Below are 230,686 nucleotides of genomic sequence, written 5' to 3' on the forward strand. Positions count from 1 at the left end.
CACGCCGTCTACCGTAACGGCGCAGTCCTTGCTCGGAGATGTACGGGTTTTGAAGCTGGTAGGCGATAACGTCTCCAGACTGATCCGCTTGTATCCCGAGATCGGGATCGGTCTGCTGCGGGCTTCGTTCGCACGCATCCGGCTGTTGGAAGAGATGATGATGCGGATTGATTCGTAATAAAAGCAGGTTTTGCTGTTGCATCGCATCTGTTGATTGCATATAATATAGATTAATGTTTCATATCCGAAGTAAAGCGATGATGGAGACAAGTAAGCAGTGCTTTCGCACAGGGAGAAGACGCCGTAGATTGAGAGCGTCTTTGTGAAATTAGGCTGCCGAACATTCACTCCGGAGCAGACACCTGAAACGCCGCCGCGGCATGCCGCATGGCGCGAGTAGGGGAAGTCCGGTTCCCGCCGTTATGGGGCTAAGGGATTGCAATCCGCTACGGCTGGAGCGTAATCCGAATTAGGGTGGTACCACGGTTCTTTCGTCCCTTTAGGGAGAGAGGGCCTTTTTTTGTGTCATGATTTAGGGATGATGATATGGAGGCGAAGAAGAATGAAGGAAAGATTGGAAGGACTGCGCGGCGAAGCGCTGCAAGAGCTGCAGCATGTAGAAACCCCACAGCAGTTAAATGATTTGCGCGTCAAATATCTTGGCAAAAAAGGTGCTTTGACTGAAATTTTGCGTGGAATGGGCGGTTTGAGCGCTGAAGAGCGTCCGGTAATCGGCCAGGTCGCGAATGACGTGCGAGCAGCGATTGAAACGGTAATTGACGAGAAGCAGGAGGCATTCCAGCAAGCGGAAACGAATAACCGTCTTTTGGCGGAGACGCTTGACGTTACGCTTCCAGGCAAGCAGCTTCCGACGGGCTCCGTGCATCCTTTGAACAAGGTTGCTCAAGAGATTGAGGACGTGTTTATCGGTCTAGGCTACACGATCGCCGAAGGTCCAGAGGTGGAAACGGATTATTATAACTTCGAAGCGCTTAATCTGCCCAAAAACCATCCAGCGCGCGACATGCAGGATTCATTCTACGTAACGGATGATATTCTCATGCGCACGCATACATCGCCGGTGCAAGTTCGGACGATGAAGGCGATGAACGGTCAAACGCCGGTTAAAGTAATTTGTCCAGGCAAGGTATACCGCCGCGATGATGACGATGCAACGCATTCGTTCCAGTTCAATCAGATCGAAGGCCTTGTCATCGGCAAAAACATTCGAATGAGCGATTTGAAAGGCACGCTGCTGCAATTCGTGCAGCAAATGTTCGGCGCGCAAGCGCAAATCAGGCTTCGCCCAAGCTTCTTTCCTTTCACGGAGCCAAGCGCAGAGGTTGACGTAACCTGCGTGCAATGCGGCGGCAATGGCTGCCGGATGTGCAAGCACACGGGCTGGCTTGAAATTCTTGGCTGCGGCATGATTCATCCGCGCGTTCTCGAAATGGGCGGCTATGATCCGGAAGAGGTAAGCGGCTTCGCCTTCGGTATGGGCGTTGAGCGTATCGCGTTGTTGAAATACGGCATTGACGATATTCGTCATTTCTATACGAACGATCTGCGTTTCTTAAGCCAATTCGCAAGAATGTAGCAATGAGAGAAGGGAAGAAGAGAGATGAATGTATCCTATAAATGGTTAAATGAATATATCGACCTGTCCGGATTCAGCGGTGAAGAGCTTGCTGAGAAAATGACGCGCGGCGGCATTGAAATCGACGTTGTCGAATCTCGCAACAAGGGCGTAACCGGCGTCGTAGTCGGTTATGTGAAGTCGAAGGAAAAACATCCGGATGCGGATAAGCTGAACGTTTGCAAGGTGGACGTTGGTACGGGCGAAGAGCTTCAAATCGTATGCGGCGCGAAAAATGTCGATGCAGGCCAGCTTGTTCCGGTTGCTGTTATTGGCGCTGTGCTGCCCGGCGATTTCAAAATTAAACGCGCGAAACTGCGCGGCGTTGAATCCCAAGGGATGATCTGCTCGGCGAAGGAGCTTGGCCTTAACGATAAGCTTCTTCCGAAGGAGCAGCAGGAGGGCATTCTGGTCCTTCCGGCAGCAACGAAGATTGGAGCGTCAATCGGCGATGTGCTGGCTATTGACGACGAAGTGCTTGAGCTCGATCTGACGCCGAACCGCTCGGATTGCCTGAGCATGCTGGGCGTAGCCTATGAAATCGGGGCTTTGACTGGCCGCGAGGTGCGTTTGCCAAGCGCAGTCATTAATCACACAACTGAGCGCGCTGACAGCCTTGTGTCGGTCAGCATCAGTGCGCCGGAGCAATGCTCGCATTACTCGGCACGCTATATTAAAGGCGTAAAAATCGGCGTCTCCCCATTGTGGCTGCAAAACCGGCTGATCGCTGCCGGCGTTCGTCCGATCAACAATGTCGTTGACGTTACAAACTTTGTTATGCTCGAATATGGACAGCCGCTGCATGCCTTTGACGCAGACCGCCTTCCGGGCGGACGCATTGATGTGCGCCTAGCGAAAGCAGGCGAAACGCTTGTAACCTTGGATGACCAAGAGCGCAAGCTTGAGCCGCATATGCTTGTCATTACGGATGGCAAGGAGCCGATCGCGCTTGCGGGTGTAATGGGCGGAGCAAGCACGGAGGTATCGGGCGAGACGGTTAACATTTTGCTCGAATCGGCTAAATTTGATGGCGGCACGGTAAGAAAAACGTCTCGTCAGCTTGGACTTCGTTCGGAATCAAGCATCCGCTTTGAGAAAGAAGTTGATCCGGCGAGAGTCATTCCTGCGCTTGACCGCGCTGCATCCCTTATCGCTGAGCTTGCAGAAGGCTTAGTTGCGGAAGGTATCGTAGAAGTAACGGCGGGAGAAGCGAAGCCAGCCAAAGTGGCGGTTTCCTTGGACAAAATTAACGGATACCTCGGTACGGAGCTTTCGAGACTAGAGGTTCAAACGATTTTTGGCCGGCTTCATTTCGAATATGAGCTGTCCGACAGCAACGTATTTACAGTAAACGTACCGACCCGTCGCGGTGACATTACGCGCGCGGTTGATTTGATAGAGGAAGTCGCTCGCCTTCACGGCTACGATGAAATTCCGACAACGCTCATTCATGGCGATGTTGTGCCGGGCTCCTTGACGAAGCCGCAAGCGATTCGCCGCGAGCTGCGCAAGCGCCTTTCGGATGCGGGCCTTCACGAGGTGGTTAGCTACTCCTTCACAGGGCCTGAGCGCACGAAGCTATTCCCGGCGCTAGCTGAGCAAACGGTTCCGGTTCGCCTTGCGATGCCGATGAGCGAAGACCGCAGCGTGCTGCGCACGACGCTTGTCGCTCAGCTTCTGGAAACAGCGGCCTATAACCGCAACCGTAAAAATGAATCTGCATCACTATTTGAAATCGGCAGCGTATTCCATACCGATGAAGAGCAGCTGACGCGCTTGCCGCATGAGAAGCATCGTTTTGCAGCACTCCTTACGGGCAACCGCTCGGAGGCGCAGTGGAACACGAAGGCAGCTCAAGTGGATTTCTACGATGCGAAGGGGATTTTGGAGACGATATTTGCGGTGCTTGGCTTAACGGCAAGCGTTACGTATGAAGCGGCTCAGCCTGAGCATTTCCATCCGGGCAGAACGGCTGCCGTTCGCCTTCACACGCCGAAGGGCGATGAAGTGATCGGCTATGTCGGACAACTGCATCCTGCGCTTCAAATTGAATCGGATCTAGCTGACACTTATGTGCTTGAGATCGGTCTTGATTTGATCTATGAGCTGGCTGATTCGGAGATCGAATACAAGGTGCTTCCTCGTTATCCGGCTATGCAGCGTGACATCGCGGTAGTCGTTGACCAAGAGGTTGCGGCTGCTAAGCTAACGGGCGTAGCGTGGGAGATTGCAGGAGAATTGCTCGAATCTGTCCGCGTCTTCGACGTATATACCGGAGAGAAGCTTGGAGCAGGCAAAAAGAGCGTTGCGCTGTCGCTAGTTTACCGTCACGGCGAGCGTACATTGACTGATGAAGAGGTAACGGAGCTGCATGGGAAGGTTGTATTGCAATTAGAACAATCTTTTGCAGCGGAATTGCGTAAGTAGGCAGGAAACCTTCAAAGCCGCATCGAAATAGTTCCTAGTGAGCTATTGATGCGGCTTTTTTCCTTGTAATACAAGGCATAATTGTTATTTCTTCGATGATTATGCTTGTATTTCAACGTGAAACGAACTTTTGAAGCCAAAGGCTGCGGTCAGCCGTTTACGCTTGCTCTACTTGGACAATAGGAGGATTCGCCTTAATGGATGCTGAACAAACAGTAGTTACGGTTGATATATATGGAGTTCAATATAAATTAAAAGGTCATTCCAATGTGGAATATATGAAAAGGGTTGCAGCAGCAATCGACGAAAGCATGAAAAAGCTGGCAAAAGGTTATCCGAGACTCGACATGCCGAAGCTCGCGGTGCTCTCAGCCGTGCAAATTACGGAGGAAGTTTTCCGTCTGCGGCGTGATAATACGAGGCTTCTGGAGGAGGAAGCAAAGCTTAACCTCATGATTCAGGAGCTTGAGAAAATAAGCGAGCAGGCAGTTTCGCTGAAGGCTGAGCTTGCCGAAACGAAACGAATGGCGAGCGAGCAGCTGCAGAAGGCGAAGGAGGCTGCGGAGGCGGAGCTAGCCGAAATGCTTGCGCTCGCGGAAGAGCAGTCATCGGCCCAGAAAGCGGCAGCGGCGGAGGCAATCAGGCTGCAGGAGGAAACGATCCTTCGGCTTACGCAAGAGAACGTGGAGCGGATCGCGGCGCTTCGAACGAAGAAAGACGAACAGCTAGCGAAGGTTCAATCGGAGAAGCAGGCTGAACTGGATGAGCTTGCGCGGCTTAAGGAAACCGAGCTTGCCGAGCTTGCGCGCGTGAAGGAAGAAGAGCTGACTGAGCTTCGAAACAGAACGGATGCAGAGCTGTCGGATCTGCATAGTCTGATGGAATCGGTACAGCTCGAATTAAGCCGTGCAAAAGAAGCGGAGCTCATGGAGCTGGCACGGGTTAAGGAAGCCGAATTGACTGAGCTGAAAGCCCGGTTGGAAGCGGAGCTATCAGAGCTGCAGCAGGCCAAAGAAAATCAGCTGATGGAGCTTGAGCTGGATAAGGAGTTACAGCTAGCCGAGCTTGAAAGAGTGAGAGCGGAAGAGCTGGATTCGCTAAGAAGCGAGAAGGATAATCAGCTATCCACGTTGCAATCCGAGCACGAAGCGCTTTTGGCAGCCGAGGCGGCAGAGAAAGAGACGCAAATGACTAAGCTTGAAGAAAGCTGGCAGAGCAAATGGGATGAGCGCGAGCTGAGCTGGCTGGCACATGCAGAGTCTTCACAGATTGCGCTTTCCCGGCAGAGCGAGGAGCGCGAGCAGGCATGGAAGGCGGAAGCCGCTCAGGCGGAGCAAGCGTTCCGCGCTGACCTTGAGCGACGCAGAAACGGCTGGCTGGAGGAGCGGAGCAGGCTGCAAGCTCAGATAGCCGAGCTTCAGCAAGGCTGGAACGCAGATAAGGAAGCGCTGGAGCAGCGCCTAACGGCAGCGGATGATCAGCTCGTTCAGGCGATGGAACAGGAAGAGACGTTCCGGACGTCTTTTGCGCAGCTGGAGAGGGATGTTCAAGAGCGGGAGAGCGAGCTGCTGCTTGCCCAAAGCGAGTTGAATGAGACTCGAACCCAAATTGAGGAGCTGCAAAAGCACAATAGCCAAGCAAACGCGCAGGTGCAAGAGCTGGAGCAGAAGCTAGCCCATGAACGGAGCCACGTCTCTGCAGCGGATAAGCGTGCTACGGAGCTGCAGCAGCGCTTGAAAGATGCGCAAGAGCGGGAGCAGAAGCAGGAGGAAGCGCAACTCCAGCTTGAGGAGCAGCTGCTTAAGCTGCAGCTCGAGCAGGAAGAGAAAGAGCTGACTCATCTAGCTCATATCGAAGAACAACAGCATATGCTGCGCGCCGAGCTAGAGAAGCAGCGAGATTTGTTGAAAGAAGAGCACGAGCAGCAGTTGCAGTCGCTGGAGGAAGAGAAGCGTGAGCTCGTGAGCTCGCTTCAACTGGAGCAGGAAGCGCGGCTGCGAGTGGTAGAAGCGGAAAACGATGAGCTGTTCAAACAACTGTCCGCAGAAAGCAATGAGCGCTATGAGCGCCTAACAGCCGAACGTGATGCAAGGGAAAAGGAGCTTGCCGCGAAGCACGAGGAGCAGCTTCAGAAGCTGGTTCATCAAAATGAAGAGCAACTGCTTGAGCAGGCTGTTCAATACGAAGAGCAAAACAAGCTGCTTAAGCATGAATTTGATCAAAAATCCAAGCAGCTTGCTCATGAATACGAGGAGCGAGTTAACCAGCAAATTGCTGAACGTGAATCAAATGATAGAAAGATCATTGATCAATACGAAGAGCAGCTGCTGGCGCAAGCCGTTTCGCATGAGGAGCAAAACAACAAGCTTACTCGTGAATTAGAGGAACGGGCAAGGCAGCAGGCAGAGGAGCATGACGAGCGTTATAAACAACTGGCTCGTGAGTATGATGAGCTAGTAAGAAAACAGGCAGCCGAGCTGGAAGCGCAGTCCAAGAAGCTTGCCGGTCAGTATGAGGAACAGCTGCTTGAGCAGGCGATTCAATATGAGAATCAAAATAAACAGCTGGCTAGCGAATTTGAAGAGCAAGCGAAAGTGATTGCCGCTAAGGAAGCTGCTCGCTCCGAACAACTGGTTGACGAGTATGAGGAGCGTTACAATGAGCTTGCCGCGAAGCAGGAGGAAGAGCTTAAGCAGCTGGCGGACGAGCGCGAGGAGCGCTTGCAGCAATTGACTGCACAATACGATGAACAGCAAAAGCAGCTCACGGCCAATCAAGAGGAGCTGCTGCTTCAACAGCAGCATGATTATGAGACGACGATTCAGAAGCTGCAGGCGCAGCTTGATCGAATCGAGCAGATAGCAGCTTCTGCTGCCGACGGCGAGCAAGCCTACAAGGCCGAGCTTGAGAAGCTGGAAGCGCGGGAGCAGGAGCTGACCGAACAGCTTGAGTTTACGGCAGCACGCGAGCGTATCGCTTCGCAGCAGCTCGAGGCAGCGGCAGCGCGCGAACGCGAGCTAAGCGAGCGCCTGCAAGCGCAGCAGCAATATGCGGAGCAGATAGCCGCTGAGGCGAAGCAGCTAGAGCTAGAGAAGCAATCGCGCGAAGCGGACGAAGAGGCGCTCCTTGAACAGCTAGAGAGAGCAAGGCGGGAAGCCGCTTCAGCTTCTGAGCTGAAGGAAGAGCTTAGCGGGCACACTTCGAAGCTTGCGAAAGAGCGCGACGAGGCTGCGCGTAAAGCAGAGAAGCTGGCCTATGAGCGCGATGAGGCAGCGAGCGCTTTGGAGTCGTTGTCGTATGAGCGCGATGAAGCAACGCGTTCCGCGGAGAAGCTTGCCGAGGATCACGCGGATTTGCTTGAGCAGCATCATAAGCTGAAAAACGAATACTCGAAGCTGCAAACCGAATATAACGAGTGGATTGAGCTTATCGAGCACAGCTAACTTCTGATTTACAGCAAAGGTGATGTACAAAAAGCGGTACCGCTTCTCGTATAAAAAGGTTGGACGGCCGCTCTCATTTGCTCAAAACACAATCGGACTAAACAAGCAGCCATATACCACGCTAAAAAAAGCGTTACAGGAACAAACCCCTGTAACGCTTTTTTTCATATATCAGATTAACCATAAGAGACAATCGTACCGGTAGGACCGAGGGCGGATAAGCTGGCTAGCCGTATCAGATCAGGGGTCACGATGGCGGGATCTTTGCCTGTTGCATGCATTTCGGTTCGAAGCGTACCTGGATTGTATAGGTTAACGAGAATGCCGTGCTCATGCTCTTCATCTGCGAGCGTGCGCGTTAATGATTCAAGTCCGGCTTTAGCTGCGCTGTATGCTGCGTAACCGCCTGCTCCGTTCCAAGAAAGACCGGAGGTTATATTGATAATTCGTCCGTACTTTGCTTTGCGCATAGCCGGCAGTGCAGCCTTTGTCAGCAGAAACGGTCCCGTTAAGTTGATAGCGATTTGATTTTGCCACTCGTCAGACGATAATTCATGTACAGTTCCTTGCTCAAGTACGGCTGCATTGTTCAAAATAATATCGATATGGCCAAAATGCGCGGTTGCAGCAGAGACCGCTTCCTGTACCTGCTGATCGTCAGATACGTCCGTTTGCAGCACGAGGGCGGTTTTGCCCGTCTTCTCTTGCACGACTAATGCCGTTTCTTCAAGCTTCGCCAGACGTCTTCCCAGCAGGACGACTTCCGCGCCTTCGGCAGCAAAAGAAATGGCTGCTGCGCGGCCCAATCCTGTTCCAGCACCACTAATAATGGCGACCCGATTTTGCAGTGCTCCCATCACCATTCCTCCATTCGCAGTTTGTATTGTGAATATCTTATCAGAGGCTGGGCGGCAGTGGAAGAGGCTGAGCGATTAGAGTTTTTTTGTTAATCCCAAAGTAATGATTATATAAGCGAATGGAAAAAAAGACAGAGCTGCTTATAAAAATAGACCGGAAAAACAAAAAAAAGCTGCTCCGAAGGTTTGTGTAAACCAACGGAGCAGCCTTTATTTTGCAACTATTATTTACTCAACGACTAACGTCGTTTTCATTTCTCTGTGGCCTGCGCCGCAAGGAATATTGCACACCATTTCATAAGTACCCGGCTCGCTGATGTTTACTGCAACGCTTTTGCCTGTTTTAATCTCATAGTCGGTTTTTTTGATAAGCGCGCTGTGCATGCCGTCTACGGAATCCAGCTTAAGATTAACGGTTTCGCCAGCTTTGATTTTATATTCCTTCTGGTCGAACTTCCAGTTAGATGCTGTTATTACAAGGTCGGACGATGCTGCGCCGCTGTCTGCGACAGTGGTGTTTGCTTCCTTATTCTCTTCTTTGGTGTTGCTCGCGCCGCATGCGGCGATAACGAATACAAGACACATTGCGCTTGCAAATAGCAGCCATTTTTTCATTTGTATAGCTTCCCCTTTCGATTGTCCAGCTTTTTCATTTCGGTTTGCTTTATCCATTGTACTCCAACTTGGCACTGAATGCAGTGACAGTGATATGACAAACTCATGAAGAACATGTGAAAAGTCTATATAGATCCGCTATCAAAATGGAATGCCGTATAAGCGCACAAGCCCTTGACCGCCGTTGCATGGCAATCAAAGGCTTGTGCGTTTGTACGGCCGGATTTAGAGGTTTTCAGCTAGTCGTGGCTTCGTCTGCCAGCTTCATATGGCGTGCTGACTGGGATGAACAGGTCGATAATCCCAATTACGAGCGCGGCCAGTATGGCGCCGAGCAGCGTTACGGATACGCCTCCGACGATAAATTGAGCGATCCAGATGACGGCTGCGCTGGCGATAAAGCCGACGATACCGCGTCCGAAAGGTGTAACTCTTTTGCCAAAGATGCCTTCAATGATCCAGCCGAGCGCAGCGATGACAAGAGCGAGGAAGAATGCGCTCCAAAACCCGCCAACGCTAAACTGAGGAACGATGAACCCGACAAGCATAAGCACTAGCGCGGCTACAATAAACCGAACAACATGGCCCAAAAATGTCATTGAGATACCCTCCTAAAGTTTTGCGAATTGAAACTGCAGTGCATGCAATTTCTTTTCTTTTTTGCGGCTAGAGGCCGCATTAAACCAAATCAGAAGCACTTACCTCGGTGGTACAATGCAAAAGTTACGTCGAAAAACAGCTCTTTCGTTTATATTGTGACCAATTGAGCATCATTTATGTATGAAACCACGGTTCAGCCCGTGCATGAAAGTCCCGGTTCGGCTATAATAGGAAGGCGAGAGGAGTGTTATTTGTTGGACACTAAAATACTGAAGACACTTGAATATCCCAAAATCATACATAGATTATCACAGCATGCGGCAACATCGCTTGGCAAAGCAGCAGCGGAGTCGCTTCAGCCCGTATCCGACTTGGAAGCGGTTAAGCGGATTTTGCAGGCGACCGATGAAGCTTATACGGCTGACCGTCTTAAGGGAAGCGCGCCGTTTGGCGGCGTTGTCGATATTTCGGCACCGCTTCACCGTGCCCGTATCGGCGGTACGCTTAATCCGGCGGAGCTGCTTGATATAGCGGCAACTGCACGAGGCGGCCGCCGTGTGAAAAAGCATATCAGCCTATTGCATGAAGATAATCCGATTCCGATGCTGCATGAGGTCGCGGATCAAATTAGCGAGCATAAGCAGCTTGAGGATGCGATTTTTGAATGCATCGACGATCAGGCAGAGGTGATGGACAGCGCCAGCGCAGCTTTAGGCTCCATTAGGCGGGAACTTCGGAACGGGGAATCGCGTATACGTGAGAAGATGGATCAAATGATCCGTTCTTCAACGGTACAAAAAATGCTGCAGGATTCCATCGTTACGCTGCGCAACGACCGGTACGTTATCCCCGTTAAGCAGGAATACCGCTCTCACTTTGGCGGGATTGTGCATGACCAATCGGGATCTGGCGCAACGCTGTTCATTGAGCCGGAAGCTATCGTCGCCATGAATAACAAGCTTCGTGAGCTGAAGGCGGGCGAGCTGCGGGAAATCGAGAAAATATTGCAGAAGCTCACCGCGCTCACTTCGGACTATGTGGAAGATCTTATTTTCAACTTGGATTTGCTTGGCCAAATCGACTTTGCTTATGCCAAGGCGCGCCTTGCTCATAGCATGAAGGCGACGCTGCCGCGCATGAACGACCGCGGCTTCCTAAAGCTGAAGCGCGGCCGTCATCCGCTCATTGCGCCGGAGCAAGTTGTGCCTATTGATGTGGAACTCGGCAATCAATATACCGCCATTATCGTAACAGGACCGAACACAGGCGGCAAGACGGTCTCTTTAAAAACGATCGGATTGCTCAGCCTAATGGCGATGTCGGGCTTATTTGTACCGGCTGAGGATGGAAGCCAGCTTTGCGTGTTTGACGCGATCTATGCCGACATCGGCGATGAGCAAAGTATAGAACAAAGCCTTAGTACATTTTCCAGCCATCTCAAAAACATTATTCGCATATTGAGCTCGATGACGTCGAAAAGCTTAGTGCTGCTCGATGAGCTTGGCGCGGGAACGGACCCGGCAGAAGGCTCGGCGCTGGCTATTGCGATATTGGAGCATGTGCATGCAATGGACAGCCGAATTGTAGCTACTACGCATTACAGCGAGCTAAAGGCATATGCTTATAATCGCAAGGGTGTTATTAATGCGAGCATGGAGTTCGATGTCGCTACATTAAGCCCGACTTACCGGCTGCTAGTGGGTGTTCCAGGACGAAGCAACGCCTTTGCCATCGCTGAGCGCCTTGGTCTTGCCCGTTCGATTATCGAGCATGCAAGAGGCGAAGTTAGCGAAGAGGACCAACGGGTAGAAAATATGATTGCCTCGCTCGAGGAAAATCGTCTCGGCGCTGAAACCGAACGCCAGACTGCGGAGTCGCTCCGCCGCGAGATGGAGACGCTAAGAGCCCGCCATGAAGCGGAACGTTTGCGGTTTGAGGAACAGAAGGAAAAGCTGATGCTTAAAGCGCAGGAAGAAGCGCGTGAAGCCGTTGCGAAGGCAAAGCGGGAGGCGGAGCAAATTATCGCCGACCTGCGGAAACTTGCGATGGAAGAAGGAGCCTCAGTCAAGGAGCATAAGCTCATCGAAGCACGCCGCAAGCTTGATGAAGCGGCTCCTGAGCAGCAAAAAACGAAGCGCGGTGGTTCAAAAACTTCTGCGAAGCCAGCGAAGATCGAAGCTGGCGATGAAGTAACGGTATACAGCTTGAATCAGAAGGGCACTGTCGTAGAGGTTCATGGTTCTGATGCTACCGTGCAGCTTGGCATAATGAAAATGAAGGTCGCGCTGGATGATTTGGAGCTGCTTAAATCAAATGGAGCGACAAAAGTGCAGCAACCGAAGCTTGCGGCCAGCTTAAAGCGCTCGAAAGATGACAACTTCAAAATGGAGCTTGACCTGCGCGGGGAGAATCTGGAAGAGGCGATTCTTGAGGTTGACCGCTTCCTTGACGAGGCTTTCTTGTCTGGTCTTGCTCAAGTGGCGATCATACACGGTAAAGGCACAGGCGTTCTTCGAACAGGCATACAGCAATATTTGCGCAGGCATAGCCATGTCAAGAGCTATCGTCTTGGCAACTACGGCGAGGGCGGCGTAGGCGTTACCGTTGCTGAGTTGAAATAAAGCACATAAGGAAGACCTGATGGGGGAGGGGAGCTTTGATTGAGTAATGAAGTTGATAACCTGCTAAGCAATCCATACGCAGCTTCGCTTGTTTATGTATCGGTTACGGTGCTGTCTCTCATCGTGTTTTTGTCTTGCTTTGAGCTTGTTACCAGATATAAATGCTGGAGTGAGATCAAGAAGGGGAACCTAGCCGTTGCAATGGCGACTAGCGGTAAAATTTTTGGCATATGCAATATTTTCCGCTTCTCGATTGAGTCTAATGATTCGGTGTATCAAAGCCTTATTTGGGGCGCATTCGGATTTGTCATATTGATGGCCGCTTACTTTTTATTCGAGTTTTTAACGCCTGTATTCCGGATTGACGATGAGATCGCCCGCGATAACCGCGCGGTAGGCCTTATCGCGATGATTATTTCCGTATCTCTTTCCTACGTCATCGGAGCAACGGTCATTATATAACGGAGGAATATATTTTGAAATATTTATGGAGAGTTTTAGTCGTTGTCGCTATTTTGTTTTTTGCATTTGGCGTCGTTTATGTAATGAACCATTAGAGAGGAAGTCAAACGATGGAAGAGCATTTGATCTGTCCGTGGTGTTTAACGGAAATTGTATGGGATGAAGAGATTGGACCGGAGTCGCATTGCCCGCATTGCGATAATGAGCTAAGCGCTTATCGGACGATTGAGCTTGGTTATGATGAGGATGAGGTCGAGGAAGATGAGCATGAACGGTCAGTTCAAGCGCTGAAAATTAATGATGCACGCAGAGCCGCTAAGCAAAATGGCGCATTCGAGCAGGATGAATGGTCAGAGGATGAGGCGGCTGAGGAAGAGGAAGAAGACGATTCGGATGATCCGAATCACAAGCGCTGGCTGGAGCAGGGTGATGGCTACCGCAGTGCTGACAGCGCGCGGTTTGCGGTAGAAGAAACCATCCAGCGTGTGCTTGATGATCAAGACGAGGTGCCGGAATGCCCGGTTTGCCGTTCGTATATGGTGGAGGCTGGCGTGCAGATGGTTGGGGATCAAAATTTCGAATCACGAATTGCGCCATCGCTTGGCGGTCCTGTATTAACGACACCATTCAAGCTTAGTTTGTACGTCTGTCCCGCTTGCTACCACACTTCCTCGATGCTAAGCCTTAGCGATCGAGAGCAAATGATCAAGCGGTTAACGCCGGAAGAGTAATATTCTGCATGGAATAGAAAACGCATGGGCAGCTGTCAAAGAGGGAACCTTACAAAACGAAATTCTGATTTGTGAAGGGTTGGACATGGGAAGCCATGATCTGCCCTGAGGCAGGAGGAATCGTTTTGGCTAAAACATCGGCAAACCCTTTGAATGGACAAGCTGCTCTTTTACTTATTGTTCAGGCGCTTTATGGTGTGGCGAATGCGCTATCTGGGACATTTGTTCCGGTATACCTATGGAAAGCAAGCCAATCGTATATGCTAATTGGCTGGTTCACGCTGGGCCAATATGTCATGAGCGGACTGACGTTTTGGGTCGCAGGCAAGTGGGTGAAAGAGCATAACAAAATGAATAGCCTGCGGGCAGGCATTATTTTGTCCGGCGTCTTTTACTGCACCGTACTGCTGCTTGGCCAACAAGCGAAAGCTTATTACATACCGCTCGGCATTTTGAACGGGATGGCGATGGGCTTTTTTTGGATCGCATTTAACGTTGTCTATTTCGAAGTGACAGACCCGGATAACCGGGACCGTTTTAACGGCTGGGCAGGTTTGCTCGGCTCGGCAGCGGGCATCGTTGCGCCATGGGTATCGGGGCTGCTTATTACGTCGATGCAGGGAGAGAAGGGCTACCGGCTTATTTTCACCATCTCGCTCGTTATATTTTCGGCAAGCGTCGTGCTCAGCTTCTGGTTAAAAAAACGAAAAGTCCAAGGCATCTACAATTGGAAGCATGGCGTGCAGCAGCTGATGCAAAAAGGGAATCCTTGGCGCAGGATGCTGCCCGCAATAGCGGCTCAAGGGGTGCGCGAGGGCGTATTTATGTTTTTGGTTGGCTTAACGGTATACGTGGCCACCCAAAACGAAAGCAAGCTGGGCACCTATTCGCTAATCACGTCCCTTGTAGCTTTAATTAGCTTTTGGATCGTTGGCAAAATGCTTAAAAAAAGCAATCGCAAGCTGGCGATGCTCATTGGCGCCATTATGATTGCGGTCGTTATTTTGCCGCTATTTTGGAAAGTATCTTACGCTACGCTGCTGATGTTTGGCATTGGGACGTCCCTATTTATGCCGCTTTATATTATACCGATGACCTCCAGAGTATTTGATCTCATCGGACAATCCGAGGAAAGCGCGCGGGAGCGGGAGGAATTTATCGTGCTCCGCGAGGCGGGACTCGTCACCGGCAGGGTTATCGGCTTAACGTCGTACTTAATTGTACTGCCGCTGAACCATTCGGCTATTGCGATTACGTGGCTGCTGTTTGCCGTTGGCGTCGTTCCCATAGCGGGCTGGTGGTTTATGAAGCCGTTCTTGGAGGAGCAGCGGCTTTCAGAAACAAAAGGATAAGGAGAACAAGGAATGCCTAGAATCGTATCGGATATTACAGAATTAATCGGAAATACGCCGGTTGTTCGGCTAAATCGCATTCCGGAGGAGGGCAGCGCCGAAGTATGCGTCAAGCTGGAGCGATTTAATCCAAGCGGCAGCGTCAAGGATCGAGCCGCTTTCTCGCTGATTAATGACGCGGAGCAGCGCGGACTGATCAAGCCCGGAGATACCATTATTGAGCCAACAAGCGGTAATACGGGCATTGGGCTTGCCATGAATGCAGCAGCAAGAGGTTATAAAATGATTTTGGTTATGCCGGACAATATGACGGCAGAGCGAATAAAGCTGCTGCAAGCTTACGGAGCAGAGGTCGTGCTGACCCCTGCTGCGGAGCGAATGCCGGGAGCAATCCGCAAAGCAGAAGAGCTTCAATTGCAGCGCCCAGGCAGCTATATTCCGAATCAGTTTGAAAATCAGGCTAATCCGCATATTCATAGAATGACGACTGCATTAGAAATTATGGAGCAAACGGGCGGCAAGCTGGACGCCTTCGTTGCAACGGCAGGCACCGGCGGAACGATAACCGGAACTGGCGAGCGGTTAAAGGAATGGCTTCCGGATTTGTACGTAGCCGTAGTAGAACCACAAGGCTCGCCTGTCTTGTCCGGCGGCCAGCCTGGCCCGCATAAGTTGGTCGGTACTAGCCCTGGTTTTGTTCCGGCTATTCTTAATACCTCCATATATGATGAAATTATTCAAGTATCCGACGAGCATGCGTTAACCACGATGAGAGAGCTGGCGACGAAGGAAGGTCTGCTGCTTGGTCCGTCATCCGGCGCATCGGTATGGGCAGCCATTCAAATCGCAAAACGGCTCGGCGCTGGCAAACGCGTTCTTTGCATCGCGCCGGATACCGGTGAGCGTTACATGAGCATGGATATTTTTTGAGATGCGCACGGGGGGATTTTAATGCCACTCCCGCAGCGATTGATGCAATATTTCTCTTCTCTCTTGAATGTAGTTATGGATGAAGGCTGGCTCCGACAGAAACGTGTCGTAGCTGGCCTTTCTCGTATAATCGCTGCGGATGGCAGGGGATAATTCGACATGCATCTGCGAAATTACGGGCTCAAGCTGCTCGACTGTGAAATCGTTTTGCAGCAGTTTTTTTACGATGGATCGGTATTTACGGCGACAAGCCGGGAACGTAAAGAGCTTTTCGGTCAGCTTGTTATACCCCTGCAATCGTACGAGATCGCTGCCGCAAGGCTTCCCATAACAATTTCTGCCCCAAGTACCCTCATAGTCCCATGGAATTACGCGATACTTCCTGCTAGAGAGATGCTCATACAGCGCATAGTTTTGATCAAAGCCATCATAATTTCCAGTAAGGACGGCACCTGCCAGCCACTTTAAATATTGGTTTACGTCTAGCCGCTTAGCCGTGTGGACACCGAGATTTTTCCCCGACATTCGATTCAAATTGCGCACGAAGGATACGAGTCTGCTCTTCGTCCCTTTCTTCCCTTTCATTAATTCATAACCATCGAACAGTGAAGGCTTCTTATCTTTAGAGATCGGATCGGTTAAGCTGAAATCAGCGCTATCGTTGACTGCGTATAGGAGCGAGCGGTAGCCGATGCCTCTTTTCTCGAAAAAAAGCCGATCGACCGCTTCGATTTCCAAATAAACGCCCTCCGGAACGCCATTAATGATGAGCCAGAAGTGGTTTGTTTCAGGTGATGGAACGCCGATTTTATTAAAAAAGTAAAACGAAAGCGCGTTGCGCATCATGGAGGGATCGTCATATTCGGCGTTCCAATGCAGCGTTTTGCCGCCTTCCAACCGCACTTCGTATGATTTTTTCGAGTAATTGCGCGTATGTCCGCCCCGCAGCCCAAATTCCGCTTTATAGGTTTGTCCGTCCATCTCCAGCTCCGCAGGCTTGAAGTCTCGCCCCCAAGCGTTGCTCTTTATCTCTTGAAGATCAGAAACATTTATGCGTATGGTGCGAGCAGGCAAGGTTTCAGTAGCCATCTAACCATCTCCCGAGGCAAAAGATAAAGCCTACCGATAAACGATAGGCTTTTGATCTTATTTAACTTATTCGGTTGCTACCCAGATGGTCACTGTTATTTGTTAAATGTTGATTTCCCAAACAAAGCTCGCCGGGACGACGTCTCCATCAAACTGAAAGAACGGGACGTCGCGATTGCTGCGGTTTCCATCGGTAACGCTATTACTGCCGGGCCTGCTGCCTTCCGTGCGAATGCCGCTTGTTCGGTTACCGCCTGTTAGACTGCCTTCGGTACGATTACCTACGGTACGATTGCCATCAGAGAGAAGCCCTTCCGAACGATTGCCGCTCGTGCGTTCATTTATCATTCGGTTGCCGTCTGATAAATTCGCATCGCTTTGAATTGCTCTCACTTTTTGCTTTTGCTTGCTCTTCTTATTTTTGGCCAAATCTAATTCCTCCTAAGATGAAGATAATATAATCTATGACAGGAAACTAGTATAGGTAACGGTTACGTGCTCAATCTTTAATAAATAGATAGTAATCTAGTACCACTGGTACACGGTATACATATAAATATATTACATAACGTATCTCATGATAGATGCTATGAATGAAGGTTTGGAGGGGATGAGAAGCCGCACAAACATGATGCTGGTGACAAGGTCAATACGTCGGTTTTGAAAAGATTCAAATCTTGAAACTACTAATTATGAATTATCGGAGGGATTTTTTTATGAATCATTGCTGTAACCATCATTTCGTTGCCGGCCAATTCGCTGGTGAAAACAATTGTCACAAAAGCAACAAGAGCAACAGAAGCGGTAATAACAATCAGAATTTTGTACAAAGCTTAGTCGGTAAAAATGTGAAAATCAATCGCGGCGGCCCGGATTCGCTTGAAGGCAAGCTTATTGCAGTAAGAAGTGATTATCTTGTATTAGGTACTAACCAAGGTGTCGTTTATGTCGCTTCCAGTCACGTTAAAAGTATTACGGAAATGGGTGGCAAAAGCGGTGGCAAAAGCGGCGGCAATGCTAGCGGCGGAATTAACAGAAGCGGACGTCGCAACCAACAAGTGATCAATGCGAACAACTTCAACGGAGTTATTCGTGCATTCAATCAACAATTCGTGCAAATCAACTGGGGCGGCCCTGAGAAAGTAGAAGGCTTTATCGCACAAGCTGGCAATGAATCAATCCTGTTGGTATCCGGTAATCAAGCCATTCAAATCCAGAACGATCATATTAAAACAATTAAATCAGCTGGCACAGGCAATAAATCCGGCGGCAACAAAAACAACAACAAAAACGACAACAAAAACGACAACAAAAACGACAACAAAAACGACAACAAAAACGACAACAAAAACGACAACAAAAATAAAAGCGGCAATAGAAGCGGTAACAGAAGCGGCAACAGAAGCGGCAACAGAAACGGCAACAACAACAACAGAACGCAAGGCAACCGCAGCGGCGGCAGAAATCGTGCCAATGCAGCATCCGTAAAAACAGCTCGCCGTTCCGTGAAGTAAGTCTGCCGATTTGCCAGGCAAAGGTCTTGACCTTTGCCTGGTTCCACTATCTACCCGGATGAAAGGAGGTTGATCGCATGAAAAACCGTCATCCGCTGCTGGACCGGCAGGTTGAATTGGAGATTTCAGGGAAGGTGGCACCGATTCGAGGGAAGTTGATCGAGTTCGGCCAAGATATTTTAGTGCTGCACAACGGAACTCAATTTTTGTATATACCGCTTATCCACCTACAGCAGCTTCGTGTTTCGACGAGAGAAGAAGAAGAAAAGGTTGATATACCTGAATTGCCCTTTGAGCCCTACAATGAGCCAATCTCCTATCGCAAAATACTAATGAACGCCAAGGGCATGTTCTCCGAGATTTATATAACAGGGAATCAGTCCATCCACGGCTATCTGACTACGATTATGAATGATTTTTTTGTTTTCTATTCGCCTGTCTATCATACGGTTATTGTATCTCTCCACCATATGAAATATTTGATCCCCTATAATCCAAACGTAACGCCTTATACGTTAACGCCGGAGCAGTTCCCGCTCAGACCCTCCCCGATTACACTAGCAAGAACCCTCGATCAACAGCTGCGCAAACTAGTCGGTGAATTCGTCGTGCTTGATTTAGGCGAAAATTCGAACAAGATCGGTGTGTTAAAAAGCGTTGATCAAAGCATGATCGAGCTTGCAAATGCAAGCGGAAACGCTGTTTTTTTACACTTTGACCATGTGAAAACCGTGCATATCCCCTAATTTAATCAAGCTGTGCTCTCTGCCTATATATGGCAAGAGCATAGTTTTTTTTTGTAAATAGTGTCGAAAAAAAGAGTAGCAGATGCATGAGATAGATGAATTCGGAAACATTAAGGGGGAAGGAAGTGATTGGTAAATGAAAGTAAAACCATTTGGTATATTGCCTTCGATTATGATGGTCGTTTTGTCAGTGGGGCTTGTAAATCACGTCCTTGTCATCCCGTTATTGTTTGATTCAGCTAAGCGTGATGCTTGGATAAGCGTGCTTATGGGACTTGTTGTCGTGCTGCCCTGGGCACTAATCCCCCAGCTAGGCATATTGAAACGATTGAAGGGCAAGCCTGTCGATCAGTGGTTAAAGGAAATTATGCCGAATTTTTTGGCATGGATCATGATGGGCATTTTTTTGCTTGTGCAATTATTAATTGCCTTTGAAACGCTTATTATGACGGTCTCGTGGACTGCAACAACGTATTTGCCGAATACCCCGTCGATTGTGGTATGCGTCGTTTTTTTGGCGCTTTGCTTGTACGCCTCCATCTCGGGCCTGCGCACCATTGCCTATGTAAGCTGCATACTGCTGCCGATTGTTGTGTTGCTAGGAGATTTCGTCATGTCTGCGAATATGCCGCACAAGGATTACCATTATCTGCTGCCGATGTTTGAGAATTCGCCGTGGTCCATTATAAAAGGCCTATTATATACGCTAACCTCGTCCACTGAGCTGTTTGTGTTTATGTTCATCCAGCACCATGTAAGCGGGAAGTTCAAACGCTGGCCCTTCTTATTTCTTGTTGTGTTCTTATCCATGTTAACGCTAGGCCCTGTAATGGGTTCGATCTCAGAGTTTGGGCCCGTTGAAGCCGATAAAATGCGTTACCCAGCATTTTCGCAATGGCGGCTTGTTTCGATCGGAAAATATTTTGAGCATGTTGATTTTTTTGCGATCTTCCAATGGATGTCGGGGGCGCTTATTCGCCTATCCCTGTGCATTCATATTTTGTCTGAGTTCGGGCCTTTTCGCCATGCGAAAAAAAGATGGATCTCACCGGCAATACTAGGCGTGATCATTTTAGTCGTTTCCTATTTTGGCATCAATCATATGCTTGAGTTTAAAGTTATTTTGGAAAAATTCTTTTTGTATACAGGCGTAGCCATAATGGTGCTTACCAGTATCATTTGGATCGTGTCGCTGTTCCAGAAAAAGCAAGGCAAAAACAATCGATCAGCAATTATCGGCTCCGAGGAGGCAGAGCAGCCATGAATCATAACGATTGGGTTGAGAACGGGCAGCATGATGAAAATGACTGGGGGGACATGCCATTAGAGCAGTTTAGAAACCATGTGAAGGATTGTCATGATGTCATTGAATACAAGATTACGCTTGATATTCATGGCCCGGTGGAAGTCATTATGTTTTATTGCGAAGGGCTGATTGACAATCAACAAATGCAGCTAGGTTTACTGCCGTTATTAGAGAAATGGGCGGAACAGCTGCGCACCTTTCCGGTCATAGAAGGCGAAGAGCATAAGCCAAGCATGTTATTCAGCAGATTGAGATGCGGACATAATGGCAGCAATCTATATGCCAGATTGTTTGCGGGCAGCGTTATTTTATCCTTTGAGAAAATTAAAGGTCTGTTCGAATTTAATATAAGCAGCGAGCCCGGAAGGGCGCCGGATGAGTCGACGATGGAAGTCTCGATCCGCGGACCGCGCGATGGGTTTGTCGAGCAGCTTTCAATGAATGTGGCTTTGGTCCGCAAGCGGTTAAGAACGCCGGATATGCATATCCAATACCAAAGAATCGGCAAAGAATCGATGACGGAGGTTGCCCTTATTTACATGGAAGGGATAGCGAAGCCTGAGCTCGTAGCGGAAGCAAAAAGGCGCCTCGATAATATTGATGTTCCTGCATTGATTGGCGGAAGTCAGTTGGAAGAGCTATTATCGGACCGCCGCTTATCTTTATTACCGCTTGTTGAATATGTCGGTCGGCCTGATTATGTCGTTCAGTCGCTGCTGCAAGGAAAGGTGGCGATTCTAATGGATGATTCCCCTGCAGCCATTATTGCTCCAGGCAATCTATTGCTGCTGATCAAATCGCCTGAGGATGCGCATTTGCCTTATTACTATGTATCGCTGGAAAGGATTCTGAGGCTGATCGGGCTTGTGATGTCTATTTGCTTGCCGGGGCTTTGGATTTCGCTGTCCGCTTTTAATACGGATCAAATTCCGTTTACGCTGCTCGCCACCGTAACGATATCGCGAATTGGGCTGCCCCTTTCGGCTACGATGGAGATGTTTATCATGCTAACGATGTTCGAGCTCTTCCGAGAAGCGGGCGTAAGGCTCCCAAGGGCAGTCGGGCAAACGGTTTCGGTTGTGGGAGGATTAATTGTAGGGGACGCCGCTATCCGTGCGGGCTTGACTTCACCTACGATGCTCGTCATTGCTGCGGTTACAGCGGTGTCTACGTTTACATTGGTTAATCAGTCATTAAGCGGCTCGGTAAGCGTCATTCGCTACCTGGTTCTTATTTTATCCTCTATACTAGGCATCTTTGGATTTTTTGTCGGGACGCTTGCCGTTCTCATTTACATGTGTCAATTAGAATCATTCGGGCGCCCTTACTTAGAGCCGCTTGCACCGCTTCGCTTCAAGCAGCTGATACCGGCGCTTATGCAGATGCCGTGGAAGCTTAGAAGCGATAGGAGGAACAAATGAAGCATGCTGCTGCGCAATCCCGGCGGGTTAAGCTTTGGAAAAAAAGTGCTGCCTTGATTAGTTTGCTAATCAGCACCTTGCTGCTTCAAGGGTGCTGGGATGAAATCAATCTACAGGATGTTAGCTATATTTCGGCTCTTGGCATCGACTTTAAGGATGGGAAATATGAAATCTACGGGCAAACGATAAAGTTTGGTCTCATCGCGAAGACGGAATCGCTGCAGCCGGATCCAAATCCAGTATGGATCGGCAGAGGAACAGGTGATTCTATTTTGCTAGCGTTGAATAATCTCACGAGATCCGGCCAATCGATATTAAGCGTGGATCATTTAAAAACGGTGGTTATACAGGCCAGAGCGCTCGAAAAGATAGATGACATTATGGACGGCTTGAATCGTCAGCGGGCATCGCGGTATACGTCGCTCATTTATGGGACGAAGGATACGATCGAAAAGATTTTTACGACGGATACCTTTTATGACCAATCTCCTCTAAACAGTATCATGTATATGCCGCAGCCTCTTGAAGGCCAAAGGAGCTTTATTCGTCCTTCCTCCTTGCAGGTTGCCGTACAAACGTTGAAGGAGCCAGCGATGGTAACGACGTTCGCTGCTCTGACAGCCAATGATTATCATTGGACAAGGAAAAAGCTGCCGCTGCAAATTCAGATGATTGAGGGAGTATTTGTATTCAAGGAGCTTAAGTATTTAGGTTATCTCTCGGAAGAAGAGGCTTCCGGCCTGCGCTGGATCAATCCAGAATTCAATCATTTTATACTGAAGGCCGAAGGCGAGCATGGAAGCGCGGCTGTTGCGATAAGCAGCTCAAAAAGCAGTATTCAGACGAGCTTCAAAGGGAATTCGCCGAATTTTGTTCTAAAGGTTAAGATGTCTGGCGCTGTTGCTGAATTATTAAAGAACATGAATGAGGACGAGATTGTCGCCTCTATTGAAGCGAAGGTAAAGCAGCAGTTAGAGAGTACGTACCGCAAGGGACTGACGAAGGGCATGGATTTGTTCCGGCTCGAGCATAACTTATATCGATACCACCATGCCTTTTGGAAAAAAGAATGCAAGAGCAAAGAATGGCTGCCGAAGCCGGAGCAGATAAACATAGTGGTAAAATTTAATGTCACTCATTCCGGAAATTTTGGTTTAGATGAAGACGGCACATAAATAAAGGAAAATTAGCTCATAATACGTTTGGCACGAAAAAAATGGAATGGCATGTGCTTACGAACCTAGTTTAAGAGGAGGAAGACCTATGTTGCAGCCAATCACGGCGAAAGAGCTTGAGTACATCGCAGATTCAATGTCCAACGAAGATTTATTAATTAAACAGTGTGCAGCGGTAATCGCTACGGGAACTACACCGGGGATTACGAACCTATGCTCACAAATGCTGCATACCCACCAGCAGCATTATGATTCTTTACTGCACGCTATCTCGCACCATCAGCAATTGGCTCCAACCCAGCCGCAGCAATAAAAGCAATTAGGAGCTTGAAAAAAAGTATAGGAGGGAAATCGTTATGTACCAGCAACAACAAAAGCAATCGATTTTGACTGAGGAAGATTTGGCAGGCACGATTTTAAGCGATTTAAAAAGAGTTGTGCGTGAGTATGCGACTGCGGCAACGGAGTCGACTTGTCCGGATATTCGTCAATTGTTCACGAAATTAACGGACAGCACCTTGGCGCTTCAAGGCCAGCTGTTCCAAGCGATGCAGCAAGCGAATATGTACAATACTTCATCGCCTGCGCTTCGTCAGGAGCTTGATAAGCAAATGAAGGAATACCAGCAAACGAAACAAAAGACGAGCCAGTTTTTGCAGCAAACGCTAGGTCAGCAGCAAACACAATCGATGTATTCGCCGAATGCGCATCAGCAATCCGGCCAGCATCAGCAAAGCAATCAACAATATTACATGTAAACATGCGTAAAAGACCCTTCGGGGTCTTTTTTTATAAGGGATTTGGAGGATTTGCCTTTCACGCTTTGATTGCACGGGATTCAAAAAAGTTGTAAAATATTCTTTATAATCGCAGTCGTACTGGAAGGAGTTATACAATGACCGAATTACAATTGAAAGTGCTCGAACTGCTGCAGGAAGACGCGCGACGGGATGCAGAGCTGATCGCAACGATGCTTGCTGTACCGACAGATGAAGTAAAGCAGGCGATAGCGGATCTTGAGAAAGACCACATTATCGTAAAGTATGCAACAGTCGTGAACTGGAGCAAGATAGATGACGAGAAGGTAACAGCACTTATCGAGGTACAAATTACACCCGAGCGCGGTCGCGGATTCGAAGGAATCGCCGAGCGCATTTATTTATATCCAGAGGTAAAATCCGTTTACTTAATGTCAGGGGCTTACGATCTTTTGGTTGAGGTTGAAGGCAAAAACCTGAAAGAGGTTGCCTCTTTCGTATCCAACACCTTATCGCCGATCGATGCGGTATTATCGACTAAAACATTTTTTATTTTGAAAAAATACAAACAAGACGGCATTATCTTCGAGGAGCATGAAGGTGATCATCGGTTGATGGTTTCGCCGTGAGAAGAGGGTGATGGCAATGATTAAAGAGGACGAAAAACAACCCTCCGCACCTTTGCAGCATCAATCGATGGCTGATTATTTGTCCCCGCTCGTTCGGGGCATTAAACCGTCGGGAATCCGTCGGTTTTTTGATTTGGTCAGCACGCGCAAGGATGTTATTACTCTTGGAGTAGGCGAGCCCGACTTCGTTACGCCATGGCATGTTCGGGAAGCTGCGGTCTACGCGCTTGAAATGGGCAAAACGCAGTATACCTCTAACGCGGGTATGCCTGAGCTGCGCGAAGCGATCGGGCAATATTTGAACGATTCATTTGCCGTGGAGTATAATCCCGCGAATGAAATTTTGGTGACGGTCGGCGGAAGCGAAGCGATCGATCTTGCGCTTCGGGCTTTGATTGCGCCAGGGGATGAGATATTGATTCCTGAGCCTTGTTATATATCCTATTCGCCGATTACGGCGCTTACAGGCGGCAAGCCGGTGGGCATCGAAACCTATGCGAAGGATGCTTTTAAGCTGAAGGCGGAGTCTCTACAAGCGGTTATTACGCCACGGTCTAAAGTACTTATATTATGTTATCCAAGCAATCCGACCGGCGGTACGATGAGCTATGAGGATTGGCTGCCTATTACGAAGCTAGTGGAAGAAAATGATCTCATTGTCATCTCTGATGAAATTTACGCAGAGCTGTCTTATGGCGAGAAGCATGTGAGCTTCGCGGCGATGCCGGGCATGAAGGATCGGACCATTCTCGTCAGCGGCTTCTCGAAAGCATTCGCGATGACCGGCTGGCGGATGGGGTATGCTTGCGGGCATCCTGATCTGATTGCAGCTATGCTGAAAATTCATCAATACACCGTCATGTGCGCGCCGATTATGGCACAATATGCTGCGCTCGAAGCGCTTCAGCACGGACTAGAAGAGAAGAACCGGATGGTCGAAGCCTATAATCAGCGGCGCCGCCTCGTCGTGAAGGGATTCCGGGATATCGGTCTCGATTGCCATGAGCCGCAGGGAGCGTTTTATGCTTTCCCGTCGATCGTGTCGACGGGGCTCACGAGTGAGCAATTCGCGCAGCGGCTGCTTGATGAAGCGAATGTTGCGGCAGTGCCGGGCGATGTATTTGGCCTTGGAGGCGAAGGGCATCTCCGATGCTCATACGCCACTTCCGTTACGAATCTGACTGAAGCGCTAGATCGAATCGGCAACTTTGTCCATCGCTTGAAGCAGCAAGGCTAATCTGGCGCCAATTACTTCACTTTAATGAACAGCAGGTCAGGAGCGCATCCGGCCTGCTGTTTGCATGATTAAGAGCATCTGACAAATAGAGGGGGCCAAAAGGAAGATGAAATTATATACGAGAACCGGAGACAGCGGCCAGACATCCTTGATCGGCGGGCGTGTTCGGAAGGATGACATACGCGTTGAGGCGTATGGGACAATTGACGAATTAAATTGCTTCGTCGGGCAAGCTGCCGCGGATGCCGCAAAGCATGAAGAGCTGGCGGAAATGGCTGATTGGCTCATCGAAATCCAGCAAGAGCTGTTTGACTGCGGATCTGACCTTGCGTACGCCGTAGAGGGAGCTCCTTTGAAAATAACCGCGGAGCCAGCCGAGCGCTTGGAAGGCTGGATCGATCAATATATTGCGGAGGCGCCGGAAATTACGAGATTTATTTTGCCGGGGGGAAGCTCGGTATCCGCGCTGCTCCATGTATGCAGAACGGTTTGCCGCCGCGCGGAACGCCGCGTCGTTACGCTCGCTGCCGAGCATGCGATTAATGCTGACGTGCAAACCTATCTAAACCGTCTGTCCGACTTTTTCTTCGCTGCCGCTAGAGTTGCGAATGCGAAGCTAGGCGTGCCGGATACCGAATATGCAAGAAGCGCGGAAGTGTTTCGGAAGCCAAAAAAATGACGGAAACATTGGAGACGCTCTATTATTCGCCACTCGTGGCGATCGTTTCGGAGGCGGAGCATGGCAAGACGGTCCGGACGGTACTCGAGCGGCAGCTTGGCGTATCGCGCAAGCTGCTGTCGCAGGTAAAGCTGACAGAGCATGGGCTTACCGTTAACGAGGTCCGCGCCTATACGACTGCTCCCGTTGCCGCCGGTGATATTATACGCGTTCGGATGGAGCGGGAAATATCGGAGGATATTTTGCCGCAGCCCATCCCGCTTCAAATTGTGTTTGAGGATGATGATCTTCTTATCCTTAACAAGCCGGCAGGCATGATCGTCCATCCGACGCATGGACATTACACCGGTACATTAGCTAACGGCGTCGTCTATCACTGGCTGCAGAAAGGGGAGCGGGTACGGTTTCGGCCCGTTCACCGGCTGGATGAAGAAACATCAGGCCTAGTCGCGGTCGCCAAAACATCCTATGTGCATCAGCAGCTGTCGGAGCAGATGCAGGCGAACGGTTTTCTAAAGCTGTATCGCGCTTATGTATATGGGAGCCCGGTTCCGGCAGAGGGAACGGTGGATGAACCGATTGACCGGGACCCAGCCCAGCCTCATATCCGAATTGTAACGCCGGAAGGTTATCCGTCGGTTACCCATTATGAGACCATTTCGAGCTTTGAGTCCGCAGGGGGAAACACGCAAGCAGCTGCGGTGCGTTTAAAGCTGGAAACGGGGCGGACGCATCAAATCCGCGTGCATATGAAGCATATCGGATGTCCGTTAATCGGGGATAAAATGTATGGACCGGAGCAAGGTGCTGTAGCGGCATGGGAGACGGTGGCCGGCCGCCAAGCGCTGCATGCCGAGATACTTGGATTTACTCATCCGCTTACGAAGCAATGGATGGAATGGCAGGCGGCTTTGCCGCCGGAGCTTGAGCAATTGGAGCAGGCGCTGTCCGAATAAACAAGAAATGGCATAAGCATAATGGAGGATTTCATGGTATGGTGGAACAAAATCAATTAACGATTATTCAATATCCAAAATGCAGCACCTGCAAGGCAGCGGTTAAATCGCTCAAGAGCAAAGGCAATGACGTTGTATCCCGTGATATTGTGGAAGACACGCCTACTGCAGAAGAACTGAAGGTGCTCGTTGCGAGAAGCGGCTTAGAGCTGAAGAAGTTTTTCAATACGTCAGGCGATGTATATAGAGAGCTTGGCTTGAAGGACAAGCTGGCCGGCATGTCCGAGGATGAGAAATATGCGCTACTGGCATCGAATGGCATGCTGATCAAGCGTCCTATAGTAACCGATGGCAAGAAGGTAACGGTCGGCTATAAGGAAGAGCAATATAATGAAGCTTGGAACAACTAAAAAAGGGTGATTGGACTTATGTCGCAAACCAAATGGAGATCAGACAGGCTCTCGCAGCTTGGCTCTTCCATCTTCGCTGAAGTAGCAGCCTGGAAGCTGGCAGCGGTGGAAAGCGGTCTCGATATTATTGATCTTGGCATCGGCAGCCCGGATCAGCCGCCGTCGCCTGCTGTGCGACAAGCGCTTAGCGATGCGGCGCTGCGCTCCGATATGTACGCCTATCCCGCGACGAGAAGCGGACTGCCCTTTCGGCAGCACGCCGCAGCTTGGATGAAGCATCGCTTTCAGGTAGAACTGGATGCAGCGAGCGAGATCGTAACGCTGCTCGGTTCGCAGGATGGGCTGGCGCATCTTGCCATGGCGCTTTGCGATCCGGGCGACATGGCGCTGCTGCCTGATCCCGGCTATCCCATATACGCTGCATCTTTGGCGCTGGCGGGCGTGGAAGCAAAGCTCATGCCGCTTAGGGAAGAGAACGGGTTTATGCCTGACTTAGACGCTATTCCAGACGCGGATTGGGATCGAGCAACTTTTATTTTACTGAATTATCCTAATAATCCGATATCGACTGTAGCGGACTTAGCGTTTTTTGAGCGGCTTCTGGGGAAGGCACGCCGACATGGCGTATTGGTCGTACATGACTTGGCGTATTCCGAAATGGGATTTGACGGCTGCGAGCCGCCAAGTATTCTCGAGGTGCCGGGCGCAATCGATCAAGCCGTCGAGTTTCATTCCTTATCCAAAAGCTTTAATATGGCAGGCTGCAGGATCGGTTTTTTGGCTGGCAATAAGACGGCGGTTGGCGCTCTTCGCGAGCTGAAGGCGAATATTGACTATGGCGTATTTGATCCTATTCAGGAGGCAGGCATCGTTGCGCTGCAAGAGGCGATTTCAAACGCGGAGCTGCCTAAGGCCGGCAAGCTTTACGAGCAGCGGAGGAATACATTTCTTGAAGCGCTTCGAGTCGAAGGCTGGGATGTAATTGCTCCGAAGGCTACGATGTTTGTATGGGCGAAGCTTCCTCCGATGGAGTGGACATTGGACGAGCCATGGAATTCAAGGCGAATTTCCCAGGAAATGCTTAAGGCGAGTGGAGTAGTCGTCGTTCCGGGCGAGGCTTTCGGCTCTGAAGGCGAGGGTTATGTGCGGATTGCGCTTGTAGAAAGCGAAGAAAGATTGCAGGAAGCAGCCAAACGTATTGGAAAGTTCATACGCGGGGAATACAAGTAACAATGAAAGTCGAAATGCTAGAAAGGGGTTTTAGTTAATGAGTGAACAACGTTTGCTGTTGGTAGACGGTATGGCGATTTTGTTTCGGGCTTATTTCGCTACTTCGTTCGGAGGCAGCGTGCGCAAGACGAGCACAGGCGTACCCGTAAATGCTGTACATGGCTTTGTTCGATACTTTATGGATGCCATCAATACGTTCAATCCAACGCATGTCGCTTGCTGCTGGGATATGGGCAGCACCACTTTCCGTACGGAGCAATATGACGGCTACAAATCGAATCGTCCGGCAGCGCCAGAGGATTTGGTGCCGCAGTTCGACCTTGTGAAAGAGGTTGTCGCCAGCTTCGATGTGCCGAATATCGGCATTGCGGGTTACGAGGCAGATGACTGTATCGGTACGCTCGCTGCCGCGCTTAAGGATCAAGCGCAAATTTTTGTCGTAACGGGTGACCATGATATGCTTCAGCTGGTGGACGACCGGGTTTCGGTTGCCATTATGAAGAAGGGGATCGGCAACTATATGGTGTATACGCCGGAGACGCTGATGGAGGAACGCCAGCTCACGCCGGTTCAAATTATCGACATCAAAGGCCTAATGGGCGACACGGCGGACAATTACCCGGGGGTTAAAGGCATTGGCGAGAAAACGGCTCATAAGCTTATTTTGGAGCATGGTTCCATCGATGGTTTGCTTGCTAATTTAGAGGCGGTGTCCAAAACGATACGGGTAAAAATCGAAGCGGATCTGGATATGCTGCATCTATCACGCGATTTGGCAACCATTCGCTGCGATGTCCCGGTATCGGCTGAGCTTGACGGCTGCTGCTGGGCGTATAAACGCGAAAGCGTGCTGCTGAAGTTTGAAGAGCTGGAATTTAAAAGCTTGATATCGCTTATTAGTTAATTAAAAAAGATCTCCTACTACGGTTAATGCCGTAATCAGGAGATCTTTTTTTTGATTACAATTTGATCGGATTAGGGATGTTTACATACAGAGGCGTTTCTCCCCGCTTAAGAAACCGGCTGAGCAGATTCGCTTTTGCGGGAAGCGTGTCGCTGCTTAACAAATCATCGATAACATTCGACAAATAAAGATTGCCCGAGTCCAGCTTCATTTGCTCCAGCGTTTCATTTACAACGAGCCAGAAGGGCCGCTCCTCCTGACCCGAATATACCGCTAGCCGCTGAATCAGGTGGCAAAGATGGTTGACGAAAAAATAATATTTTAACCGATGGCGTGATTCTGATTCGGAATAAAGGACGGGGCTATTTGCCGTTACTAGTTTGCCGATCCAGCCCTCACGCCTCGCAAAATCGCTGTTCACGCTGATGCCTTCGAGATCTCTCACATAAAAAACAGCCGGCATTCCATTACACAGACTTACCATCGAATTTTGGACATGGGCTTCCAGACTGATTCCCTTCTCCGCGAATAGATGCAAAATGGGTTTCATGGAAATTCGGAGATATTGTCTCAGCCATTCGATCCAGATTAGTTGTCCCGCAGCCATCCCATCACGTGATGCCCGGAACAAAATAGGCTCGTTATGTCCGGGAGGCACCTCCAGCAAAGAAGCGATCACGTAAGGCGCCCGATCTGAATCATTGCAGGCCTCTGGCGCTTCCCGCAAAATCATAGAAAAGCCTGACCGGATTTCCTCGTCCCCCGATTTTTCCTCTCCCGGCATACCAATCGTACGATATCCTTCCTCCAGCAAAATCTTGAACTGCTCATTCGTGTAAGCCGATCTGACCTCATTGACTACTTTCGCGGCATCAAGCGTGCGCAGCAGCTGCTCATAGGTATTTTCCCGAACGAAGTTGGTAATCCGGATATGAAGCGAAAGCTTGTAAAAGCAGCTTTGACCCGGATCCCATACGGTTCGAACCGATGAGGTCGGATAAACGAGCGGGCCAGTAAGCCCCAGATCTACAAGGGTGTTGTTTTGGATCATTTCTTTCACCCGCTCAAGCGATAGCAAATATTTCGCCTGCCAGGGATGACAAGGTATAAGAGCATAGCGCTCGTAATCGTCCGAAAGCTTGTTTTTTGCAGCCGCTATCATCTCCTTCGGAATCCAGTCAACCTGAGTACCGCTTGTTTGCAGCCAGTCCTCCACCACATATTCCAGCGCTACAGCAAAGCCATGAAGGGAGAAAGCGGCGCCGTACTCCGGTGAATACGTTTGTGCATCCACCGCGGTGAATCCCTCTATGCTCTTTGGCGTAGGGTGAAAAGGGTGCCCGCTTAGCAAAGACTGCTCGCAAGTACGGAAATCAAGCGGCGCAGCGGGTTGATCAGCAGCATAGCGAAAGTAACTCTCCATACGCCGCGTGCTGTTTAGGAGCTGCTCCTCCAGCTCTTGCTTCTTCAATTGCCGAGAGACTGGTTCTGGCTCTGCATAAGAAACTTCATCGAGCAGCAGCGTGATGAGTTTTTTTGCGGTTAGCTCCTGCCATTGCCCGTTTTCTTCGGTATAAAAAACGTCGCCGTAAACGTGATGCCCGCCGTCTGATAAATGCAGCAAGTTACCGTATATTGTCTGCTGCAATTGCGGGAGCGAGACGACCAAGGTGAGGTCGGGCCGTTCAGGATTGCTGTACGTTGGTATATGCTGATCAGTCTCGCGAAGATAGGTATTCAATAGGCGGCTTATGCTTTCTGTTTGCGATAATGCCGCGGAGCTTTCTAGCGCTGACAGCTCTTTGGTTGGCGTGAGCGGAATCATACTCAGGCTCCCTTCGATTGGTTATTTAGATGGCAGTTGAACTTTTGGCTGCTTCGCTTGCATTGGCAGCTGCCAGAGCAGCAGCGATGCCGCAGTCATGACGCCTCCCATGACGAGAAAAACGGATGGCAGCCCGATTTGGGCAGCAATAAATACACCGATAGACGGGCCTGATATTTGGCCGATCATCAGCAGGCTGTTCGTAGCGCCGACCCGCACTCCGCGATCATGGGCGGAGGAGGATCGTAAGACGCTAAGCATGACGGTTTGCAGCAGGGCGCTATAAAAGAACCCTTGGAAAAAACGGACAAACAACAGCCAAGCTATCCCAAATGGCATCGTTTGAGCAGCTAAGCAGATGGCGCATAATACACCGGCCATGATGAGATTGCGCTCGAGACGGCTGCGATCATTTCTTTTGCCCCACCATGGAGCGCCGATCAATTCCCCTAGCGAGGACACGGCAAGCAGGATGCCGACAGTCGCTGCGGCACTGGCGGGAGAGTGGAACATCTCGCGAATAAATGGGGTGAAAATCGCGAATATGGAAAAATCAGCTAGCTTAAACAAGATCCCTGCTGCGACAAAGCGTCTGACAACGGGCTGTCGGAACAAGGAAAGAAAAGCGTTAATAACGCCGCTGCTCTTGGCATCCGCATCCGCTTTCACAGTCTTCTCTTCGCCCTTGTCGGATAATACGAATGCGGAAAGCAGGCCAAGCAGTCCGGTCAAGGCGGCGGTAATAAACAGCAAGGGGCGGCTTCCCCAGGTGCTGACGCATAAGCTTCCAAGCAATGGCCCTAGGAGCAGCCCCAATGCGGATGCGCGTTCCAAGCGGCCAAGTGCAAGTCCCTGTTCCGTGCGAGGGGCGTGGCTGCCGATAAAGGCGCTGCTTGCATCCGATATGCCGCCGAAAGCGCCTTGGCATAAGCGAAACAGAAAAAATTGCAAAGGGGTTTGCGCCACCGCCATTAAACACATGCTCATTGCGAGACCGAGCAACGCTCGGACGACCATCCATTTCCGGCTCCAGCGATCGCCAAGCTTTCCCCAGAAGGGGGTGAGCAAAGCGTAGGATACAGCTGGCGCGGAAAGGGCAAGACCTGTCCAAAGAAGGACATTCTCTGGGCTATTCTCGCCTAGATTTTCCAAGTAGTAAGGGATGAATGGACTGATCCCCGTCAATCCCATACTCGTTAAAAAACGGCCTCCCCATAAAATTCTGGCATTCTTTCTCCATGACGGTTGTTGCATGAACGTAAACACACCTGCCTTATTCCGATGGGGGATATGGTTTGCGAATCCAGACTATCAAGAATAATAATCATTGTCAATTAGAAAACATTAAAAATTATCCATGGAAAATTTTATGTTGACATGCACAAAAAGGGATATCATAATGGGCATGTGTTTGTGATGAAAATAATAATCATTATCACTTACGCGAAAATAAGCGATAAAAACCGAAGGAAAGCTGGTGTACTTATGGAAAAAAGTTCTTTGCAGTTAACGGAAAAGTTGCCCGAGGCAGCTGGTTGCATTATCGATTGTATCGGACGAACGCCATTGGTTCGCTTGGGTTCTCTCTTTGCTCCAAATGGAGCATCGGTCTATGCCAAGCTGGAGATGATGAATCCCGGCGGAAGCATGAAAGATCGTCCAGCCCGTTATATTATCGAGCAAGGGCTAAAGAATGGAACCATAAAGCAGAACACTCATATCATCGAGAGTACATCAGGCAATTTAGGGATTGGGCTAGCGATGACTGCTAAGCGATACGGTTTGAAGTTCACTTGCGTTGTCGATCCCAAAATAACGTCGACCAACCTGCGGTTGATTACGTATTTGGGAGCTAACGTGGACATGGTGAAAACACCTGACGAACAAGGAAGCTACCTGCAAACCCGCATCCGCAGAGTCAAGGAATTGGTGGAGCAGGATCAACATGCCTATTGGATTAACCAGTATGCCAACCCGCTTAACTGGCAGGCACACTATCATGGAGCGGGCGAGGAGATTGTACAGCAAATGGGCGATAAAGTCGATTATCTGGTCTGTGCGGTCAGTACGACAGGCAGCATACTTGGCGTTTCGCGAAGGGTGAAGGAAGCGCATCCGAATGTCAAAATCGTTGCGGTAGACGCGGTAGGCTCCGTTATTTTCGGAACGCCATCCCGCCAGCGTGAGCTGCCAGGAATCGGTGCGAATCGCGTTCCCGAATTGTATACGCCGGGAGAAATCGACCATGTCATTCACGTAGATGACCGTGAGTCGGTAATAGGCTGCCGCTTGCTAATGGAGCGTGAAGGGATTTTTGCAGGCGGCTCAACAGGCTCCATCGTTGCGGCGCTGCAAAAGCTGCTGCCTACCATACCGCCGAATTCCAAGGTGGTTACTATTTTTCCAGATCGCGGAGAGCGTTATCTTGACAGCGTATACGACGAAAAATGGGTAAATGCGCTGCCGGAGCATGTTGAAGTTGTCTAATTATCAAACTTAAATCAGGGAGTGAATGGAGAATGGTTGTTACTGAGGAGCAAGAGATTTTGTATTTAAGCAAGCAGGATATTATCGATTTGGGCGGCGCGCATTCGGCGCCATATGTAGCTGCTGTCAGCAGGGCTCTTATGCTGCATTGCAAAGGCGAGTACGTGCAGCCGCTTAAGCCATATTTGCGAATGGCGGGCAATGAAGGCCATATCGCCGATCGGATTATCGCAATGCCGGCTTATGTAGGCGGAGATGTTAACGTAAGCGGCCTAAAGTGGATAGGCAGCAAGCATGATAATCCCGCGAAACGAGGCAGAGAGCGGGCAAGCGCGTTAATTATTTTGAATGATCCCGAGTCCAATTATCCCATTGCCGTTATGGAAGGCAGCTTGATCAGCAGCATGCGCACAGCTGCCGTTACGGTAATCGGGGCACGTCTTCTGGCTAAAGAAGGATTTGGCGTAGTATCTGTCATTGGGTGCGGCGTTATCGCCAAGATGCAAATCAATTCCTTGCTTGAACAATTTGAGGGGATTCACACCGTTCACTTGTTCGATCTAAACCTGGCTGCGGCACTTCAGCTAGCCCAGGAGATTGGCGATAAATTCAATCATGTCGAGGTTAAAATCGAAGAAACGTCAGAGCAAGCCGTACGTCAGGCGGAGGTTCTCGTAACCGCAACGGTAGCATCCGCGCCGCATATTCCGTTTGAATGGCTCGCAAAAGGCACGTTTGTCAGCAACATTTCGATCATGGATCTTCACAAGGATGTGTTCACGCAAGCGGATAAAGTCGTTGTAGATGACTGGGATCAGTCGAACAGGGAGAAGAAGGTGATTAACCAACTGGTGCTTGAAGGCAAGTTCTCTCGCGAGCAGCTGCACGCTGAGCTAGGCGAGATTCTTATTGGCAGCAAGGCTGGTCGCGAGACGGATGACGAAATTATTGTACTGAATCCGATGGGTATGGCCGTTGAGGATATCGCGAGTGCGGCCGAGCTGTATACAAAGGCGCTAGCTGCAGGGAAGGGGACCCGGTTATGTCTATAACGTTTACGGGACAAAAGCAAGAGATAGCGCGGATTGCTGATGTCATACGTGAGCGGAAGCAGCAGCAGAACGGACCATTCTGTGCGTATTTGCACAATATGACCGCTCTGCGGAAGCAAACCGCGGACCGGGTACGTTCGTTGCCCGAATTCTGCAAATTATTTTATGCCATTAAAGCCAATTCGGAGGAAACGATCTTACGGGCGCTTGCCTCTATTGTGAATGGCTTCGAGGTTGCTTCTCTCGGGGAAGTGGTGAAGGTGCGCCAAGTGTCTCCCGATATTCCGATTCTGTTCGGCGGGCCCGGCAAAACAGAGGCTGAGCTGGAAGGCGCCTTGCTGCATAATGTGCAATTGATCCATGCCGAGAGCGTCCATGAATTGAACAAGCTAAATGCGATCGCAGGCCGCTATGGCAGAACTGCCTCGGTTTTGCTGCGCATTAACCTAAAAGGGCCGCTTCCTAAAGCTACCTTGGCGATGGGCGGACGACCTACGCAGTTTGGCATTGACGAATCGCAATTGCCGCAAGTGATGGAGCATATCAAGGAGCTTCCGCATATTCGGGTGGAAGGATTTCATTTTCATTCCTTATCCAACAATCTGGATGCGGCGCAGCATGTGCAATTAGTCCAATATTATTGCGTAATAGCGCGGCAGTGGGCAGAAGAGTATGGCCTCGAGCTTCGTTATTTGAATGCAGGCGGCGGCCTTGGCGTTAACTATTCCGAGCTGGAGCAGCAGTTTGATTGGAGCCTTTTTGTAAATGGATTGGAGCAAGAGGTAGTGAAAGAGAAAAGCGATGGTTTGACGATTCTCTTTGAGTGCGGCCGCTATATTACGGCTTCCACCGGTTATTATGCCGCTGAGGTGCTGGATATCAAGCGAAACCATGGCAAGTCTTACGTCATTGTCAGGGGAGGCACGCATCATTTTCGCCTGCCTGTATCTTGGCAGCACAGCCATCCATTCGAACTGGTTCCGATTGATGACTGGCCTCACTCCTATGAGCGTCCCTCTCTTACCCAAGCCGCCATTACCGTTGTAGGCCAATTATGTACGCCAAAGGATATTTTGGCCCAGGACGTTGAAGTGGCGCAGGTGCGTGTAGGTGATGTGCTGCTATTCGAGTTTGCGGGGGCATACGGCTGGGCGATATCCCACCATGATTTTTTGAGTCATCCGCATCCGGAGCATATTTATTTGGAATAGCAGAAGCATTGATTCGGCGGCATGCAGCGGTTTTGGCATTTACTTTGGAGGTGGAGCATGAGCGAACTAGCTTGGTCATTAGTGCAGTCGGATGAGATCATTTTGGTCAGACGGCGCATTTTTCGGCAATTGATAGAGTCATTTTTGTACGAACGGATTTTAGTAGACACGGTCGTTAGCGGGGAAGCGGAAGCCGAGTATGTGCTGCACGGGGTAAGCGAGCGGGGGGAGTCTGTAGAATACCGGTTCAAGGCCTCGCGAAAATGGAGCTTTGGACGCATCCGCCTGTCAGAGGAGCCTGTTATAAGGGTTGCAGCAGGAGAATCGCGAGAGGCGGAATCACTTTCCCGTTTTTTACTAGAGATGTCCACTTCCATTCCGGCAAAGGAGGATAAGCTTTCTTCCTTCATCGATGAAATTCAGCAGACGCTTTTGAAGGATACGATGTCTCTTCAGCTGAGCAAGAATCCGCAAAATTCAAAGCTGACGGACTACGACGAATGGGAAGGCGACCTGATGGACGGCCATCCGTACCATCCCTGCTACAAATCGCGAATTGGGTTTACGCTAAGCGATAATGCGGCTTATGGGCCTGAATTCAAAAAGGATGTCAGGCTTGTTTGGGCGGCGGTTCGCCGCAGCGCCGCAAAGCTCTCGGTATCGGAAGCACTGGATTATGAGGTTTACATGGCATGCGAGCTGGAATCGGATTACGGCTTGTTCAACGAAATGATCAAAACACGCGGTCAAGACCCCGAGGACTATATCATGATTCCCGTTCATCCTTGGCAGTGGGACCATGTTATTGCGACAGAATTCGTTGAACAGATGCGTACCGGTGAATTGATCTTCCTCGGCAGGGGCAATGAGCTGTATCGTCCGCAGCAGTCGATACGGACTATGGCCAATAGGAGCGACCGGCGGAAGGCTTACGTTAAGCTGCCGCTCAACATAACGAACACCTCATCGGGCAGGATCTTAGCCCAGCATACGATTATGAATGCGGCGCGCATCTCGGACTGGCTCGGTAAAGTAGTAGCGGGCGATGATTATTTACGGGATGCGCAGAGAGTGATCGTGCTCAAAGAAGTGGTTGGCGCGTCCTATCACCATCAGAAGCTTCCGAATATTTTGGAGCAAAAGGTTTACGGCTCGCTTGGAGCCATATGGCGGGAAAGCCTGCATCCTTATTTGGAGCCGGGTGAAGAAGCGATTCCCTTTAACGCTCTCGTTCATACGGATCTTCATGGGCGCCCCTTTATTGACTCTTGGGTTCAGGAGCATGGCCTTGAAAAGTGGCTGGAGACGCTGATCCAAGTATCAGTCTTGCCTTTAGTCCATCTGCTGTATGCGCACGGAGCGGCTTTGGAGTCGCATGGGCAAAATATGATTGTCGTGATGAAGCAGGGGATTGCCCAGCGTATTGCGCTGAAAGACTTTCATGACGGCATACGTTATTCACCGAGTGTGCCTCATCCGCTAGGGTATCCGGCGATTGAATATCCGCCTGCGAATCACCAGCGCTTGAACAGAAACTCGTTTATCGAGAAGGATCGGCCGGAGGAGCTGACTGATTTCTTGCTTGACGCTCTGTTTCTCATCAATCTCTCTGAGATTGCGTTTTTCTTGGAGAAGCATTACGGCTTTGCGGAACGCCGTTTTTGGGCAGTGACGGCGGAAGCCGTTATCGCGTATCAAAAAGATTTTCCTGAGCTGCAGAGCCGGTTTGATTGTTTTGATGTTTTTACACCTGAAATCGAAGTAGAGCAATTAGCCAGACGCCGAATTGATGATGGAACGATCGATTGTGTTCACCGTGTAAGCAATCCGCTTCATGCTTACTGGTTAGAGCGCTATTCATACAGCGAGGAGTGAGAGAGGTGCGGATCGTCAGCGAGCAAGATACGTCCAGCGACAAGCGGGCAACACATAAGAGGTTTACTTTCTATAAGGCAGCGATGCTGTCGCCTTACTACGTAACCGTTAGAAGGCGAATTTTTCGCCAGTTGGTAGAGTCGATGCTGTTTGAGGGCATTGTTGCCCACACCGTGATGGAAGGAGTGGCTGGTACAACCTGGACCATTGCAGGAATGAGCTTATCGGGGCAGCCGGTTGTATACGCCTTCGATGGTACGCGGCGTCATACATTCGGCCGCATTAGGATGAATAAAGGACCTGTCATAAGGCAGGCAGAAGAATCGGCTTCGGAGGCAGAATCCATCGGGCTCTTCTTGCTGGAGATTGCGGGCGCAATCGGCGCCGATGAGCAGAAGGTATTGCATTTTATACAAGAGCTGGAGCAGACCTTGATTAACGATACGATGGCTCAGTACAAGCGCCATCAAGAAAAGCTAAACCTGCATGAGCTGCCTTATGATGATTGGGAAAGCGGCATAATGGACGGACATCCCTACCATCCGAGCTATAAGTCGCGCATCGGCTTTGACATGTCGGATCAGCAGACTTTTGGACCTGAATTCGCCGAGCCTATTGCTCCGCTATGGGTAGCTATCCGCCGTGAGCGCGCTCAAATAAGCCATTCCTTCGGCACTCCGAATCCTGGTTCATCAAAGTGGCTTCAAGATCAATTGGGCGAGCAGGTGTTGGATAAGTTTACCGCTCGAATCCGGCAGGCTGGCGTTGATCCCGATCAATATATTTTGCTGCCTGTCCATCCATGGCAATGGAGAGTTATTTTAACTTCGGTGCTTGCAGCCGACATTCACAATCATCATATTTTGCCGCTTGGCAGTGCGGAGGAGTTTTATACCGCCCAGCAGTCTATTCGTACGCTGGCTAATCGCACCGCGCCGAGCAAAGCATATCTCAAGCTGCCGCTCAGCATTTTGAATACGTCGACAGGAAGAGTCCTTGCCCCTCATACGGTAGCGAATGCGCCTATTATTACGGACTGGCTAAAGCGGATAACGAGTCATGACCCTTATTTGCGAGATGAATTACGTGTCATTTTGTTAGGCGAGGTCGCTGGCATCTCCTATGACAACAGCCATATTCCCTCACCTTTGCAGCCTAAATCCTATGGGGCGCTCGCTTGTATTTGGCGGGAGAGCATACATACGCAGCTGGAAAAGGAAGAATCGGCGATTCCGTTTAACGCTTTGTGCGCCTTGGATACGGATGAGAGGCCGTTTATCGCCCCTTGGATTGAACGTTATGGAATCGAGCGCTGGCTTGATGAGCTGCTGAAGGCAAGCATCAGCCCGATCATTCATTTTTTATATGCGCACGGGATCGCTTTGGAATCACATGCCCAGAACATGGCGCTTGTCCACCGGGAAGGGCTGCCGGTCCGCGTAGCGCTAAAAGATTTCCATGATGGCATCCGGTTTACGAGGGACGGGCTGAGCGATGCTGCGGATTGCCCGGATTTGGTTCAAACTCCTGAATATCATCAGCGGATTAATCGCAATTCGTTTATCGAGACACCGGATTTTTCCGCTGTACGCGACTTTGTGCATGATGCATTCTTTTTTATTAATCTCGGAGAGCTGGCTATTTTCCTGCAGGAGCAGTTCGGATTGGATGAAATCACGTTTTGGAACAAGGCTCGTCTTCTGATTGAACAATATCAGATGCGATTCCCTGAGCATAACGAGCGGTACAGCCAATTTTATTTATTTGAGCCTTTGATCGGGGTAGAACAATTGACTGCACGCCGATTGTTTCCGGATACAGAGCTCCGCATCCACCAGGTGGCCAATCCCTTATCACGGCATAGCAGCTAGAAAAATGGGTATTTATGGGTAGATAGCTACTGAATGAAAAAATAGTACATGAAATGAAAAAGTTTATGCATGGACAGCGTTATAGCATGTAGGCTATTTTATTAATAATGGTTATCATTCTTAATTAGACACAGGGGGATAAAGGAATGTTGTTAAGCAATCGAATTCGAAATTTTAAATTAGGGGTATCGCTTTCCCTTATCGCGCTGATGATTTTGGTGTTGGCTGCATGCGGCAATGCCGAATCGGGCACAGAAAAAAATGCAGTAAACAACGCTGCAAATGCGGGAGAGGAAACCTCCGAAGCATCAACTGAGCCAGCAACGGAGCGGACGGTCAAAGATGCATACGGAGACGTGAAAGTTCCAGCTAATCCGGTGAAAATCGTCGTGCTTGATATCGGCGCGCTTGATAATTTGCTGGAGCTAGGGATTACGCCTGTCGGAGCGCCATCCATTCTAGCTGCCGGAGATCCTTATCCGGCTTACTTGAAGGGGACAGACGGAATTACGAACATCGGCTCGGTCAATGAGCCTAATCTGGAAGCGATCGATGCACTACAGCCTGATCTGATTATCGGCAACAAAGATACGCATGATGCGATACACGATCAGCTGGCAAAAATTGCGCCTACCGTATTCGTAGAAACGTTAGGCGTAACGTGGAAAGCCAACCTGCAGCTGCATGCTGAGGCAGTGAACAAGCTGGAAGAAGGCAAAAAGCTGCAGGAAGCCTACGATGCTAAAATAATGGAGTTAAAATCTAAATTAGCTGATAAAGGCAAGACGGTATCGCTATTCCGTCCACGCGCCGACAAAATTCAAATTTATTTGAAGGATACGTTCGCTGGAACCATCATGAGTGACGCTGGCATTGCTCGTCCCGAATCACAGAACATCGAAGGTTTCTCCAAGGACGTGACTGAAGAGCAAATGAGCAATCTGGATGGAGATGTGATCCTTTGGTTCAACAGAGAGCCGGATGCGTTTGCCAAGGTTGAAAAAAGCGCGCTATGGGCTTCCTTGAACGGGGTCAAAAACAATAGCGTCCATGCGGTTGATTGGGAATATTGGATGAGCGGTCTTGGCATTCAAGCAGTGAATAAGGTCGTCGATGATCTGCAAACATTTCTTGTAAAATAATTAAAGATTGGGCCGTCCGAGTGGCGACCCAATCTTTCTTCGTTTATTTGACAATCATGTGCTGGAGGTATGGGAAGTGAAGCCCAGATTGATGGGAGTGGCTGTTCTTATTATTCTTGTTGGTGCTGCCTTAGTTGGAAGTATTATGTTTGGAATTGTACAAATTCCGTTACGCGCCGTGTCCAATGCTTTCTGGTCTTACGATGCTTCCCAAGAAGCGCAGCTGATCATCCGATCCGTTAGACTGCCAAGGGCACTGATCGCCGCGGCGGTAGGCGGATCGCTTGCGGTTGCCGGCTGCTTGATGCAGGCGCTTAGCCGAAACGCGCTGGCAGGCCCCGAACTATTCGGGGTGAACTACGGAGCTGCTTTAGCAGTAGTTATCGCTTCTATTGTATTAAATTCCACCTCGCTTGCCGTTTTCTCTTGGTCGGCGTTACTCGGCGCTGCGGTTGCAGGCGCATCGGTATTTTTGCTTGGTTCGCTTGGCAGAGATTCATTGACTTCGGTCAAGCTAGTCCTTGCCGGTGCTACGATTAACCTTTTGCTCACGTCCCTAACGCAAGGGATACTTATATTAAATGAACAATCTTTGGATACGATGCGGTTTTGGCTAGCTGGTTCGCTTACAGGACGGGATCTGCAATTGTTTATGCAGGTGCTTCCTTATATGCTGGTTGGTTTGGTTTGTGCGTTTGGCCTAAGCAATCATATGAATGTGATCGGTCTTGGAGAGGAAATGGCGCAAGGACTTGGTCAACGCGTGTTTTTTATTAAAGCAATCTGTATCGTCGCTATTGTGCTGCTTGCAGGAAGCGCGGTTGCCATCGCTGGTCCTATCGGATTCATCGGTCTAGCTATTCCGCATATTGCACGTTCCCTTGTAGGACTGAATTACCGTTGGATTATCCCTTATTCCGCATTGCTCGGCGCTCTGCTTTTGCTGCTTGCGGATATTGGCGCGCGGTTTGTACTGCCTGAACAAGAAATTCCTGTAGGTGTCGTCACTGCTTTCTTCGGAGCGCCATTTTTAATTTATTTGGCTCAGAGAAAGGATGGGACGACATAACTTCTTCTATTATAAAGGGACGCTGGCTGTGGATCGTTATTTCGTTGTTTGTCATGAATGTAGTTGTGCTGCTTCTAAACATTACTATCGGTGAAAGAAATGTGCCTGTTATGGATGCCATCCAGACAGCTATAGGCATGGGGAATGATGAATTTGCATTTACGATTCGCGAGGTGCGGCTGCCAAGGGTGCTAACCGGATTTCTGGCAGGCTGCGGCTTAGCCTTGTCAGGGACGATCCTGCAGGTCGTTACCCGTAATCCGCTGGCATCGCCTGGTGTCATTGGACTGAATGCAGGCGCCGCTGCCACTGTGGTAGCCGTGCTGGTGCTTGTCCCTTCCTTTCCAATGAGCCGTCTTCCTTTGGTTGCCTTTGGGGGTGCGCTTCTGGTCGCGTTAGCCATCTACAGGCTCTCTTGGAAAAAAGGAAGCTCAACCGAGCGCATGCTGTTGGTTGGCGTTGGCATATCTGCAATGGCAGGCGCGCTTATTACGTACTTGCTGACAGTGGGCAAAATTTTCCGCGTGTCCCAAGCCTTTGTATGGATGGCCGGCAGCTTATATGGCCGGACGTGGGAGCATTTTTGGCCGCTGCTTCCATGGATCGTTATTTTATTTGTGCTGCTTATGTTATATACACGTTCATTGGATTTACTGCTGCTCAGTGACAGCTCGGCAATTGGCATGGGGATACGGCTCGAACGAGTCCGATTTTTACTCATCTTATTTAGTGTAGGCTTGGCAGGCTCAGCCGTCTCGATGGCCGGAACGATTGCTTTTGTCGGGCTGATGGCTCCGCATATGGCTTCACATCTGGTAGGCACGCGGAGTATGAAAAGGCTGCCGGTTGCCGCACTACTCGGAGGGCTCATCGTGATGCTGGCAGATTTGCTGGGGAGAGTGCTCTTTTCGCCATTTGAGATCCCTGTGGGGTTAATTACTGCATTGATAGGCGCGCCATATATGATTACTTTGCTGATTCGCCGTAGAGCATTATAATAAATGGAAAAGGTTAAGGCTCTACGAAAGGCAGGTTATTTTTGCTAAATGATGCCTCATTCCACGCATACCCATTCACTCTACCTATTCTCATCGGTGCGCAAGAGAAGTTTCGCGGGAAAGCCGGGCATTCGCGCCTATCGGATTCCTGTCTATCTATTATGCTTTATTACAGAAGGGGAAGGCGTTGTTCTCATAGATGGCGCACTGTGCAGAATTCGTCCATTCGAGCTGTTTTTGCTGGTGCCAGGCATGGTTGTGGAGATATCGGAGCAAAGCGGCGGTTTTGCATACTACGGTGTGTTTTTCCAGCCGTTAACGCTAGTAAAAGGTAAAGGAAACATGATTTTGTCCAGCTCAATATCATTGTCGGGTTATCTTCTTCCCGGTAAAATACCTGTTCCTCAGCCTCAGCAGATTCTGCAGCGAATTCTTCAAATGTACGAAAGCAGCAGGGAAGAGGGGAATAAGGACCGTTTATCGCTCCGGCTGCAGCTGGAACAATTTATCCAAGCGATAATCAAGAGTGCGCCGGAGCCAGCTGAGCAAAGCGATGAGCGCATTAACCGAAGCATTGCTTATATGGAGCAGCATTATACGGACAAAATAAATATCGGAAAGCTTGCAGAAACTGCGGGGATGCCGGCAGTCGCATATTCCCGTCTGTTTCTTAAAGTTACCGGTTGCCCTCCTGTGGAATATTTGGGCACGATTCGAATGAACAAAGCGAAGCAGCTTCTGAGCAAAAATCATAACCGTGTCAAGGAGGTTGCTGCCGCTGTCGGATTTCGCAGCGAGTTTTATTTCAGCCGAATGTTCCAGCGTATGGTGGGCGTGTCTCCTACTATCTATATGAAGCGGGAGACGCTAAGAGTAGCAGTAGCCTCTTCACTGGATTTCCAGCAATATTTGCAAGCTTTAGGGATTGAGCCAGTATGCGTGCTTGATCTCTTCCATTATCCCGGATTGGGGGAGAAGGAGTATGCGGAACGGTTCCGCAGCCAACGGGAACAGTTGAAGCGCTCTGCCCCCGACCTTATTATCGCCGACCATTATCAAATGGATTTCCGTGAGACTTTAAAAGAAATCGCATTTCCGGTTATGCTCGACTTATCGGTATGGGACTGGAAACGCAATTTTTTGAAAATTGCAGAGCTTCTTGGCCGCGAGAGTGAAGCGGCTCAAACGTTAACCCGTTTGGAGATGCGGACTGCGGAGGTCAAGCAGGCGCTGCAGCAAGCTTTGGGAGATCGCCGGGTGACGGTTATGCAGGTCAATCATCGGATGATTGGCATTCAAGGCACGGCAGGCCATCCGTTAAATGAATTGCTTTATAGTGATCTGGCATTGAAGCCAGGCGCTCCGGGAATCGGCGATATTTGGAGACAGGAAATGCTGCCAGAGTCTATGCCTATTTTAGAAACCGAGCATTTGTTTATACATAAGCATCATGTGCTCGCAGGCAGCGAGAGGATGTACCAGCGAATGATACAGACAAGCACATGGAATCGTATACCGGCCGTACCGAATGATAATGCCAAACTCATTCAAAATTGGTTCGTAATGAGCTGGACGCCTATTGGGCGGCAAACCATTATGGATGAGCTGATGGAGCTCTGTATCGATCAAGACAGCCGTCAAAAAAGGTTGAACATGGCTTAGCCTAGTTCAGCCTTTTTTTCGCATGTTCATCTAATTGTCAAATGCATTCCTTGACAGGAATATTCCGGCTAGTGTATGTTCGAAGCAGGAAATGAACAAAATACGTATAGAGTCATGTAAGGTCATCGTTACTATAATCGCTTTTTTGGAGTAGGTTTTGAGTATGAATGAAACGTTATTTAGCGCGCTTGCCGAACCAAACCGTCTGCATATTGTCGAGCTCTTGCGCAGCGGCCCGCTGACCGTGGGAGAAGTAGCTGAACAACTTGGCTTTAATCAGCCGCAAACGTCCAAGCATCTTAAGGTCCTTCATGAATCCGGACTAGTTGAAGTACAGCCTAGCGCAAACAGGCGTATATACAAGCTGCGGCATCAGCCGCTCATTGAGCTGGATGATTGGTTGGATTCTTTCCGCCGGCTATGGGAAGAGAGATACGATCGTCTTGAAGATTATTTGCTCGAGCTGCAGGAGAAGGATAAGGAACAGGGCAACAAGGAATAAGAAAGCCGCATTCCCGCATTTTGCCTATAAAAAGGTTCGAGAAAAACACCGGTAATCGGTGTTTTTTCTTTTTTCAAAGCGCATTTTTTTGACAAAGAAAGCGGAATTGTATTGACCTGTTCTTTTTAAAGAACTACAATAGTTATATTGTCTGTTATAACGTCTTTTATTTTGGTTGCAGGTTGTTAGCTTATCGTTAGGATCTAAACTGGCCGAAGGAGAATCTTATGATTGGGGAACGGATTAAAAGTCTACGGGAAAAAAAGGGCTATTCGATAACGAAGCTTGCCGACCTAGCAGGCGTATCCAAGTCCTATTTGAGCTACATTGAACGCAATATGCAGAACAACCCATCTCTTCAGGTAATGGCAAAAATTGCAGCTCCTTTGGATTCTAACATTGAGTATTTGCTTGGAGAAGAGCATTTACCAAAAATTCATGACGATGAAGTATTGGACGAGGAATGGCGATCCATTATTAAAAACGCTGTTGATGAGGGAATGAGCAAAGGCGATTTTCAAGCTTTAAAGGACCTGATCCGCTCGAACATGTGGAAGGAAAACAGGACGGAGGACAGCGTCTATTTGAGCGAGAAAAAGAAAACATCAAATATCATTATTCTTCATATCGATAACTGAAGCTGAGCGAAAAAAAAGAAAAACGTGTATTGACATGTTCTATATAAAGAACTAATATTGTGTTATCGTTCTTTATAACAAACATATTAAGCAGGTGTGCGAATGGATGGGAAAAGGTTAGAGGATCTATCTGCGTCACGCAACGAGATAGACAGAGTAAAGGTCAAAGAAATTAATCTCAAAGCTTTATACTCCACGGTTAGAAAGCGGCTATGGATCGTTGTGCTCATTACGATGGCCGTTACAGTGCTAGCAGGCGTTTACAACTCTAGACCCGAAACGCCCATGTATGCCTCATCCGCAAGAATGATTATTGCTGCGTCCTCAGAAATGATGGGCACGGTGAAGGTGCTGTTTCGCGAGCCTATCGTCCTTAACAAGGTCATAGAGGAGCTGGAGCTTAATCGTTCTGTCTCGCAGCTAAGAAGCCAAATCAGAGTCGATAGCGTAGAAGGTTCGCTTGTTACGGTCGTATCGGTTGTGGACAGTGATCCGAAGCTTGCTGCTGAGATTGCCAACGTCGGCGTTGAAGCTTTCCGGCAAGTAGCGGCAGCTACGCTCGGTGTAACGAACATTCAGCTATTAACGAAAGCGGAAGAAAATCCTTTCTCGATTAACGTGAAGAGCAACACGATGGTGTTCGTTGGATTTATGGCAGGTCTTATTTTAAGTATAGGCTTAATCTTCTTGCTCGATTCGCTTGATGATTCTATGAAGTCGGAACGAGAGATTGAGGAGCTGCTCGGCTTAACGATGCTGGGTCAAGTAACCAAAATGAAACGAAAAGATTATGCCAGAAAATCAAAGAAACAAAAAAGCATTGTTGCGCGGGGTGAGACGATTGGTTCGTGAACGGCAAAAAGCGTCAAAGTCTTATGTAAATAGAAGCTTGCTTGCTTACATTAATCCTCACGGCTCTATTTCAGAGCAGTACCGAACCATTCGGAACAATATTCAGTATGCTTCAAACGGCAGCAAGGTTCATTCGCTGCTTGTCACCTCCCCCTCTGAGGGTGAAGGCAAATCGACAACGACTGTCAATCTGGCGGTATGCATGGCGCAGCGAGGCGATCGTGTTCTCATCATCGACGCAAACTTCAGAAACCCGATTATTAACAAGATCTTTAGTGTGCAAACCTCGCCAGGGCTGTCGAACATCTTAGGCCAACAGCTCGAAATTCGCGAGGCTATCTACAATACGGAAGTCGAAGGCTTGGATATTTTGCCGAGCGGGCAGCGCCTTTATAATTCGACAGAGCTGCTGGATTCACAGCTTATGGTCGATGTGATGCAGTATGCATCCGAGCATTACGACATGGTGCTGCTGGATTGCCCGCCCGTACTCGGCGTACCGGATACGAATGCGCTTGTTAGCAAATGCGACGGCGTGCTCCTGCTACTGCAAACCGGCAAAACGCAGCAAGAGCATGCCATTGAAGCAAAACGTGCCTTGCTGTTCGCCAAAGCGAATATTCTCGGCGTCATACTTAACAAAAAGAGCGTTTGATGATCTCAATCGGATAGCGCTTTTTTTACGGGGCGACTGTTCTTTATAAAGCACAAAAGATGCTTTTAATAAGGGCAGTCACGTTCGGTAATGTCTCCTCACCGTTATCAATGGAGGCACTCGGCCATGCTGTGGGTTACGAAAAACCTTAGACGCGAGTCGTCAAGAGTGTGGTGTGAGGCGGGGTTGAATGCCCTGGATTTTGCATTAGAGTTTTTAACTAAATGGTTTTGTTCAAAGCCTTTTAGTTAAACACTCTAAAGGGGTGTTACATCAAAACTCCTCGATTATTGGCGAAAGCTTAACGCTTCATTAGCATCCACTTTATTTGATGTATGACAGGAAAGGGTGAAATGGCTTTGACGTACCGGCAAAGATTGTCTTTATTGATTTTAATCGACTCAATTATCGTTCTTACCGCCATCTTTTTTAGCCGTTTTTTACTTAGCGCTTCGCTTGATGTGGTAACGGCGCCGATCGTGATCAGCTCGATCACGCTCTTATTGAGTCATCATTTTTTCTCCTTCTATTACAAGCTGTATAAGAAGGCATGGGAGTATGCAAGCGTCGGGGAGCTGCTGATCATATCAAAATCAGTCTCTTTCTCCATTCTTGCAGCAGCGGTCATTCAGCAGGTCGTGCTGGGCGATGTGTTTATGCGCTTGCTCGCAGTGACTTGGATGATTCATATGCTGCTGATCGGAGGCTCAAGGCTTTGCTGGCGAATCTTCCGAGGCAGCTACAATAAGCATGCCGGTCTGCGCAAGCGCACATTAATCGTTGGAGCCGGTTCAGCGGGTACGATGCTTGCTCGGCAGCTGCTTAGCAACAGCGATACGGAGTTAATTCCGATGGCTTTCATAGACGACGATGTCAACAAGCATAATCTCGACATTATGGGATTGCCGGTGCTCGGCGGGGTTGCAAGCATCGCCCAGGCTGCGCTTGAGCATGACATCAACAATATCGTGATCGCGATTCCATCGCTCAGCAAGAAACAGCTGAATACGATTTTTAGCGAATGCGCGAAAACGAAAGCAAAGACGCAAATTATACCGATGCTGGAGGATTTGGCTACAGGGAGAATCTCTGTCAGCCAATTTCGTGATGTGCAGGTAGAGGATTTGTTAGGCCGCGAGCCTGTAGAGCTGGATATCGAGAGCATTTCGGGTTATGTCACCCAAAAGGTCGTGATGGTAACGGGAGCGGGCGGTTCGATTGGCTCGGAGGTATGCCGGCAGGTTTCCCGTTTTTTACCGGAGAAGCTTATTTTGCTCGGACATGGGGAGAACAGCATCTACTCCATAGAGATGGAGCTCAAGGAGCTTTACGGTCATACCCAAATCGAATTTATTACCGAAATCGCCGACCTGCAGGATGCGAACAAAATGATGGCAGTCATGCAAGCTCATCGGCCACAGGTCGTCTATCACGCGGCAGCGCATAAGCATGTGCCGTTGATGGAGCGAAATCCGGAGGAAGCGTTCAAAAACAACGTAATGGGAACCTTAAATGCGGCGAAAGCGGCAAGCCAGGCGCGCGTTGATACCTTTGTCATGATCTCTACCGATAAAGCGGTCAACCCGACCAGCGTGATGGGCTCGACGAAACGAATTGCGGAGATGGTCATTCAGCATATGGACCGGTTCAGCACGACGAAGTTTGTGGCGGTTCGCTTCGGCAATGTCCTTGGCAGCAGGGGAAGCGTTATACCGCTGTTTAAGAAACAAATCGAGAAGGGCGGCCCTGTCACCGTAACGCATCCCGACATGGTTCGTTATTTTATGACGATACCGGAAGCTTCGCGTTTGGTTATTCAGGCGGGCGCACTCGCTAGAGGCGGCGAAATATTCGTTCTAGACATGGGTGATCCGGTCAAAATAACCGATCTTGCCCAAAACGTCATTCGTATGTCAGGCTACACGGTCGAGGAGATTGGCATCCAGTACACGGGCATCAGACCGGGCGAGAAGCTCTTTGAGGAAATGCTCAAGGACAATGAAATGAATGAAAAGCAGGTTTACCCGAAAATTTACATAGGGAAATCATTCGAGATTTATTTTGAACAGATCGAAGAAATAATCGCCCTCCATGACAGTATGAGCAAAGCGGAATTGCGGATCAGGTTGCTTGATCTTGCGAACAACATCGTGGAGCTTCCCGAATTTGCATCCGTTACAGGTTAAAAAGACGAAGGAGTTGCTAAACGTTATGAAAGTTAGAAAAGCCATTATTCCAGCAGCGGGACTCGGAACCAGATTTCTGCCCGCAACAAAAGCGATGCCGAAGGAAATGCTGCCGATTGTCGATAAGCCGACAATTCAATATATTGTCGAGGAAGCGATCGAGTCGGGTATTGAAGATATTATTATCGTGACAGGCAAAGGCAAACGGGCGATTGAGGATCATTTTGACAATTCGCTGGAGCTTGAACAAATTTTAGAGGCTAAGCATAAGTACGAATTGTTAAGCGAGGTTCGCAAATCGGCTGATATGGTGGATATTCACTATATTCGCCAAAAGGAGCCGAAAGGCTTAGGGCATGCCATCTGGTGCGCCCGCAAGTTCATTGGAGACGAACCGTTCGCTGTACTGCTTGGCGATGATATTATCTCCGCGGAGAAGCCTTGCATCAAGCAGATGATTGAAAAATATGAGCAATATCACACCTCGATAATCGGCGTTCAGCGCGTAGCGGACGAGGCAGTTTCCCGTTACGGCATCGTTGACGGCACGCTGATGGAGGATTCCTTCCACCGGGTCAGGCATTTGGTAGAGAAGCCTGCAAGAGAAGCGGCGCCGTCCAATATGGCGATTATGGGACGCTACATTTTAAACCCTGCGATATTTGACATTTTGGGCAATCAAACGCCTGGCGCGGGAGGCGAAATCCAGCTTACCGATGCGATTGCCGCTTTGAATTTATCCGAAGCCGTTTATGCTTACGAGTTCGAGGGCAAGCGTTATGACGTGGGCGAGAAGATGGGCTTCATCCAGACGACGATCGAATTTGCGCTTCAGCGCGAGGATCTGCGATATGAGCTATTAAACTATTTGTCTCAAATGGTTGAAAGAGAAGCCGCTAGAAAATAATTCTAGTATAGGATGGTAAACTTATGCCTAATAAAATATTATTCTGCGCAACGGTTGATTATCATTTCAAGGCCTTTCATCTGCCTATTATGGAATGGTTCAAGCAGCAAGGCTGGGAGGTTCATGTCGCCGCAAAGGGCGAGCTGGACCTCCCTTTCGTTGATCGGAAGTTTAATTTGTCCATTGAGCGGTCGCCTTTGCGTTTGAACAATATAAAGGCTCATCAAGAGCTGAAGGCCATCGTCAAGCAGCAGAATTATAATATCATTCACTGCCACACGCCGATGGGCGGCGTGCTTGCGAGGCTTGCGGCGGCGTCGGTTAGAAAAAACGGCACGAAGGTCATTTATACGGCGCATGGCTTCCATTTTTGCAAAGGGGCGTCGCTCCTTAATTGGATGCTGTATTATCCGATTGAAAAAAGGCTGTCGCGCTTAACCGACTGCCTAATCACGATAAATGACGAGGATTATGCGCTTGCCGTCACCAAAAAATTTAGAGCGAAGCAAATTGCACAGGTACATGGCGTTGGGGTAAACACGATGCAATATAAGCCGATGCAAAAAATCGATAAATGGCGGCTCAGGCAGGAGCTGGATTATCGGACCGATGATTTCCTGCTCTTCTATGCCGCTGAGTTTAATCGCAACAAAAACCATCAGCTGCTGATCCATGCGCTTGCTTCGATCAAAGAGCAGGTGCCGCATGCAAGGCTGCTCCTTGCGGGTACGGGACCGCTGCTCGATGCGTGCAAAGAGCTGGCGTATCAGCTTGGAATCAGCTCCATGGTTCATTTTCTAGGCTATCGCAGCGATATTGACCGCCTGCTGCCGATGTGCGACGTCGCGGTTGCCTCCAGCCTGCGCGAAGGGCTGCCCGTCAATATTATGGAGGCGATGGCTTGCGGGCTGCCGATTGTGGCTGCCGCGAATAGAGGCCATACGGAGCTTGTTCGCGATGGCGTGAACGGGTATGTGGTCGATCAGAATGACGTGGCTGTATTTGCAAAAAGGTTGAAGCAGCTAAGCGAGTCGATTGAGCTAAGACAGCTAATGGGCATGCAAAGCATGCATATCGTTCAGAAGTATAGCTTGATACAAGTTAAGAAAGAGCTAAATGACATTTATAAACCAATGATGGGCCATCCGCAAGGTGAAATGGAGAGATTGCATTGGGTAGTCCTTTAAGAATTTTACATGCTGTAGTAAATATGAATCGCGGCGGTGCCGAGACACTGCTTATGAATATATACCGCCATATTGATCGCTCCAAAGTACAGTTTGATTTTCTCACCTGCAAGGAAGGCGTGTTTGACGAAGAAATTAGATCCCTTGGGGGCAACATTCATCGTATCCCCCATATTACAGAAGTTGGCCATAATGGCTATCTGAAAGCGCTGGATCAATTTTTTCGGAGCAACGCTTCTTATAAGGTGGTTCACTCGCACATGGACAAAATGAGCGGTCTTGTGCTGCGGGCAGCTAGAAGGGCTAACATCGACGTTCGAATCGCGCATAGCCATAACACAAGAAGCGAAGGCGGCTTCGCCACTCGTATATATAAATGGTACGCAGGTACCTATGTACGCGCTGCTGCAACACATTACGTGGCATGCTCAAATGCGGCAGCCCGCTGGTTATTCGGCGACAAGGAGAAGTCTGCTCTTATTTTGCAAAACGGGATATCCTGCGAGCAATTTGCGTTTTCGGAAGAGGTACGCACAGAAATGCGCAGGGAGCTTGGCATTTCAGAGGAATGTCTTGTTGTAGGGCATGTTGGACGGTTTGCTCAGCAAAAAAATCATGACCAGCTTATCGACATATTCAACCAGCTTCAGCAGCGGGAACAAGGCAGCGTCCTGCTGCTCGTTGGTGATGGCCCGCTTAGGGTTACAATCGAACAGAAGGTAAAAGATCTTCGGCTGGAACATAAAGTAAAGTTTCTTGGCATAAGAAGCGATATCGATCGACTGCTTCAAGCATTCGATGTATTTGTTTTTCCATCACATCACGAAGGGCTTCCGGTTACGTTAATTGAGGCGCAAGGCGCGGGATTGCCCTGTGTCATTTCCAATCATATCTCGGATGAAGTGGACATGGGCATCGGCTTAATCGACTTCTTCTCTCTTAAACAAGAAGAGGTAGGTGTGAATCAAATCATTGAGGCAGCTAAGAAGAAATCGCGAGTCATTCCTTCCGGCGCATTGGCGCTCAAAGGTTACGATATCAAGCAAACAGCGCTGCAAGCGACAGCATTATATTTATCCCAATTCGAGGTGACCAATGAGAACGCTAACCGTGTTTACGCCCACGTATAATCGGGCCTATTGCTTGCATCAAGTCTATGAGAGCTTGCAGCGCCAGACCTGTAAGGACTTCGAGTGGCTCATTATCGATGATGGCTCAAGCGATGGAACGGAGGAGCTGGTTGCAGGCTGGATAGCCGAGCAGCTTATGCCGATTAGGTATGTTCTTCAGCAAAATCAAGGCATGCATGGCGCACATAATACCGCGTATGAGCACATAGAGACTGAACTGAACGTATGCATTGATTCTGATGATTATATGCCTGACGATGCGATTGAGCATATCGTTACCTTTTGGAATCAGAACCGGAGCGATAAGGTATGCGGTTTTGTTGGCTTAGACGCTTATACGGATGGAAGTATCGTAGGCTCGGAGCTGCCAGAGGAGCTGGTTAGCTCAACCTTATTCGATTTATACCATAAGCATGGGGTTACGGGCGATAAGAAGCTCGTTTATCTCACATCTCTGACCAAGCTTTATCCTTATCCGCTTTTTGAAGGAGAAAAATATGTTGGTTTGGATTACAAGTATCATCTGCTGAATCAACAGTATGAGCTGTTGCTTCTGAATGAGGTGCTTTGTCATGTTGAATATTTACCGGACGGCTCCTCGCGCAACATGCTGATGCAATATCGCAAAAATCCGAAAGGTTTCGCCTTCTACCGGCAAGCTCTTATAAACCTTCCTATCGGAAATGGTATTTTCAAATATCGGCAGGCGGTCCATTACGTGTCGAGCTGCCTGCTATCTAGAAATAAACGATGGCTGCAAGATTTTCCTGCCAAGGCATTGGCTGTATCGGCATTCATTCCAGGGCTGCTTCTGTATGGTTACATAAAGATGAAGACTAGAAGTACATACGTCCCGAAAGGAACGGCAAATGACTATCCTATGGCTTAATTTATCTGTCGTTTTTTTGTTTGGCCTATGTGCTAGATATTTTTCGGTCCCTGCTTCAGTAGGTCATTCAACCTTTCAGCCGAACAAAATATTAGCCGCTGTGGCCGCGATATCACTTATTCTTGTATCGGGATTGCGGAACAATATTGGAGATACCTTCTTTTACATGCATGGTTACGAGGTAAGCAATTTCGAGTGGAATACGATAACCGAGCAGAAGGATATGGGATTTAGTATTTTGCAAATGCTGTTAAAGCAAATAACAGAGGATCCGCAAATTCTACTTATTACTACGGCGCTTGTAACAAATATGCTTATCGCCATTGTAATGTATAAATATTCTCGAATGTTTGAATTGAGCATGTATGTATATATCACGTCAGGCGCTTTTGTCGTTTCGATGAATGGGCTTAGACAGTTTTTAGCGGCAGCCATTGTGTTTGCAGCAACAAAAGCCTTGTTTGAAGGGAAATGGAAAGTATACATGGCGGTAGTATTATTCGCGGCAGTTTTTCACCAAAGCGCGCTTGTGATGCTTCCACTTTATTTCCTGGTTAGGCGAAAGGCTTGGACGGGCACTACATTTGCTTTATTATTTGTCGCTATTTTAATTGTTATGGGTTTCAATCAGTTCTCTAATTTGTTATTCACGGCTATTCAAGGCACGCAGTACGCCCACTACCAGAATTTCGAAGAGGGCGGAGCGAGTGTTATTCGGGTATTCGTTTTTGCAATCCCGCTCATCATCGCGTTTCTTGGCAGGGAAAAACTAAGGGTGTTATTTCCAAAAAGTGATATTTTAGCTAACTTATCTGTAATTGGTATCGTGCTTATGATTATCTCAACCCAAAATTGGATTTTCGCTAGAATGACAATCTACTTTAACCTTTATCAACTAATATTGATTGGCTGGATCGTTAAGCTGTTTCGCGAGAAGGATCAAAAATTCATTTACTTTGCTATCTTGATTTTTTATTTGCTTTTCTTCTATTTTGAGAGTGTCATTACTTTGGATATTAGGTACTCGAGTAAGTATTTAGTTTGGCCATCGTAAAGGAGGCAATGACGTGAGCTCAGCGGAACGAATTCCTCGCATCCTGCATTATTGCTGGTTCGGGCGGGGAGAGAAGCCAAGGAAGATTGAAAAATGCATGCGCAGCTGGCAAAAGCATTTAGGTGATTACGAAGTGATGGAGTGGAATGAGGACAGCTTCGATATTTCCTCCAATCGCTATGTGAAGGAAGCCTATGAGGCAAAAAAATATGCTTTCGTAAGCGATTATGTTCGTTTATATGCGCTTTATAAGCATGGCGGCATTTATTTGGATACGGATGTCGAGGTGATTAAGCCGCTGAACCCATTCCTTCAGCACGAAGCCTTCTCTGGCTTCGAGGATCAGACGTTTCTGCAATCCGGCACGATGGGAGCGGCGAAGGGGCATCCGTGGATTAAAGAACTGCTCGATGATTACGGCAGCCGCAGCTTCCGCCTTCCAGACGGCTCGCTTGACATGACGACCAATACGGCAGTCATTACCGAAATTTGCAGCCGGCATGATCTTAAGCTGAATGGCGAATATCAAGTGCTGCGCAACGGCGTAACCTTTTATCCGCGCACCTATTTCAGCCCTTATGATTATATTAACGGAGGAAATTACATCACGAATGACAGCTACACGATACATCACTTTGCGCAATCCTGGCTTCCCGCTCACGTAAGGCTCAGAGGAGAAGTGAAAAGAGTTGTAAGCCGAGTTGTCGGTCCCAAAATGATCTCAAAAATGAGACGGATGCTGACATCGAGCGAATAAGCTTTTAGTTTGAATTAGGAGTCCATACTGATGATAAAACGGCTGTTTGATCTTATTGTCTCAACTATTCTGCTTGTAGTACTCTCGCCAATTATTGCGGCTACTGCGATATTGGTGCGCTTTAAGCTTGGCTCGCCCATCGTATTTAAGCAGCAGCGGCCAGGGCAGCACGGCGTTCCCTTCTACGTATATAAATTCCGGACGATGACCTCGGAGAAGGATAGCTTAGGCAATCTGCTGCCGGATCACTTAAGGCTTACGGCCTTTGGGAGCCTAATGCGCAAATTTAGTCTGGATGAGCTTCTTCAGCTGGTTAACGTAGTCAAAGGAGATCTCAGCCTCATTGGGCCACGTCCGCTGCTTATGGAGTATTTGCCGCTGTACAATGAAGAGCAGGCGAAGCGGCATCTCGTCAAGCCCGGCATAACGGGCTGGGCACAGATTCACGGCAGAAATGCAGTCTCGTGGGAAGAGCGGTTTGAGCGCGACGTATGGTATGTGGAGAATCAAAGCTTGGCGCTTGATTTTAAAATACTGCTGCTGACGGTGAAGAAGGTCATACGCTCAGAAGGCGTATCGAATGCCAATCATGTGACGATGCCGACGTTTCAAGGTACGACAAGCCATAGTGAAGGATAAAGCCATTTCTTAAGCAGCGGTTTAGCTTGAGTGAATGGTTTTTTTTATTCAAAAAAAGAATAAAGGATGTGTGGCAAAGTGTCTGCAAATGAAATGAAAAAAATATATTTATCCCCTCCTCATATGAGCGGGAAGGAGAGAAGTTATATCGATGAGGCGTTTGAATCCAACTGGATAGCTCCGCTTGGTCCGAATATAGACGCTTTTGAGAAGCAGCTGGCAGCGTATGCTGGCACTGCGGACGCGGTGGCAGTCAGCTCTGGCACGGCAGCTATACATCTATCGCTGCAGCTGCTTGGCGTTCACGCGGGTGACACGGTATTTTGCTCAAGCTTTACGTTTGTGGCAAGCGCCAATCCGATCCGTTACTGCGGGGCAGAGCCGGTCTTCATTGATTCCGAGCCGGAAACGTGGAATATGTCGCCAGAGGCGTTGAAGTCAGCATTTGAGGATGCCAAACGCCAGGGTAAGCTGCCGAAAGCGGTTATCGTCGTTCATTTGTACGGGCAGGTTTCCAAGATGGACGAAATTATGGAGCTTTGCGAGCAATATGAGGTGCCTGTCATCGAGGATGCTGCGGAATCGCTAGGCTCCACATATAAAGGGAAACAAAGCGGCTCCTTTGGCAAATTCGGCATTTATTCCTTTAACGGAAACAAAATCATTACAACCTCGGGCGGCGGGATGCTCGTTTCAAATGATGTAGAGCTGCTGCGAAAGGCACGTTTTCTGGCTACGCAAGCGAGGGATGCTGCCGCACATTATCAGCACAGCAGCATGGGCTTCAATTATCGGATGAGCAATTTGCTGGCAGGCGTTGGCAGAGCGCAGTTAGAGGTTCTGGATGAGCGGGTGGCAGCAAGAAGAGCGGTATATGAAAACTATGTGGGGGCGTTCTCGGATCGCAGAGGCATCAGCTTTATGCCCGAGCTAACCGGTACAAACTCCAATCGATGGTTAACGGCGATCATCATTGATGAGCAGGAGATAGGATCTACGACAGGGGAGCTGCTGGATGCTTTGACAGCTGCCAATATTGAGGCAAGGCCGCTATGGAAACCGCTTCATTTGCAGCCGCTCTTTGAAGGCTGCCGATTCTACGCCCATGAAGGCGGCGAGTCCGTATGCGAGCGTTTATTCCAGAGCGGCATTTGTTTGCCGTCCGGTTCGAATATGTCGATTATCGATCAAGTAAGAGTCGTTGATTGCATGAATAGCGTATTCGATAGAACGGCTGAGAAGAGCATCCAATCAGCTTAAGCAAAGGGCTAAAGATAACGGTCGCCCTTCTCGCGTGACCGAATGACTCTCGCAGGCGTACCATAAGCGATCTGATAAGATGGGATATCAGATAGGACGGTAGAGCCGGCACCTATGACCGTGTGCTCTCCGATCGTTCTGCCATGAATAATGTTCGCACCCAAGGAAATAACGGAATAGTCGCCAATGCTGACGCTGCCTCCTGTTCCCGCTTTTGGAGCGAGCGTAACGAAGCTGCCGAGCGAGGAATCATGATCGGCGAGAGCTTGGGAATAGAAGACGCAATGCTCGCCAATCGTTGAATCGCTATTTATGACTGAGCCAGCCATAATGACTGTTCCATCTCCAATCCGAACGCCTTTTGCAATGGAGGCAGCGGGATGGATGGTAGTAATAAAGGTAAAGCGCGGATGAATAGCAGAGATCTTTGCTGCGACCTTCGAGCGGAACCAGTTGTCCCCGATGGCAACGATACCGCTGCTGATCGTATCGAGGTTCGCTCCAATCCAGCTGCTATCGCCTAAAACAGCATAGCCATATATGTTAGTGCCAGCCGGTTTATTGTCATCCAGCAAGCCCGCGATTCGATACTTGCCTTCCTTCTCTATCGTATCAATAACGGCCTTCGCGTGACCGCCAGCTCCATATACGATTATATTTTCCATCACATTTCGCCTCCTTGTTTGTTAAATCGTACCGAAGAACTCTTTCATTCTAGCAGATTTATCTCTTTTTTTGTAAAAGAATAGTGAACTTCTGCAATGACGATTGACAGAAATTAGGGAAGGTGATAATCTGTACTTGTGTTCGTTTTATAGAACAAAATTTCTATTTTGTTCGTTATTGGCTAATTAGCATGAAGGAGATATTCATGAATAACAACGTCACTCTCCATAAGGAAGACCTTTCTGACGAAATGCGCTTAATGCTTGCCTTTCTCTCGTCAGATGATGAGGCCGATCAGTCCTTTGATTATCAGGAGCTGCTGCAAAACGCGGATTGGGATCGATTTATTGAGCTAGCCAGACATCACCGGGTGTTCCCTACTGTCAATCGCAAGCTTCAGGAACTGAAATCAGCGGAGGTCCCGATATTTGTCACCCAAATGTTTCAGCGTGACTATTATCGCAATACGCTCCAGATGCTCACGCTAAGCGGTGAGATGGAGCAGCTCGCTAAGGAATTTTCTGAGCGTGGACTTCGATCGCTGTTTTTGAAAGGGCCGGTCATTGCTGCTGATTTATATGGAGATGTATCGCTGCGTACCTCTTGTGACCTCGATCTCCTTATTCCAATCAAGGAGCTGGACCTTGCAGAAGCGCTTCTAGTTTCCCTTGGCTACGAAAAGGATGAATATATCGTTTCGGTGCTCAAGGATTGGAAGTGGAGACATCATCATACGACTTTCGTGCATCCGAAGAAGGGAATCAAGGTCGAGCTGCACTGGCGGCTAAATCCGGCGCCGTCCAAGGAGCCGAGCTTCAATGATCTTTGGAGCCGAAAGCGCAAGAGCGCCTTGATCAGCCGTCCGATTTATTATCTGGGAAGAGAAGATTTGTTTATGTTTCTCGTATCTCACGGTGCCCGGCACGGCTGGTCGCGACTTCGCTGGCTGCTCGACATCAAGCAGCTGGTTAATCAGAAGCTGGATTGGCCGAAGCTTACCAAGCTGCTGAAAAAGCATAGCTATTCCCATATTGGCGGGCAAGCGCTGCTGCTTGCGGCACGATTGTTGTCTTTGCCTCTTCGCGTTGAGATGAAGCCGCTCCTTGCGGGAAGGAAAGCGCACTGGCTCGCGGAGGATGCTATGTTTTATGTAAATCGGCTGGTCAATTTGCATTCTCCCCCGATACCGGAAGAGATAAGACGCTTCCACAAACGGTATTTGTTCACCTTGCTGACGGTTCCGCAAAAAATACAGTTTGTCGCAAGCTTTATGTTCCCTTATCCGGAGGATGCCGAAACACTTCCGCTACCTAAGGCGCTGCACTTCTTGTATTTTCCGCTCCGTCCGTTTTTGTGGTTGTGGAGAAAGAACAGAAAAAGCTCGTTAAAGGCTGAGGCCAGAGAGCTTGAGTAATAGCAATTATGTTTGAAGAAGGAGAATAACGATGAATGTTTTGAGGAAAATAGCGGGTACGCTGCTCACGCAATTCCGTAGCAGAGGTTTGATCAGTACGATAGCGATGAATAAGTCCCATTTGGTAGGCGTGCTGCGGGGACTATTTTACAAGCTGCTATATTTCAGAAACATCCATTCATCCTTATTCTCCATACAAGCAAACAGTACGATTGAAATATTCAATAAACGGGCAAAAATTACGTTCGGCCGATTTGTGTATATACGGAAAAACGCCAGCATACGAATCGATTTCGAAGGCCAGCTGATTTTGGGCGACAACGTATTTATCAATGACAACTGCAACATCAATTGCGTCAACAAAATATCGATTGGGAGCGGGACAAAAATTGCCCCTAATGTGTGCATTAACGACCATGACCATAACTATAAGGATAAGTCCGGGGACCATCTGCTGAGGGGCGAAGTCATTATCGGCAGCAACGTGTGGGTGGGATCAAACGTTGTCATCCTCAGAGATACTTTCATAGGCGATAATGCGGTAATAGCCGCAGGAAGCGTCGTGAAGGGCACCGTTCCGGCAGACACCTTATTTTTAAATAAAAGAGAAAACAAGCATATAAGCTATAAGGAACCGAAGGCAGCTAAAAATACTCTGTTTCAAGTAAAGGAATCGATATGAAAAAGCAAATTTTAATTTCTGTTTATGATATGGAAATCGGCGGTATTGAACGAAGCCTGATCAATATGCTGGAATGCTTTGATTACGAGACCTATGATGTGGATCTATTGATTTGCAGCCATCAGGGAGAATTCATGGAGCTCATTCCAAGCAAAGTCAACGTGCTGCCGGAAATAAGCAAATATACCGTATTTCGAAAATCGGTTAAGCAGTGCCTTCGCGAAGGGCATTATATCGCGGTCATGATTAGAATGTTTTCCAAAAATCTAGCTTCCGTCAAAGCGAGAAGAAAAAGGCTGAACGAGGGCGCAGGTTATATACAAATGCAGCTTGCGAGCAAGTATTCGTCTTATTTTATTCCACCGCTGGAGAAAGCCTATGACCTTACGGTTAGTTATGCATGGCCCCATGATATTTTGGCTAACAAGGTGAAGACAAAGCGGAAGATCGCATGGATTCATACCGATTACAGCAAGCTGGAAATTGACCATAAGCTGGACTTGGCGGTCTGGAATAAGTTTGATTATATCGCCTCCATTTCTGAAGCGTGCACCGAATCCTTCCTGAAGACCTATCCGTCGCTTAAACATAAAATTACCCAAATCGAAAATATCACCTCTCCCGAATTTATTAAAAAAATGGCGGAAGATACGCTGGACATCAATCAATCGGCGAACGGGACCTTTCAAATCGTATCGGTAGGCAGATTGTCATACGTCAAAGGTTTTGATATGGCAGTGAAGGCGCTGAGGAAGCTTCATGATAAAGGCTTAACCCATTTGCAATGGCATGTCGTCGGTTACGGCGGGTTCGAAGCGGAGCTAAAGTCACTCATTGCCGAATACGGCTTGGAGCATAAGTTCGTGCTGCTGGGAAAAAAAACGAATCCATATCCATACATAAAATCATGCGATCTATACGTCCAACCTTCCAGGTACGAGGGGAAAGCGGTAACGGTAACGGAAGCGCAAATATTAGGCAAGCCGGTCATTATAACAAACTATCCTACAGCCGTAAGCCAAGTTGAGAACGGTGTGGATGGCATCATTTGCGAGGGCAGTCCGGACGGAATAGCGAATGCGATCGAGAAGCTTTACCGCAGCAAGGAGCTTAGAAGCGCGCTCGTAAGCAATGTTAAGGACAAGGATTACAGCAATAGCTATGAGCTCGATAAACTCTATCAAATTATCGTCTAGCACTCGTAGCGGAAGGGAAGGTGAGGAATGCCTTGCGAAATAAAGTAAGTGTCATTATTCCCGTTTATAATGCTGAGAAATATTTGGAAGAATGCATATTGTCGCTGCTCAATCAGACGCTGCACGCTTGCGAGTTTATTTTTGTCAACGACGGCTCTTCCGACAATAGCAGATTTCTCATCGAGAGATACAAGAAAAAGGACGGCCGAATAAAGCTGATTAATCAAGAGAATCAAGGCGTCAGTGCAGCCAGAAACGCGGGTCTGCGAGTCGCTTCCGGTGAATATGTCGGTTTTGTCGATGCGGATGATTACGTCAAGAGGGATATGTACCAAACGCTTTATGCTGCAGCAGTTCGGCATGGCTGCGATGTTGTCATCTCCAACTTCGAAAGCGAATTAGAGGGCAGCAAGGTTATTACAAGCTATTCTTTTCCGAGCGATGAGCTGCTGGATCGAGCTTATATCATCGAGCAAATTATGCCTTACTTTTTGAAAGAAGATGATCTGAATTCGTCTGTTAACAAAATCTATCTTAAGCGTTTGCTAGATGAGAATCATGTCTTATTCCCAGAAAAAGTAGCTTTGGGCGAGGATGGATTGTTCAATATGTTGTTTTTCGGATACGCCAAAACAATGACCTACTTGAATTATTCCGGCTACTATTATCGGGAGGTAGCAGGCAGCGCTACCCGCAGCATCAAGGAGAAGGATTATTTCGGCAAAGCTATCGAGGTATACCAGATGAGCCCTCCCCCTATTTACAATGACATGATTCCTAGCAAAAGCGTCCATCAGCTAAAGTCGATAAGGCTTATCAAAAGCTTGATTTCTTATATTTACATCTATTTTAAGCCGAGCAAGGATATGAGCTTTACGAGACGATACAGCTATGTCAAGCAAATGATTGGCAGCAGCCATGTGAAAGAAGCGCTTCCCCTGTACTGGGATGAGATGAAGGATTCGTTAGGACGCTATGAGCGCTTTATTGTGAGTATGGTTAGATCGAGATCAACTCTTGGCCTATATTGTGCAGTAGCCTATAGCAGATTAAGAAATTCATAAAAAAGAATGAAGGTTGGGGATTAAACATGAAAATTATGATGTTTGCACATGGAGGCAGCTTAAATAGAGGCTGCGAGGCGATCGTTCGCTCGTCCACGAAGCTGATTAAGGAGAGAATGGTTGGGTCGAAAGTGTATTTGGCCTCAGAGAAACCGCAAACGGATAAAGTCATCTCTACATTAGATGGCATTTATGACGGCTCAAAGTCCAGCATCAAGAAGTATTCGCTGGATTGGCTCGTTGCTTCTCTGCAATTCAAGCTGCGCCAAGATGAAACGTACGCGCTTGGCGTCATTGAACAAAACATTATTAACCGAATCAAGGACGTTGATGTCTGCTTGTCCATTGGTGGCGATAACTACTGCTACGGTGAGCAGCCGAACTGGTATGAAATCGACCGACGGGTGAAGGCGCAAGGGAAGAAGCTGGTGTTATGGGGCTGTTCGATTGGTGAAGAGGACATGTCCGAGAGAAAGCTGGAGGACTTAAAGCTGTTCGATCTGATTATCGCACGTGAATCGTTAACCTATGACATGCTCCAAAGTAAAGGGCTGCAAAATGTCAGGCTGTGTGCCGACCCTGCATTTACGATGGAGCAGGAGCAGCTTCCGCTGCCTAAAGGCTGGCAAGAAGGAAATACAGTCGGAATTAATTATAGCCCGCTTGTGTGGAAACGAAATAAAAACTCACGGGAAGCGGTTAAAGAGCTGATCAAGCATATTTTGGCAACCTCCGACATGACCATCGCATTAACGCCTCATGTGATCGAAGGCGGCAACAACGATTATGAGGTGCTGGAGCAGTTCTATGAGGAGTTTAAATCAACGAACCGTGTTATTTTGCTGCCCGACCATTTAACAGCTATTCAGTATAAGGGTTACATTGCAAGGATGCGATTTTTTATTGGTGCAAGAACGCATGCAACGATAGCTGCCTATTCGAATTGTATTCCAACGATGGTGCTTGGCTACAGCGTGAAATCGAAGGGAATTGCCCAGGACATTTTCGACGAAGAGAAGCTTGTGCTCGGCATTGACGAGATATCCAGCAGCAGCAAGCTTATCCACCATTATGATGTAATGGTTAAGGAAGAAGATGAAATTAAAAGCAGGCTGAATTTAGCCATTCCTAAAATCAAACAAATGTCGTACAAGGCAGTTGAATATTTAAAAGAGCTTGCATGAGGTGCGTATGAAAAAAAATTTACTGTTTGTAATGCCCAGCCTGTCGGCTGGAGGAGGAGAGCGCAGCTTAGTCAATCTTCTCTCGCAGATCAATTACGGCGAATTTAATGTAGATCTATTTCTTCTTAGCCATGAAGGAATCTTTATGGATTTGCTGCCTGAGGAGGTAAACGTGCTGCCGCTCAACGACAGCTATAGCCAGTTTACGCAGCCGCTTCTTAGCTCAGTGCGGCAGTTGATAGGCAGCGGCAGCGCTGGCCTAGCCTATAGTCGGTTAATGTTCAGCGTCACAAATCATACGACGAAGGAAGTTGGCCCAAGGGAGCAGGGAGGATGGAAGTACCTAGCGAGCTCCTTGAACAAAATCAACAAGAAATATGATGCGGCTATCGGATTTTTGGAGAAGACCTCCATCTACTTTTGCGTGGAAAAGGTTGATGCGGTCAAGAAAATAGGCTGGGTTCATAACGATTATGACAAGCTTGGCCTAGATCCGGCTTTTGACATCAACTATTTCGACAAGCTGGACCATATCGTGACGGTTTCGCAAGAATGCGCAAGCATATTGAAAAAAAGATTCCCGGAACAGCACCACAAAGTGCATGTCATACATAATATCGTATCTCCTAAGGTAATCAAGCATTTGGCGAATAAGGATACCGCTGATGTCTATAACCGCAAGGAAGGCGAGTTTGTCATCCTATCTATTGGCAGGCTCCATGAGCAGAAGGGCTTTGAGCTGGCGATACAAACGGGCAGAAGGCTCGTCGATAACGGCTGGAGCTTCCAGTGGAATATTATCGGCGAAGGCGATGAGCGAGAGAAGCTGACGGAATTGATAGCTGCGAACGGTCTGGAAAATCATTTTAAGCTGCTCGGCTTAAAGCCCAATCCATATCCGTATATCAAGCAGGCGGATATTTATGCGCAGACGTCCAAATTCGAAGGAAAAGCCATTGCGATTGATGAAGCGAAAATTTTGAGCAAGCCGATTTTGGTTACGAATTTCAGCACCGCTAAGGATCAGATCGAAGACGGCATCGAGGGGCTGATTGTAGATATGAATTCAGAAGCCGTCGCAGCAGGGATTGGAAGACTGATGCATGAGAAGGGGATAAGAAACAGGTTGTCTGAGCATTTGTCTCTTCTGCAGTTAGGAACCGAAGAAGAAATAGAGAAGCTGTATCAGCTTCTTGGATAGGTGGATTGACGATGAAGAAGAAGCTTTTGTTCGTCATGAATAATCTCAACTGCGGTGGTGCGGAGAAATCGTTAATCTCACTGCTGCAAACGATAGACTATTCTAAGCATGAGGTGGATCTTTTTTTGTTTAAGCACGAAGGGATGTTCTTGAAGAAGCTGCCTCATGAGGTGAACGTGTTAGCTGCGCCTGCACTTTATCCCTATTTTGATATGTCAATAAAGGACGCTGTTATCGATTGCTTCAAGCATAGACGCTTTCGCCTTGCTGCTGCAAGGATAGGTGCAGGTTATGTTTACAGGACGGAGAAAAACATTGCGAAATCCGAGCAGAAGGCATGGCGTTATCTTTCTCAGTCTTTAGCTGGCCTGAATAAAGAATATGATGCAGCCATTGGCTATTTGGAGAAAACGCCTATTTATTACGTCATCGAAAAGGTTAAAGCCCGTAATAAAATTGGTTTTATCCACAATGATTATGACAAGCTCGGCATGGACCCCAAAATCGATGCTGTTTATTTTAAAAAACTCAATTATATCGTAACCGTATCCGAGGAATGCGTCAGCTTGCTGAAGGAACGGTTTCCTGAATTTGAGCATAAAATCGAGCTGATGCACAATATTGTTTCTCCTGCCGCGATTATCGACATGTCGATTGATGAGCCCTACTTACAAAAAAATGAATTCACGATTGCATCGGTAGGCCGCTTGAATTATCAAAAAGGCTTCGATATGGCAGTGGATGCTTGTGAACGGTTAGTCCAGGACGGCTATAAATTTAAATGGTATATCGTTGGCGAGGGTCAGGAGCGGGAGAAGCTTGAGAAGCTCATAAGCGCCAAAAAACTGGAAAACTCGCTTATACTGACGGGCCTTCAAGAAAATCCATATCCTTATATCAAGCAATGTGATCTGTACGTTCAAACTTCTATATTCGAGGGACGCTGCTTGACCATTACGGAAGCCAAAATTTTGAATAAACCAATTGTTTCAACGAATTTCTCGGTCATTTATGATCAACTCAATCACGAGGAAAACGGACTGATCGTAAATCAGGATGCTGCCTCTATTTATGAAGGAATTAAAAGGCTTATTGACGACGAATCTCTGAGGAATCACTTCGTACATAATCTTCAGAAGGAAGCTTTAGGGACAGAGGATGAAATACATAAATTGTATCAATGGATTAGTTAGTTAAAGGGGTTGTTATTATTTTATTCCAACTAATAAGCATTGTACTGCTGGCTTTGGCGTTTATCATTGCAGCAATTGATATGGTACCGCTATTCATGGATTGGTTTGGCAGAATTCATATTGGCCGTTATACGGATACGAATCGCTGGAATGCGTCGATTACTAAGGCGGGCACGAGATGGCTCAACCATACGCCGAAAATTAAAGTAACGGATAATACGAGATTTGTCGTCATTGACATGCTGAGAGGCAATTATACCAAAAGTGCGATACAGCACTGGCAGGAAGCAGCCTTGCTGCTCGGGCTCGTGGAATATGCGCGCGGAGATGCGAGCAAGCTGACGACGGAAGAAATCAAAACCTATCTTAACTCTAAGTTTGATAGCAACGGCGACTGGAAACAGAAGCCTGAACATGTAGATGCAGCGATACTCAGCTATGCAATCTTGAAGCTGGAAATGGTTGATATTGAGCGTTATCGAGCTGCGCTTGACTACACCTGGGAGCTCATTAAAGCGCATATCGGCGAGGATGGAACGGTTGCGTATCGGAAGTCGATGAAGCATTACCGCTATGTGGATACGATCGGCTTTATTTGTCCGTTCTTAATCGCCTACGGCACGAGATATAACAAAGCGGAATGCGTTCGATTAGCTGTCAAACAACTGACGGAATATGAAAGTTACGGCATGCTGGAAGACCATTACCTTCCTAGCCATGCCTATCACCTTGGTAACAGGCTGCCGCTTGGGCTTTATGGCTGGGGACGTGGACTCGGATGGTTCGCAATTGGCTTGATTGATGCTTGGCGCGAATTGCCAGCTTCTCATGAGTCTAAGGCTGTGCTTACGGAAATGGTCAAGAAATTTGCCCGGACAGTGCTTGCTTTTCAAGCGCCTGGCGGCAATTGGACGTGGACAGTGAGCCGTGGAGAGTCAAGGGCTGATTCGTCTACAACGGCGACGCTTGGCTGGTTTCTGCTTCAAGCCTCGCAAGTGGAGGAGCTGGCAGAGCCATGTGCTGAAGGGGCGAGGCGAGCGGTGCATTACCTCATGAAGGTGACAAGAAGGAGCGGGGCAGTTGATTTCTCGCAAGGGGACACAAAGGATATCGGCGTATATTCCATGTTATTTAATATTTTGCCCTTTACGCAAGGGTTCTGTATTCGCATCATTAACGCCAGCCAGCGTTCAAAGGTCGGATAAACGAAGATAGGGGATCAACATGCGGGTAAAGAGCTCATTATTAAATATCACCGCCGGTATAGGCAACCAAATCATCATTACGATTTTAAGCTTCGTATCGCGCACAGTTTTCATTAATAGCCTGGGCATTGAGTATCTGGGTATCAATGGGCTGTTTACGAGCATACTTGCCATGCTCTCCTTGGCGGAAGCCGGTATCGGCTCCAGTATCGTATACAACCTGTATAAGCCGGTAGCCGATAATGATAGGCCAAAAATTATGGCGCTCATGAATCTCTACAAAAAAGCGTATTTGGTCATAGCGGGCGTTGTGCTGCTGCTGGGACTATCCATAATGCCGTTCCTTGATGTGTTTATTAAAAATACAAGCGTCGAAAATATTAGCCTCATTTATTTGCTGTTTTTAATCAATACGGTCACGCCATACCTTTTCATTTATAAATACTCATTCTTGAATGTAAATCAAAAAAACTATATCGTATCCGGTGTTTTTTCCATCTCGTCGATCCTTTCGGTCTGCGCGAAAATCGCGATTCTTTACTTTACGCAGCAATTTATTTTTTACTTAATTATCGAATGCGTCGTCTCGCTTATGAGCTCCATCATTTTGGCCAAGATCGTGGACCGGATGTATCCGTTCCTGAGACAGAAAATAGAGACGAAGCTTGATCCGGATACGAAAGCGAACTTCATTAAAAATATGAAGGCTATCTTGCTGCAAAATATAGGCACCTATTTTATTTTCGGCGTAGACAGCATTCTTATTTCTTCCTTTATAAGTGTAGCGGCAGTCGGTCTTTATTCGAACTATAAAATGCTTATCGACCTTTGCCGCACGTTTATCAATCAGGTGTTCGCGAATATGTACCACAGCTTGGGCAATCTGGTGGCGAAGGAAAGCGAGGAGAAGGTATTTCATGTATTTAAAGTGACGATGCTGCTGAACTTTTGGCTGTACTCCTTGCTTGCGATTATGCTCTATTTATTTATTGAGCCGCTGATTTTAGTATGGATTGGTTCGGAGTTCGTGATGGGACCGCTCGTCGTTCTTCTTTTAATCATCACCTTTTATGAGCGGGGGATGCGCAACTCCATTACGATGCTCAAAACGACCGCCGGCATCTTTCATGAGGACCGATTTGTGCCTTTGTGCCAAGCTGCATTAAACCTGAGCATCTCCTTCATCCTTGTGCAGCGGATGGGAATTGCCGGGATATTCATCGGTACGCTTGTTAGCGCGCTGCTCGTCCCGTTTTGGACCACCCCTTATTTTGTTTACAAAAGAGTGTTTAAGCAGCCTTTAAAGCTATATTTTACTCGGTATGGCTATTACTCTATCATTGCCGTTATTGCCGCAGCTGCAGCTGCATATATTTGCTCCTTCCTTCCTACCGGAGGATTGTTCTGGCTGCTTACTAGGGGAACACTTTGCTTCCTATTAATAAATGCAATCTATGCGGCTGTTTTTCATCGAACGGAAGAATTTAAATACTTGCTTGGCGTTGCAGAGGCTATTTTGAGTAAAATTCCTAAACTTCGTGCCTTGCTGCTGAAGCGCAGCCGTCATTTGGAGGTTAGCGGAAATAAGTAACCCTTCCCTGACAAGCACATATGCTGGTTGTAAATGGAGGTGAAGGTTATGAGTGACCAGGCAGCCTATTTAATAGAACTAGATCGATTTCATATTAATAATGCAGGTTTAAATGCGTCTGAGACAACGAAGGGGATCAATGACGCAATCGCATGGGCCAAATCTGAAGGTTTTATACATGTCATTCTTTCTAGAGGTATCTACAGTGTTAGACTCGATCCTAATACTCTCATAGCAATCCAAATGCAAAGCGGGATACATCTTGAGCTTGCAAAAGGCTGTGTAATCAAGCTAGAGGGCAATTCATCCCCAAATTATTCCATCATTGAAATGAGAGGGATTAAGAAGGCAAAGGTTTCAGGCGGCCAGTTGATAGGGGATAAGAAGGAGCATGTATACGAAATTGCGGTGAAGTTTGTCAGAGGCGGCGTAAATGCGGACGGTACGCTAAATAATGACCCGAACTCAATACGCAGTGAAGTAATTGACCGTTATGCCAACCCAGGATTACTTGCCAATTTTAGACTCTGGAGCATACCAGGCGTGAGCGCGACTAGCTATCGATTCTATCAATACAGAGACACCATTTCAGCATCGACGCTTGTTGGATCACGTACGAACGGTGTTTTTGCTCCTGCAAGCGCAGGAGGCAGAGGGTGGTTTCTTGCCGAAGAGAATGACATAAGCAACAACAATAAAATGATATTTGCTATACCGCTTACATCGCCTCTCACGGACAGTCAAATTAATGATATCCGGGCTAAGGTGGACAATTCCTTTTTTACGCATGAAAGCGGTTATGGAATTGGATTATTTGGCTCCAATCAGATTGAAATAAACAAAATGGAAATTTCAGATTGCACGGGAGATGGAATTTTTACCGGGTATGAAAAGTATCTGCTTGATCCCTCGTTATATACGCAGGAGCAAATGGGTCAGGATCTTCTGATTCATGATTGCCATATTCACCATTGCAGAAGGCAAGGAATTTCAATCTGCGCTTCAAACGACACTCATATCTATAGAAACAAGATCCATCATATCGGCTATGATGACGATGGCGTAACGACGAATTTTCGAAATGGAACGCCGCCTATGTTCGGTATTGATATCGAGTCGATGTATAGCGAAACCAATATCCCATATAAATCAGCAGAGCGTCCGAACGGACTGGAGCTGAATTACCGCATTCATGTTGAAGACAATTATATCTACAGCAACGTGCGCGGACACTTCGTTAATGCCGACGGTACCAATATTGTAGTAGACGGAAATACTTTTGAAGGCAATAATGTTGGCGGTGTGAGCTCGAATCCAAATTTCCCAAACGTCAAATATGTGAACAACTCCTTTAATGGCTGCGAGCTGTGGGTACAAGGCGATAACTTTGTGAACGGGGCTGTTTTCCAAAAAGGGAATTTAAAGCTGCTGGATGTAAGAGGAGCAGTCGTGCAAAATTGCCAGATTAAAGACGGTATGGTTTATGGTTCAAGCGTCTATGGCTATTTAGGCTCGCCAACGGTAAATACAGCTGCTGGAACCTTCACGTTCAAAACGGCACATGGACTAGGCAACGGAGCGCAAGTATCGTTTGAGCAATGGATCGGCAAAATTCCGACCGGAATCAGCGTCGATAAATTGTATTATACCGTTAATGTTACTTCACTAGGCTTTCAGGTTTCCGAGACGCTGGGAGGTGCTCCGGTTACCATTAAGGATGCAGGTACTCCGGGTTTTAATCTTAGCAGGTACAATTACGGTAGATGCTTCTTATCCAATATAACGGTGGAGCGGGACTGGCGTTCTGATAACGCGCTCACGCCAAACTTCAATATGCTGGCTGCTGGTGCGGTGATTGATAATATAACGATAAAAAATTACGATTTATCTCTATTGGTTCCTGCAGATTATGCTGGACGCCCGACCGTCGTAAGTGGGCTTACGCTCATTGAAGGCTCCGCAAGGTTTGAAGGGTGCCATATTAGCAACAGTGAATTTATGCGAGCAAAAACCCCGCTGCTTGGCAGCACGGATATCCAGCTTGGATCAAGCGATACGAAGTATATGAGGCAAATTACCCTACGCAACGGTTTGTTCCAAAGCTTAGGGCTTGTCATGGACGGCAATGCTGTTGTAACCGGAACCACCTTTATTAATGCTTCTGTCGGGAAAGCGGATAATGCCAAAAAGGCCATTATCGCCCACTCCTACTTTGACAATAGCAAGCTCAACTTCAACTGGCTCCGTCAAAATCAGTCGGTAACCGTTGCGAAGTCTGTATTTAAAGGCATAACGATAACCGGCACTACACCTTATATCCGGCTAGAGGATAATACGGATCTTGGAACCGCCTAATCTCTTCCACTAATCAAGAAAATACTTCCCTGCAGTTTGTTTGCGATGCAGGGAATTTATTTAATAAGATGTTCTTTATTAAGAATTATATGTACTTTATAATGAATAATTGAGAGGGGTTAATGAAATGGCGATATTAATTACTGGCGGTGCAGGTTATATCGGGAGTCATACATGTGTGGAGCTTCTGGAAGCGGGATTTGAGGTCGTTATCGTCGATAATTTGTCCAACAGCAGCCATATTTCATTAAATCGAGTCGCAGAAATTACGAACAAAACGTTCACCTTCTACAAAATGGACCTTATGGACCGCAGCGGGTTGGAGAGCGTATTCGCTAGGCACTCCATTGAAGCCGTTATTCACTTTGCCGGCCTTAAGGCTGTCGGCGAATCGGTTCAATTGCCGCTCTCTTATTACCATACCAACATTACAAGCACTTTAATTTTATGTGAAGTCATGAAAAAATTCGGCGTGCATAAACTTGTATTTAGCTCCTCTGCAACGGTGTACGGCCGCCCGGAGCAGGTTCCGATTGCGGAAGGCTCTCCGCTTGGAGCGACGAATCCATACGGCAGGACGAAGCTTATGCTGGAGCAAATCTTGCAGGATTTAGCAGAGTCGAATGAGCAGTGGGGGATTTCGATCCTGCGATATTTTAATCCGATTGGCGCCCACGTTAGCGGAAGAATCGGCGAGAACCCGAATGGCATTCCAAACAATTTGATGCCTTACATTACACAGGTAGCTGTTGGGAAGCTTGCGCAAGTGAACGTTTTTGGCAATGATTACGCAACCGTAGACGGAACAGGCGTAAGGGATTATATTCATGTCGTCGATCTGGCACTCGGGCATGTGCAGGCTCTAAAAAAAGTCATGACAAAATCAGGAGTAGATATTTACAATCTAGGCACCGGCCGCGGCTACAGCGTGCTGGAGATGATCGCTGCATTCGAGAAGGCATCGGGGCGGAGCATTCCCTATGCAATCGTTGAACGCAGGCCGGGCGATATTGCGATTTGTTATGCGGACACGCATAAGGCAAATGAAGAGCTGGGCTGGGCTGCTGCGCGTGGAATTGAAGAGATGTGCAAAGACTCCTGGCGGTGGCAGTATGCGAATCCGGGCGGCTTCGAAGAAGAAACGTATCACGTATCCGAGCTTGAAGCATCCACGTACATTAAAGCGGCGCAATAGGGGGAAGCCTTTTCTAAGTTAGTTGATCAGACCTAACGGAGTCTAGTACATAAACTCTATAACCTTTAACATTGCTTAATTACATTCGACAAAAAATGTATTTATCTATCATTTTTGTAAGACATGAAGCGACAGCATGCGCAATATTGGTGATTTATAATACATCTATAAGTGAATGACAAGCATAGGGAGACGTTGAAATGCGTTTAGTATCTGGGCACCTTAAACGCATGGAGTCAGTGGTGCAACCGTCCCAAAATGAATGGGGGACATGGGAAAATGGTACTTATAAACTCAGATGACAATCAGGACTTGGATATGGAGTGGGTAGCATTAATCATGAATGCACGTTCTTTGGGGTTCAGCAAGGAAGATGTGCGGAAGGTTCTGCTATGCCTTGAGGAAAGCAAGAAGGATGATATGCAGGAAACTGCTGTATAAAAGCGGAAAAAGCGCTATTCGCGCTTAATTTTCCATTTATTGAATTCAAGAAACTCTTTAAACTGATCCTTGCTTACGCCAGAGGCCATTGCCTCTCTAACTAAGTCAGCCCATTCATTGTCAAGATGATCGGGCTTGCGATCAGTTTTTTCGTCGTTATTTAGAAATTCTTCAACGGTCACGTTTAATACCGCGCCTACCTTTTCGAGAAATTGAATCGAAGGATTTTGCTGGAGCCCTCGTTCAATGGAGCTTAAGTAAGATTTTGCGACGCCTGCCCGTTGGGATAACTCCGTTAGGGAAAGGCCTTTTCTCTTGCGCAGCATCTGAATACGTTCTCCGATCATAAGAAACTCCTCCGTTATCACATCGTTGTAGACCACTACTATTATAACGAAAAAATGTTAATTGCGAAAGCTAGTAAGCTTTAACATCATTTATTTTTTAATACCTTCAATAGTATCCGCTTATTATCGCTAATAAGTGGATATTTTTGGTTGAAAAACCGGCTCATTTTGTTCTATGAACAGCCATTTGCGGATCGGAAAAATGATTACGGTATAAATCGACAAGTTGTTTTTAATAAAGAACAAAAATGTAATATTTTTTGCAAGATACCGTAGAAAAATTGATTGACAAAGCCATTTATCAGGTGTAATATGCAAATATGTTCTTTATAAAGAACTGTTATTACATCAAATGATTTTCGAAAATTGTTCTTCATATCGAACGATTTCGATGTCTGGCCGGAGGAAACGATGAGCGCCATCGCAGGAGTTTTTCTAACTGATCAAGGAAGTCATGCATGGAAGCAAGGCGGCTCCTTAATGGAAGCTTTATCCCGTTACCCTTGTGATGCGGCTCAGGCCTGGCATGAGGAATCTATCTTTCTTGGCTGCCATAACCAGTGGATCACACCAGAGTCGGTCGGCGAGCGAAATCCGTATGCTGATTCCGAAAGAGGGCTGGTTATAACCGCGGACGCCATCATCGATAACCGGACAGAGCTGTTTAACCTGCTGCAGGTGGATCTGCACCGACGAAGCCAGATGACCGATAGCGAGCTGATATTGCTAGCTTACGATAAGTATGGCGATGATGTGCCTAAATATTTGGCTGGCGATTTTGCTTTTATGATTTGGGATATTCGTAACCGCAAGCTGTTTGGCGCTAGAGATTTCTCTGGAAGCCGTATGCTTTATTATCAGCGGAATGCTGAACGATTTGCCTTTTGCTCAACGATAGAGCCGCTGCTTGCGCTTCCTGGAATGGAACGCACGCTGAATGAACATTGGCTTGCCGAGTTTCTAGCGATCGCTGGCATGGTAGACGCAGCAGACGCATCCGCAACGGTTTATCGCAATATCGAGCAGTTGCCTCCGTCTCACAGCATTACGATTCAAGACGGGCGGATAACGATAACGAGATATTATCAGTTTCCTGCGGATGAGCGGGTGCGATTTAAAACGGATGCTGAGTATGTTGAAGCGTTCCAAGAGGTGTTTGGGCAAGCGGTTGCCTCAAGGCTGCGGACGCATCGCCACGTTGGAGCACAGCTAAGCGGCGGATTGGATTCTGGTTCGATCGTAAGTTTTGCATCAAGGGCATTGCGACCGCAAAATAAAAAGCTGCATACGTTCAGCTACGTGCCAACATCTGATTTTATCGACTACACAGCAAAATATATGATGACAAATGAGAGGCCGCTTATCGAATCAACTGTCGAGCATGTCGGGGGGATCGAGGAGCACTACCTCGACTTTCAGGGAAGAGACTCCTACTCCGAGATCGACGGTTTTCTAGATATTATGGAAATGCCTTATAAGTTTTTTGAGAACTCCTTCTGGATGAGAGGCATGTTCGAGAAGGCACAGGAGCAGGGGGTAGGGGTGCTGCTTAATGGGGGCAGAGGCAATTTGTCGATCTCATGGGGATCTGCCATTCCTTATTACGCAACGCTGCTCAAAAAAATGAAATGGGTTAGGCTGCTTCGGGAAATGCGCCAGTACAGCCTCAATATCGGCTCTGGCCGGGCGCATGTGTTCTCAAATGTTAGCCGGGCGGCATTCCCGCTAATTGAACAATTGCGGCCATTGCAAAATACATACCATTATCCGATGATGATCCATCCCGATTTTGCAAGGAAGACGGATGTATTCAATCGGCTGGGCGAGCATGGCATCGATGAATCAGGCTGGTTCGCTGCAAGGGATGTGTATGAGGAAAGAAAAAGCCATTTCAATGAAGTATTTCATTGGAATGCAGGCAATACGCTCTCGGCAAAGCTGTCGCTCAGGCACGGCCTTTGGAAGCGCGACCCGACCAATGATATCAGGGTCATTCGCTTTTGCTTGTCGCTGCCGGAGGATCAATACGTTCAGGACGGGATGGACCGTGCTCTGATCAGACGTGCTACGGATAAGCTGCTGCCCGATGAGGTGAGGCTTAATCAGCGTATTCGCGGGGTGCAAGGAGCGGATTGGGTTCATCGCATGCTGCCTAAATGGCAATCGTTTAAGGATGAGCTGCGGCAAATGAGCGAAGATCGCTTATTTATGGAGTTCGTTGATGGCAAGGTAATCCGTTCGGCGCTGTCGGGACTGGAGGAAGGCACTCAGTCTAGGCATGCGGCTGATCCGAATTATAGATTGTTAATGCGCAGCCTTATCGTTTTTCGTTTTCTAAAAAAATTCAATTGAAGGGAGGTGACAATATATGCAAACGAAAAAACAATGGAATAAACCTGAGCTAGAGGTCCTTCATGTACATATGACTGCGGCTTCCACGAAAAACGGTCCGTTCACAGATGAGGCTTACGTACCTGGCCAACATTCTGAAAAGCCACGTTTTACTAGCTAAGGCATTATGGATTCGATTGGTGAAGAAAGCCCTTGTACATAAGGTGTATAAGGGCTTTCTAGCTTTTTAACCAGAGATTGATGGAGTGAGGACATTGATGGCAACGAAGACAAAAATGGCATATCGCGCATTTGGGCTTACGATTGAAAGCGAGCTGGCCTTGCCGGAGCTGACCAAAGTGAGCGAGATCGGCGAGCGAACCGATGTGGAGATCATCGTCGATAGCTTTATTAAGGATACGGTACCTTTCGAGCCCTACGACTTTGTTGTGGAGGAACGCAACGTATCGGTATATATGCCGGATGCTGGATTATTTCGAATAGAAGGCGGCAATAAGATCACGATTTCTCCTATCGTCGGAGCCGATGAGGATTTGATCCGGCTATACGTGCTTGGAACCTGTATCGGTGCGGTGCTTCTGCAGCGTGGCCTCTATCCTTTGCATGGGAGCGCCATTGCAATCAATGGTAAAGCTTATGCCTTTGTAGGCCATTCGGGAGCGGGGAAATCGACGTTAGCGTCGGCATTGATAAGCTGTGGTTATTCACTGCTCAGCGACGATGTCATCGCGGTTTCTTCACTTGCTTCGGATCAACCGCCGCTCGTTATACCGGCTTATCCGCAGCAGAAGCTCTGGCAGCAAAGCTTAGACGCTTTCGGCGTAAATAATGATGAGCTTCGAGCCATTTATGGGCGGGAAAATAAATATTGCATCCCGGTAGATTCCGACTTTTGCAGCAGCCCCATGCCGCTTGGCGGCGTGTTTGAGCTTGTGAAATCGGAGTCGGACGTTTCCGAGGTTGGCATTCATTTTATTCCGAAGCTGGAGCGGCTCGATATTTTATTCCGGCATACCTATAGGCAGTTTTTGGTGCAAAAGATGGATCTTACGCGGTGGCATTTTACAAATTCCGCTTCGCTTGCTGCTAAACTCCCTATTTATCGATTGGAGAGGCCGCAGACAGGCTTTACGGCACCGCAGCTCACCCAGCTCATATTAAAAACCATATCCGCGGAGGAATAATACATGACAAAAAACCACGCCATTACCATTCAAGCTTTATTTCTGGAGCAGCTCGTCGTTCAAGACGAGAACAATATCGTAAGCGATATGGGCGGTGAGAAGGTCATCTTGAGCATTGAGAATGGCAAATATTATAATCTTGGCGTAATGGGGAGCCAAATTTGGGATTTGCTTAAGGTGCCGGTAACGATATCGCAAGTAATTGAAGCATTGCTTGAGCAATTCGAAGTAGCAAGGGAAGTATGCGAGGAGCAAGTGGTGTCCTTTCTGTCTCACCTGCTGGAAGAGCGACTTATTCATATAAAAGAATAGATATGCGGTGAGCCTATGGGAAAGATGATGAGATTGAGAGCGCTGCTTACTTTGGATGTTAAGACTCTTCTTCTATTAATTGAAGCAACCCTTCTCCTCGGCTGGGCTAGAATACGAATTATGCACCAGCCCTTCTCGAAGATTGCGCCAACCTTGGGGCAATATATGAAAGAAACGGGGAGCGAGACATCGGCCGAGCACAGGCGATCCCTTGTTCATATCCGCCACGCCATTCATATTGCGAGCAGCCATACGCCTTGGGAGAGCAAATGCTTGGCTCGGGCGCTGGCCGGCATGAAAATGCTGGAGAGGCGCGGCATCAGCAGTACGTTATATCTTGGAACGGCGAAGGACGAGGCAGGAAAAATGATTGCCCACGCCTGGCTGCGAAGCGGCTCCTTGTACGTGACAGGGGCGGAAGAGATGGACCGGTTTGCGGTTACGGGCATATTTGCCAAAGTCGTCCATTATTAAATACGGAAAGTGATGAAGCGATGAATCATCTATTATATTTTACTAGAAAGCTGCATGCCTACGGCGGAAAAGTGCTCTACATCAATCTTGTCGGGATGATGCTAGTTGGTATTCTCGATGGCGCAGGCATTTTATTGTTAGCTCCATTGCTTAGTGTAATTGGCATTGTAGATATTCCGCTGGCTTCAATCCCCGGTCTTCAATTGTTATCAACGCTGCAGGACCTTCCTAAAGAAAGAGCGCTGCTCATTATTTTAGCCTTATTCATTTTGCTTGTTGCGGCACAAGGCATTATTGGGCGTAATTTAAGTTTAAGGGAAATCAGAATCCATACAGGTTTCGTCAATCAAATACGATTAGAAATTTACAAGGCGCTGCTGCAAGCGAATTGGGGCTTCTTTATGAAAAAACGGAAGACGGATCTCATTAATTCGTTAACCGGCGAGCTTGCTCGCGTCACGAACGGAGCGTTTCTTTTTTTACAGTTGATCGCTTCGGTCGCCTTTACGATTATTCAAATTGGATTAGCTTTACTCTTATCGGTCAAAATGACCTTGTTCGTTTTATGCTGCGGACTCGCTGTGGCATTCCTCTCCAGAAGATTTATCAAGCAATCCAGAGTAATAGGCTCGGTCACGACCGAACTGGCACAAAACTATTTATCGGGCATTACGGATCACTTTAACGGCATGAAGGATATTAAAAGCAATCTGCTTGAATCGTCCCGCTACCGCTGGCTGCTGGATTGGTCCGATAAGATCGCGCATGAACGGTATGAAAATTCGAAGGTGCGAAGTAATTCGCAGCTCCTTTACAAGCTGTTTTCAGCTATAATGATCGCTGCTTTTGTATTTGGATCCGTCTTATTATTTGAGAATCAAGGCGGCTATTTGCTGCTGATTATGGTTATTTTCTCGCGGCTATGGCCTCGTTTCACGGGCATTCAAGCAAACATGGAGCAAATCGCCTCCTCCTTGCCAGCCTTTAAAGCATTAATGGAGCTTCAGGAGGATTGCAACGCTGCCAAGGAATTGATGGATGTGGATGAGCTGGGCGGCGAGCATATTATGCCGCTAAAGCTGGAGCAGCAATTGGAATGCCGGCAGGTATACTTCCGTTATGATCAGAGGCAGCACACCTTCACGCTCGAAGCGATTAATTTGCGAATTGAAGCAAATAGCATGACCGCGATCGTAGGGCAATCCGGTGCCGGTAAAAGCACGTTGGTCGACTTGATGATGGGCTTGATAAAGCCCGAGCTCGGCCAAGTGCTCGTAGACGGCAAGGGGCTTACGGATGCAGCCTTATTGTCGATTAGAAGATCGATCAGTTACGTTCCGCAGGAGCCGTTTCTCTTCCACGGAACCATCAGAGATAATTTGCTGATGATTGATCCGCAAGCGAGTGAGGCCCAAATGTGGGAAGCGATGGAGTTCTCCTCAGCCGCTGAGTTTGTTCATAAGCTTCCGCAAGGTCTAAACACGCTCATCGGCGATCGCGGCATTCGTCTATCTGGAGGCGAGCGTCAGAGGCTTGTTTTGGCTAGAGCGATTTTAAGAAAGCCGTCCATCCTCATCCTCGATGAAGCGACCAGCGCGCTTGACAGCTTAAATGAAGCCAGGATTCAAGAGGCAATTGAGCGGTTAAAGGGGAGAATGACGGTCATCGTCATTGCGCACCGGCTGACGACGATTCGCAATGCGGATCAGGTTATCGTGCTCGATAATGGAAAAATCGTGCAGGCCGGCCATTTCATGATGCTCGCGGAGGACAAGAAGGGACTGTTCAGCAGCTTGCTAGGCAATCAGCTCCAAGTAGCTTTATAGCCTCATCTTTACTATACTAATAAAATAGCTCGAAAAAATAGGAGCAAAAGCAGAATCACCGATTAGGAGGGCGCAATTGGCTATTATACTAACATTGGCAGCATTCGTGCTTCTCTTATACCTGCTCTTCATCTTCCCAACCCAGTGGCTCAAAATCGAAAAGGTCAGCCACCCCATCGGCATCAACAAGCGCATAGTGCAAATTAGCGATTTGCACGTAGACAGGCTGCGTATAAGCGCGAAGCGTATTCGGCAAGAAATCGAGGCGGCTAAGCCGGATTATATTTTTCTGACAGGTGATTACACGTACAAGGAACGTTTTCTTCCGCGTGCGGGTTATTATCTTAAAGTGATTGCGGACTGCGGCATTCCCGTCTATGCGGTGCTGGGCAATCACGATTATGAGCTCCCGCGCCTAAAAAGGCTGCTTGATCTGTTTCAGGCGCATGGCATTCCCGTGCTTCGCAATGAGAACATCACGCTTGATGATTTTCAGCTCGTCGGCATCGATGACGATTGTACGCATCATAGCCGCGTTCGCCCCTCTTTCAAAGGGATCGAAGACAGCAAGCCAATAATAGTAATCACACATGACCCGAATGTGCTTCTTTCCATTAAGCGCCCCTATGATTATTTGATGGCCGGTCATCTGCATGGCAAGCAGCTGAACGTGCCGTTCTTTTTTGCGTTCAAGCCAAAAGGCCCGCTTTCCGTCCAAGGAATATACAAAGGGCTGCATAAGAATGAAAACGGCGCCTTTTATATTTCCAAAGGGATCGGTCAAGCGGGCGTAAATGCACGTTTTATGGTTCGAAGCGAAATAACGATTCATGATCTGTAAGCAGCCAATAGCGACTAATCGAGGCCGGTATTTTTTCGGCTTGCCACGCGGAAGGCAGCCGGAGGAATACCTTTGGCCTCGGAGAAGCTTCTTGAGAAATAATGAACGGATGAGAACCCGCATTGCTCGGCAATCGTTTTGATAGGCACTGCGGATTGCGAGAGCAGCTGCTCAGCGGCGCGTATCCGCTCATGCCGCACGAGCATGGAGAATGATTCATGCACGCTCTGCGAGAACAGCCTGGACAAGTGTCGTTCCGATACATTTATATAACGGGCAACCTCCGAGAGCGTTAAGCTTCCCCCAAGGTTATCGCGAATATACAGCTTTGCTCTGTTTATGAGGATAGCTGCGTTTGAAGCCGGCAATATCGTTTCCGCGCTTCGATTTTTCCCTCCGACGATTGTAGGAAAAGTAAGAATAAGGGCATGCGAAAGCTGCTGCAGCAAAGCGATCGGCACCGCGAAGCATTCTTCGCTCGGAACGAGCAGGGAACGCCAAATCTCGGCAGTCGGCGAATGCTGCTGGTTCTCCATCCAAATAGGTCCGGTATTTAGAGCATGATTATAAAAGTCGAATTCATCAGGCTTCGAGAGCTTCTCATCCAGCTCAAAGGCGGCATACAATAAATCCAGTTGATCCACATTGCGAATTTGATGACGGATATTCGGACGCGAGCAAAAAAGAACGCCTTCATGCAAAGGGTAAGTGACATTGCCCTCCTCATAAAACCCAGTTCCCCCAGCAACGTAACAGACCTCAAAAAAAGAATGCTTATGTACAGCATTAGTAGCTAGATTTTGAACCGCCCCCCAGTAATAAACATGGATGGTCAAGCTCTCACCTTGCAGCAAGCGAGCGTAACGATTAAGGCGCTCTTCGCTTTTTGGCCAATTGTACATATGAACCATCAGCTCCTGTGGCGTAATAGTGCAAAAACTTGTCTTCGGCAGGCAAATACGAAATCACTATGTCCTATCTATAATTAAAACATATTCAAATTAATTATATGATAAGGAGAATGAACATGATCGTCAATGAGGATGTGCAATTTTACAAAGAAAATGGCTATTTGCTGGTGAGAGGCGTATTTAACGAGCAAGAGGTGCTGGAAATGAGAGCTGCGGTTGAGCGGATCATCCAGCGGGCGGCAATTGCCCAGGGCGAGCAAAACCATGCATGGCAAGGTGACTTCCTGCCGCCCGACCAGCTTAAGAAGCTTGTCCTAAAAGGATTCCATGACGTGCATTATCATGATGCGGCTTTCACTCGGGCAGTCGTACATCCGAATATGGTAGCGGCACTGAATGGAATCATCGGTCCTAACGTACAGCTCCACCATTCTAAAATGCTTGTAAAGCCGCCAGCTAACGGCGCAGCATTTCCGATGCACCAGGATTACCCCTACTTCCCGCATCGCGATCACTCCATGCTGGCTGCCAGCGTTCATCTGGATGATGCGGACGAGGAGAACGGCTGCTTAGCTGTCATTCCAGGCTCTCACTTGCAAGGACCGCTGCCGCATGTGGGCAAGCATTACCTGAATCATAAGGAGCATCCGATATCCTCTGGCACACCTTGCCCGGCAAAAGCAGGGGATGTACTCTTTTTCAACTATTTGACCATCCATGGCTCAGACGTCAACCGAAGCGAAAGAACGCGCAGAAACGTACTGTTCCAATACCGGGATGCAGCGGATGTTCCGACGGATAACGTTCATTTCGATTGGGGCATGGGCTTGATGGTGAGCGGAGAGAACAAAGATTTCAATAACGTTAAGCCGAATTATAAAATTGTGGAAGCTTAATAAGGAAGCGCGAATCATTGTTTAATAGTACTGCCGAAACGGAGGTATCCTAATTTTTAGGATTACCTCTTTTTTTTATTTCATGAGCTGAAGAATCGATTGCAGCGTACAGAAAGAGAAATGGTCAGGGCAGGAGAAGTAAAGAATAGATTAGATTTGGCGGAGTATAATTATAGAATCTCGAAGTATTTGAAATAAATAGGAATATTCCAATGATTGTTAAGGAAAAAATCATATTGACACCTAATAATTAACGGTGATATATTGTTTCAAGTAAAGCGCAGTAAATTCATCGGAATTATATTTTTACTAATTTCAACGTTCATTTGTGCTATACAATTATATGATACAGACAGAGAGGATGGTTGTTGTTTTATGGAAAATAACTTATTAACAGCGATTGAAAACAACTGGATTACGTTGGTTGTTTCCGCAGTGCTGCTTGGCGGCCTTTACTTCTTGGCGAAGAAGCGGGTGGGCTTTGGAACACGGGTGCTGGTCGCGCTGGGCCTTGGCCTTGTTGCAGGCATCATTTTTAACAACTTTAAGCTGGACACTGAGGGCGTAGGCACAATCGGCTCCATCTATATCAATCTTATTCGGATGATCGTTATTCCACTCGTTTTTGTTCTTGTAATCAACAGTATCATCTCGATTACGAATATAGAGTTTTTACGCAAGCTTAGCGTGAAGACGATCGGTTGGTTTTTAGCGACAACTGGGGTAGCGGCTATTATCGGACTTCTAGTAGCATCGGCAATTAACCCAGGGGCTGGCTTTGAATTAACGAAGCCAGAAAATTTTGAAGCTCGCGAGGTACCTAGCTTCTTCAAAGTTATATTGGATCAAGTGCCTTCCAACCCGATCAGCGATGCTGCGGACGGCAAAGTAGTGCCTATCCTTATTTTTGCCTTATTCATTGCGATTGCCATTGTTAAAGTAGGAGCAAAAAATCCGGATTCGGTTCAGCCGTTTAAAGCGTTCATCCAATCCGCGACTGTCATTATGCACCAAGTGGTTAAATTCGTTCTTCGCTTCACGCCATATGGCGTATACGCATTGATCGCGGTTATGGCAGCAAGATATGGCTGGGAGACGCTGCAGCCGCTTGCGATGTTAATAGCGGTAAGCTATATCGCGCTTATTCTTCATTTTGTGTTCGTATTCGGCGGCCTAGTGTCGTTCGTCGCGAAAGTTAATCCTTTGAAATTTTTCAAAAAAGCTTATCCGACTGTAGCGGTAGCTTTTACGACGCGCAGCAGCTTTGCTACGCTTCCGATCAATCTTGAAGTTATTACGAAACGTCTTCGCGTATCGCCAAAAATCGCCAGCTTCGTTGCTCCGCTGGGTGCGACAATGAACTTTAACGGCTGCGGCGGCGTATGGCCGGCTGTCGTATCGGTATTCGTCTCTCAAGTATACGGCATTTCGCTTTCTGCAACGGATTATGTGCTTATCGTTCTCGTGAGCATTATCTCTTCGATCGGTGTAGCAGGCGTTCCAGGACCAGCTTCAATCTCTACAACAGTTGTACTTACTGCGGTTGGGCTTCCGCTTGAAGGTATCGCGCTTGTAGTAGCGGTAGAATCGCTGATCGATATGGGCCGTACAGCAGTTAATGCAACGGGTACTACGGTAACGGCGCTGCTTGTTGCGAACTCCGAAGGTGAATTCGATCGCGAAGCGTTTAATCGCGGCGATGAGGATGACCTAGAGCTTAACCCTGCATAATAAGTATAAAAAAATAAACAGGTCGGAGCAGAATATGCTTCGACCTGTTTTTGTATGCTGCGTGCTAAACTAAACGCTTGCTTGATTACGGTTCGTCATGCACCTCTGGAAAAGTATGACCGTACTCGTCTTCTCCTGGATAGTCGCGCGGCAAATCCTCGTGAAGCGCTCGATTCTCATAGTCGAAGCGGTTTGATGGCCGCTGGTCAATTCGCCATGGTGTGCTTTTGCCTAGTGATTCCATCCGCAGGTCAGAGCCATAAGGACCATCCGGGAACTCCTCCGGTATTAGATCGTTACGCTGCGATTCTACTGTCGATACATCTGTATACGGCTGGCGATTCTCATGAATAAACCGATCCATCAGTAAACTCCTCCTGAAATGGTATTGTATTACCATTTCAGTGTACCCTGATTAATCGGTAAAATGCACCGTTCCTACAACAAAGTACAAGAACTGAGCAAGCTCGGCGGCTTCTTCCTCCGTCAGCTTAAACGTGAATTCCAAATAACCTTCCTCTTCCAGGTCATCCGGGCCGATAATCGCGGTTTTGCCGAACTGCAAATCGGTTACCAGCTTCTTGCCGTAGAAGCGGCTCGTGGACGTGATGGCAAGATCAAAACGCTTTAAGCTTGGACCGATAAACGTTACATAACGTGTAGATGTATCCTCGGTCGAATCGGACATAAAATCAAAATCTGGCAACAGCATGTTGTATAGCCTCCACTCCATTATTACAATCATTATACAACAACAAAATGCTTGTAATAAAGAAATCATTATGATAGCATGAAAGCAATCGAATCATTGAACGTGAGAGGAAGCACCTCCTTTGCCTTAGGCAGAGGAGGTGCTTTTTTTTGTTTTCTGGCAGTCTCTCTGCCGTTCAATTCATTCGCAATTATCTATTTATTGGAGGATTGAGGTAACCATGCAAATCGTTTTTATGAATACGTTCGAGAAGCCAAGCGATGATCATCAGGTCGTAAGCGCGCAGCTGTCAATCTGCGAGCGTCAGGGCGAATGGGCTGTGCTGTGGGTTGAGGGAGAAGCAAGTAGCGGAAACCCGCAAACCTGGTTTGAAGGGATATCATGGGAGGAAATGATGGTTTCCTTTCGGCATGGCATTGCAAAGGTGATGGGAGAGGGCTTTGTACCAATCATAGACGGTATGCTGGATGATCGCCGTACAACGCCGGGAAGCCTCGGGATGATGCTGCAATGCTATGGCGAGCTGCATGCGAGCGAGGAGCTCTTCGGCGCGCTGAGAGAGTGGCGCCGAACCAAAGCGGCGGCGGAGAAACGCTCGGCCTATCTTATCGCAACCAATAGAATTTTGTGGATGATTAGCGCCTTTGTACCGAAGACGGCGGAAGAGCTTGCCCAAATTCCCGGGTGGGGAAGCACGAAGCACGCCTCCTATGGTCTAGAAGTGTTGGAGATAACGGCACAAGCAAACCGTGAAACGGAATTTCCGCTTCAATGGGTAGTGGAGAAGCTGGATTCGGCAACGTACACCCAGTGGCTCTATAAACAAAAGGAAACTAAATATAAAGCTCAGATGGATCGACATGCAGCCAAAAAACATATTTTAACGACGGTGCAGGAGGGCGGCTCGCTCGAGCAGCTAGGCGCCGAGCTTGCGCTTTCAAGGCGCGAGCTGATGGACCGGATCGAGCAGCTTGAGCTGGAAGGCTATAATGTTGATCCACTCATTGCAAGGGAGTTGATTGATGTGCCTGAAGATGAGCAGCAGCTTGTATGGGCTGCGCTAACCGATGTGGGGGATAAGTATTTAAAGCCGGTGCTTCAGCAGGTATACGGTTCATCGGATGCTTCCCAGCTAAACAAGCCTGTAGATGTTTTGTATGAACGACTGCGCTTGATCAGGCTTCGTTATCGCAGAAGCCTGACAAGCAAAGCCGTATAGTTCTGCTTTATTAAGTAAGCTGAAGATGGGCAGCCGAAGGCTCCACTTGTTAAGGAGCCCTCGTAATGCCTGGCTGGTCAGCCCATACCGTATTTGCAAAGCCGATGGCAGCTCCTGAATCGCAGTTTAAGCCGGTTTCGTAGGAGCGGTTGCCAATTAAAGCTATGGCCGCCTCACGCAGCTGCCGGACATGGATGCGATCCTCTTTCGTATGTTGAGGCCCCTCGTGGGCCCTTAGCCATATGAGGATAGCGCCTAAGACCTCAAGCGCGTCTGACAAAGCATTGTCCCATAACGTCCAGACGCTTTGATCGTGATAGGTGCTGCCGTCAACTGGATCTAGCCATGGCTGCTCTGCTTCATTTAACACATCAAAGGGCAGCGGGCCTCTTTTATACACAAAGGGCTCCATTTGTCCGAAGGTCAGCCTGCGGCGAATGCCGGTCGGATCATGGAATAATCGCTGCGCTTTCGTAAAATCACGGTTTGCTTGGTTCCAATCCTCACGGCGAATATGCGGAGCAAGCTCTGCGTAATACGCCGCAACAATGGATTCGAAAGCGTCTACAATTGGCGGGGGAAAGGCACCTTTCGTATCGATATGCTTCCAAACGGCATTTTTCCACGTTTCAACGCCCCACAGCTTCTTGGCAATTACAGTGTCCATCATAATTTCAAACCGCTGATGATCCCACTTGCGAAACCCAGATTTGCTGAATACATACGGATGCAGGTTCCGATCTAGAATATGATGCAAAACAAAACCAAGCGTATATAAGATGGAGGAATCAGGACGTTTAGGGCAGGCCGGTCGGCCGTTGACACAGTCGAGCATTTCTACGAGGACAGGTCCGCAATTCCGGTTATGCATCTCAGTTCCCAGACGGTTAAGGGCTAAACTGCGCTGCCACGGGAAAAAACGGTGATAAAATAAAAAATCAGGACCTTGGCAGCCCATATTAAATATATTTTTTTGCTCATCGGTTTGCAGAAGCGCGCTTTCTCCAAGCTTTTCAAACACTAGCTGTCCAAAAATAAAATGAGCCCATACGTTAGGCATAGAAGAGCCACCTCCATTCCTACCATCATTCTACAATTTTCAATAAAAAAATATAGTTCTTTAGTTGTATATTATTCATTTATAGTATACTTGTCCTAGTGAATTAAGTATAATATAAATTAAACAAGACAAAGCGCGAATTTTGTCGAAAAGGAGCGTATCTTCATTATGAAGGCAGAGTACATTAACCCGTTTCTTGAATCCGCAAAAATCGTGATTGAGCAAGTCGTTCAAATACGTCCTGCGACCGGAGAGCTAGGTCTTAAGGATATCAAGTTTGTAGAGAACTATATTTGGATTCAAATTGGACTCAACGGACAGATGAACGGTGACATTGTATTCGGGCTTAGCGAAGAAGTAGCTATGAAAATGGTTTCTGCGATGATGGGCGGATACGTTATCTCTGAAATCGACGAAATTGTGAAGAGTGCTATTTCTGAGCTTGGCAATATGATTAGCGGAAATGCCAGCACGATGCTGTTTAACCAAGGCGTTAGAGTTGATATTACGCCGCCGAAGGTTATCCAGTCTGCTCAATCAGCGGGCTTTAGCGCACAAAAGGCGCTGACGATTCCGCTCATTATGGAAGGTATCGGAGAACTTGACATCCAAGTTTTAATCGCATCTTAGCACAGGAATGGCTCCTTAGGGAGCTTTTTTTGCGTCTGTAATGCCAATCAAGTAAACTTGTAAATGGGTGATGTTGGATGTTAAAAGACAAAGTCATTTTTATCTCCGGAGCTTCAAGCGGAATCGGGGCGCTTACGGCAATAAGACTTGCTGAGCGCGGCGCAATCCCTGTGCTGACAGGACGCAACGTCGATAAGCTTAAAGAAATCTCCGGCGCCATTAAAGGCAAGCATTCATACTTTCAAATGGATGTTACCGATAATGAGCAGGTGAAGCAAACGGTAGAAGCCGTCATTGCGAAATACGGTAAAATAGATGTGTTGCTGAACAATGCAGGGTACGGGCAATTCGAGTATTTTATGAGCATGAATGTGGAAAGCTTTGAGCAAATGATGGATACGAACTATATGGGAATTGTTCGCTGCACGAAGGCTGTCATCCCCCATATGGTGAAGCAGGGCGGCGGACAAATTGTGAATATTGCTTCCCTCGCTGGAAAGATAGGCACCGCAAAGTCAACCAGCTATACCGCTACGAAACATGCTGTGCTTGGCTTTACGAATTCGCTCCGAATGGAGCTTCGCGAGCATGGGATACAGGTGTCAGCAGTTAATCCGGGGCCGATCGATACTCCTTTTTTCTCGCTGGCTGATCCTTCCGGCTCTTACGTAAAAAATGTGAATTGGTTTATGATGAAGCCAGAGTACGTTGTCAAACGAATCATTCGTTTGATTGAGCGGAGGAAAGCTGAGCTGGACCTGCCCAAAACAGCTTCTATTGGTATAAAGCTATATCAATTGCTGCCGCGGACGATCGACCTGTTGTTCGGCGGATTGATCAATCGAAAATAAAGGCTTGAATGAGAGAGGATTAAAGAATGAGTAAGTATACTTGGAATGAAATAGGCATTAATGAGCTGCTCGCGGATAAGCTGGCGGCAAACGGAATCGTCGAGCCAACCGACGTACAAGCGGAGACGATACCGATTCTACTAGGCGGAAGCAATGTGTCAGCAAGATCGCAGACGGGTACCGGCAAGACGCTGGCTTATTTGCTGCCGCTGCTTCAAAAGCTGAATTCGCATTCGAACGCGATACAGGCAATTATTTTGGCGCCGACACAAGAGCTGGCTATGCAAATCGTACGCGTTGCGGAGGCTTATGCCGAGCCGATCAACATACGTGTTCAGCAGTTGATCGGAGGGGCGGCCCTAAAGCGCCAAGTGGAGAAGCTTAAGCTTCGCCCGCAGCTCGTTATCGGAACGCCGGGACGCATTCATGAGCTGCTTAAGCTGCGCAAGCTTCGATTGAATGATGTCAATAACGTCGTTATTGATGAAGCGGATCAGGTGTTCCAGCTCGGCTCGACGAAAGAGGTCGAAATAATTTTGCATAGCGTGGGCAAAGATCGGCAGATCGCGTTTTTCTCCGCGACGTATCCCGATCAGATGGCACGCTTTGAAGGACGCTGGATGAAGAATCCGGAGCGCATTCAAATTACGCCGGAGCACCGCGTCTCGCAGACGATTGACAATTATTTTATCGTCAGCGACAAACGGGACAAGACCGATACAGCACGGCGGCTCGTGCGCTTGCTGAATCCGGCTTCTGCGCTGCTATTCCTAAATGATACGGATAACATCTCGAACTGGGAGTCGAAGCTTAGCTACGAGGGCTTCACCGTGGAAGCTCTGTATGGCGATGCAGATAAGCAGCGCCGCGCTGCGACGCTAGCGCGTTTTCGCGATGGGCGCTGCCAGCTGCTGCTCGCGACCGATGTTGCCGCGCGCGGACTGGATATTGAAGGACTGACGCTAGTCGTTCAACTTGATCCGGCGGCGGATGCCGACCATTATGTGCACCGTGCGGGACGTACCGGACGGATGGGACGAGCGGGAACGGTCGTATCCATCGTGACGCCGCAGGAGCTGTTTATTATGGAGAAATTCCGTAAGCAGCTCGGCATCGATTTGTCGGAGCGGACGATGTTCAGAGGAAAGCTGCTGACAGCGGAAGAGCTGAGAGAGGCTACACGGCCATTCGCGGCTCGTCATGAAGCGAAGCTGGCGGAACGTTCGGACGTGCAGCAGGCGAAACGGTCGATTGAGCGCAAGGAAGCTCCGGGTACAGCGAAGGAAGCAAGGCCCGAGGCTGCAATCAAGGGCGCCGCTGCTCCAAAACCGAAGCCGGCAGCCAAGCCGGCTCCCAAAAAAGTAGAGCGCAAGCGCGAAGGCAAGAACAAGGGCGCGCCTAAATGGTTGAAAGCGAAACGCGAAGCCGAGAAGGAACAATAAAATAAAATAAAATTATTTTGACAGCCACCCTCTTAAATCGATCAGCCTCACCCGAAACGTATGGGCGAAGGTAAAAAATGCGGCAAAACCCGCTAATCGAAAAAGGAGTGTGGCTTTCTTAATGAAACAAACAATGTGGAAAAAGACAGCAATTTCCTCGCTTGCGCTGCTAATGCTTGCAGGCGGAGCAACGTCAGCTTTTGCAGATGGCGGTAAAGGTAAAGGACATGACGGAGATCGTGATGATGATAAAGGCCGTCATGAGGACAAGCAGGATAAGAACGATAAGAAAGATAAAGATGGCGACTATAAAGTTACATGGAATTTCAAAGATGAGAATGATTTGAAATGGGCTATGGAATACATCATGCGCCTTGCATCGAAGGGTGTATTCACAGGCTACGAGGACGGCACGTTTAAGCCGAATCAAAAGATTAGCCGCATCGAAACGTTGACTGCAGCCGTCAGATTGATGGGTCTTCGCGCTCAAGCGGAGTCGGCCGAAGAGATGAAAACGGATTTGCAATTCAAGGATGCTAACAAAATCAAAAGCAAATATCCTTGGGCTGTCGGTTACGTAGCTGTCGCGCTTGAAAATGACTTGTTCTCGGAAACGGAAACGGAAGTAAATCCGGAGGCGAATGCAACAAGACTATGGTCGACCATCCTACTAGTTAAAGCGCTTAAACTGGAAGACGAGGCCAAAGCTCTCAATAATACGAAGCTTGACTTCAAGGATGCTAAGGAGATTCCTGCCGGATCTGTCGGTTATGTTGCCCTTGCCCTTAAGAAAGGGATTATTACCGGCTATGATGACAAGCATGGCAAAACATTCCGTCCAAATCAACCGGTTAGCCGCGCAGAGCTCGCCGCGCTGCTTGATCGTACGGATACCGAAATGCCGGATCACGACGCGCAAGCGATCACAGGCAAGCTGAAGGCAGCGCCTGCAAATGGCAGCCTGACGGTAGTAAAAGCGGATAACTCGGAAACAGCATTGGCGATTGATTCGAATGTATTCATTTTCCGCGATGATAAGAAAGCGCCACTAAGCGCACTGCGCGCAGGCGATGAGGTGCTTGTCCGTACGTATCTGAATAAAGTGGTATTCATTGAGGTTACGAAATCGGCCCCTGTCGTTTCTTCATTCTCGGAGCTTGGGTATATTGGTTCGGTTACGTTCAACTCGCAAGCCAAACTGTCGACGATCTCGATTTCCCGAGTTGAAAATTCACAAACCGTTGTCTTCATTTATAACGTTGATTCAAACGTTGCGATTTCCGGTGACGCTTCGCTGCTTAAGGCTGGACAGCTTGTTCAGGTGAAGGGCGATAATAATACGGCAAAATCGATTGAAATCAAATAGTTATAAAATTAAGGAGGCATCACCCGTTGGGGTGATGCCTTTTTTTTGATATTAGGCGAATTATTCGGTATGCTGTTTACTAGTTAAAACAAATTGTGATGCTGAAGGTGATAGGATGGAACCTATTTTACAGGTAAATGGCTTAACAGGCGGCTATAGCCCCAAAAGACCTGTGCTGCATGATATCTCCTTTGAGGTGAAGGCTGGAGAAATGGTAGGCCTTATCGGCCTGAACGGCGCAGGCAAGAGTACGACGATCAAGCATATACTAGGCTTAATGAAGCCGCAGATCGGCGAGGTAAAGGTTGATGGCGTTACGCTGGAGCAAGAAACGGAGCGCTACCGCAGCGCATTTGCTTATGTGCCGGAGACGCCGGTGCTGTTCGATGAGCTGACGGTAGAGGAGCATTTACGTCTGACCGGCATGGCATATAGCGTGCAGGACAAGCACTATGAGGCAAGGGAAGACGAGCTGCTGAACCAGTTTCAGATGATGCCTAAGCGCAAAGCGTTTGCCTCCCACTTATCCAAAGGAATGAAGCAGAAGGTTATGATCATGAACGCGCTGCTGGCTGAGCCGCCTCTGTACATCATCGACGAGCCGTTTCTTGGTCTTGATCCGCTTGGCATTCGCTCCCTTCTTGAGCGGCTGGTCGAGGTGAAGCGCAAAGGGGCCGCTATTTTAATGAGCTCGCATATTTTGGCTACAGTCGAAACGTATTGCGATCGGTTTATCGTCATGCATCACGGCAAAATTGTCGCCTTAGGCACGCTCGAGGACGTCAGGCAAGCTGCCGGGATGGATCTGCGCGGCGGTTCTTTGGAGGATGCCTTCTATAAGCTTGTTACTGGGGGCCAAGCCTAATGACTGCTGAACCTAAGCTTGAGACGATGTGGCTTCAAAGGGCAAAGGCGTTCCGCGAGGAAACGCTGCCTTATTTTCGCTATATGGGGCAAAGCGGCTTTCCGGCATTTATGTCCTTGATCGTGATCTCATCGATTCTTGGCTATATCAACTTGATTCACCATATGCCAGCTAGCTTTCCCATCGCAACAGTCGGCGTTATCGCTTTGACACTTGTCCTGTGCTGGAGTCCGCTTCGAACTTGGCTTGCACTTGGGGACACCGTATTTTTAATGCCGCGCGAAGCGAATATGGGAGGTTACTTAAGACGGTCGTTCCGCTATACAACAAGGGCATGTTTCGTACTCGCTGCACTCGTGTTTCTTCTTTACATGCCGATTTATAATCAAGGTGCTGCCGTTAGCGGGGGATGGCTGCTTGCAGTAGCAGCAGCGGCGCTTAAAGCTGGAAATGTGTGGGGCGCATGGAAAGAGCGCCAGATGACTTGGCCGAGCATGAGACGTCTTATGCGTCTGCTGCGCTGGCTGGCGACAGCTGCCATTCTTACGGCGTGGCTCACTTGCCTGGTATGGCAAGCCGTGTTGTTTTCCTTGCTCGTAGTTGTTCTTTTTGGCTTGCTTTACCGTCTTCCAAGCAAGCATCGTTTTCCTTGGGAGAGGCTGATTGATGAGGAAGCACGGACGCGCAGGCGCTATTATGTTTTTTTTGGACTATTCATAGACGTACCGACCCTTCCATCGAGCATTGCCAAAAGATCCTATTTAACTTGGGTGCTTCGGCTAATTCCCTATTCGAGCCGGAATACGTTTGTTTATCTCTATACGGCATCCATGCTAAGGACGGAAATGGGCGGCATTATTTTGCGGCTGCTCTTTCTCGGCTGCTTGATCATTTATTGGTTTGCCGAGGCGGTGTCGCTGTCCGGGTACGGCGCTGTCATCACCTTTGTTATTTTTATGGGACTAATCGCCGTTCAACTAGGCGGGCTGCGCCATATCCATCGACACTCGGTTTGGAAGCATGTATATCCTCTGCCGGAAAAGCAGCGAATCGAGCAATATTTGAAGGTTGACCGAATGGTCATGCTGATTTGTGCGGCGCTGCTCTGGCTATTTGTCGCTCTGCCGTTAGCCTTATCGGGGGTTTATGCTCCTTCGCTGGTTGCGGCGGCAGCAGCGCTCCTGTATTTGGTTATTCGGCCAGGTCGGCTGCGCAGGAAGCTCAGCTTGGATGAGGATGAGGATTAACAAAAAAAAGAACCCCCTAAGGAGCGTCGTCAGTTAGACATGCTGCTTAGGGGGTTTTTCGATGTTCGGATTCTGCAATGGCCGCTAGTGTGCGGCGTTTGCTTATTATACGTTTTGAGCGATCAATTCATTAACAGCTTTGAAGATCGTATCGAACAGCTCTTCGAGGTTTTCTTCCTCGATGCAGGAGAAGGCAACGCGCAGGTCGGTCTCGCCTAGAGCGATCGTACCGATGCCATATTCGTTCAACAAACGGACACGTACCGCTTCAGCCGTTACTTGGCTCAGCTTGAGGCACATAAAGTAACCGGAGTTGAATGGATAATAGCCCCATACATCGCCGTATCGGCCGCTGTCGAGCAACGATTTGACCCGGTTGGCACGGCGCTTCATGATCTCGTATTTTTCTGCTTTTTGAGCTTCGAACTCAGGCGATTTCAAAGCGTGCAATACGAACGTTTGCGACGGATGAGGGCCGCTGGAGATCGTAGCGCGAATGATGCCGGTCGTTTTTTGCTCTAGCGCAGCTAAAACGGATGCCGAAGCTGAAGCGTAAGTGATGAAGCCCACGCGGAAGCCCCATACGTATTCTTCTTTTGTTGCGCCGTCAACTTTAACTGCAAGGACGCGCGGGTGAAGGTCGGCAAGCTTGGAGAACAGAGACTCCTGCAAGGAATCCTCGAAGAACAAACCAAAATAAGCATCGTCGGTTACAGCTACAACATTGATTCCTGCTTCCGCGGCATCACGGATCGCAGCGATAATCTCGTCGCCTTCCGTAGGTCCTGGCGTGTAGCCCGTAGGGTTGTTCGGGAAATTCAGCACGACGATCGCTTTCCCTTTATCCTTCTGAGCAAGCAATGCCTCGCGCAAGCCAGCGCTGTTGAAGCGGGTTTGATCATTATAGAGCGGGTATTCTACGATTTCGGCACCGCGGCGGATACCAAATGTCAGCTCGTAGTTTTCCCAGTTTTTATTTGGAATGACAACAGCATCGCCAGCATCTGCGAACAAATCGGCTACAATGCTAAGGCCATGCGTCAGTGCGTTCGTAACTACAGGATTGCCGAAACCTTTTGATTCAAGGGAAGGATTATCCTTAATCATCTTCGTACGCCAAGCAGCGCGAAGCTCGGGCTTCCCGCCTGGCGGCGCATATTCATATATATCTTTCGGATTGTAGGCAGAGAGCGTATCCTGGATGACCTTAAGGTGCATCGGCTGTCCGCCTTCTGTTGCAATACCGATCGTAGCGTTAAATTTAGTTGCTTTCGTCTTCGCTTCGGCGGACTGACTGAGTATGCCCTCTTTTGGAAAATAAATCGCTTTGCCTAAGGTTGACAACATCGCATAGACGTTCGGACTCTCCGATTGCAACGTCTCGTTTAACTGCTGAGCAAGTGGGTTCATGGACTTTATTCCATCCTTCCGAAATCATTCATTTGAAATGAGTATAATCAGGCGTTAGCCGTTTACGCTTGTCGGGTGCTATTATAACATTTTTTTAAAGCTGCAAACCATTCTCAAACCAAAATTTTTCGTAATTTTTGGGCAGCTTGTACAAAAGTTTGGTGCTGTTGTATGATAACGGCATAGATTAGCACAGGAGGTTGCTCTATGCTGCACATTTCGCCTGAATCGTTCATCCTGTTACCTGCGTTTGCAAAAATCGTATGCGAGCCGGGTTGGAGATGGGCGAGACGCGAGAAGCCGATGGCCAATTTTGATTTATTTTACGTATGGAGCGGCGAAGGGGAAGTAGAAGTCAATGGCACCCTCTATCAGGTAGGACCGGGGAGCTGTTTCCTGTTCAGGCCAAACGATTACACAAGTGCTACCCATAATCCGCAGAAGCCGCTCGTATTATCCTACATTCATTTTGCCATTAACGAAACGATCGATGCCGTACCGAATCGGTACAGGCAATTAAGCGATACTGTCGATTTCGAATATATGCTTTCCCGTTATGTAAGGCTGTTCCTTGTACAGACTTATGCGGCGGAGGAAGAGGCGCAGCTTGTTCTCAAGCAGCTGATGATTCATCTGCTCAGAGAGGACAAGCAGCTGCCGGTAGAGAAGAAGGCAAGCAATCAGCTCACGGAAGCCATTCACGAGGTGGCTAACTTTGTTCGGCAAAACCCGAGCATCGCCCACCGGGTAGAGGATCTTGCGATGCGCGCGCAGCTTTCGCCAAGGTATTTTTCGATGAAGTTCAAGGAGCTGATCGGGATGTCGGTGCAAACGTATATGATTCGTACAAGAATCGAGCGGGCGCAGCATTTGCTCATGCATGCAGGGATGAATGTGACAGAGGTAGCGGATGCGCTTGGCTATCGCGATATTTTTTTCTTCAGCCGTCAATTCAAGCAGTATACGGGACGCAGCCCGTCAGAAATTCGGTAAGTAATAAGGATGCGCTGCTGCTCATCTGATCGCGCGCAAAAGAGGCTGTCTTTCAAGGTCAATGACCTCGGAAGACAGCCTCTTTATTTGCGTCAACGCGCTTCGTATGCTAATTGTCTTGAAGGGCCCCCAAACGCTCGCCCATTCGAACCTTCATCCCTAGCAGGCCGTTATCGCGCGGGGTAAACGTTCCATCCTCAAGCAGCAGCACGACGGTAGAGCCAAATTCGAAATAGGCCAGCTCCTCGCCCTTGACCATTTCAGGTTTCAACGGCTGTACGTATTGAATGCTGCTCACATTCATGGCTCCTACTTTGACGACAGCCGTCTCTCCAGCAGAATGCTGCATGTACGTAATCAGCCGCTCGTTGCGGCTTAGCACTCTGCGCATATGGCGCAGCCCAAAGTCATTTACGGGATACACTCTGCCGAGAACATGCTCGCGCTCCACAATCCGCCCGCTGACAGGGGTGTGAATGCGGTGATAATCCGTCGGACTTAAATAGAGGACGATATAATAGCCATTCATATAATTAGCCGTTCGCGGGGAACGGTTAAGAAGCTCTTCGATCGTGTAGTCCTGACCTTTGACGTTGACGATTGTACCGCTGCTTATCGGCCCTGCTCCCGTGATAAGAGCATCAACGGGACTTACGAGCGAGTCAATGCCCTCGTGAATCTCGCGAAGCCCAGGCTTCAACCGCCGAGTGAAAAATTCATTTAATGTCATATATTGGGATAGAGGTTTTTCTGCTTCCTCGATCTTAATGCCGTATGTCTTAGCAAACCGGGAAATAAAAGGGCGGCTGGCAGCCGATTGCGCGAATCTTCCGGTTAAGCTGGATATCCATTTGCGCGAACTTAATTCTGTCATCGAACGAAGCAGCCATTTTGTCATACGTGAACCGTCACGTCCTTTCCTGCAAGGGGCAATTAGTCCTAACACCCACCACACAGTGTGACATATTCGGTTCTAATTTTCAATACGCTGCGGAATTCCTTTTGCTCGCTTTCATTAATAGGACGGCGGCTGCCGCTGCCAGGACTGCTGCGCCGATCCATGCTGCGAGGCTAACCTCGGGCTGCTGCCCCTGCTTAACCGCAATTGCGATAAACGACCAAATGAATACAAGGATGATAGCGGCATCTTGATATTTGAAGCCGATGACAAGAGCAAGCAGGCTGGCTGCGGCTATCAGGATAACGGTCCAAGCAATGTCTGTCATGAGGGGGCCATTCCTTCCGGCAGCATACAAGACGACCGCGATGTTCACAATCGTTGCGGTGCAAATCCAGCCAAGGTATATGCTGAATGGAAGCCAAACCAAAAAACGTTCGCCGCGAGCCGGTGAAGGCTTATCCCTTCGAACGGCGGTATAAATGGCAATAAGCGATAGGAGAAGCGCTAGCATGATGAAAACGCTGGCCGTCAGCTTCTCATAATGCCAGGCGAGGATCCAAGCGCAATTGAAGAGACAGCTGATTAAAAACCACGGCCCGATGCTCTGAACGATTTTGCTGCTTGCGGCCTGCTGCCTAAGCTGATAAGCGACGAATCCGATTAAGAGCAGGTAGATGACGGACCAAATGGAGAAAGCGTAAGGCGCAGGCGTGATCAGCACGGGATACTTAGCGGATAACTCTCCGGTCGTTTGGCCGTTAATCGGCAGCCATTCTGCCAGTCCATTCACAATAAGCACGGCAGCGAGGCCGATGACGTTCAACCATCGAAAATGATTTTTCATAGCAAACCCTCCATCCAGATGGATTTCAATCTTTTATCATATGTAAACAACCTGTATGCTATTTATTCATCTTGTCTGTTTTTCATGCAGTGAGCTTAGGTTTAAGCCGCGCTAAAATAACCGAACCTGATTCTAGAGGTGAAGGACATGATGATCATGATCGGTGCAGGACTTGCGGTTGGTTCTGCATTAATAGCATGGATTAGCAAAATGAGCGGCACAATCAGCCGTATTTTTGACGGGATAGCCGTAGCAGCGGCTTTTTTGTTTTTTGTTGTGTCGGCAGACGCCGTTTTGGGGACGATTGCGGACGGCACGTTATTTATGACAGAGGTGCACCGCGTGCTTGAGAATCCCGTTTTTCTCGCAAGCGGCGCCTATCTCGGACCTTATGCGATCGGGAGAATCGCGATGCTTCCCGCTTCGCTTTTCAGCTATAAGTAACCTTTCCATCCCGGTACGTGAATTCATTTACGCTGTTCCTGATTAAGGTGAAGAACCGTAGAAACCTGCGTTCAAGCTTGCGATGCTTTCCCCTATTCCAGTATGATAAGAGCAGACTTTGAAGGGGGATTTGGATCATGAGCGAACATAAGCTTCAAGTGCCTGAGGCTGTCATATTTGATATGGATGGAACGTTGTTTGAAACGGATACGCTGCTTGTGCCCGTGCATCACCGCGTGTTCGAGACGCTTCGGGAGGAGGGGCTCTACGAGCATGAGACGCCGCCAGTGGAACGTTTGCTCAGCTGCCTAGGCATGCTGCTGGAAGATATTTGGCGTCAGGTTATGCCGGACAGCTCGGAGGCTGCGCGTCAGCGTGCGGATGTTCTGCTGCTCCAATACGAGATGGAAGGTTTGATCCGAGGAGAAGGCCGGCTGTATCCTTATGTCGAAGAGACGCTGCGCGAGCTGAAGGATCGCGGGGTGAAGCTGTTTGTGGCAAGCAATGGGCTAGAGGATTATGTGAAGGGTGTCGCACGTCACAGAGGCATTGCCGAGCTATTTGACGGTTTGTACAGCGCGGGAGAGTACGCAACGGCAAGCAAGGTCGATCTGGTAGCACGTCTGCTCAAGGATCATGGTGTTAAATCCGCTTGGATGGTCGGCGACCGTTCATCGGATGTTGAAGCTGGAAAAGGAAATGGCCTCCAAACGATCGGCTGCGCATACGCGACCTATGGCCGGGCGGCAGAGCTTGACGGTGCGGATGTGCTGATTGCCGATTTCAGAGAGCTTGCTCGCTTATTGGATCAACAATAGTACTTGAACGGCTATAACCTGTAATCATGTTCGATGTCTTCAATAACGTTTTCTCAGAAAGCCAAAGAAAAAAACCTGCCAAGGAGCGGCGCTTATGCGCTGCTCCTTGGCAGGTACATGCTTGATTATTGTTGCGTTTCCTTCGATCCATCTAGCTCGGCAGCCAGCTTCATTAATGGTTGTGGAGCGTCAGCAGCATGCGCGTCGTTTCTCTCGAATCGAAGCGTCGGTTTGCCTGTCGGGCCTCTGTGCATCGATACGGCTGTCATGCCAAGGCGAAAGCAAAGCGCCATGCTGGCCGTATTGTCAGTCGCCACGTTGCAGGCAAGCTTCCCAAGGCGCGCTATCATCGCTTGAACGAGGGCGCTGCCGACTCCAAGGCTCCTTGCTTCGGGATGAACAACGACCATGCAGGCTCCCTCGCCGCCGTCCTCGGCAAAGCCAAAGCCGGCGATGCGGCTGCTATGCTTTGCGATCACAGCAACTGCGCCAAATGTTCCGTTGCGAGCTTCTTTAAGTAAGGAACCGTCCAGCTTGCGAAGCGCATGTATGGTAGAGACAGCGAGCCGCTTATCCCCAAAACGGATGGCAAAGCCGATAAGTCTTTTTTGCTCCAGCAACCAACCCTCTGGTGTAAGCAGCTCCAGCTCCATGTTACGCGCCTCCCGCTTTTTCCGATTTCATTCTAGCCAAATAAGCTCCGTAATGAAAAATGCGTTCCAACGATTTTTGACGAATATGAGGTTCATCAAATTTCATGGGTTTAGAATTCGCTTCGAAAAACCACATGTTTCCGACGCTGTCTATACCCAGATCCATCGACATCTCGCCGAGTAGCTGCCCGGATGCCCGCTCGATTTGTTTGGCGATGAGCACCGCTGTGTTTTTGGCCTTTATTAACAATTTACGCGCTTGCTCCTCATTAAATGAGTTGACAAGCAGCTTCTCAGGATCTTCGATCATGCCGCCCCGCGGCACATGGGTAGTTATGCTAGAGGCTCCGGCTATCCGGGCGCCAATGCCTGTAATGTCCCACTGGCCGCGCTGGTTTTTTTGCACCAGCGCGCGCAGGTCGAATCTTCGTTCGTTGAAGGAGGCCAAATCGATGCCCTGCTGGGCGATGTAGGCTTCCCCTCCGCTCTGCTTTTGAATCCGGCTCCACAGCTTATTGATCGAAGAGCATTGATAGGTGGCGCTCTTTTTGTTTTCTTGAATTTTTAACCGATAGGGCTGCTGCGTCTCGGCTTCGACCTTAATGGTCATGATGCCTTTGCCGGCTTTCCCGCTCTCAGGTTTTAAATACAAGTAAGAATGTTTGCGCATCATTCGGCCAAGACCCGTTACCGTTATTAGCTTGCGCGTTGTTGGAATGTAGGGTTTGGTCGACTTTGAGAGCCGCAGCCATTCGAAGAGATCCCATTTGTTGAAGAAGGATGGATTAAAGAGCTTCACATGCGGATGCTTATGGCAAGCCTCAATCTTTTGCCTGACGGCAGGCAGCTCTTCATCCTCCCTAAGCGGTATGCGGTTGTAAATAATGTCGGGAAACGGGAGAAGACGCTGCTGCCAGCTGTCATTCTCCGCGCTGTATACGAAACCCTTTAGGCTGTTCCTCGTTAGAAGAAGGTTTTTGACCGTCACTACATAGACAATAAACCCCATAGATTGACCGGTACGAATCAAATCGGCGAAGTTGCTGCGATTGCCTCGGAAGAGCTGAGCGTCATCATCTATCGTCAAAATAGCCAGTACGGTCCTGCCAGCTCGCATTCCTTTTATGTCATGATCCTCTGAATGCTTGCTGTCCATCAGTCATTACCTCCCTGGCCATGAAAACGGCTAAGGTACATGCAGTGTTCAAAAATATAAGATATCGAAGCGCGACCCTCCGAGCGAAGCGCAGGATGCTTGAATATCGAACGGCCTGGCTTAGCGTTAGCCTCAAACATCCATATTTCTCCGTCTTTATCGATGCCAATATCCAGACCCAGCTCGCCTAGCCGATGCGGATAATTGCGTTCGATCGCTTCGGATAGCTTGATGGCTGTTTTTTTCGCTTTTTCAAGCACGGTGCTTGACTGTGCACCGAATGTTTTCTCAAGCGCCTGCTCCGGTGTCATAAGCGAGCCGCCGTTTTTCACATGTGTCGTTACGCTGCCGCGGCCGGCCTTCTTCGCGCCAATGCCTGCTGGCACCCATTCGTTTTTGCCGTTCTTATGCATATGAAAGCGGAAATCGAGCGGGCAGCCGTCGATCTCAACGAGCCTGATCCCTTGCTGAACGACATAGTGATTGAGATTATGGCCATGCTTCGTTTGCAGCATCCGCATCAAGCTGCTGAAGTTCGAGAAACGAAGCAGCACGTTTTGGCTGCCCTTGCGGTACCGTGCGAAATAACCGCGTTTTGGATGATAGGTCAGTCTGTATATGCCTATTCCAAGGCTGCCTGCGGTCGGTTTGAAATAAAGGAACTGATGTTTTTCGAGCATTTCCTTAATTTGGTCCAAGGTTGGTCCGGATGCGGATTCCGGCAAATGAACCAATGCTTCGGGATCTTTATCCAGAAGCTTGTAAACGTCGGCTTTATTAAAGAAGCTCCAGTTGAAAAAAGGGATTTTACGGCGCACGAAGCGCTCGCGCAGCGCGTTGATCGAGGCGGAAGTTTCCGCCTTGCGGTTCGGAAGGCGGTTGTAAACGACGTCCGGAAGCGGTACGATCTTGCGGTACCAGCCGCCCTGCGAGTCAAGAAAATAGCCGTTGACCGTTTCCTGCTGCCAATTGATATCATGCGGAGTAAAGCCAAAAAGGTAGGCTTTGGACTCTCCGGTGCGGATGATCTGTTTAATGAAATTCGTTCTTCCGCCAAAAGGATTGCTTTCTGAGCGTATGCCATTATCGCTTAGGATGCCGACAAGCGGACCGAGTTGCACCTCGTTGTCGCCGGTGTTCAGCACGTATACATTGCCGGATTTCGGCACTCTAATGGACTGCCGTATCCCTGATGACAAGTACAAATGATTGCCTGGCCGGTTCAACTGCTTGATTTCAGCTGTAATGACTTCTTTGCCCAGCTTGAGGTGAACCGACTTTTTGCCTGAAAGCTTCAGATGCTTTAACAGAGGGCTGGACAAATATACGATATTATTAGACTGCTGTGAGAAATGTACGTTACAAGTTGTCAAACTCATCGATGAACCTCCTGAACGTTGAAAGGCCGTAATTGGTTGTCGGATCTTGTTAAACGGTGACGGCCGTTTGTGGATTCATTGGCTGCAAAGTACGGGGACAAGCGCCTGGACAATAAGCGTGCATATAAGAGTGGTCTTTCGATTGACAGCCGCGCGGCCTCTAGGTCACTAATGATTCGAAAGGAAGAACGGCCTGGCTTCGAATTGGCTTCAATCAGCCAAATTTGACCGCTTGGCTCAATGCCATAATCTAATCCGAGCTCGGCAAATCTGCCAAATTTGCTTTCAAGACGTTCCGCTGTTTGCTTGCTTATTGTATGGATCTGCTCTAGCAAACGTTCGGCTTTTTGCTTGCCAAATTTGGCAGTGATCAGCTGAGCAGCCGGGCGGGCGTCGCCGCCGCCGTGCAGATTGGATGTTAGAGAGCCCGCTTGCCCGGTACGAGAGACTACCCCGGTCAGCGACCATTTTCCTGTGTGATCCTTCTGCATAAGTGTTCTTACGTCAAAAGGCTTGCCGTCCTCATCGTTAAGCGAAAGGTAAGGCTGAAGCAGGTAGGATGAGCGGTTGATAAAGCGGTTTATCCAGTGCTCCAATTCGCTATCCTCCGTAAATGTCATCGAGAAAGAACGGTTCTGGCGGGTTCGCCCATTCACCTTCGTTGCTCGGCTGAGCGGACAACGCTTGATATGCAATATCCCTCTGCCCTGCATGCCGGCTGATGGCTTAAGCACGATGCCGTCGATATGCCGATCAGCCATCTGTTTGACCTGATTTGCAGATTGATAGGGGATCGTTGCAGGCATATGCTTCGCAAGCAAGGAATCTGTTTTAAGTGCGTCAAAGACGTCAAGCTTAGCCGGAAGAGTGCCGTTAAGCATCAAAAAAGGTTTCTTCTGCGATAACCTGTTCAGCATGCTTTGGCAGCGGGTTCGCTGATTAGCTTCGGTGAAGAAGCATCGATCATAGATAATATCCGGCAATGGAACTTGCTGCCATGCCCAGCGGCCTTGCTCATAGCAATAACCATACAGCTGCCCAGATTTCGGCTGCAGGCTTTCTTCTGAGAATACATAGACATGAATGCCAAGCGGTTTGCCGGCCATGCTGAGCGCTTGGCAGAAGCGGGGTTCCGGCAAGGCGGGCTCCGATTCACGTTCCAAGGGTTTCCGGTTGATCGATGCGACGACGATTCCGAGTATAACCATTCGAGCCTGCATAGGCGCCTCCGTTAAAAGCCCGATAAAAACCGGGAATATTGGATCATCATACGGACGGATGGACGAATCTTGTTGTCGTTCAGCGGCGTGTTGTCGTTCTTCGACGGCTTTGAATTGACTTCAAGAAGCCATACGCGGCCTCCGGTATCAAGCGCCAAATCGATCCCAAGCTCGCCAAAATGCGCTGGAATTTGTGTGTCTACACCGCGCGCGATATTCAGCGCCGCTTGCTGCAGCCGCTGCACCGCTTCATTCCTGCTCAGCCCGGCTTGCAAATTTGATTTTGTGACGGCCTCCAAGGCCGTGCTGAGCGTTCCGCCCCGGGCCAGATTGGAGACGAAATGATCGTTGCCGGCTGTGCGTGCGACGATGGACGTAAGGGTCCATTTGCCGCTTGCGTTTTTTTGGACAAGCGCGCGGAAATCAACGGGCCGCTTCTGGATTTCGATCAGCTGCAGACCCTGTTGGACTTGGTAGCGGACGGTTTTCATTTTGGCGGAAATGGACGAGAAAAGCTTTACCAGACTCGTATGCTGCTGCCTGCGCGTTCCTGCGGAAGTTGCGTACAATGCCTGATAATTGTTCGTATCGAGCCGCGTAATGCGAATGATCCCTTTGCCTAAGCTGCCGCGGACCGGTTTGAGAAAAACGTTGTTGTAGCGGGAGCACATGGACTTCAGCATCGTATAGTTGCGCAGCAAATGGGATTCAGGCAAGTACCGCGCGAGCGTCTCATCCTTTTTCAGCGCGTCAAAAACCTCGACCTTATCCAGAAACTTTTCGTTGAAAATGGCCGTCTCGTGCTGCAGTTTTACTTCTTTCATAAAATGTTGTACGCTGGGTCTGTTCTCCATTTTTCTTGACGTCAGGCGGTTATTGACGACGTCGGGAATAGGCATTTTAACACGCTGCCAGCCCTCCGAATAGATCCAGCCGTCAACGGTATCCAGGCTTGTGCCGATTTGGCTAGGGGTGAAGAAATAAACGAATACGCCTTGCGCCGTACTGGCTTCTACCAGCTCCTTGCAAAACATGGAAATGGAACCGAATGGTTTATCCGGCGTATGCGGATAATCACGGCTGACGAGTACGCCGATCAATGGTCCAAGCACCAGCGTGGCGGTCCCGGCTTTATATTGCAGCCTGATCGATGCTCCATTTGTGAAGCCCATTTGTCTTGCCAAGCTTTGGCTCATCCTCATGCCATCGTATTTTGCAACAGGAATAACCTTCACATGATGCCGGAAGGCACCGAATTTTAATTGAATGTGCTGGCCTTGTGGAATCTTCCATTGCTTTACATAGGCTTCGCCAAGCATGAGCGTATCTTCCGGAAGCATGCCGGAGCTGATCACCTGTACGGCTACTTTAGATTTGAGCATCATAAATCTCCTTCCAAGCAGGAGGATGACGATAAGAGGTCAGCAACTAGGTTTTTTAAACGAATTACTTCATCATATGAGGACATCTACCCCTTGGTGAATCACAAAAAGATATGATGCTTGTGTAGTTTTCATGTGCTTTTCCATCAGGGACTTGGCTCATGATTTGATTAAGCGTTATGATTAAACGTAGACATATACCATCACAATGAATGAATGGAGAGAGACTAATGAATATTTATGACAAAGCTTATGAATTAGCGAAGGCGCTGAAAGAGAGCGAGGAAGCGAAGCTGCTGAAAGCTGCGAAGGAAGCTGCTGAGGCTGATCCTGCCGCGAAGGAGATGCTTGATGATTTTCGCGAGCGCCAAAACTTTTTGCAGCAAAAAATGATGGCTGGCGAAGAGCCGTCCGCTGAGGACATGGAGAAAATGAACAAGCTCTACGAGGTGATCACGCTTAATCCGTTGATCGGCAAGCTGCTGGACGCGGAGCGCCGGTTTGCCGTCGTATTCGAGGATGTCAATCGGATCATGTCCGATGTGCTGAAGTCTATCGTAGATTAATTTGAGACATAACCCCTGTCCACTTCTCATAGAATGGTAATGCGGACAAGAGAGTGAGCCGCTTACGACCCTATGGAGGAGCTGAGAGTGATGTTTTCCGGAAAAGGCCGTCATGTATTGTATTTGCTTATTGCGCTTGCGATGCTCGTATATGCGCTTCCGCGTCTTGAGCTGAGCGCGCCGTGGAGCTTGATGAGTGTATTTGGTCTCGTATGGATATTGTTTGCGCTCGTGATCGTGACGGCGCATGTCAATGCGCTGGTGATGAATGACGAGAAGCGCAGAGAACTGGCGCGCATTAAGAAGGCGAAGGCGCTGCTTTGGGAGCAGAAGCTGCTGCAGAAGGCAACAAGAAGGGCTCGCGGTTAACTTTAGGCAGCCATTTGCCCGCTTTGAACAGGGATGCTTGGATAACATGAAAAAAAATAGCGGTACAGGAGAGTTATTCCTGTACCGCTATTTTTCTCTTTTTATAATCTGCGTGCCTTTCCAGACAGTCCCTTTGCGGACATGGATCATTTATTGCATGTCCTTGAATTGTACAAGCTGCTTGACAAATTTATATACGGCTTCCTGCTCTTTCAAGCTGAGACCGTTTATTTGATGAACAATTTTGGTCGCATAACCCTCGTCTTCAGGCTCTTCTACAGCATCCGGGCTAGATATGACATTCACAATTTTCTCTAGCGGCGTTTGCAGTGCAAGCGCGATTTTGCTGAGTACGTCAATGGTCGGATTTTTCTCTCCGCGTTCAACTTGTCCCATATAGGAAGCGTTAATATCAGCGCGGAAAGCGAGCTGCTCTTGGCTTAGCCCTCTTTTTTTGCGCAGCAGACGAATGTTTTCTCCTACAAGCCCTGCAATCTCACTCATACCGTCACCTCAGCCTAACGATAAAACTTTACCTGCCTATCAACAACGCTCTATAGAGCATATTAAAAATAGTGACTATAATCATTGACTAATAGATGGGCTCTTTACTATAATTGTGTAAAAAGTATCATTCTATCGACAAGTTTACCTATAAAGGGTCAATTTACCAATTCCGTGAAAAATGATAGGATATAGAAGGGAAGAAACGTGACGCTAGGAGGACTGCAAGTGGTTGATGAATTCGAGTTTTTCAGAAAAGTTCGCGCTTACTATAACAACGTTCCCTTCCTTGTCCGATTCTCTTATCGCTTGTCTCAACGTGTAAATAAGGCTATAACGGCCCGCGGCTCTTTCAGTTGTCGTGTAAACCCTCATACCCAGATCGTTGAATATGTGCTTGAGCTCAAATCCGATTCTATTTCTAGACCGTACAGCGAGCATAGCTCGTTTTTGTTTTCTAGCATTTATGAAGAGATTCCAGCGCAAACCATTGAAATGAATCAATTCCTCATTTTGGCGCTCCGTTATCCGATTCCGATTGATTATGATTGGCAGGCCTTCATTATGTCCGGCGCTGAGGGTGCCATCAACTCGCAAACGATACAGCAGTTATTCAAAAAATGGAAGCTAAAGGGCAACATGGGACAATTCATTGACGCCAAGCTGAAGGTAGAGCAGGTGCTGCTGCAATGGCAGCTATAAGAGTGATATGAATCGGGACGAGCATGACTTGTTGTTCGCTTTCTCCTATAATAGGGGGAGAGGATAGCAAGTTGGACGGAGGTTAGTGAAGTGGCTCCAATCGTACCGGGTAATGAAACAAGCACGAAGCATGAACAGATTTTGAATTATATTCAAAGCCTTAAGATTGGAACGAAAATTTCAGTACGCGCCATTGCGAAGGAGCTTGGCGTTAGCGAGGGTACGGCATACAAGGCATTTAAGGAAGCGGAAAGCTCAGGCCTAGTCAGCACGAAGGAGCGAATCGGAACGGTTCGGATCGACCGCAAGCGCCGGGAAGCGCTCGACCAGCTTACCTTTGGCGAGGTTGCCGAAATCGTGGAAGGAAAGCTGTTTGGAGGGGCTGCTGGCCTTGATAAAACGCTGCATAAATTCGTCATAGGCGCGATGGAGCTTGACGCGATGCTTCGTTATATCGACGAGGGCAGCCTGTTGATTGTGGGTAACCGAATTGACGCGCATCGGTGTGCGCTGGAGGAGGGTGCCGGCGTTCTCATTACCGGCGGCTTCGAGCCAAGCGCGGAAGTGATCCAATTGGCTGATGAGCGTGTTCTCCCGATTATTAGCTCCAGACATGATACGTTTACGGTAGCCTCCATGATCAACCGCGCTATGTACGATCGGCTCATAAAACGAAAAATTATGCTGATTGAAGATATCGTTACGTTCAGCAGGCCGGCTGACGTGCTTCGAATCGGGCATACCATAGCCGATTTCCATAAGCTATCTCGCGCAACCGGCTATTCACGCTTTCCCGTTGTGGATGATAGAAGCAAGGTCGTTGGCATGATGACGGCGAAGGATGCGATTGGCACGCCAGAGGACAGCGCTGTCGATAAGGTAATGACCAAGCAGCCGATTACGGCGGCTCCGAATATTACAGTCACGTCCGCTGCTCATACGATGGCCGCAGAAGGCATTGATTTGCTGCCTATCGTGGATAGGCACCGCAAGCTGCTTGGTGTCGTAACGAGGCAGGAAGTGCTTGATGCGATGCGCTTTGCAGGCAAACAGCCGGAATCAGGCGAGACATTTGAAGACTTGATGTGGACAGGCTTTATGGCTACCGCTAACGTTAATGCGGTTGGCGTTGATGAGCTGGGCATCGCGTATAAAGGGACGATTACGCCGCAAATGTCGGGTGCGCTGGGAATGGTATCCGAGGGACTTCTTGCTACGCTTATGACACAAGCGGCGCGTAGAATGATTCGAGAGACAGCTAAGCGCGATTACTTGCTTGAGAGCATGACCACTTATTTTGTCCGTCCCGTCCAAATAGATAGTGAAATTACGATCATACCGAAGGCGCTTGAGATGAGCAGGAAGTTTACGAAGCTGGAGATCGAGGTGAAGGACGCGAAAGGTCTGGCCGCCAAAGCGATGCTGACGGCCCAGATGATTGATCCGTATTAACGGCTGTATTAGCTTCTTGGCGAGCTGTAGATGCTGAGATTGCGAAGGCCCGCGAACAGGTTGAATACGCCAAGCACTAGAAATATCGCGCCAATGACGATGCGAAGCGTGGATTCGCCGGACAAGAACAGCTGAACCAATGCGATAAATAGCAGCATGATCCCCATGCTAATATTCATTCTAGCAGAGAAGATGGCCCTTGTTCTCGCATCGGAGGAACGGCGTGATTTGAAGCTGAACAAAGCCGAGAACACGAGTGAAATAAGGATGCCCGGCATGAGCAGCCATTGCAGAAGTTGATCCATAAGAGAGTAGCTCCTTTAAGTTATGTAGTTGCAGCATCAATTTCGTAAATAGACAGGCTCTATTGTACCACGAAATGAGGCAGCGTGCTTAGGAAGGAGGCTTCGTGTAGTCCCGAACCTTGATCCATACATGAAGGACATTTTCGACGACGAGGATCGTCTTCACCTCAATGGTGTAATCTTTGTTGAACACATCCATATAGACTTTCTTGTCAAGGAGCTTTCGGGCGAATTTGGCATCGGAATCGATGACGTAAATACTTTGGCCGAGGAATCCCTGAAGATCTTTTTTTATACGTTTAAGAAGCTCGGCTTCCGTCACTTGGTCAAGGTCGGGCCTGCCGGAATTTTGTCCGGCCTCTTTCTCTATGCGCGGCAGAATGCTTTTAATAACCGTGTGCTGATTTTTGAATTCTTTTAAATGCCGGATATCCTGCTCGTATTGCTCAAGCTTCACCTCAAGCTCGCTCTTCAAAATAATCAAAGCTTGGAACTCCGCCAAATAAAGCGAATTATAGACGATCGCTCCGATTATCATCCCGAGTATCAACATCCCACCCATTTGCATGCCTCTCACAAAACGTCCAAACGGCGGTACTCGCATCGCTTAAACGGCTCCCTTGCATATAAGCCTGACCAGCTCCGTACCTAAATGTGCGCCTAGAAAAGCGATGATGATAAAGCTGATTTGCTGCGCCGCCGGATTCAAGTATCCCTCCATGATGTTGCTTTCAATGACGCGGACGGGATCGATTGATCCGCCGACAGCTGCGACGATTGCCCATATTTTCAGCCTTGCGGCCGTATCAAGCATGGTGGTCGCGGGCGGCAGCAGCATGAATACCGAGCCGATCCCCGCTAGCGTCGAGCCCCCAAGGACGACGCCAAGCGCAATGAAGAAATCAAGCCCCGCTTTGGACAAATAGTAGCTCATAGGTTTACCTCCTAAAGGATAGTGAAATGAAACGGAATCGAGAAGCCGATGCCAACAGCTGGTTTATGAACATCGGGTTTAACACGCTTGTATGCCCTGCTACCATTCTATGGGCGTGTCCTACGCTATTATGATAAAATAGACTTAACTTATTTGGTCTACGCGGAAAGGAACGGTTGCGATGAGCGGACATAACGAACAATCTTTCGTGCATTTGCACGTCCACAGCGAATATAGCCTGCTTGACGGCGCCGCTAGAATCCGTGACCTTACGGCTAGAGCTTCTGAGCTTGGCATGAAGGCGCTTGCGCTGACTGATCATGGCGTCATGTACGGAGCCATCCCTTTTTACAGGGCGTGCAAGGCGCATGGCATTAAACCGATTATCGGCTGCGAGCTTTATATGACGACCGGATCTCGTTTCGAGAAGGGCACGCGCAAAGAAAATCCGATCTTTCATTTGATCGTGCTGGCCAAGAATGAAACAGGCTATCGGAACCTGATGAAGCTTAGCTCGATCGCCCATTTGGAAGGCTTTCACTATAAGCCGCGCGTCGATCTGGAGGTGCTAAGCGAGCATTCAGAGGGACTTATCTGTTTAAGCGCGTGCCTCGGCGGCGAAGTGTCCCAGCATTTGCTGCATGACCGGTTCGATGATGCGGAAGCTAGCGCTTTGCGTTACAAAGCTATTTTTGGCGATGATTTTTATTTGGAGCTGCAGGATCATGGTCTGCTTGACCAGAAGAAGGTAGCTGCTGAAATGATAAAGCTCGCGAGCAAGACGGGCATTAAGCTCGCGGCAACAAATGACGTCCACTACCTCCGCGCGGAGGATGCTGCCGTTCAGGATGTACTGCTGTGCATCGGAACAGGCAAAACGACTCAAGATACCGATCGGCTGCGCATGCTGACGGATCAGATGTATTTGAAAAGCGCGGACGAGATGGCGCTTTTGTATAGGCATGCGCCGGAAGCGCTGGCGAATACGAGCGAAATTGCGGACAAATGTAATTTAGAGCTAACGTTGGGCCGCGCTGCGCTGCCTGTATTCAGGCCGGTACCGGCAGATATGAGCTCGTCCGATTATTTAATGACATTATGCCGCGACGGCCTGAATGCAAGGTATGCCGGACAACCTGAATGGGCGACGGATGCTGAATACAAGCTGAAGGCGGAGCAGCGACTGGAGTATGAGCTATCTGTTATTGACAAAATGGGATTCAGCGACTATTTCCTGATCGTTTGGGATTTTGTTCGCTTTGCGCATGAGCGAGGCATTCGCACAGGCCCCGGAAGGGGATCGTCCGCAGGAAGCTTGGTTGCTTACACGCTGCGCATTACCGATGTTGACCCGCTCAAATATAAGCTGTTGTTCGAGCGGTTTCTTAACCCGGAGCGTATCTCCATGCCCGATATCGATATTGACTTTAATGACGAGCGCCGCGATGAGGTTATCGCTTACGTTGCCGCCAAATACGGCGATGAGCATGTCGCGCAGATCATTACTTTCGGAACGATGGCAGCTAAAGCTGCGGTGCGGGATGTAGGGCGGGCGATGAATGTTCCGTTTCAAGAGGTGGACCGCGCGGCGAAGCTTATTCCGAACCAGCTTGGCATTACGCTCGAGGAAGCGCTTCGCATCAGCAGCGAGCTGCAGGATGCAAGCGATCGCCAGCCGAAGACGGCGGAGATGCTCAAGATGGCTTTGAAGGTAGAGGGCATGCCGCGGCATGCTTCCACGCATGCGGCGGGAGTCGTCATCTCGCAAGAGCCGCTGACCCATTATACGCCTATACAGGCGGGAAGCGAGCGGATACCGCTTACGCAGTATTCCATGGAGCATTTAGAAGCAATTGGGCTTCTTAAGATGGATTTTCTCGGCTTGCGGACGCTTTCCATATTAGAGCGTGCGCTGAAGGCCGTGAAGGAGCAGCACGGCAAAACGATTGATTTTCATACGATCAGCGATAATGATCCGGCAACATATGCGATGCTCAGCCGGGGCGATACGACAGGCATTTTCCAACTGGAATCCGCTGGCGTGCGGCGCGTGCTGAAGGATATGAAACCAACGGAGTTTGAGGATATCGTCTCGGTGCTGGCGTTATATCGTCCAGGCCCGATGGAGTTTATTCCCAAATATATTCAAGGCAAGCATGGGGTCGTTACCGTCGAATATCCGCATCCCTCGCTAGAGCCTATATTGTCGGATACGTACGGCATTATCGTCTACCAGGAGCAAATTATGCAAATTGCTTCCCTCATGGCAGGGTTCTCGCTAGGCGAAGCGGATCTGCTGCGGCGAGCCGTTTCGAAGAAGAAACGCGAGGTGCTTGACGAGGAGCGTGCGCACTTCGTGAAGGGCAGCCTTGCGCAGGGTTACTCCGAATCGGAGGCGAATCATGTGTATGACATGATCGTTCGCTTTGCCGATTATGGCTTCCCGCGGGCGCATGCTGCCGCATATGGCGTGCTTGCTTTTCAGACAGCTTGGCTGAAGGCAAATTTTCCGGTAGAGTTTATGGCTTCGATGCTCGCCTCCGTGACCGGCAACCAGCGGAAGACGGCTGAGTATGTGGATGAATGCCGCCGCATGGGCATCGCCGTGCTGCCGCCGGATGTGAATGAAAGCAGCGTTTCCTTCACGCCTGTGGGGAATGCGGTCCGCTTCGGACTTGCGGCGATCAAAAACGTCGGTACACAAGCGATTGAAGCGCTCCAGAAGGAGCGGGGGGAGCAGCCTTTTGAGAGTCTGCTGGATTTATGCAGGCGCGTCGATTTACGCGTCGTAAACAAGCGGGTATTGGAGTCGCTTATCCAAGCGGGGGCTTTGGATTCTATGCCCGGCCACCGCGCCCAGCTGCTGGCTGCCCTTGAGGAAACGGTAGAGGCTGCAGTCAAATGGCGCAAGGAGCGCGAGGAGCTGCAAATCGAAATGTTCGGTCTCGACGAGGTGCAAAACTGGGATGTGGAGCTTCCGGAAATTCGTCCCTTCACGACGAGTCAGCAGCTTGACTTTGAACGTGATTTGCTCGGACTATATTTATCGGGCCATCCGCTTGATGCGGTCGATCGGCAGCTTGAATCACTTGGGCTTGACCGCTTGGTCGAGCTAAGCGATGCAAAGGATGGGGCGATTGCCATTGCAGGCGTAATGATCGTATCGCTTAAGCCCTTCACGAACAAGAAGGGGCTAGCGATGGGCTTCTTGGAGCTGGAGGATCGCATTATGCGAGTGGAAGCCGTTGTGTTTCCGACGGTTTGGAAGCGAATTGGGAGCAAGCTTGAGAAAGGCGGCTTAGCGATCATTCAGGCAACCGTTCAACAGCAGGATGACGATTATAAGCTGCTTGTCGAGGATTGTGTGCCGATAGGCGAAGCGGATATGGATCTTGCGGAGCAGGTTAGACGGCTGCAAAAGCAGGCGCAGGCTCGGGCTGCCCGTACGAGCGGCGGCACATCCGCAAGCGGAGCGGCTTCCAAAAGCCGTCCGCAGAGAACGCAAAGCGGGGCAGCTTCGGCTGATCCGGCACGTAGGCCAAATGCGGCCGTAAGCGGACAAGCGCTTCAGAAAAATGCTCCTTCGGAGAAAGCGGCGCCAACTGATCGCAAGCCGCAGCGCGTATATATCAAAATCGCATCAGCGAATGAAGAGCCGGCCGTGCTTGAGAAGCTTAAGGGTTTGCTGGCAGGCCATTCCGGACAGCTTGCGACCGTATTATTTTACGTGCAAGGCCAGAAGTCCATCGCGCTGAGCGACAGCTATCGCGTGAAGCCTTCGCCGCAGCTCATCGCTGCTGTCGAGCAGCTTCTGGGGGAAGGCGCAATTATCGTGAGATAACAAGAGAATCGACAATCACAAAAAAACTAGCTGCTCTATGCTTGCAAACATGCAAGAAATAGAAGCTGTTTCAGCATCTTTAATAGGATTCACGAAGTTCAGCGCTGTGAGAATCTGCAAAAGGAACCCGCCTCCCGTAAAATCTCGCAAACAAATGGATTTCGTATGCACGTCAACGCTTGTACGCGCATATGTTTAGAGATACATGTGACGATGGCAATGAAGCTCGCTCATAAGGAGTTTGCCTTAGGACAATGCCATCTGCTCACGCTAATGTTTCCAAGATTAACGTACAAGCAGTTACGGGAGGATGGGTCCTATGACAGGAATTGAGAAGTGGCTCTTAAAACGCGGGGTATCGGTCGACGATGTAACTGAAATCGTGTACACGCTGCAGCGTCCCTATAACGGTGATTTGACGATGGAAGAATGCGAGGAGAGCGTAAGAGCGGTGCTTGCTAAGCGCGAGGTGCAATATGTCATGTATACGGGCATTGCCCTTGATGAGTTAGCAGAGCGCAGATTGCTGCCGGAACCGCTGCAATCGATCATGGAAACCGATGAGTCGCTCTACGGCGTCGATGAGACGCTGGCGCTCGGCATTACGAATGTTTACGGCATGATTGGATTGACGAGCTTCGGATATTTAGATAAAGTAAAACCCGGCATTATTCGTCAACTGAATTTAAAAGGCGAACGCATTCATGTGTTTCTCGATGACTTGGTCGCTGGTTTGGCCGCCGCTGCATCGGCAAGGATTGCGCATCAGGACCCGAAAGCGATCCGATATGATTTGCCGGATTCCCCATGACTATGGTATCATTATGACATCATATGGCCTGTTACCGGGATAGCTATGCTTAGTAAGTGAACTTTGCGGTAGCAAAGTTTTCAGGAGGTACCATGATGTGGACGGTCATTTATATCGCACCAACAGCTAAAATCGCAGATAACATCAAGAAGCGGCTAACGGAGGAAGGATTTTTGGTGAAAATCCGCTCTGTCAATCTGTCCAAACAGCAATACGAGATACTAGTTCCGTCTGGCGAGTTGGAGGAAGTTCAAGAAGTATTCAACTCCATTATGCGGCCATTATGATGGACTGCTCTATACTATTGCGCCTTGAGAGGTGTCACACGTGCAAATAAAGGACTTATTTACGAAGAAGAAATATGCGACTATACCATCGGAACCCCGCAAGCGGGAAGTTCCAGAGGGCTTGATGAATAAGTGCTCCAAATGCGGCACCATTCAGTACAGCAAAGAGCTCGAAAAAAATTTAAAAGTATGCTCTTCCTGCGGCCATCATTACCGGCTAAGCGCATGGGAGCGTATAGCATTGACGCTTGATGAAGGACATTTGTTAGAATACGATGCGAATATGGAATCCGTCGATCCTCTAAACTTCCCTGGTTATGCCGGCAAGCTTGAGCAGCAGAAGAGCAAGTCAAATCTTCGCGATGCTGTCGTAACAGGGGAAGGAACGATCGGCGGTTTTCCGGTTGTCGTTGCAGTAATGAGCTTTGATTTCTTCACCGGCAGTATGGGATCCGTAGTTGGGGAGAAGATTACTAGAGCAATCGAAGCGGCTCATGCCAAGCAGCTGCCGCTTCTTATTTTCTCTACTTCCGGCGGAGCCCGCATGCAGGAAAGTATTTTGAGCTTAATGCAAATGGCTAAGACGAGCGCGGCGCTTTCGAAATTTCAAGGCGCAGGTGGTTTGTTTATTTCAATTTTTACCGATCCTACTACAGGCGGGGTTTCGGCAAGCTTTGCGAGCTTGGGCGACTACAATTTGGCCGAGCCTGGCGCGTTGATCGGTTTTGCCGGTCGGATTGTCATCGAACAAACGATTCGCCAGAAGCTGCCGGATGACTTCCAGACAGCCGAGTTTAACTTGCAGCACGGCCAATTGGACAAAGTCGTACACCGCAAAGATATGAAGCCTACGTTAGCAAAGCTGCTCGATATGCATTGCGTAAGGGAGGAAACATCCTATGGCGGGTGAGCTGCCTTTTGAAAAACCGCTGAATGATTTGCGGCAGAAGGTTACCGAGCTGAAGACTTTGAGCGTGGAGAAGGGTATTGACTTCACCGAAGAGATTTTAGGTCTGGAGCAAAAGTGCAAGCAGCTTGAAGAAGAGCTGTATAGCGAGCTGTCTCCGGCTCAAAAAATGCATATGGCGCGTCATCACCAGCGTCCGACTTCGCTTGACTACATTCAAACGGTATTTACAGATTATATGGAGCTGCACGGGGATCGTCTGTTTGCGGACGATCTTGCCATCGTTGGCGGGCTTGCCAAGCTTAACGGTGTTCCGGTTACCGTAATCGGACATCAACGGGGCAAGGATACGCGCGAGAACATCGCTCGCTTCTTTGGAAGCCCTCACCCAGAGGGCTTTCGCAAAGCTTTGCGGCTAATGGAGCAAGCAAACAAGTTCAAGCGGCCAATCATTACCTTTATTGATACGAAGGGTGCTTATCCGGGCAAAACTGCAGAGGAACGCGGCCAATCGGAAGCGATTGCGCGCAACCTGCGGGAAATGGCCGGCTTCGGCGTGCCTATCATTTGTATCGTTATCGGTGAAGGCGGCAGCGGCGGCGCTTTGGCGCTAGGCGTGGGCAACCGTGTACTTATGTTGGAAAATGCGATTTACAGCGCCATTTCACCAAACGGAGCAGCTTCTATTTTGTGGAAGGATGCCTCCAGAGCGGATCAAGCTGCTGAAGCTATGAAGATTACAGCTAAGGATTTGCTTGAATTTGGCGTGATCGAGGATATCGTTGCAGAACCGCAAGGAGGCGCTCATAAGGATTTGGCGTTCCAAGCGGAGCAAATTAAGGAAAAGCTATGGGTGCATCTTCAAGAGCTCCTGCAAATGAACGCTGAGCAGTTGATCGAGGATCGCTATAATAAATTCCGTAAGATCGGCCAGTTCAAGGTGGTTGATGAGCCGCACGAAGCGCCAAGCGCGCCGGTTAGTGACGCCAATATTGGCGAAGCGGCTGATGCTGCGGATCAATCTTCCGTGCAAACGGCTGAAGCAACTACTACGATTCAGTAAATTATATGTAAAATTGATTATTTCACTGTACAAGCAGTGGGGTGTCATGTCAGTATAGAATAGAATTCAGGCAATATACGGAGGAAACTTAACATGCGTAAAACTAAAATCGTTTGTACTATCGGTCCATCCAGCGAATCGTTGGAAAATACAAAGAAACTAATTCATGCCGGCATGAACGTAGCCCGTCTTAACTTCTCCCACGGAGATTTCGAAGAGCACGGCAATCGTATCAAAAATATCCGCATTGCAAATGCCGAGCTTGGCACTTCTGTAGCGGTTTTGCTTGACACGAAGGGTCCTGAGATTCGTCTTGGCAAGCTGAAAGAAGAGCCTATCGAATTGAACCAAGGCGAGACGGTTACACTTACAACGGAAGATATTTTGGGCGATCGCAACCGTGTTCCGATTACGTACAATAACCTTCCAAACGATGTAACAATTGGTTCGACTATTTTGATCGATGACGGCTTGATCGGATTGACGGTTGAAGAGGTTCACGGAACTGAAATCGTATGCCGTATCGTAAATAGCGGTCCAATTAAAAGCAAAAAAGGCGTTAACGTACCCGGCGTGAAAATTTCACTTCCTGGTATTACAGAGAAGGATGCGAATGATATCGTATTCGGTATCGAAATGGGCGTAGATTTCATCGCAGCTTCTTTCGTGCGTAAAGCGAGCGACGTGCTTGAAATCCGTGAGCTTCTTGAGCGTCACAATGCGGGTCATATTCAAATCATCTCCAAAATCGAAAACCAAGAAGGCGTAGACAATCTTGATGAGATTCTTGAGGTTTCCGACGGCCTAATGGTAGCGCGTGGCGATCTAGGCGTAGAAATTCCAGCCGAAGAAGTGCCGCTCGTGCAAAAAAACATGATCAGAAAAGGTAACCGTGTAGGCAAACCAGTAATCACGGCTACACAAATGTTGGATTCCATGCAGCGCAACCCGCGTCCAACTCGCGCAGAAGCGAGTGACGTTGCAAATGCGATTTTTGACGGTACAGATGCAATCATGCTATCCGGCGAAACGGCTGCAGGAAGATACCCAACTGAATCCGTACAAACAATGGCACGTATCGCAGAGCGCGCTGAGGCGGCTTTGGAATACCGTGAAATTTTCACTAAGCAAGCTAATGCACAACAAACATCCGTTACAGAAGCAATCAGCCAAGCTGTTGCTAACTCCGCTCTTGATCTAAGCGCAAAAGCGATCATTACTTCTACACAAAGCGGCTTTACAGCTCGCATGGTATCGAAGTACAAGCCAAAAGCTCCAATCATCGCAGTAACAACTGATGAGAAAGTATTGCGTCGTCTATCACTCATTTGGGGTGTATTAGCGGTACTTGGTCCAGATGCTGATACGACGGACGAAATGTTTGAAAATGCGGTTAAAGGCGGCATGAGCACAGGCTTCCTAAGCCTTGGCGATACAGTTGTCATTACAGCAGGCGTTCCTGTTGGCCGCGCCGGCACGACGAACTTGATCAAAATTCACCACATCGGTGAGCTTTTGGCACAAGGACAAGGCATCGGAAGCCAAACGGCAATCGGTAAAATCGTTGTAGCTCGTACGCCAGAAGAGGCACTCGCGAAAACGACTGAAGGCTCTATCTTGGTTACGATCTCGACAGACAAAGAATATATGCCTGCATTCGAGAAAGCGGGAGCGGTTATTACAGAGCAAGGCGGCATTACTAGCCATGCTGCAGTAGTAGGCCTTAACCTTGGAATCCCAGTTATTCTTGGAATCGCAAATGCGACAGAATTGCTTAAAGATGGCATGGAAGTAACCATCTATGGCGAAACTGGCGTCATTTATCACGGCCAATCAAAAGTACTGTAATTAAACAGCGCTTTTTCACCAACTATAATGGATAGAAGCTTGAAGCGGGGGTGCTTACACCCTCGCTTTTTGCTAATTACATAGGATTTATGTAAGCTTATTGTATATGGAATTTGGGAGGATCTGTCATGCTTGCTGCTTCTGGCTGGTTTATGCATCCCATTCGCGTTCGCTATCAGGAAACCGATCAAATGGGTGTCGTTTTTCATGGAAATTATGTAACTTGGTTTGAAATTGGACGTACGGAATGGATAAGGAATGCTGGTTACCATTATAAAGCGATCGAGGAACGCGGTTTGCTGCTGCCTGTCGTGGATTTGCATTGCCGTTATTTGCTGCCCGCGCGTTATGACGATACGGTTCTTGTATGTACACGGGTAGCCGACTTCTCTCCCGTGCGACTTACTTTTGAGTCGCAAATTAGAAGGGTCACGCCATCGGAGTTCCATGCTTTTGAGCTTGAAGCAAACGCACAGCTGCCAGGAGAACTGTTAGTCGAGGGCGGCACTAAGCATGTATGGGTAAACACGGAGTGGCAGCCTGCACGCTTAAATAAGGTGATGCCGGAGCTCTATGGGCTGCTGCAAACGAAGAGTACGCTTGCGAAGTAAGTTTGCTCCGCAATGTCTATGCTTACGAAGTAAGTTTGCATCGCAAACTTTTAGGAGGTCAAATCATGTATAAATGGCTGCTCGCTGTCTTTATTGTCGTTCCGCTCGTTGAGCTGATTGGTATTTTTACGGTTGGCAACTGGATCGGCGGTTGGAATACTTTTTTTATACTGATCGTGATGGGATTGGCAGGCGCATATCTGGCTCGCGCGGAAGGGCGGCGAGTATGGGGCGAGGCTCAGCGTCAAATGCAAGCGGGACAAATTCCCGGCCAGTCGATTTTGGACGGCTTGTGTGTGCTGGCAGGTGGACTATTGCTGCTCATGCCCGGGTTTATTTCCGATATCGTGGGCGTCACGCTGCTCATTCCGGCAACACGTGTCTTTTATAGGCAAATGATGCTGCATTGGCTGGAAAAAAGAATGAGAAACGGCAATTTTAAAATCGGCCGTTTCTAATATTTACGTTACCTTTACAAAAGGCTAACATGGCAATAATAGTCATGCTTCATAATAAAATAGATATATGTCGTTTCTTGTCACTTTTGAAGATATGTTTAACGCTGCCTCGTATTAAAGCTTGCGAAGCGGAATGGATCTGCAAAAAGAAACGTACACATTAGAACCGTGATTATTTCGCATAATTACTCAGGAGGCGTGAGAAATGACCAAGCTTTTGTCCAACTATGTAAACCGTGACTTAAGTTGGATCGAGTTCAACCGAAGAGTTCTTCAAGAGGCCCAGGATCTCAGCAATCCTTTGCTGGAGCGAGCTAAGTTTTTGGCGATTGTATCCAGCAATTTGGACGAATTCATGAGCGTGCGGGTTGCAGGCATACAAATGCAGATGAGAGCAGGTTTATCGAAAACCGATTTTACCGGCTACACGCCGTCGGGCCTATGGAAAAGATTGATTAAGCGAGCTACGCAAATGGTTCATGATCAATACCGTACTTACAGAGAAGTATTTCGCAGCTTAAGCCGCGAAGGGATTTTTATCCGTTCGATCGATGAGCTGAATGCAACGCAAACGAAGGCGGTCTCGGATTATTTTCACGAAATTGTATTTCCTGTGCTTACGCCGATGGCTGTTGATCAGAGCAGGCCTTTCCCGCTCGTACATACGAAAGAGCTTTATTTAGCTGTGCTGCTGAGGCGAGAGGATGATCCTTCTGAGGAGGAGCCGCTCTTTGCTATCGTGCAGGTACCATCCATTTTGCCGAGGTTCGTTCCCGTTCCGGGAAGAATTAACAGCAAAAAGACGGAGTTTGTCCTGCTTGAGGATTTAATCGAGCAATTCATTGATACGTTATTCAATGGTTATATTCCGTTTTCCGTCAACCCGTTCAGGCTGACTCGCGATGCCGATATTACGCTGAATGAGGAGGATGCAGAGGATCTGCTAGAGGAGATCGAGAAGGAGCTGCGCCGCCGTCGTTGGGGCATACCGGTTAGGCTTGAGGTGGCGAAGGGCATGCATCCCTATGCGCTCGACATGCTTACGGAAGAGCTGGAAATTGAAGATAATTTATTCGAAATTGACGGTCCGCTTGATTTGAGCTTCCTGATGAAGTTCGCAGGCGCCGTACCAGGCAATGATAATTTGCGATATGAGAAGCTGGAGCCTGTCTATCCAAGGGAATTTGATGATACGGACGATATGTTCGAGGTTATCCGTCAACGCGATGTGTTGATGTATCACCCATACGAGTCGTTTGACGCCGTTAATGATTTTGTCATGCAGGCAGCTTATGATCCGGATGTGCTTGCGATCAAAATGACGCTGTACCGCGTCAGCGGCCAATCTGCGCTTGTCCAAGCGCTTGCCAAGGCTGGCGAAGCAGGCAAGCAGGTAACGGTCGTCGTGGAGCTTAAGGCGAGGTTTGACGAGGAAAGAAACATCGCATGGGCACGCCAGCTGGAGAAAGCAGGCTGTCATGTTGTTTATGGATTAGTCGGTTTAAAGACACATGCCAAAATTTTACTCGTCGTCCGTCGTGAGCAAGGCACGCTTCGGCGTTATGTCCATGTCGGAACGGGCAACTACAATGACAGTACGGCTACCTTGTATACGGATATTGGACTATTTACTTCCCATCCCATTATTGGCGGGGACGCATCGGCGCTGTTCAACGAAGTAACCGGCTATTCAACGCCATATGAGTGGAAGGCTTTTGGCGTTGCGCCTTCGGATTTGAAGGAAAAGCTGTACCGGCTAATTGACCGGGAAAGAGCGAATGCAATTGAGGGAAAACCGGCGCGCATTATCGCGAAGATGAATTCGCTATCGAACCAAGAAATGATCGACAAGCTGTATGATGCCTCACAAGCCGGCGTGAAAATTGTGCTTATCGTTAGGGGAGTTTGCTGCTTGCGGCCGGGCGTGCCAGGACGCAGTGAAAATATTCAAGTGATCAGCATCGTTGACCGCTTCCTTGAGCACGCCAGAATCATGTATTTTTACAATGGCGGGGAAGAGGAAGTTTACTTATCGAGCGCGGACTGGATGACTCGCAACTTAACGCGGCGGATCGAGCTGATATGCCCTGTATTTGATGCGACGCTTAGGCAAATTTTAATCAAGATGCTCGAGCTTAATATCAATGATAATGTGAAGGCTCGCGAGCTGCAGTCGAACGGTACTTATGAACACATTTCCAGTGAAAATAAGCAGCCGTTCCGCAGTCAATTTGAGGCGAAGGTTATATCGTTGTGGAAGGGGCATGCATAGCTGTATAGTCGAGGATCGGCGATACATTCCACAGCTTCTTGAATTCGGAGCTTAGCTCCTCGACCTCGCGGCGCTCGACAGCGAGCGTTCCGCGCGGTTGAATGGGCCGCAGCAGCAGCTGGTTGCCTGATAGTTGTACGTTCAGCTGTGCGATCGCCTGCGTCTCCGTTCGATCGAGCGCCGCTGACAGCTGAAGCAGTGAACCAAGCTTATAGATAACCTCGAGGTCGCTCTCGTTAAGCAGCTCCCTGTATTCGGATATGTGCTGGCGAGCTCGGCCTTTGCTTTTATATGAAGCGATAGCAGCTGTCATAATAATTTCCCGGTGGGTAAGCCCGTTTAGCTGGGAATTGATGATGAGATAAAACGAGTGTCTCGCATATTCGTAATAATCGATGGAAGCGCCGATGCGAAACAGCTGAGATGCTGTATCGAGCAGCACCCGCGTTTGAGGCGGCAAAGGGTGTACATAATTCAGCACATCGAAGAGCTCAAGCGCTATCCGGTTAACCTGCAGCACATGCTGCTTCGGCGCTGCCGGATGCAGGGCGCTCAAATTTCTTAGGCTGAATTTCAGTACATCATCCTGCTTCGGGTGATTCGGAAAACGAGTCGCGTGGAACAAGCCATCGCGCAGGCCGGCACCGCATATTCGGTAATATGCCGATTTTGTTGCCCGGAACAAAACACGCAAAATAGCAACGCCAGGCACTACGACGTCGGCGCGGTCTTTGGACAAGCCTGGCAGCTTGCGCCTCTTATCAAGCGGCAGCTTGCGCATTTGATGGAACAGCTCATCGACCTGCTCATGTGTCGCGGGATAGTTATGCGTTTGCGGAAATGGGTATTTATAAGCAGCCTGATGCATTTTGCCGAGCGCGCGAACGGTACCGCCTACTCCTACAAGCGGGAGCCCTGGCGTTTCGCCGATCCAAGGCTCGTTCCGAATGGCATCCGTCACGAGTGATTCTAACGCTCGTAAATCATCGTCCTGCAGCAATCCTTTCCCGCAAAAGCGCTTGTTAAGGCTTACACAGCCAAACGGAAAGGAAACCGAGCGAACGAGCGCGCGGTTGCGGAACAAAGAGAGCTCGGTGCTTCCGCCGCCGATATCGATTAAAAACCCGTCCCGTATATTAAGCGAGTTGATCATGCCGAGAAAACCGTAGGACGCTTCATCTTCGCCGGATAACAATTCGATGGTTAAGCCGGTTTCTGCTTTTATGCGATGCAGAATTGCTGCACGGTTTTTGGCATTCCGAATAGCAGCCGTGGCGACCGCGCGAATATTGCTTGTATGATTATGTGTGCAAATCATGGTAAAATGGGTCAGTGTGTCGATTAGCTCCTCAATTGCTGTCCCCGGCAGTTCGCCGTTTTCATCAATTCGTTCGCTTAGCCTAGCTGGCCGTTTACTGCTATCAGCCACTCGATGAGCACCATTTGCAGTCCTCTCGTATACGACGAGCCGGACGGAGTTGGAGCCTATGTCAATAATTCCGATGCGTTGTTCAGTCATGTAGCGCCTCCAATGCGGCAAATTTTGCTCAGAAAGTTCTCTTTGTGACATTTTACCACTATATTCGTTTCTGTAAAAATAGTTTATGCTGCGGCTAAAAATAGAACGAATAGGGAAAAATGCAGCTGGAGCATATGACGCAAAGCAGGAAAAGCCTAATCGAAAAAATTATTAATGATGTCGATAAATCATTTTTATGTCTCTATTTGTTCACTTCACTGTCAAAATCATTTATGATTAAAGGTGATGGTACAAATAACGAACCTTTTTTATTGTTAACAAAGATATCCAAGTTAAAGGAGAGAGAACGATGACAGCAACTAAAGGCTTGGAAGGAATTGTCGCCGCGGCGTCGTCCATCAGCTCGATTATTGATGGCGTACTGACATACCGTGGAATCGATATTGACGATCTTGCAGAAAACGCTACTTTTGAAGAGGTCGCATACTTGCTATGGTACGGTAAATTACCTAATCGTTCCGAGCTTGATGGTCTGCAAAAGCAGCTCGATCAATATGCAGCAGTTCCACAAGGCGTACTTGATCAAATTAAACTATATCCAAAAGACACGAACTCGATGGCTGCACTGCGCACAGCAGTATCAAGCCTAGCATTGTACGATAGCTCCGCTAACGATATGACTCCTGAAGCGAATCAATTGAAAGCAATCAAATTGCAGGCTCAGCTGCCTACGATTATTGCTGCTTTTGCGCGTATTCGTCAAGGCAAAGAACCGGTAGCGCCTAAGCAAGGCGTATCAATCGCTTATAATTTCTTGTACATGCTTACTGGGAACGAGCCTGCTGAAGTAGCTGTTAAGGCACTTGATCAAGCGCTTGTTCTTCATGCTGACCACGAATTGAACGCTTCGACGTTTGCTGCGCGTGTTACTGTAGCAACATTGTCGGACATTTATTCGGGCGTAACTTCCGCGATCGGCGCTTTGAAAGGCCCGCTTCACGGCGGCGCCAATGAAGCGGTTATGGTGATGCTGGAAGAAATCGGTTCGGCAGCTAACGTTGAGAGCTATATTAACAACGCGCTTGCGAACAAAGTTAAAATTATGGGCTTCGGCCACCGCGTTTACAAAAACGGCGATCCGCGCGCGAAGCATTTGCAAAAAATGTCACGCGAGCTCGGCAAGCTGACAGGCAATATGGAGCTTTACGAAATGTCTGTCAAAATCGAAGAATTGGTAACTGGGCAAAAGGGCTTGAAGCCAAACGTTGACTTCTACTCCGCATCCGTATACACGACGCTTGAAATCCCACGCGACCTGTTTACACCAATCTTTGCGATCAGCCGTGTATCTGGGTGGAGCGCGCATATCCTTGAGCAATATCAAGATAACCGCTTGATTCGTCCGCGTGCGGACTATGTAGGGCCAGTTAACGCGAAGTACATTCCAATCGAGCAGCGTTAATCGTTCATTTAAGATACAATGGTTAAGGAGGACGAATGCGAACGGGCTGTCGTTCTCCGCGACCAGTGTGATATAAAACTAATACATACCTGCAACTGGCAGGTACCATTCCAAGGAGGATTTCATTCATGGCACAGTTCGAAAAATTCGCGCTTCCAACAGAAGGCGAGCAAATCACAATTGATAACGGCGTACTACAGGTACCTAATAACCCAATCATTCCTTTCATCGAAGGCGACGGCACAGGCCGCGACATCTGGAAAGCTTCGAAGCGCGCGCTTGATGCAGCGGTAGAAAAAGCTTACAACGGCGAGAAAAAAATCGCTTGGTACGAAGTATTTGCCGGCGAAAAAGCATTCAACGAATACGGCGAGTGGTTGCCTGCTGATACACTAACAGCAATCCGTGAATATATCGTAGCCATTAAAGGTCCTTTGACGACGCCTATCGGCGGCGGTATCCGTTCTTTGAACGTTGCCCTTCGTCAAGAGCTTGATCTTTACACTTGCCTGCGTCCAGTACGTTACTTCACTGGCGTTCCTTCCCCAGTAAAACGTCCTGAGCTGGTTGACATGGTTATTTTCCGTGAAAACACGGAGGACATCTACGCGGGCATCGAGTACCAAGAAGGTTCCGCAGAAGTGAAAAAAGTAATCGAGTTCCTTCAAAAAGAAATGGGAGCTAACAAAATCCGCTTCCCTGAAACTTCCGGTATCGGCATCAAGCCAGTATCCAAAGAAGGCTCGCAACGTCTTGTTCGCGCAGCGATCGAGTATGCGATCAAACACGGCAAAAAATCCGTTACGCTTGTACACAAAGGCAACATCATGAAATATACAGAAGGCGCGTTCAAAAACTGGGGCTACGAAGTGGCTGAGCAAGAATTCGCTAACGAGACTTTCACATGGGGCGAATACGACCGCATTAAAGAAGCTCAAGGCACTGACGCTGCTAACCAAGCACAAAAAGATGCAGAAGCTGCAGGCAAGCTAATCGTTAAAGACGCTATTGCAGACATCGCTTTGCAACAAGTGCTTACACGTCCAACTGACTTCGATGTTATCGCAACATTGAACTTGAACGGCGACTACCTGTCCGATGCACTAGCTGCACAAGTTGGCGGTATCGGTATCGCTCCAGGCGCTAACATCAACTACTTGACTGGTCATGCAATCTTCGAAGCTACACACGGCACAGCTCCTAAATACGCTGACCTTGACGTAGTAAACCCAGGTTCCGTAATCCTTTCCGGCGTAATGCTTCTTGAGCACCTAGGCTGGCAAGAAGCGGCTGACCTTATCTATAAAGGTATGGAAGCTTCGATCAACAACAAAACCGTAACTTATGACTTCGCTCGCTTGATGGAAGGCGCAACAGAAGTTAAATGTTCCGCTTTCGCAGACGAAATCATCAAAAACATGTAGTTTGATCTTCCGCTGAATAAGGGAACCGTTTGATCCCCATAATCTTTGTATGGCTTGCTTTTTCTTTATGTGTTGGTCTTGGTGGTATCGCGTCCCTCAGGTCTTGCAATCGTATCCCGCAGGTCTTGGTATCGCATCCCTCAGGTCTTGGAATCGCGTCCCGCAGGTCTTGGTATCGTGTCCCTCAGGTCTCGGAATCGCGTCCCGCAGGGACAGATTCCCCTCCACGCACAATCGTAAAGCGTGTCCAGCAGGGACGAAAGCGATCCATGCTCCAAAGCAGCGCAAACGCACCGGTCTTTCTCCTACGTTAGTCCAATTAGCGGGTGTCCAGAGGGCGCAGCGCCTTGGGGTCCTCCCTTGGAAGGGAGGATTTAGGAGGGTTCGATAACGCACTTTGGAGTTTTGGCTCCCTTAAAAAAAGGGGGTCAAAGGGGTCTCCCCTTTAAAATAAGCAATGATACGGGAGGAATTACAAGATGGCTATTAAGCGTAAAAAGATTACCGTCGTAGGAGCTGGCTTCACAGGCGCTACTACGGCATTAATGCTTGCTCAAAAAGAACTTGGCGATGTTGTTCTTGTTGATATCGCGCCGCTTGAAAACCCAACAAAAGGTAAAGCGCTTGATATGCTTGAAGCAACTCCGGTACTTGGAGTAGACGCTAACATCATCGGTACTTCCAACTATGAAGATGCAAAGGATTCCGATGTTGTCATCATCACAGCGGGTATCGCCCGTAAACCGGGCATGAGCCGTGACGACCTTGTCAGCACTAACGCTGGCATCGTGAAATCCGTATGCGAAAACATCAAAGCGACGAGCCCTAACGCTTATGTCATCATCCTGAGCAACCCGGTTGACGCTATGACTTACGCGGCATTCCAAACGCTTGGTTTCCCAAAAAACCGCGTAATCGGCCAATCCGGCGTTCTTGATACGGCTCGCTACTGCACATTTATTGCGCAAGAGCTTAACGTATCGGTTGAAGACGTTCGCGGCTTCGTGCTTGGCGGACATGGCGACGATATGGTTCCGCTCGTTCGTTATTCGAACGTTGGCGGCATTCCAATCGAGAAGCTTATCTCTGCTGAACGAATTGAAGCAATCGTACAGCGCGCTCGCGTTGGCGGCGGCGAAATCGTAAACTTGCTTGGCAACGGCAGCGCTTATTATGCGCCTGCAGCTTCGCTTGTTCAAATGACTGAAGCGATCCTGAAAGACAAAAAACGGATCATACCGGTTATCGCTTTGCTTGAAGGCGAGTACGGCTATGAAAACCTGTTTATGGGCGTTCCAACAATCATTGGCGGCGACGGCATCGAGAAAGTGCTTGAGCTTGATCTGACAGCCGAAGAGAAAGCTGCGCTTGATAAATCCGCTCAATCCGTTCGCAGCGTTATTCAAATCGTAACAGGCGAATAAGCGGGCTTGCTCGCTGTTTATAAATGAATGCGTTTGGGAGGACCCTGACAGAATGCTGCCAGGGTCCTCTTGTTTATTTTTACAGAGGAGGGATGAACAGTGATCGAACAAGCGAGGCAAGCTTTAAAACGAGTATACGGCTATGACTCCTTCCGCAAGGGACAAGAGGATATAATAGGGGGCATATTGAACGGACGAGATACGCTGGCTATTTTGCCGACAGGCGGAGGTAAATCGATCTGTTATCAAATTCCTTCGATGCTGCTGCCGGGAACGTCGCTTGTTATATCCCCGCTCATATCGCTCATGAAGGATCAGGTGGATGCGCTAAGGCGTGTCGGGGTATCTGCAGCGTTTCTAAACAGCTCGCTCGGAGCGGCGGAATACCGGGATGTGATGCGAAGCGCGATGCAGGGCGAATATAAGCTGCTTTACGTAGCGCCTGAGCGGCTTGATGCGCCGATGTTCCAGTCGCTATCCGAGCAGCTGCAGATCCCTCTTATCGCCATAGACGAGGCCCACTGCGTATCTCAATGGGGACATGACTTTAGGCCAAGCTACCGGCAGCTAGCAGGATGGATTGCGAGAATGAAGGATCGGCCGCTTGTGGCTGCTTTTACGGCTACGGCAACCAACGAGGTTGCGCTCGATATTTCAGAAATGCTCAAGCTTCGTGATCCGAGCGTTTTCGTAACCGGTTTTGCTAGGCCGAACCTATCGCTCTCCGTCGTAACGGGCGTAGACAAGAAAAAATTTCTTGAGAGTTATGTAGCGGAGCGCAAGGAGCAATCGGGCATTATTTATGCGGCTACAAGAAAAGAAGTCGAGAATGTATATGAGCAGCTTACGAGCAGAGGCATACAAGCCGGGAAATACCACGGAGGTCTCTCCGATGTAGAGCGTGCCGATACGCAAGAGAAGTTTAGGTTTGATGATATTCGCGTCATGGTCGCGACGAACGCTTTTGGCATGGGAATCGATAAACCGAACGTCCGCTACGTGCTGCACTGGCAAATGACCAGCGATATTGAATCGTACTACCAAGAGGCGGGCCGCGCGGGACGGGACGGAGAGGAAAGTGAATGTATTCTCCTGTTCGAGCCAGCCGATATGCAGGTTCAACGCTTCCTGATTGAGCAAGGCACCGGGGATACGGACCGCAAGTCGATTCAGCTCTCCAAGCTGCATACGATGATGAATTACAGCCGAACGCAGCGCTGCTTGCAGCAGTTTATCGTCGATTATTTTGGCGAGACCGGCGTAGAGGCATGCGGCAAATGCAGCAGCTGCCTGGATAAGAGCGAGCCGGTTAACCGGACGGAGGAGGCGAAGATGGCGCTCTCCTGTGTCGGGCGAATGAAAGGCCGCTTCGGCGTTACGATGGCAGCGAAGGTGCTCAAAGGCTCGCGCGACAAACGATTGCTTGAATTCGGGCTTGACCGCTTGTCGACCTACGGACTGATGCGCCATTTGCCGGAGAAGGAAATCGCGGATTGGCTTTATTGGCTCGTCTCGGAAGGTTACTTAAAGCTAAGCGACGGGCAATATCCAGTCGTATCGTTAACCGCCAATGCCCTGCCGGTCTTAGAAGGCCGCGAACCGATTATGCAAAGAGTACGTGCGACTGTCCGGCAAACGGCATCTGCCGATTACGCGAATGCTTCTCCGCTATTCGATGCGCTTAAGCAGTGGCGCAAAGAGAAAGCAGCGGTGGAAGGCGTGCCGCCGTTCATGCTGTTTTTTGACGCGACGCTTCGAGAAATTGCCAACGTACAGCCGCAAACGGTGGATCAGCTGTTAGGGGTGAAAGGGATTGGATCCGCGAAAGCGGAGAAATACGGCGAAGGCTTGCTTGCCGTCATTCATTCGTTTGGCGGCGAGGGGCAGCCGGCCGCAAACGTTGCGGCAGCATCCAAGGAGACTGCCGCTTCCGGTAAACGGTCATCAAGCGACGAGGAGCCTAGTTATTTGACTACGCTTGCCCGGTTTCAAGCAGGCTTGGAGCCAGATGAGATTGCCAAGGAGCGAGGGCTGAGCAAGGTAACGGTAGAGGGGCATTTAATTCGCTGCGCCGACGAGGGAGAAGAGATTGATTGGAGCCGCATTATTCCTGCCGAATACGAGCAGCTGATCGTAGAAGCGATCGGAGAGCTTGGGAATGAAAAGCTGCGGCCAATTAAAGACGCATTGCCTGAGGACGTGACTTATTTCGCCATTCATGGGGTTATGAGTAAATATGGATTTAAAGCTTAAACCGGCTCGGAACAGCTTGTCAGACAGCACAAATGGCAAAGTGTGAAAACTTCGGGAACGAATCGCCATGAAATCAGCAAAAAAGGCTATAAATCAACGGATTGATAGCGTGATCATTTGAAAAAAATCTCGTTTCTGATAAACTATTTGTTAGATACGATTTTGGCAATAGCGGGTCGTTGATTACGCTGTACCAAAACAGGAGGAGTTAATCATGTTTAAAGTAATGTTGTTTTTGCATGTGTTAGGAGCAGTTGGGATGGGATTCTATATCGTGCTTCCGATCATGGTTGGAAGAGCATCCAAGCTTGCTGGAGTCGGACAAGGCGGCCTTGCGGACGGTTTGCTGTCAGCTAATCGCATTGCCCAGTATTTCCTTGTTTTGCAGCTGCTAACTGGCGGTTACTTGATGTCGCAGGCTGATTACAGCGTAGCATGGATGGTTATTATTATCGTGCTTTTCCTTGGCATTGCCGCACTTGGCGGGATCATTTCCAAACCGCTTAAGCTCGTCGTTGCTTCGATTCAAGACGGGAAAAGCGCAACCGCACATATTAACAAAGCACGCGTTATGAGCATCATCGTTTTGGTGCTGTATATCGCTATTATCTACTTCATGAAGTTTCCGATGCTTCAAGGCTAATCGTAAATACTTAGATTATAAAACGCTGTAGGGGGATTGCAACGTGCATGAATCATCGCCGCAAATTGTAACGTTTGGCGAATCAATGGCTCTATTTATGCCACAGGAGCATAAGTCAATCGAACGCGCTGCGACGCTTGAACAAAGCTTCGGCGGAGCGGAAAGCAATGTCGCAATTGGACTTGCCCGTCTTGGCACGTCCGTAGGCTGGTTTGGAGCACTTGGCGACGATCCATTCGGCAAAATCATTTTGAAAACGCTGCGCGGTGAAGGTGTAGACGTGTCCCGTGCCCAGCTTAGCGCCGAGGCGCCGACGGGCATGATGTTCCGCGAGCATGTTGCGGGCCGGCTGGCCGTCCATTATTTCCGGAAGCATTCGGCCGCAAGCCGCATGCTTCCGGAGCAGCTTGACGAAAACTATATCCGCGGAGCAAAGCTGCTTCATGTCACCGGCATTACCGCAGCGCTCAGCGAGGATTGCCGCAGGACGCTGCGCCGCGCAGTCGATATCGCCAAAGACGCGGGCGTGCTCGTCAGCTTTGATCCGAATTTGCGCCTAAAGCTGTGGTCCATTGAGGAAGCGCGCGAGACGCTTCTGCCGCTTGCTGCGGATGCGGATTATTTTTTGCCGGGCTGGGATGAGCTTAAGCTATTGTATAACACGGATGACTATGAGTATGTCAAAGGCGAGCTGAATAAATTGAAGGCAGTCTCGATCATCAAAGGCAGAGGCGATACGACAGTTGTATTAAATAACGGCCAAGAGGAAAGCCTGCCATTTTATCCTGCTGAACAGGTTGTGGATACGGTAGGCGCGGGAGATGGCTTCTGTGCGGGCTTCTTAGCTGGCATTATGAAGGGACTAACCCCTGTTGAAGCGGTGCGCCTTGCCAGCATCAATGGATCGTTAGTCGTACAAATGCGTGGAGACTGGGAAGCGCTGCCGGAGTGGGATGTCGTCCAGCAGCGGATGTCCGCTAAAGCTTGGGTGGAGCGCTGACAATGGCTGATGTGAACGGTTCCAAGGGGCAGCGCCGCCGGGAGGCTGTACTGCTGCTGCTGAAGCAGCAGGGACGAGTGACGATAGCGGAGATGGTTGAACGTTTCGGCTGCTCTGAAGCGACAGCGCGTCGTGATTTGGAGCAAATGGAGACGGAATTTCCCGTTATCCGAACGATTGGCGGAGCGATGTACGACGGAATGAATTCCGTGCGGGATCTGCCTTTTGCCGAGAAGGAAGGATTGTCGATTTTGGAGAAGGAGCGGATCGCCGAGCTGGCTGCTTCCTTAATCTACGAAGGCGACGTCATCGCGCTCTCCGGGGGCACAACGAACTTCTTGATCGCGAAGATTTTAAAATCCCGCAAGGGCATAACGGTCGTAACCAATGCGGTTAACATTGCGATGGAGCTGGCGGGAAGCGACATTCAAGTCGTCGTAACCGGGGGCATTATGCGCCATAACAGTTTCGAGCTTTGCGGACCGCTAGGCGAGGGCATGGTATCCCATTTGCATATCGGCAAAATGTTCATCGGCGTTGACGGCATCTCTGCCGCCGGCGGCATTACGACCTACTCGGAGCAGGAAGCGCAAATCGCCAAAGCACTCATTAAGCGTTCGCAAGCGGCGTATGCCGTATTCGATCATACCAAAACAGGCCGTACCTCGCTGTTCTCCATCGCTTCTTTAACGGAGCTTCGCGGCGTCATTACCGACGTTCCGCTGACGGAGGAACTGGAAGCAGCGGTTGAGCAGCATGGCATTTCCGTGCATGTGACGGGCTAATACCGTGAATAAAGACGGAATGTTCTCCTTGCAGGACATTCCGTCTTTGCACAAAAAATCCCCTTAAGGTCAACCGACCTTAAGGGGATTTTTGCATTAGCCTTGGCTCGCTTCGTACACGGAGCGGCCTTGCACCCACGTCTGCCGTACGTTCAGCGATGCATCGGTCCATACAAGGTCGGCTTGCTTGCCGCTTGCAATGGAGCCGGTACGGTCGCTAATGCCGAGCTGCTTCGCTGCGTTGCCGCTCGCTAGCCTGCTGACCTCAGCAATCGTTAAGCTTGAGTTTTCAAGAATAAAGCGAACGGCGCCAATCATCGTCAAGCAGCTGCCTGCAAGCGCATTGCCTTCGCGCAAACGCGCTTCGCCGTCCTTCACGATAACGGCTAAGCCGCCTAGACTATATTCGCCGTCCGGCATGCCCGCTGCTGCCATCGCATCGGTAATGAGAATGACCTTGTCTTGCGGCTTCGCGGCAAGCACGAGGCGGATCGCCGCCGGATGCACATGAATGCCGTCCGCAATGAGCTCCGCAGCAATGCGATCATCGGTTAAAACGGCGCCTAGCGTTCCGGGCTCGCGATGATGAAGGCCGCGCATCGCGTTAAACGTATGAACAGCCTGCGACAGGCCGACATTGGCGGCGGCGATGACTTCATCGTAAACGGCATCGGTATGTCCGCATGCCGTATTGATGCCTTGCTCAGCAAGCCAAGTAATCGTCTCGATTGCGCCGTTTTTCTCTGGCGCCAGCGTGAGCTGGCGGATGAGGTCTGGCCACTCTGAATGCCACTGCTTCATCCACTCTAGCTGCGGATCTTTAATAAAGATCGGGTTTTGCGCACCAGGCCATTTTTCACTAATGAAGGGGCCTTCCAAATGAACGCCGTACAAAGCGGCATAAGGCATTTCTTCGCTGCGGTACTTCGCTACTGCCTGCAAGACATTCTCGATTGCGTCCTTCGCAGCAGTCATCGTTGTAGCCAGCATGCCCGTTGTCCCTTGAGAGGCGTGAAACTTAGTAATCGTGTCAAAGCTTTCACGGCTGGCATCCATGAAATCAGCGCCAAAACCGCCGTGGACGTGAACGTCAATGAAGCCTGGCAGCAGCCAGCCGCCTTGACCATCTATAGAAGGAAGCTCTTTCGTCACGGCTCCTGCTGCTTCGTTGTCGTCCTCCGAAATGACCTGGGCTATTTTACCATCTTGAACGACAACACTTCCGGTAACGACTCGGTTCTCCAGTACGATATTCACATTATGAATGAGCCAGTTAGCAGAGCTTACTGTCATTTAATCCAACATCCTTCCTGCCTCGCGATCGAGCAGAACGATTACGCGCGCATGTGTTTGCAGCAATGAGGCTGGAACGCTGGTGGTGATCGGACCAGTCAATGCTTCTTTAACAATACTTGCTTTGTCCGCACCGCGGACGGCGAGTACGATTGTGTTCGCCTTCAAAATCGAGCCAACGCCCATTGTAATCGCATATTTAGGCACTTCGTCCATAGAAGCGAAGAAACGTGCATTCGCCTCAAGGGTTTCTTGCTTCAGCTTCACTGCGTGAGTGCCGCCTGATAGGTTGACATCGGGCTCGTTAAAGCCGATATGACCGTTGTGGCCAAGACCAAGCAGCTGGATATCAACCGGCTGCGCTTCAAGCATAGCATCGTAACGAGCGGTTTCCGCATCAAGATTCTCAGCCATGCCGTTAGGCAAATGGGTTTGAGCTGACGGGATATCGATATGCGAGAATAAATGCTTGTTCATATAGTAAGCGTAGCTTTGGTCGTTTTCAGCCGTCAGGCCAACGTACTCGTCCAGATTGAACGTCGTAACATCCTTGAAGCTAACCTTTTTTTGATTGTATGACTCTACTATTTTGTCATAAATTCCGATAGGTGTCGATCCTGTTGCCAGCCCAAGCACTGCGCTTGGTTTCTCGTTTACGGTGTTAATAAAAAGCCCTGCTGCATAAGCGTCCAATTCCTGCTGTGTATCAAATTTAATAATTTCCATTTGTGTGCCTCCTTGGTGGATTCGTTACTTTTATTTTATATGAGTTCCGACGGATTAACAATATAAAATGATTGTAAAAATCAATTTAATGATTGTAAAAATCATAAATATGAAGGAAGACGTTTCATGTCATGGCTATGCGGGTAGAAGTTAGAACTAGTGCCTTCCTTATTATGTCACACTGATTGGAGGAACTATTCTATTCTGCGGCTTATGTGTCAATGTCGTGGAGCTAGGAGCGTGAATGAGAAAATTATGCTATGCTAGTAGGTAGTCGTTTTTGCGGGATTGAGTATGAACAAAGCAGCATATTAACATTAGAAGATAGAGAAGCGAAAATTGCGCTGCGCCGCCATAAAAGGCGTTAGCCGTTCGCGCTTGGGAGGAACAAGCATGACAGTAGATCAGCAAGCAGCAACCGCAAAGCGCAAGGGGGAGCATATACGCATTTGCCTGCAGGAGCAAGTAAACAGCGTTGGCATACAAACGGGGTTGGAGCAATACCGCTTTAAGCATAATGCGCTGCCTGAGGTTTCCTTCAGCGAGGTAAGGCTGGATACGGAATGGTTTGGCAAAAAGCTCGGTGCTCCGCTGCTCGTCAGCTCCATGACGGGAGGAACGGATGAAGCAGGTGCGATTAATCGCCGCTTGGCTGTGGTTGCAGAGGCAAGAGGCTGGGCAATCGGCCTTGGCTCGATGCGCGCCGCTATTGAAAATGAGCAGCTTGCGGCCTCTTTCTCCATCCGTAAGGATGCGCCTACCGTGCCTGTTATCGCCAATATTGGCGCGGTTCAGCTTAATTATGGGTTTGGCGTGGACTCCTGCCGCAAAGCGGTCGATATTGCGGAGGCGGACGCGCTCGTTCTGCATCTAAACAGCATGCAGGAGGTGTTCCAGCCGGAGGGGGATACGGATTTCCGCAATTTGCTGCAGTCGATCGAACAGGTTTGCAAATACTTGCAGGTGCCGGTTGGCATTAAAGAGGTCGGATGGGGAATCGATGCCGATACGGCGGAAGCGCTTGCCGGTGTCGGAGTTGCCTTCATTGATGCGGCTGGAGCTGGCGGCACTTCCTGGAGCCAGGTAGAAAAGTTTCGCTCGCAAGACGAGATGAGAAGGCAGGCAGCAGAGGCTTTCGCAGATTGGGGAATACCAACGGCAGAGAGCATCATAGAAATTCGCGATCGGCTGCCGCATGCGAATATCATTGCAAGCGGCGGCCTTCGAACCGGCGTTGATGCAGCAAAGGCTATCGCGCTGGGAGCTAACCTAGCGGGCTTTGGACGAGTGCTTCTGCCGCAAGCCGCTAACGGCACCAATCAAGTATCGCAAGAGCAGCTGCTTCAGCAATTTGAGCGGATCGAATTTGAACTGCGGACGGCGATGTTCGGCATCGGAGCAGGATCAATTCAAGCGCTGCGTCAAACGAATAGACTGGTTCTTAAATAAAGCGAAAAAGGGTTGTCTTCGCAGGTCTTGTGACCATGAAGACAACCCTTTGTTATGCAGAATGGGGACTTGATCTTATTGCTTTATTTGATGAGCCCGGTGCCTTCAATTATGATGTTCGCATGTACAACGAATTTGATCGTTGGATAAATCTTCTGCCATTGTTTCCATGCATCCTTGCCGGGATGTGTGGCACGATAACGAAGCCCAAATCCAACGGGATCAACGCCTGCCTTTTGGATTTTTCGCAGAAGGGCCACGCAGGATTTGGCATATTCCTCGCTTAGCTTTTTTTCGATGGGTCTCCATTGATCATTGTAAATCCCTTTTGGAGCTTCCTCGAATACAACCTTCATTTTGATATCCATCATAACCGTTTCTTCGCCATCATGCTTCCCGATGCGATACTTAGAGTGAATTTCTGTCAGAGCAACGACAAGATCCATTCCTTGAAACATGCCATGCATGGATGACTTTGTGAAATCGCTGGCTAGCTGATTGTAGAGCTGGGATTCCGCAGGAGTGAGCATGAGCTTAACCCGTTTCTTATTCAGCAGCGCCGTCCGATTGATTACGTAGCTTTCCCGTTTATCTTTGGCGATAACAGGCATCAATGGGTCGAGTCCCTGCTCCGAGGCCCGCCTTGAGAAATCCGATAACGATTCCACGTAAGTGTAGGATGATTCGGTGCCGTCGGAGCCGAAGCTAAGAAACAGCGTATTGCCTGGATAGCGCTCGGAGACCGGCTTCACTTTAAGCAGGCTCTCAGCGTCCGGTTTGCCTATTGCGATATCGGCTACGCTTTGGATATCTCTTCTTCTTGTCATCCATTCCAGCAGGTTCTGATAGTCTTGCCGTGCCAGCTTCTCGCCAATAAGGAATACTTTGCAATGCCCGAAATCGAGCTCTTTGTCTACATAGGCTTTCATCATTCGGACGCCCTCGGCAACACTTTGGGTATCAATCGTTTCTATTTGCGTTTTCGATGCGCCCGGCTCGATTTTCGGCGAGGGTACGGCAAGCTGAAGCGTGAGGCGATACGGTTTTTTTTCGTTTTCGGATAAATCAATGCCAAGCGCGACGACAAAAAAACGTTTGTCGATGTCCTTGAAGCCGCATCCGCTGATAAGCAAACCAAATACGGCAATCGTCAGGATAGCTCGAATTGCGCTGCTCATGCCGCTTTGGACCCCTTTCGACTCAAGACGAATACCCATACAACGATAAGGGCTTCAACAAACATGCGGAGCACAAGCCAATAAGTTGTAATAAACACATTCATCTTCTCGTTAGTCAGCACAAGATAAAGGATCGTAAGCGCTGCGAAAATGCTGGCGATCACGTAGTTGGATGCCGGCGTTTTTGGACTGTCGATTTCCGGCTTATAGTTTTTGAAGCAGCTTTTAATAAATTCCATCGCTTGATGCCAGCCGGCCATCGTATAAATGAGCGTCAAATTTAAAAAAACAATAAGAAAAAGAAACAATACGCGCTCAATGAACCCATACTGCATGAGCATGGAGTCGGCGGTAACGCTCCAAATATAAATATATTGGTTAACGCCTTCCGTACCGTGAAATCCGATCGGGACAAAAAACGTAATAAGCAAAATTACGCTACCGAAGACCGGGTATATCCAGCGGAATTTGAAGCGGAAGTTTGGCGAAAAGAGCCTATTAAATATGGATAGATTAATATATCCGGTAAAAATAAAAGAAGCAGCCGCAACGGAGGTCAAGGTGGGCATATGGGTGACGTAATTGGCGACGACTCGAATGGCATCCCAATTTAATTGAGGACTCCTCACCGCCTTGAACAAAATAAAGATAATGATCGGCGCGTTGACGATAAGCCCGATCTCGATGACAAATATGACGGAGAGCGTGGAACGGGTCGCCGCGTAACCGCACGCAAGAATTAGCATAACCAAAATAACGATCGTGTTCGCATCGGGATTAAAAAACCGATTGATGACCATGGCGTAGGCGATAACAACGATCGACGTTCCCATCCACCACATCATGGCAAAAGAGTACATGGAGATGACGACGAGCCACTTAGGGCAATGCTGCTTTAATATTTCCGGCAAGCCCTTGCCGGGAAACCTAGCCATGGCGCTCGTGTACATATAGACCAGAATCGTGCCGATGACAATGCCGACAGGGATAGAAGCTACAGCACCGTTATAACGGGCCTGAATTAAAATATGCGGAACGAACAGCATCAAGTTAATGAAGCTGACGAGTATGAAATTGTAAAAGACATACCGATTCACTTGATTTTCACCTGCCCGACATCGCCTTCTAATGGCCTTAATTTTCCGAATATACGCATATACGGTTTTCCGAAGCTTCTAAGATTGCAAAGATAAGTGAGATAGATGAACATACCGACCGCAACGCCTGTGATGCCAAAAAAAATGGAGACGGCGATGAGCGGATATTTCAAAAAACGGACTGCAAACGAAAGCGAATTTACGGGAATGACGAAATTGGATATCGCAACGACCGAGGTCACGATGATCATGATGCTGCTCACGAGACCAGCCTGCTGCGCAGCTTGTCCGAGAATAAGCCCTCCTACGGTTGTAGCTGTAGAACCTATGTAACGCGGCAAGCGGATGCTGGCCTCAATGAGCGTCTCGATCATGAAGAGCATAATAAACACTTCAACAAACGAGGGGTATGGAACGGCAGAGCGGCTGCCCGCAATGGAGAAGGCAAGCTGCACGCGAAAAAGCTCCGGGTTGTAGGAGACGACCGAGATATAGAGCGCCGGCAGCGTGATCGTCAGCACAATGGAGGCGTATCTTAGAAAGATAAGAAAACGGGTCATCCAATACGCGTCGTAATCATCCTCCATCGCATGCATGAAATCGAAAAAGGTAGCAGGCAAAATGATCGCGAACATATTTCCTTTTAGGAGAATAATGATTTTACCTTTGGACAACGCTTTGGTTATTCGGTCTGGACGTTCCGTTATAAGAAGCGTAGGAAACAAATGCTTGCGTTTGCCGACGAGAAGCTTCTCCAAATCCCCGGCCGCTTGGAGCATTTCCACATTAATTGTCGTGAGTTTCGTACGTAGGCTTTCGAGCACGGTAGGATCGACCCGGCGCTGATCGTACAGGGCGAACACGGGCGTCTTGGACAAAGAGCCAATCGTATGCTCCTCTACGGACAGATCCGGAGACGGATACATGCTGCGGACCAGGTTGAGCGAAATATTTATATTTTCACTCAGCGCGAGCTGAGGACCTTGAATGGCGCTCTCTACCTGCGTTTGCGGGTTTTCAATGCTGATGATGCGGGCAACCTCGAACGAGTAAATGGTGCAATTCGCTTCAATCAGCACATTGCCGCGAAGCAGAAGCTCCTGCCATCTTGCGACGTCCTCTATTACCCGGTAATCGGGGTTCGTGTTTAATTGATTCTGGAACGAATATTCCTCTTTCGTGAAAGGGACGATGATGAAATCGCTTATTTTCTTTTCTTCGCATAGAGGTGCAATATAAGCGATCTCAATGGTCATTTCGCTATTTTGCAACGTTTCCAGCTTGATATCGATTGCTTCGGCGAACAATAAGCGAATGCGTTCTATCATGGCGATACCCCCTTCTTTAAGATGATCAAAATCGGCCGACCAACCGGATGAACTTCCATAGTTTACACTAAAAGCCAAAAACTATGCCTGAGGGAAACTGTTTTGCGAGCGGGATGGAATTCAAGTACAATTAATCCAATATCTATTTTTGCTAGGCGCATGTTCATGACGAAGGAGAGCAATATATGAAACCATGGTACGAACAGAGCTTTGGCTCCGATTATATGCTCGTTTATAAACATCGCAATTATGAGGATGCAAATAAAGAGGTTCGTAAAATGATCGCATGGCTGAAGCTGAAAGAGGGCGCCAACGTGCTGGATATTGGCTGCGGAATGGGCAGGCATGCGCTTGCGCTCGCTGACTTCGGCTACACGGTGACGGGGATGGATTTGTCGCCTATTTTGCTGGAGGAAGCCGACCGCCACGACGGGAGCGGGCTTGTAAAGTGGGTGCAGGGCGATATGCGCGAGCTGCCGTTCGAGGAAGGCTGCTTTGATGCAACGGTCAATTTATTTACTTCCTTCGGTTACTTTACTGCGGAAGAGGACAATGTGAGCGTTATAAGGCATATCCGGAGAGTGCTGCGCACCGGCGGCTCGTTTCTGATTGATTTCCTTAATCCTACTTATGTGGAACAAACGTTAGTGCCTTATTCGGAGCGAAGGGATGAGGAGTGCGGCGTACTTATAGAAGAGGTTCGATCCATTCGCGACGGGTGGGTGCAAAAAGAGATTACGGTGTCCAGTTCCCAGTCGAATGACGAGCCAAGGCAGTATTTGGAGCGTGTAAGGCTGTACGATCTCGGTTGGTTCGATAAGCATCTTGCGGCTTGCGGCCTTGACATGGAGCAGCTGTACGGCAATTACAATGGGTCAGCTTACGATTCGGCAACCTCCCCACGCATGATTATGGCAGGAAGGGCGAAATGATAATGACAAAGCACAATAGCATAACAAGCTTGACGGAACAAGCTTTGCATACAATAGGCTGGCAGGAGGGATGGCTGCAGGTTAAGGTGCCCGTCCCGTTCTCGCTGAAATGGGTGAATAGTTACCTGATTCCCGAAGATCGAGGCTTCACGCTAATTGATCCAGGGCTGCGGACCGATGAAGCCATTCAGGTGTGGGAGGAGGTTCTGCAGCAGCAGGGCTTGCAGTGGAACGCCATTACGCGGATAGTCCTGACGCATCAGCATCCCGATCATTACGGACTAGCTGGTTACGTGCAGGAAAGAAGCGGTGCTCCTGTGTTTATGACCCGTGAAGCGCATGCCTATGCGCTGCGGTTATGGGGAGACAATAGCGATTTCTCCCAGCAGCTGCTAACGCTGTACGCTGAGCACGGTATGCCGGCGGAGCTGAGGGAGGCTATTGCGGAAAATTTGGAAACGTTTGTGAGCATGGTATCGCCGCAGCCCGAGGTAACCTATTTCGAGGCTGGAAGCAATATCATGCTCGGCGGACGAAGCTGGCTCTTAATCGACGCGCCCGGACATGCGAGAGGGCAGGTCTGCTTCTATCAGAAGGAGCGGCAATGGATGCTGTGCGGCGATCAGGTGCTGCCTCATATTACACCGAACGTAAGCGTCGTGCCTGGCGAGGATGGCGATCCGTTAGCGGATTTTTTGAACAGCTTGGAGGAGCTAAGGTCATTTGAGGTTAAGCTTGCGTTCCCGGGGCATCGTGACCCATTCCCTGATTTTGGCGGAAGGATCGTGGAGCTGCAGCAGCATCACGTTCGCAGGCTGGACAAGATGGCGGCCATGCTAGCCGAAGAGCCCCGCTCCGCTTATGGCATGTGCGAGGCATTATTCGGCAGTCGGCTCAGCGGCAACGCCCACCAATTGCGATTCGCGATGTCGGAGACGCTTGCTCATTTGGTTCATTTGGAGCGGAAAGCTAGAATCGCTTCCGCTGCCGTGGATGGCATCTATCGTTACGCGGCGCTCACGCCTTAGCGGTCGCGGAACTCCTGCGGCGTAATCCCATAACGATCCTTGAACACCTTGATGAAATAGCTCGTTTTCAAATAACCGACCTTAGCCGCAATTTCGTAAATTTTGTCCGGTGTCGTACGGAGCATATGCGCTGCCGTCTCCATTTTTAAACGGGATAAATAATCGCTGATGCCCTCGCCTGTCTCCAGCTTGTAAATCTTCGACAAATAGGACGGATTCAAAAAAACATGGGAGGCGATCGATTGCAGCGATGCGTCCTCCAAATGGCTTGCAACATATTCCTGAACCTTCTGAACCGTAGTCGAACGAGAATGCTGCACCTTGCTGCTCATATGGCTTCGGTAGGCATCAAGCACAGCCGTCGTCCAAGAGCGGAGCTGCTTAATCGTATGAAAGTGGGGGCCGCTCAGCAGCTGGTTGAACTCGGCGCCCATAATATCTGCCATCCAAAGCTTGTTTTTGTGAATCGAGAAGCTAAGCGAGCTTGCAATCATGAAGTAAGTCTCCAATATATGCTCATGCGATTCGCCCCATTTCACCTCTAGCTCTTCAAAGACAAGTGCCAGCTTCTCCGCGATTACGTCCCATTGTCCAGCCTCGAGCAAATGAATAAGCAGCGGCGGATTGTACAAATGGGAGAGAGAATTCGCTTCCCCGTGCTGCGCTTCCTCCGTCAAGGTCAACAGAAAACCGCGCTCGCTGCCAATCCGGTGCCTAAAGCTGACGAGCGAGAAATCGTAAGTCTCGCGCATCTCGAGCGGGAATGAATCCTGCTTCGTAAGGACAAGCGATACCGTTCCCTTTAAGTAAAGCTTCACGTAATGCTGAAACTGAGCCGCTTTTTGCTCAATAAGATGCAAAAGCTGCGATTGCTCATGGCGGCTGCTTTCTTTGCTCATAATGAGAAAAACAAAATAGCCATGCTCATCCTTCGTATGCCAAAGCCGGTATTCTTCCGAGAAGATTTCCTCCGCGATATTGCACACCGCATATTCAAGTAAGGCGCCGTCCCGTTCGGTCTGCTCGTCAAAATAATCCTCCATGCGCAGCAGCATCAATCCGTATGGCTCGCGCTGCCGAAAGGAAAGATCGAGCATGTCGAGCCGCTCCTTAAGCTTAGCTTCGCTATAGGCTTGGCCTTGCAGAAGGGAGAGCAGCAGATGATTTCGCAAAATAGGCAAATTATCTTTCAAGGAGGTTAGCGCGCTTTGATGCGAGCTGATTTCATTCCAGTGCTCCTCCAGTTGCGAGGCGGCCTTTTTGACCGCAAGCAGCAGCTCCTCATCCTCGGCGGGCTTTAGCAAGTAATCGCTGGCTTGATGCTGAAGCGCTTTTTGGGCGTATTCAAAATCATTGTAGCCGGACAATAATATGCATTTCACATTGCTCCACGAATCCCGAATTTGCTCGATCAAATCAAGTCCGGACAGTCCAGGCATATGGATGTCCGTAATGACGATATCGATCGGGGTGGCGTTCATGATCTCAAGCGCTTCCTGCCCGGAATGCGCTTGATAGACCGAAGCGATGCCGACCGTACCCCAAGGCAAATTGCTTGCCAAATCCTCTACGAGATCTGGTTGATCGTCTACGATTAACAATTGATACATGATGAACAGCTCCTATATTTTAATCTAGGTGGAGTAATTTTCGTGGGGCCAAGTGAGATAAACGGCGACCCCGCCCTCGGCTCGAATGCGGAAGCTGATCGAAGCTTCCGGGCCGAACTGGAACAGCATGCGCTGACGGATGTTCCAAAGCGCGCAGCCGCTCGTATCGTCGGGCGGATTTATAATTTTTTTCTCCAGTTTCCGCAGCTCTTCCTCCGTCATTCCAATACCGTTATCCTCCACAATAATCGTATGATAGCGGTCATTGCTCTCGCCGGAAATCGTAATCAGGCCGTCACCGTCAAAGCGTTCAATTCCGTGCAAAACGGCATTCTCGATAATAGGCTGAAGCAGCAGGCGCGGAATTTGGGAATGCTGCATCACCTCGGGAACCTCAATGCGATAAGAGAGATGCTGAATGTGGAATTGCTGGATTTCCAAATAGCTTTCAACGAGCTGCAGCTCCTCCTTAACGGTAGCCGTCAGCTTCTCGACCCGCGTCGTATAACGGTAGTAGGTAGATAAATGCATAGCGAGCCGCATGACGGATTCCTTCTTGCCAAGCCTTGCAAGACTTCGGATAAGCGCGAAGCAATTGTATAAAAAATGCGGGTTGATTTGCGATTGCAGCTGCTTCACGTTCGCCTCGCGCCGCCTAAGCTCCTCGACATAAACCTTCTGTATAAGCTGCTCGGTATTGGCGGCCATATCATTGAAGCGCTGAAACAAATACGTAAATTCATTTCTTGGATTAGCGGTTATCCGCGTCGAATAATTGCCTTCTTGAAGCCGCTTGACGCTGCGGACCAGCAGGCCGATTGGGCGCTGGACGTTGCGGTAAAGCAAATATCCGGCAAGGAGGCTCATGATAAGCAGCAATCCGACGGAGCCGTAAAATAAATTTTGGCTTTTGACGATAGGCTTCAGCACATTCGCAATCGGCACATAGTCAACCAAATACCAATCCAGCGTTTTGACATGGGCGGAGGTGACGAGAAAATCATTGCCGCTGATCGTGACGATCTGGTTGGATGCCTCTTGGACCGTCTTTTGCTGGATCAGCGCCTTGATGCTGTCTGTCATTTCTTTGTCTGATGTCCGGTTTTTAATGGTGCGCCCATCCGCATGCACGAGAAAGGGATCACCCTTGCCGGCTAATTTAAACGTGTCCAAATCTTTGATCAAATGCTCCTCCGGAAAAGAGATTTCGACGATGATGCCGGCTTTATCTAAATTGGTCGTTTTGCTTTTGGGCTTGACGATATGGCGGACGAACCGGTTTTGTTTCATGCTCTGGATCGTCATCTCTTCGTATTTCCAAGAGGGGGTAAATATTTTTTTGATCGAATCGAGATCGTAGGACAGGTATGTATTCGTAGAAACGAGCTGCTTGCTGGCCGGAGCCGTGATGCTATACTGCGTATCCCAGCGCTGCGCGACGTTAAGCAGCCGCAGCCGCTCGAGAATGCGCAGCTTCTCGTCATTGCGCTGGTAGGCGCTTTCAATAAGATGCAAATTTTGCAGCTGCTGAATATGAATATCCTCGCTGAGCAGCGAGCCAAGCGTTGAGAGCGTAGTCACGCTCTTGTCGATTTCACTGGCAAGAAACGTAATGTCCTTCTGCTTGAGCGACGTCATTTCTTCCTTGATGACGCCGATGCTCGTCCGAATAGAAAGCGTATACAAAACGATGATCGGGATGAGTAAAAGAACGATTAGCGTGATCATTTTGGCAAACGTGTTTTCTCGTAAGCGCATGCTGGAATCCTCTCTTTTTGTGAAAATAATGATACATAAGTCTACAAAATGGCATGCTTCCAAAGATCGTGGTCTATAGAACAGGAGAGACTGCTGATAAAATTAATCATACAGGAGAGCTGATAAAACACAAATCAAATTTTGTTTGGAAAGGGGCAGAACAGTGGAAAGTGCGCTAAAAAAACCGCTGCAGGAAGAAACAAAACAAACACGAAAAAAGGATAATGGATCAAGAGAAATATTTAGCCGCACTTGGCCCTTGCATCTCATGCTGCTGCCAGCAGCCATTATTACGTTCATATTCGCCTATGTGCCGATGAGCGGATTAATTATGGCGTTTCAGGATTTTAAGCCCTATAACGGCATTTTTCACTCGAAGCTCGTTGGGCTGGAGCATTTCCGCTTTATGTTCGAGTATCCGGACAGCAAGCAGGTCATCCTGAACACCTTAATTATATCCGGTCTAAAAATCGTATTCGGATTAGTGGTGCCGTTTACGTTTGCGATTTTGCTAAATGAGATTCGCAAAATGCTGTTCAAGCGAGTCGTTCAAACGCTCGTATACTTGCCGCACTTTATATCATGGGTCATTCTCGGCGCGATCCTGACCGATATGCTCGGCAGCAAAGGAATCGTGAATCAGCTGCTCAACAACCTTGGGCTGGAGTCGGTATTTTGGCTTGGCGATGGCAATTGGTTCCGCTTCACCGTAGTCGTCAGCGATATTTGGCAGAACTTCGGCTTTAACACGATCGTGTTTCTAGCTGCCCTCTCCGGCGTGAATCCTTCTCTTTACGAGGCGGCGGAGGTAGACGGGGCAACGCGCTGGAAGCAGACGCTGCACATTACGGTGCCTTCGATGATACCGATTGCCGTTGTGGTAGGGACGTTGTCGCTCGGCAATATTTTGAACGGCGGCTTCGATCAAATTTTCAACCTATACAATGCGCTTGTCTACGATAAGGGCGATATCATCGATACGTTCGTTTATCGCACTGCGATCTTGAATGGGCAATACAGCTTCGGAACGGCAGTCGGATTGTTCAAATCCATTATCGGTTTGGTTATGATCGTGTTCTCTTACCGAATGGCTTACAAATACGCTGGATACCGAATTTTCTAGGGGAACGGAGGAAGGAGAGAGAGCATGTATCACAAAACATCAGGGTATAAAGTCTTTTCGGTTTTTAATTATATTTTGCTTGCCGTCATTTGCGTGTCCTGCGTTATTCCGCTCGTCCATATTCTCGCGGTTAGCTTAAGCGCAAGCTCGCCGGCTAACGCCAATCTGGTCAAGCTGTGGCCGATCGGGTTCAACTTTGACGCTTATGCGAAAACGCTTAATAACGATAACTTTCATAATGCGCTGTTCGTTGGGCTTCAGCGTACGGCGCTTGGCACAATCGTCGGCATGTCGCTGATGATTCTTGCAGGCTACGCGTTATCCAAGGATGGACGGGTGTTTAAAAGCCGTTCGGTCTATACCTGGTACTTCCTCTTTACGATGCTGTTCAGCGGAGGCATTGTCCCTTCGTACATGCTTATCCGCAATTTGGATTTGATGAACTCGATATGGGCGCTCGTTCTTCCGGGGGCGATCAACGTATTTAATATGGTGCTGCTTATGAACTTCTTCCGGGCAGTGCCTAAGGAGCTGGAGGAGGCGTCGCTGATGGATGGAGCGGGGCAATTCCGAACGCTTTGGAGTATCTTTTTGCCCATATCGATGCCTGCGCTCGCCACAATATCATTATTTACAATGGTTACACACTGGAATTCATGGTTTGATGGTCTGCTGTATATTACAGATTATAGAAAATATCCTTTATCAACCTTTTTGCAAACGATTATTGTACAGCAGGATTTTAATAAAATAAATCCCGACGTCAATGAGCTGAAGCATATTTCCCAGCGTACTGTAAAATCTGCACAAATCTTCATCGGAACGCTGCCGATCCTGCTTGTATACCCATTTTTACAGCGATATTTCGTAAAAGGCATTATAATGGGAGCCGTAAAGGAATAGCGCAAGAAAAAGGCATCAATAACAAAATAATGGTCTTTCGGTGCTTGAAGCCGGGTTGTATGATTGGAAACAAGCGGTATGACAAATATCGTAATTAATAACAAAATATAACTTACGGGGGTAAAGGCATGAAGAAATGGCTTTCGGTCTTATTGGTACTATCATTTATGCTCGCAATCGCAGCTTGTTCCGGCAATAGTGCTAACAAGGGAACAAACAATGCGAGCGCAACAAACAAAGCGAGCAACGAGCCAGCCAAGGTTGAGGGAAGCACCGACGGCTTTGAGAATGGGAAGTACGCTACACCAGTTACTTTAACGACGGTTTGGGGACTTAACCAAAACGGCTCCATCTTCAAAGAAGGCGAATCAATTGAAGACAACGTGCATACCCGCCTGGTCAAAGAAAGACTTGGCATCGATATCAAGTACAACTGGGTTGTAACAAATACGAACGACGCCTACAAAACAAAGCTGCGCCTCATGTTGTCATCGGGCGAGGAAATGCCGGATGTCGTTACTTACCGCGGCGATATGGAAACGGTGAATATGTTGATCGACTCCGGACAATTTATGCCGGTTGGCGATTTGGTCGACAAATATGCGAATGATACTTACAAAGCGGGCTTGGATCTTGATCCAACGATCTGGCTGCCGATTACCCGTAATGGCGAGAAAATGGCATTGCCGATTCTAGATTACGCTTACAATGCGGACCATGTGATGTGGATTCGTGAGGATTGGCTGCAAAAGCTTAATCTGAAAGCGCCAACGACGCTTGCAGAGATGGAAACGGTTATGGATGCATTCGTGAAAAATGATCCGGATGGCGACGGCAAGCCGAACACGCTTGGACTTGCAACCGGCTTCAAAAACGGATTCGCTAACTGGATGACGGACATCGGCTTCATCTTTGGCGCTCACGGCACGATGCCTGGTCAATGGAATTTGACAGCAGATGGAACGCTCGAGCATGGCTCTATCAATCCTGCTGCCAAAAACGCATTGTCCAAATTGAAGGAATGGCTCGATAAAGGCTACATTTCGCAAGATTCTGCATTGCTTGATGAAACAACTGGCTCCGAGCTGTTTACAAAAGGCGAAGCGGGCATTATGTTTGGACCTAACTGGCTTCCAGCATGGCCATTCCCGGATCTGCTTAACAACGTTCCTGCCGCAAAATACAAAGCTTATCCGGTTCCTGCCGGTCCAGATGGCAAAATCGGCTCCGCAGGCGGCAACCCGCCGGCTAACGGTTATGTATTCGTAAACAAAAAAGCAAAAAACCCAGAAGCGATTGTACACTACTATAACTGGTTCTTCGATAATATGGCGAACCCGCAGCCAGGCAGCGAATTCGAGAAGGGCTTCGCAGAAGGCTATGACTATGCAACGCTTCCTGACGGTTCGATTACAGCAGATATCGGGAAATATCCGGATCTGTTCCCAGGCCTTAAGGATCAAACAGCACCGCCGCTATTCTACACGCTGACTTTTGAAGGCGCTCGTATCCCAACTTTATATGCAGAAACGCATGTTAAGCTTGCTGGCGGCGCAGAGCCGGTAACGCCTTACGAGAAGCAAGAATTTAATACTCGCCTGAAAGAGAATACCGATGCGATGAAGGTTGTTATGGACCAAAAAGATATCCGTATGAAAAACTACTATATGGGTCCATTGACTGAAACGATGCAAAGTAAAAACGAGCTTCTGAACAAGCTGCTTAACGAAACGTTCAATAAGATCGTATACGGCCAACAGCCGGTAGATACGTTCGATACGATGGTTGACAATTGGAAAAAATCAGGCGGCGAGCAAATTACGAAGGAAGTTAACGATTGGTACAACAGCGTTAAATAAACACTTTTATCGGAAGGGGCCTCTTGTAAAGGAAGCCCCTGAACAGACTAAGCAAGCAGCCTGTCACGTTGCAGTTTCATCATGAGCTGTAAGGAGCAGGCTGTTTTTTTGAGAGGATAAGTAAGCGTTATCATTCGTATGAAATCCATTTGGGAAGGAAGTAGGAGACGCATGAATAAACGGTTTATTTCAATTGTACTGGTGCTCATGATGCTGATGAGCAGCTTGCCGGCCGTAAGCGCTGAAGTATCAACGGATGGCGACGCAGCCCATTGGGGCGAGAAATCGCTGCAAAAGTGGATCTCTAAAGGAATGCTGGGAGGATACCCCGACGGCAGCATTCAGCCGGACCGTCCCGTTACGCGAGCTGAATTTACGAGGCTTGTGAATGCGGTGTTTCGCTTAAATGCAGCAGAAACAAATACCTTTACGGATGTCCGGGAGGGCGCCTGGTACTACAATGATATCGGTGCAGTGAAGGAGGCGGGTTACTTAACAGGTTATCCGGACGGAACGTTTAAGCCGGATTCACCGATTACGAGGCAGGAAGCGGCGAAAATAACAGCGGAGCTGTTCAAGCTGCAAGCGGTGAATAGTCAGCTGTTAGCAGCGTTCAAGGATAATGATCAGGTGCAGGCGTACGCGAAAGCGCCGCTTGAGCAGCTATTGGCCGGCGAGTACATAAAGGGCTACCCGGATCAGACCGTGCGACCGCTTAAAGCGATAACGAGAGCCGAAGCGATTGCGCTGTTGGACAGGTTAGCGACAGAGGTCGTTAATGCGGCAGGCAGCTACAGCAACCTTCGTGTTGCGGGAAATGCGATCGTAAATGCGGCGGACGTTAAAATAAACAAAGCGGTAATCGATCATGATTTGTTTCTGACCCAAGGCATTGGGGAAGGCGATGTTTTTTTAACCGATGTTGATGTAAAAGGTTCGGTTTATGTTAATGGCGGCGGCGTTAACAGCATTCATTTTATCAATACGAAGCTTGGCAGGCTGGTTGTGAACAAAGCAGGAGGCACTGTTCGCGTCGTTCTATCAGGGACAGCAGCTGTGGATCAGGTTGTCGTACAATCCGGAGCTCAGCTTGAAATAGAAGGAGACGCGAATGTCGCAGAGCTGACGATTCTGGAGAAAGCAGCAGGCACGAAGCTGAAGGCGAAGGGCACGATCGCTAAGATTCATAATGAGAGCGGTGACATCATCATTAACGACAAGAAACTTGAGAAAGGCAGCGGAGCTTCTGTTCAGAAAGGCGTGGTTACGTCCGATCAGCCTGCGGCGCCTGGACAGAGCAGCGGAGGCGGCGGAGATAGCGGAGGCGGCTCGACGGCTGCACCAACGCCCGCACCAACGGCAACTCCTCAACCGACGGATGAACCAACAACAGCACCAACACCCGCACCAACGACCGCTCCTTTGGATGATTGGGAGCTGGTTTGGAATGACGAATTTGACGGGAGCGGCGAAAATGTTGATTTTAACGGGGTAAACCTTGATAAATGGGGTTATCAGCTTGGAACGGGCTCGCAGTATGGCCTTGACGGCTGGGGAAATAACGAGAAGCAATATTACCGTGCCGAGAACATTTCAGTAGCGGACGGGAAATTGACGATTACGGCGAAAGATGACGGCTTCGACGGCAAAACGTACACATCAGGAAGACTTTATACGCAGCCAACCTTCAATAAAACGTTCGGCAAATTTGAAGCAAGGATGAAGCTGCCGGTCGGCGAAGGCATATGGCCTGCGTTCTGGATGATGCCAAAGGACAGCGAGTACGGCGTTTGGGCGGCATCTGGCGAGCTCGACATTATGGAGGCGCGCGGCCGATTGCCGCAAGAGGTCGGCGGTACGATCCATTACGGGAAAAACTGGCCAAACAACAAGATGACCGGCGCGGCATATGAGTTTGGCGAAGATACGGATATTACGGATTTTCACACTTACGGCGTAGAATGGGAGCCGGGTGAAATCCGGTGGTACGTCGATGGCGAATTGTATCAGAAGCTGGACAACTGGGATAGCTGGGGCGTCGATCAGGCTGCGAAATATGCGTACCCTGCTCCATTCGATAAACCTTTTTATATGATTTTGAACTTAGCGGTTGGAGGCAGCTATGATGGTGGTCGCGTACCGGACCCTTCGCTCCTGCCGGGCAAAATGGAAGTCGATTACGTTCGCGTTTATGAGCTGACAGGCAGGCCATATAAGACGCCGGTTGAGCCAATCATAGTCTCGGAGCCTTATCCGGAGCAATACAAGAAACCGATTGACGGCAATTTCATTTATGATTCAAGCTTCAATGAGCCATTTAAATCCGTTACGGATTCTAATCAGACGTTGAACAGCGAGTTTTGGAATTTCGTGCGCATCGGCACCTTCCAAGGCAGCGGCTCGATTTCGGTCGATACGGTTAATGGCGCAAAATACGCCAAGGCAGATATTTCGTCAGGAGGCAATGCGGCGCACGCCGTGCAGCTTATCCAAAATGTCACGCTTGGCAAAGGCAGATGGTATAAGCTGTCCTTTGACGCGAAGTCCAGCGCCAACCGAAATATGACGGTTAAATTTGGCGGCGGCGAAGGCCGCAGCTGGCCGACGTATTCGGATAGCTTGGAAACGAAGCTGTCAGACTCGGTGCAGTCGTATGAGTTGATTTTCCAAATGAAGGACAATACCGACACGCTCGCTCGTCTTGAGTTCAACATGGGTCTTAACACGAGCCCGGTATGGATCGGCAATGTGAAGGTGCAGGAGACGGTATCGCCTGATCCGTATCAAGAAAATACGCCAAAGGAGCCGATAAACGGCAATCACGTTTATAATGGCGGTTTTGATCTTGGCAGAATCGACCGGCTGACGTATTGGCATTTTAACGCGGCAGGCGGAACAGCGCTTGCGTCTGTTGATCCCGTTCATCGGCAATTTCATGCAGCCGTTAGCGATGGCGGAGATGCGCCTGGCGACATTAAGCTGGAGCAGCCCGGCATTAATTTGATCGAAGGCAACGATTATAAAATAACGTTTAAGGGAAAAGCAGCGGCTGCGAGAACGATACAGGCAGCATTGTTTAAGCAGGATGGAACTCCTTATGCTGCTCCGCAGCAAATCGATCTGACTGCGGAAATGAAGGAGTATACGGTCTTGTTTACGATGGAGCATCCAAAGGATGTAAACGGCATTTTAGCCTTTTTGCTGGGCGGGCAGCAGGGTGATGTTTATTTGGATGATATCGCTATGGTACGCGTAGGCGAATTAGCGCTTGCGGATCAATTTCCGGTGAAAAATGGCGACTTTTCAAATGGCAAGGCCAGTTGGACCGAGCATGTGCAAGGCCGATATGACGGATGGGGCTCAAGCGCAGCTTTCACGGCTCAGGATGGGGAGCTGAAGATGGCGATTGCCAGCGAAGGCAACAACCCGTGGGACGTTATGCTGATGCAGACGGATTTTGACCTTTTTAGAGGGAAGACGTATACCGTTTCTCTTGACGTAAGATCCTCGGCAAATCGCGGCATGGAAATCGTGATTGATCAAGGAAATAACCGCTTGTTATCGGAAAAAGTACAGCTGACGCAAGCGAAGCAGACGTTCAGCTACGAGCTGCAGGCGCAAGGAGACATTACAGCATCGTTCAAGCTGCTGCTAGGCAAGCTCGACGGTGCGGCTGTAATCGGCGCGCATGATGTATTTGTCGATAATATTCGAGTAGAGCTGAAGGATGCGCGGAGCAAAGCGTTCTTGCTCAAAAATGGGTATTTTGATGAGGGAATGCAGGATTGGAGCACGCACATACAGGGCGTTTACGATGGGCCGTCCAGCGCCGTAATTTCTGCTGATCAGGGTGCCGCAAAAGCTTCTATTGCACACACTGGCTTGAACGCTTGGGACATTATTTTGCAGCAAGGAGCGTTTGCTCTAGCTAGAGGCAATACGTATATCGTTACATTTGCGGCAAGATCGAGCACGCCGCGGACGATTGAGGCGATTGTCGAGAACAGCTCGTACTCCCGCTTTTTGAACGAGAAGGTGCAGCTTGATGATGTGACAAAAACGTACAGCTACCAATTTACGATGGATCGGGATGATGCCGCCTCCTTTAAGCTGTTGCTGGGCAACCAGGAGGGAACGGTGAACGTTCCGCATGATGTGTTTGTAGATAATGTTCGTGTGGAGCTCAAAGGGGCAAAAGAAGCAGCAGGCGAGAAGGCGCGCAGCGGGAACAACATTACGCTGACTTCGCCTCCGGTGCTGTCCCCGGATGCTTCTGACAATGCATTAGGTCTGGATATCGACATCAGCTTTGCCGATCATGAAGCTTGGAGAAATGCGGTAACGGCTGTCATCGTAGATGGCCGTATACTGCCGGAGAGTGCGTATGTGCTTGCTGCAGGAAAGCTGACGATTGATAAGTCGCAATTCGCTTCTGCGAAAGCATATAGCATATTGATTAAAGCGGCGGGGCATGAGAACGCGCAGGTTATCCAAGACATCCAGCAAGAGGTGATGTGGAGTCTAGTCTGGTCCGATGAATTTGACGGCAGCGGGGACAACTTAGACTCGAACGGCGTCAATCTAGATAAATGGGGATACCAGCTTGGCAACGGCAGCGACTATGGCGTAGCCGATTGGGGCAATAATGAGCAGCAATTTTACCGGAAAGAGAATGTTAAGGTTGAGAATGGGCAATTGTTAATCGAAGCAAAAAACGACGGTTTTGGCGGCAAGCCCTATACATCAGGACGCTTATGGACCAGCCCAACCTTTAGCAAGGCTTACGGAAAATTCGAAGCGCGAATGAAGCTTCCCGAGGGCGAAGGGTTATGGCCGGCATTTTGGATGATGCCGAAGGACAGTGAATATGGCGGCTGGGCTTCGTCCGGCGAAATCGACATTATGGAGGCGCGCGGCAGGCTTCCGGGCGAAGTCGATGGAACGATTCATTTTGGCAAAAATGCTCCGAACAACAAGGCGACAGGCTCGCAGTATCATTTTCCGGAGGGCGAGGATATAACGGGTTATCATACCTATTCCTTAGAGTGGGAGCCGGGGGAGCTACGTTGGTACGTAGATGGGAATTTGTATCAAACGATCACCGATTGGAACAGCTGGGGAGCGGATCAGCCTGATAAATATGCGTACCCTGCCCCGTTCGACAAGGAATTTTATATTATCCTGAACATGGCGGTTGGGGGCAATTATGACGGCGGCCGCAAGCCCGATGCGTCTTTGCTTCCAGCGACGATGGAGATCGATTACGTCCGTGCTTATGAGCTGACAGGCAGAGCGTATAAGGAGCCTGTTGATACGACGCTTGCGAAGGATGCTTTTCCCGCGAATGGAAAGAATGCTGTGAATGGCAGCTTTATCTATGACACGGCTTATGCGAAGGGCATCAAGGATGTTACGCTAGCGAGCCCGGAAGTTGATCCGGTTTATTGGAACTTCCTGCATGGCGCTGATTTTGGAGGCGCTGGTGTCGTATCGGTTGTAGAAGCGGATGGCGCTCCATTTGCGAAAATCGATATTTCAAACGGCGGCAATGCGCCGCATGCTTTGCAGCTCGTTCAATACGTTACGCTGGTCAAGGGGCAAGCGTATAAGCTCAGCTTTGATGCGAAGGCGTCTGCGCCAAGAAGCATCAGCGTTAAGCTAGGCGGCGATGCAAATAGCGGATGGGCGGTTTATTCGGATAATTTTGAAGCAGGCTTGAAGGAGCAGGTCGGTCATTATGAATATCGTTTTCTGATGAGCTCCAAAACAAATGCTGCTGCACGGATAGAGTTTAATGCAGGCTCGAATGCGAATGATGTATGGATCGGCGGCGTCCGCCTGGAGCCGGTTGATATGGTGAGCGAGCCAAATGGCGCGAAGGCTCCGCTGAATAACGGAAACCACATTTATAATGGCGGATTTGATGTGGGTACGATGGATCGACTGCAATACTGGAATACATTCGTATCGGATGCAGCGAGCGCAACGGTTAGTGTACACCCTAGCATCCGTGAATTGGATGCCCTGATCGCAAGCGGAGGGGCAGAAGCTTCGGATATTGTGGTGCAGCAGCAGGGCATTAACCTGCTGCAAAGGGATACGTATGCATTCACGTTTGATGCAAAAGCTTCAAGTTCACGTGATATCGCCGTACAGTTTAAGAGCAAGGATGGCGCTGTAACCTATGCGGGACAAACGATCACGTTAGGCACGGCGTACGAGAAGCATAATATGATCTTTACGATGCCAAATGGCGTTAGCGATATCGAAGGGCAGCTCGTATTTTTGCTAGGCGGCAATGATGCTTCAGTCCAGCTCGACAACGTAAAGCTTATTCGCACAAGCAACCTGAATGTGGATTACACGGGCATCCAATTGTTCCCGCTCAGCAACGGTGATTTCGCAGCCGGCTTGTCGGGATGGGAGCCGTTCACGCAAGGGGGAGCTGCCGCATTCAGCGAAGCCGGTGGCGCGGCTAAAGTAACCGTTACGAATGTAGGCGCAGACAACTGGAACGTCATGTTGAATCAGCCAAACATTCAATTGTCCAAAGGAATGACCTACGTGGTTTCGTTTGACGCAAGCGCCTCTGTTACGCGCGATATTGAGGTTGCACTCGAAAACATTTCGTATGCGAGACGATTCTATTCAGGGCCGATCGTATTGACGCCTGCAATGAAGCATTTTGAATACAATTTTCATGTGACGGCTGACGAGATGACTACACTGAAGTTTCTGCTTGGAAAAACAGCTCAGAGCCCTTCCGGTGCCCATGATGTGTTTATTGACAACGTGGTGCTGGAGGTTCAATATGCGCCGGTGGATCGTCCGCCGACCTTGATCAAGGAATCGGTGGATAAACATGTAGGCGAATCGGTTGAAATTAAGTTTACCGACCATGAAGCATGGAGAACAGCGATTGAAGCCGTCCAAGTGAATGGTGCTGCATTGACGGCAGGGCAGTATTCGGTTCAGCCCGGCAGTATAACGATCGCTGCGGATGTTTTTGCGATCGATCAGCTGTACGCCATTCAAGTGAAGGCTGCCGGCTTCGCAGATGCGAGCATCAAGCAATTAATGCTGCCGGGTGACGGCAATCTGGTGTTGAACGGCGGGATGTACAATGGCGCAGCAAGCTGGGAGCACTGGTTCGGCGATGGAGGAGATTCCAAATATGAAGCCAAAAACGGAGTAGCCCAAATCGATATCTTTTATCACGGCGGGATGCACCCTACTTGGAATGTCCCCGTCGGCTGGTCCACGCAGTTTAATCAAAGCGGGATCAAGCTAGAAGCAGGCAAAGCCTATGAGCTTAGCTTTAACGCATGGTCAACGGTTAACCGTCCGATTGGCGTGGAGCTAACGGGGTACAACGCTCAAGCGGTACTGTTTAACTTGTCGGGAGAACAAGCTACAACGTATAAGACCAGCTTGCTGCCGAAGAGCAATCTTAATTTGACGCTGAAGTTCCTGCTTGGCAACGTCGTGAACGGCAATTTTGCGACACCGGATGGCGAGCATGCGATCTACATCGACAATGTCGCGATTCGTGAAGTGGCGGCTCCGCCAGTGCTGACAGCCGATGCGACAGATAACAAGGTAGGGCAGCCGATTGAGCTTACGTTTGCCGATCAGCCAGCATGGCGTAACGCGATTGGCCAGCTTACGATTGACGGCGTAGTGGTTCAGAGCAGCAGCTATACGGTGGAAGCGGGTAAAATCAAGCTGGATGCGGCATTATTTGCCGAAATAAAAACCTACGCGATTGCAATTACGGCAGCAGGCTACGGCATCAGTGAAGTGCAGCAGCAGGTGAAGACGGCTGCCGCGAACGTGGCGCTTCATAAGACGGCAACCGCATCATCAGTCTCGCAGCCTGCGGCAAACGCAGTTGACGGTGCGGGCAGCACAAGGTGGGAGACTGCTGCTTCTGATCCGCAGTGGATAGCGATCGATCTGGGAGGCATATACAAGCTGGAGAGCGCCGTCCTTAACTGGGAGGGAGCGTTTGGCAAAGGCTACAAGCTGCAGATCTCTTCTGCGGAAGCCCCTGGCGACAGTGACTGGACAGATGTGTTTACCGAAGCCGCAGGCAATGGCGGGCTCGACAATATTGCGTTAAGTGGGCAAGAGGCAAGGCATATTCGGATGTACGGAACGGCGAGAGGCACAGCCTACGGTTATTCCTTATGGGAGTTTGAGGTATACGGCTCATGGGTTAGCGGTGGCGGCAACGGCGGCGGCGGTGGTACCGGAGGCGGTACGGATCCGGGTACAGATCCCGGTACAGACCCGGTCTCGGTGAATGTGGCGCTTAACAAAGAGACCGTTGCATCAAGCTATAACGTGGTATTTCCGTCTAGCTTGCTAACGGATGGCAATAAAGACACAAGATGGGAAGCGAATTGGGCCGCAAACAACACGGCTCCTTATTCGCCAGAGTGGTTCTATATTGATTTGAATAGCGCCTATTCCATCAGCAAAATCATTTTGACATGGGAAACCGCATATGGAAAAGCGCTTGATATTCAAGTAGCTGCGCCTGGCAGTGATTTATCGGCTGAAAGCGCGGATTGGAAGACGGTGCATTCGCTCAACCGTACATTAAATGCGGCGGGGAAGCTGGAGGAAGCCATCACTCTGCCGAGCAGTGCCCACGCAAGATATGTACGTATTTTAGTTACGGATAAGGGTCTTCCGCCGTATGGTCCGTCGCTTTTTGAAATCGAGATTTATGAATAACCAAACCCTTTCGAACGTCTAGTGAGTATCGCTAAAAGAGCGTACCTTGCAGGTCAGCCCTGTGAGCTACGCTCTTTTGTCGTTCTTTTTCCTGCTTATCGAATGCATAATGGAATGGATAATGATAATAATGATGATTTAATGAAGGATATTAAATATATATTGCGACATAAATAAATATATGATACATATTAAATAACGGAAATGACTTGAACCTGTATGCTAATGATCTATTCCGTCATTTGAGAGCAAAGGGAGACTGGATCATGGAGAGAGAATTGGCATTAGAGCTAGTAAGAGTAACGGAATTGGCGGCATTGGCATCCGCACCATGGATGGGAAGAGGCGATAAGAATAGTGCGGATGGAGCGGCAACGTCGGCGATGCGCTATATGTTTGATTCGGTGTCCATTCGGGGAACGGTCGTCATAGGCGAGGGTGAAATGGATGAAGCGCCAATGTTATACATTGGAGAAGAAGTAGGCAGCCTGAACGGGCCGGAGGTGGACGTTGCGGTTGATCCTTTGGAAGGAACGGAAATTGTTGCAAAAGGATTAAACAACGCGATGTCCGTTCTCGCAGTCGCAGGGAAAGGCCAGCTGCTGCATGCCCCGGACATGTACATGGAAAAGCTGGCATTTGGCCCAGCGCTAGTTGGCAAGCTATCGATTACGGACCCTATGGACGTGACGCTTCGTAAAGCGGCTGACGCTTTAAATAAGAAGGTTTCGGATTTAACGGTTATGATTTTGGACCGGACGCGTCATGAGTCAATCGTGAAGGTGCTGCGCAAGGTGGGCGTTCGCATTAAGTTCCTATCGGATGGCGACGTTGCGGGTGCGATGGCACCGGCTTTTCCCGAGGCGGGCATCGATTTATATGTAGGCTCGGGCGGCGCGCCGGAGGGCGTGATCGCGGCAGCTGCTCTAAAATGTCTAGGCGGAGAGCTGCAGGCTCGCTTGATGCCGGCAGACGGCAATGAATACAACAGATGTGTGCAGATGGGAATTGACGATCCGTACCGCGTGCTGACCATGGAGGATATGATCGGGACAGGGGACGTTTATTTTGCGGCAACCGGCGTTACGCCAGGCGAGTTTTTGGGCGGGGTGCAATATTTTCCCGACCAACGGGCGGAGACACATTCCATCGTCATGCGGGCCAAGACCAAAACCGTACGCTTCGTCCGCGCCCTTCACTATTTACCGAACAAAACGTTCCTGAACGAAAATAAATAAGCAAACGCAGAGGGTGTTTGCTCATAGCGTCCGATATGTCTGAAAAGGCTTATATGGGAGAGAGGGGGCCAAGGCAACATCGTATTTTTATCGCTGAACAGTTGGCACATTGCTTCAAAAGTGGATATTTATAGACGAACTTGTTATTAACAGGAAAATCTCCAGCTAAATTCACTTGAAATGATCGAAATGACTGTTTAACAGGAAAATCTCCCGCTAATTTGAACACATTCACCCTGAGTGGGATGAAAGGTGACGAATTAGCGGGAGATTTTCCATCTAACATCAATAAACGTTTAATAGTAGCAAGATTAGCTGGAGTTTTTCCTGTTAAGTTTGCGCAGACGGTGACAGAACACCAAAAATAGAGTACGAGTAGATTTGGGCTCTGGCTCAAGTGTACGCAACAGCTAGCAGCAAGTAGTCATCAGAAGTGGTAGGAGACTCGCTTGGTTGTTCAGCTGATGGTTACTTATATATGTGTCCGGGCGAGCTCAGCAGTTGGATCAAGTGTATAAAGATGCTCCAAACTAGTCGAGTCGCGGATTAACAGGAAAATCTCCTGCTAATTTCACTTGAAATGATCGAAATGACTGTTTAACAGGAAAATCTCCCGCTAATTTGAACACATTCACCCTGAGTGGGATGAAAGGTGACGAATTAGCGGGAGATTTTCCATCTAACATCAATAAACGTTTAATAGTAGCAAGATTAGCTGGAGTTTTTCCTGTTAAGTTTGCGCAGACGGTGACAGAACACCAAAAATAGAGTACGAGTAGATTTGGGCTCTGGCTCAAGTGTACGCAACAGCTAGCAGCAAGTAGTCATCAGAAGTGGTAGGAGACTCGCTTGGTTGTTCAGCTGATGGTTACTTATATATGTGTCCGGGCGAGCTCAGCAGTTGGATCAAGTGTATAAAGATGCTCCAAACTAGTCGAGTCGCGGATTAACAGGAAAATCTCCTGCTAATTTCACTTGAAATGATCGAAATGACTGTTTAACAGGAAAATCTCCCGCTAATTTGAACACATTCACCCTGAGTGGGTTGAAAGGTGACGAATTAGCGGGAGATTTTCCATCTAACATGAATAAACGTTTAAAAGTAGCAAGATTAGCTGGAGTTTTTCCTGCTAAGTATGCGCAGACGGTGACAGATCTCCAAAAATAGAGTGCGAGTAGATTTGGGCTTTGGCTCAAGTGTACGCAACAGCTAGCAGCAAGTAGTCATCAGAAGTGGTAGGAGACTCGAGTGGTTGTTCTGCTGATGGATACTTATATAAGTGTCCGCGCGAGCTCAGCTCTTGGCTCAAGCGTGTGCAGAAGCTCCAAACTAGTCGTGTCGCGGATTAACAGGAAAATCTCCTGCTAATTTCACTTGAAATGATCGAAATGACTGTTTAACAGGAAAATCTCCCGCTAATTTGAACACATTCACCCTGAGTGGGTTGAAAGGTGACGAATTAGCGGGAGATTTTCCATCTAACCTTGATAATTGCTTAATAGAGGCAAAATTAGCTGGAGTTTTTCCTGCTAAGTTTGCTGAAAGCAGCTTGTTGATAGTGGTAGTATAAGTGCGTGGACGCTGCTGCTCCGGATCAAGAAGATTCAGCGGCTAGCTGCCGCCGGGAATGAACTTTTTCACCCATGTGCCGAAGCTTGCCGGGTTTCGGGACTGGATTAGGACTACGCCTTCGCCGCGGAAGCGGCATACAAGTCCCTCGCCGCTCGTAATGCTGGACAGCCAGCCCTTCGACGCTTTTTCAATCGTATAATTCATGTAGCCAGGCCAAGCGACCAAGTGGCCGTTATCGACGATGACTTCTTCGCCAGCACTCAGGTTTAGCGCATGGATCGCTCCATAGGAGGAAAGGAACACGGTGCCTTTGCCGCTGATTTCTACGATAAAGAAGCCTTCGCCGGACAGGAGTCCCTTGCCTAGGTTTTGCATTTTTGTGTTAACCTCTATGCCGCTGGTGCCAGCCAAGAAGCCGTCTTTCTGAACGTATAGCTTATAAGATCCATCGAGCTCGATCGCCTCAATATCGCCGAGGGAAGGAGGAGCAAGGTGAACCTCGCCTTGTCCTCGATTCGCCGTCATTTCTTGGAAAAAGAAGGTTTCCCCGCTCAGCATCCTGCCGAGTCCACGCATGAATCCGCCGTCAGTCGTACCTTTTAGGTCGATCGTTGGCGACATGGATACCATTGCGCCCATTTCAGCTTTCACGCTCTCGCCCGGGTTCAGCCTTACCTTCAACATGGCAAAGGAGCCTTTATAAAAAATATCGTAATTCATAAGTTATCCTCCTAAAGGTTTTGCGTTAGCAAAATCCTGCTTCGTAAGGGTAGACCTAAAGGTTTTGCGTTAGCAAAATCCTGCTTCGTAAGAGTAGACCTAAAGGTTTTGCGTTAGCAAAATCCTGCTTCGTAAGGGTAGACCTAAAGGTTTTACGCGAGTAAAACCCAGCTTCGTAGGAGTAAAAGGAAAGGTTTTGCGCAAGCAAAACCCTGCCCTCTAAGGGTAGTCCTGAAGACGTCTCATTAGCAAAGTCGACCTTTTCGACCTACCCCGCGGTTAAAATATATTTAATCCAGCGGCGGCTGCGTCGCGCCTTCGCGCTCGGCTTGTCTGCGGTGTGCCATCCGGCTGGCTGCTGACGCAGCGATCGCTCCGACGATATCGTCTAGGAACGTGTGGATCTCGCCGCTGTTTTTATCGTTCAGCCTAACCAAAATGCCCGGCTTCAGCTTGTCGACATATCCAAAATTCGTAAAGCCGATGCTTCCATAAACATTGACAATCGACAGCGCCAAAATTTCATCGCAGCCATAAAGGCTTTCGTCATGCTTAATCATATCCTGCAGCGGCGGCATCAGCTTGCCCTCCTCGGCGAGGATATCGAGCTGAATACCGGTCAATACGGCATTTTGCACCTCGCGCTTTGACAAGACAGCATCCACATGCACAATGCAATCCTCAGGCGTCAAGCCGGGGAAATAGTCCTTTTGCAGAAAATGCACAAGCTCGGCGATTGCAAGTTTTGTTACTCCGCGCTTGATGAGCCATTCGTCTGTAGCGTCAGCCACTTTGCGGCTATTGAGGCTATAAATTTCGGGATTGGACATGTTTTTGTTCCCCCTTAGGATTTTATGGACAAAACTGGTCTAAAACAGGGAAGGGCTCGTATACATAGTACTACAAATAAGGAGTTGTACAAAGCCGCCAGGCAAAACTTGATTAGGGAGGAAAGGTCAATATGATTCAAAAAAGATGGATTAGGGGTGCTGTACTTTCTGGAGTTTTGGTTCTGCCTATGTTAACCGCAGGCTGTGGCCTGTTCTCGCAAGAGACAAGCAAGCCAATCGATCCGCCGCAGATCGAGCAGAAAGAAGGGGTAGAGGGCGCAGAAACCGGACAGGCAGTAGGCGTTGGCGATGAATCGCAAATGACGGTTTATCTCGAGGACCGCAATGGTTATTTGGCACCAATCTCGCTTCAAACAACACTTGGCGCGAACGAGGCAGCCGGGCAGAAGGCGCTAGAAATGATGGTGGAGAACGGCGCTTACGCGAATCAACTGCCAGAGGATTTCCGAGCGGTTATCCCGCAAGGCACGCAAATTAAGTCCTACAAATACGATAAGGAACAAAAGCTTGCTATCGTCGATTTTTCCGAGCCGTTCACCAATTACAATGCTAAAGACGAGCGGACGATCGTGGAAGCCATCACTTGGACGCTTACGGCTATGCCAGGGATTGAAGGGGTAGAAATCTGGTATCAAGGCGCGAAGCTTCCGGAAATGCCGGTTGACGGTTACCCGCTTGACGATAAGCTGACGCGGGCGGTTGGCATCAATATCGAGGCAGCTGAAGGCGTGAACTACGCGCAATCTACGCCTGTTACGCTATACTTCTCGGCTCAGACTTTAAACGAGGAACAATATTACGTACCGGTTACCCGCTTAGTCGCTCGCTCAGCCTCGCCTACGCAAGCAGCGCTAGAGCAGCTCATCTTAGGACCGCTTAACAAAAAAGAGCTGATAAGCGTCATTGTGCCGGATGTTCAAGTCAAAAACGTCGTGCAGGAAGGCGATGTCGTCACGGTTGATTTGCAGGATGAGGCGTATAAGGATGGAGAAAAGCTGCCGACTGAAATGCTTCAGGCGCTCGTGCTATCCGTCACCGAAAATTCGAAAGCAACAACCGTTCAAATCAAGGTAAACGGGGAATCCAACGTCGTAGACATGGCTGACCAATCCTATAGCCAGCCAGTAGGCAGACCGCATCACGTGAATGCCATTAAATCGTAACGCTGGACCCGTTGCAATGAAGAGGCTGCTCCAAAGGAAATTCCTTTGAGCAGCCTCTTTTTTCTTTTTCAGGCGCAGCGGATGCAATTCGTTGCCTACTTTGTTAAAATAGGAAGGATTGTAGGATGGGATCGATTGGCTTCAATTAAGCAAAGGTTTTGTATACGAATCATACAACGCAGGACTCAGGAGGAAATTAGCATGAGAAACGACGGTCGGCAACCGAACCAGCTTCGGCCGGTAACCATAACGACAGGTGTCAATAAATACGCTGAGGGCTCGGTCCTTATCGAGGTAGGAGATACGAAGGTTATTTGTACGGCAAGCCTTGAGGACCGTGTGCCGCCTTTTATGAAGGGACAAGGCAAGGGCTGGATTACGGCTGAGTACGCCATGCTTCCGCGCGCTACCCACTCGCGCAACATTCGCGAAGCGGCAAAAGGCAAACTAACCGGACGGACGATGGAAATTCAACGCTTGATCGGGCGTGCACTGCGTTCGGTTGTTGATTTGCAGGCGCTTGGAGAGCGGACAATCACGCTCGATTGCGACGTTATCCAAGCGGATGGCGGCACGCGCACGACTTCAATTACCGGGGCGTTCATCGCGCTTTCGATTGCGATCAATAAGCTTTCCGAGAGAGTGCAGTTCGCGAAATACCCGATTACTGATTTTCTGGCATCGGTTAGCGTAGGCGTTATTCAGGAGCGGGCATTGCTCGATCTGAACTATGAAGAGGATTCCAAAGCAAAGGTCGATATGAACGTTGTTATGACGGGCAGCGGCAAATTTGTTGAGGTGCAGGGGACTGGCGAGGAAGCTCCTTTCTCAAGGGAAGAGCTTAACCAATTGCTGGCACTTGGGGAAGAGGGCATTGCGGAGCTGATCAGCAAGCAGCGTGATGTGCTGGGACCTTTGGCAGCTCGAATCGGAGGTTAACGTCCATGGCGAAGCACTCCATTTTATCGCATGAGGTTATTGTAGTTGCAACCAAAAATGCAGGCAAAGTGAAGGAGTTCGCGCACGCGCTCCAAAAGCTTGGCAAAGAAACGGCAAGCCTGCTCGACTATCCGCAAATTCCAGATATCGTGGAAGACGGCGATACGTTTGCTGCGAATGCGCGAATTAAAGCGAAGACGACGGGCGATGCGCTGGGCGTTCCCGTGCTGGCGGATGATTCCGGGCTGCGCGTCTTCGCGCTAGGCGGTGATCCAGGCGTCTATTCGGCTCGCTACGCGGGCGAAGATGCGACCGACGGCGATAACAACGCGAAGCTGATCGAGGAGCTGGGACGTTTGTTTGAAAAGAAGGAGCTCCAGCATCTAGGCAAGCTGCCTGACGGTTCGCAGTTGCTGAGCAAAGCCCAATTCGTATGCGCATTAGCGCTGTATGACCCGGCAACCGGCGAATTCGTGGAAGCAGAAGGCACGGTAGACGGCGTTATTACAGATATTCCGCATGGCGCCGGCGGCTTTGGTTATGATCCGTTATTTTGGCTGCCAGAGTTAAACCGCGGAATGGCTGAGCTGACGAAGGAAGAGAAGCAGCAGATCAGTCACCGCGGCGAAGCGCTTAGACAGATGCTTCCGCTGCTTGCGCAAGCCTAATAAAAAATAAAGAAGCCCCATCTGCAGCAAGCCGAATGAACCGGCTCTGTCAGATGGGGCTGTTTTGTTGTGCCTATCAGCCAATTACGACTTTGTATTGCTTGAGCCATAAATTCACTTGATACAAGTAGGCGAAGAGCTGCGGGCCGGACATGAGCTGGCCGAACCAAGGAATGTTTGATTTTGCTGAATCCGATTCTGCGAGCTCCCTCACCTTCTGCACGTTGATCAGCGGAAGCAGCGGGGAGTTAGGATCGTCCAGCACGTCAAGCAGCAGCCCTTTGACGGCGGCTAAATAATTCGGGTTATGCGTTTTTGGATAGGGGCTTTTTTTGCGGGTTAACACGTCTTCAGGAAGAACGCCGCGCAGCGCTTTGCGCAAAATGCCCTTCTCCCTGTCGCCGGAGCTTTTGATCTCCCACGGAATGTTCCAAACATACTCCACAAGCCGGTGATCGCAGAACGGGACCCGAACCTCTAGACCGGCAGCCATGCTCATTCGATCCTTGCGGTCGAGCAGCGTTGGCATGAAGCGGGTAATGTTCAAATAAGACATTTGCCGCATTTTGCGGAGCTGCTCGGTTTCGCCATCCAGATGCGGAACCTCGGCTATCGCTTGCGCGTATCGGTCGCCAATGTAATCAAGCGGTTTGATCCAAGCGGCAACGTCAGGGGCAAGCAAATCGGCGCGCATCGCGGAGGCAAGCGACCACGGGAAGGTGTTCGCACTCAGCGCCTCCTCGCGATGAAACCATGGATAACCGCCAAATATTTCATCTGCCGCCTCGCCTGATATTGCTACGGTAGCGTCTTTCTTGATTTCATGGCAGAAGAGCAGCAGCGAAGCATCAACATCAGCCATGCCGGGCAGATCGCGTGCGAAGGTAGCGGCCTTTAAGGCGCCAACCAGCTCAGGCGTATCGAACTGGATCGGATGATGGATCGTGCCAAGATGCGTCGTCATTCTCTCAATCCACGGGGCGTCGCTATTGGGCTGGAAGGCATGCGCCTTAAAATGCTTGTCGTTGTCGGTATAGTCGACCGAATACGTATGGACATTGCCTTGCCCGTTTTCATTGTAATAGTTGACCGCAAGCGTCGTCAGCGCGCTGGAATCAAGTCCGCCGGAGAGCAGCGTGCACACCGGCACGTCGGATACGAGCTGGCGCTCAACCGTATCCTTGAGCAGCTCTCGCACATGCTCCGCCGTTCCTGCAACATCATGCGGATGCGGACTGCTTTCAAGCTGCCAATAGGTAACCGTCTTGATGCCTGCGTGATTGACCGTCATGCAGCGGCCAGGCCTTAGCTCGCTAATTTGCTTATATACGCCATGGCCCGGAGTACGCGCGGGGCCAAGTATGAATATCTCTGCAAGTCCCTCTGCGCCGACCTCAGGCTTTACCGCCGGGTGGGCCAATATACATTTTTGCTCCGAGCCAAAAATAAATAAACCGTCCTGCGTGCTGTAAAAAAGCGGCTTAACGCCAAGCCGGTCACGCGCAAGGAACAGCTCCTGCTGGGCTACATCCCAAATGGCAAACGCAAATATGCCGTTAAACCGCTCCACGCATGCTTTGCCCCACTCCATAAATGCGACCAGCAGCACTTCCGTGTCACAGCTTGTCGTAAACATTCTGCCTCTGCTTTCCAATTCCTTGCGGAGCTCAGGCGCATTATACAATTCGCCGTTATAGACGACGACATATTTGTCATCACCGGTATGGCGGATCATCGGCTGTGCGCCATTCTCCGGGTCAATGACGGATAAACGTCGATGCCCTAAAGCGCAGTGCGCTGATATCCACGTGCCGGAAGCGTCGGGACCGCGCGGTGCAAGGGTGTCAGTCATCTTCTCTAAGCTCTCACTTTGCTTAGTCAGATCACGGTTCCAATCGATCCAGCCGGTAATTCCACACATCGATCTCATTCCTCTCTTTTGCTGGTCTCAAAGTAGCGATAATATCAGTTATATGCGGAAAAAGGGATAAAATGTCTGTCCGACGGGGGATGCTAGAGGTGTCTGTAAAAGTTAATGAGGCAGGAAGGAGCATGCAATTCATGGATGAACGGGAGACAGGCAGCGAGGAACGCAAGCCCTATTATGTGTCGGTACAGGCGGGACAAATATTAGAGGACCCGCAGGCGGCAGCATATGAGCTCGAGATTATCGTGAACGAGGAAGAGCATACGCGGCTTAGGGAACTCATGGATGAGCTGTCCAGCATGGACGAAGCGGAGATGTTTCATTTCTCCCATCACCCTTACGGGTCTGCAAGCGATAGCGAAATAAACGGCGGCTATGATGAATTGATTCAACGCATTTATAAGCAGTTGTATGAGCATGGCACGGATGCGACGAAGCGGCACATCGAGTCGATGCAGCTGTTGTAGCATGGCCATAAGAAGAGGGTGTGCCGGAAGCGAAGCTGCTGCTGGCGCATCCTTTTTTTCATGCTGAAAAATCCGCCGATTTCAATGGTGTTCATTCTATTAAATTGCCTAAATAAATGATATACTTCTACAACAAAAAGAGCTCCCGTTCACGATGTCACTGAGAAGGGCAGACCATCTATGAAAAATAAAGCCTCATTGCAGTTTAAATTAACCGTCGGTTTTTTGGCGGTAACGGTGCCGTTGTTTTGCCTGCTTATATTTATCAATTATTATGCGATGGACGTCGTTCGCAATCAGGTAGGCCAATCGACAAAAAATATGCTTTCCATGTATATGGGTGAGATTGACCGGACCCTTGAGGATGGCGAAAATTATATTTACAATTATATTGCCAAAAATTCGGATTTGCGGACTTACTCGACTGCCACACATGAAAGCGCTAACTATTTTTTCGCTAAAGTACGGAATCAAAATCAGATGGTTGCCGACATGAGCGGCTTCGATCATGTGAATATGATCTTTATTTATTCGCCCAATGACGATGAGCTCCTTAGTACCGCGTTTGAAGGCGGGGACTTTACGGATTATGAGCATGCCAGCGCAGCTTTGCGCGACTTTCTCTCTAAGCAGGACGAAACATCGCTTGCGGAGAAAAAGTGGAAGGTTATCCAGTATGATGGCCAATCGGCGATTGTCAGGCTGGTTAAGACTGAGTACGGCCTTGTCATGGGCATGTGGATCGATATGAACCGATTAATGGTCCCTTTTCTTTATTTGGATATCGGGGAAAACGGACAAGCGATGTTTGCTTCGGACGACGGAACGATTTTGACCGACACGGGGGCTGGAGAGATCGCGCAAGGCAATAGGCTATTGCTGCCGGCAGCCAATGAGCCTTACAAAGAACTGGCAGGGGACGCGGATTACATCCTCGTTGCGACCAAGTCGCTTTTCTCAGACGTCTACTTGTCCGTACTCGTGCCGGAATCGAAGCTACTGCAGCAGCTGCCATACTTTCAGCGCCTTATTTATCTCATCCCAATAGCAGGAGCAGCCGTTCTTGCGATTTACTTGCTGTTTTTGCGGACGACCCTTTTGAAGCCGATGAGCGATTTAATTAAAGGGATGAGACAAATCAAACGGGGAGAGCTGAAAGCGCGGCTGGGCGATGAGAAATCAAAGGAATTTTCGATAATAAACGATACGTTTAACGACATGGCGGCTGAAATTCAGGATCTGAAAATAAACGTCTACGAAGAGCAGATTCGAACGCAGCAGGCCGAATTAAAACATTTGCAAGCGCAAATCAACCCTCATTTTTTACTGAATGCGATCAATATTATTTACAATCTGGCCGAGTTGAACAAAAATGATTTAATTAAACGGATGTCTACGCATATTTCCAAATACTTCAGATTCGTTACCCGAACGAATGTCGGCTTTGTAAGCGTGTCTAATGAGCTGGAGCATATCGAAAGCTATTTGGAAATTCAGCAGCTTCGTTTTCCGAACTATTTGAAGTTTGAGCTGACGATGGAGCATGGATTAGAGCAGGCGGCAATACCGCCGCTGCTGATCCAGCCCTTTGTGGAAAATGCGATCAAGCACGGCTTCGAGATGGGGGCAGAGCCGTTCCAAATCAAGGTTCATCTGGGATGGGGGAGCAAGGACGCGGAGCCGATAAGCTCTTATGAGATCATTATTTGCGATAACGGAAGAGGGATCGCGGAGGAGAAGCTTGCGGAGCTGAACGATACGCATTCGTATCTTTATTCCGGCGAGGGGAGTCTCGGCATTTGGAATGTGCGCCAGCGGCTAAAGCTGCAATATGGGGATGCTGCGGAGCTTACGATGAGCACCGGCGAGCCAAAAGGGACCTGCATCAAACTAACGATACCATTCCGGACACTTTCCGAGTGAGAAGGAGCTGAGCTAAACGATGTTTCAATTGTTAATCGTCGATGACGAATGGTTTGCTGTTGAAGGGATTAAATCTGGCGTGGATTGGAGCGGCCTCGGAATCACGGCCATTTACGAGGCGTTTAATGTCGACCAGGCGAAATTGCAGCTGGCTCAGACAGAGGTGGATGTCATTCTTTGCGATATTGAAATGCCTGGGCAGAGCGGGATCGAGCTGGCAGAGTGGGCAAGGGAAAGCTTTCCCTCCGTGCCCATCATCTTTTTGACCTGCCACGCGGACTTCGCTTATGCGCAAAAAGCGATTCATCTCGGCAGCTTTGACTATTTGCTGAAGCCGGTCGATTTTGACGTCCTAAAAATGACGGTAAGCAAAGCGCTGGACCAGCAGCTCGAAGCGAAAAGAGATAAGCAGCAAAACGAGATTTATCAGAAATACTTCAAAATGTGGGAATCGAACAAAACGGTGCTTTACGAACGTTTTTGGCAGGATTTGATGTGGCAGCGCATCGTTCCCTTGCCCTCGCATATTGAACGGGCGCTAGCAGCTAATGACATGCCGGTTAAGGCGGGTTACAGCGTTCTTCCCCTATTAATTAGCTTAGAGAAGTGGGAGAAGCCCTTTAGCATGCGGGATGAGGAAGTAATGGAGTATGCGGTGCGCAAGACAGCCGAGGAGCTGTTGCTTCAGAATGAGCCTGGCCAAGTGATACGTGACGGCAACGGCGTGCTGTTTGCTCTGTTTTTTGACGAGGGAACGAAGGAGCATGCGCGATCCTTTGACCAAATAAAGAAAAGATGCCAAGCCTATATCGAAGCGTGCTCCGTCTATTTATATTGCAAGGTATCCTGTTATATCGGCGAATGGTCGTCCCTCTCCGCGTTGTCGCAGTCTTACAACGCGCTGATCCAAATGGAGCTGAACAATGTTACGGCGAGCCAGGCGGTTCTTTTTTATAAGGAACAGACGTTATCCAGCAAAGAGGTCCAGCTGCCTGCTTTTTTTGAATGGGCGGAGCTGCTGGAGCAGGCTAAGGATGATCAATTGCAAAAAATCGCATCAGACATGTTCGACAAGCTGGGGACGGACGCGGGGATAAAAGGAGAGACGCTGACCATCATTTACCATGGGCTGCTGCAAACCGTCTATTATGTGCTTCAGAAGCGCGGCGTGCCTGCACATGCGGTGCTGGGAAACGGCGTAACGTTAGATTCGGCTACGGCAACCAAGTCGCTTGTTCATTTGCGGGCATGGACGATGCGGCTTATCGAAGCGGTATGCGACCATTTTTCGAGCATAGAGAAAGAATCGACGATTGTGGAAAAGGTCAAGCGATTGATTGAAACGCATCTATTCGATGAAATGTCCCGCGAGAGCTTGGCGGCAAGCGTCCATATTAACCCTGCTTATTTATCAAGGCTGTTCCGCAAGGAGAGCGGAATGAGCCTGTCTGACTATATGATTCAGCAAAAAATGAAAAAGGTGAACGAGCTGCTGCTAAACTCGGGCGAAACGGTAAGCAATATCGCTAAAATGTTTCATTACACGAACTTTTCGCATTTCTCCAAGCTGTACCGCAAATATTATGGGCTTAATCCGCAGGAGTACCGCAAGCAGTTTTCCAAAAACCAATAAATGGAGGTTACATGCAGGCTTCCGTTTCAGCTTTAACCGAGAGTCATGTGCTAAGCGCGGGCTCTTTTTTTTGTATGTATGATTAAATGTCACAATCCGTATCGAGCAAGTCATTTAAGAGGTAGGTCGCATCCGCGGAACCAGATATGATTGCTTCATAGAACACTAACGACTTGGAGCGATGCATATTGAAAGCCGCAAAGACAGGAAACGGCAGCAGAACAGCCTTCTGGAGGATGCTGAGAAAACATCGGGTTTTGCTGTTGATGACGGTGCCGGGCATTTTGTATTTTTTGATCAACAATTATTTGCCGATGTTTGGCGTCATTATCGCATTTAAGGATTTGAATTACGCAAAGGGCATACTCGGGAGTGATTGGGTCGGCTTTAAAAATTTCGAGTTTCTGTTTCAGACGGATCGAGCTTATCTCATCACGCGCAATACCGTGCTCTACAATGCTCTCTTTATTGTAATCAACGTCATACTGGGCGTCGGCGTTGCGATTCTGCTCAATGAGCTTAAGAAAAAGCTGATGTCACGCTTTTACCAAAGCATTATTTTGCTCCCTTATCTGCTCTCTGCGGTCATTGTCAGCTATCTGGTGTTCAGCTTTCTTAGCGTGGAGTATGGATTCGTGAACAAGCTCATTCTTGAGCCGCTAGGCTTGGACGGCATTACGTGGTATAGCGAGCCCAAGTATTGGCCGTATATTTTGACAATCGTGAATGTGTGGAAAAGCGTCGGGTATTTCAGCATCATCTATTTGGCGGCGATCGTAGGCATAGACGCCGAGTATTATGAAGCGGCAACGCTTGACGGAGCGAGCAAGTGGCAGCAGGTACGCTCGATTACGTTTCCCCTCATCATTCCAGTCGTCATGATTATGACGCTGCTGCAGGTGGGCAAAATTTTTAACGCGGATTTTGGTTTGTTCTATCAGGTTCCTATGAATTCGGGAGCATTGATGTCTGCTACGGATGTTATTGACACCTATGTGTACAGGGCTTTGATGCAAATGGGAGATGTCGGAATGGCTTCGGCGGCAGGCTTGTATCAATCGGTGCTTGGTTTCTTGCTCATCTTCGGCGTGAATTACATCGTTAGAAAAATAAACAGCGATCACGCGTTATTTTAGGCTAGGGGGAACAAGGCTATGCTTTTATTAAAAAGGAGCCCGCAGTTTTTGATCCATTTGTTTTTTGTGCTGTACATCGCGGCGACGGTTTTTCCTTTGCTGCTAATATTCATGGTGTCGATTACGGAAGAAAAATCATTGCTGCGCAACGGCTACTCTTTCTTCCCTGAGATCATCGATTTTAGCGCATACACGTACCTGTTCTATGATTCCTCGACGATCGTTAACGCTTACGCTGTGACTATATTCGTGACGGTTGCAGGCACGTTTTGCGGTCTATTGCTAACAGCGCTTTTTGCTTATCCCATTTCGCGCAAAGACTTTCCGCTGCGGAAGGTGCTGACCTTCTACGTGTTTTTCACGATGCTCTTCAATGGCGGGCTAGTGCCTTGGTATCTGGTTTATACGAATCTGCTGAATATCAATAACACGCTGCTCGCTTTAATCGTGCCTAATCTGCTCATCGGCGGCTTTAACGTGCTCATTATGCGAACGTTCTTCACCACGACGATTCCGCCGGAGGTCATTGAATCAGCCTCGATGGACGGAGCTGGCGAGCTGCGCATATTTTTTCAAATCGTGCTGCGGCTGTCCCTTCCCGTCATGGCGACCATTGGTTTGTTTATGACGCTTGCCTACTGGAACGATTGGTACAACAGCTTGATCTATATTAATGACATCGATATGTACAGCATCCAGTATTTGCTCAACAAAACGTTAACGGACATTCAAGTGGTGCTGAATCAGACAACCGGCTCGCTTCAATCGCAGTTGCTGGCGAGCGTTCCGACGGAAACGGTCAGGATGGCGATGGCAGTCGTCGGGCTTGGGCCGATTGTGCTCGCGTATCCCTTTTTCCAACGTTATATTGTGCAGGGGATGACGGTTGGCGCTGTAAAAGGCTAATGCTGGAGCTAACGGCCCAGTTTAGTATAGCTATCATCAATATAAATACGGGAGGGGTATCACAATGAAACAAAGAAAGGGCAATTACGTTTGGCTGCTTATGGTGCTCGTGATTTCACTTATTTCCTCTGGCTGCGGCAGCTCGAATGCGCCTACTTCAAACAGCAATAAAGGCGAAGCGACGAACTCCGGTGCAACTGGGGAGAAAAAGCTTGATCCGTACAAAATCGTTCTCGTGCTCCCAGGCTCGCAGCCTAAGGACGAGCAGCTCGTACTGGATAAAGTAAATGTCATCCTAAAAGAAAAGATCAATGCGACGCTTGAAATCCGTTCGATCGATTGGAGCGCATGGGGAGATAAAACGAACCTGATGTTTACGTCGAATGAAGCGTTCGATCTCATATTCTCCGCAGGCTGGAACGGCTTCTCGCAGCAGGTAGGCAAAGGCCAGTTCATTCCTTTGGATAGTCTGGTAAAAGAGTATGGCGGCGCCTTCCTCGACACGATTGATCCGGAAATCGTCAATGCGGCCAAAGTAGACGGCAAATTGTACGGCATGGTCGCCAACAAGGAGTTTGCGGCTGACAAAGGATTGATTTTGCGCAAGGACCTGGTTGATAAATATAAGTTCGACCTATCGAAGGTGAAGGAGCTTTCGGATCTTGAGCCGCTGCTCAAAACGATCAAAGACAATGAACCGGGCGTTACCCCGTTTATCGTGAACGGCGGAGCTTCTCCTTCTGCGGCTATTCTCGATTACGGCTATTATGACCTGCTTGGCGATGGGCCCGGAGAGCTGGCCCGTACCGGCGAAGGGCTTAACGTGATTAGCAAAATCGAAGATCCCAAGTATATGGAATATGCCAAGCTGATGCGCAAATGGTTTTTGGCTGGCTATATCAATAAAGATGCGGCTACGCTGCAGGACGTCGGCAAGGCACTCGGCTCGGGTAAAGCATTTGCGCAAACCGGCTCGTTCAAGCCAGGCTCCAATTTGGAAAATTCCCGTTCGCAGGGAACGGAATTGGTAGAGATTCAGCTCATGTCGCCATTTACCAGCACAACGGATGCGACCAGCGCGGTGCTTGCCATCTCGCGGACGTCCAAAAATCCAGAGCGCGCCATGATGTTCGTTAATCTTTTGTTCTCGGACAGCGAGCTCATGAATTTGCTTATTAACGGAATCGAAGGCACGCATTATGTCAAAAAATCGGATAATATCATTGATTTTCCGGAGGGCTTAGACGGCAGCAGCTCGGGTTATCCGCCAACCAGAAACTGGATGCTGGGCAACCTTCCCTTAATTCATATCTGGGCAAACGAAGATCCGAACAAATGGCAGGCGTATAAGGATTATAACGAGAGCGCCGAGAAATCGCGTGCCTTAGGTTTTACCTTTAATGCTGAGCCTGTCAAAACGGAAATTGCGGCGACAAGCAACGTGGAGAAGGAATTTAAAAACGTCATCGTAACCGGCTCTGTTGATCCGGAAGAGCAAATTCCCGTTTACATCGAGAAGATGAAAGCGGCAGGGATGGATAAAATCGTCGCAGAGAAGCAGAAACAGCTGGACGAATGGGCTAAAACAAATAAATAAGCGCCGGAGCGACGGAAATGGAGTGATAACCAATGAAAGAAATAAAAGTCGGCATTATTGGGCTTGGCGGCATGGCTAACGTGCATATGGAGGGTATAGCGAGGCTCGAAGGGATACGGATTACTGCCCTTTGCGATTCCTTGGGCGAGGCGGTGAACCGAACCGGCGACAAGCTGGGCATTCCGCTTGATCGCAGATTCGCCCATTATGCTGATTTGATAACATGCGCTGAGGTGGATGCCGTCCTGTCCATTACGCCAAATGACGCTCATTACGAAATCGTGAAATGCTGCTTGCTGCACAGCAAGCCAATTATGACGGAGAAGCCCTTCACGCGTACCTTCGAGGAAGCGCATGAATTGCATCAGCTGTATGTCGAAAATCCCATTCCATCTATGGTTGGTTTCTCCTATCGTTATGTGCCATCGTTCCGCTATGCCCGTGATCTGATTAAGCAAGGGAAGATCGGTCAAATCAGGCATGTATTCGTCCAGTATTTGCAATCATGGGGCGTGCCGGTATACGATACGCCGATGAATTGGCGCTATCGGAGCGAAATAACAGGAACGGGCGCACTCGCCGATCTTGGCTCTCATATGGTTGATGCAGCACGCTATATGATCGGAGAATTTGATGAAGTAATGGCGCAATTGAAAACCTTTATTCCAAGCCGGCGCGATCCTGTTACGGGTGAAATGGGAACGGTGGACGTCGACGATTTTACCGGATTTCTGGCGACGCTTGATTCGCAAGTTACAGGGGTATTTCAAACATCTAGAAATGCCTATGGCTCTGGCAACCAGCTGGAGCTCCAAATCTACGGCGAGCTGGGAACGATATCAATCGGCTGTGAGCGGGGGAGTGAGCTGACTTGGATTCATCCCAATGAAGAGAATGCTGCTTCAATCGTGACGGAGGTGCAAAGAGTGCCTGCCGAGTACGAACTGGCCCAGCTGGAGGACTTTTTCGATGGGGTGCGCGGCAATGGGCGTGAGGGGCTGCCGACGATCGAAGACGGCTTTGCCAATCAAGAGGTATTGGAAGCGATTTATCAAGCTGCGATCAGCAAGCAGGCGATATCCTTGGCACACTTTCGTTCTGAGCAAGCAGCAGCAGGAGGAGACAGATAGATGAAAACCCGCGTTACGATTTGGAATGAATACCGGCATGAGCAGACAAACGATAAAGCAAAGGCGATATATCCCGAAGGCATCCATGCCGTACTTGCAAGCGCTTTGGCAGGCTTTGGTTACGATACGAGAGCGGCGACGCTCGATGAGCCGGAGCATGGGCTTGACGAGCACACCTTGAACCGTACCGATGTGCTGATTTGGTGGGGACATATGGCGCATGACGAGGTGGATGACCGAATTGTCGAGAGGGTGCATGAGCGCGTCCTGCAGGGGATGGGGCTAATCGTGCTTCATTCCGGCCATTATTCAAAAATATTTAAAAGGCTGATGGGCACCAGCTGCGCATTGAAATGGCGGGAGGCAGATGAGAAGGAGCGGCTTTGGGTCGTAAACCCTGCGCATCCGATTGCTGCCGGAATCGGCGAATATATTGAGCTGGAGCAGGAAGAGATGTACGGCGAGCATTTTGACATCCCGGTCCCAGATGAGCTTGTGTTCGTTAGCTGGTTTGAGGGCGGGGAAGTGTTCCGCAGCGGCTGCACTTACTATAGAGGCCAAGGCAAAGTATTCTATTTCCGGCCAGGCCATGAAACCTATCCGACCTATCATAATGGGGATGTGATGCGCGTCATAGCGAACGCCGTGCAGTGGTGCGGTGCGGAAAGAGGAGCTAAGCCGAATTATGGGCAAATACCCATTCCGTTGGAAGAGATTGTAAGGCGGTAATGTTTTTAAGGGCTGGCTTCAAGGTTATAGACCTTGGAGCAGTCCTTTTTTTCGACAAATAGTAAAGGGCGATTCTATCAAAATATCAAAAAAAATGATATACTTCTACAAAAAAATAGTGGAGGGTTTTCCGTTTGCAAAAGTTGGTTTTTTTCGTGGGTGTAGCAGGCACAGGCAAGACGACAGTAGCTAGAAGGCTAGCGGATCGCATTCCAGCAGCTTTTCTTGATCGCGATACGATTGGCGGAAGGTTTGTAGAGGCGATCTTGGAGATGAATGGCTTTGATAAACGAGATCGGGATTCCGAGTATTATAAAAAGCATTTGCGTGATTTGGAATACGACACGGCGAAGGATGTCTGCATTGAAAATCTTGCGGCTGGACAAAACGTGTTTATGATTTCTCCCTTTACGGCAGAGCTGAAGAACAAGCAATGGATCGAGGATGTGCTTGCAGCAGCTGGACGAACGAAGCAGGAAGTAGACGTTAAGGTGGTTGTTGTCACGCTTCTTGATATGGAGCTGCAAAAGAACCGTATCGTCGGCCGTCAAACCGAGCGCGATCAGTGGAAGCTGAACAATTGGGGCGACTTTGAGAAGCGGATCGAATTCGTGCCGCAAATCAATTGGGACATTCCAAGCAGTTCGGTTCTCGTATTTGACAACAGCGAAGAGCTGACGGATGAGAAAGCAGAGCACTTATTCCAATTTGTAAATGAAAAGCAGACGACCTTGTCGGTTTAATGCTTTTTTTTGTGTGAAAATCGTAAAGGCGGCTTCATGCGGTTATTAACCGGTGAAACCGCCTTTTTGTGCGCGAGGAGCCTGGAGCTCGTTCAATTCGCTGCAAAATAAGCTTTTAAATGTTGGATGAGCGCCTTGTCTGCCGCTTTTGGCTCGCGAGATTTGTGCGTAATGACGCCATGCGTAAGCGTAAGCTCCCTATCGTAGGGGAGCGAGAGCAGCGCGCCTGCGGCAATTTCCCGCGCGACGTTGGATTCGGGCACGAAAGCGATTCCCATGCCGCAGCTGACGGTCTGCTTAATCAGCTCGACGCTCGGAAAGGACAATTGATCGGCAAGCTCCACATCGGCGTCACGCAGCACATCACGGCCGTATGCGTGGTAGATGCACTGCTCTCCAAAGCTGATGAAGGCAGAATCGTATAATGACCGCCAGCCCTGCTGCTCGAAGCGCTCGCGGAGGGCAGGGGCACAGACCAGCGCCAGCTTCTCTTCGAGCAGCGGAGTAAATAGAAGGTCATCGCGTTCAGGCGGCTTAGGGACGATTCCGAGGTCGGCGCGGTGATTGGCTACCTGATCGGCAACCTCATGCATAAGCCCCGGCGTCAAATGAAGCTTGATCTTCGTGAACTGCTTAAGAAAGCCGGTTAGAAAAAATGGCAGATGCGACACCGCAAACGACTCGAGTGCGCCTAGCCGGACGATGCCGGAAGGGCTGTCCGTATCCGTAAGCGCGTCCTGCAGCGACTGTCCGAGCTGGATGAACTGGTAGGCAAAAGGCGCGAGCTGCAAGCCGGCTTCCGTCGGCTCAACGCCGCGCGGCAATCGGTGAAACAGCTTCTTCCCGCTGGTCAGCTCCAAATGCCGTACATGCGCGGTTACGGTCGATTGCACATAACCAAGGCGCTCCGCTGCCCGGCTAAAGCTTTTTTCCTCCAGCACGGCAGCAAAAGTAACGAAGAAACGTCCTTCCCATGATTCGAGCATATCGCGGGCCTCCTTTGGTATCGATAATTGAAATAGATATCATCGAAAACATTCAATATTCAAATAGGTAGCCTTATGTTAGCATGAAATCGAATCAAGTGAAACGAGGTGCACAATATGTTGAGAAAAATAAGCTGGAAGCCTCTGGCGGCAGCCGTAGGAGGAACGGCAGTGATTGCGCTGCTGCTGCTCCTGGGCGATGCGGTGTCCGTAACGCTGCTGATGGCTCCTTTTGGCGCAAGCTGCGTGATTGCTTTCGCTTTGCCGGAGAGCCCGCTTGCGAAGCCTAGGAGCATTGTAGGAGGGCATCTCATAAGCACGGGAGTAGGCCTTGCAATGCTCCAACTATTCGGGACGTCGACATGGTCTCTGGCTCTCTCCGTCGGGCTAGCGATCCTTCTGATGCAATATACGAAAACCGTCCATCCACCCGCAGGCGCTGATCCGCTCGTCGTCATTATAAGCGGGGCAAGCTGGTCGTTTTTGATCACGCCGGTACTGCTGGGAGCGGTCATCATCGCGCTAGCCGCTTATGTTTACCGCAGGATGCTGGCAGCTAAGCCGGCCGCCGAGAGGCAATGATAATAAGGCTGCTCCGGGGAGCAGCCTTATTTTTGTTTTAACCATAAAAAACCCTCCAACACTTTGCAGTATTTGGAGGGTTTGTGCGTTTGATTATTTAATTGAATGGCGTCCCGGAAGAGATTCGAACTCCCGACCGACGCCTTAGAAGGGCGTTGCTCTATCCAGCTGAGCTACCGGGACACAAGCAATAATATACCACATGTTATTATTTTATTGCAAGCACATTTTTTAAATCATCGGTAATTTATTCTAATATTTGCTTTATGCGCTCCCTTGATGCTACATTTGTTTTTTCTTTTGCCCGTACATGTTATAATCGTACGCAAGATTGAACGAATGAACAAACGGCATGACCATAAGGCGGTGTTATCATTACAACTCCCAATGACACACAAGGCGACAACAAGGATAACGTTTACTTGTTCCCTAGCATGCTGGACCATTATCAGGTACAGTTAACCCGTATGCTAGAAGCGGAGCAATACGGGGAGGCCAAGGAGTTGCTGCGCTTTTTGCTGCAATGCCAAGGCGAGGATGCGCGTCATTATGAAGAGTGGGACAGTCTTCTGACATGGCTCGACATGGCTTTCCCTGAAGACGGCATTGGTGAAGAAGGCTCAGTTTATGTATTAGCCAAGCGAGAGAAGGAAGAGGATGAGGCGACCATGCGCGAGCAGCTTCTGAACCCTCCCGACCAAGACGAGGCTTATATCAACCAAGTGCTCTACATCATGCAAAATCATCCGATGATCGATCAGCAGATTCTTGCCCTTGAACGCGCTGCCTATATTCAATCTCCGGATATGGACGAATCGATCAAGACATGGCTCGCAACTGAGCCGGTTCACCCGGTCGTTCAATTTAAGGCGCTTCAATGCTTGCGAAAGCGAGGAGCAACAGGGTCGCTGACAATCGAGAGATTAGGGGAGACCGTGGAATTCGAGCTGGATGTTACGCCACTATCGATGGACGATTTTCCATCGCCGGTTATTCGGATTTTAGAGCGGACGGAGCAGGTTGCCGAGGTTGATGATCCAACATTGCCGCATTTTGCCAGAGAGCTTTGGAAGGAAAGTTTGCAATTTTTGTATGGTACGGCTGCTTATCATTGGATGCTGAGAGAAGACGAGGATACGGTCGATTATTTTGCGGCTGCGCTGCATTTAACGCTGCTTCTTACGGTTTACGGCTCGGCGAACGATGACGATATTCGTGATACATACGGCATTACCGAAGGTTTGAGATTCCGTTATGAGCAAGCATGCAAGGCACTGCGGCAGGTTGCGGTGCTTCAGCAATCGGGGGAAGATGAACCAGAGTCTTGATAATCTGGCCCAGCTTGTTTATAATAGAATGGTTTATGAAACGTGACTACTACTGATGCATGAGCATTTTCGGAGGGGAAGGCATAAAATGAAAGCAACTTGGGAAAAAATAGACAAGAACATCGTATCGATCGACGTGGAGGTTGAAGCGGAGAAGGTAGCGGGTGCTCTTGATCAAGCGTTCAAAAAAGTGGTTCAAAAAGTAAACGTACCTGGATTCCGTAAAGGTAAAGTGCCGCGCGGCATTTTCGAATCCCGTTTTGGAATTGAAAGCCTGTACCAGGATGCTATTGACATCCTGCTGCCAGACGCTTATTCCGATGCAGTAAAAGAACATAATCTTGAGCCGGTTGACCGTCCTGAGATCGATGTTGAGCAATTCGCAAAAGGCGAAACATTCAAATTCAAAGCAAAAGTTATCGTTAAGCCAGAAGTAACGCTTGGCGAATACAAAGGCTTGGAAGTTGAAGCGGTTGTTTCCGAAGTTACGGAAGAGGAAGTTGCGGCTGAGCTTGAGCGTCTGCAACAGCGTCATGCCGAGCTTTCTGTTGTTGAAGAAGGCGCTGCAGAAAACGGCGACATCACCGTTCTTGACTTCGACGGCTATGTAGACGGCGAAGCATTCGAAGGCGGAGCAGGCGAGCGTTATTCGCTTGAGCTAGGCTCGAATTCCTTCATCCCAGGCTTCGAAGATCAAGTGGTTGGCATGCAAATCGGCGATTTCAAGGACGTTGAAGTAACGTTCCCCGAGAGCTACCACGCTGAGCACCTTGCAGGCAAGCCAGCTGTGTTCAAAGTGAAATTGCATGAAATCAAACGCAAAAGCCTTCCGGCTCTTGACGATGAGTTTGCTAAAGACGTTAGCGAGTTCGACACGCTTGAAGAGTACAAGCAGGATCTCACAAGCAAACTGAAAGAGCGCAAGGATCAAGAAGGCGAGCAAGCGCGTGAGCTAGCTGTTATTGACAAAGCTACTGCAGCTGCTGATGTTGAAATCCCTGAAGCGATGATCGTTACGGAAACGGATTACATGATCAAGGATTTCGAAAACCGTCTTAAAGCGCAAGGCATGAACATGGAGCTTTACTTCCAGTTCTCCGGCCAAAACGAATCCGTTCTTCGCGAGCAAATGAAAAGCGATGCTGAGAAGCGCGTTCGCAACAACCTTGTGCTTGATGCAATCGCTAAAGCAGAAGGCATTACTGCAAACGATGAGGATCTGAACGAAGAGCTTGAGAAGCTGTCCAAAGCTTACAACCGTCCTTCCGAAGAGCTTCGCGACATTTTCGAGAAAAACGGCAACCTAGGCAGCATCCAAGAAGATATTTCTCTTCGCAAAACAATCAAGTTCTTGCTTGATAACAGCAAAACGGTTTAATAGATCACATAAGCAAAATTAAATAAACGGTTTGTCTCAAGGTAAGGCACGTCATTGGTACGTGCCTTATTTTGACCCTACATATGAAATTGTGCTGCCCATGGAGGCTAATCTCCGTACATATCGAACGGCCGTCGTCGTATACTGTAGTATTGGAAAAATGACATCATTACGATGACGTGTTACAATAAGTAAGTAACCAAAGTCATAAACGAAAAGAGGTTGGTCGCATGAATCTGGTACCGATCGTAGTCGAACAAACAAATCGCGGGGAACGTTCTTACGATATTTACTCCCGTTTGCTGAAGGACCGCATTATTTTCCTTGGGAGCGCAATCGATGATGATGTAGCAAACTCCATCATTGCACAGCTGCTGTTTCTGGCGGCCGACGATCCAGAGAAAGACATTCATCTGTACATTAACTCTCCCGGCGGCTCCGTGACTGCAGGAATGGGTATATTTGATACGATGCAATATATTAAGCCTGAGGTGTCCACGATTTGCATGGGCATGGCAGCAAGCATGGGCTCGCTTCTTCTTACGGCGGGCGCGAAGGGCAAGCGTTTTGCGCTCCCTAACGCAGAAGTGATGATTCACCAGCCGCTTGGCGGCGTTCGCGGTCAAGCTTCTGATATCAAAATTCATGCGGATTGGATTTTGAAAACAAAACAAAAGCTGAATCAAATTTATGTAGATCGCACCGGACAGCCTTATGAGAAAATCGACCGCGATACCGACCGTGACAATTTCATGAGCGCGGAAGAGGCTCTTGCCTACGGTTTGATTGACAAGGTGATTACAGCACCGGTATCGACGATTTAATCGAAGGGGTGATTACATGTTTAAATTCAACGACGAAAAAGGCCAGTTGAAATGTTCGTTCTGCGGCAAGTCGCAGGATCAAGTACGTAAATTGGTTGCCGGTCCCGGCGTCTATATATGCGATGAGTGCATCGAGTTGTGTACCGAAATTGTTGAGGAAGAACTCGGCAATGAGGAAGAGCTTGATCTTAAAGATATTCCGAAACCGAAAGATATCCGGGCTATTCTGGATTCTTATGTCATCGGCCAAGAGTTTGCCAAAAAATCGTTGTCTGTAGCGGTATACAACCATTACAAACGGATTAATTCCGGAAGCAAAATTGAAGACGTCGAATTGCAGAAGAGCAACATTTTGCTGCTGGGTCCTACGGGCTCCGGTAAAACGCTGCTTGCGCAAACGATGGCTAAAATTTTGAACGTTCCTTTTGCCATTGCAGACGCAACTTCGCTTACGGAAGCGGGTTATGTCGGCGAGGACGTCGAGAACATTTTGCTTAAGCTCATTCAGGCTGCCGACTATGATGTGGAAAAAGCGGAACGCGGCATCATCTATATCGATGAGATCGATAAAGTGGCACGCAAATCCGAAAACCCATCCATTACGCGCGACGTGTCGGGCGAGGGCGTTCAACAAGCGCTTCTGAAAATTTTGGAGGGTACGGTTGCATCCGTTCCGCCGCAAGGTGGACGCAAGCATCCTCATCAAGAGTTTATCCAAATCGATACAACGAACATTTTGTTCATTTGCGGCGGCGCGTTCGACGGGCTGGAGTCTTTGATCAAACGTCGTATCGGCAAGAAAGTGATCGGCTTCAGCTCCACAGGCGAATTGCAGAAGGATCTTAAAGCAGGCGAATACCTAACGATGGTATTGCCTGAGGATCTGCTCAAATTCGGTCTTATTCCGGAGTTTGTCGGTCGTCTTCCGATCATTTCTACGCTTGAGCCGCTTGATGAGCCGGCACTCGTTCGGATTTTGTCCGAACCAAAAAATGCCCTCGTGAAGCAGTATCAAAAGCTGCTTGAAATGGACAACGTGAAGCTTGATTTCGAACCGGCTGCCCTTGATGCAATCGCGAAGGAAGCGATCAAGCGCAACACTGGCGCCCGCGGCTTGCGAGCGATTATCGAGAGCATCATGCTGGAAGTCATGTACGAGGTGCCATCACGCGATGACCTAAGTACTTGCCTCATCACGGAACAAACCGTTCAAGAAAAAATTATGCCGGAACTTACGGCTAAGAAGACTAAGAAAAAAGAAGAGAGCGCGTAATCTAGCGTTCGAATATAAGAAGCTATAAGTTTAGGCTTATAACTTAGCTTATATTTCACCGCGAAACGAGCTTTAGCCGCCACTTGACGGCTAAAGTCGTTTACGCTTGACTACCGTCATTGTTTCCACCCAGCCGTGCGGCTTTTTGCCGCCAGTCAAAGGGTGGACTTTGCCGTTCATGGGAGAGATAAGCTTATGTACTTACGTCAAGATACGGTACCGGTTAAGGTCGGCAATCTAACGATTGGCGGCAGCAACGAAGTGATTATTCAGAGCATGTGTACGACCAAGACTGCTGACGTAGAAGCGACTGTCGCTGAAATATTGGGACTTGAGGAAGCGGGCTGCCAGCTTGTCCGCGTTACCGTCAATAACAAGGAAGCGGCAGAAGCGATTAAAGAGATTAAGAAACGGATTCATATTCCGCTTGTTGCGGACATTCATTTTGATTATCGTTTGGCGCTTCTTGCTATCGAGAACGGCATCGACAAGGTTCGGATTAATCCGGGCAACATCGGCCGCCGGGAACGGGTAGAGGCGGTCGTAAAGGCGTGCAAGGAAAAAGGCATTCCGATTCGGATAGGCGTTAACGCCGGTTCGCTGGAAAATCATCTGCTTGAGAAGTACGGTTACCCGACTCCTGAAGCGATGGTAGAGAGCGCGCTTTTCCATATCGGTATTTTGGAAGAGCTTGATTTCCACGATATTATCGTTTCGTTGAAAGCGTCCGATGTGCCGATGGCGATCGCTGCCTACTCCATGGCCGCTAAGGTAATCAAATATCCGCTTCACCTTGGCATTACGGAAGCGGGTACGCTGCATACGGGCACGATCAAGAGCTCGGCAGGTATCGGTGCGCTGCTGGCGCTTGGTATCGGCAACACGCTTAGAATCAGCCTCAGCGCGGACACCGTTGAAGAGGTTAAGGTAGCTCGCGAGCTGCTCAAAACTTTCGGACTCATTACGAATGCTGCAACGCTTGTATCCTGTCCGACCTGCGGCCGATTGGATATCGATTTGTTTTCAATCGCCAATGAGGTAGAGGACTATATTTCAAAAATTAAAGTACCGATTAAAGTATCTGTGTTAGGCTGTGCGGTTAACGGTCCCGGCGAGGCGCGCGAAGCGGATATCGGCATTGCGGGAGCTAGGGGCGAAGGCATGCTTTTCCGTTACGGAGAGCTGATTCGCAAGGTGCCTGAGGCTGAACTGCTAAACGAGCTGAAGAAGGAAATCGACGAAATCGTACGCGTGTTTGAAGCGACTGGCGAAATTCCAGGTCGGAAGCATCATGCGCCGGCTTAATCCCGATTAAGAGGCTTATTTACGTCATCTAATGACGCGAATAAGTCTCTTTTTTTGCAATAAATGCGCTAAAAAGTTGCTCATAAACAAATTGAACTGACGACCTCTCTGGGCTTGCCGTGCTAATTTTGCGATCGCGCGAAAAATAACGGCGTTAACGGTTATTACCACTTCGTAGGGGCAATACTATCAAATACGCATGCTTATTACGGATAGGTTGCTTATTTGAATATAAGCTTACTACTAAGACGGCATCAGCCGTTTGCGCTTGAGAGGAGCGGATTGCTAATGAGTTTAAGTGTTGTATTGATGTTGATTCAAGTGTTTTTTGCTGTTGTAATTGGCTTGTATTTCTGGAACTTGCTGCGTAATCAGAAGACGAACCGCTCGGCCGTTGACCGAGAATCGCGCAAGGAGATGGATAAGCTCCGGAAGCTGAGGAGCGTTTCGCTAACGAAGCCTCTAGCGGAGAAGACAAGACCGCAAGCGATGCAGGATATCGTGGGGCAGCGTGACGGCCTGCGCGCCTTAAAGGCGGCGCTGTGCAGCGCAAACCCTCAGCATGTCATTATCTATGGACCGCCGGGCGTCGGGAAGACGGCTGCGGCACGCGTCGTTCTGGAGGAAGCGAAAAAAAATCCTTCCTCGCCGTTTCTGCCCGAAGCGAAGTTTACGGAAATCGATGCGACTACCGCCCGTTTTGACGAGCGCGGAATTGCCGATCCGCTTATCGGCTCTGTGCATGACCCCATTTATCAGGGGGCGGGCGCGATGGGCGTAGCGGGCATTCCGCAGCCAAAGCCGGGTGCTGTAACGAAGGCGCATGGCGGAATTTTGTTTATTGATGAAATTGGTGAATTGCATCCGGTTCAAATGAATAAATTGTTAAAAGTGCTGGAGGATCGTAAAGTATTTCTGGAGAGCGCTTATTATAATTCGGAGGATTCGAATATACCGGTGTATATTCATGATATTTTCCAAAATGGGCTGCCGGCCGACTTCCGCCTTGTAGGTGCGACCACGCGTTCGCCGCAGGAGATTCCGCCTGCGATCCGTTCCCGCTGCATGGAGGTCTTTTTCCGTCCGCTGCTTGCGGATGAAATTGCACTGGTAGCCGAAAACGCGGTCAAAAAAATCGGTTTTCCGCCTTGCCCTGAAGCGATCGATGTAGTGAAACGGTACGCGACAAACGGACGCGAAGCGGTTAACGTTATTCAGCTGGCTGCGGGCGTAGCGTTATCCGAGAAACGCGACAGCATCTCGGCGGGCGATATCGAGTGGGTGGTCAATAGCAGCCAAATTCCGCCGCGTCCAGACCGCAAGGTACCGGAGGCGCCCCAAATCGGCTTCGTAAACGGCCTTGCCGTATATGGACCGAATATGGGAACGCTGCTCGAAATCGAAGTGAGCGCCATTCCAGCAGCTGCAGGCAAGGGCCAGTTCACCATTACCGGCGTCGTCGATGAGGAAGAGCTCGGCGGCGGATCACGGACGCTTAGAAGAAAAAGCATGGCAAAAGGTTCTGTGGAAAATGTGATTACCGTTTTGCGGCGCATTGGCCTAAATCCGCAGGATTTTGATTTGCATATCAACTTTCCTGGCGGTACGCCAATCGATGGACCGTCTGCCGGAATTGCGATGGCAACTGCCATTACGTCGGCGATTAAAGGCATTCCGATCGACAATAAGCTGGCGATGACAGGCGAAGTTGGCATCCATGGAAACGTGAAGCCCGTCGGCGGCGTATTAGCTAAAGTTGAGGCAGCATTCCAAGCAGGCGCAAAAACAGTTATAATCCCTAGGGAGAACTGGCAAGCGATATTTGCAGATTTGGAAGGCCTTAAGGTCATTCCGGTTGAAAAGGTGGAAGAAGTGTTTAAATATGTGTTCCCAGATGCCGAAGTATCCCCTGTACGGGTCGATGCTCCGCTTGGGACGGATCTTTTTATCGCTTCTGCCGTTCCTTATTTGCAGGCTGATTCCGTAGAATGATAAACTAGGTTAGACGTTAACATTTGGAGGTGCTGGTGTGGGACCTAGTAAATCGAAAGGTCGTCGGCTGCCCTTGCTTCCGCTAAGAGGGCTACTCGTTTATCCCAGCATGGTGCTTCACCTTGATGTGGGTAGGGACAAATCGGTTCGGGCGCTTGAGCGTTCGATGGTCGAAGATCATATGATATTGCTTTGTTCACAGTCTGAAGTGAACATTGAGGAGCCGACGGAGGAAGATATTTATAAAGTCGGCACCATCGCGAAAGTAAGGCAGATGCTTAAGCTGCCTAACGGGACAATCCGCGTGCTCGTGGAAGGCGTTACGCGCGCGGAGATTTTGGACTATTTGCCGAATGACGAGTTTTATGAGGTGTCGGTTCGGGAATTGCCGGAGCAGGAGACGGATGATCCAGAAGTGGATGCCCTTATGCGCTCCGTATTGAATCAATTCGAGCACTATATTTCATTATCGAAAAAGGTTACGCCGGAGACGTATGCGGCCGTATCCGATATCGATGATCCGGGCCGGCTTGCGGATGTCATTACAAGCCATTTATCGCTCAAGATCAAGGATAAACAAGACATTCTTGAGACGGTCGATGTCGGCGAGCGCCTCGAGCGGCTGCTTGATATTTTGAACAACGAGCGCGAGGTGCTTGAGCTCGAGCGCAAAATAAACCAACGCGTCAAGAAGCAAATGGAGAAGACGCAGAAGGAATATTATTTGCGCGAGCAGATGAAGGCGATCCAGAAGGAGCTTGGCGAGAAGGAAGGCCGCGCAGGCGAGGTAGAGGAGCTTCGGTCGCAGCTGGCTGAAGCGGGCGTGCCGGAGCTGGTGAAGGAGAAGATCGAGAAGGAAATCGATCGACTCGAAAAAATGCCGTCTACCTCTGCAGAGGGCGGCGTTATTCGCAATTATATCGATTGGCTGCTTTCTTTGCCTTGGAACAAAACGACGGATGATGATCTAAGCCTCAGCAAGGCAGAAGCGATTCTTAATGATGATCATTACGGCTTGGAGAAGCCTAAGGAGCGTGTGCTCGAGTATTTGGCGGTACAGCAGCTTGTTAAGCAATTAAAGGGTCCGATCCTTTGCTTAGTCGGTCCTCCGGGCGTCGGTAAAACGTCGCTTGCCCGTTCCATCGCCAAGTCGCTTGGCCGCAAGTTCGTTCGCATCTCGCTTGGCGGCGTGCGTGACGAAGCGGAAATTCGCGGTCACCGCCGCACTTATGTCGGCGCTATGCCGGGAAGAATCATTCAAGGCATGAAGACTGCGGGCTCGCTTAATCCCGTGTTCTTGCTCGATGAGATTGACAAGATGGCGATGGACTTTCGCGGCGATCCGGCTTCTGCGCTGCTAGAGGTGCTTGACCCGGAACAAAACAATACGTTTAGCGACCATTTTGTCGAGGTGCCGTTCAACTTGTCCAATGTCATGTTCGTGACGACGGCTAATGCGATGCACAATATTCCTCGTCCGCTGCTTGACCGGATGGAGGTCTTGTACATTCCGGGCTACACGGAGCTGGAGAAGCTGCAGATCGGGAACCGTTATTTGCTGCCGAAGCAGAAGAAGGAGCATGGCCTAACCGAGGAGCAGCTCGTTATTTCGGAAGAGGTGCTGCTGCAGCTGGTTCGTGAGTATACGCGGGAATCCGGCGTTCGGAACTTGGAGCAGCAAATTGCAGCCGTGTGCCGGAAGGCAGCGAAGCATTTTGTATCCAAGGAGCAGGAGGAAACTCCTGAACCGCTTGAGGTTACGAGCGATCTGCTGAAGGAGTGGCTTGGACCGGCCAAATTCCGTTACGGGCTCGCCGAGAGCGAGAACCAAATCGGTGCGGTTACGGGTCTTGCGTGGACAGAGGTTGGCGGAGATACACTCGTCATCGAAGTTACGGTAATGCCGGGTAGCGGAAAACTAACGTTAACTGGTAAACTAGGTGATGTCATGAAAGAATCCGCGCAAGCCGCGTTCAGCTATACGCGCTCGAAAGCGATCGAGCTGGGCATAGACCCAAGCTTCCATGAGAAGAACGATATTCATATCCATATTCCAGAAGGAGCCATTCCTAAGGATGGTCCGTCTGCGGGCATTACCATTGCAACAGCGCTTATTTCCGCCCTTACGAATCGTTATGTGAACAAGGAAGTAGCGATGACAGGCGAAATAACGCTCAGAGGCCGTGTGCTTCCGATTGGCGGTTTGAAAGAAAAATCGCTTGCCGCGCATCGCGCAGGCATTCGCAAGGTGCTATTGCCGAAAGAAAATGAACGGGATCTACGGGATATTCCCGATAGCGTGCGCAATGATATGCAATTTTTTCCTGTCAGTCATATGGATGAAGTGCTGCAGCATGCGTTGCTTCCGATTCAAACGGAGGAGAAGGCAGGTACATCGATTTTATGAAAATTACACAAGCCCAGTTCGTCATCAGTGCGGTAAAACCCCATCAATACCCAGAGGACGCCTTGCCAGAGATTGCTCTGGCAGGGCGTTCGAATGTCGGAAAATCTTCATTGATTAACAAACTGATTTTACGCAAAAACTTAGCGCGTACGAGCTCGCAGCCAGGCAAAACGCAGCAGCTCAACTACTACCGGGTTAATGACTTGATCTATTTGGTCGATTTTCCGGGCTACGGCTATGCCAAGGTATCAAAGACGCAGCGCGTGCAGTTTGGCGAAATGATCGAACGCTACATTCGCGATCGTGAGCCGCTTAAGCTGCAGCTGCTCGTTATCGATATTCGCCACGAGCCGTCGCAGCAGGATCAGCAAATGTACAAATGGCTGAAGCATTATGAAATACCGACCTGCATCGTCGCAACGAAGGCGGATAAAATTCCGAAGTCTAAATGGGACAAGCATATCAAGATGATCAAGAAGACGCTAGAAGCAGATCCGCGCGATTCCGTCGTCTTATTTTCCTCAGAATTAGGGCTTGGTCGCGAGCAGCTTTGGGATATCATCAACGAAGCGATTGCTACATGAGGTAGCAAGTGCAGCAAGTTATGATATAAAGCAGAGGATACAGTGAAAAAGTCGGCATTCCTCGTGAATTCTACCGTTATATTGTGGAATATGCGAGAATATCGGGGATGGACGACAGGAATAAAATGTTCAGATCACGTATAATATACTTAAGCAACAAGACCAGAGTACAAAGACCAAACCGTGCAAGTTCAAAGAATTGAGGAGATTTTTATGGCTAAGCGGCTAGCCACAGAGTATGTAAATGCCAAACTGCAATTGACGAATGAAGAGATGGCTGAGTTTATCCGTTTGTTTGAAGAGCAGCAAATTCACCTTCAGGTGCTTGTGCTCGATAATGGAAATCAGGAGCTCGTTCTCGAAGATGTAGCAGGGAGGGAAGAAGTCCGACTGACCTTTGAACGTCAACAAGACTATTATGTGTGCGTACTATCTTGCCGTCTTGTTCAACCGAGGCTGACCAATGCCATGCGAAAAGCAGTATCTGTTTTCCGCGGCAACGCGATCGTCAACCGAATCTACAGTCATTATACGATGATCTATCATTATAAGAATGGTTCCGTTCACCAAATTGTTGAAAGCTCTAAGACCGGCGAGCGTGTCGTATTCGAGTTTAAGGATACGTTAGGGCAATTAGAGCGGGTGTTCCGCAGTCGTCTAATTGAGCGAGAGATCGGCCTTCTGGGCAATGCAGTCAACGAGCTGCTCGATCTTCGCAACCAAACGAAGGACACGGCAGAAATTAGCAAGATCGATGAGCGTTTGACGGATTTGACGCGCAAGCTCTTCGCACTAGAAGCGTAATGACGTAAGCTTAAGACGAATAGGGAGGCCGCTGCTGCGGCTTCTCTTTTTTTTATTCCTAATATGTGACATTGGTGAAAAGTGCAACATATTTTGCTCTTTGGCAGTTAGTAATAGGGTATGGTGATTTAGATGCTGCATTGAAACTAGACATAAAGAGGAGATTGACTATGCTGAACCAAACCAAACGATTCAAACAATTCGCAGTCGGCATTTCCTTTGCGATTGCCTTATCATTGACTGCCTGCAGTAATAACGAAACGAGCGCAGACCCCACTCCGCCGCCAGCAACGGAGGCTCCTTCTGAGCAGCCAAGCCCAAAGCCTTCCCAGCAGCCAAGTGAAACGGCTGGCAGCGGCAATGCCGGCCAAGAAGTCGGAGGCACCAAGGTTAGTGAATTAATTAGCTCGATATACGATTCAGCCAAGGTAGGCAAGGTTCCAGGCAGCAGCTACGCGGCTCATGAAACATTATTCGATGATATCGAGGCAAAGTGGGGAAAAGCGGATTCCAGTGATTCAGCAGGCAAAGGAATCTATGCCACCTACAAAGACAAAGGTTTTGCCTTTGGCTACAACAAGGGCATGATTGTTTTTGATGTAAGATCATATGCGGACGAGCTTCATGCCATTACACTTAAGGACATGGAGATTGCGCTAGGCTCGGCAGAGGAGAAGACGGTAAACGGGACGGATGAAATCTATACGTATCAAGTTAACAAACAGTATCAGCTGAAATTCATCATTCCGGAAGCAACGGGCAAAGTGGATCATATCTCGGTATACAGCCCGGCGGACACAAAAAATAATATGGCAGGTTAAGCGCTGCTGCTGTAGCGGGATAAGCTCGCCTTTCATACATTGAAAACGGAGCTGGCGCATACGCTTTTCCAAACCGTTAGAAAAAAAGTATTGCAATTATCTCGGATAGATGTTATTTTTATTCTCGTTGAAAAGATTGTTGAAGATAATAATAGGAACCAGGATTCACTCAGGACATAGTTATGTTGCGAGAGATTAATCCCTCGAGAAGTGAATGACGTAGGTCCTAGCGGATGAAATTTTTCAAACATTTTATTCCTAGGAAGGGGGAACCGAAAGATGGAATACTCAACTTTCGGAAGACACGTTGCTGTTGATACTTGGGGTGTAGACTTTGATCTACTGAACAGCGCTGAATTTTTGCAATCACACATGGTAGAGGCTGCTGAAGCATGTGGTGCTACTGTATTGTCCGTTCAAGCAAAACAATTCGATCCTCAAGGCGCAACTGTACTCGTGATGCTGTCGGAGAGTCACCTCTCGATTCATACGTATCCAGAGAGAGGCTTTGCCGCGCTAGACTGTTATACCTGCGGTGAAACTGTAGATCCTCAGCTTGCGATCGACTACATGCTCGCTGTATTGAAGCCAAAAGCGACTTATGCGAAGAAGCTTGTACGCGGTATGGGCGAACTGCAAGTAGAAGAACCGAAAATGAAACAAACTGAGCTCGTTTAAGAGCTTTAAAACTTATCGATCATAGCGAAATAACCATGGATTTCATCCATGGTTATTTCTTTGCATGAAAAGGGAATAATGAGTGTGTACTTTTCAAATATTATTCATAAATGAACATTATCTGAATGATCAACTATGCTATAATAATCGTTGACATCAATGGCTAAGACGCACTAGAGAAGGAGGCAGGTGACCGCGCATGCACATTATCGCAGTAGGACTGAATTATCGAACGGCTCCCGTAGAAGTCAGAGAACAGTTTGCTTTCGCGGAACGGGATTTGCCGGAGGCATTGTTACAGCTCATTCAGACACAAAGCATAATGGAATGTGTCATAGTAGCGACCTGCAATCGTACGGAGCTATATGCAGTTGTAGACAGGCACCATCTATGTGGGCATCACATTCGCAGCTTTATGGAAAAGTGGTTCAAATTGCCTAGACAGCAATTTACGAATCATTTATATATGTATGAGGACGAAAAGGCGATCGATCATCTGTTCCATGTGACAAGCGGACTGGATTCGATGGTTATTGGCGAAACTCAAATATTGGGACAAGTCAAACATGCATTTCTTCTCGCCCAGCAGCAAAAAACGACAGGCACCGTATTTAACATGCTGTTTAAGCAAGCTGTTACAATGGCCAAGCGTGCCCATTCCGAGACAACGATCGGCGAATCGGCCGTTTCCGTCAGCTACGCTGCGGTTGAGCTGGGAAAACGTATTTTCGGCCAATTCAACAAAAAAACAGTGATGGTTATCGGTGCGGGTGAGACAAGCGAGCTTACAGCTAAGCATTTGTACGCTAATGGCGCAGACCGAGTAGTTGTGGTAAACCGTACTTATGAACGGGCAGCCAAGCTGGCGGATAAGTTTAACGGCTGCGCCTGGTCGATGGAAGAAGCGGCTGATCGGCTGCATGAAGCGGACATTATCATTAGCTCGACAGGGTCGGACGGTTACGTGCTGACACGCCAGCAGGTGGCAGCAGCGATGCAGCGCCGCAAGGCAAAACCGCTCTTTATGATTGACATCGCGGTTCCGCGTGATTTGGACCCGTCGATTGCAGCGGTTGAAAATGTGTTCTTGTACGATATTGATGACTTGGAAGGCATTGTAGAGAGTAATCTCGAGCATCGCCGCCAAGAAGCCGCCAAAATCGAAGCCATGATCACCGAGGAGATCGATCTGTTCGAGCAATGGTATAAAACGCTTGGTGTGGTTCCGCTTATTAGATCTCTGCAAACGAAAGCGGCAGGTATCCATGAGGAAACGATGAACAGCTTGACGAACAAGCTGCCGGATCTTGGCGAGCATGAGCTCAAAGTAATCCGCAAGCTAACGAAAAGCATCGTTAACCAGATGATGCAGGACCCGATTTTGCGAATCAAAGAAATGGCCGGCGAGAAACGAGCGGATGAAGCGATGGATATGTTCGTCAAACTGTTTGCGCTCGAAGACGAGCTTACGAAGACACGTCAAGCCGAGCTTGAAACGGCAACAGCTGCTGTCGCTGCAGAAAAAAAGAAAATCGTTCAACCCCATGCAGCCGCGGCGGTATTAGCACCTATTACAAGATAGAGGGCCGCAACGTGGAGGAACTATGGTGACGCAAAACTTTTTATATGATGCGATACTTTATATTTACGCCCTGAGCCTCCTGTTTTATTTCTCCGACTTTATGAATGCAAGTCGGAGAGCAAAGCGGATGGGTACAGGGCTGCTTATTTTTGTTTGGGTATTGCAGACTGGTTATTTGGTTGCTCGCATCGTGTCCCATCTGCAGATGACCGAAATAACGGCGTTTGAATACTGGCTGTGTTTTTCCTGGTTGCTCGTCACCATATCGTTAGTTATCAATCGATTTATAAAAATTGATTTTATCGTATTTTTTGTAAATGTAATCGGCTTTGCGGTTTTAGCGCTCAACCTCTACAGCAGCCCAGGGAATGGTGAGTCGCTGGCGGTTTGGGAAACGACGAGAGAGCTATTATATATTCATATCAGTCTTATTCTGTGCGCTTATGCGGCGCTGACGTTAGGCGCTTTATTCGCTGGCATGTATATGTTTTTGCATAATCAATTGAAACGAAAACGGTGGACGAACTTTGTGCGCAGACTGCCGAGCTTGGACACGATTGAGCGGTATGGCGATCGGGCGATTATTATCGGGGTTCCGCTGCTTGCGATGTCGCTTGCGATTGCGGTTACTTCCTTGCTCGTAGAAGGACGAGCCGAGCTGCTGCTGGACTGGAAGGTGCTGTCTTCATTTGGAACGTTGATTATGTATGCCATTTATGTGTATCAGAGAGCGATGCTGAGAAGGCCGGGGCTTCAATTAGCCCGTTTGTATATATTTTCGTTTGGCTTGCTGCTTTTGAATTTATTTTCTAATTATTTTTCTTCCTTTCACTAGCGAAGGAACGAGGCGGCGGGAGGCACAGCCCAAATGAATGGATTTTATCCGGTCGTCTTGCAGCTACGAGGCAAACGCTGCGTTGTCATCGGAGGCGGAAGTATCGCTCAGCGAAAGCTGCGCGGCCTTCTGGAAGCGGGGGCTGACGAGATATGGGTGATAAGCCCCTCGTTCACTCCGAAAATAGCTGGCTGGGCCTCTGAAGGTAAGATTCGCGCCTTTCAGCGCGCGTATAACGAAGCTGATTTGCAGGGAGCATGGCTTGTTTTTGCCGCAACCAATGATTCCGGGGTGAATGCAGAGGTATCTGCTGCTGGGGAACGGCTTGGCCTTTTGGTAAACGCGGCCGATGAAGCAAGCAGCAGCTCATTTATCTCTCCCTCCACCTTGCGAAGAGGCGATTTATTGCTTGCCGTTACGGCATCGGGCGCAAGTCCGGCATTGTCGCAGCAGATCAGGCTGGAACTGGAAGCGCAGTATGGACCAGAGTATGAAGAAATAACAGCCCGGCTTAGGCGCCTGCGCGAGCTTGTGCGAAGCAGGATACTTGATGAGCAGGATAGGCAGACCGTTTTGAAGCTTGCAGCCGAAGAGGCTGTGCAGCAGAGGAGAACCAGCTTTGACATCGATGAATGGCTGCAAAGCCTGCTTCATCGGATAGACAGGGGGCTTACATAATGGCAACGACTAATGAGGGACAACGAGTCATCGTTGTTGGAACAAGGCAAAGCGCGCTCGCGTTGACGCAAACCGGACAAGTGATTGAGGAGCTAAAGCGGATCAGCGAGAAGCATGGGTTCGATTATGCGTTCGAAGTGAAAAAGATCGTAACGAAGGGTGACCGTATTCTTGATGTCACTTTGTCCAAGGTGGGCGGCAAGGGACTGTTCGTTAAAGAAATTGAACAGGCGCTCGTTGACGGCGAAATCGACATGGCTGTTCACAGCATGAAGGACATGCCTTACGCGCTTCCTGAAGGGCTAATTAACGGCGCTATTCCAAAACGTGTTGACCCAAGAGATTGCTTGGTTATGCGTGAAGGAAGCAGCTTGGATGATTTGCCACGCGGCGCCCGGGTAGGCACTAGCAGCTTGCGCCGCTCCAGCCAGCTCAAAAACGCAAGACCCGATCTTCAGCTGGAATCCATTCGCGGCAACATTGATTCACGCATGCGCAAGCTCGAAACCGAGGGATTTGACGCCGTTGTGCTCGCTGCCGCAGGCCTTACGCGGATGGGCTGGCAGGATCGCATCTCCTCGAACATTCCTGTGGATGTATGTCTGCCTGCTGTTGGACAAGGCGCGCTTGGCATTGAATGCCGCGAGGATGACGAGCAGGTTCGGGAATTGCTGTCTTTGATTAACGATAATGAGACGGAGCTGACCGTTCGTGCGGAGCGCAGCTTCCTGGGTACGCTGAACGGTGGCTGCCAAGTGCCGATTGGCGCTTATTGCGTTCTCGGCGAAGAAGACGGAGGCCAAAACGGCAAACGCCACCTCGTAATGACGGGAATGGTCGGTTCCCCTGACGGCACAACGCTGCTGAAGGAAGTGAAGCAGGGAACGGACCCTGAGCAGCTTGGACGGGATGTAGCAGCTGCGCTCATCGAACGTGGTGCAGACCGCATTTTAGCCGAAATTGGGGGATGACAGGCTTGGACAAGGGGAAGGTTTATTTGGTTGGCGCCGGACCGGGAGATCCGAAGCTGATTACGTTGCGCGGACTGGAATGTTTAGAGGAATGTGAGGTTGTCGTCTACGATCGGTTGGCCAGCCCCAGATTGCTTCGGCATTTGAAGCCGGGGACGGAGAGGATTTATGTCGGCAAGCTGCCGGATCGCCATACGATGAAGCAAGAGGAGATCAATCAGCTTCTTGTTGACTTGGCGCTGCAGGGAAAGACGGTTACTCGCCTGAAGGGCGGCGACCCGACGATTTTTGGACGTGTTGGCGAAGAGGCGGAATTGCTCTATGACAACGGAATAGAGTTCGAAATCGTACCCGGCATAACTTCGGCGATTGCCGTTCCTGCTTATGCGGGCATTCCGGTCACGCACCGCGACTTAGCCTCATCCTTATCCATCATTACGGGTCATGAGAGTCCGGACAAGCTTGATCGCTCCATTCATTGGGATAAAGTAACGAACGCAACGGGCACCCTTATTTTTCTGATGGGCGTTGCCAAGATCGGATATATAGCGGATCAGCTCATTAAGCACGGCAAGCCTCCTGAAACGCCGGTTGCCCTTATTCGCTGGGGAACAAGGGTTGAGCAGCGGACGGTTGTCGGCACGCTGGAGACGATTGAGCGGATTGTGAAAGAAGCGAATTTCCAGCCTCCAGCCGTTATCGTTGTCGGCGATGTCGTGCTGCAGCGAGAGAAGCTGAGATGGTATGAGAATAAGCCGCTATTTGGCATGCGCGTGCTTGTTACTCGCGCAAGGTCCCAAGCAAGCGAGCTTGCGGACCAGATTGAACTGCTCGGCGGAGAGCCCTGTGAGTTTCCCGTCATTGAAACGGTGGAGCCATCTGACCCGGCAGCGATCGAGTCGCTGCGGAAGCAGCTTGAGCAGGCGGAGCACTATCAATGGCTTATGTTCACTAGCGTGAATGGCGTAGAGTATTTTTTCGGATGGCTTCGTAAATTCCGAATTGATATGAGAAGATTTGTTGCCGCCAAAATTGCAGCGGTCGGTCCTAAGACGGCAGAGGCGCTTGCAAAGCGCGGTTTGGTGGTAGAGGAGCTGCCGGCTAAGTTCCATGCGGAAGGGCTGCTTGAGCATCTTGGGCCGCAGCTCAGAGCCGGTGAGCGCGTCCTGCTGCCGCGAGGCGATCTTGCGCGTGAAGTGCTGCCACGCGAGCTGAAGGCTATGGGACTAATTCCTACGGAAATAGATGTATATGAAACGGTGCTCGCAGACCAGCAGGAGGAGCTTGCGCTTGAATGGATTCGTGAGAAAGAGATCCATTTGATTACGTTCACAAGCTCGTCCACGGTGACGAACCTCCTGGAAGTATTAAGACGCAAAGGCGTAACTGATCCTGTGGAGCTGCTGTCGGATATTCCGATTGCGAGCATAGGTCCGATTACAACACAGACGGCAATTGAAGCGGGCTTGAAGGTTGCCATCGAGCCAGAGGATTCAACGCTCGATGGATTGCTTCAGGCAATGGTCCAATATCAGCAAAGCAACAAGCTATCACAGTAAGGGAGGAATGATCAGCTATGACTTTTCCAACAGTTAGAAATCGCAGATTACGCAGAACGGCCGCTCTTCGGAGCATGGTAAGGGAGACCGTTCTTAGCGTGAATGATTTTATATATCCGATCTTCGTTACTCACGGTCAGAATGTGAGAAATGAGATTCCGTCGATGCCGGGCATCTACCATTTATCAATGGATCTTCTGGAGGAAGAAATTCGCGAGGTCGTTTCGCTGGGCATTCAGTCGGTGCTTCTCTTCGGAATTCCAGAGACTAAGGATGCGATTGGGACTTCAGCATATGACGCGAACGGGATCGTTCAGCAGGCTATTCGTGCCGTCAAGGAATGGGCGCCAGAGCTTGTTGTTATAGCGGATACCTGCTTATGCCAATTCACCGACCACGGCCATTGCGGCGTCGTGCATGTCCATGAGGCAACCGGCGTTGCGGAAATCGACAACGATTCCTCATTGGATTTGCTTGTACAGACGGCCGTGTCGCAAGCGGAGGCGGGAGCAGACATTATTGCCCCTTCCAATATGATGGACGGCTTCGTGCTTGCCATTCGAGAAGGACTGGACGATGCGGGCTATAGCGATATTCCGATTCTTTCCTATTCGGTGAAATTTGCTTCTGCTTATTATGGGCCATTCCGTGATGCCGTCCATTCAGCGCCGCAGTTCGGCGATCGCAAGACGTATCAAATGGACCCGGCGAATGTACGCGAGGCGCTGCGCGAAGCGGAATCAGACATTGCTGAGGGCGCTGATATGCTTATGGTGAAGCCTGCGCTGGCTTATCTAGACATCTTGCGTTTGCTGAAGGATAAATACAATCTGCCGGTAGCTGCATATAACGTAAGCGCCGAATACTCGATGGTGAAGGCTGCTGCAGCAAATGGTTGGATTAACGAGAAGTTGATCGTGCTTGAGACCTTAACGGGAATGAAGCGCGCTGGTGCTGATCTTATTATCACGTACCACGCAAAGGATGCGGCTCGTTGGTTAAGAGGAGAGGGGTAAGCAGATGAGTGATCAGTCGAACCTTAGAAATGACGCACGCTCGGTAGCTGCTTTCGCGAGAGCGAAGCAGGTTATTCCAGGCGGAGTGAACAGTCCGGTTAGAGCGTTCAAATCGGTTGGCCTTAATCCCGTATATATGGAGCGGGGAGAAGGCAGCCGCATTTATGATATCGACGGTAACAGCTATATAGATTATGTAGCTTCGTGGGGTCCGCTCATTATGGGACATGCCCATCCTGAGGTTATTGAAGCCATTAAACGGACGGCTGAGAAAGGGACGAGCTTTGGCGCTCCGACAGAGCTTGAAACGTTGATGGCTGAGCTTGTCTGCGAGCGTGTTCCTTCGGTTGACGTTGTTCGTATGGTCAATTCCGGCACGGAAGCGACGATGAGCGCTTTGCGCCTAGCGCGGGGATATACGAAGCGCAACAAAATTTTGAAATTCGAGGGCTCGTATCATGGTCATGCCGACAGCTTGCTCATCAAAGCAGGCTCGGGTGTGGCAACGTTAGGTTTGCCTGACAGCCCTGGCGTGCCTGAGCATGTGGCTACACACACCATTACGGTGCCTTATAACGATATCGAATCGGTGAAGCTAGCGTTCGAGAAGTTTGGCGAGGAGATCGCTTGCGTCATCGTTGAGCCGGTTGCCGGCAATATGGGCGTCGTACCGCCGCTGCCTGGTTTTCTGCAGGGACTGCGCGATGTAACGACAGAATACGGCACCGTGCTTATTTTTGACGAGGTGATGACGGGCTTCCGCGTTGGCTATAGCTGTGCGCAGGGACTATATGATATTAAGCCGGATCTTACGTGCTTCGGCAAAGTAATCGGCGGAGGATTGCCAGTAGGCGCGTACGGCGGCAAACGCGAGCTGATGGAGCTGATTGCGCCGAGCGGGCCGATATACCAAGCTGGAACATTGTCCGGCAATCCGCTGGCAATGGCGGCAGGCTACACGACGCTTAAGCTGCTGACGCATGAGGTCTATGAGCAGCTTGAACGCCAAGCGGTTAGACTGCAGCTCGGCTTTGAAGGCAATGCCCGCAAGCATGGCGTTGCTAGCACGATCAACCGGGTAGGATCAATGGTTTGTCCTTTCTTTACCGACACGTTCGTTATTAACTACGATACAGCCAAAACATCCGATCTCGAACGGTTTAAGAAGTATTTTGCATCGATGCTTGATTTAGGCGTTAGCGTTGCTCCTTCCCAGTTCGAGGGGATGTTCGTCTCTGCAGTTCATACGAATGAGGATATTGACGCAACGATTGAAGCGCATGATATTGCGTTTAGCCGATTGTAGGAGGAAAATATGATGATCAATGGGCAAGCAAAACGGAATGGACAGTGGCTGGAGCTGGATTGGTTAGCTCTAGGCTTGCCTTTCGTTTCTGCAGCCGTTGATCCCGATTCGGAAAAAGACCCGGCACATACGCCGGAGCTTGCACAGCCGCGGGCTGGCAGCCATCCGCATGCAGTGCGGCAGTGGCTGCTGGCCCGTTCTTTATTTCCGCAAAAGTGGATCAACAGGCTGTTTTCGATTGGAGGCATCCAGTGGAACGGGGATAAGCTTCAACTGCTCGCTTTTCCGCCGGTAGATCCGAAAGAAGACGCGCTGTATCGCAAAGCTTCTCAGCCGTCTTATGTGGAGGCTCCTGCTGTTCTCTATGAGGATGATTTTTGCATGGTGCTTCACAAGCCAGCGGGAATGGCCGTGCATGAATCGTTTGCCGGGCAAACAGGCACTTTGGATGAAGCCGCGGCCAGGCATCTGCTGAGCCAGCGCGATCCGCTTACCGTCCGCCATATCCACAGACTTGATGACGACACTTCCGGTCCTGTGCTTTATGCGAAAAATGATTTGGCGCAGTGGAAGCTGGATGAGGCGATGCGAGCCAAAGCGATCGACAGGCAATATATTGCCATCGTACATGGACGGCTGTCAAAGCCATCGGGAACGATCGATCTCCCGATAGGCAAGGATCGGCATCATCGTGCGAAACGCCGCGTATCGGAGAGCGGCGAACAGGCTATTACGCACTACGAGACGGTTGATGCGAGCGCACAGCTGTCGCTGCTTCGCGTGAAGCTTGAGACCGGACGAACCCATCAAATACGCGTTCATATGAGCTATATCGGACATTCGCTTGTTGGCGACGGCTTGTACGGAGGCGATGCGCGTCTGCTCGGGCATCAAGCGCTTCATGGGGAGAAGCTCGTTTTTCCCCACCCATGGAATGACACGCTCGTTGAAGCGCTCGCGCCTTGGCCGCAATGGCTCGAACAGCTTTCGGAAAACATACATTCCCGTTCAAAAAGATAGTCATGCTCCTGCCCAACACCCCATATAGATAAGTAGTGAATGTAACGTTAGCCCAAGCATTCAGTATGAGAGGGGAGGACTTTAGCGTGTCGGATCAAACGAACGGATTACGCTTTGACGTGTACGAGCGCGTCCATTTGCCCGATGATGTAGCGGCAATTGACGAGCTGGAGGAAATTGAGCTTGTTCCCCGTATCCAAGTCATCGATCAGGGGGACCATGCCGTGCTTCGAGGACAGCTGCTTCTGAGCGGAATTTATAGGAGTCAAAATGATCCTGAAAATTCGCTGACGCTCGAGCACTGGATACCGGTCGAAATAACGCTGCCGATGAACCGCATCTCTCGGCTGGACGATATTTCGATTGATATCGATAATTTTGACGTCGACTTATTGTCTGCCCGCACATTAAACATTACAGGCGTCCTTTCCTTAAGAGGCATCTCCGCTCAGCCTGTTCAGGAGCAAGAGGAGCTCTGGCGGGAAGAACCGTTCACTGTCGTCCATCAGAGGGATGCCTATGAGGAACGTGCGATTGAGTTTCTAAACAATCAGAGCATTCCTTCCAACGAGCAGCCGTACATACCGGAGGAAAATGACATTGCTGCGCAAGAGGAGTTTTCCTTCCAGCAGCGGCCGGATGTATCGGATGAATCAGAGCAGCCGAATGAATCGGAGCCTACGGTTATGATCTCATCGGTATCTCATGATACGGGATGGTCATCGTCGCAGCTGTTCGCAACCGAAGCGCAGCCATCCGAAGAACAAGAGGAATTCCAAGCGGAAGAGCGTGAAATCACGTTATCCTCCCAGCAAGCGAGCCATGAGAGCTGGCTTGCGAATTCTGAATCGTTTGCGAATTCCCCATCTGAACCGGATCAGGATCAATCGCCGTTCCAAAGCTCGCAGCAGCCTTTGGAGCAGGAGCGCGAGGAGTTTGAAGCACAGGAGCCGAAATCATTCATTCCGGATGCTTTGCCGCCGCAGAGGCAGGAGCCAGATCAGGAAAAACCGGAGCTGCGCATTGCAGTTGGGGGCAAGCAGCCCCAGCCTCAAGAGGGAAGCGGATTGGCTCCTGATGTGGGCATTCTTACGCTGCTTCAGACGAGCAGACGGGAGCAAGCGGCTCGTCAGGCGGCTGAAGAGGTTGTGGCCCAGCAGCGGGCGGATGAGGTTGCAAGAGTACAAGCGTCAGGCGATGAGATCGAGTGGAAAAACTTATTTCTCGGCAAACGTTCGGAGGATACGGAATTCCGTAAAATTCGGATGTGCATCGTGCAGAGGGATGAGACGCTTGACGTTATTGCCTCCCGTTACAGCTTGAACCCAAGGGAAATCATCATTTATAACCGATTGGATGATTCCAGCGTGTCCGAAGGGCAACTGATTTACATTCCTTGATGGTTAATTATGACAAAAATGCCCCTATTGCTCATTATTTTTAGCAATAGGGGCATTTGTTATGCAAGTTTGGTTGACTCGGCGGCGCAACAAAGGTATGATTAAACATATATGCGTTATAACGACGTTGAAGGGGAATAGTACGCAGCAAAGCCTTCAGAGAGTGGAACCGTTACGCTGAGAGGTTCTGCAGGAAGTGACTGCTACGAGTCGCCCCGGAGTTGCCTGAGTCAAGTATGAGCAACCTGTGCTCTACCGAAGTCAGGCCGGCCGCAGCCGTTATCTGTTTGAGTGTCATGCGGATCTTGTTCGCATGGAACAAAGGTGGTACCACGGAAGCTAAACCTTTCGTCCTTTATGATAAGGGCGGAAGGTTTTTTTTGTTTTTGTAGATCGATTTATGGAGGATGGAACGAATGTCAGAAAATCAAACGACAACTGCAATGCCGACAACCTATGATCCGAAGGCAGCCGAGCAGAAATGGTACGATTACTGGATGCAGGGCCAATTTTTCGAGGCGGGCAAACGCCCGGACGCCCAGCCGTATACCATTGTTATCCCGCCTCCTAACGTGACCGGAATGCTTCATATCGGGCATGCGTTAGATTTTACCTTACAGGATATTTTGATTAGAACGAAGCGTATGCAAGGTTATGACGCGCTTTGGCTGCCTGGATCAGACCACGCGGGCATCGCAACTCAGACAAGAGTAGAGCAGAAGCTTCGTGAGCAAGGAGTCTCTCGTTATGATTTGGGGCGGGAAGCTTTCCTTGAGAAGGTATGGGAGTGGAAGGAAGAGTATGCGAACACGATTCGCGAGCAATGGGCGAAAATGGGTCTTTCCCTTGATTACTCAAGAGAGCGGTTCACGCTGGATGAGGGCCTATCCAAGGCTGTTCGCGAGGTGTTTGTTCGTCTCTATGAGAAGGGGCTTATCTACCGCGGCAAAAAAATCATTAACTGGGACCCTGCTGCGCGCACAGCACTTTCCGATATTGAAGTAGAGCATAAAGAAGTTAACGGTCATTTGTACCATTTGCAATATCCGCTTAAGGACGGCTCCGGCTTCATTACGGTCGCAACGACTCGTCCGGAGACGATGCTGGGCGATTCGGCGGTAGCCGTTCATCCTGAGGATGAACGCTATAAGCACTTGATCGGACAATTGATCGTGCTTCCGATTGTCGGCCGCGAAATTCCGATTATTGCAGACGAATACGTAGACAAGGAATTTGGTTCAGGCGCTGTAAAAATAACGCCTGCGCATGATCCGAACGACTTCGAGGTTGGCGAGCGCCACAGCCTTCCGCAAATTATCGTCATGGACGAGACAGGCAAGATGAATGCTGAAGCAGGCCCTTATCAAGGCCTCGACCGCTTCGATTGCCGCAAGCAGCTTGTTAAGGATTTGCAAGAGCAAGGCGTTTGCATTGAAATAGAAGATCATGTGCATCAGGTTGGACACAGCGAGCGCAGCGGCGCCGTTGTAGAGCCTTACTTGTCCACGCAGTGGTTCGTTGCGATGAAGCCGCTGGCTGAAGCGGCAATTGCTGCTCAAAAGGCAGGCAAAGGCGTGAATTTTGTACCGGAGCGCTTTGAGAAAATCTATTTGCACTGGATCGAGAACGTTCGCGACTGGTGTATTTCCCGTCAATTGTGGTGGGGCCACCGTATTCCGGCTTGGTATGACGAGGCGACAGGCGAGATGCATGTATCCCGCGAGGATATGGCAGGAGACCACCTGAGCCAAGACAATGACGTGCTTGATACTTGGTTCAGCTCCGCGCTATGGCCGTTCTCAACGCTTGGCTGGCCGGATCAGACCGAGGACCTGAAGCGTTTCTACCCAACTGATGTGCTCGTTACGGGATACGATATCATTTACTTCTGGGTTGCGCGGATGATCTTTACGGCGCTTGAGTTTACGGAGCAGTCGCCATTTAAGGACGTGCTGATCCACGGCCTCGTTCGCGACTCCGAAGGACAAAAAATGTCCAAGTCGAAGGGCAACGGCGTTGATCCCCTTGAAGTGATTGAGAAATACGGCGCTGATGCGATGCGTTATATGATCTCTACCAGCAGCACGCCTGGACAGGATTTGCGTTTCCGCTGGGAGAAGGTGGAGCAAGCACGCAACTTCGCTAATAAAATTTGGAATGCATCGCGTTTTGCGCTTATGAATTTGGAAGGCGTGGAAGCGAAGGACATTGATATTACCGTTAACTTGGGAACGGCGGATCGCTGGATTTTGCATCGCCTGAACGAAACGGTTCGTGACGTAACCCGTCTAATCGACAGCTACGAGTTCGGTGAAACCGGACGTTTATTGTATAATTTCATTTGGGATGATCTATGCGACTGGTATATCGAGTTCGCTAAGCTCAGCCTATACAGCACGGATGAAACAGCGAAAAAAGCAACGCAATCCGTTCTTGCGTATGTGCTTGACCGGACGCAGCGCCTCATCCACCCATTCATGCCATATATCAGCGAAGAGATCTGGCAGCATTTGCCGCATGTAGGCGAGACGATTACGCTCGCTGAATGGCCGGTATACGACACAGCGCTCGAAGCGCCCGAAGCTGTCAAAGAGATGGAGCTTCTTATGGAAATGATTCGTGCGGTACGCAATATCCGTGCGGAAGTGAATGTGCCGATGAGCAAAAAGATCGAAATGCTGATCAAGCCGTCAGGCGAGGCTGAAGCGGCGATCCTGCTTCGCAACGAAGAATTCATTAAACGTTTCTGCGGTACGTCCATGCTTGAAACAGGCTTGCATATCAGCGCGCCTGACAAAGCGATGACGGCTATCCTAACAGGCGCTGAGCTTTATTTGCCGCTTGCAGGCTTAATCGATATCGCTCAGGAGATTGCAAGGCTGGAGAAGGAACATCAGCATTTGAATACCGAGGTTGAGCGGGTTGAGAAGAAGCTTGGCAATGAGGGCTTCGTAGCGAAAGCGCCGGCTAAGGTTATCGATGAGGAACGCGCCAAAATGAATGATTATGCAGAAAAACGCGATAAGGTGCTAGCTAGAATTGCGGAATTGCGCGGATAACGCTGCAAAAACGGAAGAAGGTTCGAATAGTATGACAGAGCATAATATAGAGCAGCGCCCGGCAGGGCCGCTGCAATCGTATAAAGAAGCGGTAGATTGGATTACGGGGCTTATTCCCTTTGGCATCCGACCTGGTCTTGACCGGGTCGAGAAGCTGATGGAGATGCTTGATCATCCACATCGCAGATTGAAATTTATTCATATTGCCGGAACGAATGGCAAAGGGTCCACTTCCGCTTATTTAACAAGCGTGCTGCTTCGTGCCGGGTATGATGTAGGAACCTTTACATCGCCTTATATCACCAAGTTTACGAACCGGTTTCAGTACAACGGGATCGATATTGAAGAAGAGACGCTGCTAAAGCTCGCCAATGATCTCAAGCCTCATGTCGAAGCCATTGCAGAGACGGAGCTTGGTTCGCCGACGATGTTCGAGGTGTCTACGGCGCTTGCCATTCTTTTTTACGCGAAGGTTACTTATCCCGATTATGTCGTGTGGGAGACAGGACTTGGCGGCCGGCTTGACGTTACGAATATCGTGCATCCGGTCGTCTCCGTCATTACGAATATCGGCCATGATCATATGGACCGGCTTGGCGACACGATCGCTGCCGTTGCCAGCGAGAAGGCTGGCATTATTAAAGCAGGCATTCCGGTAGTCAGCGCGGTAACCCAGCCTGAAGCGATCGAGGTAATTAAAAGAGTCGCAGCCGAGAAGAAAAGTACGTTGTATTTGCTCGGCGAGCAGTTCCATGAAACGGCGCTGTCGGTTCGTGAGGATGAGCAAACCTTCGCTTTCAACAATTTGTTCCGGAGCATTGAGCCGCTTACGATTACGCTTAACGGGGCTCATCAACGGATGAACGCTGCTGTGGCGGTAATGACGCTAGAGGTGCTGCGTCAATACAATGCGCTTGTGGTGGAGGACGACATTTTGGCGGAAGGGCTGCGGACTGCGGCTTGGCCGGGCCGTCTCGAAATGGTTTCCAAGGAACCTCGGATACTGATCGATGGCGCCCACAACCCGGAAGGTGCAGAATCGCTTGCCGATGCGTTAAAAACAACGTATAAGTATGATCGTTTGCATCTTATGATGGGTATGCTGGAGAATAAGAATCATCAGGATGTTCTTAAGCATATACTACCAATAGTGGATACGCTTATTGTGACCGAGCCTGATTTTCGGATGAAAAAAGAAGCACCCGCCTTGGCCGAGTTAATACAGGAAATGCGGGAAAAACAGCCTGATGAGTACTCTTTCGAGTTGGTAGTAGAACAGAATTGGCAACATGCATTACAAAAACTACAACAGTTAACCGGGGAAACAGACCTTGGGGTCGTGACAGGCACGCTTTATTTAATAGCTGACGTTCGCTCCCGCATCTTGTATAACTCGGATTCTGAAAAAGGTTGGTGAACCGTCTTTGAATACGGCAGAACACGTTCATTTCATCGGAATCGGCGGTTACGGAATGAGTGCCATTGCCCGCGTCATGCTGGAAATGGGCTATAAGGTGACTGGATCCGATGTCGCGCGTCAAGAATTAACAGAGAAGCTTGCTGCAAATGGTGCCAGCATCTATATCGGTCATCAGCCGGAGCATGTAAAGGGAGCGGACCTGGTCGTTTATTCGACTGCGCTTTCAAAGGATAATGTAGAACGGAAAGCGGCAGAGGAGCTTAACATTCCCGTTTTGCATCGTTCGCAAATGTTGGCTAGATTGATGAACGCAGGCAAAGGAATCGCAGTAGCCGGCGCACATGGCAAGACGACGACGTCTTCCATGATCGCGCTTGTTATGGAATCCTGCGATGCGGACCCTACCTATATTATCGGCGGGGAGATCGTTAATGTAGGCACTAACGCTAAAGCGGGTAAAGGCGAGTATGTCGTTGCGGAAGCGGATGAGAGTGACGGGTCGTTCCTGCATTACCACCCGACGCTAGCTATCGTAACGAATATCGAGCCGGATCATCTTGAAAATTATGACGGCGATTTCGGCAAGCTGAAGGCTGCCTACGTCCAGTTTTTGCAGCAGGTGAAAGAGGGCGGCAAAGCAATTGTTTGCGCGGATGACGAGACGGTTAACGAACTGATACCGCAAGTGTACAAAGGCAATTTCGATGCATCGCAGCTTGTCACCTACGGCATTGACGGCGATGCGCAATATAAAGCTCAAAACATTGTGCTTGGCGACCGTAAGGTAACCTTCGCAATGACGCATAACGGCGAGTCGCTTGGCGATGTGGAGTTGTCTGTTCCGGGGCTCCATAACGTGTATAATGCGATGGCCACGATTATTACTTGTCTAGAAGCGGGCTTGTCCTTCGATAAAATCGCGGTGGCGATTCAGTCGTTTAGAGGCGCTAAACGCCGCTTCCAGGTGCTTGGAGAAGTTAATGATATTTTGGTCATTGATGACTATGCCCATCACCCGACGGAGATCAGAGCGACGATCAGCGCGGCTAAAGCGACAGGGAAACGCATTATTGCGGTATTCCAGCCGCAGCGCTATACGCGGACGTTTTTCTTATTCGATCAGTTTAGCCGCGCATTTCCTGAGGCAGATCAGGTGATCATCACCGATATTTACTCACCTGCCGGCGAGCTTGAAATCGAAGGAGTAAACTCGCATAAGCTGGTTGAGCTGATCAAGAGCAACAGCAACGCGAACACCGAGTATTTCCCAACGAAAGAGGAAGTGCTCGCTTATTTGACTGAACGAGTCGCACCAGGCGACCTTGTCATCACGATGGGAGCAGGCGACATTTGGAAGGTAGCGGACTCGCTAGCCAAATCGCTCAAAGCAGCCCACTAAGTGCAAAATGCCCGTTGGTTCCTTTGGAATCGGCGGGCATTTTTTGATTGGGCAACGATAGGATTAGCAGCCTGTTCTAATTAGATAAAATTCAAGTAACCCATACCGCTCAACTAACTCGCATCCCAATCGCCCCCCACTATTTTTTCAACACATATCCTCTTATGATCAAAACTCCACGTTTAGTGGAGGTATCCGGATTTCTACTGCAATTTGTACAATGTAAGGGTCCACTACCGGCTAATTTCAATGCTACGTTGCAGTTTCTGCAACAGAAATCGCCGCAGTCCGCTCGGTTTCTACCTTAGGGCTATTTCCACTGCATTTTTTACAGCGTAGCTTCTCATTCGGACTGCTATGTCAGCTTTCTATTGCACAAAGTGCAATGTACGAAACTCGGTTAGTGTTGCAGGGAACCGCTGAATGACTCCTGATGAGTCTGGATACAGGCTTGACCGCTCATCGATTTTTTATCCACAATATGTAATTAATCTAATATTTTCCTCGTTTACTCAAACGCAGCCAAGAAGCCTTGGGCTGAGAGGATTCAAAACGCTTTTAAAAGGTTGGGCATGAACCTCAAAGCCTCCCGGTCTAAATCTCTTAAAACTCTCATAGAGTATTACTAGATGAACGGGACAAGGAGTGAATGTTATGAATCAAAAAAACCGAATCACCTATCGTTTTGACCGCAACGGACAGTCTATTAACAATGAGAACCGCACTGCTGACGATCACGATGATGCTCCATCGAATAGCGCTTCCTCTCAAACTAACGATAACAGCACTGCCAATAAATCGGCTAAAAAGAACGTTATACCGCTTTATCCTTACACGGAGCAGCAAGCCAGCAGCGAGATCAACCCTTGGAACAGTCCGTTCCAAGAGGATATCAGTGCTTTGGAGCAGCTCATAAGAGAGTCCGATACTAGGCCTATCCCTACTGTCCATACAAAAGAGCCTATGCCAAAAGAGAAACTAAAAGTCGCAAAGCCAATCGTTATGGAGGCTCCCGTGGCTCCTGTTCAACCGGAAGAAGACGATGTTGACGAAGAGGAACGCTTTTTTCAAGAGGAGGCTTTTCGAGGGCAGGCTCACCGCTACGACGATATGCACGAAGAATACGACGAGCCAAGAAGAAATAAGCCGAACTATACGCGAATGAAGCGCAGATCAGGAGCGCCTTCTTGGTTTAATGTGTTTTTGTCGGTTGCGGCAGCGCTCGCTACGGGGGCGTTGTTCGGCTATTTGCTGTTGTCTTTATTTACGGGGGCAAGCATTTGGCCCGGAGGAGCAGGCGGCAAGCCGCAATCGCTGCCTGTTACCGGCAATGAAATTACAGGTGAAGCAGCCGGCGACAAAGCCGGCAATGCAGGTACTGGTACCAAAGGTGAAGGAACGAAGCCTGTTACCGATAATAATCCCGCTGCAAAACCGGACCCGAATTTGGCGATGGTCAGCCTCGAAGGACTGGACCAAACGTATTTTATGCTGCAGTTTGGCGTTTTCAGCAATACGGAAGGCAGGGACGCCGCAATGGCTCAGTTGGCAGAGAAGGGACTTGCCGGCGCTGCATTAACAAGCGCATCCGACTACCGCGTATATGCGGGCATGGGCGGGGATAAGGCAAAGGCACAGACGATCCGCGGGCAGATGCCTGAGATGGATCTGTACATCAAGGAGGTAAGTATAACGACTCCGAGTAAAATGCCTTTTAAAGGTGACCAAGCCACAGCGCAGAGCTTCTTTGCAAAGACCAAAGAAATCGTCCAAATGTTGGATGAATTGACAATCGCGCAGCTGGAGCAGCCCGCATTGTCCTCGCTTAGCGAGTCCGCCGCTGCGACATGGCAGGCAGAACATCAGAAATGGACTGAAAATGCAGCAGCGATGCGAATAGGTATAGAAGATGCGGCAGGCAAGGCCTATTTCGATAAGGTTACTCAAGCGATTAATACAGCGGCAAAATCGATGATCGAATATGATAAAAAACCTTCGCGCGCTTATTTATGGTCGGTTCAATCGCAGCTTATGAAGGCGATCATTTCCCAAAAAGAATGGTTTGATTCCATCAGCGCATTGTAAACGAATAGGTTCATGCGTATAATGGACGTAGGTGTCATTTCATGGCGAGAGGCGTTGAAAGATGAAGAAAAACGGCTGGTTTCTTCTCATTTTTATCATAATTGGATTGCTGGCCGGCGCTCTAGTAGCGAGGTGGCTCGCACCAGTCTCAGGCATCTCATTTTTGACGAAACCGATTGAAGCAACATGGTCTCCCGCTGTTGATTTATACGTGCTCAGCTTCAACCTGTCGCTGCATCTACAAATCAGCATGTTCAGCTTGATTGGTGCAATTCTTGCGATATGGCTGTACCGTAAAATGTAAAACGAAGATCAAAGCAAAATGGAGACAAGCAAGAAGGAGCGCAGCAATTATTTTATGGAATCAAAACTATCACGCAACGAAGCGATAAGCCAGCTTGTGCTGGCCTCTTCGTCACCGCGCCGGAAGGAACTGGTCGCATCGCTGGACCTTTCTTTGCCGGTTTATATTTTGTCTACTGATACGGATGAAACGATTGAGGCCAGCTGGTCGCCGGAGCAAGTCGTAGAGCAGCTCAGCCTGCGCAAGGCTAATGCCGCATTAAAAATGCTGCAACAAAAGCAGGCGGTTGAGACGTCACTAATAATTGGTGCTGACACCATCGTCGTACTAGATGGCGATGTGTTAGGCAAGCCGGTTGACGATGAGGAAGCGAAGGTTATGCTAGGGCGGCTTCAAGGGCGTACTCACGAGGTGTATACAGGCATTGCCTGCGTGCTCTCCCCAAGCGGAGAAGCATCGATTGCACATCGGATGACCAAAGTGAAGATGAAATCATTGAGCGATGAGCAGATTGCAAGATACGTTGCTACTGGCGAGCCGCGGGACAAAGCAGGATCTTATGGCATTCAGGGCCTTGGATCAACGCTTGTTGACCAAATCGAGGGCTGTTACTTTAATGTCGTCGGTTTGCCGCTTTCGCTGCTATCGGACATGCTGGCTGCTTATGACATTGCTGTAATGTAACGGTGAGCGTAAAGCTATTCGTCGGATTATTTTTCATGAATTAGGCAGTATATCATTGAACCCTATTTTTTTGGAAAAGGCGGAATTGGGACATGGAATCGCGATCGATGATTTTGCGTGAAGTCCCCCATGAGGAACGTCCTAGAGAGCGCATGATGAAATATGGGGCAGAAGCTCTTAGCCATGCTGAATTGCTTGCCATACTGCTGCGAACAGGAACACAGAGCCAATCCGCCGTACATCTGGCGGGCGCTGTGCTCAAGCAATGCGGAAGTTTGCGCAATTTGATGGATATGAGCATGGAAGAGTTGACCGCTATACGAGGCATTGGTCCTGCCAAGGCGCTGCAGCTTCGCGCAGGCATAGAGCTTGGGAGAAGAATTACTCGCAGCAGGCTTGGCGATGCGGTTGTCGTTCAGAGGCCGCAGGATGCTGCTGATTATGTGATGGAGGAGCTCCGGTATTTGAAGAAGGAGCACTTCGTATGTTTGTTTCTAAACACCAAAAATCATATTATCGCTCGTGAAACCTTATCGGTCGGGACACTCAACGCGTCGCTCGTACATCCCCGTGAAGTATTTCGTGCAGCTATTCAGCGTAATAGCGCATCCATCATCTGTGTTCATAATCACCCTAGCGGCGATCCTACTCCAAGTCCAGAGGACATTGCGTTAACGGAGCGTTTGGCTGAAGCCGGACAGCTAGTCGGAATAGAATTGCTTGACCATTTAGTTATCGGAGACGGACGGTTCGTTAGTTTGAAGGAACAAGGCTATATGTAATATAATAAAGTGATGTGGCAATTAGAAGGGAGCAAGAACATGTTTGGTGGTTTTTCGAAAGATTTGGGTATCGACTTAGGAACAGCTAATACGCTTGTATTCGTTAAAGGTAAAGGAATTGTGGTGAGGGAACCGTCTGTGGTGGCCCTTCGTACTGATACAAAAACAATCGAGGCAGTAGGCGAGCAAGCCAAAAAGATGATCGGTAGAACGCCAGGCAACATTCGTGCAGTTCGTCCAATGAAGGATGGCGTTATCGCTGATTTCGAAACGACAGCAACGATGATTAAATATTTCATTCGCCAAGCGCAGAAGCAGCGTTCTTTATTCCCGCGCCATCCAAATGTTATGGTTTGCGTGCCTTCAGGCATTACTGCGGTTGAAAAACGCGCGGTTGAAGATGCGACGAAGCAAGCGGGAGCACGCGAGGCTTATACGATCGAAGAACCGTTTGCGGCGGCTATTGGCGCTGATCTTCCGGTTTGGGAGCCAACAGGCAGCATGGTTGTTGATATCGGCGGCGGAACGACAGAGGTTGCCGTTATCTCGCTAGGCGGTATCGTTACCGCACGTTCGATTCGAGTAGCTGGCGATGAGATGGATGAAGCAGTTATCCAGTACATCAAGCGTCAATACAATCTTATGATTGGTGAGCGGACTGCTGAGCAGCTGAAAATGGAAATCGGCTCTGCGCTGCCGTTTGACCGTCCTGAAACAATCGAAATTCGCGGCCGCGATCTCGTATCGGGCTTGCCTAAGACGCTTGCGATCACATCTGACGAGATCACGGAAGCATTGGCAGACACGGTTAACGCGATTGTTGACGCCGTTAAAGTAACGCTTGAGAAATGCCCGCCAGAGCTTTCTGCTGACATTATGGACCGGGGAATTGTACTGACCGGCGGCGGCGCTTTGCTTCGCAACTTGGACAAGCTGCTGCAGCGTGAGACTGGCATGCCGGTCATTGTTGCGGACAATCCGCTTGACTGCGTAGCGATCGGCACAGGCCGTTCACTGGACAACATCCATTTGTTCAAAGCTAGAAGTTCATCTCGTTCGAGACGCTAAATAACGTTTAATGGGAAAATGGATATGAAATGGGCAGGTGATCGAGCTGTTTAAGCTAATGAGAAATAAGCGTATGTTTATGCTTATGATCGGGTTTATTTTGTTTATAGCGGTCATCGGCTATTCACTGAGTGATCGCAAGGAATTGTCTTTACCGGAGAAGTTTCTTAAAGATTCATCCGCGTTTGTGCAGCAATGGTTTTACAAGCCCGCTGGTTCTATAGCGGGCTTCTTTGAGGATATTAGAAATTTGCGCACCATTTATGAGGAGAACGAGCAGCTTCGCATTACGGCTGCGGCGTATGCCCGGGATAAAGTCAACTACAACTTCATAGAGAATGAAAACAAAAGGTACAAGGAAGAACTGTCTTTCACGAAACGGCAAAAGGAAATGTATAATTATAATTATTTGATCGCTCAGGTCATATCCGTCAGCAACGATGCAAACAATCGGACGTTAACGATTAATTTGGGATCAAAAAATGGCATTAAGCCGAATATGGCAGTAACAACCATCGATGGCTTGATCGGGCTTGTTAGTTCGGTAACGCCTCTTACAGCAGCTGTAACACCGATTACAGAGCTTGATGAAGCATCACCAACGTTCAATTCCATTGCCGTTACCATTTTGGGGCGCGAGGAAGAGTCGTTTGGTATTTTAAGCAGCTACAACAAGGAATCATCCAGAGTAATCATGTCGAAGATTGCCGAGAAAGATAAAATGGACATACAAGATACGGTCATTACATCGGGTAATGGCAATGTTTATCCAAGAGGACTGATTGTTGGAACGGTTGAATCGAAGCAGCTTGGCGATTTTGGCCTTACCTATACGGCATCGGTTAAGCTCTCGGCGAGCTTTGATCATTTGACTGAGGTGTTCGTCGTTCAAGTTCCTGAATTGGAGGATACCGAGCAATGAGTATGAACCGAATCATCCTGCTTATGGTTCTCCTGTTCATCTTGGAGGGAGCTGTAATGCCATGGATCATTCCTGCTGGCTTCGGCCATCGGATCATTCCTCACTTCGTATTTGTAATCGTCATTTTCTCAGGACTCTACAGCAGACGGCATTTAGCGCTAATGCTTGGAGTAAGCTTCGGCTTGCTGCAGGACATTGTCTATTTTGGCCACTTGCTAGGTATAAATGCTTTCATTATGGGTTTGATGGGTTATTTTACGGGCGTTCTACTGGAGCGCCGCCGTTCAACGATCATGATGGCGATCTCGATTATCGGCTTTGCTTGCATCTTGTATGACAGCGTTATTTATTTCATTTACCGCGTGTTTCGGATTACGAACGAGAGCTACGCATGGGCACTTATCGATTACATCCTTCCTAGTTTATTCCTTCAGCTGGTGTTTGCCCTCGCATGCTACGTGCCTGTAAGAAAGTTGTTTGAAGGCCAGTCAAAAGCGAAATCAGAGAAGGATGAGGAATAAAATAAGGATGCATGCAGGAATTTGTTAGGTGGAGCAAGAATCCATTAGGTTGGGGAGGGACGAACGTGACCGATAAGCAGCATATTATAATTAAGGGCGTAAAAGAAGGTCTCGTGTTCCTTCTCGACGATAAATGTGAATTCGCGACGCTTCTGGACGAACTGCAGTACAAGCTGGAAAAAACGCATCAGCAGCTTCTCACAGGCCCGCTTGTTCATGTTCAAGTGAAGCTGGGCGCGAGGCAAGTGACGGATGACGATAAGGATCGAATCAAAAACGTCATAAGGTCGCAAGGAAATTTAATGGTGCAATCCGTTGAATCCGAAGCGCCTAAAGTCGATTCACAGCAAGGGCAGCAGCCTAACCTGCAAGTACTCACGTCTATTATCCGCTCAGGCCAAACCTTTGAGCATGATGGGGATTTACTTTTAATCGGCGATTTGAACCCAGGCGGTACTTTAATATGCACGGGCGATATATATGTGCTGGGGGCTTTGCGCGGCACTGCTCATGCGGGCGTAGGCGGGCGGACAGATGTTATTATTGCAACATCGCTAATGCGGCCTACACAGCTTCGTATTGCTGATGTAATCAGCAGACCGCCAGAGGAATGGATGACCGGCGACGCGTCAATGGAATTCGCCTTCTTAAGCGATGGCCGAATGCAAATCGATAAGCTAGCGCAATTATTCCGCATACGGCATAATCCTATAATGTTTAAAGGAGTGTAGAACATGGGAGAAGCGATTGTTGTGACATCAGGAAAGGGCGGCGTCGGCAAGACGACGACCTCGGCAAACCTGGGTACCGCGCTAGCTTTGCTTGGCAAGAAAGTATGTATGGTTGATACAGATATTGGACTCCGCAATCTAGACGTGGTTATGGGACTGGAAAACCGGATCATTTATGATCTGGTAGACGTAGCCGAAGGCCGCTGCCGTTTAAATCAAGCGCTCGTGAAGGACAAGCGCTTCGACGAACTATATATGCTGCCTGCCGCACAGACGAAGGATAAAGATTCCGTAACGCCTGAGCAGGTTCGCAATATGATTTTGGAGCTTAAGAAGGAGCATGACTATGTCATTATCGATTGCCCCGCTGGAATCGAGCATGGCTTTCGCAACGCGATTGCGGGTGCTGACCGGGCTATCGTTATTACGACGCCTGAGAACGCCGCAGTGCGTGATGCTGACCGTGTCATCGGCTTGCTTGAGCAAGAGAAAATACCTAGCAAGCTAATCATCAACCGCATTCGTCAAAATATGATGAAAACCGGCGAGATGCTCGATATTGATGAAATTTGTCAAGTTTTAGCTGTTGATCTGGTTGGGATCGTGCCTGATGATGAGAAAGTAATTTCTGCTGCAAACAGCGGAGAGCCGACGGTTATGAATCCGGCTTCGCGCGCCGCTATCGCCTACCGGAACATTGCGCGCCGCATCCTCGGCGATATGGTTCCGCTCATGCTTCTCGATGAGAAGGCGGGAGCATTCAAGCGTTTCCGTAAGTTCCTTGGAATAGGATGATTACAACTTGCTTAACAAATTAAAAAAGCTGGATTGGGGAATTTTGATCATATTAGTATTCCTCATGATTATCAGCACAATTGTTATCCATAGCGCCACTGCAAATTTTCCGAAATACTCAGGGTCCGATACAAAACAGCTATTGTTTTACGGCATCGGCTTCTTCGTCGCTATCGCGGCAACCTTGTTTGATTACCGAATTGTGCTGAAGAGCTGGCACGTTCTTTACGGAGTAGGCGTTGCCATGCTGATTCTCGTTTATTTTTTTGGCGCGGTCATCAATGGTGCGAGAGGCTGGTTCCAGCTGGGGAGCATGTCGTTTCAACCAGCAGAAATCGTCAAAATCATACTCATCATCGGAATCGCCCACTTAATGGGTCGTCGCCAAGGCGACCGGCTGACGTTAACGCAGGATTTGATCCCGATAGCGGCATTCGCTTTTTTGCCGTTCATGCTCGTTATGATTCAACCGGATCTAGGCAATGCAATCATTTACCTCGTTATCGTACTTGGGATGCTGTGGATCGGGAATGTGAAGTACTCGCATGTTATTGCAGGTCTTGGCGTCGTCGTTGTAGGATTAGTTTTGTTCGTATCCTTATTTAATACTTTCAATCAGGAAATCTTTGATTACTTGAACAAGCATGAAATGGGACACTGGCATAAGCGGATCAACACGTTCCTTAACCCGGATCTAGCCAATTCAGACGATAAGCATCAATCGGATAATGCGCAAATCGCCATCGGCTCAGGCGGCTTAAACGGCGACGGATATATGCAGGGCGATATGAAAAATCGCGGTTTCATTCCATATCCGTACTCTGATTCGATTTTTGTCGTCATCGGCGAGGAATTTGGCTTCCAAGGAGCCGCCATATTGCTGCTGCTGTATTTCTTGCTTATTTATCGGATGATCATCATTGCTTTCAAATGTTATGATTTGCGAGCCTCATTTATCGTAATCGGAATTGTATCCATGTATGTGTTCCAAGTGTTCCAGAATATTGGGATGATGATTGGAATCATGCCGATCACAGGTATTACGCTGCCGTTTATAAGCTACGGGGGAACTTCTCTCCTGCTTAATATGCTGTCTATCGGACTCGTGTTCAGCATAAAGGCGCATCAAGAAAAATATGAGCTGGCCGATTAAATAAGGCGAGCGTTGAAGCAGGTTCCAAGACGGAAGGTCATCCAAATGAGGATGGCTTTTTTTTGTGCCCATCATACCGCATACCCGCATACTTGTCTCATCCCCCACATATCCATTTATTAAGGAACAAGCTGTCGTAACGACGATGGAAGCGGGGAGGAACTAGAGATGCAAATGAAGGATGACATGAACCAGCGCAACAAGCAGAAAAAGAACAGCCAGCAAAATCGGCAACCGACAGCAGGCCAAATGAAGGAGAATGACCGTGAAGCGCTTGTCCCTTATAAGCATGAATATTTCCATCAGGACGAGAGGGAAGAGATGGAGCTTGATCCTGAGGTCGTGTGGAAAACGAATCCGAATCCTTGGGCAAGCTGGGGCGAGGATAACGGTTTTAGCCATAAGAGAAGTTATGTTAAAGGGCCTGACCTTACGGACAAAATAGATCCGCGCTTCGGACGCGGCAAGCATCCTTTTCGCAAGGAGCTGAAATGGAAGTTTGTTATCGCTATATTGGTATTTGGCGCGGTATGGGCGATGTTCCGATATGATACGGAGTATACGCTAAAAGGACAAGCCGTGGTCAAGCAGGCGCTTACCGACGAGATTGATTTTGCCGCTGCCGCCGCCTGGTATAAGGAAACGTTCGCGGGCGCTCCTTCCTTTATTCCGATTTTTGAGGACAAGACACCCGACGCGGTCGGTGCAGACGGCACGGTCAAGCTGCCAGTCGTAGCGCCGCTGCAAGGAGGCTTGTTAGTTCGCACATTTGCCGAGCTGCTGAACGGGATAGAGCTCGCAGGAAAATCCGAGGAGCAAGTCGTAGCTTCCGAGACAGGCCGCGTGCTGCTGATGACCGATCAGAACGAGAAGGGCTCAACGGTAATTATTCAACATGCCAACAAGCGCGTAACGATATATGGGCAGCTAGGGAAAACGAACGTACAGGTGAATGACTGGGTAGAAGCGGGTGATCCGATCGGCAATCTGCGGAAGGCGGAAGGCACGCAGCCGAGCTTGCTTTATTTTGCAGTGAAGCAAAACGAGCTGTATATCGATCCTGTGGGTGTGATACCGTTTGATTAAATGGAAGGGCATCGTATGGTCGATCCACCCGCTCTTTGTCATCATAATGCTTGGATCGGTCATGACAGGATATTTTGCCGAGCTATTTACGTTGTTCCTGCTCGTGCTGGTGCATGAAATCGGCCATGTTGTCATGGCGCTAAGCTTCGGCTGGACGGTAAGGGAAGTAAAGCTGCTTCCTTTTGGCGGCGTCGTAGAGGTGGAAGAGGCTGGGGGCGTACCTGCGAGGGAGGAAGCGATCGTAGCGATTGCAGGCCCTCTGCAAAATGTATGGATGGGTCTTGCCGCTTGGGGCTGCGGACAGCTGGGGATATGGGACGCGGAGTGGGCGGAGTATGTGTGGAAGGCGAACCTGATGATCGGTTTATTTAACCTGCTTCCTATTCATCCGCTTGACGGCGGGAAGCTGCTTCAGGCAGCACTGAGCTATACCGTCAATTATTATAAAATGCTCATATGGTCAGCTCGAATCAGCCTGTTATTTAGCGTCATGATGCTTATTGGCGCGCTGCTCCCATGGCTAACCTATAAGGATGGCATTCAGCTTAATCTGCTCATCGTTGGCCTATTTCTTATTATGACCAATTGGACTTATTATCGGAACGTTCCCTTTTTATTTTACCGTTTTCTCATGTATCGCGACCGCGTATCGATTCAAGCGCTGACAAGGGGGCATATCGCAAGCCCGATCATCGTCAATGGCAAGCAGTCGATTCTCTCCGTTGCAAGGTTGTTTCGCAGGGAGCAATACCATTTGATTTATTTGATAGAGGGAAGCAGCAAGGAAGTAAAGGTGCTGCCGGAGCAGAAAATTGTCGAAGGCTGCTTGTCCGAAAAAAATCCCAATCGTGCAGTGTCGGAACTTTTCAGTTAAAATAGATGAAAAGCGTACTGGCAGGTGATAAACGGGAATGAAGCAAATGCTGATGCATGTACATGGTGAGATGCTGCAAACCGCTGTACTTGAAAATGGCCGCTTAGTGGAATTTTTTATGGAGAAAACAAAAGCAAGCAGTTTGGTTGGCAATGTCTATAAAGGACGAGTCGTGAATGTGCTGCCTGGGATGCAGGCAGCTTTCGTTGATGTTGGGCTGACCAAAAATGCTTTTTTGTATATTGATGAGCTGCTTCACCCGCATTTAGAAAAACAGCCGGCGCAAAAGCCGCTTATTCAGGAGCTGATCAAGCCGGGGCAGGAGCTCATCGTACAGGTGATGAAGGAGCCTTTGGGGGGCAAAGGCGCCCGCGTGACGACGCATTTCACGCTGCCCGGCCGCTGGCTAGTCTATATGCCAAATGCTGATTATGTGGGCGTTTCCAAAAAAATCAGCACGGAAGGCGAGCGAGCGCGCCTGCGAATGATCGGCGAGAAGCTCAGGGAGCAGGAGGAGGGCATTATACTGCGCACAGCGGCTGGAGGGGAAAGCGAGCTGTCCTTGTCTGCCGACGTCGTGCAGCTGAGGGAAATCTGGCATGGCATTGCCGAGCGGAGCCAGCATGCGCATGCGCCGTCCGAGCTGCACCGAGAGGCAGGGCTAATGCGGCGCGCCGTTCGCGACACGCTGACGATCGACATGGATGAAATATGGATCGACGATGAGGCGAGGTTCGAGGAAGCATCGGCACTGCTGGATGAGATGACCCCGCAGCTGCGCGAGCGCTTGAAGCCGTACAAGCAAAAGCAAGGTTTGTCTCTGTTCGATGCGTATCTGGTGACCGAGCAGATAACGGGCGCGTTCGAGCGAAAAATCCCGCTTGTAAGCGGAGGTTATCTCATATGGGAAGAGACAGAGGCGCTTACCGTTATCGATGTGAATACAGGCAAGTTTACAGGCACCTCCGGCCTTGAGGATACGGTATTTCGCACGAACATGGAAGCGGCGGACGAGATTGCGAGATTGCTTCGGGTAAGGGATGTCGGCGGCATTATTATTATTGATTTTATCGATATGGAGCAGGAAGAACATCGCGAGCTTGTCATGCAAAGGCTGACGGAGAGATCGCGCAACGATCAAACGAAATGTACGATTTTAGGCTGGACGAAGCTCGGATTAATTGAGATGACTCGAAAAAAAGCCCGTGAGAACGCGGTCCGCCAGCTAACGGAGCGCTGCGAGAGTTGTGGAGCGCATAATAAAAGGAACGAATTGCTTAAATAGATTATTTTTTCTTCGTAGAAGAATTGATATAGCTTGCATAGTGTGGTATACTCTTTGGGTGTGTGTCTCGTACCTCGTGAGGAATGAGATGTACAAGTACCGCTCCGATTGGGTAAATAAGCGTTTGCGGCGCAAGCGGCAAGCCACCTGAATTAGGCGAGTCTTCGAAAATAAGGAGGTGCACCAACAATGTTTGCAATCATCGTAACAGGCGGAAAGCAATACAAAGTTCAGGAAGGCGATGTTATCTACATCGAAAAACTGGATTCTGAAGCAGGCGAGAGCGTAACGTTTGATCGTGTTTTGGCGGTTTCTAAAGGTGACGGTCTTGTAACTGGAACTCCGGTTGTTTCCGGCGCTACAGTAACAGGCAAAGTCGAGAAACAAGGCAAAGGCCAAAAAATCATCGTTTACAAATACAAAGCCAAAAAGAACTATCGTCGTAAGCAAGGTCATCGTCAACCGTTCACAAAAGTAACAATCGAGAAAATCCAAGCGTAAGAGGAATTTCTATGATAACCGTTACATTTGTACGAAGAGCCGCTGACAGACGTATCGTATCTTTTGCAGTCGAAGGACATGCTAAATATGCGAAGCCCGGCAAAGATATCGTTTGCGCGGGCGTATCGGCCATTTCGGTCGGTACCGTTAACGCGATCGAAGCTTTGGCAGGAGAAGAGCTACCCGCTAAGATGAAGAACGGCTGGCTATCGTCGGATATTCCGACGCTCGCAGACGAGTCTTCGGATAGCAGGATGCAGCTGCTGCTGGAATCGATGGCAGTTATGCTTGACACTATCGCAAAATCATACGGCAAGCATGTCGTCATTCATGAACTTCTTAATGCGTAAGCTTTTGAAGTAGGTTTTCTTTTAAACCTTAATGTTCATGCTTCCGAGCAGGTTTGCTCCACAAACCTAAAAGCTTATGCTTACGAAGTAGGTTTGCTCCACAAACCTTTAAGAAGGAGGGAATAACTATGTTGAAACTGAATCTTCAGCTTTTCGCTTCGAAGAAAGGTGTTGGTTCCACGAAGAACGGACGTGACTCGCAGTCGAAGCGCCTTGGCGCTAAACGTGCTGACGGTCAAACCGTATCCGCTGGAAGCATTTTGTTTCGCCAACGCGGAACAAAAATTCACCCAGGTACTAACGTAGGCATCGGGAAAGACGATACGCTTTATGCAAAAGTAGAAGGCGTAGTGAAGTTCGAACGTTGGGGACGCGATCGCAAAAAAGTGAGCGTATATCCAGCTGTTCTTGCTCCGGTAGCTGCTGCAGTAGAAGCTTAATACAATCTTATATATGCACCAAGACCCGGCCTGCATCGCTTGGCCGGGTCTTTTTTATGTCAAGGCTGGTGACCGTAGGACTGTCGCGTGATATACTGGATAAGCTAGGAAATACGAAGAAAGTAGGTTTAATCGATGGGACGCTTAACAATGGCGAAATATTACGCGGCGGCAACGATTGTATTGCCATGTGCCGCTGTACTTATTTGGCCCGCTAAAGTGTGGTTAACTGCTGTCTTTCTCGTTTGGCTTATAGCTGTTGCGACTTACTTTGTACGAACGGAACGGAAAGAGCATGCAGAGCGGACTACGCGAACGATTCAATCGTTGCAAAATTCTGCTATACGGACTCTCAATCATCACCGTCATGACTGGATGAACGATCTGCAAGTGGTGTTTGGCTACATTCGGCTCAAGAAGCTGGATAAAGCAGCTGAGTATGTGGAGAAAATAAGTGAACGGATGGCTGTGGAAAGCAGCATATCCAAGCTTGGCGTTCCATCCTTAATCAGTTATATACAATCGTTTCGTACGATATCCAACTCGCTGGAACTGCAGCTGGATATAAAAGGCGATATTCACTTAAACGAAATAACGGCAGATGCCGATCAAATAGCCGAAACGCTCATTCATACGATTAACGCATATCGGTTTGCGGCGAAGCCTAACTATGGTCATGCTGCCGTTCTTAAGCTGGAGCTGTCAAGAGATGAGGAAGCGTTGTATGCAACCTTCTATTATGATGGCGAGCTGATGAACGAACAGCAATGGAAGCAAAAAATACAACAGCAGTTGGATGGCGCGCCAATGCAGCCGATCAACTTCGAGCAGCCGTATGCAAAAGTGCTGCTGAGGGCGGAAATGCGCACATGAACGGGGGCACAACATGTTTGTCGATAAAGCGAAGATATTTGTAAAAGGCGGCGACGGAGGCGATGGTATCGTATCGTTTCGCCGCGAGAAATACGTAGAGCAAGGCGGTCCAGCAGGCGGCGATGGCGGCCGCGGCGGCGACTTGATTTTTCAAGTTGACGAAGGGCTTCGCACATTGATGGATTTCCGCTATCAGAAGCATTTTAAGGCTAATCGCGGAGAGCGCGGAAAAGTAAAAAGCATGCACGGGGCTGGCGCGGAGGATACGATCGTTCGCATTCCACCAGGCACTGTCATCGTCGATGATGATACGCAGGAAATCATCGCGGATATGACGCGCCACGGGCAGCAGATCGTCATCGCAAAAGGCGGAAGAGGCGGAAGAGGCAACATCCGCTTCGCAACGCAAAACAACCCTGCTCCATATATTTCGGAGAATGGTGAAGAAGGGCAAGAGCGCTGGGTAGTGCTTGAGCTTAAAGTAATGGCGGATGTTGGTCTTGTAGGCTTTCCAAGCGTAGGCAAGTCGACCTTGCTATCTGTCGTTTCAGGGGCTAAGCCCAAAATTGGCGCTTATCACTTCACGACGATTACGCCAAATCTCGGCGTTGTTGACGTTGGAGATGGCCGCAGCTTCGTAATGGCAGATTTGCCAGGCTTGATCGAAGGCGCGCATGAAGGCGTTGGACTCGGCCATGAGTTTCTTCGCCACGTTGAACGGACTCGGGTTATTATCCATGTTATCGATATGTCCGCTTCCGAAGGACGCGATCCATTCGAAGATTGGGTAAAAATCAACGAGGAGCTGGTTCTCTACAACGAGAAGCTGGCAGACCGTCCTCAAATTATTGCCGCAAACAAAATGGACATGCCGGATTCCGAGGAGCAGCTTGAGCTGTTCAAGCAGCAGCTTGCAGAGGTAAGCGGCGATCGCAATTACGAGATTTTGCCTATTTCCTCGCTCACGAAGCAAGGTATTCAGGAGCTTCTGTACAAAGCGGCTGATGTCCTTGATACGGTATCCGAGCAGGTTGAGATCGAAGACGTTAAGGATGTCGCTGAGCGTAAGGTCTACACTTATGAGAAGCGTGAAGAAACAACCTTCACGATTCATAAGGAAGATGAAGTTTACGTTATCGTCAGCGAAGGAATTGATAAATATATGAAGCGGATGAATTTGACTTCCTATGATGCGGTTATGCGCTTTGCGCGTACGATGCGCAAAATGGGCGTCGATGCCGAGCTTCGTAAAATGGGCGCAAAAGACGGCGATATGGTACAAATCGGCGACTTCGCATTCGAATTTTTCGAGGGCAGCGACTACAATCCAAACGGCTAGCGCATAGATTAAGAAACGAAGACGGCGGAAGCCGTCTTTTCTTATTTTGCCTATTGCTCCAAACGGCATATTTCGATATAATGTCCACTATAGGTGAACAATTGTCTTTTTGAGGAGGACGTATAGTGAATAAACGCTATTATGTCGTTCGGGAGGACATTTTACCGGAAGCGATTATGAAGACGATACAAGTGAAAGAGATGCTTAGCCGAGGAGAAGCGGCAACCGTACATGAAGCGGTTGAGCGCGCTGGGCTTAGTCGAAGCGCTTTTTATAAGTATAAAGATGGCGTCTATGCGCTAAATGAGCTGGAACGTGAACGTATCGCGACGATTTCCATGGATTTGGAGCATCGTTCGGGCGTGCTCTCGAACGTGCTCAGCACGGTGGCAAGCTTGGAAGGCAATGTGCTGACGATGAATCAGACCATTCCGCTGCAAGGCTTAGCTAACGTCGTCATCTCCGTCGATATTTCGCAGCTTTCCGGGGAACTGTCATCGCTGGTCGATATGCTTCGCAGCCTGCCTGGCGTGCGTAAAGCCTCGGTCATCGGACAAGGATAACAGAATAGATTATGGAGGGTATATATGAAGCCAGTTAAAGTTGGACTATTAGGTCTTGGAACAGTAGGTACAGGAGTCGTTCGCATCGTTGAAGGTCATCAGGAGGACTTGGCAAGTCAAATCGGCTCGCCGATCGTAATCGAGAAAGTGCTCGTTCAGGACAAGAGCAAAGCGCGCAATATTCCCATCGATCCAGATAAGCTTACAGAGGATGCATGGGATATTATCCGTCATCCCGACATCGACGTTATCGTTGAGGTTATGGGAGGAATCGGACTTACGAAGGAATATATTTTGGAAGCACTCTCCCTTGGCAAACATGTCGTAACAGCCAATAAGGATTTGATGGCGCTGCACGGTCCCGAAATATTGGCAAAAGCTCATGAGAACCGCTGTGATGTGCTTTATGAAGCAAGCGTTGCGGGCGGTATTCCGATTATCCGTACGTTAGTTGAAGGCTTCTCTTCCGATCGCATCAACAAAATTATGGGTATCGTGAACGGAACGACAAACTTTATTTTGACAAAAATGAGCCAAGAAGGCGCTTCTTATCTGGATGTGCTTAAGGAAGCCCAGGAGCTTGGTTATGCGGAGTCTGACCCGACATCGGATGTCGAAGGACTTGACGCAGCGCGCAAAATGACGATTCTTGCTACAATCGGCTTCCGCGCGAACGTAGCGCTTGAGGATGTTTCGGTTCAAGGCATCTCTTCGGTAAGCAAAGAGGATATTTTGTACGCGAAGCGTCTTGGCTATGAAGTGAAGCTGCTTGGCATCGCCGAGCGTCAAGATGATCTGATCAGCGTTAGCGTACAGCCGACGATGGTGAAGCAAACACATCCGATCGCATCGGTTAACGGCGTATTTAACGCGGTTTATGTATACGGCGAAGCTGTTGGCGAAACGATGTTCTACGGCGCAGGCGCGGGCGAGCTTCCTACAGCGACTTCGATCGTATCCGATTTAGTTGCAGTCGTGAAAAACCTGAAGCTTGGCGTAAACGGCAAGCAAGCAAGCCTTGCATACAAAGAGAAGAAGCTGAAGACCGACGAGCAAATCTCTTCAAAATATTTCTTGCTGCTTAAAGTAGCGGATCGCGCCGGCGTTCTTGCACGCATCACGCAAGTGTTCGCTGATTTTGAAGTGAGCCTTGAGTCTGTGCTGCAGCAGCCGACTCCTTCGAATCCGGAAGTTGAAATTATCGTAATTACTCATGATGCGAACAAAGCTGCTATGCAAAAGGTGCTTGCCATGTTCGAATCGCTGGATGTCGTTCACGAAGTGAAGAGCGTCTACCGCGTAGAAGGGTAAGCCGAATGATTAATCGCAGAGTTATAGTCAAAATACCGGCAAGCACGGCTAATTTAGGTCCAGGCTTTGATACGCTGGGAATGGCTCTCTCCTTGTATGCATGGATTGAGATGACGGTCTCGGAGCAAACCGAGTTTCAATTTTATGGCGACCAAATGAAGGGTTTGCCGAAGGATAAATCTAACCTTATCTATAAGGTTGCGCAGCTCGTGTTCAAGGAAGCCGGCGTACAAGTACCGGAGCTTTCGATCTCGATGCACAGCGACATTCCGCTTACGCGCGGACTCGGCAGCAGCGCCTCGGCGATTGTAGGCGCATTGGTCGCGGCGAATGCACTGATCGGCAGTCCGCTAACAGACGATAAGCTGTTCCAAATGGCAACGGCATTAGAGGGGCATCCTGATAATGTGGGCGCATCGTTATTCGGAGGCATCATCGTAGCTGCTTGGGATGGCGAGCGGGCCGATTATATGAGAATTGAGCCTAATGAGAGACTTGCAACGTTAGTTGCAATTCCAGCCTTTCAGCTGTCGACGGAGAAAGCGCGCCATGCGCTGCCGTCGCAGGTCAGCATGGCAGACGCCGTATTTAACGTCGGCCGTAGTTCATTGCTCGTCGCGGCGCTTGCCAGCGGAGAGCTTGGCATGATCCGACATGCCATGAAGGATCGGCTGCACCAGCCTTACCGTGCAGCGCTTATTCCCGGCATGTCGACGATATTGGAGCGCGCGGTTGAGCATGGCGCGCTTGGCGTTGCGTTAAGCGGAGCAGGGCCGACGCTGATCGCGTTTGTTGACGCTAAAGAAAACGTGGAGCAGCTGGAGCCATTTTTGATCGATACGCTTAAGCAAGAGGGGATTGAAGCGAATACGCTATGGCTGTCGCCATGCGTGCAAGGTCCGCAAGTTACGGTTGAGGATATTTCCAAGCAGCCTGCCATCCCTCTTCCGGATAGAATTAAAGGAGAAATGTAGCTATGAAGACGATAGCCGTATTACCTGCCGGCTCCGTATCGGATGAGGCAGCTCGACATTTTTTTCAAGGGGAAGAAATTAGCTGGAAGCATCACCGGCTCATCTCCGATGTGTTTTTATCCACGGTTAATGGCATTAGTGATTACAGCATCATTCCGATCGAGAATACGATTGAGGGTTCCGTGAGCTTACATATGGACTGGCTCGTGCATGAGGTAGATCTTCCGATTCAAGCGGAGTGGGTATACCCGTCTATTCAGAACTTGATTGGTCATCAATCGAAGCTGTTAGATGTCAACGGGCAAATCGATTACTCGCGGATTACGAAAGTGATCAGCCACCCGGTGGCAATTGCGCAGTGCTTGCAGTTTTTGCGAACGCATTTGCCGCATGCGGTAACGGAGCATGTCAGCAGTACGGCTGAAGGTGTAAGAATTGTGCAAAACAACCCTGACGCCGGATGGGCAGCTATCGGAACCAAGACTGCTGCCGCTAACGAAAAGCTGGATGTTCTTGCGAGCGAGATTACCGATCACGACAACAACTATACCCGGTTCTTGCTGGTCGGAAAAGAGCCATACACGGCTCGCCAATCCGATCAGATCAAGACGAGCATATTAATTACGCTGCCAGAGGATTATCCTGGTGCTCTCCACCAGGTTCTATCTGCTTTTGCTTGGCGCAAAATCAACTTATCCCGCATCGAATCGCGTCCAACGAAAAAAAAGCTCGGCAATTACTATTTCTTCATCGACATCGAAATGGCGCTTGATACCGTGCTGCTGCCTTCTGCCATTCAAGAAATCGAAGCAATCGGCTGTCAGATACGCGTGCTGGGGAGCTACCCAAGCTTTGCGGAGTTTAAGAAATAAATTGCGTTTCATAAGCGTAATGGAAATATCAGCGCTATAGAAAAGTCGTCTCCGTATTTAGCTTGAAAATGCTGGATGGAGAGATGGCGTGCATGCAAGCCGAGTTCGCTCTTAGGAGTGAACTCGGCTTTTTTACTATTTTTTTTGTGAAAGTGGAGACACCTGCCCATGTTCTGCATAGGATGTAAGGATTGATAATAGGCATTAGCGTGCCATGTTATTCAGAACGTGACAGGAGGTTAACAGCGAGTGAAAATCCATATTGTGAAAAAAGGCGAATCCTTGTACTTTATCGGCCAAAAGTATAACGTGTCGCTGGAAGAGATTTTGAAGTTGAATCCGGGCATTACGAACCCGGATGCAATTGATGTAGGGATGAAGCTAAAAATTCCGTCAAGCCAGACCGGCGGCGGATCAGGAGGCGGAATGGACATCATGCACCAACACGTCGTGAAACAAGGGGATACGCTTTGGAAGCTATCAAAAGCTTGGGGCGTGCCGCTTGCAGACATGATTAAAGCAAATCCACAGCTCAAAAATCCGAATGTTCTGCTAACAGGAGAAATTGTCAACATACCTAAATCAAACGATTCCGCGCATGAAGTGCCAGGACATGGCGCAGGCCATGGAACAGGCCAAGGCAGCGGCGGTACCAGCATGCTTCATCCGACGTCGCTTATGAACGGCGTGCAGGGCTTGGTAGGGAAGCTTTCGACCGCTCCAATCCAAGGGAAAACGCCTACTGGCCCTATTACGGGCAAGACGCCGACTGCTCCTATCGCGCCAGTCGCGCCGGCGCCGGTCGCGCCGGTTCAAGAGAAAAAACCGACAGCTCCTATCGTGAAGCCGGTCGCGCCTGCTCCGCTTCCTGCTCCTAAAGCCGCAGCAGTGGAACCGGCGAAAAAAGCGCTGCCGATTGAGAAGCCAGTGGAGAAAAAGCTAAAACCGATCCATTCCGAATATAAGCCGAATGTTGATTTGTTCAAGCAATATGGCATTCCGGCAACAGAGGCATTGTCGTTGTATGATTTGCCGAAAGCTCCCGAAATGGTGTCCCCGGCTGCCCAGCAGCCTAATTTTGGCGGATACGGCTATAACCAGCCTATGACGATGCCGACACAAATGGGGCATGGCTACGGCCAGCCTATGGTTAGTCCGGCGCAAATGGGACACGGCTATGGTCAGCCCATGGTAATGGGTGAACACACAGGACACGGCTACGGCTATGGCGGCTGGCAGCAACCGATGCCTTTTGGCAACATGGTAAGTCCGCTTAGTGAAGGCAGCGAAGCGCCATTTGACTGTCCTCCAGGAACTGTGTTTGTTGGCAGCTACCCGTCGCATTCAACGCTGCCGATGAGCGCAGGTCCAGGCTGGGGTTACGGTCATCCGATGGTAAGTCCCGTTCAAGAAAATGCTGGTGAAAACAGCCAGATGCTTGCTGGAACATCGGCATTTCCAAATCAAGGTTTTGTATCGCCAATGGCGACGCAGCCAAACCAAGGCATTTCGCCGCTAGCGACGCAGCCGAACCAGGGCATTTCGCCTTTATCGGCACAGCCGAACCAAGGCATCTCGCCACTCGCGTCTTTGTCGAACCAAGCGATATCGCCTTTATCGGCACAGCCGAATCAAGCCATTATGCCGCTTTCGACGCAGCCTAACCAAGGCTGGGTATCGCCGTCGGCAGTAGAGCCTAACCAAGGCTGGGTATCGCCGTCGGCAGTAGAGCCTAACCAAGGCTGGGTATCGCCGTCAGCAACAGGTCCGAACCAAGGTTGGGTATCGCCAGCAGCAACAGGTCCGAACCAAGGTTGGGTATCGCCAGCAGCAACCGGCCCGAACCAAGGTTGGGTATCGCCAGCAGCGACAGGTCCGAACCAAGGCTGGGTATCGCCGTCAGCGACAGGTCCGAACCAAGGCTGGGTATCGCCAGCAGCAACCGGCCCGAACCAAGGCTGGGTATCTCCTGCAAGCATGCAGCCAGAGCATGGTTATGGCTACGGAAATAGTGCCGTTTCTCCTGCGGGCATGCAGCCTGATTATGGTTATGGCCATGGCGGTGCTGTCTCGCCAGCGAATATGCAACCTGACTTCGGATATGGCTATGGACATCCAATGCCATACCCGCAGTATCCAAATTGGCCGCAAACAGCGGGGGTTGGCAATGTGAATCAAGGCGACTGCGGCTGCAAGGGAAACCGTTCTGATCAAAATACGGCAAAGATTGACGAAGCAGAAATACCAAAAGCGGCAAAAGCGACTGTACCGCGGAAAAACAACAAAAAAGCGGTTATCCGGACAGTGGCGTCTCGCCCAAACAAAAATAAACGTGGCAATCAGCCATGGATCAATCGTTAAGCATAAGTTTGGAACAGGAGCGCCCCAGAAGCTTAAATGACTTCTGGAGCGCTCTTTTTACGTTTTGATCGCAGGAAGTGGGCTGAGTAGGGAGGCTTTGAATATTTATGTAACATTGGCGCATACTATCAAAAAATATAATGAAGGGGTCTTCCCCATGATAGAATTCAGGCTTTGGAAAAACTTGAAGAAACGACTTCGCAATAAACGACGTCCAATGTGGACGCTAGGCGCTATCGTGTTCAGCTTAATGGCAGCCTCACTAGCCTTATCTGCTGAGAACGCGCTAGCCGCACCAGATTTAGCAGGCCATCAAAGCAGCATCGTTAAAACGCTAGAGAAGCATGATGGGCCGCTTTCGGTTAAGCTGCACCGGGTTTATGTTTGCGGCGAGGAGTCGAAGCCGCTCGGACGAATGATGAGCAAGCAGATCATAGAACTGTTGCAAGCTCATCCGGAGTGGAAGGCAGTGATTGATCCAGAGCAAAGCATGGTGCATTTTGAGCAAACGATCGAGGATATGTCCGAGCATTGCAAGGCAAACGCCTATATGGGCGTGGACAAGAAGGGAAACCTAACGCTCTTTGACGGCGTGCCCAAAAAGGAAAAGGTCGTTCGCACCTTCTTTCAGCTCGACGTGCGCTATATGGAAAGCAGCCTGCCGCAGGACAAGCTGGATCTGCTTACGAAAGGGATTCGTATCAACGACATGGACGAATACAACAGCGTTTTGTCCACCTATAGCGACTATGCTATTGAGCAAAATCAAAAAGTGATGAAGCCTGCCTATTAGCAGGCAAGCAAGAGAAAAAGAAGGAGATCGCATGCTATCGCGCGATCTCCTTCTTTTTGTTTAGGCCAATAAGCTGAAATATCAAACGCGCGTTCTCATTCACGCCATCTTTTGCTATAATGGATGAAGCAACTTTCAGAGAGTATGCTTTCGAAGCAAGTTTTACCTTGTAAAACTTTAAGCATATGCTTACGAAGCAAGTTTTACCTTGTAAAACTTTTAAGGAGATGGCCGTTTGCGCGTTCTTGGAATTGACCCTGGTTATGCAATCGTTGGATTTGGCTTCATAGATAAGATCGGACATAAGCTTACGCCCGTGCAATACGGCGCCATTCAAACGGAAGCGCATACGGCACCCGAGCAGCGGTTGCTGCAGGTTTATGAGTCTGCGGGCGCTTTGATGGATAAATATAAGCCGGATACCGTTGGGATTGAGAAGTTGTTTTTTAACCGCAACGTAACGACGGCCTTTGACGTGGCGCAGGCGAGAGGCGCTATTATTTTGGCGGCAGCGCAGCGCGGCTTGCCTATCGGCGAGTATACGCCGCTGCAGGTGAAGCAGGCTGTTGTCGGCTATGGGAAAGCGGAGAAGAAGCAAGTGCAGGAAATGGTC

General features: G+C 49.2%; 202 protein-coding genes, 1 tRNA gene, 1 riboswitch and 2 other annotated features (2 of these 206 running past the window's edge). Of the genes, 165 read left to right on the forward strand and 38 right to left on the reverse strand.

Annotated elements, in window-relative coordinates:
• The 4 genes from A7975_RS17965 to A7975_RS17980 form a co-directional block, all read left to right on the forward strand.
• Positions 1-178 carry the 3' end of a cyclic nucleotide-binding domain-containing protein gene (locus tag A7975_RS17965; RefSeq protein ID WP_065386033.1) on the forward strand. It extends 2,855 nt beyond the left edge of the window, so 178 of the gene's 3,033 nt are visible here — the last part of the coding sequence; its start codon lies off the left edge, out of view; the stop codon is at positions 176-178.
• 384 nt (positions 179-562) lie between these two features.
• A complete protein-coding gene (gene pheS / locus A7975_RS17970; protein WP_053374629.1) occupies positions 563-1,597 on the forward strand; it encodes a phenylalanine--tRNA ligase subunit alpha in 1,035 nt (344 codons plus the stop codon).
• Positions 1,598-1,621: 24 nt separating this feature from the next.
• On the forward strand, positions 1,622-4,063 hold the full coding sequence (gene pheT, locus A7975_RS17975; protein WP_065386034.1) for a phenylalanine--tRNA ligase subunit beta: 2,442 nt from the start codon (positions 1,622-1,624) through the stop codon (positions 4,061-4,063).
• Between the two features lie 197 nt (positions 4,064-4,260).
• Complete coding sequence (locus A7975_RS17980) at positions 4,261-7,506, forward strand: hypothetical protein (RefSeq protein ID WP_065386035.1); 3,246 nt, start codon at positions 4,261-4,263, stop codon at positions 7,504-7,506.
• Positions 7,507-7,682: 176 nt separating this feature from the next.
• Here the strand turns inward: A7975_RS17980 and A7975_RS17985 are convergent, their stop codons facing one another.
• The 3 genes from A7975_RS17985 to A7975_RS17995 form a co-directional block, all read right to left on the reverse strand.
• Positions 7,683-8,363 carry an SDR family NAD(P)-dependent oxidoreductase gene (locus A7975_RS17985; protein WP_065386036.1) on the reverse strand — a complete coding sequence of 227 codons (681 nt, stop codon included), beginning with the start codon at positions 8,361-8,363 and terminating at the stop codon, positions 7,683-7,685.
• A gap of 228 nt (positions 8,364-8,591) precedes the next feature.
• Positions 8,592-8,978: a cupredoxin domain-containing protein gene (locus A7975_RS17990; protein WP_065386390.1), complete on the reverse strand. Its 387-nt coding sequence runs from the start codon at positions 8,976-8,978 to the stop codon at positions 8,592-8,594.
• Positions 8,979-9,217: 239 nt separating this feature from the next.
• The gene (locus A7975_RS17995) at positions 9,218-9,577 is read right to left on the reverse strand and encodes a phage holin family protein (RefSeq protein ID WP_053374634.1); all 360 of its coding nucleotides are present in this window, start codon (positions 9,575-9,577) and stop codon (positions 9,218-9,220) included.
• A gap of 255 nt (positions 9,578-9,832) precedes the next feature.
• On the opposite strand from A7975_RS17995, the gene A7975_RS18000 reads away from it, so the two are divergent.
• The 5 genes from A7975_RS18000 (at position 9,833) to cysK (ending at position 15,674) form a co-directional block, all read left to right on the forward strand.
• Positions 9,833-12,199, forward strand: coding sequence for an endonuclease MutS2 (locus A7975_RS18000; RefSeq protein WP_053374635.1), 2,367 nt, complete (start codon positions 9,833-9,835; stop codon positions 12,197-12,199).
• A gap of 39 nt (positions 12,200-12,238) precedes the next feature.
• A complete protein-coding gene (locus tag A7975_RS18005) occupies positions 12,239-12,661 on the forward strand; it encodes a DUF350 domain-containing protein (protein WP_053374636.1) in 423 nt (140 codons plus the stop codon).
• 110 nt (positions 12,662-12,771) lie between these two features.
• Positions 12,772-13,392 carry a hypothetical protein gene (locus A7975_RS18010; protein WP_053374637.1) on the forward strand — a complete coding sequence of 207 codons (621 nt, stop codon included), beginning with the start codon at positions 12,772-12,774 and terminating at the stop codon, positions 13,390-13,392.
• A gap of 125 nt (positions 13,393-13,517) precedes the next feature.
• Positions 13,518-14,744 carry an MFS transporter gene (locus tag A7975_RS18015; protein ID WP_255314330.1) on the forward strand — a complete coding sequence of 409 codons (1,227 nt, stop codon included), beginning with the start codon at positions 13,518-13,520 and terminating at the stop codon, positions 14,742-14,744.
• 12 nt (positions 14,745-14,756) lie between these two features.
• Entirely contained in the window at positions 14,757-15,674 is a 918-nt protein-coding gene (gene cysK, locus A7975_RS18020) for a cysteine synthase A (RefSeq protein WP_065386037.1), read from the forward strand.
• Between the two features lie 18 nt (positions 15,675-15,692).
• Here the strand turns inward: cysK and A7975_RS18025 are convergent, their stop codons facing one another.
• Positions 15,693-16,763: a CotH kinase family protein gene (locus A7975_RS18025; RefSeq protein ID WP_065386038.1), complete on the reverse strand. Its 1,071-nt coding sequence runs from the start codon at positions 16,761-16,763 to the stop codon at positions 15,693-15,695.
• A 102-nt stretch (positions 16,764-16,865) separates the two neighbouring features.
• Complete coding sequence (locus A7975_RS18030; protein WP_065386039.1) at positions 16,866-17,192, reverse strand: hypothetical protein; 327 nt, start codon at positions 17,190-17,192, stop codon at positions 16,866-16,868.
• A 287-nt stretch (positions 17,193-17,479) separates the two neighbouring features.
• Here A7975_RS18030 and A7975_RS34250 point away from each other — a divergent pair, with 287 nt between their 5' ends.
• The 14 genes from A7975_RS34250 (at position 17,480) to A7975_RS18100 (ending at position 29,728) form a co-directional block, all read left to right on the forward strand.
• On the forward strand, positions 17,480-18,277 hold the full coding sequence (locus A7975_RS34250; protein WP_065386040.1) for a hypothetical protein: 798 nt from the start codon (positions 17,480-17,482) through the stop codon (positions 18,275-18,277).
• A 77-nt stretch (positions 18,278-18,354) separates the two neighbouring features.
• The gene (locus tag A7975_RS18040) at positions 18,355-19,023 is read left to right on the forward strand and encodes a hypothetical protein (RefSeq protein WP_053374642.1); all 669 of its coding nucleotides are present in this window, start codon (positions 18,355-18,357) and stop codon (positions 19,021-19,023) included.
• A gap of 136 nt (positions 19,024-19,159) precedes the next feature.
• Positions 19,160-20,287, forward strand: a complete 1,128-nt coding sequence (locus A7975_RS18045; protein WP_065386041.1) for a GerAB/ArcD/ProY family transporter — start codon at positions 19,160-19,162, stop codon at positions 20,285-20,287.
• On the forward strand, positions 20,284-21,750 hold the full coding sequence (locus A7975_RS18050) for a spore germination protein (RefSeq protein ID WP_065386042.1): 1,467 nt from the start codon (positions 20,284-20,286) through the stop codon (positions 21,748-21,750). The genes A7975_RS18045 and A7975_RS18050 overlap by 4 nt, the downstream gene beginning before the upstream one ends.
• Positions 21,747-22,925, forward strand: coding sequence for a Ger(x)C family spore germination protein (locus A7975_RS18055; RefSeq protein WP_065386043.1), 1,179 nt, complete (start codon positions 21,747-21,749; stop codon positions 22,923-22,925). The genes A7975_RS18050 and A7975_RS18055 overlap by 4 nt, the downstream gene beginning before the upstream one ends.
• Positions 22,926-23,013: 88 nt before the next feature.
• Complete coding sequence (locus A7975_RS18060) at positions 23,014-23,238, forward strand: hypothetical protein (protein ID WP_082198289.1); 225 nt, start codon at positions 23,014-23,016, stop codon at positions 23,236-23,238.
• Between the two features lie 43 nt (positions 23,239-23,281).
• Positions 23,282-23,683 carry a spore coat protein gene (locus A7975_RS18065; RefSeq protein ID WP_053374646.1) on the forward strand — a complete coding sequence of 134 codons (402 nt, stop codon included), beginning with the start codon at positions 23,282-23,284 and terminating at the stop codon, positions 23,681-23,683.
• Between the two features lie 137 nt (positions 23,684-23,820).
• Positions 23,821-24,312 carry an Lrp/AsnC family transcriptional regulator gene (locus tag A7975_RS18070; RefSeq protein ID WP_053374647.1) on the forward strand — a complete coding sequence of 164 codons (492 nt, stop codon included), beginning with the start codon at positions 23,821-23,823 and terminating at the stop codon, positions 24,310-24,312.
• Positions 24,313-24,328: 16 nt separating this feature from the next.
• Entirely contained in the window at positions 24,329-25,549 is a 1,221-nt protein-coding gene (locus tag A7975_RS18075; RefSeq protein ID WP_053374648.1) for an aminotransferase class I/II-fold pyridoxal phosphate-dependent enzyme, read from the forward strand.
• A gap of 106 nt (positions 25,550-25,655) precedes the next feature.
• Positions 25,656-26,228 (forward strand): cob(I)yrinic acid a,c-diamide adenosyltransferase, encoded by a 573-nt coding sequence (locus tag A7975_RS18080; protein ID WP_065386044.1) that lies wholly within the window; start codon positions 25,656-25,658, stop codon positions 26,226-26,228.
• On the forward strand, positions 26,225-27,184 hold the full coding sequence (locus A7975_RS18085; RefSeq protein ID WP_065386045.1) for an RluA family pseudouridine synthase: 960 nt from the start codon (positions 26,225-26,227) through the stop codon (positions 27,182-27,184). The genes A7975_RS18080 and A7975_RS18085 overlap by 4 nt, the downstream gene beginning before the upstream one ends.
• 38 nt (positions 27,185-27,222) lie before the next feature.
• Positions 27,223-27,594 (forward strand): arsenate reductase family protein, encoded by a 372-nt coding sequence (locus tag A7975_RS18090; protein WP_065386046.1) that lies wholly within the window; start codon positions 27,223-27,225, stop codon positions 27,592-27,594.
• A gap of 18 nt (positions 27,595-27,612) precedes the next feature.
• Positions 27,613-28,824 (forward strand): aminotransferase class I/II-fold pyridoxal phosphate-dependent enzyme, encoded by a 1,212-nt coding sequence (locus A7975_RS18095; protein WP_065386047.1) that lies wholly within the window; start codon positions 27,613-27,615, stop codon positions 28,822-28,824.
• 37 nt (positions 28,825-28,861) lie between these two features.
• Entirely contained in the window at positions 28,862-29,728 is an 867-nt protein-coding gene (locus A7975_RS18100; RefSeq protein ID WP_065386048.1) for a 5'-3' exonuclease, read from the forward strand.
• A 55-nt stretch (positions 29,729-29,783) separates the two neighbouring features.
• Here the strand turns inward: A7975_RS18100 and A7975_RS18105 are convergent, their stop codons facing one another.
• Entirely contained in the window at positions 29,784-31,553 is a 1,770-nt protein-coding gene (locus tag A7975_RS18105) for an IucA/IucC family protein (RefSeq protein ID WP_065386049.1), read from the reverse strand.
• Positions 31,554-31,574: 21 nt separating this feature from the next.
• Positions 31,575-32,807 carry an MFS transporter gene (locus A7975_RS18110; RefSeq protein WP_082198290.1) on the reverse strand — a complete coding sequence of 411 codons (1,233 nt, stop codon included), beginning with the start codon at positions 32,805-32,807 and terminating at the stop codon, positions 31,575-31,577.
• A 231-nt stretch (positions 32,808-33,038) separates the two neighbouring features.
• On the opposite strand from A7975_RS18110, the gene sbnA reads away from it, so the two are divergent.
• The 22 genes from sbnA to A7975_RS18220 all read left to right on the forward strand — a co-directional run bounded on the left by sbnA (position 33,039) and on the right by A7975_RS18220 (position 57,576).
• A complete protein-coding gene (gene sbnA, locus A7975_RS18115; protein WP_053377664.1) occupies positions 33,039-34,040 on the forward strand; it encodes a 2,3-diaminopropionate biosynthesis protein SbnA in 1,002 nt (333 codons plus the stop codon).
• A gap of 32 nt (positions 34,041-34,072) precedes the next feature.
• Positions 34,073-35,092, forward strand: coding sequence for a 2,3-diaminopropionate biosynthesis protein SbnB (sbnB, locus tag A7975_RS18120; protein WP_065386051.1), 1,020 nt, complete (start codon positions 34,073-34,075; stop codon positions 35,090-35,092).
• Positions 35,083-36,303 carry a type III PLP-dependent enzyme gene (locus A7975_RS18125; RefSeq protein ID WP_065386052.1) on the forward strand — a complete coding sequence of 407 codons (1,221 nt, stop codon included), beginning with the start codon at positions 35,083-35,085 and terminating at the stop codon, positions 36,301-36,303. The genes sbnB and A7975_RS18125 overlap by 10 nt, the downstream gene beginning before the upstream one ends.
• Positions 36,304-36,360: 57 nt before the next feature.
• Positions 36,361-38,178: an IucA/IucC family protein gene (locus A7975_RS18130; RefSeq protein ID WP_065386053.1), complete on the forward strand. Its 1,818-nt coding sequence runs from the start codon at positions 36,361-36,363 to the stop codon at positions 38,176-38,178.
• Between the two features lie 5 nt (positions 38,179-38,183).
• Positions 38,184-40,049: an IucA/IucC family protein gene (locus tag A7975_RS18135; protein WP_255314331.1), complete on the forward strand. Its 1,866-nt coding sequence runs from the start codon at positions 38,184-38,186 to the stop codon at positions 40,047-40,049.
• Positions 40,050-40,195: 146 nt separating this feature from the next.
• The gene (locus A7975_RS18140) at positions 40,196-41,191 is read left to right on the forward strand and encodes an ABC transporter substrate-binding protein (RefSeq protein WP_082198292.1); all 996 of its coding nucleotides are present in this window, start codon (positions 40,196-40,198) and stop codon (positions 41,189-41,191) included.
• Positions 41,192-41,282: 91 nt separating this feature from the next.
• A complete protein-coding gene (locus A7975_RS18145; RefSeq protein WP_053377666.1) occupies positions 41,283-42,260 on the forward strand; it encodes a FecCD family ABC transporter permease in 978 nt (325 codons plus the stop codon).
• A 53-nt stretch (positions 42,261-42,313) separates the two neighbouring features.
• Positions 42,314-43,258, forward strand: a complete 945-nt coding sequence (locus A7975_RS18150; protein WP_082198293.1) for a FecCD family ABC transporter permease — start codon at positions 42,314-42,316, stop codon at positions 43,256-43,258.
• 48 nt (positions 43,259-43,306) lie between these two features.
• Complete coding sequence (locus A7975_RS18155) at positions 43,307-44,920, forward strand: helix-turn-helix domain-containing protein (RefSeq protein WP_065386055.1); 1,614 nt, start codon at positions 43,307-43,309, stop codon at positions 44,918-44,920.
• 163 nt (positions 44,921-45,083) lie between these two features.
• The gene (locus A7975_RS18160; protein WP_065386056.1) at positions 45,084-45,422 is read left to right on the forward strand and encodes an ArsR/SmtB family transcription factor; all 339 of its coding nucleotides are present in this window, start codon (positions 45,084-45,086) and stop codon (positions 45,420-45,422) included.
• A 227-nt stretch (positions 45,423-45,649) separates the two neighbouring features.
• The gene (locus A7975_RS18165; RefSeq protein WP_053374662.1) at positions 45,650-46,060 is read left to right on the forward strand and encodes a helix-turn-helix domain-containing protein; all 411 of its coding nucleotides are present in this window, start codon (positions 45,650-45,652) and stop codon (positions 46,058-46,060) included.
• Between the two features lie 102 nt (positions 46,061-46,162).
• A complete protein-coding gene (locus tag A7975_RS18170; RefSeq protein ID WP_082198294.1) occupies positions 46,163-46,912 on the forward strand; it encodes a YveK family protein in 750 nt (249 codons plus the stop codon).
• Positions 46,902-47,567: a CpsD/CapB family tyrosine-protein kinase gene (locus A7975_RS18175; protein WP_053374663.1), complete on the forward strand. Its 666-nt coding sequence runs from the start codon at positions 46,902-46,904 to the stop codon at positions 47,565-47,567. Before A7975_RS18170 ends, A7975_RS18175 begins: the two co-directional genes overlap by 11 nt.
• A 359-nt stretch (positions 47,568-47,926) precedes the next feature.
• A complete protein-coding gene (locus A7975_RS18180; protein ID WP_065386394.1) occupies positions 47,927-49,753 on the forward strand; it encodes a polysaccharide biosynthesis protein in 1,827 nt (608 codons plus the stop codon).
• Between the two features lie 25 nt (positions 49,754-49,778).
• A complete protein-coding gene (gene galU, locus A7975_RS18185) occupies positions 49,779-50,660 on the forward strand; it encodes a UTP--glucose-1-phosphate uridylyltransferase GalU (protein WP_053377670.1) in 882 nt (293 codons plus the stop codon).
• A gap of 23 nt (positions 50,661-50,683) precedes the next feature.
• Positions 50,684-51,847 carry a glycosyltransferase family 4 protein gene (locus A7975_RS18190; protein WP_065386057.1) on the forward strand — a complete coding sequence of 388 codons (1,164 nt, stop codon included), beginning with the start codon at positions 50,684-50,686 and terminating at the stop codon, positions 51,845-51,847.
• A complete protein-coding gene (locus A7975_RS18195) occupies positions 51,832-52,977 on the forward strand; it encodes a glycosyltransferase family 1 protein (protein WP_065386058.1) in 1,146 nt (381 codons plus the stop codon). The genes A7975_RS18190 and A7975_RS18195 overlap by 16 nt, the downstream gene beginning before the upstream one ends.
• On the forward strand, positions 52,943-53,866 hold the full coding sequence (locus tag A7975_RS18200; RefSeq protein ID WP_065386059.1) for a glycosyltransferase family 2 protein: 924 nt from the start codon (positions 52,943-52,945) through the stop codon (positions 53,864-53,866). Before A7975_RS18195 ends, A7975_RS18200 begins: the two co-directional genes overlap by 35 nt.
• Positions 53,847-54,920 (forward strand): EpsG family protein, encoded by a 1,074-nt coding sequence (locus A7975_RS18205; RefSeq protein ID WP_065386060.1) that lies wholly within the window; start codon positions 53,847-53,849, stop codon positions 54,918-54,920. The genes A7975_RS18200 and A7975_RS18205 overlap by 20 nt, the downstream gene beginning before the upstream one ends.
• A 13-nt stretch (positions 54,921-54,933) precedes the next feature.
• Positions 54,934-55,677: a glycosyltransferase gene (locus tag A7975_RS18210; RefSeq protein WP_065386061.1), complete on the forward strand. Its 744-nt coding sequence runs from the start codon at positions 54,934-54,936 to the stop codon at positions 55,675-55,677.
• 33 nt (positions 55,678-55,710) lie between these two features.
• Positions 55,711-56,316, forward strand: coding sequence for a sugar transferase (locus A7975_RS18215; protein ID WP_065386395.1), 606 nt, complete (start codon positions 55,711-55,713; stop codon positions 56,314-56,316).
• Positions 56,317-56,409: 93 nt separating this feature from the next.
• Positions 56,410-57,576 (forward strand): aminotransferase class I/II-fold pyridoxal phosphate-dependent enzyme, encoded by a 1,167-nt coding sequence (locus A7975_RS18220; RefSeq protein WP_141680366.1) that lies wholly within the window; start codon positions 56,410-56,412, stop codon positions 57,574-57,576.
• 8 nt (positions 57,577-57,584) lie between these two features.
• On the opposite strand, the gene A7975_RS18225 is transcribed toward A7975_RS18220, so the two are convergent.
• Positions 57,585-58,241: an acetyltransferase gene (locus A7975_RS18225; RefSeq protein ID WP_053374670.1), complete on the reverse strand. Its 657-nt coding sequence runs from the start codon at positions 58,239-58,241 to the stop codon at positions 57,585-57,587.
• A gap of 206 nt (positions 58,242-58,447) precedes the next feature.
• On the opposite strand from A7975_RS18225, the gene A7975_RS18230 reads away from it, so the two are divergent.
• The 12 genes from A7975_RS18230 to A7975_RS33730 all read left to right on the forward strand — a co-directional run bounded on the left by A7975_RS18230 (position 58,448) and on the right by A7975_RS33730 (position 72,963).
• Positions 58,448-59,656: a nucleotidyltransferase domain-containing protein gene (locus A7975_RS18230; RefSeq protein ID WP_053374671.1), complete on the forward strand. Its 1,209-nt coding sequence runs from the start codon at positions 58,448-58,450 to the stop codon at positions 59,654-59,656.
• A 31-nt stretch (positions 59,657-59,687) separates the two neighbouring features.
• Positions 59,688-60,338 carry an acyltransferase gene (locus A7975_RS18235; protein WP_063846023.1) on the forward strand — a complete coding sequence of 217 codons (651 nt, stop codon included), beginning with the start codon at positions 59,688-59,690 and terminating at the stop codon, positions 60,336-60,338.
• Positions 60,335-61,534, forward strand: coding sequence for a glycosyltransferase (locus tag A7975_RS18240; RefSeq protein WP_065386062.1), 1,200 nt, complete (start codon positions 60,335-60,337; stop codon positions 61,532-61,534). Before A7975_RS18235 ends, A7975_RS18240 begins: the two co-directional genes overlap by 4 nt.
• A gap of 32 nt (positions 61,535-61,566) precedes the next feature.
• Positions 61,567-62,598, forward strand: coding sequence for a glycosyltransferase (locus A7975_RS18245; protein WP_065386063.1), 1,032 nt, complete (start codon positions 61,567-61,569; stop codon positions 62,596-62,598).
• 26 nt (positions 62,599-62,624) lie between these two features.
• The gene (locus tag A7975_RS18250) at positions 62,625-63,782 is read left to right on the forward strand and encodes a polysaccharide pyruvyl transferase family protein (RefSeq protein WP_065386064.1); all 1,158 of its coding nucleotides are present in this window, start codon (positions 62,625-62,627) and stop codon (positions 63,780-63,782) included.
• A gap of 7 nt (positions 63,783-63,789) precedes the next feature.
• Positions 63,790-64,983 (forward strand): glycosyltransferase, encoded by a 1,194-nt coding sequence (locus A7975_RS18255; protein ID WP_065386065.1) that lies wholly within the window; start codon positions 63,790-63,792, stop codon positions 64,981-64,983.
• 11 nt (positions 64,984-64,994) lie between these two features.
• Positions 64,995-66,176, forward strand: a complete 1,182-nt coding sequence (locus tag A7975_RS18260; RefSeq protein WP_065386066.1) for a glycosyltransferase — start codon at positions 64,995-64,997, stop codon at positions 66,174-66,176.
• Positions 66,177-66,193: 17 nt separating this feature from the next.
• Positions 66,194-67,381 (forward strand): glycoside hydrolase family 88 protein, encoded by a 1,188-nt coding sequence (locus A7975_RS18265; protein WP_065386067.1) that lies wholly within the window; start codon positions 66,194-66,196, stop codon positions 67,379-67,381.
• A gap of 19 nt (positions 67,382-67,400) precedes the next feature.
• Positions 67,401-68,972 (forward strand): lipopolysaccharide biosynthesis protein, encoded by a 1,572-nt coding sequence (locus A7975_RS18270; protein ID WP_065386068.1) that lies wholly within the window; start codon positions 67,401-67,403, stop codon positions 68,970-68,972.
• Between the two features lie 48 nt (positions 68,973-69,020).
• The gene (locus A7975_RS18275; RefSeq protein WP_065386069.1) at positions 69,021-71,327 is read left to right on the forward strand and encodes a right-handed parallel beta-helix repeat-containing protein; all 2,307 of its coding nucleotides are present in this window, start codon (positions 69,021-69,023) and stop codon (positions 71,325-71,327) included.
• A gap of 127 nt (positions 71,328-71,454) precedes the next feature.
• Positions 71,455-72,522, forward strand: coding sequence for a UDP-glucose 4-epimerase GalE (gene galE / locus A7975_RS18280; protein WP_065386070.1), 1,068 nt, complete (start codon positions 71,455-71,457; stop codon positions 72,520-72,522).
• Between the two features lie 181 nt (positions 72,523-72,703).
• A riboswitch (cyclic di-GMP riboswitch) is annotated at positions 72,704-72,785 on the forward strand.
• Between the two features lie 16 nt (positions 72,786-72,801).
• Entirely contained in the window at positions 72,802-72,963 is a 162-nt protein-coding gene (locus A7975_RS33730; RefSeq protein ID WP_231637417.1) for an anti-repressor SinI family protein, read from the forward strand.
• 14 nt (positions 72,964-72,977) lie between these two features.
• Here the strand turns inward: A7975_RS33730 and A7975_RS18285 are convergent, their stop codons facing one another.
• Complete coding sequence (locus tag A7975_RS18285) at positions 72,978-73,310, reverse strand: helix-turn-helix domain-containing protein (RefSeq protein WP_053374681.1); 333 nt, start codon at positions 73,308-73,310, stop codon at positions 72,978-72,980.
• Positions 73,311-73,721: 411 nt separating this feature from the next.
• On the opposite strand from A7975_RS18285, the gene A7975_RS18290 reads away from it, so the two are divergent.
• From A7975_RS18290 to A7975_RS18315, 7 genes are all read left to right on the forward strand, one after another.
• A complete protein-coding gene (locus A7975_RS18290; protein WP_053374682.1) occupies positions 73,722-75,662 on the forward strand; it encodes a lasso peptide isopeptide bond-forming cyclase in 1,941 nt (646 codons plus the stop codon).
• Between the two features lie 16 nt (positions 75,663-75,678).
• Positions 75,679-75,822, forward strand: coding sequence for a paeninodin family lasso peptide (locus tag A7975_RS33735; RefSeq protein WP_141680353.1), 144 nt, complete (start codon positions 75,679-75,681; stop codon positions 75,820-75,822).
• 97 nt (positions 75,823-75,919) lie between these two features.
• Positions 75,920-76,846, forward strand: a complete 927-nt coding sequence (locus tag A7975_RS18295) for an aldolase (RefSeq protein WP_141680354.1) — start codon at positions 75,920-75,922, stop codon at positions 76,844-76,846.
• A gap of 3 nt (positions 76,847-76,849) precedes the next feature.
• Complete coding sequence (locus A7975_RS18300; RefSeq protein WP_053374684.1) at positions 76,850-77,158, forward strand: lasso peptide biosynthesis PqqD family chaperone; 309 nt, start codon at positions 76,850-76,852, stop codon at positions 77,156-77,158.
• A 15-nt stretch (positions 77,159-77,173) separates the two neighbouring features.
• Positions 77,174-77,632 carry a lasso peptide biosynthesis B2 protein gene (locus A7975_RS18305; protein WP_053374685.1) on the forward strand — a complete coding sequence of 153 codons (459 nt, stop codon included), beginning with the start codon at positions 77,174-77,176 and terminating at the stop codon, positions 77,630-77,632.
• A gap of 20 nt (positions 77,633-77,652) precedes the next feature.
• Complete coding sequence (locus tag A7975_RS18310; RefSeq protein ID WP_065386072.1) at positions 77,653-79,458, forward strand: ABC transporter ATP-binding protein; 1,806 nt, start codon at positions 77,653-77,655, stop codon at positions 79,456-79,458.
• A gap of 76 nt (positions 79,459-79,534) precedes the next feature.
• On the forward strand, positions 79,535-80,299 hold the full coding sequence (locus A7975_RS18315) for a metallophosphoesterase (protein WP_053374687.1): 765 nt from the start codon (positions 79,535-79,537) through the stop codon (positions 80,297-80,299).
• Positions 80,300-80,313: 14 nt separating this feature from the next.
• Here A7975_RS18315 and A7975_RS18320 read toward each other — a convergent pair whose 3' ends face one another.
• Positions 80,314-81,201, reverse strand: a complete 888-nt coding sequence (locus A7975_RS18320) for a helix-turn-helix transcriptional regulator (RefSeq protein ID WP_065386073.1) — start codon at positions 81,199-81,201, stop codon at positions 80,314-80,316.
• Between the two features lie 125 nt (positions 81,202-81,326).
• Here A7975_RS18320 and A7975_RS18325 point away from each other — a divergent pair, with 125 nt between their 5' ends.
• Positions 81,327-82,106, forward strand: coding sequence for a phytanoyl-CoA dioxygenase family protein (locus tag A7975_RS18325; protein ID WP_053374689.1), 780 nt, complete (start codon positions 81,327-81,329; stop codon positions 82,104-82,106).
• Positions 82,107-82,481: 375 nt separating this feature from the next.
• A complete protein-coding gene (locus A7975_RS18330; protein ID WP_053374690.1) occupies positions 82,482-83,837 on the forward strand; it encodes a dicarboxylate/amino acid:cation symporter in 1,356 nt (451 codons plus the stop codon).
• Between the two features lie 85 nt (positions 83,838-83,922).
• On the opposite strand, the gene A7975_RS18335 is transcribed toward A7975_RS18330, so the two are convergent.
• Both A7975_RS18335 and A7975_RS18340 read right to left on the reverse strand, forming a co-directional pair.
• Positions 83,923-84,201 carry a hypothetical protein gene (locus A7975_RS18335; protein ID WP_053374691.1) on the reverse strand — a complete coding sequence of 93 codons (279 nt, stop codon included), beginning with the start codon at positions 84,199-84,201 and terminating at the stop codon, positions 83,923-83,925.
• 51 nt (positions 84,202-84,252) lie between these two features.
• Positions 84,253-84,549 (reverse strand): DUF3055 domain-containing protein, encoded by a 297-nt coding sequence (locus tag A7975_RS18340; protein WP_176707761.1) that lies wholly within the window; start codon positions 84,547-84,549, stop codon positions 84,253-84,255.
• Positions 84,550-84,769: 220 nt separating this feature from the next.
• Here A7975_RS18340 and A7975_RS18345 point away from each other — a divergent pair, with 220 nt between their 5' ends.
• Positions 84,770-85,768, forward strand: a complete 999-nt coding sequence (locus tag A7975_RS18345; protein ID WP_065386074.1) for an HRDC domain-containing protein — start codon at positions 84,770-84,772, stop codon at positions 85,766-85,768.
• Between the two features lie 49 nt (positions 85,769-85,817).
• On the opposite strand, the gene A7975_RS18350 is transcribed toward A7975_RS18345, so the two are convergent.
• Positions 85,818-86,828, reverse strand: a complete 1,011-nt coding sequence (locus tag A7975_RS18350) for a zinc dependent phospholipase C family protein (protein ID WP_065386075.1) — start codon at positions 86,826-86,828, stop codon at positions 85,818-85,820.
• A gap of 168 nt (positions 86,829-86,996) precedes the next feature.
• Here A7975_RS18350 and A7975_RS18355 point away from each other — a divergent pair, with 168 nt between their 5' ends.
• The 6 genes from A7975_RS18355 to A7975_RS18380 all read left to right on the forward strand — a co-directional run bounded on the left by A7975_RS18355 (position 86,997) and on the right by A7975_RS18380 (position 93,229).
• Positions 86,997-87,458, forward strand: a complete 462-nt coding sequence (locus A7975_RS18355; protein WP_053374694.1) for a chemotaxis protein CheX — start codon at positions 86,997-86,999, stop codon at positions 87,456-87,458.
• Between the two features lie 77 nt (positions 87,459-87,535).
• Positions 87,536-88,309, forward strand: coding sequence for an SDR family NAD(P)-dependent oxidoreductase (locus A7975_RS18360; protein ID WP_053374695.1), 774 nt, complete (start codon positions 87,536-87,538; stop codon positions 88,307-88,309).
• 26 nt (positions 88,310-88,335) lie between these two features.
• Positions 88,336-89,751, forward strand: coding sequence for a DEAD/DEAH box helicase (locus tag A7975_RS18365; RefSeq protein ID WP_065386076.1), 1,416 nt, complete (start codon positions 88,336-88,338; stop codon positions 89,749-89,751).
• A 121-nt stretch (positions 89,752-89,872) separates the two neighbouring features.
• On the forward strand, positions 89,873-91,117 hold the full coding sequence (locus tag A7975_RS18370; protein WP_053374697.1) for an S-layer homology domain-containing protein: 1,245 nt from the start codon (positions 89,873-89,875) through the stop codon (positions 91,115-91,117).
• A gap of 115 nt (positions 91,118-91,232) precedes the next feature.
• Entirely contained in the window at positions 91,233-91,982 is a 750-nt protein-coding gene (locus tag A7975_RS18375) for an ABC transporter ATP-binding protein (RefSeq protein WP_053374698.1), read from the forward strand.
• The gene (locus A7975_RS18380; protein ID WP_065386077.1) at positions 91,982-93,229 is read left to right on the forward strand and encodes an ABC transporter permease; all 1,248 of its coding nucleotides are present in this window, start codon (positions 91,982-91,984) and stop codon (positions 93,227-93,229) included. The genes A7975_RS18375 and A7975_RS18380 overlap by 1 nt, the downstream gene beginning before the upstream one ends.
• A gap of 105 nt (positions 93,230-93,334) precedes the next feature.
• Here the strand turns inward: A7975_RS18380 and A7975_RS18385 are convergent, their stop codons facing one another.
• Complete coding sequence (locus A7975_RS18385) at positions 93,335-94,639, reverse strand: aminotransferase class I/II-fold pyridoxal phosphate-dependent enzyme (RefSeq protein ID WP_053374700.1); 1,305 nt, start codon at positions 94,637-94,639, stop codon at positions 93,335-93,337.
• 207 nt (positions 94,640-94,846) lie between these two features.
• Here A7975_RS18385 and A7975_RS18390 point away from each other — a divergent pair, with 207 nt between their 5' ends.
• Complete coding sequence (locus A7975_RS18390) at positions 94,847-95,632, forward strand: helix-turn-helix domain-containing protein (RefSeq protein ID WP_053374701.1); 786 nt, start codon at positions 94,847-94,849, stop codon at positions 95,630-95,632.
• A 109-nt stretch (positions 95,633-95,741) separates the two neighbouring features.
• On the opposite strand, the gene asd is transcribed toward A7975_RS18390, so the two are convergent.
• Together asd and A7975_RS18400 are read right to left on the reverse strand one after the other, a co-directional pair.
• Positions 95,742-96,530 (reverse strand): archaetidylserine decarboxylase, encoded by a 789-nt coding sequence (asd, locus tag A7975_RS18395; protein ID WP_065386078.1) that lies wholly within the window; start codon positions 96,528-96,530, stop codon positions 95,742-95,744.
• Positions 96,531-96,612: 82 nt separating this feature from the next.
• Positions 96,613-97,377: a tryptophan-rich sensory protein gene (locus A7975_RS18400; protein WP_065386079.1), complete on the reverse strand. Its 765-nt coding sequence runs from the start codon at positions 97,375-97,377 to the stop codon at positions 96,613-96,615.
• Positions 97,378-97,524: 147 nt separating this feature from the next.
• Here A7975_RS18400 and A7975_RS18405 point away from each other — a divergent pair, with 147 nt between their 5' ends.
• Complete coding sequence (locus A7975_RS18405; RefSeq protein ID WP_053374704.1) at positions 97,525-97,821, forward strand: hypothetical protein; 297 nt, start codon at positions 97,525-97,527, stop codon at positions 97,819-97,821.
• A 137-nt stretch (positions 97,822-97,958) separates the two neighbouring features.
• Positions 97,959-98,639, forward strand: coding sequence for an HAD family hydrolase (locus A7975_RS18410; RefSeq protein WP_065386080.1), 681 nt, complete (start codon positions 97,959-97,961; stop codon positions 98,637-98,639).
• Between the two features lie 125 nt (positions 98,640-98,764).
• On the opposite strand, the gene A7975_RS18415 is transcribed toward A7975_RS18410, so the two are convergent.
• The 5 genes from A7975_RS18415 to A7975_RS18435 are packed head-to-tail and all read right to left on the reverse strand — an operon-like array spanning position 98,765 to position 104,429.
• Positions 98,765-99,292: a GNAT family N-acetyltransferase gene (locus tag A7975_RS18415; RefSeq protein WP_053374706.1), complete on the reverse strand. Its 528-nt coding sequence runs from the start codon at positions 99,290-99,292 to the stop codon at positions 98,765-98,767.
• A gap of 1 nt (position 99,293) precedes the next feature.
• On the reverse strand, positions 99,294-100,448 hold the full coding sequence (locus A7975_RS18420) for a YheC/YheD family endospore coat-associated protein (RefSeq protein WP_053374707.1): 1,155 nt from the start codon (positions 100,446-100,448) through the stop codon (positions 99,294-99,296).
• Positions 100,448-101,827, reverse strand: a complete 1,380-nt coding sequence (locus A7975_RS18425) for a YheC/YheD family endospore coat-associated protein (RefSeq protein ID WP_053374708.1) — start codon at positions 101,825-101,827, stop codon at positions 100,448-100,450. The genes A7975_RS18420 and A7975_RS18425 overlap by 1 nt, the downstream gene beginning before the upstream one ends.
• Positions 101,824-103,047, reverse strand: coding sequence for a YheC/YheD family endospore coat-associated protein (locus tag A7975_RS18430; RefSeq protein WP_065386081.1), 1,224 nt, complete (start codon positions 103,045-103,047; stop codon positions 101,824-101,826). The genes A7975_RS18425 and A7975_RS18430 overlap by 4 nt, the downstream gene beginning before the upstream one ends.
• Positions 103,048-103,058: 11 nt before the next feature.
• Positions 103,059-104,429, reverse strand: a complete 1,371-nt coding sequence (locus A7975_RS18435; RefSeq protein WP_065386082.1) for a YheC/YheD family endospore coat-associated protein — start codon at positions 104,427-104,429, stop codon at positions 103,059-103,061.
• Between the two features lie 230 nt (positions 104,430-104,659).
• Here A7975_RS18435 and A7975_RS18440 point away from each other — a divergent pair, with 230 nt between their 5' ends.
• Together A7975_RS18440 and A7975_RS18445 are read left to right on the forward strand one after the other, a co-directional pair.
• Complete coding sequence (locus tag A7975_RS18440; RefSeq protein WP_053374711.1) at positions 104,660-104,995, forward strand: YlbF family regulator; 336 nt, start codon at positions 104,660-104,662, stop codon at positions 104,993-104,995.
• A 90-nt stretch (positions 104,996-105,085) separates the two neighbouring features.
• Positions 105,086-105,364 carry a hypothetical protein gene (locus tag A7975_RS18445; protein ID WP_053374712.1) on the forward strand — a complete coding sequence of 93 codons (279 nt, stop codon included), beginning with the start codon at positions 105,086-105,088 and terminating at the stop codon, positions 105,362-105,364.
• A gap of 150 nt (positions 105,365-105,514) precedes the next feature.
• Here A7975_RS18445 and A7975_RS18450 read toward each other — a convergent pair whose 3' ends face one another.
• The gene (locus tag A7975_RS18450) at positions 105,515-105,868 is read right to left on the reverse strand and encodes a helix-turn-helix domain-containing protein (protein WP_053374713.1); all 354 of its coding nucleotides are present in this window, start codon (positions 105,866-105,868) and stop codon (positions 105,515-105,517) included.
• 207 nt (positions 105,869-106,075) lie between these two features.
• Here A7975_RS18450 and A7975_RS18455 point away from each other — a divergent pair, with 207 nt between their 5' ends.
• Both A7975_RS18455 and A7975_RS18460 read left to right on the forward strand, forming a co-directional pair.
• Positions 106,076-106,570 (forward strand): hypothetical protein, encoded by a 495-nt coding sequence (locus A7975_RS18455; protein WP_141680355.1) that lies wholly within the window; start codon positions 106,076-106,078, stop codon positions 106,568-106,570.
• 99 nt (positions 106,571-106,669) lie between these two features.
• Positions 106,670-108,022 (forward strand): DRTGG domain-containing protein, encoded by a 1,353-nt coding sequence (locus tag A7975_RS18460; RefSeq protein WP_053377674.1) that lies wholly within the window; start codon positions 106,670-106,672, stop codon positions 108,020-108,022.
• Positions 108,023-108,030: 8 nt separating this feature from the next.
• On the opposite strand, the gene A7975_RS18465 is transcribed toward A7975_RS18460, so the two are convergent.
• The 3 genes from A7975_RS18465 to A7975_RS18475 form a co-directional block, all read right to left on the reverse strand.
• Entirely contained in the window at positions 108,031-108,327 is a 297-nt protein-coding gene (locus tag A7975_RS18465; protein WP_065386083.1) for a YtpI family protein, read from the reverse strand.
• Between the two features lie 88 nt (positions 108,328-108,415).
• Positions 108,416-108,889 (reverse strand): sporulation membrane protein YtrI, encoded by a 474-nt coding sequence (locus A7975_RS18470; protein ID WP_231637418.1) that lies wholly within the window; start codon positions 108,887-108,889, stop codon positions 108,416-108,418.
• A 45-nt stretch (positions 108,890-108,934) separates the two neighbouring features.
• Positions 108,935-109,261, reverse strand: a complete 327-nt coding sequence (locus tag A7975_RS18475; protein WP_053374717.1) for a YtrH family sporulation protein — start codon at positions 109,259-109,261, stop codon at positions 108,935-108,937.
• Between the two features lie 181 nt (positions 109,262-109,442).
• Here A7975_RS18475 and A7975_RS18480 point away from each other — a divergent pair, with 181 nt between their 5' ends.
• The 9 genes from A7975_RS18480 (at position 109,443) to ppk1 (ending at position 121,359) form a co-directional block, all read left to right on the forward strand.
• Positions 109,443-113,102, forward strand: coding sequence for a DNA polymerase III subunit alpha (locus A7975_RS18480; protein ID WP_065386084.1), 3,660 nt, complete (start codon positions 109,443-109,445; stop codon positions 113,100-113,102).
• Between the two features lie 319 nt (positions 113,103-113,421).
• Positions 113,422-113,913, forward strand: a complete 492-nt coding sequence (locus A7975_RS18485; protein WP_053374719.1) for a phosphatidylglycerophosphatase A family protein — start codon at positions 113,422-113,424, stop codon at positions 113,911-113,913.
• Between the two features lie 95 nt (positions 113,914-114,008).
• Positions 114,009-114,200 (forward strand): hypothetical protein, encoded by a 192-nt coding sequence (locus A7975_RS18490; protein WP_053374720.1) that lies wholly within the window; start codon positions 114,009-114,011, stop codon positions 114,198-114,200.
• 40 nt (positions 114,201-114,240) lie between these two features.
• Complete coding sequence (accD, locus tag A7975_RS18495; RefSeq protein WP_053374721.1) at positions 114,241-115,110, forward strand: acetyl-CoA carboxylase, carboxyltransferase subunit beta; 870 nt, start codon at positions 114,241-114,243, stop codon at positions 115,108-115,110.
• Positions 115,100-116,170 carry an acetyl-CoA carboxylase carboxyltransferase subunit alpha gene (locus A7975_RS18500; RefSeq protein ID WP_053374722.1) on the forward strand — a complete coding sequence of 357 codons (1,071 nt, stop codon included), beginning with the start codon at positions 115,100-115,102 and terminating at the stop codon, positions 116,168-116,170. Before accD ends, A7975_RS18500 begins: the two co-directional genes overlap by 11 nt.
• A gap of 93 nt (positions 116,171-116,263) precedes the next feature.
• Positions 116,264-118,018: a pyruvate kinase gene (pyk, locus tag A7975_RS18505; RefSeq protein WP_065386085.1), complete on the forward strand. Its 1,755-nt coding sequence runs from the start codon at positions 116,264-116,266 to the stop codon at positions 118,016-118,018.
• Between the two features lie 128 nt (positions 118,019-118,146).
• Positions 118,147-118,629: an acyl-CoA thioesterase gene (locus tag A7975_RS18510; protein ID WP_065386086.1), complete on the forward strand. Its 483-nt coding sequence runs from the start codon at positions 118,147-118,149 to the stop codon at positions 118,627-118,629.
• A gap of 65 nt (positions 118,630-118,694) precedes the next feature.
• Positions 118,695-119,087 (forward strand): FxsA family protein, encoded by a 393-nt coding sequence (locus A7975_RS18515; protein WP_065386087.1) that lies wholly within the window; start codon positions 118,695-118,697, stop codon positions 119,085-119,087.
• 205 nt (positions 119,088-119,292) lie between these two features.
• Positions 119,293-121,359, forward strand: a complete 2,067-nt coding sequence (gene ppk1 / locus A7975_RS18520) for a polyphosphate kinase 1 (protein ID WP_053374726.1) — start codon at positions 119,293-119,295, stop codon at positions 121,357-121,359.
• Here ppk1 and A7975_RS18525 read toward each other — a convergent pair.
• On the reverse strand, positions 121,331-122,878 hold the full coding sequence (locus A7975_RS18525; protein ID WP_053374727.1) for a Ppx/GppA phosphatase family protein: 1,548 nt from the start codon (positions 122,876-122,878) through the stop codon (positions 121,331-121,333). The genes ppk1 and A7975_RS18525 overlap by 29 nt on opposite strands.
• 310 nt (positions 122,879-123,188) lie before the next feature.
• Between A7975_RS18525 and citZ the strand changes: the two genes are divergently transcribed.
• The 7 genes from citZ (at position 123,189) to A7975_RS18560 (ending at position 131,830) form a co-directional block, all read left to right on the forward strand.
• Positions 123,189-124,301, forward strand: coding sequence for a citrate synthase (gene citZ / locus A7975_RS18530; RefSeq protein WP_053374728.1), 1,113 nt, complete (start codon positions 123,189-123,191; stop codon positions 124,299-124,301).
• A gap of 128 nt (positions 124,302-124,429) precedes the next feature.
• Complete coding sequence (icd, locus tag A7975_RS18535) at positions 124,430-125,725, forward strand: NADP-dependent isocitrate dehydrogenase (protein ID WP_053374729.1); 1,296 nt, start codon at positions 124,430-124,432, stop codon at positions 125,723-125,725.
• Positions 125,726-126,204: 479 nt separating this feature from the next.
• Positions 126,205-127,149: a malate dehydrogenase gene (gene mdh, locus A7975_RS18540; protein ID WP_053374731.1), complete on the forward strand. Its 945-nt coding sequence runs from the start codon at positions 126,205-126,207 to the stop codon at positions 127,147-127,149.
• 99 nt (positions 127,150-127,248) lie between these two features.
• Complete coding sequence (gene recQ, locus A7975_RS18545) at positions 127,249-129,402, forward strand: DNA helicase RecQ (RefSeq protein ID WP_065386088.1); 2,154 nt, start codon at positions 127,249-127,251, stop codon at positions 129,400-129,402.
• Between the two features lie 214 nt (positions 129,403-129,616).
• Positions 129,617-130,045, forward strand: coding sequence for a hypothetical protein (locus A7975_RS18550; protein WP_053374733.1), 429 nt, complete (start codon positions 129,617-129,619; stop codon positions 130,043-130,045).
• A gap of 43 nt (positions 130,046-130,088) precedes the next feature.
• Positions 130,089-131,045 carry a sugar kinase gene (locus A7975_RS18555; RefSeq protein ID WP_065386089.1) on the forward strand — a complete coding sequence of 319 codons (957 nt, stop codon included), beginning with the start codon at positions 130,089-130,091 and terminating at the stop codon, positions 131,043-131,045.
• A 2-nt stretch (positions 131,046-131,047) separates the two neighbouring features.
• Positions 131,048-131,830 (forward strand): DeoR/GlpR family DNA-binding transcription regulator, encoded by a 783-nt coding sequence (locus A7975_RS18560; RefSeq protein ID WP_065386090.1) that lies wholly within the window; start codon positions 131,048-131,050, stop codon positions 131,828-131,830.
• 96 nt (positions 131,831-131,926) lie between these two features.
• Here A7975_RS18560 and nagA read toward each other — a convergent pair whose 3' ends face one another.
• A complete protein-coding gene (nagA, locus tag A7975_RS18565; RefSeq protein ID WP_065386091.1) occupies positions 131,927-133,123 on the reverse strand; it encodes an N-acetylglucosamine-6-phosphate deacetylase in 1,197 nt (398 codons plus the stop codon).
• Complete coding sequence (gene nagB, locus A7975_RS18570; protein ID WP_065386092.1) at positions 133,124-133,849, reverse strand: glucosamine-6-phosphate deaminase; 726 nt, start codon at positions 133,847-133,849, stop codon at positions 133,124-133,126.
• 393 nt (positions 133,850-134,242) lie between these two features.
• On the opposite strand from nagB, the gene fni reads away from it, so the two are divergent.
• Positions 134,243-135,298, forward strand: coding sequence for a type 2 isopentenyl-diphosphate Delta-isomerase (gene fni, locus A7975_RS18575; RefSeq protein WP_053374738.1), 1,056 nt, complete (start codon positions 134,243-134,245; stop codon positions 135,296-135,298).
• Positions 135,299-135,381: 83 nt separating this feature from the next.
• Here fni and A7975_RS18580 read toward each other — a convergent pair whose 3' ends face one another.
• From A7975_RS18580 to A7975_RS18590, 3 genes are read right to left on the reverse strand one after another with little or no spacing between them, the layout of a single operon-like run.
• Positions 135,382-136,476, reverse strand: a complete 1,095-nt coding sequence (locus A7975_RS18580; protein WP_053374739.1) for a Ger(x)C family spore germination protein — start codon at positions 136,474-136,476, stop codon at positions 135,382-135,384.
• The gene (locus A7975_RS18585; protein ID WP_065386093.1) at positions 136,473-137,573 is read right to left on the reverse strand and encodes a GerAB/ArcD/ProY family transporter; all 1,101 of its coding nucleotides are present in this window, start codon (positions 137,571-137,573) and stop codon (positions 136,473-136,475) included. The genes A7975_RS18580 and A7975_RS18585 overlap by 4 nt, the downstream gene beginning before the upstream one ends.
• The gene (locus A7975_RS18590) at positions 137,570-138,901 is read right to left on the reverse strand and encodes a spore germination protein (RefSeq protein ID WP_053374741.1); all 1,332 of its coding nucleotides are present in this window, start codon (positions 138,899-138,901) and stop codon (positions 137,570-137,572) included. The genes A7975_RS18585 and A7975_RS18590 overlap by 4 nt, the downstream gene beginning before the upstream one ends.
• A 185-nt stretch (positions 138,902-139,086) precedes the next feature.
• On the opposite strand from A7975_RS18590, the gene A7975_RS18595 reads away from it, so the two are divergent.
• Together A7975_RS18595 and A7975_RS18600 are read left to right on the forward strand one after the other, a co-directional pair.
• The gene (locus tag A7975_RS18595) at positions 139,087-139,833 is read left to right on the forward strand and encodes a class I SAM-dependent methyltransferase (protein WP_053374742.1); all 747 of its coding nucleotides are present in this window, start codon (positions 139,087-139,089) and stop codon (positions 139,831-139,833) included.
• 2 nt (positions 139,834-139,835) lie between these two features.
• A complete protein-coding gene (locus tag A7975_RS18600; protein WP_065386094.1) occupies positions 139,836-140,861 on the forward strand; it encodes an MBL fold metallo-hydrolase in 1,026 nt (341 codons plus the stop codon).
• Here the strand turns inward: A7975_RS18600 and A7975_RS18605 are convergent.
• Positions 140,858-142,471 carry a response regulator gene (locus A7975_RS18605; RefSeq protein ID WP_065386095.1) on the reverse strand — a complete coding sequence of 538 codons (1,614 nt, stop codon included), beginning with the start codon at positions 142,469-142,471 and terminating at the stop codon, positions 140,858-140,860. The genes A7975_RS18600 and A7975_RS18605 overlap by 4 nt on opposite strands.
• A 24-nt stretch (positions 142,472-142,495) precedes the next feature.
• A complete protein-coding gene (locus tag A7975_RS18610; protein ID WP_065386096.1) occupies positions 142,496-144,229 on the reverse strand; it encodes a sensor histidine kinase in 1,734 nt (577 codons plus the stop codon).
• Positions 144,230-144,497: 268 nt separating this feature from the next.
• Here A7975_RS18610 and A7975_RS18615 point away from each other — a divergent pair, with 268 nt between their 5' ends.
• From A7975_RS18615 to glpX, 5 genes are all read left to right on the forward strand, one after another.
• On the forward strand, positions 144,498-145,352 hold the full coding sequence (locus A7975_RS18615) for an ABC transporter permease (RefSeq protein WP_065386396.1): 855 nt from the start codon (positions 144,498-144,500) through the stop codon (positions 145,350-145,352).
• A 24-nt stretch (positions 145,353-145,376) separates the two neighbouring features.
• Positions 145,377-146,255 (forward strand): carbohydrate ABC transporter permease, encoded by an 879-nt coding sequence (locus tag A7975_RS18620; protein ID WP_065386097.1) that lies wholly within the window; start codon positions 145,377-145,379, stop codon positions 146,253-146,255.
• Positions 146,256-146,383: 128 nt separating this feature from the next.
• Positions 146,384-148,114: an extracellular solute-binding protein gene (locus tag A7975_RS18625; RefSeq protein ID WP_065386098.1), complete on the forward strand. Its 1,731-nt coding sequence runs from the start codon at positions 146,384-146,386 to the stop codon at positions 148,112-148,114.
• Positions 148,115-148,285: 171 nt separating this feature from the next.
• On the forward strand, positions 148,286-156,856 hold the full coding sequence (locus tag A7975_RS18630; RefSeq protein WP_176707762.1) for a carbohydrate binding domain-containing protein: 8,571 nt from the start codon (positions 148,286-148,288) through the stop codon (positions 156,854-156,856).
• A 266-nt stretch (positions 156,857-157,122) separates the two neighbouring features.
• Complete coding sequence (gene glpX, locus A7975_RS18635; RefSeq protein WP_053374748.1) at positions 157,123-158,094, forward strand: class II fructose-bisphosphatase; 972 nt, start codon at positions 157,123-157,125, stop codon at positions 158,092-158,094.
• A 1,612-nt stretch (positions 158,095-159,706) separates the two neighbouring features.
• Here the strand turns inward: glpX and A7975_RS18640 are convergent.
• Positions 159,707-160,387 (reverse strand): TIGR00266 family protein, encoded by a 681-nt coding sequence (locus tag A7975_RS18640; RefSeq protein ID WP_053374751.1) that lies wholly within the window; start codon positions 160,385-160,387, stop codon positions 159,707-159,709.
• Positions 160,388-160,677: 290 nt separating this feature from the next.
• Positions 160,678-161,217, reverse strand: coding sequence for a phosphatidylglycerophosphatase A family protein (locus A7975_RS18645; RefSeq protein ID WP_053374752.1), 540 nt, complete (start codon positions 161,215-161,217; stop codon positions 160,678-160,680).
• 131 nt (positions 161,218-161,348) lie between these two features.
• Here A7975_RS18645 and A7975_RS18650 point away from each other — a divergent pair, with 131 nt between their 5' ends.
• The 3 genes from A7975_RS18650 to rdgB all read left to right on the forward strand — a co-directional run bounded on the left by A7975_RS18650 (position 161,349) and on the right by rdgB (position 164,008).
• Positions 161,349-162,401, forward strand: coding sequence for a GerMN domain-containing protein (locus A7975_RS18650; RefSeq protein WP_065386100.1), 1,053 nt, complete (start codon positions 161,349-161,351; stop codon positions 162,399-162,401).
• Positions 162,402-162,602: 201 nt separating this feature from the next.
• On the forward strand, positions 162,603-163,340 hold the full coding sequence (rph, locus tag A7975_RS18655; RefSeq protein ID WP_053374754.1) for a ribonuclease PH: 738 nt from the start codon (positions 162,603-162,605) through the stop codon (positions 163,338-163,340).
• Positions 163,341-163,345: 5 nt separating this feature from the next.
• Positions 163,346-164,008 carry an RdgB/HAM1 family non-canonical purine NTP pyrophosphatase gene (rdgB, locus tag A7975_RS18660; RefSeq protein ID WP_065386101.1) on the forward strand — a complete coding sequence of 221 codons (663 nt, stop codon included), beginning with the start codon at positions 163,346-163,348 and terminating at the stop codon, positions 164,006-164,008.
• 76 nt (positions 164,009-164,084) lie between these two features.
• Here the strand turns inward: rdgB and asnB are convergent, their stop codons facing one another.
• Positions 164,085-165,929 (reverse strand): asparagine synthase (glutamine-hydrolyzing), encoded by a 1,845-nt coding sequence (asnB, locus tag A7975_RS18665; protein WP_065386102.1) that lies wholly within the window; start codon positions 165,927-165,929, stop codon positions 164,085-164,087.
• 140 nt (positions 165,930-166,069) lie between these two features.
• Between asnB and A7975_RS18670 the strand changes: the two genes are divergently transcribed.
• The 9 genes from A7975_RS18670 (at position 166,070) to A7975_RS18710 (ending at position 176,199) form a co-directional block, all read left to right on the forward strand.
• Positions 166,070-166,402 (forward strand): hypothetical protein, encoded by a 333-nt coding sequence (locus A7975_RS18670; protein WP_053374757.1) that lies wholly within the window; start codon positions 166,070-166,072, stop codon positions 166,400-166,402.
• A gap of 180 nt (positions 166,403-166,582) precedes the next feature.
• A complete protein-coding gene (locus A7975_RS18675) occupies positions 166,583-168,325 on the forward strand; it encodes a cache domain-containing sensor histidine kinase (RefSeq protein WP_053374758.1) in 1,743 nt (580 codons plus the stop codon).
• Positions 168,326-168,344: 19 nt separating this feature from the next.
• Positions 168,345-169,958 (forward strand): response regulator transcription factor, encoded by a 1,614-nt coding sequence (locus A7975_RS18680; protein WP_065386103.1) that lies wholly within the window; start codon positions 168,345-168,347, stop codon positions 169,956-169,958.
• A gap of 236 nt (positions 169,959-170,194) precedes the next feature.
• Positions 170,195-171,094 carry an ABC transporter permease gene (locus A7975_RS18685; protein WP_065386397.1) on the forward strand — a complete coding sequence of 300 codons (900 nt, stop codon included), beginning with the start codon at positions 170,195-170,197 and terminating at the stop codon, positions 171,092-171,094.
• 18 nt (positions 171,095-171,112) lie between these two features.
• On the forward strand, positions 171,113-172,000 hold the full coding sequence (locus A7975_RS18690) for a carbohydrate ABC transporter permease (protein ID WP_053374760.1): 888 nt from the start codon (positions 171,113-171,115) through the stop codon (positions 171,998-172,000).
• A gap of 64 nt (positions 172,001-172,064) precedes the next feature.
• Positions 172,065-173,597, forward strand: coding sequence for an ABC transporter substrate-binding protein (locus A7975_RS18695; RefSeq protein ID WP_065386104.1), 1,533 nt, complete (start codon positions 172,065-172,067; stop codon positions 173,595-173,597).
• A 32-nt stretch (positions 173,598-173,629) separates the two neighbouring features.
• On the forward strand, positions 173,630-174,727 hold the full coding sequence (locus tag A7975_RS18700; protein WP_065386105.1) for a Gfo/Idh/MocA family protein: 1,098 nt from the start codon (positions 173,630-173,632) through the stop codon (positions 174,725-174,727).
• The gene (locus tag A7975_RS18705; RefSeq protein ID WP_053374762.1) at positions 174,728-175,456 is read left to right on the forward strand and encodes a ThuA domain-containing protein; all 729 of its coding nucleotides are present in this window, start codon (positions 174,728-174,730) and stop codon (positions 175,454-175,456) included. It abuts the gene before it with no gap.
• Between the two features lie 134 nt (positions 175,457-175,590).
• Positions 175,591-176,199 carry a P-loop nucleotide/nucleoside kinase family protein gene (locus tag A7975_RS18710; RefSeq protein ID WP_065386106.1) on the forward strand — a complete coding sequence of 203 codons (609 nt, stop codon included), beginning with the start codon at positions 175,591-175,593 and terminating at the stop codon, positions 176,197-176,199.
• Between the two features lie 92 nt (positions 176,200-176,291).
• On the opposite strand, the gene A7975_RS18715 is transcribed toward A7975_RS18710, so the two are convergent.
• A complete protein-coding gene (locus A7975_RS18715; protein WP_065386107.1) occupies positions 176,292-177,185 on the reverse strand; it encodes a LysR family transcriptional regulator in 894 nt (297 codons plus the stop codon).
• 117 nt (positions 177,186-177,302) lie between these two features.
• Between A7975_RS18715 and A7975_RS18720 the strand changes: the two genes are divergently transcribed.
• On the forward strand, positions 177,303-177,767 hold the full coding sequence (locus A7975_RS18720) for an HPP family protein (protein ID WP_065386108.1): 465 nt from the start codon (positions 177,303-177,305) through the stop codon (positions 177,765-177,767).
• Positions 177,768-177,873: 106 nt separating this feature from the next.
• Here A7975_RS18720 and A7975_RS18725 read toward each other — a convergent pair.
• Positions 177,874-177,950 (reverse strand) — tRNA-Arg (locus A7975_RS18725).
• A 239-nt stretch (positions 177,951-178,189) separates the two neighbouring features.
• Here A7975_RS18725 and A7975_RS18730 point away from each other — a divergent pair.
• The 48 genes from A7975_RS18730 to ruvC all read left to right on the forward strand — a co-directional run.
• Positions 178,190-179,095 carry a hypothetical protein gene (locus A7975_RS18730; protein ID WP_255314339.1) on the forward strand — a complete coding sequence of 302 codons (906 nt, stop codon included), beginning with the start codon at positions 178,190-178,192 and terminating at the stop codon, positions 179,093-179,095.
• Positions 179,096-179,183: 88 nt separating this feature from the next.
• Positions 179,184-180,473, forward strand: coding sequence for a trigger factor (tig, locus tag A7975_RS18735; RefSeq protein ID WP_053374766.1), 1,290 nt, complete (start codon positions 179,184-179,186; stop codon positions 180,471-180,473).
• 230 nt (positions 180,474-180,703) lie between these two features.
• Positions 180,704-181,297 carry an ATP-dependent Clp endopeptidase proteolytic subunit ClpP gene (gene clpP / locus A7975_RS18740; RefSeq protein ID WP_053374767.1) on the forward strand — a complete coding sequence of 198 codons (594 nt, stop codon included), beginning with the start codon at positions 180,704-180,706 and terminating at the stop codon, positions 181,295-181,297.
• A 16-nt stretch (positions 181,298-181,313) separates the two neighbouring features.
• Positions 181,314-182,570, forward strand: coding sequence for an ATP-dependent protease ATP-binding subunit ClpX (gene clpX, locus A7975_RS18745; RefSeq protein WP_053374768.1), 1,257 nt, complete (start codon positions 181,314-181,316; stop codon positions 182,568-182,570).
• A gap of 195 nt (positions 182,571-182,765) precedes the next feature.
• On the forward strand, positions 182,766-183,875 hold the full coding sequence (gene ispG, locus A7975_RS18750; RefSeq protein WP_053374769.1) for a flavodoxin-dependent (E)-4-hydroxy-3-methylbut-2-enyl-diphosphate synthase: 1,110 nt from the start codon (positions 182,766-182,768) through the stop codon (positions 183,873-183,875).
• 288 nt (positions 183,876-184,163) lie between these two features.
• Positions 184,164-185,867: an ATP-dependent protease LonB gene (lonB, locus tag A7975_RS18755; RefSeq protein ID WP_053374770.1), complete on the forward strand. Its 1,704-nt coding sequence runs from the start codon at positions 184,164-184,166 to the stop codon at positions 185,865-185,867.
• Between the two features lie 37 nt (positions 185,868-185,904).
• Positions 185,905-188,274: an endopeptidase La gene (gene lon / locus A7975_RS18760; protein ID WP_053374771.1), complete on the forward strand. Its 2,370-nt coding sequence runs from the start codon at positions 185,905-185,907 to the stop codon at positions 188,272-188,274.
• The gene (yihA, locus tag A7975_RS18765) at positions 188,271-188,858 is read left to right on the forward strand and encodes a ribosome biogenesis GTP-binding protein YihA/YsxC (RefSeq protein WP_053374772.1); all 588 of its coding nucleotides are present in this window, start codon (positions 188,271-188,273) and stop codon (positions 188,856-188,858) included. Before lon ends, yihA begins: the two co-directional genes overlap by 4 nt.
• Positions 188,859-189,071: 213 nt before the next feature.
• Positions 189,072-189,662 carry a non-ribosomal peptide synthetase module gene (locus A7975_RS18770; protein ID WP_053374773.1) on the forward strand — a complete coding sequence of 197 codons (591 nt, stop codon included), beginning with the start codon at positions 189,072-189,074 and terminating at the stop codon, positions 189,660-189,662.
• A gap of 170 nt (positions 189,663-189,832) precedes the next feature.
• Positions 189,833-190,483 carry a YjgB family protein gene (locus A7975_RS18775; protein ID WP_053374774.1) on the forward strand — a complete coding sequence of 217 codons (651 nt, stop codon included), beginning with the start codon at positions 189,833-189,835 and terminating at the stop codon, positions 190,481-190,483.
• Positions 190,484-190,762: 279 nt separating this feature from the next.
• Positions 190,763-191,161: an adenosylmethionine decarboxylase gene (speD, locus tag A7975_RS18780; RefSeq protein ID WP_053374775.1), complete on the forward strand. Its 399-nt coding sequence runs from the start codon at positions 190,763-190,765 to the stop codon at positions 191,159-191,161.
• A gap of 199 nt (positions 191,162-191,360) precedes the next feature.
• Positions 191,361-192,743 (forward strand): glutamyl-tRNA reductase, encoded by a 1,383-nt coding sequence (gene hemA / locus A7975_RS18785; RefSeq protein WP_053374776.1) that lies wholly within the window; start codon positions 191,361-191,363, stop codon positions 192,741-192,743.
• A gap of 127 nt (positions 192,744-192,870) precedes the next feature.
• Positions 192,871-193,578 (forward strand): cytochrome c biogenesis protein CcsA, encoded by a 708-nt coding sequence (gene ccsA / locus A7975_RS18790; protein ID WP_255314341.1) that lies wholly within the window; start codon positions 192,871-192,873, stop codon positions 193,576-193,578.
• A 33-nt stretch (positions 193,579-193,611) separates the two neighbouring features.
• On the forward strand, positions 193,612-194,256 hold the full coding sequence (locus A7975_RS18795) for a precorrin-2 dehydrogenase/sirohydrochlorin ferrochelatase family protein (RefSeq protein WP_053374778.1): 645 nt from the start codon (positions 193,612-193,614) through the stop codon (positions 194,254-194,256).
• Positions 194,256-195,227 (forward strand): hydroxymethylbilane synthase, encoded by a 972-nt coding sequence (gene hemC / locus A7975_RS18800; protein ID WP_065386109.1) that lies wholly within the window; start codon positions 194,256-194,258, stop codon positions 195,225-195,227. The genes A7975_RS18795 and hemC overlap by 1 nt, the downstream gene beginning before the upstream one ends.
• A 5-nt stretch (positions 195,228-195,232) precedes the next feature.
• On the forward strand, positions 195,233-196,786 hold the full coding sequence (cobA, locus tag A7975_RS18805; protein WP_255314342.1) for a uroporphyrinogen-III C-methyltransferase: 1,554 nt from the start codon (positions 195,233-195,235) through the stop codon (positions 196,784-196,786).
• A gap of 17 nt (positions 196,787-196,803) precedes the next feature.
• Positions 196,804-197,802, forward strand: a complete 999-nt coding sequence (gene hemB / locus A7975_RS18810; RefSeq protein WP_053374781.1) for a porphobilinogen synthase — start codon at positions 196,804-196,806, stop codon at positions 197,800-197,802.
• Positions 197,803-197,806: 4 nt separating this feature from the next.
• Entirely contained in the window at positions 197,807-199,108 is a 1,302-nt protein-coding gene (gene hemL, locus A7975_RS18815) for a glutamate-1-semialdehyde 2,1-aminomutase (protein ID WP_065386111.1), read from the forward strand.
• Positions 199,109-199,117: 9 nt separating this feature from the next.
• The gene (locus A7975_RS18820; RefSeq protein WP_255314344.1) at positions 199,118-200,128 is read left to right on the forward strand and encodes an RluA family pseudouridine synthase; all 1,011 of its coding nucleotides are present in this window, start codon (positions 199,118-199,120) and stop codon (positions 200,126-200,128) included.
• Between the two features lie 86 nt (positions 200,129-200,214).
• Positions 200,215-201,528 carry a LysM peptidoglycan-binding domain-containing protein gene (locus tag A7975_RS18825; protein WP_065386113.1) on the forward strand — a complete coding sequence of 438 codons (1,314 nt, stop codon included), beginning with the start codon at positions 200,215-200,217 and terminating at the stop codon, positions 201,526-201,528.
• A 118-nt stretch (positions 201,529-201,646) separates the two neighbouring features.
• Positions 201,647-201,887 (forward strand) — a binding site (T-box leader).
• Positions 201,888-201,944: 57 nt separating this feature from the next.
• Positions 201,945-204,587 carry a valine--tRNA ligase gene (locus A7975_RS18830; RefSeq protein ID WP_082198299.1) on the forward strand — a complete coding sequence of 881 codons (2,643 nt, stop codon included), beginning with the start codon at positions 201,945-201,947 and terminating at the stop codon, positions 204,585-204,587.
• A 31-nt stretch (positions 204,588-204,618) separates the two neighbouring features.
• Complete coding sequence (locus A7975_RS18835; protein WP_053374785.1) at positions 204,619-206,004, forward strand: bifunctional folylpolyglutamate synthase/dihydrofolate synthase; 1,386 nt, start codon at positions 204,619-204,621, stop codon at positions 206,002-206,004.
• Between the two features lie 7 nt (positions 206,005-206,011).
• Positions 206,012-207,406: a UDP-N-acetylmuramate--L-alanine ligase gene (gene murC, locus A7975_RS18840; RefSeq protein ID WP_065386114.1), complete on the forward strand. Its 1,395-nt coding sequence runs from the start codon at positions 206,012-206,014 to the stop codon at positions 207,404-207,406.
• Between the two features lie 654 nt (positions 207,407-208,060).
• Positions 208,061-209,491: an SPOR domain-containing protein gene (locus A7975_RS18845; RefSeq protein ID WP_065386115.1), complete on the forward strand. Its 1,431-nt coding sequence runs from the start codon at positions 208,061-208,063 to the stop codon at positions 209,489-209,491.
• 61 nt (positions 209,492-209,552) lie between these two features.
• Entirely contained in the window at positions 209,553-209,795 is a 243-nt protein-coding gene (locus A7975_RS18850) for a DUF4321 domain-containing protein (RefSeq protein WP_053374788.1), read from the forward strand.
• 54 nt (positions 209,796-209,849) lie between these two features.
• Positions 209,850-210,479: a Maf family protein gene (locus A7975_RS18855; protein ID WP_053377679.1), complete on the forward strand. Its 630-nt coding sequence runs from the start codon at positions 209,850-209,852 to the stop codon at positions 210,477-210,479.
• 92 nt (positions 210,480-210,571) lie between these two features.
• On the forward strand, positions 210,572-211,261 hold the full coding sequence (gene radC, locus A7975_RS18860) for a RadC family protein (protein ID WP_065386116.1): 690 nt from the start codon (positions 210,572-210,574) through the stop codon (positions 211,259-211,261).
• 39 nt (positions 211,262-211,300) lie between these two features.
• Positions 211,301-212,329 carry a rod shape-determining protein gene (locus A7975_RS18865; RefSeq protein ID WP_053374790.1) on the forward strand — a complete coding sequence of 343 codons (1,029 nt, stop codon included), beginning with the start codon at positions 211,301-211,303 and terminating at the stop codon, positions 212,327-212,329.
• Positions 212,330-212,402: 73 nt separating this feature from the next.
• Positions 212,403-213,251: a rod shape-determining protein MreC gene (gene mreC, locus A7975_RS18870; protein WP_176707763.1), complete on the forward strand. Its 849-nt coding sequence runs from the start codon at positions 212,403-212,405 to the stop codon at positions 213,249-213,251.
• Positions 213,248-213,772: a rod shape-determining protein MreD gene (gene mreD / locus A7975_RS18875; RefSeq protein ID WP_053374791.1), complete on the forward strand. Its 525-nt coding sequence runs from the start codon at positions 213,248-213,250 to the stop codon at positions 213,770-213,772. Before mreC ends, mreD begins: the two co-directional genes overlap by 4 nt.
• A 65-nt stretch (positions 213,773-213,837) precedes the next feature.
• Positions 213,838-214,503, forward strand: coding sequence for a septum site-determining protein MinC (locus tag A7975_RS18880; protein WP_053374792.1), 666 nt, complete (start codon positions 213,838-213,840; stop codon positions 214,501-214,503).
• A 3-nt stretch (positions 214,504-214,506) separates the two neighbouring features.
• The gene (gene minD, locus A7975_RS18885) at positions 214,507-215,298 is read left to right on the forward strand and encodes a septum site-determining protein MinD (RefSeq protein ID WP_053374793.1); all 792 of its coding nucleotides are present in this window, start codon (positions 214,507-214,509) and stop codon (positions 215,296-215,298) included.
• Between the two features lie 7 nt (positions 215,299-215,305).
• On the forward strand, positions 215,306-216,451 hold the full coding sequence (locus tag A7975_RS18890; RefSeq protein WP_065386117.1) for an FtsW/RodA/SpoVE family cell cycle protein: 1,146 nt from the start codon (positions 215,306-215,308) through the stop codon (positions 216,449-216,451).
• Positions 216,452-216,619: 168 nt separating this feature from the next.
• Positions 216,620-217,537 (forward strand): M23 family metallopeptidase, encoded by a 918-nt coding sequence (locus A7975_RS18895; protein WP_065386118.1) that lies wholly within the window; start codon positions 216,620-216,622, stop codon positions 217,535-217,537.
• Positions 217,530-218,411 carry a M50 family metallopeptidase gene (locus A7975_RS18900; RefSeq protein ID WP_065386119.1) on the forward strand — a complete coding sequence of 294 codons (882 nt, stop codon included), beginning with the start codon at positions 217,530-217,532 and terminating at the stop codon, positions 218,409-218,411. Before A7975_RS18895 ends, A7975_RS18900 begins: the two co-directional genes overlap by 8 nt.
• 37 nt (positions 218,412-218,448) lie before the next feature.
• Positions 218,449-219,696 (forward strand): Rne/Rng family ribonuclease, encoded by a 1,248-nt coding sequence (locus A7975_RS18905; protein ID WP_065386120.1) that lies wholly within the window; start codon positions 218,449-218,451, stop codon positions 219,694-219,696.
• A gap of 84 nt (positions 219,697-219,780) precedes the next feature.
• Positions 219,781-219,870, forward strand: a sequence feature (ribosomal protein L21 leader region).
• Between the two features lie 15 nt (positions 219,871-219,885).
• Entirely contained in the window at positions 219,886-220,197 is a 312-nt protein-coding gene (gene rplU, locus A7975_RS18910; RefSeq protein WP_053374798.1) for a 50S ribosomal protein L21, read from the forward strand.
• An 11-nt stretch (positions 220,198-220,208) separates the two neighbouring features.
• Positions 220,209-220,547 (forward strand): ribosomal-processing cysteine protease Prp, encoded by a 339-nt coding sequence (locus tag A7975_RS18915; RefSeq protein WP_065386121.1) that lies wholly within the window; start codon positions 220,209-220,211, stop codon positions 220,545-220,547.
• Positions 220,548-220,675: 128 nt separating this feature from the next.
• The gene (rpmA, locus tag A7975_RS18920) at positions 220,676-220,987 is read left to right on the forward strand and encodes a 50S ribosomal protein L27 (protein ID WP_053374800.1); all 312 of its coding nucleotides are present in this window, start codon (positions 220,676-220,678) and stop codon (positions 220,985-220,987) included.
• 150 nt (positions 220,988-221,137) lie between these two features.
• Positions 221,138-221,860 carry a Spo0B domain-containing protein gene (locus A7975_RS18925; protein WP_218061019.1) on the forward strand — a complete coding sequence of 241 codons (723 nt, stop codon included), beginning with the start codon at positions 221,138-221,140 and terminating at the stop codon, positions 221,858-221,860.
• Positions 221,861-221,873: 13 nt separating this feature from the next.
• A complete protein-coding gene (obgE, locus tag A7975_RS18930) occupies positions 221,874-223,199 on the forward strand; it encodes a GTPase ObgE (RefSeq protein ID WP_053374802.1) in 1,326 nt (441 codons plus the stop codon).
• A 125-nt stretch (positions 223,200-223,324) separates the two neighbouring features.
• On the forward strand, positions 223,325-223,762 hold the full coding sequence (locus A7975_RS18935; RefSeq protein ID WP_065386123.1) for an ACT domain-containing protein: 438 nt from the start codon (positions 223,325-223,327) through the stop codon (positions 223,760-223,762).
• A 24-nt stretch (positions 223,763-223,786) separates the two neighbouring features.
• Positions 223,787-225,073: a homoserine dehydrogenase gene (locus A7975_RS18940; RefSeq protein WP_065386124.1), complete on the forward strand. Its 1,287-nt coding sequence runs from the start codon at positions 223,787-223,789 to the stop codon at positions 225,071-225,073.
• A 5-nt stretch (positions 225,074-225,078) separates the two neighbouring features.
• Entirely contained in the window at positions 225,079-226,047 is a 969-nt protein-coding gene (gene thrB / locus A7975_RS18945; protein WP_065386125.1) for a homoserine kinase, read from the forward strand.
• 2 nt (positions 226,048-226,049) lie between these two features.
• Positions 226,050-226,919 carry a prephenate dehydratase gene (gene pheA, locus A7975_RS18950; protein ID WP_065386126.1) on the forward strand — a complete coding sequence of 290 codons (870 nt, stop codon included), beginning with the start codon at positions 226,050-226,052 and terminating at the stop codon, positions 226,917-226,919.
• A gap of 249 nt (positions 226,920-227,168) precedes the next feature.
• Positions 227,169-229,280 carry a LysM peptidoglycan-binding domain-containing protein gene (locus A7975_RS18955; RefSeq protein ID WP_065386127.1) on the forward strand — a complete coding sequence of 704 codons (2,112 nt, stop codon included), beginning with the start codon at positions 227,169-227,171 and terminating at the stop codon, positions 229,278-229,280.
• Positions 229,281-229,437: 157 nt separating this feature from the next.
• On the forward strand, positions 229,438-230,073 hold the full coding sequence (locus A7975_RS18960; protein WP_065386128.1) for a BofC C-terminal domain-containing protein: 636 nt from the start codon (positions 229,438-229,440) through the stop codon (positions 230,071-230,073).
• A 235-nt stretch (positions 230,074-230,308) separates the two neighbouring features.
• On the forward strand, positions 230,309-230,686 hold the 5' portion of the coding sequence (ruvC, locus tag A7975_RS18965) for a crossover junction endodeoxyribonuclease RuvC (protein WP_053374809.1). It continues 126 nt past the right edge of the window; only the first 378 of its 504 coding nucleotides appear in the window; the start codon lies at positions 230,309-230,311; its stop codon lies beyond the right edge, outside the window.

The organism is Bacillus sp. FJAT-26390 (assembly GCF_001682865.1).
In the GTDB taxonomy this organism is placed as follows: Bacteria; Bacillota; Bacilli; order Paenibacillales; family Paenibacillaceae; genus Pristimantibacillus.

Coding starts and splice junctions, on each gene's coding strand:
- A7975_RS18375 (WP_053374698.1), top strand. CDS start 91,233: ATGGAACCTATTTTACAGGTAAATGGCTTAACAGGCGGCTATAGCCCC.
- A7975_RS18330 (WP_053374690.1), top strand. CDS start 82,482: ATGGAAAATAACTTATTAACAGCGATTGAAAACAACTGGATTACGTTG.
- A7975_RS17995 (WP_053374634.1), bottom strand. CDS start 9,577: ATGACATTTTTGGGCCATGTTGTTCGGTTTATTGTAGCCGCGCTAGTG.
- A7975_RS18040 (WP_053374642.1), top strand. CDS start 18,355: ATGAAAAACCGTCATCCGCTGCTGGACCGGCAGGTTGAATTGGAGATT.
- A7975_RS18835 (WP_053374785.1), top strand. CDS start 204,619: ATGACAGAGCATAATATAGAGCAGCGCCCGGCAGGGCCGCTGCAATCG.
- A7975_RS18050 (WP_065386042.1), top strand. CDS start 20,284: ATGAATCATAACGATTGGGTTGAGAACGGGCAGCATGATGAAAATGAC.
- A7975_RS18055 (WP_065386043.1), top strand. CDS start 21,747: ATGAAGCATGCTGCTGCGCAATCCCGGCGGGTTAAGCTTTGGAAAAAA.
- A7975_RS18125 (WP_065386052.1), top strand. CDS start 35,083: ATGTCTATAACGTTTACGGGACAAAAGCAAGAGATAGCGCGGATTGCT.
- A7975_RS18155 (WP_065386055.1), top strand. CDS start 43,307: ATGATGCCTCATTCCACGCATACCCATTCACTCTACCTATTCTCATCG.
- A7975_RS18620 (WP_065386097.1), top strand. CDS start 145,377: ATGTATCACAAAACATCAGGGTATAAAGTCTTTTCGGTTTTTAATTAT.
- A7975_RS18060 (WP_082198289.1), top strand. CDS start 23,014: ATGTTGCAGCCAATCACGGCGAAAGAGCTTGAGTACATCGCAGATTCA.
- A7975_RS18605 (WP_065386095.1), bottom strand. CDS start 142,471: ATGTATCAATTGTTAATCGTAGACGATCAACCAGATCTCGTAGAGGAT.
- A7975_RS18070 (WP_053374647.1), top strand. CDS start 23,821: ATGACCGAATTACAATTGAAAGTGCTCGAACTGCTGCAGGAAGACGCG.
- A7975_RS18630 (WP_176707762.1), top strand. CDS start 148,286: ATGAATAAACGGTTTATTTCAATTGTACTGGTGCTCATGATGCTGATG.
- A7975_RS17985 (WP_065386036.1), bottom strand. CDS start 8,363: ATGGGAGCACTGCAAAATCGGGTCGCCATTATTAGTGGTGCTGGAACA.
- yihA (WP_053374772.1), top strand. CDS start 188,271: ATGAAAATTACACAAGCCCAGTTCGTCATCAGTGCGGTAAAACCCCAT.
- mdh (WP_053374731.1), top strand. CDS start 126,205: ATGGCTATTAAGCGTAAAAAGATTACCGTCGTAGGAGCTGGCTTCACA.
- mreC (WP_176707763.1), top strand. CDS start 212,403: ATGTTTATGCTTATGATCGGGTTTATTTTGTTTATAGCGGTCATCGGC.
- A7975_RS18400 (WP_065386079.1), bottom strand. CDS start 97,377: ATGAAAAATCATTTTCGATGGTTGAACGTCATCGGCCTCGCTGCCGTG.
- A7975_RS18325 (WP_053374689.1), top strand. CDS start 81,327: ATGATCGTCAATGAGGATGTGCAATTTTACAAAGAAAATGGCTATTTG.
- A7975_RS18510 (WP_065386086.1), top strand. CDS start 118,147: ATGCTTGCTGCTTCTGGCTGGTTTATGCATCCCATTCGCGTTCGCTAT.
- A7975_RS18105 (WP_065386049.1), bottom strand. CDS start 31,553: ATGATTCCGCTCACGCCAACCAAAGAGCTGTCAGCGCTAGAAAGCTCC.
- hemL (WP_065386111.1), top strand. CDS start 197,807: ATGAGTGATCAGTCGAACCTTAGAAATGACGCACGCTCGGTAGCTGCT.
- A7975_RS17990 (WP_065386390.1), bottom strand. CDS start 8,978: ATGAAAAAATGGCTGCTATTTGCAAGCGCAATGTGTCTTGTATTCGTT.
- A7975_RS18045 (WP_065386041.1), top strand. CDS start 19,160: ATGAAAGTAAAACCATTTGGTATATTGCCTTCGATTATGATGGTCGTT.
- A7975_RS18290 (WP_053374682.1), top strand. CDS start 73,722: ATGAGCGCCATCGCAGGAGTTTTTCTAACTGATCAAGGAAGTCATGCA.
- thrB (WP_065386125.1), top strand. CDS start 225,079: ATGATTAATCGCAGAGTTATAGTCAAAATACCGGCAAGCACGGCTAAT.
- A7975_RS18080 (WP_065386044.1), top strand. CDS start 25,656: ATGAAATTATATACGAGAACCGGAGACAGCGGCCAGACATCCTTGATC.
- A7975_RS33735 (WP_141680353.1), top strand. CDS start 75,679: ATGCAAACGAAAAAACAATGGAATAAACCTGAGCTAGAGGTCCTTCAT.
- A7975_RS18615 (WP_065386396.1), top strand. CDS start 144,498: ATGCTGCTGCCAGCAGCCATTATTACGTTCATATTCGCCTATGTGCCG.
- A7975_RS18165 (WP_053374662.1), top strand. CDS start 45,650: ATGATTGGGGAACGGATTAAAAGTCTACGGGAAAAAAAGGGCTATTCG.
- A7975_RS18775 (WP_053374774.1), top strand. CDS start 189,833: ATGCTGAACCAAACCAAACGATTCAAACAATTCGCAGTCGGCATTTCC.
- pheA (WP_065386126.1), top strand. CDS start 226,050: ATGAAGACGATAGCCGTATTACCTGCCGGCTCCGTATCGGATGAGGCA.
- A7975_RS18865 (WP_053374790.1), top strand. CDS start 211,301: ATGTTTGGTGGTTTTTCGAAAGATTTGGGTATCGACTTAGGAACAGCT.
- A7975_RS18795 (WP_053374778.1), top strand. CDS start 193,612: ATGAATGGATTTTATCCGGTCGTCTTGCAGCTACGAGGCAAACGCTGC.
- nagA (WP_065386091.1), bottom strand. CDS start 133,123: ATGACAGTAAGCTCTGCTAACTGGCTCATTCATAATGTGAATATCGTA.
- hemC (WP_065386109.1), top strand. CDS start 194,256: ATGGCAACGACTAATGAGGGACAACGAGTCATCGTTGTTGGAACAAGG.
- A7975_RS18340 (WP_176707761.1), bottom strand. CDS start 84,549: ATGCTGTTGCCAGATTTTGATTTTATGTCCGATTCGACCGAGGATACA.
- A7975_RS18200 (WP_065386059.1), top strand. CDS start 52,943: ATGAGAACGCTAACCGTGTTTACGCCCACGTATAATCGGGCCTATTGC.
- A7975_RS18390 (WP_053374701.1), top strand. CDS start 94,847: ATGCTGCACATTTCGCCTGAATCGTTCATCCTGTTACCTGCGTTTGCA.
- A7975_RS18515 (WP_065386087.1), top strand. CDS start 118,695: ATGTATAAATGGCTGCTCGCTGTCTTTATTGTCGTTCCGCTCGTTGAG.
- A7975_RS18675 (WP_053374758.1), top strand. CDS start 166,583: ATGAAAAATAAAGCCTCATTGCAGTTTAAATTAACCGTCGGTTTTTTG.
- A7975_RS18405 (WP_053374704.1), top strand. CDS start 97,525: ATGATGATCATGATCGGTGCAGGACTTGCGGTTGGTTCTGCATTAATA.
- A7975_RS18130 (WP_065386053.1), top strand. CDS start 36,361: ATGAGCGAACTAGCTTGGTCATTAGTGCAGTCGGATGAGATCATTTTG.
- A7975_RS18960 (WP_065386128.1), top strand. CDS start 229,438: ATGATAGAATTCAGGCTTTGGAAAAACTTGAAGAAACGACTTCGCAAT.
- A7975_RS18425 (WP_053374708.1), bottom strand. CDS start 101,827: ATGAGTTTGACAACTTGTAACGTACATTTCTCACAGCAGTCTAATAAT.
- A7975_RS18100 (WP_065386048.1), top strand. CDS start 28,862: ATGAGTGAACAACGTTTGCTGTTGGTAGACGGTATGGCGATTTTGTTT.
- A7975_RS18430 (WP_065386081.1), bottom strand. CDS start 103,047: ATGCAGGCTCGAATGGTTATACTCGGAATCGTCGTCGCATCGATCAAC.
- radC (WP_065386116.1), top strand. CDS start 210,572: ATGGAATCGCGATCGATGATTTTGCGTGAAGTCCCCCATGAGGAACGT.
- A7975_RS18525 (WP_053374727.1), bottom strand. CDS start 122,878: ATGACTGAACAACGCATCGGAATTATTGACATAGGCTCCAACTCCGTC.
- A7975_RS18490 (WP_053374720.1), top strand. CDS start 114,009: ATGTGGACGGTCATTTATATCGCACCAACAGCTAAAATCGCAGATAAC.
- hemB (WP_053374781.1), top strand. CDS start 196,804: ATGACTTTTCCAACAGTTAGAAATCGCAGATTACGCAGAACGGCCGCT.
- citZ (WP_053374728.1), top strand. CDS start 123,189: ATGACAGCAACTAAAGGCTTGGAAGGAATTGTCGCCGCGGCGTCGTCC.
- A7975_RS34250 (WP_065386040.1), top strand. CDS start 17,480: ATGAATCATTGCTGTAACCATCATTTCGTTGCCGGCCAATTCGCTGGT.
- A7975_RS18700 (WP_065386105.1), top strand. CDS start 173,630: ATGAAAGAAATAAAAGTCGGCATTATTGGGCTTGGCGGCATGGCTAAC.
- A7975_RS18440 (WP_053374711.1), top strand. CDS start 104,660: ATGAATATTTATGACAAAGCTTATGAATTAGCGAAGGCGCTGAAAGAG.
- asd (WP_065386078.1), bottom strand. CDS start 96,530: ATGACAAAATGGCTGCTTCGTTCGATGACAGAATTAAGTTCGCGCAAA.
- A7975_RS18140 (WP_082198292.1), top strand. CDS start 40,196: ATGTTGTTAAGCAATCGAATTCGAAATTTTAAATTAGGGGTATCGCTT.
- A7975_RS18355 (WP_053374694.1), top strand. CDS start 86,997: ATGAAGGCAGAGTACATTAACCCGTTTCTTGAATCCGCAAAAATCGTG.
- clpX (WP_053374768.1), top strand. CDS start 181,314: ATGTTTAAATTCAACGACGAAAAAGGCCAGTTGAAATGTTCGTTCTGC.
- A7975_RS17980 (WP_065386035.1), top strand. CDS start 4,261: ATGGATGCTGAACAAACAGTAGTTACGGTTGATATATATGGAGTTCAA.
- A7975_RS18360 (WP_053374695.1), top strand. CDS start 87,536: ATGTTAAAAGACAAAGTCATTTTTATCTCCGGAGCTTCAAGCGGAATC.
- A7975_RS18010 (WP_053374637.1), top strand. CDS start 12,772: ATGGAAGAGCATTTGATCTGTCCGTGGTGTTTAACGGAAATTGTATGG.
- hemA (WP_053374776.1), top strand. CDS start 191,361: ATGCACATTATCGCAGTAGGACTGAATTATCGAACGGCTCCCGTAGAA.
- A7975_RS18370 (WP_053374697.1), top strand. CDS start 89,873: ATGAAACAAACAATGTGGAAAAAGACAGCAATTTCCTCGCTTGCGCTG.
- rpmA (WP_053374800.1), top strand. CDS start 220,676: ATGTTGAAACTGAATCTTCAGCTTTTCGCTTCGAAGAAAGGTGTTGGT.
- A7975_RS18270 (WP_065386068.1), top strand. CDS start 67,401: ATGCGGGTAAAGAGCTCATTATTAAATATCACCGCCGGTATAGGCAAC.
- sbnA (WP_053377664.1), top strand. CDS start 33,039: ATGGAAAAAAGTTCTTTGCAGTTAACGGAAAAGTTGCCCGAGGCAGCT.
- A7975_RS18445 (WP_053374712.1), top strand. CDS start 105,086: ATGTTTTCCGGAAAAGGCCGTCATGTATTGTATTTGCTTATTGCGCTT.
- A7975_RS18385 (WP_053374700.1), bottom strand. CDS start 94,639: ATGAACCCACTTGCTCAGCAGTTAAACGAGACGTTGCAATCGGAGAGT.
- A7975_RS18595 (WP_053374742.1), top strand. CDS start 139,087: ATGAAACCATGGTACGAACAGAGCTTTGGCTCCGATTATATGCTCGTT.
- A7975_RS18915 (WP_065386121.1), top strand. CDS start 220,209: ATGATAACCGTTACATTTGTACGAAGAGCCGCTGACAGACGTATCGTA.
- sbnB (WP_065386051.1), top strand. CDS start 34,073: ATGGTTGTTACTGAGGAGCAAGAGATTTTGTATTTAAGCAAGCAGGAT.
- A7975_RS18640 (WP_053374751.1), bottom strand. CDS start 160,387: ATGAATTACGATATTTTTTATAAAGGCTCCTTTGCCATGTTGAAGGTA.
- A7975_RS18250 (WP_065386064.1), top strand. CDS start 62,625: ATGAAAATTATGATGTTTGCACATGGAGGCAGCTTAAATAGAGGCTGC.
- clpP (WP_053374767.1), top strand. CDS start 180,704: ATGAATCTGGTACCGATCGTAGTCGAACAAACAAATCGCGGGGAACGT.
- A7975_RS18500 (WP_053374722.1), top strand. CDS start 115,100: ATGGCGGGTGAGCTGCCTTTTGAAAAACCGCTGAATGATTTGCGGCAG.
- A7975_RS18410 (WP_065386080.1), top strand. CDS start 97,959: ATGAGCGAACATAAGCTTCAAGTGCCTGAGGCTGTCATATTTGATATG.
- A7975_RS18255 (WP_065386065.1), top strand. CDS start 63,790: ATGAAAAAAAATTTACTGTTTGTAATGCCCAGCCTGTCGGCTGGAGGA.
- A7975_RS18205 (WP_065386060.1), top strand. CDS start 53,847: ATGACTATCCTATGGCTTAATTTATCTGTCGTTTTTTTGTTTGGCCTA.
- A7975_RS18310 (WP_065386072.1), top strand. CDS start 77,653: ATGAATCATCTATTATATTTTACTAGAAAGCTGCATGCCTACGGCGGA.
- A7975_RS18085 (WP_065386045.1), top strand. CDS start 26,225: ATGACGGAAACATTGGAGACGCTCTATTATTCGCCACTCGTGGCGATC.
- A7975_RS18850 (WP_053374788.1), top strand. CDS start 209,553: ATGAAGAAAAACGGCTGGTTTCTTCTCATTTTTATCATAATTGGATTG.
- A7975_RS18350 (WP_065386075.1), bottom strand. CDS start 86,828: ATGCCTAACGTATGGGCTCATTTTATTTTTGGACAGCTAGTGTTTGAA.
- A7975_RS18365 (WP_065386076.1), top strand. CDS start 88,336: ATGAGTAAGTATACTTGGAATGAAATAGGCATTAATGAGCTGCTCGCG.
- A7975_RS18845 (WP_065386115.1), top strand. CDS start 208,061: ATGAATCAAAAAAACCGAATCACCTATCGTTTTGACCGCAACGGACAG.
- A7975_RS18590 (WP_053374741.1), bottom strand. CDS start 138,901: ATGATAGAACGCATTCGCTTATTGTTCGCCGAAGCAATCGATATCAAG.
- A7975_RS18465 (WP_065386083.1), bottom strand. CDS start 108,327: ATGGATCAACTTCTGCAATGGCTGCTCATGCCGGGCATCCTTATTTCA.
- mreD (WP_053374791.1), top strand. CDS start 213,248: ATGAGTATGAACCGAATCATCCTGCTTATGGTTCTCCTGTTCATCTTG.
- A7975_RS18695 (WP_065386104.1), top strand. CDS start 172,065: ATGAAACAAAGAAAGGGCAATTACGTTTGGCTGCTTATGGTGCTCGTG.
- A7975_RS18415 (WP_053374706.1), bottom strand. CDS start 99,292: ATGGAGCTGGAGCTGCTTACACCAGAGGGTTGGTTGCTGGAGCAAAAA.
- A7975_RS18110 (WP_082198290.1), bottom strand. CDS start 32,807: ATGCAACAACCGTCATGGAGAAAGAATGCCAGAATTTTATGGGGAGGC.
- speD (WP_053374775.1), top strand. CDS start 190,763: ATGGAATACTCAACTTTCGGAAGACACGTTGCTGTTGATACTTGGGGT.
- A7975_RS18830 (WP_082198299.1), top strand. CDS start 201,945: ATGTCAGAAAATCAAACGACAACTGCAATGCCGACAACCTATGATCCG.
- A7975_RS18720 (WP_065386108.1), top strand. CDS start 177,303: ATGTTGAGAAAAATAAGCTGGAAGCCTCTGGCGGCAGCCGTAGGAGGA.
- A7975_RS18225 (WP_053374670.1), bottom strand. CDS start 58,241: ATGGAAAATATAATCGTATATGGAGCTGGCGGTCACGCGAAGGCCGTT.
- galU (WP_053377670.1), top strand. CDS start 49,779: ATGAAAGTTAGAAAAGCCATTATTCCAGCAGCGGGACTCGGAACCAGA.
- A7975_RS18715 (WP_065386107.1), bottom strand. CDS start 177,185: ATGCTCGAATCATGGGAAGGACGTTTCTTCGTTACTTTTGCTGCCGTG.
- tig (WP_053374766.1), top strand. CDS start 179,184: ATGAAAGCAACTTGGGAAAAAATAGACAAGAACATCGTATCGATCGAC.
- galE (WP_065386070.1), top strand. CDS start 71,455: ATGGCGATATTAATTACTGGCGGTGCAGGTTATATCGGGAGTCATACA.
- glpX (WP_053374748.1), top strand. CDS start 157,123: ATGGAGAGAGAATTGGCATTAGAGCTAGTAAGAGTAACGGAATTGGCG.
- cysK (WP_065386037.1), top strand. CDS start 14,757: ATGCCTAGAATCGTATCGGATATTACAGAATTAATCGGAAATACGCCG.
- A7975_RS18095 (WP_065386047.1), top strand. CDS start 27,613: ATGTCGCAAACCAAATGGAGATCAGACAGGCTCTCGCAGCTTGGCTCT.
- A7975_RS18380 (WP_065386077.1), top strand. CDS start 91,982: ATGACTGCTGAACCTAAGCTTGAGACGATGTGGCTTCAAAGGGCAAAG.
- A7975_RS18065 (WP_053374646.1), top strand. CDS start 23,282: ATGTACCAGCAACAACAAAAGCAATCGATTTTGACTGAGGAAGATTTG.
- A7975_RS18925 (WP_218061019.1), top strand. CDS start 221,138: ATGGCGAAATATTACGCGGCGGCAACGATTGTATTGCCATGTGCCGCT.
- A7975_RS18680 (WP_065386103.1), top strand. CDS start 168,345: ATGTTTCAATTGTTAATCGTCGATGACGAATGGTTTGCTGTTGAAGGG.
- A7975_RS18170 (WP_082198294.1), top strand. CDS start 46,163: ATGGATGGGAAAAGGTTAGAGGATCTATCTGCGTCACGCAACGAGATA.
- A7975_RS18475 (WP_053374717.1), bottom strand. CDS start 109,261: ATGAGCTACTATTTGTCCAAAGCGGGGCTTGATTTCTTCATTGCGCTT.
- A7975_RS18690 (WP_053374760.1), top strand. CDS start 171,113: ATGCTTTTATTAAAAAGGAGCCCGCAGTTTTTGATCCATTTGTTTTTT.
- A7975_RS18435 (WP_065386082.1), bottom strand. CDS start 104,429: ATGCTCAAATCTAAAGTAGCCGTACAGGTGATCAGCTCCGGCATGCTT.
- A7975_RS18470 (WP_231637418.1), bottom strand. CDS start 108,889: ATGGGTGGGATGTTGATACTCGGGATGATAATCGGAGCGATCGTCTAT.
- A7975_RS18905 (WP_065386120.1), top strand. CDS start 218,449: ATGAAGCAAATGCTGATGCATGTACATGGTGAGATGCTGCAAACCGCT.
- nagB (WP_065386092.1), bottom strand. CDS start 133,849: ATGGAAATTATTAAATTTGATACACAGCAGGAATTGGACGCTTATGCA.
- A7975_RS18650 (WP_065386100.1), top strand. CDS start 161,349: ATGATTCAAAAAAGATGGATTAGGGGTGCTGTACTTTCTGGAGTTTTG.
- A7975_RS18160 (WP_065386056.1), top strand. CDS start 45,084: ATGAATGAAACGTTATTTAGCGCGCTTGCCGAACCAAACCGTCTGCAT.
- icd (WP_053374729.1), top strand. CDS start 124,430: ATGGCACAGTTCGAAAAATTCGCGCTTCCAACAGAAGGCGAGCAAATC.
- A7975_RS18145 (WP_053377666.1), top strand. CDS start 41,283: ATGGGAGTGGCTGTTCTTATTATTCTTGTTGGTGCTGCCTTAGTTGGA.
- minD (WP_053374793.1), top strand. CDS start 214,507: ATGGGAGAAGCGATTGTTGTGACATCAGGAAAGGGCGGCGTCGGCAAG.
- rph (WP_053374754.1), top strand. CDS start 162,603: ATGAGAAACGACGGTCGGCAACCGAACCAGCTTCGGCCGGTAACCATA.
- A7975_RS18190 (WP_065386057.1), top strand. CDS start 50,684: ATGCCTAATAAAATATTATTCTGCGCAACGGTTGATTATCATTTCAAG.
- ispG (WP_053374769.1), top strand. CDS start 182,766: ATGTACTTACGTCAAGATACGGTACCGGTTAAGGTCGGCAATCTAACG.
- A7975_RS18420 (WP_053374707.1), bottom strand. CDS start 100,448: ATGGACAGCAAGCATTCAGAGGATCATGACATAAAAGGAATGCGAGCT.
- A7975_RS18820 (WP_255314344.1), top strand. CDS start 199,118: ATGATGATCAATGGGCAAGCAAAACGGAATGGACAGTGGCTGGAGCTG.
- fni (WP_053374738.1), top strand. CDS start 134,243: ATGACAGTAGATCAGCAAGCAGCAACCGCAAAGCGCAAGGGGGAGCAT.
- A7975_RS18285 (WP_053374681.1), bottom strand. CDS start 73,310: ATGATCGGAGAACGTATTCAGATGCTGCGCAAGAGAAAAGGCCTTTCC.
- A7975_RS33730 (WP_231637417.1), top strand. CDS start 72,802: ATGGTACTTATAAACTCAGATGACAATCAGGACTTGGATATGGAGTGG.
- obgE (WP_053374802.1), top strand. CDS start 221,874: ATGTTTGTCGATAAAGCGAAGATATTTGTAAAAGGCGGCGACGGAGGC.
- A7975_RS18305 (WP_053374685.1), top strand. CDS start 77,174: ATGGGAAAGATGATGAGATTGAGAGCGCTGCTTACTTTGGATGTTAAG.
- pheT (WP_065386034.1), top strand. CDS start 1,622: ATGAATGTATCCTATAAATGGTTAAATGAATATATCGACCTGTCCGGA.
- A7975_RS18090 (WP_065386046.1), top strand. CDS start 27,223: ATGGTGGAACAAAATCAATTAACGATTATTCAATATCCAAAATGCAGC.
- A7975_RS18240 (WP_065386062.1), top strand. CDS start 60,335: ATGAAAAAGCAAATTTTAATTTCTGTTTATGATATGGAAATCGGCGGT.
- A7975_RS18895 (WP_065386118.1), top strand. CDS start 216,620: ATGCAAATGAAGGATGACATGAACCAGCGCAACAAGCAGAAAAAGAAC.
- rplU (WP_053374798.1), top strand. CDS start 219,886: ATGTTTGCAATCATCGTAACAGGCGGAAAGCAATACAAAGTTCAGGAA.
- A7975_RS18345 (WP_065386074.1), top strand. CDS start 84,770: ATGCAAATCGTTTTTATGAATACGTTCGAGAAGCCAAGCGATGATCAT.
- A7975_RS18670 (WP_053374757.1), top strand. CDS start 166,070: ATGGATGAACGGGAGACAGGCAGCGAGGAACGCAAGCCCTATTATGTG.
- A7975_RS18075 (WP_053374648.1), top strand. CDS start 24,329: ATGATTAAAGAGGACGAAAAACAACCCTCCGCACCTTTGCAGCATCAA.
- A7975_RS18685 (WP_065386397.1), top strand. CDS start 170,195: ATGCTGAGAAAACATCGGGTTTTGCTGTTGATGACGGTGCCGGGCATT.
- A7975_RS18560 (WP_065386090.1), top strand. CDS start 131,048: ATGGCTGATGTGAACGGTTCCAAGGGGCAGCGCCGCCGGGAGGCTGTA.
- A7975_RS18300 (WP_053374684.1), top strand. CDS start 76,850: ATGACAAAAAACCACGCCATTACCATTCAAGCTTTATTTCTGGAGCAG.
- A7975_RS18600 (WP_065386094.1), top strand. CDS start 139,836: ATGACAAAGCACAATAGCATAACAAGCTTGACGGAACAAGCTTTGCAT.
- A7975_RS18705 (WP_053374762.1), top strand. CDS start 174,728: ATGAAAACCCGCGTTACGATTTGGAATGAATACCGGCATGAGCAGACA.
- A7975_RS18275 (WP_065386069.1), top strand. CDS start 69,021: ATGAGTGACCAGGCAGCCTATTTAATAGAACTAGATCGATTTCATATT.
- A7975_RS18770 (WP_053374773.1), top strand. CDS start 189,072: ATGGCTAAGCGGCTAGCCACAGAGTATGTAAATGCCAAACTGCAATTG.
- A7975_RS18230 (WP_053374671.1), top strand. CDS start 58,448: ATGAATAACAACGTCACTCTCCATAAGGAAGACCTTTCTGACGAAATG.
- A7975_RS18220 (WP_141680366.1), top strand. CDS start 56,410: ATGAAAAAAATATATTTATCCCCTCCTCATATGAGCGGGAAGGAGAGA.
- pyk (WP_065386085.1), top strand. CDS start 116,264: ATGCGTAAAACTAAAATCGTTTGTACTATCGGTCCATCCAGCGAATCG.
- rdgB (WP_065386101.1), top strand. CDS start 163,346: ATGGCGAAGCACTCCATTTTATCGCATGAGGTTATTGTAGTTGCAACC.
- A7975_RS18260 (WP_065386066.1), top strand. CDS start 64,995: ATGAAGAAGAAGCTTTTGTTCGTCATGAATAATCTCAACTGCGGTGGT.
- ppk1 (WP_053374726.1), top strand. CDS start 119,293: ATGACCAAGCTTTTGTCCAACTATGTAAACCGTGACTTAAGTTGGATC.
- A7975_RS18550 (WP_053374733.1), top strand. CDS start 129,617: ATGTTTAAAGTAATGTTGTTTTTGCATGTGTTAGGAGCAGTTGGGATG.
- lonB (WP_053374770.1), top strand. CDS start 184,164: ATGAGTTTAAGTGTTGTATTGATGTTGATTCAAGTGTTTTTTGCTGTT.
- A7975_RS18320 (WP_065386073.1), bottom strand. CDS start 81,201: ATGTACAATTGGCCAAAAAGCGAAGAGCGCCTTAATCGTTACGCTCGC.
- A7975_RS18025 (WP_065386038.1), bottom strand. CDS start 16,763: ATGGCTACTGAAACCTTGCCTGCTCGCACCATACGCATAAATGTTTCT.
- A7975_RS18485 (WP_053374719.1), top strand. CDS start 113,422: ATGACAGGAATTGAGAAGTGGCTCTTAAAACGCGGGGTATCGGTCGAC.
- ccsA (WP_255314341.1), top strand. CDS start 192,871: ATGGGTACAGGGCTGCTTATTTTTGTTTGGGTATTGCAGACTGGTTAT.
- A7975_RS18645 (WP_053374752.1), bottom strand. CDS start 161,217: ATGTCCAATCCCGAAATTTATAGCCTCAATAGCCGCAAAGTGGCTGAC.
- pheS (WP_053374629.1), top strand. CDS start 563: ATGAAGGAAAGATTGGAAGGACTGCGCGGCGAAGCGCTGCAAGAGCTG.
- A7975_RS18625 (WP_065386098.1), top strand. CDS start 146,384: ATGAAGAAATGGCTTTCGGTCTTATTGGTACTATCATTTATGCTCGCA.
- A7975_RS18480 (WP_065386084.1), top strand. CDS start 109,443: ATGAGCGGACATAACGAACAATCTTTCGTGCATTTGCACGTCCACAGC.
- A7975_RS18940 (WP_065386124.1), top strand. CDS start 223,787: ATGAAGCCAGTTAAAGTTGGACTATTAGGTCTTGGAACAGTAGGTACA.
- A7975_RS18580 (WP_053374739.1), bottom strand. CDS start 136,476: ATGAGCAGCGCAATTCGAGCTATCCTGACGATTGCCGTATTTGGTTTG.
- asnB (WP_065386102.1), bottom strand. CDS start 165,929: ATGTGTGGAATTACCGGCTGGATCGATTGGAACCGTGATCTGACTAAG.
- A7975_RS18450 (WP_053374713.1), bottom strand. CDS start 105,868: ATGAGTGAGATTGCAGGGCTTGTAGGAGAAAACATTCGTCTGCTGCGC.
- A7975_RS18610 (WP_065386096.1), bottom strand. CDS start 144,229: ATGCGCTTACGAGAAAACACGTTTGCCAAAATGATCACGCTAATCGTT.
- A7975_RS18150 (WP_082198293.1), top strand. CDS start 42,314: ATGAATGTAGTTGTGCTGCTTCTAAACATTACTATCGGTGAAAGAAAT.
- A7975_RS18335 (WP_053374691.1), bottom strand. CDS start 84,201: ATGGATCGGTTTATTCATGAGAATCGCCAGCCGTATACAGATGTATCG.
- A7975_RS18235 (WP_063846023.1), top strand. CDS start 59,688: ATGAATGTTTTGAGGAAAATAGCGGGTACGCTGCTCACGCAATTCCGT.
- A7975_RS18295 (WP_141680354.1), top strand. CDS start 75,920: ATGGCAACGAAGACAAAAATGGCATATCGCGCATTTGGGCTTACGATT.
- A7975_RS18855 (WP_053377679.1), top strand. CDS start 209,850: ATGGAATCAAAACTATCACGCAACGAAGCGATAAGCCAGCTTGTGCTG.